The organism is Streptomyces sp. TG1A-8, from assembly GCF_030499535.1.
In the GTDB taxonomy this organism is placed as follows: domain Bacteria; phylum Actinomycetota; class Actinomycetes; order Streptomycetales; family Streptomycetaceae; genus Streptomyces.
Genome location: NZ_JASTLB010000004.1, coordinates 285,727 through 513,376, shown reverse-complemented (window position 1 = coordinate 513,376; position 227,650 = coordinate 285,727). Strand labels below are relative to the sequence as shown.

The 227,650-nt window shown below is 68.3% G+C and carries 197 protein-coding genes, 44 pseudogenes and 2 CRISPR repeat arrays; of the genes and pseudogenes, 113 read left to right on the top strand and 128 right to left on the bottom strand.

The genetic code is table 11. The features are described 5' to 3' along the window. Positions 1-367: 367 nt before the first annotated feature. Genes QQY24_RS34590 through QQY24_RS34575 form a run of 4 tightly spaced genes read right to left on the bottom strand, consistent with a single transcriptional unit; the run spans position 368 to position 3,464 of the window. Positions 368-988: an MFS transporter gene (locus tag QQY24_RS34590; RefSeq protein ID WP_301976850.1), complete on the bottom strand. Its 621-nt coding sequence runs from the start codon at positions 986-988 to the stop codon at positions 368-370. A 37-nt stretch (positions 989-1,025) separates the two neighbouring features. Then, entirely contained in the window at positions 1,026-1,913 is an 888-nt protein-coding gene (locus tag QQY24_RS34585; protein ID WP_301976490.1) for a hypothetical protein, read from the bottom strand. Then, on the bottom strand, positions 1,900-2,232 hold the full coding sequence (locus QQY24_RS34580) for a hypothetical protein (protein WP_301976491.1): 333 nt from the start codon (positions 2,230-2,232) through the stop codon (positions 1,900-1,902). The genes QQY24_RS34585 and QQY24_RS34580 overlap by 14 nt, the downstream gene beginning before the upstream one ends. Positions 2,233-2,270: 38 nt before the next feature. Continuing rightward, positions 2,271-3,464, bottom strand: coding sequence for a tetratricopeptide repeat protein (locus tag QQY24_RS34575; RefSeq protein ID WP_301976492.1), 1,194 nt, complete (start codon positions 3,462-3,464; stop codon positions 2,271-2,273). Positions 3,465-3,881: 417 nt separating this feature from the next. On the opposite strand from QQY24_RS34575, the gene QQY24_RS34570 reads away from it, so the two are divergent. Together QQY24_RS34570 and QQY24_RS34565 are read left to right on the top strand one after the other, a co-directional pair. Continuing rightward, a complete protein-coding gene (locus tag QQY24_RS34570; RefSeq protein WP_301976493.1) occupies positions 3,882-4,766 on the top strand; it encodes a GNAT family N-acetyltransferase in 885 nt (294 codons plus the stop codon). Between the two features lie 378 nt (positions 4,767-5,144). Next, positions 5,145-6,440 (top strand): annotated as a pseudogene (locus QQY24_RS34565) (IS256 family transposase). Positions 6,441-6,446: 6 nt separating this feature from the next. Here QQY24_RS34565 and QQY24_RS34560 read toward each other — a convergent pair. Beyond that, a pseudogene (locus QQY24_RS34560) lies at positions 6,447-6,911 on the bottom strand (IS5 family transposase); the annotation flags it as partial. Between the two features lie 58 nt (positions 6,912-6,969). Between QQY24_RS34560 and QQY24_RS34555 the strand changes: the two are divergent. Next, positions 6,970-8,226 carry an IS701 family transposase gene (locus QQY24_RS34555; protein ID WP_301970644.1) on the top strand — a complete coding sequence of 419 codons (1,257 nt, stop codon included), beginning with the start codon at positions 6,970-6,972 and terminating at the stop codon, positions 8,224-8,226. Between the two features lie 92 nt (positions 8,227-8,318). Here QQY24_RS34555 and QQY24_RS34550 read toward each other — a convergent pair. After that, positions 8,319-8,681: pseudogene (locus QQY24_RS34550) on the bottom strand (transposase); the annotation flags it as partial. A gap of 705 nt (positions 8,682-9,386) precedes the next feature. Between QQY24_RS34550 and QQY24_RS34545 the strand changes: the two are divergent. Beyond that, on the top strand, positions 9,387-9,743 hold the full coding sequence (locus tag QQY24_RS34545) for a peptidase inhibitor family I36 protein (protein ID WP_301976494.1): 357 nt from the start codon (positions 9,387-9,389) through the stop codon (positions 9,741-9,743). Between the two features lie 239 nt (positions 9,744-9,982). Beyond that, the gene (locus tag QQY24_RS34540; RefSeq protein ID WP_301976495.1) at positions 9,983-10,126 is read left to right on the top strand and encodes a hypothetical protein; all 144 of its coding nucleotides are present in this window, start codon (positions 9,983-9,985) and stop codon (positions 10,124-10,126) included. 366 nt (positions 10,127-10,492) lie between these two features. Beyond that, a CRISPR array of direct repeats spans positions 10,493-11,309; the repeat unit is 29 nt; unit sequence GGGGCCATCCCCGCGGGCGCGGGGAGCAG. Positions 11,310-11,401: 92 nt separating this feature from the next. On the opposite strand, the gene cas2e is transcribed toward QQY24_RS34540, so the two are convergent. From cas2e to cas3, 8 genes are read right to left on the bottom strand one after another with little or no spacing between them, the layout of a single operon-like run. Beyond that, entirely contained in the window at positions 11,402-11,764 is a 363-nt protein-coding gene (gene cas2e / locus QQY24_RS34535; protein WP_301976496.1) for a type I-E CRISPR-associated endoribonuclease Cas2e, read from the bottom strand. Then, positions 11,761-12,726 (bottom strand): type I-E CRISPR-associated endonuclease Cas1e, encoded by a 966-nt coding sequence (gene cas1e, locus QQY24_RS34530; RefSeq protein ID WP_301976497.1) that lies wholly within the window; start codon positions 12,724-12,726, stop codon positions 11,761-11,763. The genes cas2e and cas1e overlap by 4 nt, the downstream gene beginning before the upstream one ends. Next, entirely contained in the window at positions 12,723-13,511 is a 789-nt protein-coding gene (cas6e, locus tag QQY24_RS34525) for a type I-E CRISPR-associated protein Cas6/Cse3/CasE (protein ID WP_301976849.1), read from the bottom strand. Before cas6e ends, cas1e begins: the two co-directional genes overlap by 4 nt. Beyond that, positions 13,511-14,254 carry a type I-E CRISPR-associated protein Cas5/CasD gene (gene cas5e, locus QQY24_RS34520; protein WP_301976848.1) on the bottom strand — a complete coding sequence of 248 codons (744 nt, stop codon included), beginning with the start codon at positions 14,252-14,254 and terminating at the stop codon, positions 13,511-13,513. The genes cas6e and cas5e overlap by 1 nt, the downstream gene beginning before the upstream one ends. After that, entirely contained in the window at positions 14,251-15,447 is a 1,197-nt protein-coding gene (gene cas7e, locus QQY24_RS34515; protein ID WP_301976847.1) for a type I-E CRISPR-associated protein Cas7/Cse4/CasC, read from the bottom strand. Before cas7e ends, cas5e begins: the two co-directional genes overlap by 4 nt. Then, complete coding sequence (gene casB, locus QQY24_RS34510; protein WP_301976846.1) at positions 15,444-16,124, bottom strand: type I-E CRISPR-associated protein Cse2/CasB; 681 nt, start codon at positions 16,122-16,124, stop codon at positions 15,444-15,446. Before casB ends, cas7e begins: the two co-directional genes overlap by 4 nt. Continuing rightward, a complete protein-coding gene (gene casA, locus QQY24_RS34505) occupies positions 16,121-17,890 on the bottom strand; it encodes a type I-E CRISPR-associated protein Cse1/CasA (protein ID WP_301976845.1) in 1,770 nt (589 codons plus the stop codon). The genes casB and casA overlap by 4 nt, the downstream gene beginning before the upstream one ends. Beyond that, positions 17,874-20,798, bottom strand: coding sequence for a CRISPR-associated helicase Cas3' (cas3, locus tag QQY24_RS34500; RefSeq protein ID WP_301976844.1), 2,925 nt, complete (start codon positions 20,796-20,798; stop codon positions 17,874-17,876). The genes casA and cas3 overlap by 17 nt, the downstream gene beginning before the upstream one ends. Positions 20,799-20,838: 40 nt before the next feature. On the opposite strand from cas3, the gene QQY24_RS34495 reads away from it, so the two are divergent. The 3 genes from QQY24_RS34495 (at position 20,839) to QQY24_RS34485 (ending at position 25,405) form a co-directional block, all read left to right on the top strand. After that, complete coding sequence (locus tag QQY24_RS34495) at positions 20,839-21,000, top strand: hypothetical protein (RefSeq protein WP_301976843.1); 162 nt, start codon at positions 20,839-20,841, stop codon at positions 20,998-21,000. Positions 21,001-21,018: 18 nt separating this feature from the next. Next, a CRISPR array of direct repeats spans positions 21,019-23,182; the repeat unit is 29 nt; unit sequence CTGCTCCCCGCACGCGCGGGGATGGTCCC. A gap of 112 nt (positions 23,183-23,294) precedes the next feature. Continuing rightward, positions 23,295-24,443: a ParA family protein gene (locus tag QQY24_RS34490; protein WP_301976842.1), complete on the top strand. Its 1,149-nt coding sequence runs from the start codon at positions 23,295-23,297 to the stop codon at positions 24,441-24,443. Continuing rightward, positions 24,440-25,405: a ParB/RepB/Spo0J family partition protein gene (locus QQY24_RS34485; RefSeq protein ID WP_301976840.1), complete on the top strand. Its 966-nt coding sequence runs from the start codon at positions 24,440-24,442 to the stop codon at positions 25,403-25,405. The genes QQY24_RS34490 and QQY24_RS34485 overlap by 4 nt, the downstream gene beginning before the upstream one ends. A 360-nt stretch (positions 25,406-25,765) precedes the next feature. Here QQY24_RS34485 and QQY24_RS34480 read toward each other — a convergent pair whose 3' ends face one another. Beyond that, complete coding sequence (locus QQY24_RS34480) at positions 25,766-26,227, bottom strand: Pycsar system effector family protein (RefSeq protein WP_301976839.1); 462 nt, start codon at positions 26,225-26,227, stop codon at positions 25,766-25,768. 620 nt (positions 26,228-26,847) lie between these two features. Then, positions 26,848-28,119, bottom strand: a complete 1,272-nt coding sequence (locus QQY24_RS34475; RefSeq protein WP_301976888.1) for an IS701 family transposase — start codon at positions 28,117-28,119, stop codon at positions 26,848-26,850. Between the two features lie 377 nt (positions 28,120-28,496). Between QQY24_RS34475 and QQY24_RS34470 the strand changes: the two are divergent. The 6 genes and pseudogenes from QQY24_RS34470 to QQY24_RS34445 form a co-directional block, all read left to right on the top strand. Continuing rightward, a pseudogene (locus QQY24_RS34470) lies at positions 28,497-28,793 on the top strand (helix-turn-helix domain-containing protein); the annotation flags it as partial. Between the two features lie 72 nt (positions 28,794-28,865). Beyond that, positions 28,866-29,939 (top strand): MerR family transcriptional regulator, encoded by a 1,074-nt coding sequence (locus QQY24_RS34465; RefSeq protein ID WP_301976885.1) that lies wholly within the window; start codon positions 28,866-28,868, stop codon positions 29,937-29,939. A 22-nt stretch (positions 29,940-29,961) separates the two neighbouring features. Further along, positions 29,962-30,471 carry a hypothetical protein gene (locus tag QQY24_RS34460; protein ID WP_301976838.1) on the top strand — a complete coding sequence of 170 codons (510 nt, stop codon included), beginning with the start codon at positions 29,962-29,964 and terminating at the stop codon, positions 30,469-30,471. After that, complete coding sequence (locus tag QQY24_RS34455; protein WP_301976836.1) at positions 30,468-31,466, top strand: IS481 family transposase; 999 nt, start codon at positions 30,468-30,470, stop codon at positions 31,464-31,466. The genes QQY24_RS34460 and QQY24_RS34455 overlap by 4 nt, the downstream gene beginning before the upstream one ends. Further along, positions 31,463-31,600: pseudogene (locus tag QQY24_RS34450) on the top strand (XRE family transcriptional regulator); the annotation flags it as partial. The gene QQY24_RS34455 and the pseudogene QQY24_RS34450, both read left to right, overlap by 4 nt. Before the next feature lie 408 nt (positions 31,601-32,008). Beyond that, positions 32,009-32,266: a LysR family transcriptional regulator gene (locus tag QQY24_RS34445; RefSeq protein WP_367658075.1), complete on the top strand. Its 258-nt coding sequence runs from the start codon at positions 32,009-32,011 to the stop codon at positions 32,264-32,266. Here QQY24_RS34445 and def read toward each other — a convergent pair. Further along, positions 32,241-32,903 carry a peptide deformylase gene (def, locus tag QQY24_RS34440; protein ID WP_301976835.1) on the bottom strand — a complete coding sequence of 221 codons (663 nt, stop codon included), beginning with the start codon at positions 32,901-32,903 and terminating at the stop codon, positions 32,241-32,243. The genes QQY24_RS34445 and def overlap by 26 nt on opposite strands. A 113-nt stretch (positions 32,904-33,016) precedes the next feature. Between def and QQY24_RS34435 the strand changes: the two genes are divergently transcribed. Both QQY24_RS34435 and QQY24_RS34430 read left to right on the top strand, forming a co-directional pair. Further along, complete coding sequence (locus QQY24_RS34435; RefSeq protein WP_301976834.1) at positions 33,017-33,595, top strand: helix-turn-helix domain-containing protein; 579 nt, start codon at positions 33,017-33,019, stop codon at positions 33,593-33,595. 475 nt (positions 33,596-34,070) lie between these two features. Continuing rightward, positions 34,071-34,625: an XRE family transcriptional regulator gene (locus tag QQY24_RS34430; RefSeq protein ID WP_301976833.1), complete on the top strand. Its 555-nt coding sequence runs from the start codon at positions 34,071-34,073 to the stop codon at positions 34,623-34,625. A 105-nt stretch (positions 34,626-34,730) separates the two neighbouring features. On the opposite strand, the gene QQY24_RS34425 is transcribed toward QQY24_RS34430, so the two are convergent. After that, complete coding sequence (locus QQY24_RS34425) at positions 34,731-35,255, bottom strand: AAA family ATPase (protein WP_301976832.1); 525 nt, start codon at positions 35,253-35,255, stop codon at positions 34,731-34,733. Between the two features lie 125 nt (positions 35,256-35,380). On the opposite strand from QQY24_RS34425, the pseudogene QQY24_RS34420 reads away from it, so the two are divergent. Continuing rightward, positions 35,381-35,908: pseudogene (locus QQY24_RS34420) on the top strand (NUDIX domain-containing protein); the annotation flags it as partial. 3 nt (positions 35,909-35,911) lie between these two features. Here QQY24_RS34420 and QQY24_RS34415 read toward each other — a convergent pair. Beyond that, positions 35,912-36,118 (bottom strand): annotated as a pseudogene (locus QQY24_RS34415) (IS701 family transposase); the annotation flags it as partial. Positions 36,119-36,186: 68 nt separating this feature from the next. Further along, positions 36,187-37,119, bottom strand: coding sequence for an aminoglycoside phosphotransferase family protein (locus tag QQY24_RS34410; protein ID WP_301976831.1), 933 nt, complete (start codon positions 37,117-37,119; stop codon positions 36,187-36,189). Between the two features lie 227 nt (positions 37,120-37,346). Here QQY24_RS34410 and QQY24_RS34405 point away from each other — a divergent pair, with 227 nt between their 5' ends. From QQY24_RS34405 to QQY24_RS34390, 4 genes are all read left to right on the top strand, one after another. Further along, positions 37,347-37,844, top strand: coding sequence for a hypothetical protein (locus tag QQY24_RS34405; RefSeq protein WP_301976830.1), 498 nt, complete (start codon positions 37,347-37,349; stop codon positions 37,842-37,844). A gap of 252 nt (positions 37,845-38,096) precedes the next feature. Next, a complete protein-coding gene (locus QQY24_RS34400; RefSeq protein ID WP_301976829.1) occupies positions 38,097-39,212 on the top strand; it encodes a site-specific integrase in 1,116 nt (371 codons plus the stop codon). 3 nt (positions 39,213-39,215) lie between these two features. Beyond that, entirely contained in the window at positions 39,216-39,554 is a 339-nt protein-coding gene (locus QQY24_RS34395) for a helix-turn-helix transcriptional regulator (protein WP_199806345.1), read from the top strand. Positions 39,555-39,566: 12 nt separating this feature from the next. Then, positions 39,567-41,552: a hypothetical protein gene (locus QQY24_RS34390; RefSeq protein WP_301976827.1), complete on the top strand. Its 1,986-nt coding sequence runs from the start codon at positions 39,567-39,569 to the stop codon at positions 41,550-41,552. Here QQY24_RS34390 and QQY24_RS34385 read toward each other — a convergent pair. Then, on the bottom strand, positions 41,549-42,031 hold the full coding sequence (locus QQY24_RS34385; protein ID WP_301976826.1) for a hypothetical protein: 483 nt from the start codon (positions 42,029-42,031) through the stop codon (positions 41,549-41,551). The genes QQY24_RS34390 and QQY24_RS34385 overlap by 4 nt on opposite strands. Positions 42,032-42,064: 33 nt before the next feature. Between QQY24_RS34385 and QQY24_RS34380 the strand changes: the two genes are divergently transcribed. Beyond that, complete coding sequence (locus QQY24_RS34380) at positions 42,065-42,553, top strand: RRQRL motif-containing zinc-binding protein (RefSeq protein WP_367658074.1); 489 nt, start codon at positions 42,065-42,067, stop codon at positions 42,551-42,553. 91 nt (positions 42,554-42,644) lie between these two features. Next, positions 42,645-43,193 carry a putative immunity protein gene (locus QQY24_RS34375; RefSeq protein WP_301976825.1) on the top strand — a complete coding sequence of 183 codons (549 nt, stop codon included), beginning with the start codon at positions 42,645-42,647 and terminating at the stop codon, positions 43,191-43,193. A gap of 32 nt (positions 43,194-43,225) precedes the next feature. Here QQY24_RS34375 and QQY24_RS34370 read toward each other — a convergent pair. After that, a pseudogene (locus QQY24_RS34370) lies at positions 43,226-44,455 on the bottom strand (IS110 family transposase). A gap of 170 nt (positions 44,456-44,625) precedes the next feature. Here QQY24_RS34370 and QQY24_RS34365 point away from each other — a divergent pair. Continuing rightward, the gene (locus QQY24_RS34365; protein WP_301976882.1) at positions 44,626-45,897 is read left to right on the top strand and encodes an IS701 family transposase; all 1,272 of its coding nucleotides are present in this window, start codon (positions 44,626-44,628) and stop codon (positions 45,895-45,897) included. A 1,300-nt stretch (positions 45,898-47,197) separates the two neighbouring features. Next, entirely contained in the window at positions 47,198-48,469 is a 1,272-nt protein-coding gene (locus tag QQY24_RS34360; RefSeq protein WP_301976824.1) for an MFS transporter, read from the top strand. A gap of 49 nt (positions 48,470-48,518) precedes the next feature. Here QQY24_RS34360 and QQY24_RS34355 read toward each other — a convergent pair whose 3' ends face one another. Further along, a complete protein-coding gene (locus QQY24_RS34355) occupies positions 48,519-50,198 on the bottom strand; it encodes a LysR family transcriptional regulator (RefSeq protein ID WP_301976823.1) in 1,680 nt (559 codons plus the stop codon). A gap of 93 nt (positions 50,199-50,291) precedes the next feature. Between QQY24_RS34355 and istA the strand changes: the two genes are divergently transcribed. Together istA and istB (QQY24_RS34345) are read left to right on the top strand one after the other, a co-directional pair. Continuing rightward, positions 50,292-51,920 (top strand): IS21 family transposase, encoded by a 1,629-nt coding sequence (gene istA / locus QQY24_RS34350; RefSeq protein ID WP_301976881.1) that lies wholly within the window; start codon positions 50,292-50,294, stop codon positions 51,918-51,920. Beyond that, a complete protein-coding gene (istB, locus tag QQY24_RS34345; protein WP_301976822.1) occupies positions 51,917-52,714 on the top strand; it encodes an IS21-like element helper ATPase IstB in 798 nt (265 codons plus the stop codon). The genes istA and istB (QQY24_RS34345) overlap by 4 nt, the downstream gene beginning before the upstream one ends. Before the next feature lie 56 nt (positions 52,715-52,770). Here istB (QQY24_RS34345) and QQY24_RS34340 read toward each other — a convergent pair whose 3' ends face one another. From QQY24_RS34340 to QQY24_RS34310, 7 genes are all read right to left on the bottom strand, one after another. Then, complete coding sequence (locus tag QQY24_RS34340; RefSeq protein WP_301976821.1) at positions 52,771-53,136, bottom strand: DUF4440 domain-containing protein; 366 nt, start codon at positions 53,134-53,136, stop codon at positions 52,771-52,773. Positions 53,137-53,264: 128 nt separating this feature from the next. Then, positions 53,265-54,080 carry a TniQ family protein gene (locus QQY24_RS34335; RefSeq protein WP_301976820.1) on the bottom strand — a complete coding sequence of 272 codons (816 nt, stop codon included), beginning with the start codon at positions 54,078-54,080 and terminating at the stop codon, positions 53,265-53,267. Beyond that, a complete protein-coding gene (locus QQY24_RS34330; RefSeq protein WP_301976819.1) occupies positions 54,077-55,195 on the bottom strand; it encodes an ATP-binding protein in 1,119 nt (372 codons plus the stop codon). The genes QQY24_RS34335 and QQY24_RS34330 overlap by 4 nt, the downstream gene beginning before the upstream one ends. Beyond that, the gene (locus QQY24_RS34325; RefSeq protein WP_301976818.1) at positions 55,192-55,860 is read right to left on the bottom strand and encodes a hypothetical protein; all 669 of its coding nucleotides are present in this window, start codon (positions 55,858-55,860) and stop codon (positions 55,192-55,194) included. Before QQY24_RS34325 ends, QQY24_RS34330 begins: the two co-directional genes overlap by 4 nt. 81 nt (positions 55,861-55,941) lie before the next feature. Continuing rightward, positions 55,942-57,255 (bottom strand): hypothetical protein, encoded by a 1,314-nt coding sequence (locus tag QQY24_RS34320; RefSeq protein ID WP_301976816.1) that lies wholly within the window; start codon positions 57,253-57,255, stop codon positions 55,942-55,944. Positions 57,256-57,317: 62 nt separating this feature from the next. Beyond that, complete coding sequence (locus QQY24_RS34315) at positions 57,318-58,040, bottom strand: TnsA-like heteromeric transposase endonuclease subunit (RefSeq protein WP_301976815.1); 723 nt, start codon at positions 58,038-58,040, stop codon at positions 57,318-57,320. A 137-nt stretch (positions 58,041-58,177) separates the two neighbouring features. Continuing rightward, a protein-coding gene (locus QQY24_RS34310) for an IS5 family transposase (protein WP_301972491.1) occupies positions 58,178-59,010 on the bottom strand; the annotation gives its coding sequence in 2 pieces (ribosomal slippage) (positions 58,178-58,650 and positions 58,650-59,010; 834 coding nt in all). Between the two features lie 102 nt (positions 59,011-59,112). Between QQY24_RS34310 and QQY24_RS34305 the strand changes: the two genes are divergently transcribed. Continuing rightward, positions 59,113-60,369: an IS701 family transposase gene (locus tag QQY24_RS34305; RefSeq protein WP_301970644.1), complete on the top strand. Its 1,257-nt coding sequence runs from the start codon at positions 59,113-59,115 to the stop codon at positions 60,367-60,369. Positions 60,370-60,528: 159 nt separating this feature from the next. On the opposite strand, the pseudogene QQY24_RS34300 reads toward QQY24_RS34305, so the two are convergent. Further along, positions 60,529-61,503, bottom strand: a pseudogene (locus QQY24_RS34300) (replicative DNA helicase); the annotation flags it as partial. Between the two features lie 490 nt (positions 61,504-61,993). On the opposite strand from QQY24_RS34300, the gene QQY24_RS34295 reads away from it, so the two are divergent. The 4 genes from QQY24_RS34295 (at position 61,994) to QQY24_RS34280 (ending at position 65,215) form a co-directional block, all read left to right on the top strand. After that, on the top strand, positions 61,994-62,329 hold the full coding sequence (locus tag QQY24_RS34295; RefSeq protein WP_301976814.1) for a hypothetical protein: 336 nt from the start codon (positions 61,994-61,996) through the stop codon (positions 62,327-62,329). 116 nt (positions 62,330-62,445) lie between these two features. Further along, complete coding sequence (locus tag QQY24_RS34290) at positions 62,446-63,222, top strand: ATP-binding cassette domain-containing protein (RefSeq protein WP_301976813.1); 777 nt, start codon at positions 62,446-62,448, stop codon at positions 63,220-63,222. Continuing rightward, the gene (locus tag QQY24_RS34285) at positions 63,216-64,514 is read left to right on the top strand and encodes an ABC transporter permease (RefSeq protein ID WP_301976812.1); all 1,299 of its coding nucleotides are present in this window, start codon (positions 63,216-63,218) and stop codon (positions 64,512-64,514) included. Before QQY24_RS34290 ends, QQY24_RS34285 begins: the two co-directional genes overlap by 7 nt. Continuing rightward, positions 64,496-65,215 (top strand): hypothetical protein, encoded by a 720-nt coding sequence (locus QQY24_RS34280; protein ID WP_301976811.1) that lies wholly within the window; start codon positions 64,496-64,498, stop codon positions 65,213-65,215. Before QQY24_RS34285 ends, QQY24_RS34280 begins: the two co-directional genes overlap by 19 nt. Before the next feature lie 194 nt (positions 65,216-65,409). Here the strand turns inward: QQY24_RS34280 and QQY24_RS34275 are convergent. From QQY24_RS34275 to QQY24_RS34260, 4 genes and pseudogenes are all read right to left on the bottom strand, one after another. Next, a pseudogene (locus QQY24_RS34275) lies at positions 65,410-65,490 on the bottom strand (type I-E CRISPR-associated endoribonuclease Cas2); the annotation flags it as partial. Beyond that, positions 65,487-65,876, bottom strand: a pseudogene (locus QQY24_RS34270) (type I-E CRISPR-associated endonuclease Cas1); the annotation flags it as partial. The pseudogenes QQY24_RS34270 and QQY24_RS34275, both read right to left, overlap by 4 nt. A 64-nt stretch (positions 65,877-65,940) precedes the next feature. Then, positions 65,941-66,237 (bottom strand): hypothetical protein, encoded by a 297-nt coding sequence (locus QQY24_RS34265; protein WP_301976810.1) that lies wholly within the window; start codon positions 66,235-66,237, stop codon positions 65,941-65,943. Continuing rightward, positions 66,234-66,431: a YlcI/YnfO family protein gene (locus QQY24_RS34260; protein WP_301976809.1), complete on the bottom strand. Its 198-nt coding sequence runs from the start codon at positions 66,429-66,431 to the stop codon at positions 66,234-66,236. The genes QQY24_RS34265 and QQY24_RS34260 overlap by 4 nt, the downstream gene beginning before the upstream one ends. Positions 66,432-66,530: 99 nt before the next feature. Between QQY24_RS34260 and QQY24_RS34255 the strand changes: the two are divergent. Next, positions 66,531-67,363, top strand: a pseudogene (locus tag QQY24_RS34255) (IS5 family transposase). A 101-nt stretch (positions 67,364-67,464) separates the two neighbouring features. Here QQY24_RS34255 and QQY24_RS34250 read toward each other — a convergent pair. Continuing rightward, positions 67,465-68,721 carry an IS701 family transposase gene (locus QQY24_RS34250; protein WP_301970644.1) on the bottom strand — a complete coding sequence of 419 codons (1,257 nt, stop codon included), beginning with the start codon at positions 68,719-68,721 and terminating at the stop codon, positions 67,465-67,467. 112 nt (positions 68,722-68,833) lie between these two features. Between QQY24_RS34250 and QQY24_RS34245 the strand changes: the two genes are divergently transcribed. Beyond that, positions 68,834-69,639, top strand: a protein-coding gene (locus QQY24_RS34245) for an IS5 family transposase (protein WP_301976855.1) whose coding sequence is annotated in 2 segments (ribosomal slippage) — positions 68,834-69,179 and positions 69,179-69,639 — 807 coding nt in all. Because the reading frame shifts where the segments join, the coding sequence is not laid out codon by codon here. A 104-nt stretch (positions 69,640-69,743) separates the two neighbouring features. Here the strand turns inward: QQY24_RS34245 and QQY24_RS34240 are convergent. From QQY24_RS34240 to QQY24_RS34230, 3 genes and pseudogenes are all read right to left on the bottom strand, one after another. Further along, on the bottom strand, positions 69,744-71,000 hold the full coding sequence (locus tag QQY24_RS34240; RefSeq protein WP_301970644.1) for an IS701 family transposase: 1,257 nt from the start codon (positions 70,998-71,000) through the stop codon (positions 69,744-69,746). A 50-nt stretch (positions 71,001-71,050) separates the two neighbouring features. Beyond that, a pseudogene (locus tag QQY24_RS34235) lies at positions 71,051-71,729 on the bottom strand (IS6 family transposase). Positions 71,730-72,124: 395 nt separating this feature from the next. Further along, positions 72,125-73,225, bottom strand: coding sequence for a phosphotransferase enzyme family protein (locus tag QQY24_RS34230; RefSeq protein WP_301976807.1), 1,101 nt, complete (start codon positions 73,223-73,225; stop codon positions 72,125-72,127). Positions 73,226-73,698: 473 nt separating this feature from the next. Between QQY24_RS34230 and QQY24_RS34225 the strand changes: the two genes are divergently transcribed. Further along, positions 73,699-74,088 carry a hypothetical protein gene (locus QQY24_RS34225; protein ID WP_301976806.1) on the top strand — a complete coding sequence of 130 codons (390 nt, stop codon included), beginning with the start codon at positions 73,699-73,701 and terminating at the stop codon, positions 74,086-74,088. A gap of 86 nt (positions 74,089-74,174) precedes the next feature. Here the strand turns inward: QQY24_RS34225 and QQY24_RS34220 are convergent, their stop codons facing one another. The 7 genes from QQY24_RS34220 to QQY24_RS34190 all read right to left on the bottom strand — a co-directional run bounded on the left by QQY24_RS34220 (position 74,175) and on the right by QQY24_RS34190 (position 82,206). After that, the gene (locus tag QQY24_RS34220; RefSeq protein WP_301976805.1) at positions 74,175-75,182 is read right to left on the bottom strand and encodes an alpha/beta fold hydrolase; all 1,008 of its coding nucleotides are present in this window, start codon (positions 75,180-75,182) and stop codon (positions 74,175-74,177) included. Next, positions 75,179-76,201 carry a beta-ketoacyl synthase N-terminal-like domain-containing protein gene (locus QQY24_RS34215; RefSeq protein WP_301976804.1) on the bottom strand — a complete coding sequence of 341 codons (1,023 nt, stop codon included), beginning with the start codon at positions 76,199-76,201 and terminating at the stop codon, positions 75,179-75,181. The genes QQY24_RS34220 and QQY24_RS34215 overlap by 4 nt, the downstream gene beginning before the upstream one ends. Then, positions 76,198-77,334: a beta-ketoacyl synthase N-terminal-like domain-containing protein gene (locus tag QQY24_RS34210; RefSeq protein WP_301976803.1), complete on the bottom strand. Its 1,137-nt coding sequence runs from the start codon at positions 77,332-77,334 to the stop codon at positions 76,198-76,200. The genes QQY24_RS34215 and QQY24_RS34210 overlap by 4 nt, the downstream gene beginning before the upstream one ends. Beyond that, positions 77,331-79,103, bottom strand: coding sequence for an AMP-binding protein (locus tag QQY24_RS34205; protein WP_301976801.1), 1,773 nt, complete (start codon positions 79,101-79,103; stop codon positions 77,331-77,333). The genes QQY24_RS34210 and QQY24_RS34205 overlap by 4 nt, the downstream gene beginning before the upstream one ends. 156 nt (positions 79,104-79,259) lie before the next feature. Next, the gene (locus QQY24_RS34200) at positions 79,260-80,036 is read right to left on the bottom strand and encodes a nucleoside 2-deoxyribosyltransferase (RefSeq protein WP_301976800.1); all 777 of its coding nucleotides are present in this window, start codon (positions 80,034-80,036) and stop codon (positions 79,260-79,262) included. Positions 80,037-80,127: 91 nt separating this feature from the next. Continuing rightward, positions 80,128-80,844, bottom strand: a complete 717-nt coding sequence (locus tag QQY24_RS34195) for a uracil-DNA glycosylase family protein (protein ID WP_301976799.1) — start codon at positions 80,842-80,844, stop codon at positions 80,128-80,130. Between the two features lie 114 nt (positions 80,845-80,958). Further along, positions 80,959-82,206 (bottom strand): class I SAM-dependent methyltransferase, encoded by a 1,248-nt coding sequence (locus QQY24_RS34190; protein WP_301976798.1) that lies wholly within the window; start codon positions 82,204-82,206, stop codon positions 80,959-80,961. Positions 82,207-82,446: 240 nt separating this feature from the next. Between QQY24_RS34190 and QQY24_RS34185 the strand changes: the two genes are divergently transcribed. Beyond that, positions 82,447-83,763 carry an XRE family transcriptional regulator gene (locus QQY24_RS34185; protein ID WP_301976797.1) on the top strand — a complete coding sequence of 439 codons (1,317 nt, stop codon included), beginning with the start codon at positions 82,447-82,449 and terminating at the stop codon, positions 83,761-83,763. A gap of 393 nt (positions 83,764-84,156) precedes the next feature. Here QQY24_RS34185 and QQY24_RS34180 read toward each other — a convergent pair whose 3' ends face one another. The 3 genes from QQY24_RS34180 to QQY24_RS34170 form a co-directional block, all read right to left on the bottom strand. Beyond that, on the bottom strand, positions 84,157-85,203 hold the full coding sequence (locus QQY24_RS34180; protein WP_301976796.1) for a helix-turn-helix domain-containing protein: 1,047 nt from the start codon (positions 85,201-85,203) through the stop codon (positions 84,157-84,159). A gap of 61 nt (positions 85,204-85,264) precedes the next feature. After that, positions 85,265-86,095 (bottom strand): helix-turn-helix transcriptional regulator, encoded by an 831-nt coding sequence (locus QQY24_RS34175; RefSeq protein ID WP_301976795.1) that lies wholly within the window; start codon positions 86,093-86,095, stop codon positions 85,265-85,267. A 333-nt stretch (positions 86,096-86,428) separates the two neighbouring features. After that, on the bottom strand, positions 86,429-86,983 hold the full coding sequence (locus tag QQY24_RS34170; RefSeq protein WP_301976890.1) for a hypothetical protein: 555 nt from the start codon (positions 86,981-86,983) through the stop codon (positions 86,429-86,431). Between QQY24_RS34170 and QQY24_RS34165 the strand changes: the two are divergent. Then, positions 86,977-87,366: pseudogene (locus tag QQY24_RS34165) on the top strand (transposase); the annotation flags it as partial. The gene QQY24_RS34170 and the pseudogene QQY24_RS34165 overlap by 7 nt on opposite strands. Before the next feature lie 27 nt (positions 87,367-87,393). Here QQY24_RS34165 and QQY24_RS34160 read toward each other — a convergent pair. Then, positions 87,394-88,053 (bottom strand): annotated as a pseudogene (locus tag QQY24_RS34160) (M15 family metallopeptidase). Between the two features lie 147 nt (positions 88,054-88,200). Here QQY24_RS34160 and QQY24_RS34155 point away from each other — a divergent pair. Together QQY24_RS34155 and QQY24_RS34150 are read left to right on the top strand one after the other, a co-directional pair. Next, positions 88,201-88,725: a ribonucleoside-diphosphate reductase gene (locus QQY24_RS34155; RefSeq protein WP_301976794.1), complete on the top strand. Its 525-nt coding sequence runs from the start codon at positions 88,201-88,203 to the stop codon at positions 88,723-88,725. 118 nt (positions 88,726-88,843) lie between these two features. Then, a complete protein-coding gene (locus tag QQY24_RS34150; protein WP_301975985.1) occupies positions 88,844-89,992 on the top strand; it encodes an ISAs1 family transposase in 1,149 nt (382 codons plus the stop codon). A gap of 197 nt (positions 89,993-90,189) precedes the next feature. On the opposite strand, the gene QQY24_RS34145 is transcribed toward QQY24_RS34150, so the two are convergent. Further along, positions 90,190-92,334 carry a DPP IV N-terminal domain-containing protein gene (locus QQY24_RS34145; protein ID WP_301976793.1) on the bottom strand — a complete coding sequence of 715 codons (2,145 nt, stop codon included), beginning with the start codon at positions 92,332-92,334 and terminating at the stop codon, positions 90,190-90,192. A gap of 1,039 nt (positions 92,335-93,373) precedes the next feature. Here QQY24_RS34145 and QQY24_RS34140 point away from each other — a divergent pair. Continuing rightward, a complete protein-coding gene (locus tag QQY24_RS34140) occupies positions 93,374-95,317 on the top strand; it encodes a hypothetical protein (protein ID WP_301976792.1) in 1,944 nt (647 codons plus the stop codon). A gap of 67 nt (positions 95,318-95,384) precedes the next feature. Here QQY24_RS34140 and QQY24_RS34135 read toward each other — a convergent pair whose 3' ends face one another. From QQY24_RS34135 to QQY24_RS34120, 4 genes are all read right to left on the bottom strand, one after another. After that, positions 95,385-96,302 carry an SMI1/KNR4 family protein gene (locus QQY24_RS34135; protein WP_301976790.1) on the bottom strand — a complete coding sequence of 306 codons (918 nt, stop codon included), beginning with the start codon at positions 96,300-96,302 and terminating at the stop codon, positions 95,385-95,387. A 301-nt stretch (positions 96,303-96,603) separates the two neighbouring features. Continuing rightward, a complete protein-coding gene (locus QQY24_RS34130) occupies positions 96,604-97,092 on the bottom strand; it encodes a Tn3 family transposase (protein WP_301976789.1) in 489 nt (162 codons plus the stop codon). Between the two features lie 317 nt (positions 97,093-97,409). Beyond that, positions 97,410-97,796 carry a DUF6415 family natural product biosynthesis protein gene (locus QQY24_RS34125; protein WP_301976788.1) on the bottom strand — a complete coding sequence of 129 codons (387 nt, stop codon included), beginning with the start codon at positions 97,794-97,796 and terminating at the stop codon, positions 97,410-97,412. Continuing rightward, positions 97,793-98,245, bottom strand: a complete 453-nt coding sequence (locus tag QQY24_RS34120) for a hypothetical protein (RefSeq protein WP_301976787.1) — start codon at positions 98,243-98,245, stop codon at positions 97,793-97,795. Before QQY24_RS34120 ends, QQY24_RS34125 begins: the two co-directional genes overlap by 4 nt. Before the next feature lie 170 nt (positions 98,246-98,415). Between QQY24_RS34120 and QQY24_RS34115 the strand changes: the two genes are divergently transcribed. Further along, positions 98,416-99,645 (top strand): twin-arginine translocation signal domain-containing protein, encoded by a 1,230-nt coding sequence (locus QQY24_RS34115; protein WP_301976786.1) that lies wholly within the window; start codon positions 98,416-98,418, stop codon positions 99,643-99,645. Between the two features lie 11 nt (positions 99,646-99,656). Next, positions 99,657-100,208, top strand: a complete 552-nt coding sequence (locus tag QQY24_RS34110; RefSeq protein ID WP_301976784.1) for a GNAT family N-acetyltransferase — start codon at positions 99,657-99,659, stop codon at positions 100,206-100,208. Positions 100,209-100,217: 9 nt separating this feature from the next. Here the strand turns inward: QQY24_RS34110 and QQY24_RS34105 are convergent. After that, a protein-coding gene (locus QQY24_RS34105) for an IS5 family transposase (RefSeq protein ID WP_301976879.1) occupies positions 100,218-101,034 on the bottom strand; the annotation gives its coding sequence in 2 pieces (ribosomal slippage) (positions 100,218-100,686 and positions 100,685-101,034; 819 coding nt in all). Between the two features lie 91 nt (positions 101,035-101,125). Here QQY24_RS34105 and QQY24_RS34100 point away from each other — a divergent pair. Then, complete coding sequence (locus tag QQY24_RS34100) at positions 101,126-102,382, top strand: IS701 family transposase (protein ID WP_301970644.1); 1,257 nt, start codon at positions 101,126-101,128, stop codon at positions 102,380-102,382. A gap of 104 nt (positions 102,383-102,486) precedes the next feature. Here QQY24_RS34100 and QQY24_RS34095 read toward each other — a convergent pair. The 3 genes from QQY24_RS34095 to QQY24_RS34085 all read right to left on the bottom strand — a co-directional run bounded on the left by QQY24_RS34095 (position 102,487) and on the right by QQY24_RS34085 (position 106,104). Then, a protein-coding gene (locus tag QQY24_RS34095; RefSeq protein WP_301976102.1) for an IS5 family transposase occupies positions 102,487-103,292 on the bottom strand; the annotation gives its coding sequence in 2 pieces (ribosomal slippage) (positions 102,487-102,947 and positions 102,947-103,292; 807 coding nt in all). Positions 103,293-103,445: 153 nt separating this feature from the next. Continuing rightward, positions 103,446-104,702 (bottom strand): IS701 family transposase, encoded by a 1,257-nt coding sequence (locus QQY24_RS34090; RefSeq protein WP_301970644.1) that lies wholly within the window; start codon positions 104,700-104,702, stop codon positions 103,446-103,448. Between the two features lie 145 nt (positions 104,703-104,847). Further along, positions 104,848-106,104: an IS701 family transposase gene (locus QQY24_RS34085; protein ID WP_301970740.1), complete on the bottom strand. Its 1,257-nt coding sequence runs from the start codon at positions 106,102-106,104 to the stop codon at positions 104,848-104,850. A 600-nt stretch (positions 106,105-106,704) separates the two neighbouring features. Here QQY24_RS34085 and QQY24_RS34080 point away from each other — a divergent pair. After that, positions 106,705-106,926 (top strand): hypothetical protein, encoded by a 222-nt coding sequence (locus QQY24_RS34080; RefSeq protein WP_301976783.1) that lies wholly within the window; start codon positions 106,705-106,707, stop codon positions 106,924-106,926. A 437-nt stretch (positions 106,927-107,363) separates the two neighbouring features. Next, positions 107,364-107,849 carry a hypothetical protein gene (locus QQY24_RS34075; RefSeq protein ID WP_301976782.1) on the top strand — a complete coding sequence of 162 codons (486 nt, stop codon included), beginning with the start codon at positions 107,364-107,366 and terminating at the stop codon, positions 107,847-107,849. Positions 107,850-107,947: 98 nt separating this feature from the next. On the opposite strand, the gene QQY24_RS34070 is transcribed toward QQY24_RS34075, so the two are convergent. From QQY24_RS34070 to QQY24_RS34050, 5 genes are all read right to left on the bottom strand, one after another. Further along, the gene (locus QQY24_RS34070; protein ID WP_301976700.1) at positions 107,948-108,457 is read right to left on the bottom strand and encodes a GNAT family N-acetyltransferase; all 510 of its coding nucleotides are present in this window, start codon (positions 108,455-108,457) and stop codon (positions 107,948-107,950) included. A gap of 215 nt (positions 108,458-108,672) precedes the next feature. After that, positions 108,673-110,211, bottom strand: coding sequence for a hypothetical protein (locus tag QQY24_RS34065; protein WP_301976781.1), 1,539 nt, complete (start codon positions 110,209-110,211; stop codon positions 108,673-108,675). Further along, positions 110,208-110,543 (bottom strand): helix-turn-helix transcriptional regulator, encoded by a 336-nt coding sequence (locus QQY24_RS34060; RefSeq protein WP_301976702.1) that lies wholly within the window; start codon positions 110,541-110,543, stop codon positions 110,208-110,210. Before QQY24_RS34060 ends, QQY24_RS34065 begins: the two co-directional genes overlap by 4 nt. After that, positions 110,540-111,667: a site-specific integrase gene (locus tag QQY24_RS34055; RefSeq protein ID WP_301976703.1), complete on the bottom strand. Its 1,128-nt coding sequence runs from the start codon at positions 111,665-111,667 to the stop codon at positions 110,540-110,542. The genes QQY24_RS34060 and QQY24_RS34055 overlap by 4 nt, the downstream gene beginning before the upstream one ends. A gap of 283 nt (positions 111,668-111,950) precedes the next feature. Next, a complete protein-coding gene (locus QQY24_RS34050; protein WP_301976780.1) occupies positions 111,951-112,877 on the bottom strand; it encodes a recombinase family protein in 927 nt (308 codons plus the stop codon). 395 nt (positions 112,878-113,272) lie between these two features. Between QQY24_RS34050 and QQY24_RS34045 the strand changes: the two genes are divergently transcribed. The 3 genes from QQY24_RS34045 to QQY24_RS34035 are packed head-to-tail and all read left to right on the top strand — an operon-like array spanning position 113,273 to position 114,280. Further along, entirely contained in the window at positions 113,273-113,599 is a 327-nt protein-coding gene (locus QQY24_RS34045) for a PadR family transcriptional regulator (RefSeq protein ID WP_301976778.1), read from the top strand. Then, positions 113,596-113,952 carry a DUF1048 domain-containing protein gene (locus tag QQY24_RS34040; protein ID WP_301976777.1) on the top strand — a complete coding sequence of 119 codons (357 nt, stop codon included), beginning with the start codon at positions 113,596-113,598 and terminating at the stop codon, positions 113,950-113,952. Before QQY24_RS34045 ends, QQY24_RS34040 begins: the two co-directional genes overlap by 4 nt. 1 nt (position 113,953) lies before the next feature. Then, entirely contained in the window at positions 113,954-114,280 is a 327-nt protein-coding gene (locus tag QQY24_RS34035) for a DUF1048 domain-containing protein (protein WP_301976775.1), read from the top strand. Between the two features lie 24 nt (positions 114,281-114,304). Here the strand turns inward: QQY24_RS34035 and QQY24_RS34030 are convergent, their stop codons facing one another. Beyond that, positions 114,305-114,634: a Tn3 family transposase gene (locus tag QQY24_RS34030; protein ID WP_301976774.1), complete on the bottom strand. Its 330-nt coding sequence runs from the start codon at positions 114,632-114,634 to the stop codon at positions 114,305-114,307. Between the two features lie 88 nt (positions 114,635-114,722). Between QQY24_RS34030 and QQY24_RS34025 the strand changes: the two genes are divergently transcribed. Continuing rightward, entirely contained in the window at positions 114,723-115,994 is a 1,272-nt protein-coding gene (locus QQY24_RS34025) for an IS701 family transposase (RefSeq protein ID WP_301976875.1), read from the top strand. Between the two features lie 284 nt (positions 115,995-116,278). Here QQY24_RS34025 and QQY24_RS34020 read toward each other — a convergent pair. Continuing rightward, positions 116,279-116,593: pseudogene (locus QQY24_RS34020) on the bottom strand (DDE-type integrase/transposase/recombinase); the annotation flags it as partial. Positions 116,594-116,695: 102 nt separating this feature from the next. Here QQY24_RS34020 and QQY24_RS34015 point away from each other — a divergent pair. Next, positions 116,696-117,492, top strand: a protein-coding gene (locus QQY24_RS34015; protein ID WP_301976858.1) for an IS5 family transposase whose coding sequence is annotated in 2 segments (ribosomal slippage) — positions 116,696-117,031 and positions 117,034-117,492 — 795 coding nt in all. Because the reading frame shifts where the segments join, the coding sequence is not laid out codon by codon here. Here QQY24_RS34015 and QQY24_RS34010 read toward each other — a convergent pair. Both QQY24_RS34010 and QQY24_RS34005 read right to left on the bottom strand, forming a co-directional pair. Further along, complete coding sequence (locus QQY24_RS34010; RefSeq protein WP_301976773.1) at positions 117,482-117,808, bottom strand: transposase; 327 nt, start codon at positions 117,806-117,808, stop codon at positions 117,482-117,484. The two genes, QQY24_RS34015 and QQY24_RS34010, sit on opposite strands and share 11 nt — an antisense overlap. Positions 117,809-117,937: 129 nt before the next feature. Next, complete coding sequence (locus QQY24_RS34005; protein WP_301976772.1) at positions 117,938-119,149, bottom strand: MFS transporter; 1,212 nt, start codon at positions 119,147-119,149, stop codon at positions 117,938-117,940. Between the two features lie 60 nt (positions 119,150-119,209). On the opposite strand from QQY24_RS34005, the gene QQY24_RS34000 reads away from it, so the two are divergent. Beyond that, complete coding sequence (locus tag QQY24_RS34000) at positions 119,210-120,223, top strand: ArsR family transcriptional regulator (RefSeq protein ID WP_301976771.1); 1,014 nt, start codon at positions 119,210-119,212, stop codon at positions 120,221-120,223. 437 nt (positions 120,224-120,660) lie between these two features. On the opposite strand, the pseudogene QQY24_RS33995 reads toward QQY24_RS34000, so the two are convergent. After that, positions 120,661-121,017 (bottom strand): annotated as a pseudogene (locus QQY24_RS33995) (IS701 family transposase); the annotation flags it as partial. Positions 121,018-121,149: 132 nt separating this feature from the next. On the opposite strand from QQY24_RS33995, the gene QQY24_RS33990 reads away from it, so the two are divergent. The 4 genes from QQY24_RS33990 to QQY24_RS33975 all read left to right on the top strand — a co-directional run bounded on the left by QQY24_RS33990 (position 121,150) and on the right by QQY24_RS33975 (position 124,219). Then, positions 121,150-121,958 (top strand): IS5 family transposase gene (locus tag QQY24_RS33990; protein ID WP_301976769.1). Its coding sequence is split into 2 segments (ribosomal slippage): positions 121,150-121,489 and positions 121,489-121,958, totalling 810 coding nucleotides; the frame shifts between segments, so codons are not numbered across the junction. Positions 121,959-122,023: 65 nt separating this feature from the next. Then, positions 122,024-122,176, top strand: coding sequence for a hypothetical protein (locus QQY24_RS33985; protein ID WP_301976768.1), 153 nt, complete (start codon positions 122,024-122,026; stop codon positions 122,174-122,176). Positions 122,177-122,363: 187 nt separating this feature from the next. Continuing rightward, positions 122,364-122,867, top strand: coding sequence for a lamin tail domain-containing protein (locus QQY24_RS33980; protein WP_301976767.1), 504 nt, complete (start codon positions 122,364-122,366; stop codon positions 122,865-122,867). A gap of 803 nt (positions 122,868-123,670) precedes the next feature. Beyond that, positions 123,671-124,219 carry a GNAT family N-acetyltransferase gene (locus QQY24_RS33975; RefSeq protein WP_301976766.1) on the top strand — a complete coding sequence of 183 codons (549 nt, stop codon included), beginning with the start codon at positions 123,671-123,673 and terminating at the stop codon, positions 124,217-124,219. Positions 124,220-124,355: 136 nt separating this feature from the next. Here QQY24_RS33975 and istB (QQY24_RS33970) read toward each other — a convergent pair whose 3' ends face one another. The 9 genes and pseudogenes from istB (QQY24_RS33970) to QQY24_RS33925 form a co-directional block, all read right to left on the bottom strand. Next, the gene (gene istB / locus QQY24_RS33970) at positions 124,356-125,153 is read right to left on the bottom strand and encodes an IS21-like element helper ATPase IstB (protein ID WP_301976765.1); all 798 of its coding nucleotides are present in this window, start codon (positions 125,151-125,153) and stop codon (positions 124,356-124,358) included. Next, positions 125,150-125,767, bottom strand: coding sequence for a hypothetical protein (locus QQY24_RS33965; protein WP_301976764.1), 618 nt, complete (start codon positions 125,765-125,767; stop codon positions 125,150-125,152). Before QQY24_RS33965 ends, istB (QQY24_RS33970) begins: the two co-directional genes overlap by 4 nt. 27 nt (positions 125,768-125,794) lie before the next feature. Then, entirely contained in the window at positions 125,795-126,292 is a 498-nt protein-coding gene (locus tag QQY24_RS33960; RefSeq protein WP_301976763.1) for a hypothetical protein, read from the bottom strand. A 28-nt stretch (positions 126,293-126,320) separates the two neighbouring features. Next, positions 126,321-126,914 carry a hypothetical protein gene (locus QQY24_RS33955; protein WP_301976762.1) on the bottom strand — a complete coding sequence of 198 codons (594 nt, stop codon included), beginning with the start codon at positions 126,912-126,914 and terminating at the stop codon, positions 126,321-126,323. An 86-nt stretch (positions 126,915-127,000) separates the two neighbouring features. Then, positions 127,001-127,741, bottom strand: a complete 741-nt coding sequence (locus QQY24_RS33950; RefSeq protein ID WP_301976761.1) for a hypothetical protein — start codon at positions 127,739-127,741, stop codon at positions 127,001-127,003. Between the two features lie 328 nt (positions 127,742-128,069). Then, positions 128,070-129,071, bottom strand: a pseudogene (locus QQY24_RS34945) (IS630 family transposase). Positions 129,072-129,423: 352 nt separating this feature from the next. Beyond that, entirely contained in the window at positions 129,424-129,681 is a 258-nt protein-coding gene (locus QQY24_RS33935) for a hypothetical protein (RefSeq protein ID WP_367658073.1), read from the bottom strand. Between the two features lie 107 nt (positions 129,682-129,788). After that, a complete protein-coding gene (locus QQY24_RS33930; protein ID WP_301976759.1) occupies positions 129,789-130,445 on the bottom strand; it encodes an ATP-dependent Clp protease proteolytic subunit in 657 nt (218 codons plus the stop codon). A 76-nt stretch (positions 130,446-130,521) separates the two neighbouring features. Continuing rightward, the gene (locus QQY24_RS33925) at positions 130,522-131,364 is read right to left on the bottom strand and encodes a thioesterase domain-containing protein (protein WP_301976758.1); all 843 of its coding nucleotides are present in this window, start codon (positions 131,362-131,364) and stop codon (positions 130,522-130,524) included. Positions 131,365-131,479: 115 nt separating this feature from the next. On the opposite strand from QQY24_RS33925, the gene QQY24_RS33920 reads away from it, so the two are divergent. From QQY24_RS33920 to QQY24_RS33895, 6 genes and pseudogenes are all read left to right on the top strand, one after another. Further along, complete coding sequence (locus tag QQY24_RS33920; RefSeq protein WP_301976757.1) at positions 131,480-131,770, top strand: type II toxin-antitoxin system Phd/YefM family antitoxin; 291 nt, start codon at positions 131,480-131,482, stop codon at positions 131,768-131,770. Between the two features lie 100 nt (positions 131,771-131,870). Further along, on the top strand, positions 131,871-132,194 hold the full coding sequence (locus QQY24_RS33915; protein WP_301976756.1) for a transposase: 324 nt from the start codon (positions 131,871-131,873) through the stop codon (positions 132,192-132,194). A 114-nt stretch (positions 132,195-132,308) separates the two neighbouring features. Then, positions 132,309-132,803, top strand: a pseudogene (locus tag QQY24_RS33910) (IS3 family transposase); the annotation flags it as partial. Positions 132,804-132,836: 33 nt separating this feature from the next. Then, the gene (locus QQY24_RS33905) at positions 132,837-133,082 is read left to right on the top strand and encodes an integrase core domain-containing protein (RefSeq protein ID WP_301976876.1); all 246 of its coding nucleotides are present in this window, start codon (positions 132,837-132,839) and stop codon (positions 133,080-133,082) included. A 43-nt stretch (positions 133,083-133,125) separates the two neighbouring features. Continuing rightward, positions 133,126-134,199 (top strand): annotated as a pseudogene (locus tag QQY24_RS33900) (IS110 family transposase); the annotation flags it as partial. Positions 134,200-134,454: 255 nt separating this feature from the next. Then, entirely contained in the window at positions 134,455-135,357 is a 903-nt protein-coding gene (locus QQY24_RS33895) for a DMT family transporter (protein ID WP_301976755.1), read from the top strand. 21 nt (positions 135,358-135,378) lie between these two features. Here the strand turns inward: QQY24_RS33895 and QQY24_RS33890 are convergent, their stop codons facing one another. Beyond that, a complete protein-coding gene (locus tag QQY24_RS33890) occupies positions 135,379-135,564 on the bottom strand; it encodes a hypothetical protein (protein WP_301976753.1) in 186 nt (61 codons plus the stop codon). Between the two features lie 568 nt (positions 135,565-136,132). After that, a complete protein-coding gene (locus tag QQY24_RS33885) occupies positions 136,133-137,404 on the bottom strand; it encodes an IS701 family transposase (protein WP_301976875.1) in 1,272 nt (423 codons plus the stop codon). Between the two features lie 211 nt (positions 137,405-137,615). Between QQY24_RS33885 and QQY24_RS33880 the strand changes: the two genes are divergently transcribed. The 3 genes and pseudogenes from QQY24_RS33880 to QQY24_RS33870 all read left to right on the top strand — a co-directional run. Then, entirely contained in the window at positions 137,616-138,872 is a 1,257-nt protein-coding gene (locus tag QQY24_RS33880; protein ID WP_301970644.1) for an IS701 family transposase, read from the top strand. Between the two features lie 143 nt (positions 138,873-139,015). Further along, positions 139,016-139,848, top strand: a protein-coding gene (locus tag QQY24_RS33875) for an IS5 family transposase (protein WP_301970705.1) whose coding sequence is annotated in 2 segments (ribosomal slippage) — positions 139,016-139,360 and positions 139,363-139,848 — 831 coding nt in all. Because the reading frame shifts where the segments join, the coding sequence is not laid out codon by codon here. 294 nt (positions 139,849-140,142) lie between these two features. After that, positions 140,143-141,269: pseudogene (locus tag QQY24_RS33870) on the top strand (ISAzo13 family transposase); the annotation flags it as partial. Positions 141,270-141,535: 266 nt separating this feature from the next. Here QQY24_RS33870 and QQY24_RS33865 read toward each other — a convergent pair. Continuing rightward, positions 141,536-142,519: an IS630 family transposase gene (locus QQY24_RS33865; RefSeq protein ID WP_367658072.1), complete on the bottom strand. Its 984-nt coding sequence runs from the start codon at positions 142,517-142,519 to the stop codon at positions 141,536-141,538. A 92-nt stretch (positions 142,520-142,611) separates the two neighbouring features. Here QQY24_RS33865 and QQY24_RS33860 point away from each other — a divergent pair, with 92 nt between their 5' ends. Beyond that, on the top strand, positions 142,612-143,394 hold the full coding sequence (locus QQY24_RS33860) for an IS5 family transposase (protein ID WP_301976751.1): 783 nt from the start codon (positions 142,612-142,614) through the stop codon (positions 143,392-143,394). A 14-nt stretch (positions 143,395-143,408) separates the two neighbouring features. Here QQY24_RS33860 and QQY24_RS33855 read toward each other — a convergent pair whose 3' ends face one another. Beyond that, a complete protein-coding gene (locus QQY24_RS33855) occupies positions 143,409-143,798 on the bottom strand; it encodes a signal peptidase I (protein ID WP_301976750.1) in 390 nt (129 codons plus the stop codon). Between the two features lie 111 nt (positions 143,799-143,909). Between QQY24_RS33855 and QQY24_RS33850 the strand changes: the two genes are divergently transcribed. The 4 genes from QQY24_RS33850 (at position 143,910) to QQY24_RS33835 (ending at position 148,467) form a co-directional block, all read left to right on the top strand. After that, positions 143,910-145,166, top strand: coding sequence for an IS701 family transposase (locus tag QQY24_RS33850; protein ID WP_301970644.1), 1,257 nt, complete (start codon positions 143,910-143,912; stop codon positions 145,164-145,166). A gap of 235 nt (positions 145,167-145,401) precedes the next feature. Beyond that, positions 145,402-146,859 carry an NF041680 family putative transposase gene (locus tag QQY24_RS33845; RefSeq protein WP_301976749.1) on the top strand — a complete coding sequence of 486 codons (1,458 nt, stop codon included), beginning with the start codon at positions 145,402-145,404 and terminating at the stop codon, positions 146,857-146,859. A gap of 83 nt (positions 146,860-146,942) precedes the next feature. After that, positions 146,943-147,998: a hypothetical protein gene (locus QQY24_RS33840; RefSeq protein ID WP_301976748.1), complete on the top strand. Its 1,056-nt coding sequence runs from the start codon at positions 146,943-146,945 to the stop codon at positions 147,996-147,998. A gap of 19 nt (positions 147,999-148,017) precedes the next feature. Next, positions 148,018-148,467 (top strand): hypothetical protein, encoded by a 450-nt coding sequence (locus tag QQY24_RS33835; protein WP_301976747.1) that lies wholly within the window; start codon positions 148,018-148,020, stop codon positions 148,465-148,467. A 214-nt stretch (positions 148,468-148,681) separates the two neighbouring features. Here QQY24_RS33835 and QQY24_RS33830 read toward each other — a convergent pair. Beyond that, positions 148,682-149,514 (bottom strand): IS5 family transposase gene (locus tag QQY24_RS33830; protein WP_301972491.1). Its coding sequence is split into 2 segments (ribosomal slippage): positions 148,682-149,154 and positions 149,154-149,514, totalling 834 coding nucleotides; the frame shifts between segments, so codons are not numbered across the junction. Positions 149,515-149,579: 65 nt separating this feature from the next. On the opposite strand from QQY24_RS33830, the gene QQY24_RS33825 reads away from it, so the two are divergent. Next, positions 149,580-150,017: a hypothetical protein gene (locus tag QQY24_RS33825; protein WP_367658071.1), complete on the top strand. Its 438-nt coding sequence runs from the start codon at positions 149,580-149,582 to the stop codon at positions 150,015-150,017. Between the two features lie 210 nt (positions 150,018-150,227). On the opposite strand, the pseudogene QQY24_RS33820 reads toward QQY24_RS33825, so the two are convergent. Next, positions 150,228-151,498, bottom strand: a pseudogene (locus QQY24_RS33820) (IS701 family transposase). An 80-nt stretch (positions 151,499-151,578) separates the two neighbouring features. On the opposite strand from QQY24_RS33820, the pseudogene QQY24_RS33815 reads away from it, so the two are divergent. Together QQY24_RS33815 and dpgB are read left to right on the top strand one after the other, a co-directional pair. Continuing rightward, a pseudogene (locus tag QQY24_RS33815) lies at positions 151,579-152,004 on the top strand (3-oxoacyl-[acyl-carrier-protein] synthase III C-terminal domain-containing protein); the annotation flags it as partial. Then, a complete protein-coding gene (gene dpgB / locus QQY24_RS33810) occupies positions 152,004-152,675 on the top strand; it encodes an enoyl-CoA-hydratase DpgB (RefSeq protein ID WP_301976746.1) in 672 nt (223 codons plus the stop codon). The pseudogene QQY24_RS33815 and the gene dpgB, both read left to right, overlap by 1 nt. 64 nt (positions 152,676-152,739) lie before the next feature. Here dpgB and QQY24_RS33805 read toward each other — a convergent pair whose 3' ends face one another. Next, positions 152,740-153,678 (bottom strand): sporulation protein, encoded by a 939-nt coding sequence (locus QQY24_RS33805; RefSeq protein ID WP_301976745.1) that lies wholly within the window; start codon positions 153,676-153,678, stop codon positions 152,740-152,742. A gap of 686 nt (positions 153,679-154,364) precedes the next feature. Here QQY24_RS33805 and QQY24_RS33800 point away from each other — a divergent pair. The 6 genes and pseudogenes from QQY24_RS33800 to QQY24_RS33775 form a co-directional block, all read left to right on the top strand. Next, positions 154,365-155,372 (top strand): dTDP-glucose 4,6-dehydratase, encoded by a 1,008-nt coding sequence (locus QQY24_RS33800; RefSeq protein ID WP_301976744.1) that lies wholly within the window; start codon positions 154,365-154,367, stop codon positions 155,370-155,372. Between the two features lie 94 nt (positions 155,373-155,466). Further along, positions 155,467-156,591 carry a DegT/DnrJ/EryC1/StrS aminotransferase family protein gene (locus QQY24_RS33795; RefSeq protein ID WP_301976743.1) on the top strand — a complete coding sequence of 375 codons (1,125 nt, stop codon included), beginning with the start codon at positions 155,467-155,469 and terminating at the stop codon, positions 156,589-156,591. A gap of 616 nt (positions 156,592-157,207) precedes the next feature. Then, on the top strand, positions 157,208-157,687 hold the full coding sequence (locus QQY24_RS33790; protein ID WP_301976742.1) for an ATP-grasp domain-containing protein: 480 nt from the start codon (positions 157,208-157,210) through the stop codon (positions 157,685-157,687). After that, complete coding sequence (locus tag QQY24_RS33785; RefSeq protein WP_301976741.1) at positions 157,684-158,277, top strand: GNAT family N-acetyltransferase; 594 nt, start codon at positions 157,684-157,686, stop codon at positions 158,275-158,277. The genes QQY24_RS33790 and QQY24_RS33785 overlap by 4 nt, the downstream gene beginning before the upstream one ends. Before the next feature lie 70 nt (positions 158,278-158,347). Further along, the gene (locus tag QQY24_RS33780) at positions 158,348-159,304 is read left to right on the top strand and encodes an NUDIX domain-containing protein (RefSeq protein WP_301976740.1); all 957 of its coding nucleotides are present in this window, start codon (positions 158,348-158,350) and stop codon (positions 159,302-159,304) included. After that, positions 159,297-159,821, top strand: a pseudogene (locus QQY24_RS33775) (transposase); the annotation flags it as partial. The gene QQY24_RS33780 and the pseudogene QQY24_RS33775, both read left to right, overlap by 8 nt. Positions 159,822-159,969: 148 nt before the next feature. Here the strand turns inward: QQY24_RS33775 and QQY24_RS33770 are convergent. The 5 genes and pseudogenes from QQY24_RS33770 to QQY24_RS33750 form a co-directional block, all read right to left on the bottom strand. Beyond that, positions 159,970-160,263: pseudogene (locus QQY24_RS33770) on the bottom strand (ISAs1 family transposase); the annotation flags it as partial. 259 nt (positions 160,264-160,522) lie between these two features. Beyond that, positions 160,523-161,731 carry an IS4 family transposase gene (locus QQY24_RS33765; RefSeq protein WP_301976739.1) on the bottom strand — a complete coding sequence of 403 codons (1,209 nt, stop codon included), beginning with the start codon at positions 161,729-161,731 and terminating at the stop codon, positions 160,523-160,525. 294 nt (positions 161,732-162,025) lie between these two features. Beyond that, positions 162,026-162,409, bottom strand: a complete 384-nt coding sequence (locus tag QQY24_RS33760) for a toxin Doc (protein ID WP_301976738.1) — start codon at positions 162,407-162,409, stop codon at positions 162,026-162,028. Beyond that, a complete protein-coding gene (locus QQY24_RS33755; protein ID WP_301976737.1) occupies positions 162,409-162,648 on the bottom strand; it encodes a hypothetical protein in 240 nt (79 codons plus the stop codon). Before QQY24_RS33755 ends, QQY24_RS33760 begins: the two co-directional genes overlap by 1 nt. Before the next feature lie 241 nt (positions 162,649-162,889). Then, the gene (locus QQY24_RS33750) at positions 162,890-163,036 is read right to left on the bottom strand and encodes a hypothetical protein (protein WP_301976736.1); all 147 of its coding nucleotides are present in this window, start codon (positions 163,034-163,036) and stop codon (positions 162,890-162,892) included. 99 nt (positions 163,037-163,135) lie between these two features. On the opposite strand from QQY24_RS33750, the gene QQY24_RS33745 reads away from it, so the two are divergent. The 3 genes from QQY24_RS33745 (at position 163,136) to QQY24_RS33735 (ending at position 165,275) form a co-directional block, all read left to right on the top strand. After that, positions 163,136-163,315 carry a hypothetical protein gene (locus QQY24_RS33745; RefSeq protein ID WP_301976735.1) on the top strand — a complete coding sequence of 60 codons (180 nt, stop codon included), beginning with the start codon at positions 163,136-163,138 and terminating at the stop codon, positions 163,313-163,315. Positions 163,316-163,479: 164 nt separating this feature from the next. Then, complete coding sequence (locus QQY24_RS33740; RefSeq protein WP_301976734.1) at positions 163,480-163,980, top strand: transposase; 501 nt, start codon at positions 163,480-163,482, stop codon at positions 163,978-163,980. Between the two features lie 99 nt (positions 163,981-164,079). Beyond that, a protein-coding gene (locus QQY24_RS33735; protein ID WP_301976733.1) for an IS3 family transposase occupies positions 164,080-165,275 on the top strand; the annotation gives its coding sequence in 2 pieces (ribosomal slippage) (positions 164,080-164,311 and positions 164,311-165,275; 1,197 coding nt in all). A 183-nt stretch (positions 165,276-165,458) separates the two neighbouring features. Here the strand turns inward: QQY24_RS33735 and QQY24_RS33730 are convergent. After that, complete coding sequence (locus QQY24_RS33730; protein ID WP_301976732.1) at positions 165,459-166,211, bottom strand: IclR family transcriptional regulator; 753 nt, start codon at positions 166,209-166,211, stop codon at positions 165,459-165,461. Between the two features lie 278 nt (positions 166,212-166,489). On the opposite strand from QQY24_RS33730, the gene QQY24_RS33725 reads away from it, so the two are divergent. After that, positions 166,490-167,794 (top strand): MFS transporter, encoded by a 1,305-nt coding sequence (locus QQY24_RS33725; protein ID WP_301976731.1) that lies wholly within the window; start codon positions 166,490-166,492, stop codon positions 167,792-167,794. Positions 167,795-167,801: 7 nt separating this feature from the next. Here the strand turns inward: QQY24_RS33725 and QQY24_RS33720 are convergent, their stop codons facing one another. Further along, positions 167,802-168,452: a GntR family transcriptional regulator gene (locus QQY24_RS33720; RefSeq protein WP_301976730.1), complete on the bottom strand. Its 651-nt coding sequence runs from the start codon at positions 168,450-168,452 to the stop codon at positions 167,802-167,804. 163 nt (positions 168,453-168,615) lie between these two features. Here QQY24_RS33720 and QQY24_RS33715 point away from each other — a divergent pair, with 163 nt between their 5' ends. The 6 genes and pseudogenes from QQY24_RS33715 to QQY24_RS33690 all read left to right on the top strand — a co-directional run. Next, on the top strand, positions 168,616-170,061 hold the full coding sequence (locus QQY24_RS33715; RefSeq protein ID WP_301976729.1) for an MmgE/PrpD family protein: 1,446 nt from the start codon (positions 168,616-168,618) through the stop codon (positions 170,059-170,061). A gap of 18 nt (positions 170,062-170,079) precedes the next feature. Further along, positions 170,080-170,955, top strand: coding sequence for an oxaloacetate decarboxylase (locus tag QQY24_RS33710; protein ID WP_301976728.1), 876 nt, complete (start codon positions 170,080-170,082; stop codon positions 170,953-170,955). Continuing rightward, complete coding sequence (locus QQY24_RS33705; RefSeq protein ID WP_301976727.1) at positions 170,955-172,208, top strand: aconitase/3-isopropylmalate dehydratase large subunit family protein; 1,254 nt, start codon at positions 170,955-170,957, stop codon at positions 172,206-172,208. The genes QQY24_RS33710 and QQY24_RS33705 overlap by 1 nt, the downstream gene beginning before the upstream one ends. Then, positions 172,208-172,714: a 3-isopropylmalate dehydratase gene (locus QQY24_RS33700; RefSeq protein ID WP_301976726.1), complete on the top strand. Its 507-nt coding sequence runs from the start codon at positions 172,208-172,210 to the stop codon at positions 172,712-172,714. The genes QQY24_RS33705 and QQY24_RS33700 overlap by 1 nt, the downstream gene beginning before the upstream one ends. A gap of 212 nt (positions 172,715-172,926) precedes the next feature. After that, complete coding sequence (locus tag QQY24_RS33695) at positions 172,927-173,622, top strand: MBL fold metallo-hydrolase (protein WP_301976725.1); 696 nt, start codon at positions 172,927-172,929, stop codon at positions 173,620-173,622. A 141-nt stretch (positions 173,623-173,763) separates the two neighbouring features. Further along, positions 173,764-174,233: pseudogene (locus tag QQY24_RS33690) on the top strand (site-specific integrase); the annotation flags it as partial. A 1-nt stretch (position 174,234) separates the two neighbouring features. On the opposite strand, the pseudogene QQY24_RS34940 reads toward QQY24_RS33690, so the two are convergent. The 3 genes and pseudogenes from QQY24_RS34940 to QQY24_RS33670 all read right to left on the bottom strand — a co-directional run. Beyond that, positions 174,235-175,463: pseudogene (locus QQY24_RS34940) on the bottom strand (Tn3 family transposase); the annotation flags it as partial. 344 nt (positions 175,464-175,807) lie between these two features. Beyond that, positions 175,808-175,891: pseudogene (locus QQY24_RS33675) on the bottom strand (XRE family transcriptional regulator); the annotation flags it as partial. A gap of 274 nt (positions 175,892-176,165) precedes the next feature. Beyond that, a complete protein-coding gene (locus QQY24_RS33670) occupies positions 176,166-179,276 on the bottom strand; it encodes a fibronectin type III domain-containing protein (RefSeq protein ID WP_301976721.1) in 3,111 nt (1,036 codons plus the stop codon). A gap of 527 nt (positions 179,277-179,803) precedes the next feature. On the opposite strand from QQY24_RS33670, the gene QQY24_RS33665 reads away from it, so the two are divergent. Together QQY24_RS33665 and QQY24_RS33660 are read left to right on the top strand one after the other, a co-directional pair. Next, positions 179,804-180,196 (top strand): helix-turn-helix domain-containing protein, encoded by a 393-nt coding sequence (locus QQY24_RS33665; protein ID WP_301976720.1) that lies wholly within the window; start codon positions 179,804-179,806, stop codon positions 180,194-180,196. 55 nt (positions 180,197-180,251) lie between these two features. Further along, positions 180,252-180,662 (top strand): VOC family protein, encoded by a 411-nt coding sequence (locus tag QQY24_RS33660; protein WP_301976719.1) that lies wholly within the window; start codon positions 180,252-180,254, stop codon positions 180,660-180,662. 71 nt (positions 180,663-180,733) lie between these two features. On the opposite strand, the gene QQY24_RS33655 is transcribed toward QQY24_RS33660, so the two are convergent. Both QQY24_RS33655 and QQY24_RS33650 read right to left on the bottom strand, forming a co-directional pair. Then, a complete protein-coding gene (locus QQY24_RS33655) occupies positions 180,734-180,982 on the bottom strand; it encodes a hypothetical protein (RefSeq protein ID WP_301976718.1) in 249 nt (82 codons plus the stop codon). Continuing rightward, the gene (locus tag QQY24_RS33650) at positions 180,979-181,458 is read right to left on the bottom strand and encodes an RNB domain-containing ribonuclease (protein ID WP_301976717.1); all 480 of its coding nucleotides are present in this window, start codon (positions 181,456-181,458) and stop codon (positions 180,979-180,981) included. Before QQY24_RS33650 ends, QQY24_RS33655 begins: the two co-directional genes overlap by 4 nt. A gap of 204 nt (positions 181,459-181,662) precedes the next feature. Here QQY24_RS33650 and QQY24_RS33645 point away from each other — a divergent pair. Then, positions 181,663-182,811 (top strand): annotated as a pseudogene (locus QQY24_RS33645) (transposase); the annotation flags it as partial. 43 nt (positions 182,812-182,854) lie between these two features. Here the strand turns inward: QQY24_RS33645 and QQY24_RS33640 are convergent. The 3 genes and pseudogenes from QQY24_RS33640 to QQY24_RS33630 all read right to left on the bottom strand — a co-directional run. Continuing rightward, the gene (locus QQY24_RS33640; RefSeq protein WP_301976716.1) at positions 182,855-183,580 is read right to left on the bottom strand and encodes a dienelactone hydrolase family protein; all 726 of its coding nucleotides are present in this window, start codon (positions 183,578-183,580) and stop codon (positions 182,855-182,857) included. Between the two features lie 191 nt (positions 183,581-183,771). Then, positions 183,772-184,590 (bottom strand): barstar family protein, encoded by an 819-nt coding sequence (locus QQY24_RS33635; RefSeq protein ID WP_301976715.1) that lies wholly within the window; start codon positions 184,588-184,590, stop codon positions 183,772-183,774. 174 nt (positions 184,591-184,764) lie between these two features. Further along, a pseudogene (locus QQY24_RS33630) lies at positions 184,765-185,076 on the bottom strand (DDE-type integrase/transposase/recombinase); the annotation flags it as partial. Between the two features lie 60 nt (positions 185,077-185,136). Between QQY24_RS33630 and QQY24_RS33625 the strand changes: the two are divergent. Further along, positions 185,137-185,511: pseudogene (locus QQY24_RS33625) on the top strand (transposase); the annotation flags it as partial. 34 nt (positions 185,512-185,545) lie between these two features. Further along, positions 185,546-185,773 (top strand): annotated as a pseudogene (locus tag QQY24_RS33620) (transposase family protein); the annotation flags it as partial. 440 nt (positions 185,774-186,213) lie between these two features. Here the strand turns inward: QQY24_RS33620 and QQY24_RS33615 are convergent. Together QQY24_RS33615 and QQY24_RS33610 are read right to left on the bottom strand one after the other, a co-directional pair. Beyond that, positions 186,214-186,597 (bottom strand): tRNA-binding protein, encoded by a 384-nt coding sequence (locus QQY24_RS33615; protein WP_301976714.1) that lies wholly within the window; start codon positions 186,595-186,597, stop codon positions 186,214-186,216. Positions 186,598-186,652: 55 nt separating this feature from the next. Beyond that, a pseudogene (locus QQY24_RS33610) lies at positions 186,653-187,054 on the bottom strand (EamA family transporter); the annotation flags it as partial. 20 nt (positions 187,055-187,074) lie between these two features. Here QQY24_RS33610 and QQY24_RS33605 point away from each other — a divergent pair. After that, positions 187,075-187,251 (top strand): annotated as a pseudogene (locus tag QQY24_RS33605) (hypothetical protein); the annotation flags it as partial. Here the strand turns inward: QQY24_RS33605 and QQY24_RS33600 are convergent. From QQY24_RS33600 to QQY24_RS33580, 5 genes and pseudogenes are all read right to left on the bottom strand, one after another. Next, a pseudogene (locus QQY24_RS33600) lies at positions 187,232-188,624 on the bottom strand (sensor histidine kinase). The pseudogenes QQY24_RS33605 and QQY24_RS33600 sit on opposite strands and share 20 nt — an antisense overlap. Further along, the gene (locus QQY24_RS33595; protein WP_301976713.1) at positions 188,621-189,283 is read right to left on the bottom strand and encodes a response regulator transcription factor; all 663 of its coding nucleotides are present in this window, start codon (positions 189,281-189,283) and stop codon (positions 188,621-188,623) included. Before QQY24_RS33595 ends, QQY24_RS33600 begins: the two are co-directional and overlap by 4 nt. Beyond that, the gene (locus QQY24_RS33590) at positions 189,237-190,010 is read right to left on the bottom strand and encodes a phosphatase PAP2 family protein (RefSeq protein WP_301976712.1); all 774 of its coding nucleotides are present in this window, start codon (positions 190,008-190,010) and stop codon (positions 189,237-189,239) included. The genes QQY24_RS33595 and QQY24_RS33590 overlap by 47 nt, the downstream gene beginning before the upstream one ends. Beyond that, positions 190,007-190,612 carry a phosphatase PAP2 family protein gene (locus QQY24_RS33585; RefSeq protein WP_301976711.1) on the bottom strand — a complete coding sequence of 202 codons (606 nt, stop codon included), beginning with the start codon at positions 190,610-190,612 and terminating at the stop codon, positions 190,007-190,009. The genes QQY24_RS33590 and QQY24_RS33585 overlap by 4 nt, the downstream gene beginning before the upstream one ends. After that, positions 190,609-191,292: a DedA family protein gene (locus QQY24_RS33580; protein ID WP_301976710.1), complete on the bottom strand. Its 684-nt coding sequence runs from the start codon at positions 191,290-191,292 to the stop codon at positions 190,609-190,611. Before QQY24_RS33580 ends, QQY24_RS33585 begins: the two co-directional genes overlap by 4 nt. A gap of 115 nt (positions 191,293-191,407) precedes the next feature. Here QQY24_RS33580 and QQY24_RS33575 point away from each other — a divergent pair, with 115 nt between their 5' ends. Together QQY24_RS33575 and QQY24_RS33570 are read left to right on the top strand one after the other, a co-directional pair. Next, positions 191,408-191,779 (top strand): BlaI/MecI/CopY family transcriptional regulator, encoded by a 372-nt coding sequence (locus QQY24_RS33575; RefSeq protein ID WP_301976709.1) that lies wholly within the window; start codon positions 191,408-191,410, stop codon positions 191,777-191,779. Continuing rightward, complete coding sequence (locus QQY24_RS33570; protein WP_301976708.1) at positions 191,776-192,708, top strand: M48 family metalloprotease; 933 nt, start codon at positions 191,776-191,778, stop codon at positions 192,706-192,708. Before QQY24_RS33575 ends, QQY24_RS33570 begins: the two co-directional genes overlap by 4 nt. A gap of 137 nt (positions 192,709-192,845) precedes the next feature. Here the strand turns inward: QQY24_RS33570 and QQY24_RS33565 are convergent, their stop codons facing one another. Next, complete coding sequence (locus QQY24_RS33565; protein ID WP_301976707.1) at positions 192,846-193,640, bottom strand: hypothetical protein; 795 nt, start codon at positions 193,638-193,640, stop codon at positions 192,846-192,848. 86 nt (positions 193,641-193,726) lie between these two features. Next, positions 193,727-195,376 (bottom strand): hypothetical protein, encoded by a 1,650-nt coding sequence (locus tag QQY24_RS33560; RefSeq protein WP_301976874.1) that lies wholly within the window; start codon positions 195,374-195,376, stop codon positions 193,727-193,729. A 235-nt stretch (positions 195,377-195,611) separates the two neighbouring features. Between QQY24_RS33560 and QQY24_RS33555 the strand changes: the two genes are divergently transcribed. After that, positions 195,612-196,370, top strand: coding sequence for a polyprenol monophosphomannose synthase (locus QQY24_RS33555; RefSeq protein WP_301976706.1), 759 nt, complete (start codon positions 195,612-195,614; stop codon positions 196,368-196,370). A gap of 202 nt (positions 196,371-196,572) precedes the next feature. Here the strand turns inward: QQY24_RS33555 and QQY24_RS33550 are convergent, their stop codons facing one another. Beyond that, positions 196,573-197,637, bottom strand: a complete 1,065-nt coding sequence (locus tag QQY24_RS33550; RefSeq protein WP_301976705.1) for a M56 family metallopeptidase — start codon at positions 197,635-197,637, stop codon at positions 196,573-196,575. A gap of 3 nt (positions 197,638-197,640) precedes the next feature. After that, positions 197,641-198,006, bottom strand: coding sequence for a BlaI/MecI/CopY family transcriptional regulator (locus tag QQY24_RS33545; protein WP_301976704.1), 366 nt, complete (start codon positions 198,004-198,006; stop codon positions 197,641-197,643). Between the two features lie 912 nt (positions 198,007-198,918). Between QQY24_RS33545 and QQY24_RS33540 the strand changes: the two are divergent. Next, positions 198,919-199,450, top strand: a pseudogene (locus tag QQY24_RS33540) (IS6 family transposase); the annotation flags it as partial. Here QQY24_RS33540 and QQY24_RS33535 read toward each other — a convergent pair. After that, positions 199,450-200,381: pseudogene (locus QQY24_RS33535) on the bottom strand (IS3 family transposase); the annotation flags it as partial. The pseudogenes QQY24_RS33540 and QQY24_RS33535 overlap by 1 nt on opposite strands. A gap of 187 nt (positions 200,382-200,568) precedes the next feature. On the opposite strand from QQY24_RS33535, the gene QQY24_RS33530 reads away from it, so the two are divergent. From QQY24_RS33530 to QQY24_RS33505, 6 genes are all read left to right on the top strand, one after another. Then, complete coding sequence (locus tag QQY24_RS33530) at positions 200,569-201,696, top strand: site-specific integrase (RefSeq protein WP_301976703.1); 1,128 nt, start codon at positions 200,569-200,571, stop codon at positions 201,694-201,696. Continuing rightward, positions 201,693-202,028, top strand: a complete 336-nt coding sequence (locus tag QQY24_RS33525) for a helix-turn-helix transcriptional regulator (protein WP_301976702.1) — start codon at positions 201,693-201,695, stop codon at positions 202,026-202,028. Before QQY24_RS33530 ends, QQY24_RS33525 begins: the two co-directional genes overlap by 4 nt. Beyond that, on the top strand, positions 202,025-203,485 hold the full coding sequence (locus QQY24_RS33520) for a hypothetical protein (protein ID WP_301976701.1): 1,461 nt from the start codon (positions 202,025-202,027) through the stop codon (positions 203,483-203,485). Before QQY24_RS33525 ends, QQY24_RS33520 begins: the two co-directional genes overlap by 4 nt. 38 nt (positions 203,486-203,523) lie before the next feature. Further along, on the top strand, positions 203,524-203,832 hold the full coding sequence (locus QQY24_RS33515) for a transposase (RefSeq protein ID WP_301970667.1): 309 nt from the start codon (positions 203,524-203,526) through the stop codon (positions 203,830-203,832). 26 nt (positions 203,833-203,858) lie between these two features. After that, positions 203,859-204,749 (top strand): IS3 family transposase, encoded by an 891-nt coding sequence (locus QQY24_RS33510; protein ID WP_367658030.1) that lies wholly within the window; start codon positions 203,859-203,861, stop codon positions 204,747-204,749. A gap of 358 nt (positions 204,750-205,107) precedes the next feature. Next, entirely contained in the window at positions 205,108-205,617 is a 510-nt protein-coding gene (locus tag QQY24_RS33505; RefSeq protein ID WP_301976700.1) for a GNAT family N-acetyltransferase, read from the top strand. Positions 205,618-205,798: 181 nt separating this feature from the next. Here QQY24_RS33505 and QQY24_RS33500 read toward each other — a convergent pair whose 3' ends face one another. Continuing rightward, positions 205,799-206,650 (bottom strand): helix-turn-helix transcriptional regulator, encoded by an 852-nt coding sequence (locus QQY24_RS33500; protein ID WP_301976699.1) that lies wholly within the window; start codon positions 206,648-206,650, stop codon positions 205,799-205,801. A 245-nt stretch (positions 206,651-206,895) separates the two neighbouring features. Between QQY24_RS33500 and QQY24_RS33495 the strand changes: the two genes are divergently transcribed. After that, the gene (locus tag QQY24_RS33495; RefSeq protein ID WP_301976698.1) at positions 206,896-207,234 is read left to right on the top strand and encodes an EthD domain-containing protein; all 339 of its coding nucleotides are present in this window, start codon (positions 206,896-206,898) and stop codon (positions 207,232-207,234) included. 39 nt (positions 207,235-207,273) lie between these two features. Here the strand turns inward: QQY24_RS33495 and QQY24_RS33490 are convergent, their stop codons facing one another. The 4 genes and pseudogenes from QQY24_RS33490 to QQY24_RS33475 all read right to left on the bottom strand — a co-directional run bounded on the left by QQY24_RS33490 (position 207,274) and on the right by QQY24_RS33475 (position 209,375). After that, positions 207,274-207,873, bottom strand: coding sequence for a transposase (locus tag QQY24_RS33490; protein ID WP_301976697.1), 600 nt, complete (start codon positions 207,871-207,873; stop codon positions 207,274-207,276). After that, positions 207,816-208,329, bottom strand: a pseudogene (locus tag QQY24_RS33485) (winged helix-turn-helix domain-containing protein). The gene QQY24_RS33490 and the pseudogene QQY24_RS33485 overlap by 58 nt, the downstream one beginning before the upstream one ends. Positions 208,330-208,383: 54 nt before the next feature. Then, entirely contained in the window at positions 208,384-208,653 is a 270-nt protein-coding gene (locus tag QQY24_RS33480; protein ID WP_301976696.1) for a peptidase inhibitor family I36 protein, read from the bottom strand. Positions 208,654-209,039: 386 nt separating this feature from the next. Beyond that, positions 209,040-209,375: a helix-turn-helix transcriptional regulator gene (locus QQY24_RS33475; RefSeq protein ID WP_301976694.1), complete on the bottom strand. Its 336-nt coding sequence runs from the start codon at positions 209,373-209,375 to the stop codon at positions 209,040-209,042. 170 nt (positions 209,376-209,545) lie between these two features. Here QQY24_RS33475 and QQY24_RS33470 point away from each other — a divergent pair, with 170 nt between their 5' ends. Further along, positions 209,546-210,688, top strand: coding sequence for an FAD-dependent monooxygenase (locus QQY24_RS33470; protein WP_301976693.1), 1,143 nt, complete (start codon positions 209,546-209,548; stop codon positions 210,686-210,688). A 70-nt stretch (positions 210,689-210,758) separates the two neighbouring features. Beyond that, positions 210,759-211,461: pseudogene (locus QQY24_RS33465) on the top strand (IS6 family transposase); the annotation flags it as partial. Between the two features lie 152 nt (positions 211,462-211,613). On the opposite strand, the gene QQY24_RS33460 reads toward QQY24_RS33465, so the two are convergent. Then, complete coding sequence (locus QQY24_RS33460; protein ID WP_301976692.1) at positions 211,614-212,804, bottom strand: ParB/RepB/Spo0J family partition protein; 1,191 nt, start codon at positions 212,802-212,804, stop codon at positions 211,614-211,616. Beyond that, the gene (locus tag QQY24_RS33455) at positions 212,801-214,066 is read right to left on the bottom strand and encodes a ParA family protein (RefSeq protein WP_301976691.1); all 1,266 of its coding nucleotides are present in this window, start codon (positions 214,064-214,066) and stop codon (positions 212,801-212,803) included. The genes QQY24_RS33460 and QQY24_RS33455 overlap by 4 nt, the downstream gene beginning before the upstream one ends. A gap of 603 nt (positions 214,067-214,669) precedes the next feature. On the opposite strand from QQY24_RS33455, the pseudogene QQY24_RS33450 reads away from it, so the two are divergent. Both QQY24_RS33450 and QQY24_RS33445 read left to right on the top strand, forming a co-directional pair. Continuing rightward, positions 214,670-214,837 (top strand): annotated as a pseudogene (locus QQY24_RS33450) (hypothetical protein); the annotation flags it as partial. A gap of 552 nt (positions 214,838-215,389) precedes the next feature. After that, entirely contained in the window at positions 215,390-215,899 is a 510-nt protein-coding gene (locus QQY24_RS33445; protein WP_301976873.1) for a hypothetical protein, read from the top strand. A 317-nt stretch (positions 215,900-216,216) separates the two neighbouring features. Here the strand turns inward: QQY24_RS33445 and QQY24_RS33440 are convergent. Together QQY24_RS33440 and QQY24_RS33435 are read right to left on the bottom strand one after the other, a co-directional pair. After that, positions 216,217-216,938: pseudogene (locus QQY24_RS33440) on the bottom strand (IS6 family transposase). A 98-nt stretch (positions 216,939-217,036) separates the two neighbouring features. Then, positions 217,037-217,852 carry a MerR family transcriptional regulator gene (locus QQY24_RS33435; protein WP_301976690.1) on the bottom strand — a complete coding sequence of 272 codons (816 nt, stop codon included), beginning with the start codon at positions 217,850-217,852 and terminating at the stop codon, positions 217,037-217,039. Between the two features lie 79 nt (positions 217,853-217,931). Here QQY24_RS33435 and QQY24_RS33430 point away from each other — a divergent pair, with 79 nt between their 5' ends. Next, a complete protein-coding gene (locus QQY24_RS33430; RefSeq protein WP_301976689.1) occupies positions 217,932-218,726 on the top strand; it encodes an SDR family oxidoreductase in 795 nt (264 codons plus the stop codon). 307 nt (positions 218,727-219,033) lie between these two features. Here the strand turns inward: QQY24_RS33430 and QQY24_RS33425 are convergent, their stop codons facing one another. From QQY24_RS33425 to QQY24_RS33395, 7 genes and pseudogenes are all read right to left on the bottom strand, one after another. Continuing rightward, entirely contained in the window at positions 219,034-219,240 is a 207-nt protein-coding gene (locus QQY24_RS33425; RefSeq protein WP_301976688.1) for an IS3 family transposase, read from the bottom strand. Positions 219,241-219,344: 104 nt separating this feature from the next. Beyond that, positions 219,345-220,544, bottom strand: a pseudogene (locus tag QQY24_RS33420) (IS30 family transposase). A 169-nt stretch (positions 220,545-220,713) separates the two neighbouring features. After that, positions 220,714-221,481 (bottom strand): DDE-type integrase/transposase/recombinase, encoded by a 768-nt coding sequence (locus QQY24_RS33415; protein WP_301976687.1) that lies wholly within the window; start codon positions 221,479-221,481, stop codon positions 220,714-220,716. After that, positions 221,448-221,780 (bottom strand): transposase, encoded by a 333-nt coding sequence (locus QQY24_RS33410; RefSeq protein ID WP_301976686.1) that lies wholly within the window; start codon positions 221,778-221,780, stop codon positions 221,448-221,450. Before QQY24_RS33410 ends, QQY24_RS33415 begins: the two co-directional genes overlap by 34 nt. Before the next feature lie 49 nt (positions 221,781-221,829). After that, a complete protein-coding gene (locus QQY24_RS33405; protein ID WP_301976685.1) occupies positions 221,830-222,768 on the bottom strand; it encodes an SDR family NAD(P)-dependent oxidoreductase in 939 nt (312 codons plus the stop codon). Between the two features lie 188 nt (positions 222,769-222,956). Beyond that, positions 222,957-224,396, bottom strand: coding sequence for an aldehyde dehydrogenase family protein (locus tag QQY24_RS33400; protein ID WP_301976684.1), 1,440 nt, complete (start codon positions 224,394-224,396; stop codon positions 222,957-222,959). A 185-nt stretch (positions 224,397-224,581) separates the two neighbouring features. Further along, positions 224,582-225,343, bottom strand: a complete 762-nt coding sequence (locus QQY24_RS33395) for an SDR family NAD(P)-dependent oxidoreductase (protein WP_301976683.1) — start codon at positions 225,341-225,343, stop codon at positions 224,582-224,584. A 128-nt stretch (positions 225,344-225,471) separates the two neighbouring features. Between QQY24_RS33395 and QQY24_RS33390 the strand changes: the two genes are divergently transcribed. From QQY24_RS33390 to QQY24_RS33380, 3 genes and pseudogenes are all read left to right on the top strand, one after another. Beyond that, entirely contained in the window at positions 225,472-226,083 is a 612-nt protein-coding gene (locus QQY24_RS33390; protein ID WP_301976682.1) for a CGNR zinc finger domain-containing protein, read from the top strand. Positions 226,084-226,304: 221 nt separating this feature from the next. After that, positions 226,305-226,559 (top strand): annotated as a pseudogene (locus QQY24_RS33385) (transposase); the annotation flags it as partial. A gap of 83 nt (positions 226,560-226,642) precedes the next feature. Beyond that, a pseudogene (locus QQY24_RS33380) lies at positions 226,643-227,531 on the top strand (IS3 family transposase); the annotation flags it as partial. Positions 227,532-227,650 lie beyond the last annotated feature (119 nt).

Sequence of the window (227,650 nt, the reverse complement as noted above, 5' to 3'; positions counted from 1 at the left end):
GAATCTGGCCTCTCCAAGCGTCAGTATCGCGACACCGAGGATCAGGCCCCCGCCCAGTAGCCAGCCCGAGAACAGCCAGAAAATTCCAATGACCGACGCTCCCCCAGCCAGCATGAATGCGGCCTGCACAAGGGCGCGGGACGCGACCTCTGTGGTCACGATGTCGCGAGACATCCTCGGCTGTGCGATAACTGTTATCGCCGTATTGACGAGAAGCACCAACCCGACGAGACCTGCGGTGGCATCGTCCCGATCCGAGATTTGCAGCGGTATGGCCACCGTCAGCAGAGCATCCGACAGCAGGAAGAAAACCGACAGGGCAACGAAGGAAAGGTACCGCGGATTGGGCCACTCTCCGGAAAAAACGTTACGTCGCTTCATTACGGCCAAGGTGCCAGCGGTGTCCACCGGTTTCATCAGGATAGCCGCTATGAAGAAAGAAAGTCCGTTCAACACCATGATCAACGGATAACCGAAATCCGGGTTGAGGAAGATGGCTACTGCCACGATGAGGGCACCTGAAACCGACCCCGGCGTTCTGGAGCGAATACCGCCAGGCCATGATCTCGACGCGTTGATCAGAAGGAAGAACGGCGGCCAGAAGAGCTTGGGAGGCCGGATTGGAGAGGCGGTCCGCAATGGTGACGACGAGCGTCACTGCTATGAACAGGGGAACGGAGTCGGCCAATAGGTAAGAAGAGTACAGAAGTCCGCGAAATATATGGAGGACAATAATGATCCGCTTGAGATCAAAGCGCTCCAGGAAGGCACTGAGGGGCACCGTGGTGACCAGCGTGACGAGCGCACAGACCGACAGCGTGAAGGCGACGGTGTCGTCTGGTATACGCAGGTGAGAGCTGAAATAGAGAACCGAGCCAGACATGAAGGCGCCAGTTCCCGTTGCGTTCACCAGCGCCGTTACCAACAGTGACTTCACTGTTGTCGAGGCGGTCAGGACGGGGTGATTTCGAAACATAGTGGACTTCATTCCCGGCGATGTGATGTGGAACGGCGAGTCGCCAGCCTTACGGCATAAAACAGAAGTAGGTGGAAACTGTGGCTATGGAGAACGCCGTCAGCGTGCCAGGGAACAGAAAGGTGAACGCGGCATGCATGATCAGGCCGGCTGCGAGGGCGTACGGCCACAGCCACGGGGTCAGAACCGCGACAGGCAGGGCAGCCTCCAGAACAAGGACCGAGGTCATCACAAACCGAAGTATCTTGTCACCAGGCTCTACCTTCGAAACCCAAGAACGAAGCGTCGCCGGGTACCAACCGTCAAAGTGATGACGCTGCGACTGCTCGGCAAGGGTGTATCTCAACACCGACACGACGACCGTTCCGGAAATGAAGGACGAGTTTGCCTTTCGGAATACACCACCGATGTAGAGAGCACTGATAGTCAAAGCCACTGCACTTTGACAAAAACGTGATCCGTGCGCGGAGGCGATAACCTGCCAAGCAGACTGCGGGTCCCCTTCCATCAGGTGCATGAAGGGGTCCCACAGAGGAGGCAGCGACGGAGTGAATATGAAACAGCACGCTAGCAGAGTAAAAAAGTTCACATGAAACTTGAAGTGGATGAATCCCTCGAAGGCGAAACAGAGAGCCAAACCCGCGGCTGACGTTTGGGGGATAACCCCGAGGAACAGCGCCAAAGAGAAGGCAAATCGCGCGATGATAAAGACTCGGTAGTGAATCGCCGTCGGCATTCTCTGTCGGTGCTTCAGGTGACGCGCGCGCAGCCTGAAGTAAAGGTAGGTTGTCGGCTCGTAGTAGCCGACATATTCGCGCTTGAACTCGATCGCGATCTTGATGAGGCAGGCAAGTGCGAACCCGGTCCTTGCCAGCCATAGGCCCCCGGCCGGGCCATCACCCACCAGAATGTCTATGAATTCCTCAGTCGACCACACGAGATTCCTCAACGATCAGCTGAAACGTTTTCATATCCTCACGTACGTCGACCGTTCCGCAGAGATCGTTCATACCGTGTACGCGGGCCAGGTAGTAGAGGAAGAGTCTTACTTCCTGGTTGCTCATGTTCAATTGGGTGTGCGGAAGGAAATCCCAGATATTCAGTTCCGCACCACTGCTGCGGCTATGGAGCGAGAAACTCGATGTCTTGACTCCGGCAAACATATGCCACGTGGCAAAACCCGGCTTCCTACGGGCAGAGCGCCAAATTAGCAGGCCGAGATAAGCTGCCAAGGTGAGAGCAGCAAGGTATGCCATGGTCGTGTCGGCTCCGAACGGCTACGTCTCGAGCGAGGTCAGGTGGCCTCGATGGCTGCAATACGTTGAGCAGGTGCTAAGCCCGTAGGCCACAGTTCGAGAGATTTCTTGTAACACTGGACAGCCTCTTGCGCCTCGCCCAGCCGCTCCCAGCAGCGGCCGGCATTGAACCAAGCGATACGTCCGAGCGGGACCTGGAATCGCGCAGATGTCAAGTACGCTTGCAAAGCTCCGAGTTCGTCGCCATCTCTTCTCCGCAACTCGCCGACTTGAAGCCAGGCCTTGCTGTCGATGGGGTCGATCTTGGAGACCATCTCCTCCATCAAGTCCCTACTTCTTGTCTTATTGCCGAGGGCAGCTTCGGTCCGGGAGGCCGATTCCACGGCAGGGTACATATTCTCGGTTGCCAAGATGCGGGTGCGGTCATCATGACCGACCAGTTCACGAGCAATACCGAGCCATCTGTCCAGATCGGCACGGAGGTCGTCGTGGCGGCCGTTGAGGAAGGGTTCGAAGGCAGCAGCTCGGTAAAATCTGCTCGTCGTCAGCGCCTTCTCGAAGTCATCCACATGCGGCAGAGCAACATAACGCTCTAGTGCCTCAGAACCTCGTCCATGCCACTTCGCCAGCTCTGGAAGTTGCTTCAACTGAGCGCTGGCAACAATGGCCAGGATGCACAGAGAGAGCCGAGTCCTAGCATAAGTCACGTCCGAGCCGAGTTCGAGGTACAACCCCTCGAACTCTCGCTGGTAGTCGCGCCGACCCAGGTGAATTATGTGATTTATGAAGATACCGGTGTAGCGGGCGTAGGAGTATCCTGGCCCCGTACGGTCCGGAACGGCCTTCAGGAGGTCCCGGGCTTTCTCATGAAAGCCCAGGTATGAAATCGTTCTGGCCAGTAGGGCCAACTCCAGCGGATCCTCCGGCAGATCCACTACGTCATCGGCCAAGCGTCGTTTCGCAGGGCTGCCCGGAACTTCGATCCAGTCCTCAAAGTCTGCCTGAGCGGCGGCGTTGGGCAGGTCGGCCAGATCGACCGCCTTGGACAGTTCGGAGCGAAACGTGGTGATCATGGAGCGCTGCAGATAGGGGCTTGCGAACCACGGCTCGGCCTTACGTGTATATGCATCCCAGGCCAAGCAGGGCGCGTGCGTGAAAATCGGAGCGTCTGTCGGCCTTTCTCCCATGTCCAGGTACGGAGCAAGATGACGCTCCAAGGAGAAGACAGACATGTCATCTGCGAGTGTCACTGTTTTCTCTCCCAATAGATCGCCCCCTTGCCCGTGCAGGCGAGGGGGCGATCTCTTATTTGTTCAGTTGTCAGTCAAGGTGAACGGGGGCACCCGCGATAACCGTGCCCTCGAGGTCCGTGTAGATGTCATCGTTCATCTGCTCAGCCATGACAACCTCCGTAAAATTCTTTCAGAAAACTTCCCCCGACTGGAGGAATGGAATGATCGTAGGTGCGGCTAGTTGCACTGGTCAAGGATCTATTTTCGGTCAAGTCATGCCTGGTCAGCGCATCTTTTTCCCGTAAAACACCTTATGCCCGAATTTTTCTCATATGTCAAAGGCGTGACTCAACGCGACGACGCGAGCCGTACGCACCCCCGTGGGAATGCCCCCCAGGCGGCGCGTCATGATGGTCTATGGCAACTATCGAAACCTGGCACTTCAGCCGAGATCTGGGCGCCTTTCTCGACCACACGGAGACATTCCTCCGCTCACAGCCGACACTGCACACCGTGCTACTGACAGTGACCAATGCACTTCGTCAAGCAGGACCGATGGCGCCCGGCCCGGGAGCACCGCTCTTCGGCACGCTCGCTCAAGACGGGCACACGCTGGCTGCGTTTGTATACACGCAGCAGCACGGGTTGGTCGTCTCACCGTTGTCCGAGCCCGCGGCCGCGGCTCTGGCGGCTCGTCTCGCGGACGAAGGGGAGACCCCGCACAGTTTCTCCGGCGACCGTGAGAGTGTCGAGGCGATCGTGAACGCCTGGCGACAGTGCACCGGAGACGCCGTCGTGCAACACCGCCGCGAACGTCTCTACAGCCTCGATACTCTGACTGCCCCTGCTCGGATGCCCGCAGGCCGGGCGCAGGTCGCTGATCAGGCGGACCGTTCCCTACTCATGCGCTGGGCGCAAGAGTATGCCACCGCTATCGGCGAGCCCGACGGGCGCGACTTCGGCAACTGGGCGGACACGCGCCTCGCCTACGGAGGAGTCACCCTATGGGAGAACGACGAAGGCGAACCCGCCGCCATGGCTGGCTGCTCACCCCTCATCGCTGGCCAAGTCCGGATCGCACCCGTCTACACGCCGATCCACCTTCGTGGGCACGGATACGGAAGCGCGGTCACCGCTGCTGTGGCGCAAGCCGCCCTAGTCGGCGGCGCGGACAATGTGCTCCTCTTCACGGACCTCGCCAACGCCACCAGCAACGCGCTCTACCAGCGCCTCGGCTTTCGCCCTATAACCGACTTTGTCAGCTACCGCCGCTACGGGCGTGGGTCAGTAACGGCCAATTGACCGGGCGGTCGTGATGGGCTGATCGATTGCCCTCGCCCGGTCGGTGTGTGGGAGCAGCCTTGCCGCGCTTGGTCCGCGGCTTGCGGGCCAAGCGCTCTTTGAAAGTGGCGTCCATGGGGATCCGCCAATATGCGCCAAATCGGCTGACTGAGGCGACACCGTCGCTCCCCCACTCACCGCACCCGCGGCACCCGTATAGTCAGCCGCAGGACACGCCAGACTGCCCGTGATGTGTGTCACGTTACCAGGCGGAAAGAAACACGAAGACCGCACACACCGCTGCGCACACACGAGACACAGCCCCCGCCTAATACTCCAGTACGGTTTCGGGGTCTGTACGGTCTTCGGTGTAACTTCCGATCATGGAAGTAGCACCTGATGAGCGACGTGACTGTCTCTGCCGAGGCGGTTGAAGAGGTCCGGCCGTCCGAGTTGTCGGCGGACGTGCTGGACGAGCAGTTGATCGGGCAGTTGGTCGACCGGGCCCGCGCGAGCGGGCTGCAGCTGACCGGTGAGGGCGGGCTGCTGCAGCAGCTGACCAAACGCGTGCTGGAGTCCGCTCTCGAAGGGGAGATCACCGACCACCTCGGCTACGAGAAGCACGATCCGGCCGGTGCCGGCAGCGGCAACAGCCGCAACGGGGTCCGGTCCAAGACCGCGCTGACCGATGTCGGGCCGGTTCAGATCACGGTGCCGCGTGACCGCGAGGGAAGCTTCGAGCCGCAGATCGTCAAGAAGCGCCAGCGGCGGCTGACCGGTGTCGACGAGATGGTCCTGTCGCTGTCCGCGCGTGGTCTGACGCACGGTGACATCTCCGCCCACCTGGCCGAGGTCTACGGCGCGAGCGTGTCTAAGCAGACCATCTCGACCATCACCGACAAGGTCATGGACGGGATGGCCGAGTGGCAGAACCGCCCGCTGGACCCGGTCTATCCGGTGGTCTTCATCGACTGCGTGCACGTGAAGGTACGCGACGGGCAGGTGGCGAACCGGCCCATATACGTCGCACTCGCAGTCACGGTGGACGGCACCCGCGACATCCTCGGCCTGTGGGCCGGCGACGGCGGCGAGGGCGCCAAGTACTGGCTCCAGGTCCTGACTGAGATCAAGAACCGCGGTGTCGAGGACGTGTGCATGGTCGTCTGCGACGGGCTCTAGGGCCTGCCCGACTCCATCTCGGCGGTCTGGCCCTAGGCGGTCACCCAGACCTGCGTCGTCCACCTGATCCGGGCGTCCTTCCGCTATGCGGGCCGCCAGGACTGGGACAAGATCTCCCGCGCGCTCAAGCCTGTCTACACGGCTCCGACCGCAGATGCGGCGGAAGACCGGTTCCTGGAGTTCCAGGAGGAGTGGGGCGCCAAATATCCGGCGATCGTGAGGCTTTGGGAGAACGCCTGGGCCGAGTTCGTACCGTTCCTCCAGTTCGACGCCGAGATCCGCCGTGTCGTCTGCACCACCAACGCGATCGAGTCGGTCAACGCTCGCATACGGAAAGCCGTCCGGGCCCGTGGGCACTTCCCGAACGAGGCCGCAGCCCTCAAATGCGTCTACATGGCCGTCATGAGCCTCGACCCCACCGGCCAGGGACGCAAACGCTGGACCATGCGCTGGAAGCCCGCCCTGCAGGCTTTCGACATCGCCTTCGACGGTCGACTCTCCGTCGGCCGCCGCTAAGAACTCCTATCGCAATGACGTCAGGCGCCTCCAGCAGATGAGCGCGCATCCGAGGGTGAGGAAGGCTTCGTGGATGTCGTCGCGGATCTCCCAGCGGATCCGCAGACGGCGGAACCAGTGCAGGTGGGCGAATGCGCGTTCCACGACCCAGCGTTGGGTGCCAAGTCCGGAGCCGTGTTCGGTGCCGCGTCGGGCGATCAGTGGCTTCACGCCCAGGTCCCGGACGAGCCGGCGGTACTTGTCGTGGTCGTAGCCGCGGTCGCCCAGCACCACGTCCGGGCGGCGTCGGGGCCGGCCTCGCTTGCCCCGCACCGGCGGTATCGCCTCCAGCAGAGGGATCAGCTGGGTGACGTCGTTGCGGTTGCCGCCGGTCAGCGTGGCGGCGAGCGGGATGCCGGTGGCGTCGGTGATCAGGTGGTGCTTGCTGCCGGTTCTGCCCCGGTCAACAGGGCTTCGTCCGGTCTTGGGACCCCCTTTAGTACTCCAGCAGCGGTTCGTGTCCTGAGCTGGTGGTTGTCGTTGTCCTGGTATGGAGGGGATGAGTGAAGCCGCTTGCTGGGCCGGCGAGTTGGAGTTGGTGTTCGCTCGGGTGGCGGGCAGGTTCACTCGGGCGGATCTGCGGTGGCGGATGCGGGACTACGTCCGTGGTCTGCTGGGGCGGGCGACACGCAAGAACGGCTGGCAGCTTGCGGAATGGGCAGGTCACCGCACTCCGGACGGCTTTCAGCGGCTGCTGAACAGCAGTGTCTGGGACGCGGACGCCCTGCGTGACGACGTCCGTGCCTACGTCGCCGAACGGCTCGGACCGGGCGGTGTGCTGATCATCGACGACACGGGATTCATCAAGAAGGGCACCACCTCAGCCGGGGTCAGTCGGCAGTACACCGGCACCTCAGGAAAGATCGACAACTGTCAGATCGGCGTGTTCGCCGCCTACGCCACCAGCTCAGGCCGGGCCTTGGTGGACCGGGAGCTCTACCTGCCCAAAGCCTGGACGTCCGACCGTGACCGCTGCCGGGCGGCCAAGATCCCCGACGGGCGAGGCTTTGCGACCAAGGGGGAACTGGCCCGGGACATCGTCCGCCGCTGCCTGGCCGCCGGCCTGCCGGCGTCGTGGGTGACCGCGGATGAGGCCTACGGGCAGGACTGGCACTTCCGCCGCCTGCTCGAGCAGACGGGCGTCGGCTACGTGGTGGCGGTGCCCAAGTCCCAGCAGATCAAGTCCCTGGCCGGCATCTGGCGCATCGACCATCTCATCGATGAAGCACCCGATGATGCCTGGCAGCGGCTGTCCTGCGGCGATGGGGCGAAGGGCCCGCGGATCTACGACTGGGCCGGGGCCAAGTTGCCCGCCAACATCATCTTCGATCCGGATCCGCCGACCCATCACCGGTGGGTGATGGCCCGCCGCAGCCTGTCCGACCCCGAAGATGTGGCCTACTACCTGGCCTACGCACCCGTGGGTGTCGAGATCGCCGAGCTGGTCCGCATCGCCGGCTCCCGCTGGGCGATCGAGGAGTGCTTCCAGGCCGCGAAGAACGAGTGCGGCCTGGACGAGTACGAAGTCCGCCGCTATGTCGGCTGGTATCGGCACATCACCCTGGCCATGCTCGCCCACGCCGTCTTGGCCGCACTCGCAGCACAAGCCCAGGCCGGCGGGGAGGCAAAGGGGGCTGCAGAAACGGATCAGCCACCGTCCCGCTCACCGTGGCAGAGATCCGGCGGCTCCTGGACACTCTCCTGCCCCACCCACGAGCCGACCGCGATCCCATCACCCACGCACTGAACTGGTCCGCCTGGAGAAGACACCGCCAGGCCATCGCCCGCCGCTGCCACTACCGAAAACGCACCTCAGGCCACGAACCGCTGCTGGAGTATTAGCGCGCGGATGTGGGAGCCGTCGACGGCCGCTCGGGAGAAGTCCAGGGCGTTCGCGCTGCGGAGCTTGGCAAGGAGGACCTCGTGCAGTCGGGGCCACACGCCGGCCCCGGTCCACTCGGCCAGGCGTCGCCAGCAGGTCATGCCCGAGCCGAAGCCGAGTTCCTGCGGCAGGTGTTCCCAGGAGATCCCGGTGTGCAGGACGAACAGGATGCCCTGGAACACCAGCCGGTCCGGATGCCGCTTGCGCCCTGGGTGCCGGGCCCGACGCTCGACCTTGGGCAGCAGCGGTTCGATCACCGCCCACAGCTCGTCGTCGACTTCCCACGGCTTCGGCCGTGCCACTTCGCACCCCCAGATCATCGCTGCCGTAATGATCCAACCACCTCGAAAATCATTTCGTTAGGAGTTCTAAATCACACCACCCGAGTTACACCGTTGGCTGGACAGACCCGACCTCCAGCCGAAGAGCCCGCCGGAACAGCCCCCGGACCGTTCCCAGCGGCGCCCCACCCCCGTCCCGCCCCCAGCGGGGCGGGGACAGGCCGCAGGCCACCCGGGGACCAGGCCTGACCACCGGTCACCAACGGCCGCAAAAAGCGCCAGGACCGCCTCCGCAACAGCAGGGCCCAGGCGCCGAACAACAAAAGCCCCGTCCCTGCAGCAGGAACGGGGCTTGTCGTATCGAGCGCCGGGCAGGCCTTGCACCTGCATCTCCCCGCAGGAAGCGGGACATCTTTCCTTAGACGACCAACGCACAGACAGCAGCCGCCGGAGCGGACCACCCATCTTCATGATCGATTCTAGCGCAGACACGCCGGCCCCGCACAACGAGGACGTCCCCGCATCGCTTCCCCTCCCTGGGGACACCAGCGGCACCCATGGGCCGCCCGCACGCCCGTGACCTGCCCCGCGCAGCCCGGCACCGAAGCGACGTCCCCGCCACCATGCGGGACGCTTCACCCGCCCCGAGAGGCCCTGCTCCTCCGCACGGCTGACTTCCCCGGCGAACCCTCCCAGCCGGCACCCGGCAGCCCATATGTGTAGTGCAGTGCCGCAATCAAAAACGTGACGCGTGCCGCGGCTGTCGCCGTCCTCGTCCTGTTCCCGCTCGCCGCCCCGGCTGCCGCCTCCACCCAGACCAGCACGGCAGGGGCAGCGATCGACTGCCCGTCCGGCTACGTGTGCATCTACCCCGAGATCAACTTCGGCGGGCAGCCCTGGGTGCGGCGCGCCGTGGACGGCAGCGTGAAGGACCCGCCCACAGCGATCCGTGACCGCGGCAGCCCCATCCGCAACAACTCCGACCCCACCGCCCACATTTACGAAAAACGCAACCACGCCGACCGGTGTGTGTCACCCGCAGCGGCGGCTCCATCCACGACCTGCGCGGCTACAACCTCAACGACCAGACCCGCTCGCTGAAAATCAACCGTAACGACTGCGGCTGAACCACCCGTACCACCACCGCCAGGGTCAAGTACGCCCGGCCGTCCCCGGCCCGGATCACCCGCACCAGACCAAGGCGCCGCGCCGGACGATCGAGGGCTGCGCATTTCAAGGAGTACGGCGCCGTGCCCTGCCGGTACGGCCATTGCCCTCATACGAATGGTCCGACCGGCCAATGCCTGCCCCACTCCTTGGCCGACCGCTGCCAACGGGACATGACCAAGCCTGTATTGCCCGACCTCACAGCCGCGCTCCTCGCCGTCCTGTCCCTCACCCCCGCCTCCGCCCACGCCGCACCCCAAACGCTGTTCTTGGCCGAGGCCGTCGACCCTCTACCCGCAGACAGGGAAAAGCAGTGACCCGCCTTGCTGGTGACCCAGGCGGTGCACGGACCATCCCCGCAGACGCGGGCAGCAGCGCACTATCGTCCAGAACATCGAAGCAGGCCGGGGACCATCCCCGCGAGCGGGGAACAGCACACCGCGGCCTCGGCGGCGAGTCACGAGGAGGGATCATCCCCGCGAGCGCGGGGAGCAGAGGTCCGGCCGAGGCAAGACCACGGCCATGATGGGACCATCCCCGCAGGTGCGGGGAGCAGCGCTCCCCGATCCACCCGGCGCGGTCGGCGTGAGAATCATCCCCACGGGCGCGGGGAGCAGCGGTCGGTCAGGCAGACTCCACCCGCGGGGAGCAGAATCGAGGTTCCGGCCCGCCTGTTTTGTGCGGGGGCCATCCTCGCGGGCGCGGGGAGCAGGGCGGACGTCGATACCGCACCCGTGTGCCGTGGGGGCCATCCCCGCGGGCGCGGGGAGCAGCGTCCAGGCCGAGGTGGACCTGACGCCCTTCCGGGGCCATCCCCGCGGGCGCGGGGAGCAGGTGCCGGGTGGCGGTCTGGGAGGCCTGCCCGAGGGGCCATCCCCGCGGGCACGGGGAGCAGTCCTCGCGTGCCAGACGCTGGGCCAGTTTGCGGGGGCCATCCCCGCGGGCGCGGGGAGCAGAACCGGGACACGTGGGTGATAGGCCGAGTACCGGGGCCATCCCCGCGGGCGCGGGGAGCAGACGCCTTTATCGGCGCGCATGCCGGCGTCGGCGGGGCCATCCCCGCAGGCGCGGGGAGCAGGGGGCGCGGAACGGGGCGCGGCAGTCGGTGCAGGGGCCATCCCCGCGGGCGCGGGGAGCAGCACTCCGTACTCTGGGCACGAGCAACGTTCCTGGGGCCATCCCCGCGGGCGCGGGGAGCAGGGGCGGCCGTGCAGGCAGGCGACGCGGTTGGTGGGGCCATCCCCGCGGGCGCGGGGAGCAGCCGAGCCGTCCGGCCCGGCGACCCTGCTTGTCGGGGCCATCCCCGCGGGCGCGGGGAGCAGCTGACCTTGACCGACTGTCAGCCCACTACGGGGCCATCCCCGCGGGCGCGGGGAGCAGTGCTGCACACCGTGCCGCCGGTCCTGCTGTTCGGGGCCATCCCCGCGGGCGCGGGGAGCAGGGGGGGCACGGGGGGCACGGGGGGCACGGGGGGGCCATCCCCGCGGGCGCGGGGAGCAGACTCGCTGACCTGGGACTTTACTGGCGTCCGAGCCGGTTTTCGAGTACTTTCACTGATTCCGGCAAATGCCTCATAGCCCGCATGTCGACCATCAGCCTTTCCCGAAGCGTCGGCGTTTGGAAGCCCTGCTCCAGCCGGTTGGTGGTCCGTTCCGGGAAGGCGCAGCGGGACGAGGTGCGTCCGGGTTGGGGCGGTGGATGAGCGTGAGGCCTTCATGGTCGGTCGGATGCCAGGCGTGGTCGTGGGTGCGGAAAGTGAAGCCCTGCTCGTTGTTGGCTGTGTGGGCCAGCAGGGCGCGCCCCTGGCCGGCGTACTGCTGGATTTCTTTCCACAGCACGTCGCGGACGCGGGCAGAGGGCTTGCCTACGAAGACACCGGCAGAAATCTCCAGCAGCCAGCGGGTAAGGAAGCCGCGCAGTCCGGCGGGGCAGTTGGTGAGGATGATGACGGTCACCAGAGCATGTCTCCGTCGTCAGGTCCGTCGTAGTTGATGCCGGAGGCGACCTGGTGGCCGCCGTCGCTTTGAAGTGTGACCACGTCCTGATCCACATCCAGTTCCGCAGGGTCGGCTGCTTCGGGTAGCAGGAGGCGTTTGATGTCGTTCACGCACCGGTTCAGCAGGGAGGTTTCGTTGATGCGGTCTCGCAGTGCGCGACGAGTGCGGGGGCCGATGTCTTCCTCGTCCTGTGCGGCCACGTCGAAGGCGAGCGGAATGCCGATCTCGGTCTTGTAGAGGTCGGCGACGTCCAGGACGAAGGACAGTTCGTGGCCGGAGTGGATGAAGCCCAGGGCTGGGCTGCATCCCAGGGAGGTGACGACGGCATGTGCGATGCCGTACATGCACTGGGCAGCGGCGGTGATGGCCTGATTGACAGCGTCACCGCTGCTGAAGTCGCCTGGAATGTAGTGGCGGCCGCGCCAGGGGACACCTGTGCGGGCAGCTTCGGCGCGGTAGCAGTCCTTGAGGCGTTTTCCTTCCCGGCCCAGCAGTTCGTGCCGGGTCAGGCGAGCGGGGTCCTCGTCCGGGAAGCGCAGCCGGTACATCTCGCGTGCCACGGCCAGACGGCTGCGCGGGTTGGCCCACTGCCGCGCCTGGGCCTCCATGAGGGCGGAGGAACGGCTGAGGGCGCGGCCGGATGCGTAGTAGCGCACGCCGTGTTCGCCGACCCAGCAGACCGCCGCACCGGTTTCGCCCAGCACGCTCATGGCCTGGTGGGTGACGCGCGTTCCGGGGCCGAGGAGAAGAGTGCCGATGGTCGCCGAGGGGATGTGGGTGGTGCCCTCCGCGTCCTGGGCGGTGATGGCGTTGGCGTCACGGTGCACCGTGCAGCGCTCCAGGTAGACGAAGGAGAGGCGCTCGTCGGTGCGGGTGAGCTGGCGGGGGGTCAGTGCCGGGCGCCGGGAGACTGTGCTCACGGCGCCTGCCGGCCGGGTTGGGCGAGGGGGGCCAGGGTGAGCAGGCCGCAGCCGTAGGCACGGGCCCGGCCGATGCCCTGGGTGAGGGCGCGGCGCAGGGCGTCGGGGTCGGTGACCTCCAGCCGTCCTTCGAAGGTGACGGTGACGACGGTGACCGGTTTGTCCTGACGGCTGCCGGAGCCGCGGGACTTGTCGAAGGAGAGGGACCGCGTGTCCTGTACGGCCAGCTCGTAGCGGTCGCCGGGGCGGGGGCGCTTGTGGTGGGTGGTGCCCTCGGGCAGGAGCCGCCGGTCGGCCGGCTTCTCGCAGACGCGGAAGCCGAGGCGTTTTTGGCGTTCGTCGTCGAGCAGCCAGCCCATCTGGTGGACGGGCGTGAGGTGGGCGGTGAGCTTGCGGGGTTCGCCCTCCTTGCGGCGGATGGTGTGCACGGGGTTCGCGGTCAGGCGGAACGCCCAGTGGTCGCCGGCGGTCAGCCGGTTAAGGAGCGGGGCGTAGGGCCGGGTCTGCCAGCCGGGGTTCTCGGGGTCGGCGACTACGGGCCATCCGGCCTGCTCGACCATGTGCGTCAGGTCGGGACGGTCGGGGCTGACGATGTAGAGCAGCACCTCGGCGCGGGCCTGCTGGTCCAGGCGCCACAGCACGCGTGGGGCGTCGGGCGCCGGGCTGTCGGAGGGCAGGATGTGCGGGAACGACGACATGACGGCCGCGTGCATGGCCTGAGGCGAGGACAGGAGGCGGCGGGCGCCGGGCCGCGCGGTGTTGACGCGGAAGCGGGTGAGGAACATCAGGCGCTCTCATCCTCCAGGACGTCGAGGGCAGCGAATGGATCGTGCGTGTCCTCCCGCGGGCCGCCGACCGACGGGATCGGAGTGGGCACGGGGGCGGTGACGACGGTGCGCAGCGCATGCCGCCGGTGGGCGGCGTCGAAGCTGACCGGCTGATCGCGCAGGACGTCCGCCGCTGCGGCGGGCTCGTCGGCGGCTGTCTCGCGCAGCACGGTCAGGGTCTGCGGGGTCTGGTGGCTCCTGCGGTACCAGGCGGAGGCCTGCCAGGGCACGCTCGTCAGTACGTCCTCGATGCGGGCGTCCTCGTACAGGCCGAGGTCGACCGGTTCGGAGGGCGGGCACGAACGCCGGCCGAGGTAGGACGGGTAGACCGGGGCGCGCAGGGCGTCGTGCAGGCTGGTGAGCAGAGCGTGGTCGCCCTCGACGGCGGCGACGAAGACGGCGTCGGCGAGGTAGAACCGCTCGGACAGCGGCATGGACGCGCCGGTGACGCCGTGGTGGGCGGTGTGGAAGTCCCGGATGCGGGTGCCGGGCTGGTCGATGCGGACCCCGAACCGGAGCGCCGCCAGGGGGGCGAGGCGTACGTCGTCGCTGCGCTCGATGCCGGCCGCCGCGGCGAGCAGGCCGACGACGCCGCTCTTGGTCGGGGCCGATTCTGTGGTGCGGCGGGTGAAACGGGAGGAGGCCCCCCAGGACTGCAGGGGGCCTGCCAGGCGGAGGACCAGCACGCTGGTGCGGCTCATGCGGGCTTCTCCAGGCGTTCCGCGACGGCCTGTCCGACGGCGGCGGCGAGCTCGCGCAGCGTGCCGGTCTCGGTGCCGAGGTCGGCGAGCTTCTGCGTGGCGGGGCCGACGCGCAGGACCCAGGTGAGGGTGGTCCCGGGATCGCCGTAGGCACGCTCGATGTCGAAGGTGTAGGCGGCGAGCCGGTCGGCGGCCTCGCGCAGGTGCCCGCCGCCGTCGCTGCGGACCGGGTCCTCGAAGGCAGCGACGCAGCTGATCGGCCGGGTGGTGCGGAGCTTGACGACGACGGCGTCGGGCTCGGTGTGGTGCCCGAAGGTGTTGATTTTCCCGGTGGGCAGGGAGGAGACGAAGGCCTGTACGAACGCCTCGACGGCGCGGCGTACCGGCTCGGTGCGCGGTTCGTCCTCACGCAGGCCCTGGCCGAGGTTGGCGGCGAGCTGGTGCACACCGAGGGCGGCGTAGCGGTAGAGGGTCGCGGAGTTGAAGTCGACGGTGCCGATCATTCCGGCGCCGGTCTCCTCGTCGGTGTTCTTGTCGTCGACGGCCGTGTAGTAGTCGGACTCGTTGTCGACCCGGTGGACGCTGAGAGCGTGTGCCACCTGTACGGCGGCGTCGACGTTGATGTCGGCGACGTCGGCGACCATCCGGCCGAACAGGGCGATGTCCACGGAGTGACGGGTGTCTGCGAGCTCCTTGGCGCGGGCCTTGTTCTCCTTGGTCTTCAAGAACGCCGTGATGTCCGCGGCGCCCTCGAGGGCGAGGCGAGCCAGGCCGTCGAGCTGGCGGGAGCTGAGGAAGACCAGGTACTTGCTTTCGGGCGCGGGGGCGGGACTGCCGTCCTTCTTCGCCTGCTCGGCCTTCCGCTTGGGGACCTCGGTCTTGAAGCCTGCGGCCTTGACCGTCTCGTCGGCGAGCTTGAGCGCCGTCTCCCTTTCGACGGACGCGTCGAGGCCGGTGATCCGGTCGGCCAGGAGCTCCACGACCTTCTTGGTCCGCACGCCCAGCTCGGCGGGGTCGAGCAGGTGCTCGTCCTTGAAGTAGGTGCGGATGGCCCGCTTCCACGCCTGGCTGGAGACACGGGCGCGGGGAACCCCGCCGTAGACGGCCGTTTTGGGCGCGCCCGTGTCGTCCCGGTTGAGGTTGCTGGGCGGGACGGTCTGCAGGGCGTGCACGTCCAGGAAGATGCGGTTCACGAGGCGTCCTTGTCGGTGTCCGGGGTGGTGTTCTCGTCAGAGGCCGGCCGGGTCCGCCGCAGCTCGTGGAAGGAACGGCCCCACCGGCGGCGGACGGCGGCGGGTCCGTCGGGCCACTGCCAGAGGTAGAGCTGGCCGGCGAGGAGGGCGTAGTCGAGCGGGACGTCGTCACGGCGCAGCAGGTTGACGATGTCGCGCAGGCGCTGGATGAGAGTGACGAGGTCGGGGGCGGTACCCGCGCGGACCAGGCGCTTGTGGATGGGTTCGTCGATGCCGTCGGTCGGCATCAGGCGCCGGACCGCCGCGCCCAGGCCGCCCGGCCGCTCACGGGTGTGTCGGCGGTGCATGGGGACGCCGCGGGACTGCTGGTGGAACGCCCACAGGGTGAGGGCCGCGTGCAGCGCGTTCTCGGCACGCACCATCTCCTGCTCGCTCAACGGCCGCGCCCCCTCAGCCGGAGTGTGCAGCGGATCGGTGTCGATCAGGTTCCACAGGTCGGGCGTCTCGCCCGCCTCGCGGCCCGCACCGCGGCGCAGGCGGGCCAGGGCGGCCACGGCCTGGGACCTGTCTTTGAGGTATCCCTCCTGCCAAGGGCCGATGTGCGCGGCGGCGAGCTTCGCGACCTGTTGAGGAACTGGAACCGCGACGGGTGGGGCTGATGCGGATGCGGTGGTCATACGTGCACCTCCGGGGCGGTCGTGGTGTGATCGGCTTCCGGCAGGCCGGCGGGCCCCGGCCCGGGCGGACCGTCGTCGGTCGAGGCGGCACTGTCATCTGATCCCGGGGAGTCCGGGGAGGCGGAGGGGCCGGGGTCTCCCAGCGCCCTGGCCAGCCGCCCCCGGAACCACACGTCGGCCAGGCCTGCGTTCAGCCAGTGGGTGCCGCCTTTGGTGTCGGTCTGGATCCGCCCCTCCCAGGCCGCGTCGCCCGCGGCGGCGATGAGACGGTCACCGAGACGGCCCGCCGTCTGCCGTACCTGGCGCTGCCACGTGTTCCGGTGCTCGAAGGGATCGGGAGCCTCCGCCATGGCGGCCAGCCAGCCGCGGTACGGATGGTCCAGCGCGTCGAACCCCTCGGCACGGGCTGCGGACCTCGGCCCTTCCTGCTCGGCTCCGGTCGCCCGGGCCAGGTCGGCAGCGAGGTCCCCCAGGACCCGCACCGCCCGGTCGGCGTCCTCGGCCGCGGCGATGGCCTGCCGGGCATAGGTGGGGTCCTGCCCGTGCAGCAGGACGAGCGGCATCAGCAGTCGGTCGTCGACGACCTCGTCGACCACCGACTGCTGGGTCCCGTACCTGACGCCCACCACCCGGGCACGGACGAGGAAACGGCGGGGGAGATGGCCTTCGGTCACCAGCCGGGCGACCCATTCGAGGATCCGCGGACGCAGACGCGAGGGTGCCTCGGCGCCGCCGGTCTCCTCCAGCCGGTCGGCGAGGAGCGCGGCGATGCCCCGCCAGGCCGAGCGGGCCGGATTGTGTTCCAGGGGTAGGTACACGGGCGACTGCCCCAGCTTCTTCTCCTGCGCGGGACTGCGCCGCCACGCAGTCATCGGCTCACGGCCGTGCATGTTCCGCCAGGCGAGCGGATCGCCGTAGCCGAGGACGACACCGTGGACGCCATCCGCGTCGTGATGCAGCCGCACCCGGCGCGACTGCCAGGTGTACAGGTCGCGCAGACCGCTCGCGGCACGGCCGTCGGAGCCCGGCCCGCACGGCTCCCGGCGCCAGGCCGGCCAGTCGCCGGCGGAGAAGTCGAGTGCTTCGGTGTCCGCCGCCACCAGGTTGAGCAGCAGCGTCTGGCGCAGCGTCGCACCCTCCACGAAGACGCCGCCCAGCCCGCCCGCCCAGCCGGTGCCGAGCGGATACACCTTGCCGCCCTTGACCCGGTCGTCGCCGTCCATGCCGGTCTTGATGCCGGAGGTGTCGTAGGCGTGGACGTGCACGACCCAGCGCGCCGCCTCGGCGAAGGTCAGCCGCTTCACGTCCGGCATCCGCGCAGTGAAGAACGGCTCCCCGGCGGGCACATCGGCCACGATCCGGTTCAGAGAGAAGACCTCGTCCTTCGCGGTACGCAGCCCGGCGCTCTGCAGAAACGGCGTGAGCGGGTGCAGAAGGTCGAACCGCTCGCGGTGCTCCTCCAGGTACGCCTGGACGGGGGCGAAGCAGTCAGGGTCCTCCCACAGCTCCGCCCACTCCTCAATGTCGCCAGGGCCGTCCAGGGCGTCGTGCGCGACGGCCAGGAGGAGACGGACCAGGGCGAACTCCTGGGTGGCCAGATCGCCCACGACCCGCCGCAGATCGTCGGCCTGGGCGAAAACCTGGCACAGCGACAGCTCGTCCTGGGAACCGTCGCACCGCAGCACCTGGATCCACGGCCGGCCAGTCAGGTCGAAGGACGGTGCCGCACCCGCACCGGCACCGGGGGATTCAGTCGTCTGCGTCACGGGTCACCTCGAGGCCGTCTTCAGGGCTGTACTGGAGCGAGAATCCTGCCAGCCGGGTCTGACAGTCCTCATCGAGAGCGAGAATCAGCTGGTCGGAGAGCCAAGGGCTGTCCTTGCCCTGCCAGTTGGGCAGGTACAACTGCTCCAGCTCCTCGATGGCCCGGTCCGTGGTCTCGCCGGAGAACTGCAGGGGAAGCCTCAGTCCGCAGCTCGCGGCCGTACGGGCCGCGAACCGCGTCGGCGTCGCGTCCTGCGGCAGCTCGATGCCGGCGCGCTGCCGGTTCCTGCGGTCCGGCTTGAGCCACGGCAGGGTGGCGAGGCTTCCGTCGCCGCGCCGCTGCACGACGATGACCTCCAGGCTGTCCCGGCTATCGCGGACCTGGGCACGCCCGGTGGGGGTGTCGTCCGTGTCTCCCACACCGGCGGCGACCCAGCCGAACAGCGGCCGCCCCGGCTTGCCGACCTCCCCCAGACGGAACACGGCGGCGCGCCCGGCCTGATCGTCGCGGTGCCGCTCGAACTGCTCGCGTGCCTCCTTCATCGCGTCCTGCCAGTGGTCCGGCCCGACCGGTGCCTGCCCGTACGCGCTCTGCACGAGAGGACTGATGTCCGCCGGGAGCCGCACCGGCCGCCGGGGCCCGCCGTCGAGGTGGGGAAGGAGCACCGCGGCCGACCGCAGCAGGGCGTACCGCCCGTACACGGCGACCGATCCGCGCACCGGGGCGGGTACGTCCGTCGTCCAGTCGGCTCCCGTCACCAGGCAGCGCGCCGTCCGCAAAGGCGCGGGCCGCTCCTCCTGGCCCTGTCCGCGCCGGTGGCGGTGCAGGCGGCCCATGCGCTGCAAGAGCAGGTCGACGGGGCACAGATCGCTGACCAGCAGGTCGAAGTCGACGTCCAGGGACTGCTCGGCGACCTGGCTGGCCACCACGATGTGCCGGCCCGTGGGTCTGCCGTCCGTCTTCTCCGGAGGCCCGAAGAGCTGGAGCAGTGCGCTGTCCTTGTCCGCCCGGTCAAGGTCGACGAAGCAGGAGTGGGCGACAGTCACGTTCTCGGCGCCGAACCTGGCGCGCAGCGCACGAGCCGTCTCCAGCACCCGCTTGACCGTGTTGCGGATCACCAGGACGCACCCGCCGTCGGCCAGCTGGCCCTCCAGCCGGTCGGTGAGGACGTCCAGGTCGTCGGCAAGGCGCTCCACCTGGACGGTCGACGACCGGGCCGACACCTGCGGGCGGCGGGCCAGCGGGGCGCCGCCCGGAACGACGGCGGTCAGCAGCGGGTATGCCTCCAGTGCGGTCGTGTATCCGAGGGCGGGCGCATCGGCCCGGCCGGAGTACGCCGCGATGAGTTCACGCCTGCGCGAGGCCGGCAGGGTCGCGGACAGCACCACCACCGGGACCCGGTACGCACCCAGCCAGGACAGCACCCGGTCCAGGTACACACTCATGTACGTGTCGTAGGCGTGTGCCTCGTCGATGACGACGACCTTCCCGGCGACGGCGAGGTGCCGCAGCGCCAGGTGCCTGCTCTTCAACCCGGCGAACAGCAACTGGTCGACGGTACCCACGACGAACGAGGCCAGCATGGCCTTCTTGCGGCCCCGTAACCAGGCATGCGCCACCAGTTCAGCACCCGCGCGGTACTGCTCGTCCCGCTGTTGTCGAGGCGCGGGCGTCGCTTCGTCCACGTCGACGGCCACGACCCGTCCCGTGCGGGCCATCAGACCGGCGAAGTCGTCGTTGAGAGCGGCTTTGGAATGGGCCAGGTGCACCGAACGGCGCGAGCCCGCCACCCCCGGCAACCGGTCCAGCCAGCCGAGTAGACGGGGGAACATGGCGTTGCCGGTGGCCATGGTCGGCAGGGCGAAGAACACCCCTCCTGCACCCGAGCGCGCCGCGAAGATCTCGGCCACGGCGAGCGCCGTCTCCGTCTTCCCCTCGCCCATCGGTGCCTCGACGATCATCAGACCAGGCGTCTCCATCTTCCGGGCGAGCTCCACAGCCGTTTCCTGGACGGGGCGTATTTCCGCTCCCGCCGGCAGCTCGAATCGGGAGGCGAACAGCTCCTGAGCACTTCCCTCGGGTTCTTCGGCCCGCCAGGGGCCCGGCAGGTCCAGTCCCCGCCAGGCCGCGGCGAGACGCTCCTGGTCATCGCGGGACGCACCATCGGGAAAGTACGGGAAGAGGTCCGGGTTGCTGGCGATCCAGTCGGAGACGATGACCAGCGCGGTCAGCAGCGCCTGCACCGGCTGCGGCAGCCTGACCGTCCGCCATCCTCCCAGTCGTTCGGCCACACCGAAACGCTCGGCGCAGGCGTCGAGCAGCTCGGTCTGCACCTGCCGCCAGACACGGCCGCTTGCACCAGGGGTGCGCAGCAACTCCTCATGCTCGTACAGGGCCTTGATCTGGCCGTACTCGGGCGGCACACCATGATGTCCGCCCACGGCAACCGTGAACTGCCCGGTCCGAGCGGACGCCCACCCGTGCCGCTCCTCCAGCCACTCCCCCAGCATCACCTGCCCGGCCAGACTATGCGGCGCGATCCGGCGATCCGGCCCCATCACCCTCGCCGAACGCATCTCCAGCCCCTGGCCGCGCATCACATCGGCGAGCTGATCGACTTGACAGGCGAACGCCGGGGTGGCCTTGCCGATGTCGTGCACACCGGCAAGCCATACAGCAAGGGCACGTGCGTCCGCCTCACCCTGCGGCAACGCCCCGGCCACCAGCCTGCGCACTCCGACGGGCAGCCACCGGTCCCATAACAGGCCAGCCACTGCGGCGCTGTCCTCCATATGCCGCCACAACGGCAGCCAACCATCGGTGTCACAGTCATGCTTGGCCCACACCGACCGAGCCCGCTCCCCGAGCCGAGCCAACATGCCGGAACGAGCGCTCCCCCCATTGCTCATGAAGGATTGATACAGGCAGAGCCCAGCTCCACACACCAAAATGGGCAAAGAGAAGCATCCGCGAGAAGACAGCACCCGCACGACGTATGATGATCGACTCGCCGTCGATCCGCTGGAAAGCACCTACGAGGCCGAGCAGGACTTTATGTCTCATTTGCCGGAACCTGCAAAAGTCACCGACAGCACATCTCTGTCGCAATAAACCCGCAGGTCAGGCAGTCTGCTCCCCGCACGCGCGGGGATGGTCCCCACCGGACGGTGCGAACGGTCCGGACCGGGGCCTGCTCCCCGCACGCGCGGGGATGGTCCCCCTCCTCAACCTCGACCACGGCGACAGTGATTCTGCTCCCCGCACGCGCGGGGATGGTCCCGCGCCGGGTCCGTCCTCGCGGCCCTCGACCACCTGCTCCCCGCACGCGCGGGGATGGTCCCGACGTGGACGACGTGGATGCGGACATCCGGGTCTGCTCCCCGCACGCGCGGGGATGGTCCCTTCCAGTACCCGGACGACGTCAAGGAGGTTCCCTGCTCCCCGCACGCGCGGGGATGGTCCCGCGGTGGCGGCTCCGGGGCCGGACTCGACGTCCTGCTCCCCGCACGCGCGGGGATGGTCCCTGCCGGTCAGCACCGCCTCTATGGCGCGTGCGCTGCTCCCCGCACGCGCGGGGATGGTCCCCGGATCAGTTCGTTCGCGTCTTGGGCGATGATCTGCTCCCCGCACGCGCGGGGATGGTCCCACCTGCTGTCGGCGCCGATCCCTCATGTCCCACTGCTCCCCGCACGCGCGGGGATGGTCCCCCCGTCGTCCTCGGCTACGACGGCGCCCCGATCTGCTCCCCGCACGCGCGGGGATGGTCCCGACGTAGCCGTCGCTGCACATGTCGGGGTCGTCTGCTCCCCGCACGCGCGGGGATGGTCCCAGGGAGGGGTCGGCCGAATAGCCGGTCAGCACCTGCTCCCCGCACGCGCGGGGATGGTCCCATCGCGCCCAGGACCAGGCTGGTGCGCTCCGACTGCTCCCCGCACGCGCGGGGATGGTCCCCGCCCAGTCCCGCCGCAACGTCGTGATGAGCCCTGCTCCCCGCACGCGCGGGGATGGTCCCATGGGCGACAGCTTGGGATCGCTGCCGAATGCCTGCTCCCCGCACGCGCGGGGATGGTCCCTCGGGCCCCACCTCACCGACGTTCCTCGCGGACTGCTCCCCGCACGCGCGGGCATGGTCCCCTCGACCGAGCCCTCTCTCCCGTCGGCCTTCACTGCTCCCCGCACGCGCGGGGATGGTCCCGGAAAGCAGGGTTGGACGGGCATTGCCCCGTCCTGCTCCCCGCACGCGCGGGGATGGTCCCCGACTGCCGCTTGCGCCAGACCTCGACGCCGTCTGCTCCCCGCACGCGCGGGGATGGTCCCTGGTCGAGGCCTGGGAAGACGATCAGGCCGCACTGCTCCCCGCACGCGCGGGGATGGTCCCGGCGCACCGCCGGGGCCGGGGCCGGGGCGAGCCTGCTCCCCGCACGCGCGGGGATGGTCCCGCTGGCGTCTTGCAGTGCGAGGGTGGCGCGGTCTGCTCCCCGCACGCGCGGGGATGGTCCCCACACTCGCCCCCGTGAGTGTGTGGCGCAACACTGCTCCCCGCACGCGCGGGGATGGTCCCGTCGGTGCGCTGATGGGCCTGACCGGCACGTTCTGCTCCCCGCACGCGCGGGGATGGTCCCGACGCCGAACCGATCCGCGCCGCCCAGTTCCACTGCTCCCCGCACGCGCGGGGATGGTCCCTACGCCGCACAGCTGCGCAAGATCGCGAGGAACTGCTCCCCGCACGCGCGGGGATGGTCCCAACTCGCCGCGCCACGAGACTTGCCGCGCGGTCTGCTCCCCGCACGCGCGGGGATGGTCCCCGCGTGCGCACGAAGATCGTGACCGTGATCCGCTGCTCCCCGCACGCGCGGGGATGGTTCCCGGCAGGCCGCCGAGGACAAAGCCGCTGCCCGCTGCTCCCCGCACGCGCGGGGATGGTCCCTCCTGCGGGCTCAGCCCCTCCCCGGGGCAGCACTGCTCCCCGCACGCGCGGGGATGGTCCCTCCTGCGGGCTCAGCCCCTCCCCGGGGCAGCACTGCTCCCCGCACGCGCGGGGATGGTCCCGAGATGCCAGCCTTCGTCGTCCTTGCCGAAGCCTGCTCCCCGCACCCGCGGGGATGGTCCCCACGGCCTCCCGATGCTTCCTCGCCTCGTATGCTGCTCCCCGTATCCGCGGGGATGGTCCCGACGGCGGCGCCACCTGGACCCGGTGCGGGCTCTGCTCCCCGCACCCGCGGGGATGGTCCCCCGCGAGTCCTCCCGACGGGAGGCCTGGAAGCCTGCTCTCCGCACCCGCGGGGATGGTCCCGAGGCATGGTGTCCTGGGCCGTGGCCTTCAGGCGTGTCGGATTCCCGACTCTTATATGTAAGCGGATCAGGATCCCCCTTGCAGGCGCGGGTACCTAGTAATGTTTGGTGGCATGAGTCTTCCTAGCCCACGAGGGGAGCGAGAGAAGCTAATTACGGCTCTCACTCCTCACCTGCGCAGACACTTGAAAATCCGTGCTTTTGAGCATGGTATGGATATTCAGGACGCTACCGAGCATGCCATCAAGGCTTGGTACGCGGCCGATCGGCTTCCTGAGGTAGACACCACCGGCGCCAAAACCTGGGGGACCTTCCTCCCGGCCGGCGAGTCCGATGTGTTCAAGAGCGCATGCAACGAGCGTGGTGTCACCTATGTCCAGGGACTGGCTCAGGCGTTGACGCTCTGGCTGGAGGCGCATCCCTCGCCCACCACTCCTCTTACTGAGCAGCCGGTCATCCGCGTCATAGTGGCCAACCAGAAGGGCGGCGTTGGCAAGACGTTCATTTCCAGCGGCATCGCTCAGGCCCTTGCGGAGGCCGGCCACCGGGTGCTGATCGTCGACTATGACCCGCAGGGGCATCTCACTGCGGAGCTCGGTTTTGAGGACCTCATGTACGAGGACGATGTCGAGACTCTGCTGATGCACATGGACGGGACCGCCAAGGGCGACATCCATGACCTGCTGGTCGCCTTGGACCAGGAACGCTTCGGCGAGCGTCTGCACTTGCTGCCCGCGAGCGATGACGCGTTCCTGCGGGATGTGGCGCTTTCGAAGGTGTCGTTCAGTGAAGCTGCCCTGGAGCGGGCCCTGGAGCCGCTGGAGGACGACTACGACATCATTATCATCGATGGTCCGCCGAGCCTCGGTTTGAACATGGACACGGCGTTGTACTACGTCCGGCGCCGTGAGGGGGAGCTGTCTGACCGGTCCGGCGTCATCACGCCGGTGTGGGCGAACAAGGCGTCTCACCGGGCGTTTCGGCTGCTGCGTTCGCAGATGGAAGACCTGTGTCGTAAGGGGCGCATCACGGTCGACTACCTGGGGCTGGTTATCAACGCTTACGACAGCCGCCGCGGAAAGCTGGTCAAGGAGAACCGCGATCAGTGGGAGCGCAGTAGCTCACCGGCTGTTCTGGCGGTCATTGGGGATCTGAAGGAGGGGCGCGAGGCTGCGGACGGGGAGATCCCGCTGCTGGAGTATGCGCCCGACAGTGAGCATGCGCAGGCGATGCGCGACTTGGCGAAGGAACTGGCGGTATGAGGAAGACCAAGCCCAAGGGCCCGCAGGAGCGTGTGACGCGCGGCTTCACCCTGGATGAGGACGGTCAGGACGGTGGGCAGGAGGTGCCGCGGCGTGTGCGGACGCGGCAGCAGATCATCAATGGTGAGGGGAAGCGTCCGCCGGCTTCGGTGCCGCTGGCGGAGCTGGCGCACAACCCGTTCAATCCTCGCGATGAGTACACCGACATTGAGGAGACCGCGGAGTCGCTTCGCGTTCGCGGGCAGGTCCAGCCGGTCACTGTCGCACGGCGTGCTGCTTTCCTGAGCGCGCATCCTGGTCAGGAGGAGCAGATCGGGGCGGCTGAGTACGTTGTCATCGACGGTAACCGTCGCCTCATGGCTGCCGCCCGGGCTGGGCTGGCTGAGCTGCGGATCGATGTCAATGACGACCTGGCGGCCAGTGCCGTTGACATCTTGGAGTCGGCGCTGATCGCTAACGTCCACCGGGTGGACGTGCCGCCTTTGGACCAGGCCAAGGCCATCGAGCAGTTGGTTGAGGTACACGGGTCTCAGGGCCAGGTGGCCAAGCGGCTGGGCAAGACTCCGGCCTGGGTGTCGCAGCGGCTGGCGCTGCTGGAGCTCACTCCGGAGCTGCAGGAGGCTGTAGAGGCCGGGGAGCTGAAGGTGGAGCCCGCACGGCGTATCGGCCGCCTACCCAAAGAGCAGCAGGCCCCCGCCGCGCAGGAAGTGATGGCCGCAGCGAAGACGCCTCGCCATCGCACGCCGCGGCGGAAGCTGGGCGACGGGAGCGCTGCGCAGACCGTTAACGGCGTTAATACCGCCGCGTCAGCAGGCCCTGCATCTTCTCCTGTCGTTGTCATCTCCGACACTTCCCCGCAGGGCATCGTGGCGGCGTTGACGGAGCAGTTGTCTCCGCAAGACCTGACGGCGGTGGCGGAGCTGCTGATGGAGTCACTCGCCACCGAGGCATCTGCGAGCTGACCGCACTGCCACCACTGACGGCGTTGGCAGCTCACAGCGCTGCGGTGCCCCCACGAAGGCTCAGCCTGCTGCGGTGCAGGGCACCGGCTCTGGCTACCGCATCATCGCCCTTCAAGATTGTTCTTGTGCAATTGGGAAAGAACGATCTTGAAGGGCGATCTTCCTTGGAGCACAAAAAACAGCCCTCGCCGCCTGGATGCAACCCGCCGCAGTCAGCTTGCTACCACGCAATACGCGAAGCCGGGCGGCGGCATTGGGGTGGTCAGGCATGCTGGAAGTGCTGGCGCCTCGTGACGGGGGCGTCCAGTGCCCGGGGCGGTTGTCCCATGAGCCGATGCGCCGACCGTCCCGGGGCCCGGCCTACAGCAGGGCGCTGAGCGTGGCCAGGACGAGGAAGCCGAGCGCGGTCAGGGTGCAGTCCACCGCGCGGCGCAACTGGCGGAACTTGGCGACGGCGATGGTAGACAGGGCGTGGATGCGGGCGGCGCGGGTGTCGCCGGTCATGCATGCGCTGATTTCTGCCTCGGTGAGTTGTGCCCAGTAGGGGAAGCTGGCGCGGTCGTGGCCGCCGAGGTGGGGCCGGACGACCAGGAGCAGCAGCACGGCAGCGGCAGTGAGGGCGGCGACAGCGAGGGCGCCGGCCGCGTAGGCCGGGGCGGGCAGGTGGCGGCCGGCGAGGGAGGCCAGGCCGACCAGGACAGCACCGATGAAGGCGAGCAGTAAGGATGCCTTGCCGTCCGTGCGGGCGATCTCACTGGCGACCGCGGCGCAGGCGTCATCGAGGTTCTTGCCCGTGCTCTGGTCAGTGGCCGAGGTAGTCATTTAGAGACGGTCCTAATCCAGGGTGTAGGCGGCTCGGTCCGGCCCCCGCAAGGGGCCAGCGGGTGGCTTACGACGGACGGCGGAACGCCTTCGGCCCTCACGGTCCTTGAGACCCGCTCTGAGACTGGCGCCCCTGTCCACCCCGGTGAGTTCCGTGACGGTGACGTGGGCGTCGGGCAACGCCTGAAGTCAGCCCGGCCCGAGAGGCCTCCCGTTAGAGCGGCGAGGCCCGGCGCCTTCGCCACCGCCACGGAACCCGCCATCGCCCGTACTTCGCGGTGATGACGCGGGCACCGGGCTGATGCCTCCGTTTCCCCGGGCCCTTCGAGGCCTCTGTCAAGAGCGGCACAGCCCAGTGTCTCGGTGATCATCGCGAAACTCGCGGCGGCCGGCAGGACGTTGACCGTCACGGCGCGAGCCCGCCCCAGGGCCGACCTCTCGTTTCACTCCACGAGCCCGCGAGCTCTGCAGAAAGACCGAGCCCCTGGGGTGCGCTGGTGTCGCGAACGGCTACTGAGATGGCGGGCCTGTGAGTCCTGGGATTAGGGCGCCGCGTGACCCGCATGTGCTCGTGACCTGCATAAATGAACGGATCTAGTACTCCAGTACGGTTTCGTGATCTACCCAGCGGATTCGTCGGCGGATCGTCGTCGGTAGTGACTGCGTCGGGCTGTTGCCTGGTGGCGTCTGCGCCAGGCGGACCAGTGCAGCAGCCTGGCCGCCGGCACGGCCAGTGGGTTGAGGAGGGCGCCGAAGAGGCGGCGGATCTCCGGAACGGTCAACGCAATGGGGTCGCTGCTGCGGGCGAGCTGGTGCGGATCGGCGGTCCGCTTCGGCGGCGCTGCGCCGGCGGCGAGGGCGGTCAGGAAGGCCAGAGCGAGCATGGCGAGCGTGATGTGCCGGTGCCAGGAGGTCCAGTGCCTCACCTGGTAGTGGCCGAGTCCGACCTGACCCTTGGCGGCCTGGAAGCACTCCTCGACGCTCCAGCGGATGCCGGCGACGCGGACCAGTTCGGACAGGGCCACCTTTGTGGGTGACCAGCACAGGGAGAAGGCGAGTTCACCGGTAGTCCGGTTACGTCGGATGAGCAGGTGACGGTGGCAGTCGGTGCCGATGTGGATCCAGGCCCAGTCGTAGTACCGCGGGCTTTTCGCACCGTTTCTGGCGCTGTGGCGCTGCCAGGCCGTGGCGGGCAGGCGGCCGGCGACGGTGTCCGCGCGGACGGCGGTGCGGCCGTGGTTGATTCTCACCCGCATCGAGCAAGCGACGGCCAGCACGTAGCCGGTGCCGCGCGCCTCAAGGGCGGCGCGGAGCTGGGGGTCCTGGCCGTAGGCTTCGTCGCCGGTCACCCAGGACGCGGTGATCCCGGCGTCCAGCGCGGCGGCGATCATCTCCCCGGCCAGGCGGGGCTTGGTCGTGAACTGGGTGTCCTTGGGGATCCCGGCCGCGTGACGGCGTTCGGGATCGGAGCACCAGGACTGCTCGGGCAGGTAGAGCCGACGGTCGATCAGGGCCCGTCCACGGCGGGTGGCCAGGGCGAGGAACACGCCGACCTGGGAGTTTTCAATGCGTCCCGCGGTGCCGGTGTACTGCCGCTGCACACCGGCCGAGGCCCGGCCCTTCTTCAGAAAGCCGGTCTCGTCGACGACGAGAACGGCGCCGTCGGCGCCAAGGTGTTCGGCGGTGTACGCGCGCAGGTCGTCGCGGACCGCATCGGCGTCCCAGCGGGCGTAGCGCAGCAGGCGCTGCATCGGCCCGGGTCGGCTGTGGCCGGCCTGTTCGGCCAGCTGCCAGCAGTTCTTGCGCTCGACGTTCGACAGCAGCCCGAGCAGGTAGGCACGGGCCGCGGCCCGCGGCTCAACTCGTCCGAAGCGGCCCGCGATCCGGGCCATGACCTGGTCGAACATCGCCCACCAGCGGGCAGGGTCTACGCTATGGCCCGCGGCCACCGCACGATCTTCAGGAGTCCACACAACCCCGATGATCACGCGGTGGCCGTACCCGTTCCCAGCCGGGTCCGCGACAAGATCGCGAAACCAGACTGGAGTACTAGGAGCTGAGACAGCAGCAGATGAAGCACCGTGAGACACCGCAAGAAGACGCAGGTCACAGCCTCGGCGTATGCAGTGAAGCGCGAAATCCTACACCCGCACACGCCCCTGAGCGCCCCTCTCACGGCCGATCACCGGGTCCGGCGTCAAATTCCCCCGCCGGGCCGGGTGATCGGCCCTTACAGCCCCGTATAGCCGATCTTGAAGGACCGCCCCCGATGGCTTCCGTCTCCGACGGCCTGGACCGCGCCGTACACAAGGCGTTCACCCGCCCCATCCCCAAGTCGGCCGGCGCGTAGATGCGTTACCTGGTCAAGCAGCTCAAGACCACCCGCGCGGTCGCCGACGCACTCGGCGTCTCCCAGCGCACCGTCGAGCGCTATGTGAAGGACCAGATCCGCCGGCCCCGCGCCGACCTCGCCGCGCGACTGGCCGACGCTGTCCGCGCCCGCTGGCAACCCCGCATCCGCGAACAAGCCCGGCGCCAGGCGGCCACCAGTACCGGCCTAGTTGTTGCTGGCCATGACGTTGGTGACGCCCCACGTCGATGTTGACCTTCGAGTTGGATGAAGCTCAATGATGGCGAGGTGCCAATTTCTGAGCTGATGCCAATCGGGGTCTTTGCCCAGCGCAGTGGTCTGACCTCCAGCGCGTTGCGGTTCTACGCCGACTCCGGGCTGCTGCCCCCTGCCGAAGTAGACTCGGTCTCGGGCTACCGCTACTACGGCGCTGACCAGGTGGCACGGGCGACCGCGCTGCGTCAGCTCCGCGAGATCGCCATGCCCCTCGCTGCGGTCGAGGCGGTCCTCGACGCCGGGGCCGACGAGGCCGCGCGGCTGCTCGACGAGCATGTTGCCAAGATCGTCGACGATGCGGCGACGGCACGGCAGAAGGCTGCTGTCATCAAGTCCGCGCTCGGCGGCAACGTGCCCGGTCTGTTGATCGCCATGCTGAAGGGGCCCGTGCTTGCGGATGCGGTAGAGCAGGTCCTGACCGCGACCGCGCACGAGCCGGGGATGGCGGTGCTCGCCGGCTTGCACATTGAGGCAAGTCATGAGGCGATCGCCCTGACGGCGACCGACCGGTACCGGCTCTCCACCCGGACCCTGGTGCCGGCGCGGCCGGCGGAGCAGACGTGGGTCGGCACGATCGACGGCGACGACCTGCGGGCCGCTGTCGCCACGGTCCGGCGCAGTGCGCTGGTCCGCATCGAAGCGGTGCCGCACGGGATCTGGCTGCGCATGCCCGAGCGGGAGGACCGGCACTGCCGGTTGCTGTCCGAGGACTTCCCCGATCACCGGTTGATGCTCGCCTCCCTGGGCGAGATCAGCTCCCGCGCGACGGTCTCGAAGGATCTTCTGCTGCGCGCCCTGGAAGAACACCCCGGCGAACGCGTCGCGCTGCACGTCTCCGATCACGGAGTGAACGTCCGGCCCCCGGACGCCGAGGACCCCGGTGTTCAGCTCCCCGCCACCGTGACGGGCGGGGCTCTGCAGATCCGGTTTGAGATGACCACGCTCTATCCCGCCGTGAGCACAGCCATCGGTCCCGACGTGATGCTCGACCTGAGGGGACACGACGGGCCCGTCACGATCCGCTCTGCCGACCGCGGCGATCTCACCACCCTGGCCATGCCCGTCAAGTTCGACCACTCAGCCTGAGAACGACAACGAGGAACACGTCATGCCTACCGCACCCGCCAGTCCCGACCCGACCATGCAAGCCATCGGCCAGGCCGTTACCGAAGGCCGAACGGGCAACACTCTTTCCGCCCGCCAGAAGCTCCTGAACTTGTGGTCGGCGATCGGCGTCACCGGCGACCCGCTGCACCGTTGCTCACTCGCCCACTACCTGGCAGATCTCTACGAAGATCCTGCCCAGGCCCTCGCCTGGGACGTCCGGGCCCTGGACGCTGCCGACGCCGTGACCGAGCAGCGCGTCCAGGAGCACCACGCCAGCCTCCACATCGCCGGGTTCTACCCCTCCCTCCACCTCAACCTGGCCGACAACTACCGCCGACTCGGGTCCTTCGATGCGGCCACCGAGCACATCAACGCGGCCAAAGAGCACGCCCCCAACCTCCGTCAGGACGCATATGGTGCCTTCCTGCGCACCGCCCTTGATGAGGTGGCAGAGGCCATCTCCCGGCGGGACACCACCAAGCGGCCCTCCGCGCCTGGCCCCACTGCATGACGCACCGGAACGCGCCCCTCACCGTCGAGGGACGCCGTCGACTGGTCGAGCGTTGCCGGACGAGACCGATTGCGCATGTCGCAGCCGAGATGGGGGTGTCCCGGGCGTGCGCTTCGAAGTGGGTCAATCGATACCGGAGCCACGGCGAACTCGGGCTGGAAAACCGCTCGTCCACGCCCCACCACCAGCCGACCGCGACACCGTCCGAAGTCCTCGCACTCATAGAAGAGCTGCGCCGGACCCACAAGTGGTCCGCTGCCAGGATCGCCTTCGAGCTGGCCCAGGCCGGAACACCAATCAGTCGAAGGACCGTGAACAGGCACTTGGCTGAGATCGGCATCAACCGGCGCCGGTTCATCGACCCCAATGGCGAGTCCAACCGCCAGCCGCGGAAGATCCATGCCCGACGGCCCGGCCACATGATCCACGTCGATGTGAAGAAGGTGGGCCGTATCCCTGACGGCGGAGGCTGGCGCGCACACGGACGCGGCAGTGACCAGGCCAAAGCCGTCAACCGGAGAAAGAAGACTGAGCGCGGTGGCTACGTCTATCTGCACTCGGCCATAGACGGGTACAGCCGTCTCGCCTACACCGAAGCACTGCCTGACGAGAAGGCCATCACCGCGATCGCCTTCCTCCATCGTGCCCGCGCCTGGCTGGCCGCCCACGGGATCACACGCATCGAACGGATCGTGACAGACAACGGCGCCTGCTATCGAGCCGAGAGCTTCACCCGGGCCCTCCTCGGCGCCAGGCACCAGCGCATCGCGCCCTACACCCCACGCCACAACGGCAAAGTCGAGCGATACAACCGCATTCTGGCCGAAGAGTTCCTCTATGCCCGGACGTGGACGTCGGAAGCTCAACGCACCCATCTCCTGGGCCGCTGGATTGTCCACTACAACTACCACCGACCGCACACCGTGCTCGGAAACCAACCACCCGCAGCACGACTACCGGGCGGCGTCACCAACGTCCTGGCCTCCTACACCTAGTGGTCGACACCCGCGCCCGCTTCGGCTTCACCGCCGCACCCGGCACCAGCGACGACGCCCGCGTGCGCCATCTGACCATCGCCCTGGCCCCGCAGCACGCGGCCCGCCTGTTCGACGCCCAGGACGCCGGCGCCACTTGGCTGCACTTATGAAGCGCCCGTGAGACAGGCAGGTCGGCGCGTTCACTCTTTCGGGCTACTTGGCTCCGAACTGAGGCGGCTGCTCTCGACGGTAGGCAGTCTGGTCGTACGGACCACGGTCTGGGTCCCGATCATCGGCTTCCAAGGCCGCCAGTCCCGCGTGACCATCGAACGGTCCTGGCTCTTCGAGCAGTACGTCATCCGCCGGCGGCCCCTGCCGGACCTGGCCCGCGAGCAAGGCATGAGCCGCTCGAACATGGCCCGCTGGGCCCGCGTCCACAACATCCCCTCCGCCGCAGCGGAGGAGCAAGTCACCGTGCCGCCCTCCGAACAACCGAACTCGCCGCCTATCTCCCGGCTATCTTGCGAAGCGGCCTCACCAGTCCCTTCGCATGGCAGAGGATGCGAAACTTCGCGGCCGCATCGTCCTTCCCGTCGATGCATGAGGCAGCGCGAGCCCTCAATATCAATCGGTCAACGCTGGTGAACCAGATCAACCAGCTTGAAGCAGTCCTCGGACAGCCCCTGCTGGAACGAGCTACGCGCGGCAGAGCCATGAAGCTGACCAGCTTTGGCAAACGAGTGGTTACCGCGATCAACAAGATCCCTTCCGAGGAAGGAGTTCACCGAGCTCTCACCGCCCCAGACTGGCGGCCTTGATAGCACGTTGAGCGAAGACATCCTCACGGCGGTCTGCCATCTGCCGCAGCGCGTCTTTGCGATCTCGCTTGGAGAGCCGGTCGAGATAGGTGTGACCGAAGAGGTGGTCGGTCTCGTGTTGCAGACACCGAGCGAAGTAACCCGTTCCTTCAATGACGAGGGGGTTGCCGTCCTTGTCGAGCCCGCGAGCGATGGCACGATCGGTGCGGGGAACCGCCATGCCCGCACCGGGCACGGACAGGCAGCCCTCGAAGTCGTCAACAAGCCGGCGGCTACCCGGATCGGGCAGGTCCAGAACCGGGTTGATGATGTGACCGACATGCCGGATCCCATAGTCGTCCGGGCAGTCATACACGAACAGCCGCAGGTCGACATCTACCTGGTTGGCAGCCAGGCCGGCACCGTCGGCCACATACATGGTCAGGAACATGTCGTCGATTAACGCCGACAGCTCCGGAGTGCCGAACTCGGTCACCTCCCGGCACGGACGGCTCAGTACCGCCTCACCCACCACCGTGACCCTGCGAACCGAACCGCGTTCCGCCTCTGGTGGCAGAGCCGGATAGGTGTCCACCGGGCGGCCTTGCACGCGGACTCGCCGGTCGACGGGACGGGACCGCTCGTGACGAACAGACATAGCTGTCTCCCCTTTTTGCGCACGTCACAGATGCCGCGGAGGTCACCGCAGCTGATGACTTCAACAAGGACTGCGGCTTGCCAAGTCCTTTGCAAAGTAGCAGACTTTGCAAAGTGACTGAAGATGATGTCAACAGCCCGGGCGGCCGGACAGCCGGCAACAGCGAAGAACTGCGCGAGCACGAAGTCCGCACAGCTTTGCTGGACCTACTGGCTGAAGTCGGCACCGTCACGGCGACCGAAGCCGCCTCCCGGCTGGGCTATAGCTCTGGCCTCTGCTCATTCCACCTACGGCAGCTCGCACGTCACGGACACATCGAAGAGGCTCCCCACAGCGGGGGCCGGGCACGTCCTTGGCGTCTGAAGCAGCAGACCCACGCTGCTGGCGCACCTATGGAGGAGCAGTTCGGCGACCTGGCCCGCGGGCTGGAGGACGAGAGCTGGCAGCGATGGCTGACCCAGCGAGACGAGGCGCCGGCCGAATGGCGTCAGGACGAAGCCTTCAGTGCCGTCGCCTACCTGACACCCGAAGAGATGAGCCGGGTCGCGGACGTGATCCGACGGGCCATGGCGCCCTACCAAGACCGCGAACAACGCCCCCTGGCCCGGCCCGACGACGCTCGACCGGTGGCCCTCATCACCCGACTCTTCCCCCTGCTTCCCCACACAGCAGACGGCGCGGACCAAGACTGAGAAAACGTCGGCCGTTTCGAACGCACTTGAGGAAATGACACGACGCTGAGACAGCAGGCAGATGACACGACGTGAGACAACCTGAAAACGTCCAGGTCACCGCGTCGCTGCATGACGCCGAGGCTGAGAACCTACACCGTTGTGGGGTCTCACGAACCGTGGCCAAATCTCACGAACGATGGCCAAGCGGCGGCCATTCGCGAGACTCCGCAGGTCTAGGGCTTGCCGTCGGTGGCTGTCCCGAGGATTTGGCCACGGTCGTGAGACTGGATGGTTGGCCAAGCCGTGAGACAGCGCGACAACCGCCAGGTCACGGCGTTGTCGTTGGCCACGGGCTGCGAGACCCTACACGCCCCGTACACGCCCCTGAGTGCCCCTCTGGCGGCCGATCACCCGGTCCGGCGTCAATTCCCTCGCCGGTTCGGGTGATCGGCCCTTACAGCCCCGTATAGCCGATCTTGAAGGGCCGCCCCCGATGGCTTCCGTTTCCGACGGCCTGAACCGCGCCGTGCAGCAGGCATTCACCCGCCCCATCCCGAAGTCGGCTGGTGCGCAGATGCGTTACCTGGTCAAGCAGCTCAAGGGCACCCGCGCGGTCGCCGACGCGCTCGGTGTCTCCCAGCGCACCGTCGAGCGCTATGCGAAGGACCAGATCCGCCGGCCCCGCGCCGACCTCGCCGCGCGACTGGCCGACGCTGTCCGCGCCCGCTGGCAGCCCCGCATCCGCGAACAAGCCCGGCGCCAGGCGGCCACCAGTACCGGCCTGGTGGTCGACACCCGCGCCCGCTTCGGGTTCACCGCCGCACCCGGCACCAGCGACGACGCCCGCGTGCGCCATCTGACCATCGCCCTGGCCCCGCAGCACGCGGCCCGCCTGTTCGACGCCCAGGACGCCGGCGCGAGCGAGCAGCAGTTGCGTGCCATCGCCGCCGAGGGCCTGGGCGAGATGTACTTCCGCGACGGCGGCCGCCGCGCGCACGGCCTGGAGGTGGAGTTCACCGACGTCGAACACCTGGAGTTCGATTTGTAGAGACCGGGCGCGTGGATGGGTCGGCCATGCGAAGGTGAGCCGAAGCACGGTAGTTGTCACATAGGCAGTCTTGTTGTCACCTGCGAGATGCGACGCCGGAAGGTCTCAACTCTTGACGGCCTCTGCGATCTGCCCGGCGGCCTGGGCGGGGGTGAGGTGCGTGGTGTCGACGACCTCGGCTTCGGCGTGCAGCCACGTGCGGGCCGCCTCGGCGTAGGGCTCGAGGTATTGGAGACGGAACGGGGAGTTGGGGCCTAGAACGGTGTCGCCTGCGATGCGTGCGCGGAGGGTGTCCTGGTCGGCGTGGAGTACGAAGTGCCGGACCGGAATGTCGTGCTGGGCAAGTCCCGAGCTGATCTCGCGCCAGTACTGCTCGACCAGGACGGTCATGGGCATCACCAGGGTTCCGCCGGTGTAGTCGAGGATGCGTCGGGCGGTTTCGACCACGAGGGGCCGCCATGGCGGCCAGTGCTGGAAGTTGTCCGTCGCGGGCAGTCCTGGCTCGATGTCCATGAGTGTCTCGCCGACTTTCTCGGCGTCGAACACTCGTGAGTCCGGGATCAGCTGCTGGACGAGCGCACTAGTCGTTGTCTTGCCTGCGCCGTGGGTGCCGTTGAGCCATACGATCATGGACTTGACGCTAGCGCCGTGTGGGCCGCGTGGACAGGCAGAGTAGAAGATCCGGTGCGGTCGATCAGGTATGTGAGGACCGGGATTTCTCCTGGCTCAGCCTCTGCGGGCTCAGGGAAGTGTCAATGTCAGTGGGCTCTGCCAGGGTGTGCGTCGTGGATGAACTGGTGGAGCGTGTCGACGATCAAGATCGTGTGCTGGGGATGGTGGTCAGCCGCCGGCAGGCCATCCAGGAGGGTTGGCTGCACCGAGTCGCCGTGACGGTGTGTCGTGATGAGCATGGACGGGTCCTCGTCCACCGACGGTCGGAGCAGGTATCGCGCTTCCCCCGGCTCTATGAGGTCGGGGTCGGTGGTGCCGCAAATGTAGGCGAGTCCTATGAACAGGCCGCCGCGAGGAAGCTGGCCGAAGAGCTGGGCATTCGTGCGCTGCCGCGCCTGCTGTTCACGTTCATCAACCGCAGCGGCTTGAGCCCTCACTGGCTCGGCGTGCACGAAGCCGTGGTGCCGGACGCCGTGGTCCTCGATCCCGATGAGGTCGCCTGGCATGGTTGGCTGACCGAGCTGGAGCTGCGGTCGGCCCTGCTGGAGTGGCGCTTCACCCCCGACAGCCACGAAGCCTTCAGTCGGTATTTGGCGTTCAGGACCGCGCGGTGGCTGCATACCGTGAGGGCTGGCCTCCCCGACCCACTCCGCGATCGTCCAGCAGTTCTTGCGGGGCAGGTCCGACAACAGGCCCAGCAGCAGCCGCCCGGCTCGAAGGCGGGGTTCGTATCGGGAGAAGCGGCCCGCGATGCGGCCCATGGCCGCCGCGAATGCCTCCCGCCACCGGATGGGATCTATGCTGTGACCTGCGGCCACCATCTCATCGTCGGTGCACACAGCTCACAATGATCAACGGTGGCCGCACTCGTCCACCCACCGGACCGGGCCTACGAGCGTTCGGTGAGCAATTCCGCCAGGCGGTCGGCGAACTCGGTGAGCCAGTCCAGCCGTGGTCCGCCGCGGGCGATACGAAAACCGTGATGGCGACCCCAGAACGCAGCCTGGACGGCATGGAACTGGGCCCACCGCTGGACGCGTTCACGGTCGAGTTCCGCGGCCTCTGCGAAGACGTCCAAGACGCGATGGACAGCCTTGCGCAGGTCATCCGCTTCCAGGAGCGTCAGCGCGCGGGACTTCAGTAGCGTGCCGCCGTCGTAGGCGGGATCTCCCACGTACCCCTTGGGGTCGACAGCCAGCCACGGCTCTCGGCCGGCACGCAGGATGTTCCGGGCATGCAGGTCGCCATGGATGAGGGTGTCCGGCTGGGCCCGACCCAGCTCCCGAACGGTCCCCACGGCGGCATCCAGCACCTGACGCGGCAGCGCATGCGACAGCTCCTCGGCGTCCTTGAGCAGCTGCTCCTCCCAGACATCGGCCTGCTCACGAAGCCGGGGCAGGCCGGGCGGTGCGGGGATGGCCAGGCGGCGATTGAGTCGCCCGGCGACGGTCACCACCTCGTCACCGTCCTCGACCTCCGCCAGGGTCGAGGGCTGAACCCGCTCCAGCAGCATCGCGAACCGCTCGTCGTCGCGCTCATGCAGCAGGACCGCGCCGCACCCGCCCCACGCAACGAACGCATCCGGCTCATGGACGTTGCCGGGATGCGGAAACGACACCTTCAGCACGGAGCTCTCCTCAGCCCGCCGCCGTACCGGAACGATGACGCCAACACCTCCGTGCATGACCTCGCCATCCGGCACGCACCCCCAGCGCCCCAGCAACTCCTCTACGATCCCGGGCAGCTCGGCGAGCCATGCCGCCCCGGCTTCCCCCTCGCGGTCGACGGTGCTCTGTGCGAACTCCTCTGGCATCGCGATCATCCCGGCACCCTACGCGCCAGCCCGCCGCAGCCACCAAGCCCAAGCCGGCCGCTGCCGCCGCCGGGAAGACCTCGCCCTACGAAGGTCGCGATCTACAGCTGGAGTACTAACCCCCTGCTCCGGACCACCTGCCTCGCACCCGAACCCCTCGCGGTCGGGTGCGGGCCAGGCCGCCCGGCCTGCACACCACACTCCCGCCGCGCTCACCACACCCAGGAGGTCCCCGCGTGTTAGCCACCCTCATCACCGCCGCCCTCGCCATCACCGGCACCCTGGCAGGCGCAATCGTCTCCGGCCGCTTCCAGGAACGCGCCGCCGAACGACAGGCGCGCATCGCCCACGGCGAGTCGGTCCGCCGGGACCGGCTGGAGGCCGTCACCACGCTGGCCTGCGCCGCATCCGACCACCGCCGGGCGATGTGGATGCGCGGCGACGCCCTCCTCAAGGGCGCCGGCCCCGAGCAGGTCGAGACCCTGCGCGCTGAGAGTCACCTGACGCGCAGCGCAATCACCCGCCCCCTGGTCGCGCTGCGCGTCCTCATCGAGGACCAGGCCGTGCGCGCCGCGGCTGACGCGATGGTCACGCTGACGTACGCGATGCGCGACGCATCCGCCACCACCGACGACCTGGCCGCCGCCCGGGAAGCCGCGAAGGCCGCTCACGACGACTTCGTGTCCGCCGCCGCCCGCTACCTGAGCCCGACCGTCTCCCGGGGAGCACTGTGAACACGACCCCGAGCCTGCCGCGCGCCCTCCAGGGGTTACCAACTGGAGTTCACGCGGGTTCCTCGGAGCCCTCTGGTGCGAGAACAGTGCAAGTGAGGAGGTGAGAGCCTTCTCGCCGACTGTCACCCGTTCGTGTCGGATTCCCCGAGTTGCTGTCAGATTCTGCGAGCACGGCCAGTAACTTGCGAGGTTATGGGGGAATCGGGAAGTCGCCGCCTGACGTTGCTCACCGGGCAGTCGGGGGACGGCGACTTGCACGGTGCCGATGGGCCTGACGGCAGTGGTCTGGCCGATGTCCAGGTGCTCCAGCGGCGGGCTGCCGCACAGACCCATGCCGTCGACGAGCAGGGCTTCTACCTGGAGACCGTGTCGGAGTATCTGTGGGCCCGGGACGTCGCCGGGCTTGCTCCCACAACCTTGGAGAAGCTGGTCCAGCCGGTGATGGAGCTGTGCTCCTTCTACGACCTGGTCCCCTGGCGGCTCACGCCGCGGCACGTGGACCGCTTCTACACCGGCCAGGGCCGCCGGGCCCGCTCTACGGTGCGGAGCAAGCTGACCAAGGTCGACAGCTACTTCGCGTTCCTGGAACAGCGCTATGCAGGTGAGATCGCCCGACGGTTCGGCGCGACGGTCGAGTCGCCGGTCGACACGTTCAACAGGCCAGTGCACCGGGGTGACTTCGGCCTGCGCGTTCCTCCGTCACAGCGAGCGTTGACGGAGTGCTTCGCGCAGTGGCGGACATCGCTCCCGGCGGCGCGCAAGTACCAGGTGGCCGTACGCGACTACGTGATGGCCAAACTCGCCTACATCTCCGGGGTCCGTGCGAGCGAATTGTGCGCGGTCCGCCTCGGAGACATCCACTGGGAGCTTGGCCAGTGGGGCCGGTTCGTGGTCCAGGGCAAGGGGGCTGGCGGCTCGGGCAAGCGTGAGCGGCAGGCGTACCTGTTCGCCGAGGGACGCGAACTGCTGTGGTGGTACATCGAGAAAGTCCGCGGGGTATTCAGCGACGACCCCCTGGATCCGGCAGCACCGCTGTTCCCCTCCGAACGGCGTCCCCGGGCGCTGGCCTCCGCGGGCATCACCGTGTCCACGGCCGTGCAGCCCGACGCGTTCCGCAAGGCCCTCAGGACGGCCGGTGAGCTCTATCTTCCCGGGCCGGTGACCTGCTTGATTCCCCACCTGCTGCGGCACGCGCGGGCCACCCACCTCTACGAGAGCGGCATGGCGCTGTGGGACGTCCAGAAGGTCCTTGGCCACATCTGGGCCAGTACCACGGTCGGCTACCTGTCGACCGTCCAGGCGGACCCGGAGCTGGCCAGCCTGCAGTCCGCACGCCGGGCAGTTCGACGGTTGAGCATGGAGGCATGAGCGATGAAGTGGAACCTGCGGATGGTCGCCGCACAGCGCGACATCTGGAGGCCGACGCAGCTGCAGGCGGTCCTCGCGGAGGTGGGGTTCACGCCGTCGCTGAGCAAGGTCGCGGCACTCTGGAGCGGCAAGCCGGTCACGGTCCGGCTGGAGGACCTGGACAAGATCTGCGCAGCGTTGGACTGCACCGTCGCTGACCTTATGCAGGCCGAGCCGGAGTCGTATCTCGCCTCCCGCGAGCACGACGAACGACGGGTGGCCGGCGCCCGGCCCGATCACGGCGCCGCGGTCCGTCCCGTTCCGGGCAACGGCCGTGGCCTGCGCGGGCTTCCGCCCAACTGATCGGCAGACGGGATGCACTGGCGTCAGGTGGTCTTCCGGTTCGGCTCGGAGCTGCCGGTCCCGCGCTGGCGCCCCTGGTCGCCAGGGCCGAGCTCACCGACCGTTTGTGACGATCCGCGAGTCTGTCCCCCGCAGATCCCCGGTCAGCTGTCCTGGACGCAACTGCCCCGGACGCTGACGATCGAGCACGCGCATCGGATCGCGAACCGCTCCTTCCCGGAGCTGCCCGCGGTCGCCGCGGCGGTCGATCAGATGGCGGCTGAACGGCAGCTGGGCGAGGCATGGAAGCGCCTGGCCCTTCACATGGCCCGTCTCGCTCTGGCCGGCCGGGAAGCCGACCAGCAGTTGGTCCGCGAGCAGGACCTCGCTCGACTCCCGGAACTGCGCGGACCGTTGGTGGAGTTGTTCCGTCGCGCTGGGCTGCTGCGGCGCCGCCCGAACCGGTGGCATCTGGCACTGCATCCCCATGCCCCGGCTGTGAGCTGCGAACACTGCCTGTCCTGGTCCGGCACCACCGCGAAGCTCTGTTCCGCCTGCAAGAACTGGAATCGGTTCAACGACACCGGCGAGTGCCGGCGCTGCCACCGAGTCCTTCCGCTCTCCTTGGGGCGCTGCCGACGCTGCCGTGTCGTCCATCTGGAGCAGACTCTGGCCGACGCCCCGGTCCTCGACCAACTCTGGTTCGGCGGTGAAATTGACATCTACGCGAACAAGACCGGCCGCGACCTCAAAACCGCACGACGGCATCAGGCTCGCCGAGCCAGAGCGGCCCGCTGCTACTGGCCTGAGCACCTGATCGACCCCGCTCAACTCGAACTCTTCCCGGCGCCGGAGCGGGACTGGACAGCGATCCGCGACCCCGGGCTACTGAAGATCATGCCCGAGGCGCAGCACCTCGTCGACGAACTCGACCGACTCGCCCGAGCACAGTCCTGGTCCAGCGCCACTCGCAAGAAGAGCCTCCGCACCCTGCGGGTGCTGCTGGCCTGGCTCGGCACCGACACCCCGATACCTGAGCGCGACGTCTACGGCGCCGGGAGCATCACCGAGCACTACAACACCGTCCGAGTCGCCGGATTCCTGCAGACCAAGGGCCTGCTGGCCCCGGATTCACAGGCGGTCGGCACCGACGAGGCATCCGTCCACCGGTGGGTGGGCCAGGCACCCGCGCAGTTCCAGGCGGACCTTCGCGCCTGGGTGTCCGTGCTCCGCGGCGAGGGCAAACGGCCCTCACCAGCCATGCCCTGGAACACGATCCGCGGCTACATGCTGCACGTCGTGGCCGTCCTTCCCGCCTGGGACCACCTCAGGTCACTCAACGAAGTCACCGAGGAGGAGGTGAAGACGGCCGCCGTCAACTACTCGTACTTCACCGGGCTGCGGTCGCTCTTCAGGGCCCTGCGGCGCGAGCGCCGGATCTTCCGCGACCCGGCCAGGAACGTGCACCTGACCGCGCCCGTCAGGGTCCCGCGGCCCATCCCGGCGGACCGACTCAAGGGGCTCTTGGACCAGGTCCCCGGCATCAAGGACAAGCTCGCTCTCGTCCTGATGGCTGTCTATGCCGTCCGTCCCAAACAAGTCGCCGAGATCCGGCTCGACGACCTCGACCGCTCCATCGGGCGCCTGCGGATCCGCAGACCGAACCGGCTCGACCACGAGATCCACCTGGACGACTTCGCACTGCAACTCGTCAAGGACTGGCTGATCGAGCGCCACCAGCGGTGGCCACTGAGCACCAACCCCTACCTGATCGTCAGCCCCATCACCGCCCTGCACGTCGACCGGCCCGCCGTCGGCCCCTCCAACTTCAAAGCACTCCGCGACCGAATCGGCATCAACCCCACCCAGCTCCGGCAGGACCGGTTCCTCGACGAGGCCCGCGAAACCGCCGACCCGATCCGGCTGATGCGACTGTTCGGGATCACCTCGCACACCGCGATCCACTACGTCCGCATGGCTTACCCCGAGCGCTTCACCATCGATCCCACTCAGGCCTAGCAGGCGCTGGACGAAATCCAGTCCTCGTTGCTGCGATGGCGGCCCAGCCCCACGGCCTCGTATTCGTCCTCGCCCAGACTCCTTCGGGCGCCCAGCCGCCGCAGGGCCTGGGAGATGGGGCTGACTGCTCGCGAGAACCGCTTCTTCGTCGGCTCATCCAGCGGCCCCAGTGCCAGCGCGCCGTCAGCCCAGACAGCGGCTCGTTGCTCGCCGACTCCGCCGAAGTATTCGGCCTCCACATAGGCGATCGGCCCCGCAGCAGACCACTGAGCCAGCAGCGTGTCGAAGCCCCCTGGCAGCCGCCAGAACCCCAGGTCTCGTCCGTCGCTGCCGTCCGTGACGGCATCGAAGACCTCATCGGTCATCGGCATCAGCGACAGGCCCTGGCCAAGAGGCACCACTTGGGCTCCAGGAACCTCGCGCGACGCGATGCGCAGCACCTCGTCACTCGCGATGACCGCCTGCAATTCGTAACCCACCCCGAGCCCTCCCCAACCGATTGGAGCCTCATCTTGCCTGACACGTCGCGACTGAACCCGCGTGCCTCCCCACTCCAGAACCCACACCCCACCAGCGGGTTCCTGTCACGTGAACCTTCAGAATCCGCGAACCCGCTGGTTTCCGAGTACGACTGGCGCACCGCTCCGGCCGGCCTGGCCACGCGCCGCCAGCTGCGCGCCGACCGGCTCCGCCCCGGCGGACAGGAGCCGATCGCGATCCTGCGGTGCCGGGCGTGCGCCACCCGCCCGCAGCGCACCTGCACCCGCCCCGCCTACCTCTACCGGCGCGACCTCGCCCTGCCGATCCGGCCCATGACCCTCGCCAAGGAAGCCGCCCTCGACAAGGCCATGGCAGCTCGGACCACCTGCCCGGCATGCCTGCGCCGCTACCACCACTGCCTGCCCTTGCGCACCCTGGGTTCCTGCTTGGAGTGCTACGACGGAACCCCGGCCGACCCCGCCACCTACACCGCCCCGCCCGCTCACGCCCTGGCCGCGTAAGCGCACGAAAGACATCTCAGGGGGCTAAGGAGTCAAGCTGCCCTCCTGGTGTGCCCTGAAGGCGGTCGGCGCGGTGGTCGAAGATGGGCTCATGACGGGTGAAGCGAGCGAGATCGTTCTGAGCAGGCAGGACCTTCGTGAGGTCACCGCGTTCGCCGCGGCGTGCGCGGAGATGGCCCTCGAGATCTTCGAGGCCGATCAGCCAGACGACTCGCGGCCTCGAGACGCTGTCGGTGCCGCGCGGGAATTCGCTCGGGGTGGCGAGCGCGGGAAGACTCTGCGCGACACAGCGTCGGCGGCCCTCAAGGCAGCCAAGAGTGCGGACACTGCGGCTGCGCGCGAGGCAGCGTGGGCAGCGATGTCTGCGGCAGGCGCCGCCTATCTGCATCCTCTGGCCAAGGCCACCCAGGTCAAGCACATCCTCGGAGCCGCCGCTTATGCAGCCAGGGCGGCCGAACTCGTTGCTGGTGACGATCGGAGCGTTGCTGCCGAGCAACTGGAGCGAGCGGTGCATCACGCGACCCCGGTCGTCGTTGACGTGCTCAAACGATTCCCGGCGGCACCGGGTGGGGGCGGTCGGGTTGGCGAGTTGATTCGACTGCTGGACGCTGATCTTCGTTCACTCACCCTCCTTGAGTGACTTTCCGTCTGCGGTTGTGGTCGATGCCCGGGTCAAGCGGAGGCGTGAAGCAGTGGTGCGAAGGCGTGTTGCTCGTCGAAGTGCTGCCGGGTCTGGAGGCAGTGGTGGAGCTGTCCGAGGAAGCGGTTGAGCAGGTGGCGCTGGGCGGCGTTGTGCCAGTCTCCGTGCTCGCGTCGGCGGCGGTAGTGGGCGTTGGCTCCGGGGGAGGCCTAGAGGGCTGAGAAGGCCCAGAGGAAGCCGGCGTGCATGAGCCGGTTGTTCTTGACGAAGCGGCGGCCGACGAAGCGCTTCTTCCCGGATGCGCGGGTGATCGGGGCGGAGCCCGCGTAGGACTTGAGTGCTCTGCCGTCGGCGAAGCGGGTTCGGTCGTCACCGATCTCGGCGAGGACGCGGGCGGCGAGCTGGGGACCGAGCCCGGGGAAGCTGAGCAGGATCTCGCTGTCTGTGTGCTGGTGGAAGGCGACTTCGGTGGCCGTGGCGAGGTCGTCCGCAGCCTGGCAGGTGGCGTCCAGCTGCTTGAGCAGGGCCAGTAGTTGCTGGCCGAAGGCGTCCTCGACGGCCGGGAGGTGGTGGGCGTACTCGGCACGGAAGACGCTGCGCAGACGTTCGGCCTCGGTGTCGAAGGACCGGGTGCGTCCGCTACGTTTGAGGGCGGCGCGGATCTGGGTGAGGGTGAGCCGGGCCGCCTTCGCCGGGGTCGGCGCCAGGGAGAGGATCACTCGGGCGTCTGCCCTGGTCAGGCCACCTTCCTTGCCCTGGAAGGCGTGCAGGGCGGCGGGGTAGTACTCGCGGAGCAGGGAGCGGACCTGGTTGGCGACCTGCTGGCGGCTCCAGACGGCATCCTGCTGGGCGCGGGCCAGCACGGCGATGGCCTGGGCGAGTTCGCTGTCGGCGGGCAGCGGCCGGTGGGCGTGCATGTCCGTGCGCAGGATGTTCGCCAGGACCAGAGCGTCGCCGGGATCGGACTTCTTGCGGCTGACGCCATGGCGGTCGCGGTAGCGGGCCGCGGCGAGCGGATTGATCGCGAAGATCTGGCGGCTGCCGGTGCGCAGGGCGGCAACGAGCAGGCCGTGACTGGTCTCGATGGCCACGGGTATCGGGGTCTGCGGGCTGTCGCCGTGTTCGGCCAGGAGGTCCAGGAGTTTGTTGTAGCCGGCCGCGTCGTCGGTGATACGGGCTTTGGTGAGCTGGGTGCCGGTGTCGTCGACGATGGCGACGTCGTGGTGGTGCTCCGCCCAGTCGATGCCGCAGAACACGGTCAAGCTGTCCTCCTAGTACTCCAGTCTGGTTTCGCGATCTTGTCGCGGACCCGGCTGGGAACGGGTACGGCCACCGCGTGATCATCGGGGTTGTGTGGACTCCTGAAGATCGTGCGGTGGCCGCGGGCCATAGCGTAGACCCTGCCCGCTGGTGGGCGATGTTCGACCAGGTCATGGCCCGGATCGCGGGCCGCTTCGGACGAGTTGAGCCGCGGGCCGCGGCCCGTGCCTACCTGCTCGGGCTGCTGTCGAACGTCGAGCGCAAGAACTGCTGGCAGCTGGCCGAACAGGCCGGCCACAGCCGACCCGGGCCGATGCAGCGCCTGCTGCGCTACGCCCGCTGGGACGCCGATGCGGTCCGCGACGACCTGCGCGCGTACACCGCCGAACACCTTGGCGCCGACGGCGCCGTTCTCGTCGTCGACGAGACCGGCTTTCTGAAGAAGGGCCGGGCCTCGGCCGGTGTGCAGCGGCAGTACACCGGCACCGCGGGACGCATTGAAAACTCCCAGGTCGGCGTGTTCCTCGCCCTGGCCACCCGCCGTGGACGGGCCCTGATCGACCGTCGGCTCTACCTGCCCGAGCAGTCCTGGTGCTCCGATCCCGAACGCCGTCACGCGGCCGGGATCCCCAAGGACACCCAGTTCACGACCAAGCCCCGCCTGGCCGGGGAGATGATCGCCGCCGCGCTGGACGCCGGGATCACCGCGTCCTGGGTGACCGGCGACGAAGCCTACGGCCAGGACCCCCAGCTCCGCGCCGCCCTTGAGGCGCGCGGCACCGGCTACGTGCTGGCCGTCGCTTGCTCGATGCGGGTGAGAATCAACCACGGCCGCACCGCCGTCCGCGCGGACACCGTCGCCGGCCGCCTGCCCGCCACGGCCTGGCAGCGCCACAGCGCCAGAAACGGTGCGAAAAGCCCGCGGTACTACGACTGGGCCTGGATCCACATCGGCACCGACTGCCACCGTCACCTGCTCATCCGACGTAACCGGACTACCGGTGAACTCGCCTTCTCCCTGTGCTGGTCACCCACAAAGGTGGCCCTGTCCGAACTGGTCCGCGTCGCCGGCATCCGCTGGAGCGTCGAGGAGTGCTTCCAGGCCGCCAAGGGTCAGGTCGGACTCGGCCACTACCAGGTGAGGCACTGGACCTCCTGGCACCGGCACATCACGCTCGCCATGCTCGCTCTGGCCTTCCTGACCGCCCTCGCCGCCGGCGCAGCGCCGCCGAAGCGGACCGCCGAGCCGCACCAGCTCGCCCGCAGCAGCGACCCCATTGCGTTGACCGTTCCGGAGATCCGCCGCCTCTTCGGCGCCCTCCTCAACCCACTGGCCGTGTCGGCGGCCAGGCTGCTGCACTGGTCCGCCTGGCGCAGACGCCACCAGGCAACAGCCCGACGCAGTCACTACCGACGACGATCCGCCGACGAATCCGCTGGGTAGATCACGAAACCGTACTGGAGTACTAAGGGGATGTTACGCACTGTTGGCGGCAGTTCGTGATCCGCTCCTACAGTATGAGGTGACAGGTCCGCCAACTCGCCCTTGTGCTGGGCTGATTAGGCGGAACCGGCCTCGCGTTGAGGGCGCAGGTTGAGGTCAGCTCGTCGCTGCACGTCCCAGAAGCCAGGCTCTTCGATAGTCCTTGGATAGCGGCAACTCGCCGGTACGTCATCGGGGGACCGACCTGTTCCGGGGTGCCCGGTCGCGCAGAACTAGCAGGGTCCAGCCGCGGCCGGCTGGATCGAGTGGTCTGGTCGCGGCTGTGAAGAGCTCGGCGGCCCGGCGGTAGGAAAGCCGTCCTCGGCCGGTCACCGGGCAGCGGTCAGCCGCCGGTGTGGAGGCGGGGGCCCGTCGGTCGGTAACGAACACCGGCCCCGCGGTGCGCCCGGCCAGCAGCATGGGCAACAGGCGTGACGTGCCTCGTCCCCAGCTCAGGGATGCTGCCGCGCGCGCCCTGGTGCGGCGACCGGGTAGGTCGAGGTCGTCGATATCGAGGGCAAGCACCTGTTCGACGGGGGCTCTCGACTCATGTAGGAGATGCCACAGAGTCAACTCCCTGAGCGGAGCCCGCAAGGCGAGGGCAGCGTGGGCCCGATCCGGGTTGGCGGCAGTCACCCTCGCAGCCGTGGAAGCACCAGAGGCATTCGGTATCGGTCCAGGGCACGGAGCTGGCGGTGCCAGTCCGGCGGCCGGGTCTGCGGTGATCCAGCCTTCTGCTAGCCACCATGCCGTAGCGGCTCGAAGGCAGGCCAGTTCGCGGGCCAGCGTGCGTGGTTCGGCAGCGGCGGCGCGATCAGTCAGTCCCCGTTGCAGCCGCTCCTGGGCCTTCGGGTCGTCGAGCAGGGCAAGCGGAACGACGGGTGGGTGCGCTCCCCGGCGCTCGCGACCGGTCGGAGCCCGGCGGTCGACCAATGGCCAGGACCACCCGGCCAGCGAGATGCGGTAGACGCGGCGGGAGGAAGTGCCGAGATCGGCCGCAGCGAGATAGCAGTCAACGGCGACGCTGTACTCCACCGGCGCCGGGCGAGGTGTGCCGGCACTGTCAGTTTCACACTGGATCACACTGGCCACCCGCAGTAAATAAACTCCATGGAGTCTGCCCCATCCTTCTTCCAACGAGCCTACCACCAGGCATGTTGCAGTAAATAGAGGCCATTTACTGCGCCAATTCATTGGGAAGGAAAATTACTGGCGAAAGACTCAGATTTTTTTCCCGGAAACGCTTGCAGGGAATAGGTCCATGGAGGAACAGTGCGGATCCATGACGCTTCGCACTCGCCCGCCCGCTGCATCCAAGCCCCGATCAACCACTCACCGCCTGCGCACGCTGCGGTACTCCCGGTTCCGCCGCTTCCTCGTCGGCCAGAGCATGTCGTTACTCGGCACCGGGATGAACACGATCGGAACGACCTTCGCCGTGCTGCAGATGCCTGGCGGCGGGGTCGACGCCGTCGGCGTGGTGATGGCGGCGCGGATCCTCGCGGTGCTGGTCGTACTGCTGCTCGGCGGCGTGTTCACCGATCGGCTCGGAGCCCGTGCAGTCATGCTGGCCGCGGATCTGCTGCGGTTCACCGCCCAAGGCACGCTGGCTGTACTGCTACTCACCCATAGCGCGAGGCTCTGGGAAGTGGTCGTGCTGGCGGTGGTCCTCGGAATCGGTGAGGGAGGGTTCAGCCCAGGTATGACGGCTCTGGTGCCCGGCCTCGTTCCGCCAGATGACCTTGCGGACGCCAACTCGCTGCTTCAGATCGCCCAGGCTGTGACCTCGGTCGCAGGTCCAGGTCTAGCCGGTCTGCTCATCGCTGTTTCTGATGCGGGCACCGTGGTCGCTGTCGATGCGGTCAGCTACGGCGTGAGCGTCATAGCCTTGGCTGGGCTGCCCCTGTCGCAGTTGGCCTCGCCCCGCCATGGATTGTTCACCGATCTGGGACGCGGCTGGAAGGAGTTCACCTCCCGCACGTGGCTGTGGGTCACGACCCTCCACATCAGCCTCTTCAACTTCGTCCTCTGGGCACCGTTCCTGGTGCTGGGACCAACTCTTGCCCAACAACGGCTCGGCGGTGCCAGCGCCTGGGGACTGGTGCTGGCCCTGTACGGCATCGGCTCAATAGGCGGCGGCCTGGCACTGCTCGGCAGGAACCCCAGCCGGGCACTCGTCTGGTCCGTGGCCGCATCCGCGGGCTGGGCAGTCCCGGCGGCAGCGTTGGCGGCACGGTTGCCGCTGGGTTGGGTGGCCGCAGCCGCACTCCTTGCAGGGGCCGGGGCAGCGGTGTGCAACACCCTCGTGACGACCGTCATCCAGCGCGAGATCCCCGCCGAGATCCGCGGACGTGTCAGTGCGTTCGACAGCCTGGGCGCCTTCGCCCTGGGGCCGCTCGGTCTGGCGCTGGCTGGGCCGGTGTCGGGCGTCGTAGGGGCAGACCGGCTCCTCGGGCTCGGTGTGTTGTGGCAACTGGCCGCGGTCGGGGTGGTACTTGCGTCTCCGTCCGTTCGACGGCACGGCGCAAGGTGACGGGTCTGTCTTCTACGTCCGGTGACAGCGCATCCATGTCGTCACCTGCTCATGACGGCGGGGGCGACTGAGCACGGTCGCGGGCTCGGAGGGCAGCGTCGTGGCTTGCTCCACCACGGGGCCGGAGAGGGAAGTTGTGGGTGTGGGCCCACCGAGCCATGCTCGCAGTGCTCATACCCGTCTCGCGGGCAAGGTCAGGCAGGGTTCGCCGGTGGACAACGTACTGCTCAAACAGCCATTCCCGTTCGATGCTGCCACGGTGTCTGTAGTCCTGGGGGCCGTCCCTGATCGGGATGCCGTACTCCTTGGCGAGATCGGTCAGCAGTCTGCGAGAGAAGCCGGTGAGGGTGGCAATCTGCTGGAGCGAGCGGTGTTCGTCGAGGTAGAGACGAGTAAAGGACTCCTTCGGCAGTTCCTGACGGGCTGTGAAGCGGACGCGTCCTGTGGCTCTGGCAACGTTCTTTGTCGGCGGGAGCGCGGGGGCGGGCTGTTCGTCCAGGGCCAGCCGGACCGCTTCGATGCTGGTGCCGAGGATCTGGGCCGCGTGGCGGACGGGGTTCTTGCACTTTCGGACGAGTTGGTGCAGGTGAGGGATGTCAATGAGTGCTGGGTCGGAGCCAGGCAGGTCGAGGCAGTCCATCAGGGAGGCGGGCGGCCGCCAGGCCACGGGCTCATCGTGGATGCGCTGTTCCGCGAGGAAGATCGCGGCTTCCCTGTTCAGCTCGTGGGCCAGTTCGGGGGTCTGCAAAGCTGCGAAACGGGCGGCCTCAGCCCGGAAAACAGCCTCGTCAAGACTGTGGTGCACTGGGGCGGTCTCCGCAGGCAGTCCGCTGACGCGCTGGAAGAGCAGACTACGGACGAGGAGTTCACGGCGTCCGCCGCCAGGGATCGTGCCGGTGCAGCGGCAGATGGTCTGCCAGCGGTCGTGCGGCAGCAGACGGGAGTAGTCCAAGCGGCGTCGCCGCTGGTAGTCGATGGGGACGTCGACGGCATCGAGGTGGTCGGCGAGTCGGGCGAGAGCTGTGATTGTGTCGGCCCAGTGGTGTTGGTCGGCGAGTCGTTGCAGGACGCGGGAAATACCGATGCCGTCGGTGACCCCGCCCAGGTATCGGGCAGCGTCTTCGAAACTGACCCTGCCGTCGATGATCAACAGGCAGGCGGCCATCACGGGAGCGAGGATGCGCGGGTAGGTGCCACCGTCCGGAGTGAGCCGAACGGTCCACGACGGCCAGAACATGCTGGGGATCTTCCGTGCTCGTCGCGCTGTGTCCCGGTCTGTATTCACCGGGCGTCTGGGCATGGGGGATGGCGTGCGGCAACGCAGTTGTTCGCTGGGCCGCAGCGAGGGAGCGAGTGCTGCCAGGTGCACCGCGTTCAGCACCGGGCTCAGGCCGCGTCCCCAGCTGTCGATGCTGGTGACACTGACCTGCCAGAGCTCGTCGCGCATCGCTTCGATCAGATCGCGCATCCTCTCTCCCGCCTGGTGGACATCGGGCTGCTCCAGGACGTCCAGCGCGATGGTCACCGCGGCAGCCGCGCTCACTGCCCGGGGCGGGGCCATGAAGCCGGGTCGTTCCGCAGCACGCATGGCGAGCTGGGAGTCGAGGTCTGCGGCGAAGTGCTCCTGGGTGATGTCGGACGGCAGCAGGCTCTTGATGTTCTGCTCGGTGGCTTTGTTCGCGAGTTGCGTCAGCGGTTGTACACGGGTTTGGGAGGCGCCCAGATCCACGGTCGGGTGATGTTCACGAGTTTTGTCAGCACCGGGGTACTTGCCAGGACAGCATCGGGGTGTTCCCGGTGAAAGGTCCTGGTCATGCCGCAGATGTCGAAGGTCGAGCTGTACGCGGCGATCCGGCGGGACCACCGGGCCGGCATGACGATGCGGGAGCTGGAGCGCAAGTACAACGTCGCCTGGCGAACGGTCCGCAAGGCCCTGAACTCGGCGTGGCCGGAACCGCGCAAGCCGCTGCCGCCGCGGCCGTCGGCGCTCGATCCGTACAAGGCGGTGATCGACGGGATCCTCCGGGCGGACCTGGATGCGCCGCGCAAGCAGCGGCACACGGTGACCCGGATCTTCCACCGGCTGGTCGAGGAACACGGCGCCGACGTGTCGTATCCGATGGTCAGACGCTATGTCGCCGACCGGAAGCCGCAGATCGCGGTGGAGGCGGGCAAGGCGCCCATCGAAGCGTTCGTCCCGCAGACCCACCCGCCGGGCATGGAGGCGGAAGTCGACTTCGGAGACGTGGCCGTGCGGCTCGCCGGCGAGCTGGTGACCTGCTACCTGTTCTCCTTCCGCCTGTCGTATTCGGGTAAGGCCGTCCACCGCGTGTTCGCCTCCGCCGGCCAGGAAGCCTTCTTCGAGGGCCACGTGCACGCGCTGCGGGTGCTGGGCGGTGTCCCGCGGGGCCGGGTTCGCTACGACAACCTCAAGGCCGCCGTCGCCCAAGTGCTGGGCCTGAGCCGAGCACGGGTGGAAACCGACCGGTGGATCGCCTTCCGCTCCCACTTCGGCATCGAGAGCTTCTACTGCCGCCCGGGCATCGACGGCGCCCACGAGAAGGGCGGGGTCGAGGGACAGATCGGCTACTTCCGCCGCAACCACTTCACGCCGGTGCCGGAGGTGTCCTCGCTGGCGGAGCTGAACGAGATGGTCGAGCAGTGGGACCTGCACGACGGCCGGCGCCGGATCGGCTCCCGGCCGCGGACCATCGACGAGTACTTCGCCGTCGAACAGCCGCTGCTGATGCCGTTGCCGGATGAGCCGTTCGAGACCGGCCGGGTTTTCACCCCCAGGGTCGACCGCTACAGCCAGATCACCGTCCGCACCAACCGCTACTCGGTGCCCGTCCGTCTGATCGGCAAACGGGTCCGGGTCGTGCTGCACGCTTCCCACCTGGTGGTTTACGACCAGAACGTGGAAGTCGCCCGGCACGAGCGGCTGATCGCGAAGGCCAGCTGCCGTCTGGAGCTGGACCACTATCTCGAAGCCCTGATCCGCAAGCCCGGTGCCTTTCCCGGCGCCACCGCACTCGAACAGGCCCGCTCGGCGGGCAAGTTCACTCCGGTCCATGACGCTTGGTGGGCTCAAGCCCGCAAGGTCCACGGCGAGCGGGACGGCACCCGGGCCCTGATCGAGGTGCTGCTGCTGGCCCGGCACATCCCGCACGAGCACCTGGTCGCCGGGCTTGCCACCGCCCTGCGGGCCGGGGCCCTGACCGCGGACGCGGTCGCGCTGGAGGCCCGCAAGGCCGCCCAGGCCGAAGACGAACCGCTCGCCGCCCTGCCGGCCGGAGCCTCAGGGGCGGCGACCGTGACGTTTCTGCACGAGTGGCGCCTTGCCCACCTTCCGCCGGACACCAGGCCGCTGCCCTCGGTGACCCCCTACGACCAGTTGCTCCGACGCCGTCGCGCCAGCGGCGGCGCCCACCCAGAGGGAGAAGCCCAGTGACCCTGCCCCGCCAGCGAGGCTTGACCGAGCAGGCCGCCGACGCCGCCATCGACACCGCCTGCCGCATGTTGCGGCTGCCGTCGATCCGCAACGAGTTCCCCGACATCGCCGACCGAGCGATGAAGGACCAGATGACCTACCGCGGCTTCCTCGCCGAACTGCTGATGGCCGAGTGCGACGACCGGGCCCGCCGCCGTTCGGAACGACGGATCAAGGCAGCCGGCTTCCCGCGGGAGAAGTCGCTGCGGACCTTCGACTTCGACGCCAACCCGAACATCGACCCGGCCACCATTCATACCCTCGCCAGCTGCGAGTGGATCAAGAAGAGCCAGCCGCTCTGCCTGATCGGAGACTCCGGCACCGGCAAGTCCCACATGCTCATCGCCCTGGGAACCGAGGCCGCGATGAAGGGCTACCGCGTCCGCTACACGCTCGCCACGAAGCTGGTCAACGAGCTGGTCGAGGCCGCGGACGAGAAGCAACTGAACAAGACCATCGCCCGCTACGGCCGCGTCGACCTGCTCTGCATCGACGAACTCGGATACATGGAGCTCGACCGGCACGGCGCCGAACTGCTGTTCCAGGTGCTGACCGAGCGCGAGGAGAAGAACAGCGTCGCCATCGCCTCCAACGAGTCCTTCGGCGGCTGGACGAAGACCTTCACCGACCCCCGCCTCTGCGCGGCCATCGTCGACCGGCTCACCTTCAACGGCACGATCATCGAGACCGGAACCGACTCCTACCGCCTCGCCAGCACCCGCGCGCGAGCGGAAGCGCCAGCCACGGCCAGCTGAAGTCGCACGATTCGGCGGGTAGGACCGCCGCCCTCACGGGCGGCGGTCCTACCCGCTCAACCGGTCAAAGTGGCCTGGTGGAAGTACATCCGCCAGCCCGTCTCCGTCAGGCGCCACAAAGAGCTCCGCCATGCCCGACGGCCCTGGTTGTCGGCGAAGTACGTCAGATGAACGACGCCCGGAGCGAGGACGTTGCCGGACATCTCGCTGACCTTGACCGGAGACTCCGGGGAGACCGAGCCGCCGCTCGTCACCGTGAGGATCGACTCCACGTCCCACCGGCGTCCGGAAGCCCCGATCTCGGTGAACTCCGGGTCCAGAAGCTCCAAGACATGGGCCGGGGAGGCACGCACCTCGGGATCGAGAAGCCGCATCTCCCCGTCGATGGCCGCCTGCACGGCCCGCTCACTTTCATCTGTCATGCGCAAACCCTACGGACGCTGCTTGCCCAGGCACAGTGAATTGATCACTCACCGCGACGACGGCACGACGGCGCCGTCAAAACTCGCGAACATCTCTCGATGGAGTGATCACCAACTGCCTCCGGAAATCATGCACAAGTGCTGCTGCCAAACGTGAACGAAGCCAGCTCGGGTAGGTCTGCGAGCACGCGGCCGGCGATCGCCCGGATGTCCGTCAGCGCCTTCGCCGCCGGCTGCGGGCTGAGTGCGTATGCGCCGAAGAAAGCAGTATTCGCGTCAATGACCTCCAGCAGCCGTTCCTGGGCTGACAGCGCGGGATGCCCGGCAGGAAGTCGAAGCGTACGGGTCCGTGTCAGATCGAATCCGCAGCCCCCGGAAGGCGGATGTCCCGGTCTCGAAGAGAGCGTGCCGCAAAGATCCGGGTGAGGGACGACCTCCCCGGACCGGGGCCGCTGCCTGGGGACGCGCCCGCAGACAGGGCAGCAGTCCGCCAGCAGTTGCAAGTGCAGCGGACAGGCGAAGGACCAGCCCAGACGCCAGGTGAGTTGCCAGCGGCCGCTGCTGTCCTTGAGGCAGTCCGCGCAGAACCGCGAGCCGGCACCACGGCCCCAGAGCACCCAGCGGTTGACGTACCGGCGCTCGAAGTTGATGCGAAGGGCCCGCTCGGCGTAGTGCGCCAGCGTCATGGCCGTGACCGTCTGCTCGTCCAGCCCGCTCGCATGCGCGATGGCCGCGGTCTGGTCCGCGCCCAGCAGGATCGTCCAGTCCGGCGGTATGCCCCGCAGGTGATCCCCGCGCCCGGTCCGGGACGGCAGGCCGAGGTGGTGCAGCACCTCGCCGAGCGGGCTGTCCAGCCTGCGGGCGAGAGCCTCCAGCCACGAATCGAGCGCCTCTCCGGGCAGAGGCACCAGCCGGATCGGCAGAGTCCGGACACGCGTGCTCATGCGACCTTGCGGCGGGAGCGTGGGCGGCTGGTCAGCCTCCGTTTCTCCAGTGCTGCTTCCAGCTCCTTGCGGGCCGCCTCCGACGCCTCGTCGTTCTTCACCCCGTCGAGCAAGTCGCGGTCCAGGCGCTCAGCGCCGCTGCGGACAGCCCTCTGACAGCCTCGATTGATCAAGGTCATCAGCGAGCCGATGTGCCCGGTGCTGCGGGCGAAGAGGTAATCGGACAACTCGTCCGCGAGCATCCCCGGCTGCTTGTCGGCCAGGACCACGCGCTGTTCCAGGGCCAGCAACATCTGCCGCCACTCCCGCCGGCCGGGCTCGGACTCGATCCTGAAGGGCCGCACTCCCAACCGGGTAGTGCGGCGCCCGGTCTGGGCCAGCGCCGCATCCCGCCTGGCATCGCCCTCACTGAACAGGCCCTTGTCCGCGAGGCCGACACCGATCATCAGCAAGGTCACGGGGAACTCGTTCGCGATCCATTTCAGATGGTTGCTGACCTCGATGCCATTGCGCTGGTTCCACTTCAGAAAGTGCAGGTCGTCAAGGGCGAGGATGCGGACCTCGCAGGACAGCACGCAGTCCAGGGCTCGCTGGCCGAACTGGGCGGTCGTTCCGCGGTTGCGACCTGGGTGCCCGAAGAACTCCAGCATGGCCCGGTTGAGGTCCTTCATGCCGGTGCTCCCGGTCAGGCCGACCCGGCATACCGGCAGACGCTCGTGCCCCTGGCCGGTGAACTCACCCCGCTCGGCGATCTCCCTGCGGTGGAACTCACGGGCGAACGCGAGGACCGAGGTGGTCTTGCCCAGCCCGGGAAATGCGTCAATCGCCACGGCTCCCTTGGCCTTGTCACCGTCCTGATGGTTGCTGTCGACGATGTCCCACAAATCCTCATGTAATTCGGACAGTTGAGGGGTCTTGAGCGGGCCGATGTTCGCGTGCCACTCCCGCCGCCGCAGGTCGTACTCCGCTCTCGCGTCCTTACCCAAGGCCTTCATCTGGGCCCTCGTCAGCGCCTCGGGCTGCTTGCGGCGCGGAGCCTGGGCAAACGCCTTGAAGTCCTCCTTCCGCGACAGCGCCAGATTGCCCAACGCTTCCGACAGACCGGCCGCGCTCACACGTCCTCCAAGGCATCCGCGTAGAAGTCCTCGTCCTCGTCCAGGTCCTCGAAGTCCGCCTCGTCGTCGTCTCCGGTCTCCGGCTCCGCCTTCATCCCTTTGTCCTGCGGCAGTGCCTCCGTCCCGCCCAAGGCCCGGCGTACGGAGGGAAGAGACACGACCGTCTCCGCATCGGCCTCAGGCAGTCCGAGGGCTGCCTGCTCGCGCGAGAGCCGAAGCGCCATGCGCCGCTCGGCCAGCGTGGTGCCCAGGCCAAGGTTCCAACGCTCCAGCAGATCGACGACTGCAAGCCGGTCATCGGGGTAGCGGTACTTTGCCGCGGCCAGCTTCCGGGCGAACGCCAGCGCGTCCTCGCTCAGCGGCATCCGCGCCGACGGCGCATGCTCCCAGGTCAGCGTGTGCCAGACACGCGTGGAGGGGTCACGGAAGTAGATCCGGGTGACATCGTCCGGGTCGACCTGGAACGGCCAGCCGTTCCGAAGCGGCCCGTCGTAGGGGCTGCGGACGCCGGGCTCAGGAAGGCCCGGACCGCTGTAGCGGCGGCGGCCGATCTCGACACCGTAGTGCTGGACCGTGCGCCACTTCGTGGCGAGGAACTCAAAGGCCAGGTCCTTGTCCCGCGGGACTTCAATCCAGCCGGCCCGGGCCATCCCGTGCTCGAACATCTTCGCTGGGGACATTCGCAGCCCTGGCACCCCCGGATCGACCAGACTCGCGTGCGGCCGGCAGTGATAGACCACCGCTGTTCACTCTTGGATCATCGCCTCCAACTCGTCCAGGAAGAAGAACGCATCGTCCTCGGGAGCATCGCCCCGAGAGTGGATGTCCGGCCCCTTGTAACCGGGAAGCGCCTCAAGCAGCCCTTCCCTCAAGGTCCTGAAATACCGCTCCACCGGTCCCTTGTCCCGGCCCGTCCGCAGCCTCGCGGGCTGGATCGATATCCCCATCCGGCGGCAGACGCTCGTCAGATGCTCCGAGACGTAGACCTTGCCGTGATCGACCACCAGTGTCTCGGGCACCAGCGGTGGCGAGGCCAGCCCAGGACCGACGGCGCCGTCGACGTCGACCAGGACCGTGCGCGGGATGCCATGCTCGGGCCAGACCGCACCACGCGGCCAATCCCGCCCCGTCGGCCGCGGCCTGAACGACTGGAACAGCACCGCGCTGACATCTACCGCCTTCGTCGACACCGGCGTCAGCCGGATCCCGGTGATGCAGCGGGTGTACCAGTCCATCGCAACCGTCAGCTCGGCCTGCACCCACTTCAATGTCAGCGGATCGAACGCGAACACGTCCAACCGCGTGGTGTCCATCAGCAGATACTCACCCGGCCGCGTCGGCCGCAGCTTCCCGTACGGGCCTTCCGGACGATCCGCGATATCCCGGTTCCGTTTCGTACTCAGCCTGAACAGCGGATGCCTCCGCTCCAGGCCCTCCAGCACCCGAAAGGCGGTCGCCCTGCTCGGCTGCGGCACCACCTCCGGACCGAACCGGGCAACCACCCGGGCCCGCGTCCGCTCGATCACCAGCGTCCGCGACGGCTTCGACTGATCGGTGTACTCGACCATCACCTCCAGCGCGGTCTCCACCCACCGGTTATCGACGGACGGCTGCGTCGGTCCGGACAAGCTTCTCTTCGAGACAAACCCGGCCTCACCATGACGCCGAAAATCCGCGACCCATTGCTTGATCGAGCGGACCGACACCCCAAGTTCCCGAGCCTTCGCTGCATACTTGGCCTCAGCCGGCTCACCGGCCCCGTACTCGGTGCAAGGTTCTCCTTCACGTACGAGTTCCGCACTGCCCGAGCGGTAGCCCGTTAGGACCTCGCGGACATGTTCCGCTCGTTCGAGGACTTTCCGCCGCTCGTCATCACGCAGCTGGCTCAGGACAACCGAAGCGATCTCCTCAGCATCATCTGCCGACGGACCGGCCTGGTCAGGAACAATCTCGGCACGGTCGGAGAACAACAGCTCCTTCAGGGACAGCCGCCGGACGCAGCCATGCCCGTCCTTGAGGACCACCTCGTTTCCCCTGGTCGTCGCCGCCAGCTCGACCACTTCGACGGTCTCTCCGTCGTAGCGGAATCGCGTACCGACTCCGACGCGAGCCCCGGCCCTGCTCATGCCGCCTGCCGCAGCGTGCACGACGGGCCGAGTGGCTGGCCGAGATCGGTAACAAGACTCTGCGTCCAGAGCAAATGATGGATGGCTGACCGGACTTGGGGTCCCGGACGACCAGGCAGACAGCCCGCAGCCCGCCCCAACGGCACCCCATCGAGATCAATTCCACGAAGCTCTTCCAGCAGGGCGGCGCTGAACAGCCAATCCCTGCGGTAGCCCGCCAGGAATCGGACATTCTCCAGCTCCACCGTCGGAGGCTCGCTCCAGACCTCGTACTTCCATCCACGCGCCTCCACCGCCTGCCCGGTCCAATCGAAGGTGAACGCGACCTCGGGCTTGGACTGACGGTGCAGTGGCTTGACGTCAACGATCACCGGCACCTGGTCGGTGAGCAGGAGATAATCCGGGATGTGCTTGCGGACCTTACCTTCCAGCACGGTCTGAAGCAGGAAGGGCTGAGCCACGATGCCGTGGACGCTGCGATCGAAGTCCGCGAAGAGTAATCGGGCCAACTCCAGGCGGGACTCGTAGATCACATGGTCGCGCATAGTCGCTGACCAGTAGGTACCCGAGTAGTGCTTCTGCCCTCGGTGCCAGCGGAATACCCGCCACGGCGCCGCGGAGACCAACAGATCCTTGGAAGCGGCCGGCCAGGCATACTCCTCAACCTCGTCGCCATCATGGCGGCGCACTCTGACCACAACTTCCGCAGCAATGCCCACGACGTACCCCCACCCAGGCCATGGTCCGTACGACCAGACTGCCCGCCGTCGAGAGCAGACGCCTGAGCGCGGAGCCAAGTAGCCCGAAAGGGTGAACGCGCCGACCTGCTTGTCTCACGGCCGCTGCATAAGAACTCCTATCGCAATGACGTCAGGCGCCTCCAGCAGATGAGCGCGCATCCGAGGGTGAGGAAGGCTTCGTGGATGTCGTCGCGGATCTCCCAGCGGATCCGCAGACGGCGGAACCAGTGCAGGTGGGCGAATGCGCGTTCCACGACCCAGCGTTGGGTGCCGAGTCCGGAGCCGTGTTCGGTGCCGCGTCGGGCGATCAGTGGCTTCACGCCCAGGTCCCGGACGAGCCGGCGGTACTTGTCGTGGTCGTAGCCGCGGTCGCCCAGCACCACGTCCGGGCGGCGTCGGGGCCGGCCTCGCTTGCCCCGCACCGGCGGTATCGCCTCCAGCAGAGGGATCAGCTGGGTGACGTCGTTGCGGTTGCCGCCGGTCAGCGTGGCGGCGAGCGGGATGCCGGTGGCGTCGGTGATCAGGTGGTGCTTGCTGCCGGTTCTGCCCCGGTCAACAGGGCTTCGTCCGGTCTTGGGACCCCCTTTAGCGCGCGGATGTGGGAGCCGTCGACGGCCGCTCGGGAGAAGTCCAGGGCGTTCGCGCTGCGGAGCTTGGCAAGGAGGACCTCGTGCAGTCGGGGCCACACGCCGGCCCCGGTCCACTCGGCCAGGCGTCGCCAGCAGGTCATGCCCGAGCCGAAGCCGAGTTCCTGCGGCAGGTGTTCCCAGGAGATCCCGGTGTGCAGGACGAACAGGATGCCCTGGAACACCAGCCGGTCCGGATGCCGCTTGCGCCCTGGGTGCCGGGCCCGACGCTCGACCTTGGGCAGCAGCGGTTCGATCACCGCCCACAGCTCGTCGTCGACTTCCCACGGCTTCGGCCGTGCCACTTCGCACCCCCAGATCATCGCTGCCGTAGTGATCCAACCACCTCGAAGATCATTTCGTTAGGAGTTCTAATACTCCAGCAGCGGTTCGTGTCCTGAGCTGGTGGTTGTCGTTGTCCTGGTATGGAGGGGATGAGTGAAGCCGCTTGCTGGGCCGGCGAGTTGGAGTTGGTGTTCGCTCGGGTGGCGGGCAGGTTCACTCGGGCGGATCTGCGGTGGCGGATGCGGGACTACGTCCGTGGTCTGCTGGGGCGGGCGACACGCAAGAACGGCTGGCAGCTTGCGGAATGGGCAGGTCACCGCACTCCGGACGGCTTTCAGCGGCTGCTGAACAGCAGTGTCTGGGACGCGGACGCCCTGCGTGACGACGTCCGTGCCTACGTCGCCGAACGGCTCGGACCGGGCGGTGTGCTGATCATCGACGACACGGGATTCATCAAGAAGGGCACCACCTCAGCCGGGGTCAGTCGGCAGTACACCGGCACCTCAGGAAAGATCGACAACTGTCAGATCGGCGTGTTCGCCGCCTACGCCACCAGCTCAGGCCGGGCCTTGGTGGACCGGGAGCTCTACCTGCCCAAAGCCTGGACGTCCGACCGTGACCGCTGCCGGGCGGCCAAGATCCCCGACGGGCGAGGCTTTGCGACCAAGGGGGAACTGGCCCGGGACATCGTCCGCCGCTGCCTGGCCGCCGGCCTGCCGGCGTCGTGGGTGACCGCGGATGAGGCCTACGGGCAGGACTGGCACTTCCGCCGCCTGCTCGAGCAGACGGGCGTCGGCTACGTGGTGGCGGTGCCCAAGTCCCAGCAGATCAAGTCCCTGGCCGGCATCTGGCGCATCGACCATCTCATCGATGAAGCACCCGATGATGCCTGGCAGCGGCTGTCCTGCGGCGATGGGGCGAAGGGCCCGCGGATCTACGACTGGGCCGGGGCCAAGTTGCCCGCCAACATCATCTTCGATCCGGATCCGCCGACCCATCACCGGTGGGTGATGGCCCGCCGCAGCCTGTCCGACCCCGAAGATGTGGCCTACTACCTGGCCTACGCACCCGTGGGTGTCGAGATCGCCGAGCTGGTCCGCATCGCCGGCTCCCGCTGGGCGATCGAGGAGTGCTTCCAGGCCGCGAAGAACGAGTGCGGCCTGGACGAGTACGAAGTCCGCCGCTATGTCGGCTGGTATCGGCACATCACCCTGGCCATGCTCGCCCACGCCGTCTTGGCCGCACTCGCAGCACAAGCCCAGGCCGGCGGGGAGGCAAAGGGGGCTGCAGAAACGGATCAGCCACCGTCCCGCTCACCGTGGCAGAGATCCGGCGGCTCCTGGACACTCTCCTGCCCCACCCACGAGCCGACCGCGATCCCATCACCCACGCACTGAACTGGTCCGCCTGGAGAAGACACCGCCAGGCCATCGCCCGCCGCTGCCACTACCGAAAACGCACCTCAGGCCACGAACCGCTGCTGGAGTACTAAGAGCAGCCGATATGAAGCAGAGCGTGAGACTGTGCAGCGAAATCTGAGACCCTACAGGGGTGTATCAGGTCTGCGCCATGTCCACGAAGCGGGAGTAGTGGCCCTGGAAGGCGACGGTGATGGTGGCGGTGGGTCCGTTGCGGTGCTTGCCGACGATCAGGTCGGCCTCGCCGGAGCGGGGGGAGCCTTCCTCGTAGGCGTCCTCGCGGTGCAGCAGGATCACCATGTCGGCGTCGTTCTCGATCGCGCCGGACTCGCGCAGGTCGGAGACCTGTGGGCGCTTGTCCTGGCGCATCTCGGAGCCGCGGTTGAGCTGGGAGAGGGCGATCACTGGTACGCGCAGGTCCTTGGCCAGCAGCTTCAGCCCCCGGGAGATCGCGGCGACGTCCTCCTGGCGGGAGGAGCCCCGGCGGCCGGCGGGGGTGATGAGCTGGAGGTAGTCCACGACCACCAGGTCGAGGCCGTCGCGGGCGGCGATGCGGCGGGTGCGGGTGCGGATGTCGGCCAGGGTCAGGCCGGGGGAGTCGTCCACGTGCAGCCGGGACTCGCCGATGGCGGGCAGGCGCCGGCCGATGCGTACCCAGTCGTCGTCGGTGACCGTGCCGCCGCGCAGATGGTGCAGCGCCACGCGGGCCTCCGCGGACAGCACGCGCATGCCGATCTCGTCCTCGCTCATCTCCAGCGAGAACAGCGCCACGCCCAGGCCGTGCTCGATGGCGGCGGCGCGGGCGAAGTCCAGGGCGACGGTGGACTTGCCCATGGCCGGGCGCCCGGCCAGCACGATGAGCTGGCCGGGCTGGAAGCCCTTGGTCAGGGAGTCCAGGTCGGTGAAGCCGGTCGGCACGCCGGTGATCTCGCCCTCGTCGCGGGCGCCGACGCTGTCCACGACGCGTTCCACGATCGCGGCGAGGGCGCTGCCCGGCTCGCCGGCCGTGCGTTCCTCGGTGACCGCGTACATCTCGGCCTGGGCCGTGTTCACGATCTCCTCCAGCTCGCCCTCGCCCGCGTAGCCGAGCTGCGCGATGCACGTGCCGGCCTCTGTTTCCCAGCGAGACTCCCTACGGGCATCGGCGGAGCAGCAGCGCCCGCACGCGGCCCCGCCGACGCGCGCGGACGACAGCCGCTGGCCCCGATCCGCCGAGGCACCCACCGCGCCCCGCCCGCTTCTCCTTCGCCCCTTCCTTCCTTGGCGAAAATCCTGCATTCGCCAAGGACGGGCGGAAGAGGGGCTGTGGGGTTAGCCCTCGCATTAAATGGAGGTGACCGGAGCGCAAGGCGGCAGTTTCGGCCAACCGATACGCGCCACCCGCCTCGGAGAAATCAGCCTCACGCTTCACGAAGATGGAGCATGTATCACTCTAAACCGATTGCTATACGAATCGAAAAAATCTGCATTACACGACGATTGGGATAATAATGCACTTTTCACCCCTTTCTGACTTTCTATTTAAACTGCCTTGACGGATCACCTTCACATCGCGCATGATCTTGTGGAAACTTCGTAGAGATTCCCTAAGGGGGGGCTTCTTTTGAAGCAGAATTTCAAGCAGCGCATATCCGGGAAGATGGCCAAGGTAGCCGTCGTCACCGCCCTGGCCGCAGGCGTAGTAGGACTGACCGCGCCGATGGCGAGCGCCTCGTACGAGTCGACCTGGCACCACGGCTGCCGCGGATACTGGTACTCCACGTCTGGCCACGCCTACTGCGACGGCTCGACCTCCACCTCCGGCATCTACCAGGTGTGGTACGACTGCGACGTAGAGACGGACGGGTACGGGCAGGAGGACTTGCCGGTCGGCTACGTGGGTAAGTGGAGCACCTACGAGTGCACGTTCAAGATTAATGGCACGCGAGTAGCCGGCTGACCCTCGCTTTACGGTGAGTGACGGTATATGGCACTGTGACTCGCTAGAGGGGCCCAAGCGCAGGCCCATTCCTGACAGGCGGTGGGGCTATCGCCCCACCGCCGTTGGAGTTCATAATGTCATCTATAGCGGTCGCCAGTTTTGACAGCCTCTCTCAAGGCTACGGCAAACGACTCATTCTCGACTCGCTGGATCTGCAAGTCGAGCGCGGTGTTACCGGCCTGCTGGGTCCTAATGGTGCAGGAAAGACAACGCTGCTACAGACACTAAGTACCATTACACCACCGCGCGGTGGGAGGCTGTCGCTCTTTGGAGGAACCATCTCCACTGAACGGGATGTTCGGCAAGTGCGCCGCCGTATCGGATATCTTCCGCAAGACTTCGGCTACTACCCGAACTTTTCTGTCAATGATTTCGTCACATACTGCGCCTGGCTGCGTGAAGTTCCGTCTCGGAAAATTACCGAGCTTACCCGAAAGGCCGTGGCGGATGTCGGCCTCGCGGATCAGGGCAAGAGCAAGATGAAATCCCTGTCCGGCGGGATGCTCCGTCGCGCGGGCATCGCCGCCGCCATCGTCGGATCCCCGTCCCTGGTACTCCTCGACGAACCGACCGTGGGCCTGGACCCGGCACAGCGCCTGGGGTTCCGCCGCTTGATCCGCTCCATCGCCTCACAGGGCGCCGCAGTCATGCTAAGCACACATCTGGTCGAGGACGTCGCTGCCGCCTGTGACACAGTTTTTGTCCTGAAGGAAGGCGCCATAGCTTTCAGCGGGAGTCCGCAGGAGCTGGCGAATTCGGCCGTTCCAGGAGCCCAAGGGGACAGCCCTTTGGAGTGCGGGTACATGTCCGTCCTCGGCAACCTGGAGCCGAGTGGGGAACAAGCATGGTGAAGATCTATCTTCTCGAACTCCGCCGCTCGCCGATCTTTGCAGCATTCCCGGCAATGGTGCTGATTGACCTTTTCGTCCTCTTTGGCCGTTCGCATTACTGGATCGGAGTCTGGCCGGAGGCGAGCGCTGCCGCCCAGGTGACCACCTTGTTCCTGGGACCTGTGCTTGCTGCTGTGTCCGCATGGCAGGCCGGCAGAGCCTCGCGATCCGATATGCCCACTTTCCTGCTAGCAGCCGCGCGGCCGCCTTGGCAGGCGGAGGCCGCGCGCTTGGGCGCCACCCTGACCATGGGTTTCGGGGCCTACGCGGTCGGATGCGTCATTGCAGCCGCAGTGTCCTATCCGGACGCGGGTAAGGGTTTCCTTTGGCCCAGCTACCTGTTGCTCGGTGTGGCAACGCTGACGCTCTATGCGGCGGTGGGGCATCTCGTCGGCCGCGCCTGGTCTTCCCCTGCGTTTACCCCCATTGTCTGTGCTCTAGGCGGTTTCATCATCTTCCTGGCGGTGGGACAGTCTTTCGGTCTGTACGTGCTGTCTGGAACTCCTGACACGCAACTCGCTGTCCAGGCAGTCGGTGTCCGCCTGCTTACGGCCGCAATGTTCGCGGCTCTGGCTGTGTCCGCACCAGTGCGAATGCAGACGGATGTCGGTCACTACCTACGCAGGCGCAGCTTGGCGGTGCGCAGTGTCTTCACCATCTCTCTGATTATGTGCTTTGTGACACCGTTCGTTGTGTTGACTACCGGACCACTGCGAGCAAAGCGTGCTGTCAGCAGTGAGAGCGTTGTTTGTGAACGGCGAGCGGCCGATGCCCCTCGCGTCTGTGTGTGGCGCGAACATGGGAAGTACTTGCCGGACTTGGCTCGTATGGCTCAGCGTCTGGACTCGGTTCCCCAGGATTGGGTGCAAACCCCTACGGCCTTCTATGAGTTTGGCATCAAGCCCACACCGTTGGGTGACAGAGGGTTTGACGTTACCGAAGGGCATGTGCGAGCGGCGGCAATAGCAATGGCCGGCCAAATCGCGTACGAATCGCTCGGGATGAGGAAGTGCCCTCCGCCTAATGAGTCGGCTCAGGCATGGCAAGCCATGGACAGCATCAGCCTATGGCTCGAGTACAGGGCGATGGGGGTTGACCCAAAGAAGGCTGATGAAGGATTGCACATGTCCGGTGTCGATGCATCCCAGAAGTCTGCCGCCCAAGCCGTGAAAGGTTCCGAGCAAGAGCAGAAACAGTGGACGGAAGAGCAGCGAAAAGTTCTACGCGACGCAGGGTGCGCGAAGACGCCATGAAACGGGAACACGTTGTCCTGCATCTACGGGGTCATCGCATCGGTTCCTGCATTGTGGCGGGAATGGTGATCGCTGGAATATCGGCTGTGATCGGTGGGTTTGTCATCCCCATTCCGTCCTTCGGTGACGGAGTGACAACTCAAGGCATACCCTTCCGCAACGAGATTCCGTTGTTCATGGCGGTGCTGACGTCCTCTCTGATCGGCGGCCCACTAGAAGAAATGGAACGTCTCGCAGGAAACCATCTGTGGCGGCTCAGATGGCAAGTTATCGCACTCGTACTACTGCTCTTCTGCAGTGTCACTTGTGTGACTGAAACGATCGCGGTTGGTTTTGACAGCGGCGTGGTCTTTGTAAGGTCCCTGCTCCTGTGGGTAGGCCTGGCCTTCGTCTCCGGTCGACTCTTCGGGGTTAACCTTTCGTGGATCCTGCCGTTGATTTCGACGTTTCCCGTCGTCTGGTTCAGCAACGCAAGCTGGTGGGACTGGACGACATCGCCCGCACAAGACCCCTTCGCTTGGACGTCGGCGACCGTCGCGGTACTTGGCGGCATCGCGGCACTCTGGCTGACACCATGGAGAGTGCGCTCGATCCGTCCGCCCTGGCGACGAGCATCGGCTCCTCCGCCTCTGAAGCGAGCTAGGGTCCGTCTTCAAAGATCATCGCGTGGTGGATCATGGTGGGGTGATACGCCGTCATGAACTCACCGATCACGAGTGGGAGTTGCTCAGCTCCGCTGATACCGCGGGCCACGACAGGACGGCCGCGTGTGTCGGACCGGCAGGTCGTCAACGGGATGGTCTGCAAGATCCGGACCGGGATCTCCTAGCGTGCCCTGCCTGTGAGCAGCCACTCCCCCGGCAGCCGGTCAGCCGCGTACTAGCCAGAGAACGGCGCCGGCTGAAATTTCCAGCAGCCAGTGTGTGAGGAAGCCGCGGAGCCCGGCTGGGCAGTTGGTGAGGATGATGACGGTCACCAGAGCATGTCTCCGTCGTCGGGCCCGTCGTAGTTGACGCCGGAGGCGACCTGGTGGCCGCCGTCGCTTTGAAGTGTGACCACGTCCTGGTCCGCACCCGGTTCCGCGGAGTCGGCCGCTTCGGGCAGGAGGAGGCGTTTGATGTCGTTCACGCACCGGTTCAGCAGGGAGGTTTCGTTGATGCGCTCTCGTAGTGCGCGCCGGGTGCGGGGGCCGACGTCTTCCTCGTCCTGTGCGGCTGCGTCGAAGGCGAGCGGGATGCCGATATCGGTCTTGTAGAGGTCGGCGACGTCGAGGACGAAGGACAGTTCGTGACCGGAATGGACGAAGCCGAGGGCCGGGCTGCATCCCAGGGAGGTGACGACGGCGTGTGCGATGCCGTACATGCCCGGAGTCCTCCTAGATCCCAAGCAGGAAAGCCGTTCGCTCGCTCAGTCCTCTGCGTGACGGTCAGAGGTCCTGGACGGCGCGCAGGGCCTGGTCGACGCGGGCCATGACCGCAGCGTCAACGGGTCCGAGGAGTTCGGCGCCGTCGAAGCGGCCGGTGCGCAGCTGGACGATGTTGACCGCGACGGCGGTGCACGGGAGCGGGGTGTCGATCACTACCGACATGGCCGTGTCCGGGAACCGGCCGCTTTCGTGGAGCACGATCACCAGGACGGCGCCGTAGGACTCCTCCAGGCCGGTCAGGCTGACGATCAGGACGTTGCGGCCGTCGGGCAGCGCCCAGACCTCGCCGCGCCTCACAGGGTGTCGCCCTCGCCCGCCAGGTCGTCGCCGAGGCCGAGCCCGGCGAGCTGCCGCCCGGCATCCAGGGTCGCGGCCCGGCGCGCGGCGCGCACCACATACGCGTTCACGCTCAGGCCGGCCTCCAAGGCGGCCGCCCTGATCGAAGGTGCAAGGTCATCGGGAATACGCAAGGTCATCGTGGTGACAGACATGGTGGCAAGTTTAGCCACCACAAGCCGGTGAAGTAAGAGAAGCCGACTAAGAACTCCTAACGAAATGATCTTCGAGGTGGTTGGATCATTACGGCAGCGATGATCTGGGGGTGCGAAGTGGCACGGCCGAAGCCGTGGGAAGTCGATGACGAGCTGTGGGCGGTGATCGAACCGCTGCTGCCCAAGGTCGAGCGTCGGGCCCGGCACCCAGGGCGCAAGCGGCATCCGGACCGGCTGGTGTTCCAGGGCATCCTGTTCGTCCTGCACACCGGGATCTCCTGAGAACACCTGCCGCAGGAACTCGGCTTCGGCTCGGGCATGACCTGCTGGCGACGCCTGGCCGAGTGGACCGGGGCCGGCGTGTGGCCCCGACTGCACGAGGTCCTCCTTGCCAAGCTCCGCAGCGCGAACGCCCTGGACTTCTCCCGAGCGGCCGTCGACGGCTCCCACATCCGCGCGCTAAAGGGGGTCCCAAGACCAGACGAAGCCCTGTTGACCGGGGCAGAACCGGCAGCAAGCACCACCTGATCACCGACGCCACCGGCATCCCGCTCGCCGCCACGCTGACCGGCGGCAACCGCAACGACGTCACCCAGCTGATCCCTCTGCTGGAGGCGATACCGCCGGTGCGGGGCAAGCGAGGCCGGCCCCGACGCCGCCCGGACGTGGTGCTGGGCGACCGCGGCTACGACCACGACAAGTACCGCCGGCTCGTCCGGGACCTGGGCGTGAAGCCACTGATCGCCCGACGCGGCACCGAACACGGCTCCGGACTCGGCACCCAACGCTGGGTCGTGGAACGCGCATTCGCCCACCTGCACTGGTTCCGCCGTCTGCGGATCCGCTGGGAGATCCGCGACGACATCCACGAAGCCTTCCTCACCCTCGGATGCGCGCTCATCTGCTGGAGGCGCCTGACGTCATTGCGATAGGAGTTCTTAGTACTCCAGCAGCGGTTCGTGGCCTGAGGTGCGTTTTCGGTAGTGGCAGCGGCGGGCGATGGCCTGGCGGTGTCTTCTCCAGGCGGACCAGTTCAGTGCGTGGGTGATGGGATCGCGGTCGGCTCGTGGGTGGGGCAGGAGAGTGTCCAGGAGCCGCCGGATCTCTGCCACGGTGAGCGGGACGGTGGCTGATCCGTTTCTGCAGCCCCCTTTGCCTCCCCGCCGGCCTGGGCTTGTGCTGCGAGTGCGGCCAAGACGGCGTGGGCGAGCATGGCCAGGGTGATGTGCCGATACCAGCCGACATAGCGGCGGACTTCGTACTCGTCCAGGCCGCACTCGTTCTTCGCGGCCTGGAAGCACTCCTCGATCGCCCAGCGGGAGCCGGCGATGCGGACCAGCTCGGCGATCTCGACACCCACGGGTGCGTAGGCCAGGTAGTAGGCCACATCTTCGGGGTCGGACAGGCTGCGGCGGGCCATCACCCACCGGTGATGGGTCGGCGGATCCGGATCGAAGATGATGTTGGCGGGCAACTTGGCCCCGGCCCAGTCGTAGATCCGCGGGCCCTTCGCCCCATCGCCGCAGGACAGCCGCTGCCAGGCATCATCGGGTGCTTCATCGATGAGATGGTCGATGCGCCAGATGCCGGCCAGGGACTTGATCTGCTGGGACTTGGGCACCGCCACCACGTAGCCGACGCCCGTCTGCTCGAGCAGGCGGCGGAAGTGCCAGTCCTGCCCGTAGGCCTCATCCGCGGTCACCCACGACGCCGGCAGGCCGGCGGCCAGGCAGCGGCGGACGATGTCCCGGGCCAGTTCCCCCTTGGTCGCAAAGCCTCGCCCGTCGGGGATCTTGGCCGCCCGGCAGCGGTCACGGTCGGACGTCCAGGCTTTGGGCAGGTAGAGCTCCCGGTCCACCAAGGCCCGGCCTGAGCTGGTGGCGTAGGCGGCGAACACGCCGATCTGACAGTTGTCGATCTTTCCTGAGGTGCCGGTGTACTGCCGACTGACCCCGGCTGAGGTGGTGCCCTTCTTGATGAATCCCGTGTCGTCGATGATCAGCACACCGCCCGGTCCGAGCCGTTCGGCGACGTAGGCACGGACGTCGTCACGCAGGGCGTCCGCGTCCCAGACACTGCTGTTCAGCAGCCGCTGAAAGCCGTCCGGAGTGCGGTGACCTGCCCATTCCGCAAGCTGCCAGCCGTTCTTGCGTGTCGCCCGCCCCAGCAGACCACGGACGTAGTCCCGCATCCGCCACCGCAGATCCGCCCGAGTGAACCTGCCCGCCACCCGAGCGAACACCAACTCCAACTCGCCGGCCCAGCAAGCGGCTTCACTCATCCCCTCCATACCAGGACAACGACAACCACCAGCTCAGGACACGAACCGCTGCTGGAGTATTAGAGGGTGTCTCACGTGGTGTGAGGTTGATGCGGCATGATGCCGTGCCATGGGTGTGGGTTTGTCGCAGCGGTTGGTTCCTGACGAACTCTGGTCGCTCGTGGCACCGTTGCTGCCTTCGTTCGCTTCCCGTCCGCAAGGCGGAGGCACGGCCCCGGTGGATGAGCGAGCGGTGTTCACGGCCGTGGTGTACGTGCTGACCAGCGGCTGCGTCTGGCGGCACCTGCCGGAGACGTTCGGCGTCTCACCGGCCACCGCCCACCGCCGGTTCTCCGCATGGACCAAGGACGGGCTGTGGCGGCGGCTGCACCAGGCCGTTCTGGACGAACTCGGCGCCCGCGGCGAGGTGGACTGGACCTCGGTGATCGTGGACGCCGCCTCCGTCCGGGCGAAAAAGGGGGATCGCTGACCGGGCGCAATCCGGTCGACCGGGGCAAGAAGGGCAGCAAGCTCCACGTCCTGTCCGACGCCCAGGGCCTCCCTCTCGCCCTTGGCGTCTCGGGGGCGAACGTCCATGACAGCCAGGCACTCCTGCCGCTGGTGCTGGGCATCCCCGCCGTCCGTTCTCGGCGCGGCCCTCGCAGACGCAGGCCCGGCAGGCTTCGCGCGGACAAGGCGTACCACTCCGCCGAGAGGCTGAGGTGGCTGCGTGAACGGGGCATCGTCCCGCGCATCGCCCGACCCGGCATCGAGTCCGGCGAGCGTCTCGGCCGGCACCGCTGGAAGATCGAACGGACGATCTCCTGGCTCTTCGGCTACCGCCGCCTGACCGTCCGCTACGAGCGCAAAGGCAGCCACTTCCTGGCCTTCCTCGGGCTCGCAGCGGTCCTGACCTGCTACAAGAAACTCGCAAAGATCGCCACGTGAGACAAGCTCTTAGTACTCCAGCAGCGGTTCGTGGCCTGAGGTGCGTTTTCGGTAGTGGCAGCGGCGGGCGATGGCCTGGCGGTGTCTTCTCCAGGCGGACCAGTTCAGTGCGTGGGTGATGGGATCGCGGTCGGCTCGTGGGTGGGGCAGGAGAGTGTCCAGGAGCCGCCGGATCTCTGCCACGGTGAGCGGGACGGTGGCTGATCCGTTTCTGCAGCCCCCTTTGCCTCCCCGCCGGCCTGGGCTTGTGCTGCGAGTGCGGCCAAGACGGCGTGGGCGAGCATGGCCAGGGTGATGTGCCGATACCAGCCGACATAGCGGCGGACTTCGTACTCGTCCAGGCCGCACTCGTTCTTCGCGGCCTGGAAGCACTCCTCGATCGCCCAGCGGGAGCCGGCGATGCGGACCAGCTCGGCGATCTCGACACCCACGGGTGCGTAGGCCAGGTAGTAGGCCACATCTTCGGGGTCGGACAGGCTGCGGCGGGCCATCACCCACCGGTGATGGGTCGGCGGATCCGGATCGAAGATGATGTTGGCGGGCAACTTGGCCCCGGCCCAGTCGTAGATCCGCGGGCCCTTCGCCCCATCACCGCAGGACAGCCGCTGCCAGGCATCATCGGGTGCTTCATCGATGAGATGGTCGATGCGCCAGATGCCGGCCAGGGACTTGATCTGCTGGGACTTGGGCACCGCCACCACGTAGCCGACGCCCGTCTGCTCGAGCAGGCGGCGGAAGTGCCAGTCCTGCCCGTAGGCCTCATCCGCGGTCACCCACGACGCCGGCAGGCCGGCGGCCAGGCAGCGGCGGACGATGTCCCGGGCCAGTTCCCCCTTGGTCGCAAAGCCTCGCCCGTCGGGGATCTTGGCCGCCCGGCAGCGGTCACGGTCGGACGTCCAGGCTTTGGGCAGGTAGAGCTCCCGGTCCACCAAGGCCCGGCCTGAGCTGGTGGCGTAGGCGGCGAACACGCCGATCTGACAGTTGTCGATCTTTCCTGAGGTGCCGGTGTACTGCCGACTGACCCCGGCTGAGGTGGTGCCCTTCTTGATGAATCCCGTGTCGTCGATGATCAGCACACCGCCCGGTCCGAGCCGTTCGGCGACGTAGGCACGGACGTCGTCACGCAGGGCGTCCGCGTCCCAGACACTGCTGTTCAGCAGCCGCTGAAAGCCGTCCGGAGTGCGGTGACCTGCCCATTCCGCAAGCTGCCAGCCGTTCTTGCGTGTCGCCCGCCCCAGCAGACCACGGACGTAGTCCCGCATCCGCCACCGCAGATCCGCCCGAGTGAACCTGCCCGCCACCCGAGCGAACACCAACTCCAACTCGCCGGCCCAGCAAGCGGCTTCACTCATCCCCTCCATACCAGGACAACGACAACCACCAGCTCAGGACACGAACCGCTGCTGGAGTATTAGATCGTGAAGCGGACGGTCATCTGGAGGCGGTGGTGGGGTGCGGTGCGCTGGTGGCGGCCGGGTCGGAAGTGAGGTGAGGTGCCGCTGAAGGCGGCCAGGGATCTTTGAGCGCCACCGATGCTGCGGAAGCCCTTCATCGCGCGTTCGCGTTGCCGGGTCGGCTGGTGTGAGTTCTCCGCCCGGTTGGTCAGCCCTTTGTGTGAGCGGTGCTCCACCGAGGGCATCACCTCACGGTGGGCGGCGCCGTAGGAGCGGAGCTTGCCGGTGACGATCCCCCCGCGGCGTCGACCCGGTCTTCTTGAGGAGCCGGCGGAAGAACCGCCTGGCCGCGGTCTTGTCCCGGCGGTTGGGGACCAGGATGTCGAGCACGTTCCCGTCCTGGCCGACGGCCCGCCACAGGTACTTCCGCTCCCCGTTGACGCTGATGAAGACCTCATCCAGATGCCACTTGTCGCCAGGCTGCGGGCGCCGACGGCGCAAGGAGTTCGCGTAGGCCTGGCCGAACTTCAGGCACCAGCGGCGGATGCTTTCACAGGAGACGATGACACCCCGCTCGAGCATCAGCTCCTCGACCTCACGGAAGCTGAGCGGGAACCCAAAGTACAGCCACACGCAATGAGAGATGACCTCCACCGGGTACCGGTGCCCCCTACACGACGGCAACGCGCTCTCCACGACAAGACCCTCCCGAGCATGACCATCCCATGCGATCAGCCAACGTGACAGCACCCTCCGAAGAGACCGGCATCGACGACGACGCCTGTCCCTGGCGGATCCGGTTCCCGCGTATGTCGAGTTCGGACGCGTTCCGGCGCGCCCGGAGAAGGAAGAGCCGGATCACTACCACCTCGACATCGGGTACGCCTTCACGACGGACCACGCGGACGTCGGCCAGATCCAGGAATCGGAAGTGACCGGCGCCGCCTGGTATCCGCTCACGGACGCCGAACAGCTGGTCGGACGCCGCACCGCCCGGGCAGTCAGCAGGCCGGCTCACGAGGCTGACCTCCAGCGGCGCGGGTCCGGGATGGGTTCGATGACTGGTTATGCCGGCTATGAGGGGCATGAACTCAGCGGATAGTGTCACGCAGGGCGTCCTCCATGACAGGGAGCCGGTCCAGCAGCATCAGAGCTGCCTCGTGCCGTACCCGCCCGTAGGCCTCCATAGCTGCGTCGATGATGTGCGGTCGTTCCACTGGCACCGACAGTGGAAAGGCCGAGCAGAGCATGGCTGCGCAGCCGACACGGAGCGAGGACACGAGGTCGTCCACGGACGCCTTCGGATTGGCGTTCCGGTAGGCCAGGGTGAGATTGGTGTACCCGGTGAGCCAGCTCTCCGCCCTGTTGTCCAGCACGCTCTTGGGGTCACAGCCAAGGCGCGCGATCTCCCAGGCGAGGTACCCGGGCGCGGGCGGTCGGAAGTCCACGATCGCGGCTACCTCGTTGTCCTTGAACAGGACGTTTGGACCGGCCATGTCGCCGTGCAGAACCTGGACGGTCAGCTGTGGGAGCAGAGCGAGGGCGCGCTCGACATCCCCCAGGATGGCTTGCCGCTCACGCGCCGCCTCCAGCGCCCACGTCTCGAACTCCCCGAGCATGGGCATGTGCTGGTACGCATGGATCAGTTTCTCGAAGCGGTCCCGCGAAGCGGCCACGTCGCACACGGCGGCACCGGGTTCCAGGGTGGGGGAGGCGGCGGGGTGAGCGGCGAGCCGGCTGTGGAGGCGGCCCATCTCTGTGCCGGCGGATGCCCACCGTCCACTAGTCAGGCCGCCTTCGGCTGTCGCGGTGTGCGGCACGTACGACCACAGCGACATCGGCAGGCGGCCGTGGGTCTCGAGGAGTTCGTGCTCACGCGTGCGGGTTGCCCGCGCGGTCGCGACTCCTCCGGCGGCGGCGAACTCCGACAGTTCGACCGACGCCCGCTCCAGATCCAAGTGCTCTCGAGTGCGGTAGACCTTTGCGAAGTGCCGCTGGCCCGTTTGATCCACGATGGCGTAGTTGTCCGTCGCGGTGCCCTCCGGGATGCGCGTGATCTCTGCCGGGTGCAGCCCGTACGCGAGCACGAGCGTGTCAGCGAGCGCCCTGATCTGCTCCCCCGCCGTGGTGTGGCCGGGTGTGGATGGCGCGGCGAAAGGCTCCGCTGCGGGCTGGTGAGATGCGGTGGACATGGTCTCCTCGTCGAAGAGCGAGAGTGGTCAGATGATGAGCGGGCGGCAGGTGGACGGGTCCATCAGGACGCAGGCACAGGGTGCCGGTGGGGTGTTCGCCCCGGCGGGTGATGTGCGGGGTGAACGTTGCCTCCCTCGTTCGGGTTGCGGCAGTACCGAGCCCAGACCCGGCACCGCCACAGATGCCGGCAGGGGACCGGCCGACCAAGCCGACACCGCGGCGCCCTGCCGCGTGAACCGGCTGATCGAGGCGGTGACCGCGGTACCGACGCCGGCTTCTCGTGGCGAGGGTGACCGGCTCGGCACTCGCACAGGCGGGGTGTAGGGCCGACCGGCGGGCGCCGCGGCACCAGGTTGAGATGTTCTTCGCATAGAGTGCGAGCGCGTGGGCGTGCACGTGGTTCGCCGTGAGGCGATCCTGGCCGCCCTCGTCTCCGCAGGCGTCCCGTCGGACAGCACCACCAGGAGGAACAGTGCAATCCCCGCAAGTGATCACCCCCGCGGACAAGCTCGCCGAGGCGAAGCAGCAGCTGAACTTCCCGCGCATCGTCGCCATTTGCGGCTCCACCCGTTTCATGGCAGAGATGGCCGAGGCCGATCTGCGGGAGACCAAGGCCGGGAGGATCGTCGTCAAGCCGGGCTGCGACCTGAAGTCGCCGCACGAGTTCTGGTCCGATCCTGTCGAGGCCGAGGCGCTGAAGATTCGACTCGACGAGCTGCACCGGTCGAAGATCCTGCTCGCTGATGAGGTGCTCGTGGTCGGTGACTACATCGGGGACAGCACCAGGTCCGAGATCGCCTACGCCCGGTCGCTGGGCAGGCCCGTGCGGTTCACGCACCCCGAAGTCGACCCCGACGCCTGAGCGGAGGGCACGCTCCTGCGCCCTTCGCCGGCCAGCATCCCGTTGGCGTTGATCGTCCGGCGGGTGGTGTGGTGGTGGGAGCGGGATCACGGTGCTGCGGAGCGCACCGCGGCCGTGATGGCGCCGGCGAGCGGCTGCTGGTGATCCATCAGGTAGAAGTGGCCGCCGTCGTACCTTTTCAGTCCGAGGTAGTTCGTCGTGAGTGCTCGCCAGGCAAGGAGCCGGTTCTCGCCGATGAGCTTGTCGTGACGGCCTGCGAACGCCGTGAGCGGAACGGGCAGCGGCAGCGGCTCGGGGCTGCGGGGAGGAGTCCAAGTGTCCACGAGTTTGAAGTCGCTGCGGAGCACCGGGGCGAACTTGCGCCAGAGGTCGTCGTTGTCGAGGAGCTGCGGTGGACTGCCGCCGCCGTTCCGCAGCCAGCCGCGCAGTTCGTCGTCGGCCATCCGGTGTGGGCTGCTGTCCGCGTCCGTTTCGCTTTGCGGGGCGCCGTAGCCGGACACCCCCAGCCAGGTGGGGAGCGGGCCTCCCTCGCGGAGGAGCCGGCGGGTGAGCTGGTAGGCGATCAGAGCGCCCATGCTGTGGCCGAAGAACCCGAAGGACCGGTCGAGTAGGGGCGCGATCGCGGTGTGGAAGTAGTCGACCAGTCGGTCGCAGTCGTCGATCAGCGGCAGGGCCTGGAGGTTGCCTCGGCCCGGGGCCTCCAGGAGGCAGAGTTCCCAGTCCTCGGGGAAATGCTCCGTCCAGCCCCGGTAGAGCAGGTGGGAGCCGCCGGCGTGGTGGAGCAGGAACAGGCGCGCCGCGGGTTCGCTCAGCGGCCTGGGCCGGATCAGCGGGGAGGCCGGCGTCTCGGGGGTGAGCTTCGAGGCGAGGAAGGCGTGCAGCTCCGTGAGCGTGGTGGCGCCGCTGGCGGCCACGGCGTTCTCCGGGACGCCGTACGCGGTCTCCACGCGGGTCGAGATCTCCAGCATCAGCAGCGAGTCGATGTCGAGCTCGTGGGCGAAGTGCGCATCGTCGGTGACCTCCTCGGGCTCGGTCTCCAGTACGCCGGCTATCAGCGCGCGGAGTTCCTCGATGGTCACGTTCGTCGTGGTCATGGGTGTAGACCTCGTTCCTGCGTGGATGGGCGGGTGGCCGGCGGCGGGGTCAGCAGCAGGGCGGCCGTCGCGTCGTGGCGTGGGCCTCCGGTCGCGGCGAGAACGTTGCCGGTGGCGCCGCTCTCCAGGTGGGCAGCCGCGGCAGCGCACTGCAGGACGCCGAGCGCCCCGGACAGCGGGCCCAGCTGGGATTCCAGGTCGATCCGGCGCGGGGCTGCGAGCAGATGTCCCGCCCCAGCCTCCGCGGCTACCGCCTCGTCCGCGAGCCACAGTCCGACGGGCTCATGCTCGGTCACGCCGGTGGAGGCCAGCGCCACGGCAAGGTTCCGGGCCCGTGCGTAGCCGGTGATCGTGGCGCGTGGCCGTGCGCCCCGTGAGGCAGCTGCGCCCGCGGGTTCCAGTACGACCGCGACCGCCGCGTCGGTGGACTGCTCGCCGAAGATCTTCGTCACCACGTCGTTGGCGGGTTCGACGCCGACGACGACGGCTGCTTCGGCGCGTCCGGCCACGATGAGGTTCCGGGCCCAGGCCAGGGCGTCCAGACCGCTCGTGGTGCCGTTGCAGACGGTGAGGTTGGGACCGCGCAGACGGTAGCGGATGGCCACCCAGCCGGCGATGACGTTGCTCGATGTCTGGGGGAGGCCCAAGGGGCTGAGGCCCATGACGCCTGCTCGGGCGATGGTGTCGGTGGCTTCGCAGACGCTGTCCGCGTTGCCCAGGTTGGCGCTGACCACGACGGCGGTGGCCTCGGCAGCGCCCGTGAACGTGCTGTCGGCGTCGGTCAGACCCGCGTCGTGGAGGGCGAACTCGGCGGCGCGCAGGGCGAGCCGCGAGGCACGGTCCTTGTGGCGCAGCTCGCGTCCGGTGAGTCCCGTGGCCGGGTCGAAGCCGCCCACCCCCGGCAGGGGCCCGAGGAGATCGCTGTACGTCGCGACTCCGGGCAGGGCCAAGCCGATGCCCGTGACGACGACCTCCCGGGCTTTCGAGCCCCTGGTGTGTGTGGTGCTCGTGGTGGTCATCGGGCTGCCTCTACGATCGCGACGGCGTTGATCCCTCCGAAACCGAAGGCGTCGATCTGCGCGAGGTTCAGGTGGCCGGCTGCGGGGGAGCCCTGCACGAGGCCCAGTCCTGCGGCCTCGGGGATCGGATCGGTGAGTCCCAGGACCGGGGGTACCGTCCCGTTCTTCATGGCGAGCACGGCCATCAGCAGGCTGAGCAGTCCCGAGCCGCCCATGGTGTGGCCAGTCATTGCCTTGATGGCGGTCATCCGCGGACCGGGTCCTGCGCCGTGGAAGATGTGGCGCAGGACGTTCGACTCCGTCTGGTCGTTGAGGGGGGTGCCGCTGCCGTGCAGCATCACCAAGTCGATGTCGCGGGCCCGCACCCCTGCTCTGCTGTAGGCGTCGAGCACGGCGCGGGTGATGCCGTCGGGGTCGGGCGCGGTGGCGTGGCGGGCGTCGCAGTTCATGGACACACCGCGCACCCGGGCGTATACGGGCCCGTTCCCGGCGTCGGCGCGCTGGACGACGACGGCCGCCGCGCCCTCCCCCATCAGCATGCCCTTGTGGGTGGTGCCGAAGGGGCGCAGCGCGTCGGGGAGGTCGTTCTGCACCCGGTCGAGCGTGCCGAAGCCGCTCTCGGTGGCGGCGTCGGTGCCCGCAACGACGACCGTGTCGGCCAAGCCCAGGTCGATCATGTCAGTGGCCATGCCGAGCGCGTACAGCGAGGCGGAGCAGGCGTTGGCGAAGGTGTACGTGGTGGACGCCCCGAAGGCCGCCTTCAGGGCGGTGCCGAAGTGCAGGTCTTCGAGAGTTACGTCCGCGTGATCGCGCCACCACAGTTCGAGGCTGCGCTGCTCGCGCATGGTCGTGCCGACCAGCACGGGTACCTGGGCCAGGTCCTCGCCCAGGCCCGCGTCGGAGGCCGCCTGGCGGACGACGGTGGTCAGCCAGCGGGTGGCGCGCCGCGGTATGTCGCCGCCGCCTTCGGGTCGGTCGTCGATCTCGTAGGCGTAGGTCGCCCGGTACTGGTCCGGGTCGAACGCTCGCAGGGGCTTGCGGCTCTCCTGGCCTGCGCACAGTGCGGCGAAGATGTCCGCGGGGGTGGCGCCGATGTTGGCGACGGCCGCCATGCCCGTGATGTCCCAGGTCACGGTTGGGTCGCCGCCTTCCGCAGCTCGAAGGCGGCGACCTTGCCGGTCGACGTGGTCGGCAGATCGTCCAAAAATTCCAGACGGGCGGGCCGCTTGAAGGCGGCGAGACCGCCGCGGATCGCGGCGGTCACCGCGCGCCGCACCACGGCCCCGTCAGATCCCGGCCGGGCCACCAGATACGCCACGGCCTGCTCCAGGCCATCCACGTCGCGGCCGCCGACCACCACACAGTCCCGGACCCCGTCGACGCCGCGGATGACGCTCTCGATCTCGCTGGGAACGACCTTGTACCCGCCCAGGTTGAGCAGGTCATCAGCGCGGCAGAGGTAGGTGAACGTGCCGTCCGGCGCGCGGCGCACCATGTCGCCGGTGTAGGCGCCGCCGTCGGCGAAGGTGAGCGCTGCGGCCTCAGGGCGGCCGATGTAGCCGAGGGCGACGGTCGGGCCGGCGATGTGCAGCCGGCCCTCCTGGCCCTCGGTGACGGGCGTGCCGTCCGCGGCGCGGACGGTCGCGGTGACTCCGGGCACCGGGACTCCGAGGGTGCCCAGGTGGTCCTCCCCTGGCGGGGTGCCGACGACGATGTGGAGGACCTCGGTGGCGCCGAGGCCGTTGAGCAGCTCGGCCTGGAAGGCGGTGCGGATCCGCTCGCTGAGCGGACCGGCCAGGTTCTCGCCCGCCGACACGCACAGCCGCACGGAGTCGGGGGCGAGCTCCGGTCCAACGTTCAGCAGCGCCGCGTACAGCCGGGGGACGGAGAACAACACGGTGGGCCTGTGGCGCTGCATCGCGGCGGCGAGGGTGTGGACGTCGACGGTGCCTCGCAGGAGTGCGACGCGGGCCCCTGCCGCCAGGGGGCACAGGACGGAACTGCCGAACCCGTAGCCGAAAGAGAGCCGAGCAGTGGACAGCACGGTGTCCTCGGGCGTCAGCGCCAAGACCGCGCCGATGCCGTCGGCCATGGCCGCGATCGCGCCCGCTGAGTGCCGCACCCCCTTGGGCATGCCGGTGCTTCCGGAGGTGTACTGCACCAGCGCCTCCCGCTCCCTGCTCCACGCGGCCGGTGCCCCAGCGTCCTCCGGGCGCCGTGCGGGACCGGCCTCGGCGGTCGCCAGGCCGGCGCGGACGTCGGTGCCTGCGAACCGGGTGGTCGTCGCGAACAGCTCCTCCAGAGCGCGCTGCCGCTGGGGGGCGGCGTCGAGGTGCACCACTGCTGCGGCGCAGTCGGCGGCGATGTAGCGGACCTCGTCGTCCGTGAGCAGCGGGCTCATCACCACGGGGACGCAGCCGTGCCACCACAGGCCGAGGACGGCGACCACGGTCGCCACGGAGTCGTCCGTGACCAGGAGGCCGCGGGCGCCCTCGGGCACGCCTGCTGTCCGCAGGGCGCCGGCGTACCCGCGTGCTGCCTCCAGGAGGCCCGCGTAGGTGATCTCCCCGGCCTCGGGGTCGTGGTAGCTCGCCCGGTCACCCCGGCCGGCGGAGACATGACCCGCCACCAGGAGGTCGATTAGGTCAGCGCCCTGGGTACTCGTCGCCCGCCGGCCGAGCACGGCCACCGCGGCATCCAGGCTGGTGAGGGCTGCCGCGTCTTCCACGGACAGGGCTCCGAACTCGCGCTCGATCGCGATCACGACCTCGGCCTTCTCCAAGGAGCTCATGCCGAGTTCCTCGTAGAACAGGGCACCAGGGTCGATGGCTGCCTCGTCCAGCTCAAGGACAGACGCCACGATCGCTCGCAGCCTGTCGGACACTATGTCGATGGGTTCCACCAGCGAGGGTCCTTTCCCAATCGTCGAAGCCGAGCAGCGGGATCTGGGGGCAGAGAGAGGGTGAGCTGAGGACCTGCTGACGGGACTGCGTTCGTCGAAACGCGATCCAGTCAGGGCTGCGACGGGGCGGGGTGCCGCGGCCCTCAGCGGGTGTGCTCAGGAACCCAGGCCCACCTCGCAGGGGAAGAGGACGGACACGCCTTGGGGCTCCTCCGTGAAGATCACCTTCTTGGCGAGCGCGGACATGAAGCCGAGCTCGAAGACGGTGCCGCTTCCGACGCGACCGCCCGGGTTGCACACGATGACAGCGTCGGCTCGCCGGAACGCGTCCATGTGCACGTACTTGTGCCGCCACGTGTCGCGTTCGTTCTTCAGCACATCCTGGTAGTCGAAGAGGATGAAGTCGGTGCCCTCGGTTTCCGGCTTGATCCTGGTGCTGCGCGGGCTGAGCACCTCGGTGCCGGTTTCGCGCAGCTGGGTGATGACGCCCTCGATGTCCCCCAGGCACTGCTGGAAGCTGCCGCAGACGACGGCCGTCCGTAACTCCCTCCGGATCAGGCCTTCCACCATGTCGCTCGAACCACATGCGGACATGCCCGTGTCCAGATAGAACTGCTCCAGCTCAGGCCCCACGATGTTGAAGTAGAGGCCCGTGTCGACGTAGACGCTGTTGACCAGCGCGTTCGCTTCCGAGTGTGGGAGCCGCTGGAAGACCCCGGTGGCGTGCACTCGCGTGTTCTTGTTGTCGACGACCTCGGTGAACTCCTTGAGCCCGGTGCAGAACTCGCTGACGCTGTCCGCCAGCGCCTCGCCGGCGAGGCCGACTCCGAACGGAAGCCGCTCCCTGGTGAGCAGGCTCAGCTCGCCGCTCTGGTGGCGGTAGACGCTGACGCGTTCCGAGCCGAAGTGGACCAGGACCTTGCTCTTTGTCATCACTGTGCTGTTCTCCTTCTTCTCGATCCGTCGCGTTGGGAGTCCTCAACCTGCGGGGAGTCAGCCGAGGGAGGCGCTGTGGGCAGCACAGCTAGTCGCCTTCTCCGCGCAGAGCACGGAGGTATTTCTCGGCGAATTCCTCCTTTCTGCCGCCGTTGTATTGCGTGATGAAGCGCGGATGCTCCAAGGGTACGATCTTTTTGAAGAAGCGCTGGCCCTCGTTCACTTTCGAGAGGAACGAGAAGTTGTCGCCGCTGCCGATGCAGTAGCACACCGAGGCGTCGATTCCGAATGTCAGCTGGCGCTCAAGGGATTTCAGGAGGAAAGAGTCCAGGAGTTCCAACAGCTTCTTGTTCTCGTAGTAGTTGCAGTTGACCTCTCTTCCCTGGGGGCTTTTTTTCACCAGGCCGAGAGGGCAGACAAAGCTCATGACGAAGTCGGCGTAAAACCTTTCGCGGCCCCCGTAGCGCCTGATGACATCGTGCAGGAATCCGGCGGAGGGCCGGCTCACCGCATAGCCGTCGACATCGACTCCCGTTTCGCTTTCGAGGAGCTTGGCGTCCTCGAACGGGACCCCGGTCACGGCCGTGCCCCGTCGAGCGGGCGAACTCCCAAGCACCAGACGGCGCGGCCTGTCGTCGTCGTAATACTTGCGGTAGAACGCAGTCGTCACCTCGCGGACGCGCTCCCTCTGCGGGCCGCTGAACGGGTTGACGACCGCGAATCCAGGCGGCAGTTCAAGCGTCGTCTCCGCGAGTTCCTCGTTGAACTGCAGGATCCGATCAGCAACGGTCGTTCGCCCGTTCATTGCAGAAGTCCTTCCTTCACGCTGGTCGCTCCAGACCGACCGGTCGCCCCGGCTGTCTGCGATCCAGCCTTCCCGCGGAACTGGTCCGCGGCCGGCCGGGGGGCGGCGGCAACGTTAGGCGGCGACCGCCGAAAGGTAAATCTCGGTACTTGTTGGGAATATTCGGACGTCTTTGAAGTCGACACTGTCGAGCTCCGCACCAATTAGATTGGCGGTGTCCATCCCGCGATAAATGTCGACGAATTCAGTGCCGGGGATGATCAGTCCCGGCACGACGCAGCCCCGCTGAGTATACAGAAATCCGTTGGCCACGGAGACGATAATCACCGCGCCGGGCTTCAGTACTCTGTGTGCCTCCGAGGCTGCTGCAGACGTGTCGAAGAATGACGAATTGTACGTCCTCAATGAGACATACAGATCGAAACTGTCGCCCGGCAGGGCGGACAGGTCTTCTGCGCTGGAGACGACGGTTCTCGATAAGGGAATGCGTCTGCTTATGTTCGCGAGGCCGCTTTCCGCGATATCGGCGAAGGTGATCCGCGGGCAGTCGGAGAACAGGGCCGCCGCTTCGTGGCCGGCACCGACGCCTACGTTGAGGATGCTGGCGGCAGTCAGGGGCCTTGTGGACGACATCCTGTAAACCGCCATGAAGTCGTCGACCCACCCCGCGTTGGCGGCGCGAGCGTCGTACGCGTAGTCGTAGGTGCCGTACTTCGCGTCGAACGCTGCGGCCAGTGCGTCGCCTACGGCGCGCTCAGCCTCTTGGTACTCGGTCCCGTACCTCTTGCAGATGAGCGAGGCGAGCGCAACCCTCCCCCGGTGCGCGTTGACGTCGCTCCTGGTCACTGCGAATCCCATTGCCATCAGCCTGGTGGAGACGGCTTCGCTGATGCGATGGGTGGAGTAGTGGGGGTTGCAGTCGATGCTCTGCTCGCTCGCCGCGTAGAGGTCCCGATTCTGGACAAGGATCTGGCGCTGAAGATCGTCGGGGAAGCGGAGTACATGGCCTCGCTCGGTGACGGGGTCGCCACTGAGGTAGTTCGTCAGCGCGGGGTCCGGCAGACCGACGTACACCTTGTCGATCCGCACGGCGCTCAAGAGCTCGGCCAGCTCGAACGACCCGGCTCCCGACAGGGTGTTGATCGTCAGGTAGGCGCTGTGAGCACTGGCGATTCCGAGTTCTTGAATCCTGCGCCGCAGAACGCGGAACCAGGATGCGCCGCGCACTTCGCCATCGAACGCGGAGCAAATCAACTCGTCGTGTTGTGAAACGAGCGCAACACCGACCCGCCGACCTGATTGTGAGTCCCTTTGCGCTACTCCAATGACGTAGTTCATCCAATAGGTACTGTCCGGGTTCATCTAGGCCTCCATTTCTCACCTTGCGCGACACGCACAGGAGCGTCATCGCTCCTCGGGGACGTGGACAGGCCGGCTCCGTCCGGGGATACATGACGCGAACGCCGCATCCTGGGAGGTCGATCCAATGACCGAGTGTCGAACAACTGCCGCAGTTACCCAAGGAGTTGTCGGTAGTCCCCGCGGTAGTCCCGGCCGGTTCACGGCTACGCTCAGCGCTGGTGCTGCTGATTGGATGATGGAGTGGCGGACAACATCCACCCCTTGGCACTCGTACGTGGCGCGTGGGGTATGACCGGCGTTGACTTGGCCCGGGGGATCTGCGCGGCGGCGGAGCGCCGCGGCCTGCGGTCGGGCGTGGACAAACAGCGTGTCCGCAAGTGGGAGGTCGCCGGGGTCAGACCTGACCGGGAGTCCCAGGAGTACATCGCCGAGGTATTCGGAGTCCCCCTTGAGAACGTCGACGTGGGGTCGTGGCCGAACTGGCTGCCCGACGTCGGCGTCGTCCGCCTGGGGCCCGCCAGCACCGTGCCAGCCCTTCGAGAGGCATTGAGAGCATCGATGGATCGATCCCGCCGTACCATCCTGTCCGCGATCTCCGGCACGGCCCTGATCACCTTGGCCGGTGCCTGGGCGAGTACCGACACAGGGCCGCAAGTCCTCGAGCGCGTCCAGGGCAAAGGCGTCGGCGAGGGACTTGTCGCCGTGCTGGAGGAAACCAGCGCGCGGCTGACCACCCTGGCCACTCGGGAACGGCAGCACACCGCTCCACTGATCGACGCCCACCTGGCGACCGTGACCGACCTGATCGCCGAGGGGCGCTATTTCCCGGCCCTCGGCCTCCGGCTCCACGCCTTAGCCGCCAGCCTCGCCCAGACCGTGGCCTGGCACCGCTTCGACCACGGGCGCCACGGTGAAGCCGGCCGCTTCTGGATCGCCGGCCTCCACAGTGCTTACGCCAGCGGCGACCACGACATGGGCGCCGCACTCCTGAGCGACCTCGCCTACCAGGCATCCTGGCGCAATGACCCTCGCACGGCCGCCCGCATCCTGGAACGCGCTCTGACCCGCACCCGGCACCCCGCCGCCCGGTCCCTGCTCCACCTCCGCCTTGCACGCGCCCTGGCTGCCCAGGGCGAGCGGCGCGCCACTCTGCGGGCCCTGAGTGCTGCCGAGCTGCTTCTCGGCGTGCCGACCCCCGATCCCGTTCCTGCGTGGTGCTCCTGGCTCTCCGAGGCGGACCTCGCCGTCGACTCCGGGCAGAGCCTCAGCGACCTGGGCGAAACCCGCCGGGCCCACCAGCTCATCGAGGAAGGCCAGAACCTGCTTCCGCCCAGCCGGGACAAAACCCGCGGAGTCTTCCTCGCATACCGCGCCAAAACGCACCTTGACCGGGGCGAGCCCGACGTCGCCGCAGCCGCTGCATCCAAGTCCCTGGACCTCGCTAGCCGTATCGGCGCCCCCCGTTGCGTTGAACTCGTGCGCGGACTCGTCCCGCGATTCGAGGCATTCAGCGACGCGGAGGGCGTTCCTGAACTCCTGGTCAAAGCCGCAGTCTGAACTGCGCCTTCCCACCCGCCACGAACCCGTGGCAGCCCTTCGCGCGGCCGCGACAACAACGAGCGCAAGGCCCGTGCCGCCGGGGAGCGCGCGGCTGGAACGAATGGCGGACGCCGTTGGCCGCGGACTTGGATCCGAGCGGCCGTCTCTGCCCGCCCCGGGGCCGGGGCGGGCGGGAGCACAACCGTGCAGGGAGCCGTCAAGACCGATGGCTATACGGCGGCTCTTCCTCGCCCCGTTACGCCGGCATCGCGGGCACCCGCTACGGCCTCCTGCCGCCTCGTGACCGCAAGGCTGTGCCCGGACGAGATATCGGCCTGGGTGGGGCGGAGGCACCGAAGGATGTGAGGCTGCGCAGATGGCGGTCATCGCTGGCCCTGCGAGATGTGGTGGTCAACGGGGCTGGAAGTTGGATGCGCTGGTGGCCACGAGGCGTGCGCTGCACATACGAGCACGGTGATCAGCACGCCCATCGCGATGACGGCCATGCAGCCACCGACGTCTCGCAGAGTCGAGAGCAGCGGATCGTGCTGCCAGGGGCGTGCGCTGCGCATGGGGGGCGCGGTCCTCGCGGATTCTGGCCGCGGGCCCGATGCCGTGGCGCGGCGGGGGACTGTGTTGCTGGCGGACAGCGGGGCCGGCACGGGGGCGGAGGCGGTGCGGGGCATGGCGGCTGTGGTCATGCGCGATCCCCCACTGCGTGGCGGCGCGGTGCAGTGCGGCCAAAGAGTCCTCGGCGCTGAGGGCCGCCGCGAGTTGCCGGTCGAGGGACGAGGTCTTCCACCCGGCTTTGGGCCCGGTGCTGTAGGTGACCGTCAACGGCAGTTGCTCGTCGGCGAACACGACCGGTCCGGTGTCGAGGGTGAGTTCGGTGCCGACCGGTTCGGACCAGACGGTGAAGTCGGGGACCAGCAGACGGAAGTGCAGTACTCCGGCGTCGACCATGGCGGCCAGGTGGCGTAGGCGAGCGGCGGTACGCGGCGCGTCAACACAGCCGCATTCGAGAGCGAATTCGTCCCACAACAGAGTGACCGGGCAGTCGTCGGGCAATCGCCGTTGCTCCGGTGCGGTCGCGTGCCCGGTCTGCTGTGGTGTCCCCGATCCGTGGAGTAAGGCCGGCACGGTGCGCGAGGCGACGCGGATCCGCGTGGCTCGGGCCTCCACTGCGGCCAGCCGCCGGTATCGGCCCGCGCCAAAGTCGGCCACGACGTGCCGGTGCTCGCAAGCGAGCAGCCGCTCCAGCCCGTCCGGGTCCTCGTCGGCGAGCCCGTAGCAGCGGGTCAGGGCCAGCGCGTGCGCGTGGGACCACGCCGCCCGGCCGGCCTCCAGGCGGCGGATCCGTGTCTCGGGCAGTTTGAGGTAGGCGGCGGCTCGGGCCGGGGAGATGTCGGCCCGCTCGCGTGCGGCACGAAGGAAGGCGCCGACGACTACGTCGTCCACGGATATGTCGCGGCATGGATCACCCTCGCAGGAGGGGCCGCGTCTGCCTGGGGGAGAGCGTTCAGCACGCCGGCCTCCTGGAGTCCGCATCAGCCCCGCGGGCTCCTGCCGGACCATGCCGACGGCCGTGTGGCGCCCATGGCCCGCCTCCCTGCACGGCTTGCCGGAGCTCGTGAGCGCTGATCGCCACCGACAGTGCCCGCTGGGCCGCGGCCTCGAGCACCTGCCGCTCCCTGCGAGCGGAAGGACCGTTGCGCACCAGGGACGGCTGTCCGGGCGCGTGCGCGACGTACAGCTGGCGCCGCTCGCGCTGTGCCGCGCGTCCGTCCCAGCCCCGCGCGGTGAGGGTCCACTGGGTCACCACCCCCGGCTCGACCCTGAAGCTGGCCGGGACCAGCCGGACGCTGAGCGCTTGGGCGTCGAGGAGGCCGACCAGCTGAGCAAGCTGTTCGGCTGAGAGCCAGTCCAAAGCGGGTTCGTGCAGCAGCAGCGTCGCACTCCAGCGGGCCTGCTGAGGGCTCGGGGCGACGACGGCCGCCGCAGCGTGAAACGCCGGCTGGAGAGGACCCGTAGTGAAGATCACGGTCTCCCGGCTGGCACCCCTCAAGGCCGTCGTCCACGCCCCGCGCCCCAGAGGCTCGGCACCGGCCTCGTGCGCATGGACGCTCCCGCTCCGTTCCACCAGGGCAGCGGCGTAATGCACCTCCTCCTCCGGCGCGCCGTACTCCTCCAGCAGAGAGCGCGTGACGCGCTCGCTCAGCAGCTGCCGCGCCAGCTCGGTCTGGCTCACACGAGAGGTGGGTATCCCGGCAAGCTGTCCGGCCTGTGCGACGGAGAGGCCTTTCACCCTGCGGTGGTGGCGCAGGAGGGCGTCGACCAGCAGCTGCGACACGGAGGGAAAACCGCACGGTGGTGTGCACAACCGCAGGGTGAGGGCGTCAGGCATGGCGAGCCCCCTGAAGAGGTACAGAGGCGGTGAAGCGGATCATGGATACTTCCTACGAAAGTGGGTGTTAACAGGGCGAAGCGAGCCGCCGCTGGGAGTTGAAGCTGCGGATGCCCTGGGCGATGTCGAGCCGTTGTGGCGGGGGAGGGGGGCGGCGTCGTCACCGCCCGGTCCCGGAGACGGGCCGGGCCGGCTTCCAGCCAGGACGGGTTCCTCCGTGCGCGGCGGTGGGCCGGATAACGGGTTCTTCTTGGCGAGTCGTTCACGCAGGCCCTGGGGTCAGGCACTCACCGGCTGGTTGAGGATGTCGCTGAGCTGGTCGCTGTCGAGGGTCAGGCGCAGGATGTGGTGGTCGGAGAGGTCCTCGTTGACCTCGATCACGTCGAATCCGGTTATGGCAGGCAGTAATTCGGGGGTGAGGTAGGCGCGGTCGACTCGGCTGTCGGGGCCGTGGGTGTCGCAGGCGTTGACGGCGCGGGAGAGCGCGCGCGGATCGCCGTGCGGGGCGGTCGCCCAGTACAGCGCGGCGTCCTCGAGTCCGGCTGTGCGGAATGCGGTGTCGGGCCGCGTGTCGGGCACGCGCTTGCCGGACGGTCCGGCGTACGAGCGGTGGAGTCGGTGAGGCAGGTTCTTGACCGTGGAGAGGTCCGGCAGCGGCAGGTCGCCTCGCGAACCGGTGGGGTAGGAGTTGTTGTCGCCGGCGTAGATCGCGGGGAGGGTGTGGCGGCGGCCGTCGGGCGTGAGCCAACCCTTGTCGGCCCAGGTGGTCAACCACTCGGCCTCCACCAGGCGTTGCTCGGCGCTGGCGTAGTTGAGGTGGCGCCGCGAACACACTGGCCGCGCTGAAGTCGATCCGCGCGGCCCGCCCGGACGGCGCCCCGATCTACGTCATCCTGGACAACCTCTCCGCCCACAAGGGCGAGACCATCCGGCGCTGGGCGAGGAAGAACCGCGTCGAACTGTGCTTCACCCCGACCTACGCCTCCTGGGCCAACCCGATCGAGGCCCACTTCGGCCCGCTGCGGCAGTTCACCCTGGCCAACTCCCACCACCGCAGCCACCCCGCGCAGACCCGGGCCCTGCACGCATACCTGCGATGGCGCAACGCCAACGCCCGTCACCCCGACGTGCTCGCCGCCCAGCGCAAGGAGCGCGCCCGCATCCGCAGCGAGAAGGGCATCCGCTGGGGCGGACGCCCACTCACCGCGACAGCCTGACGGGCTACCGCGGCTCAACCAAGAGCGTCATTCGTGCACACCTTGCCGGCTCGGTCCGTAACAGGCGCTTGCCGCTCCAGTGGCCAGCGCCCAGTAGCGGTCGCCGAACGATCAATGCCACCACTCCGTCGGGTAGTTCACCAGGCCCACGGCCGTCAGCACGCGCCCGAGGATCTCCCGGTGGGCGCGCGCCTGCTCGCCGATCCCGGCAGCGTCGGTGTAGCAGGCGCCGGCGCTCTCCTCCAGAGTCGCGTTCATAGGCGTACCCAGATCCAGCTCACGGCCGTCTGCATCCACGAGTGTCAGATCCACCGCCGCTCCCGCGCTGTGCGGCGCGATCTCCGGCGGCGACACGAAACGGCTCGTCGCCGACCGGATCTGCTCGTCGGTCCATCCAGGCTGCTCAGCTCGCAGTCTGGCCGCGTACTTTTCAAAGTAGCGCCGCTGCAATGCCGGAGGACGATAGCCCTCGACCACCAGGAACCTCAGACCGGCCGGCAAGTGCGCCTGTGCCTTGAACAGACGCTCCAGCACGCCTTCCCGCAGGTAGAAGAAGGCGTCCGAGTCGACCTGCTTCCGCAAGTCCACAAGCAGCGGCCCCCTCCGGACATCGACCAGCGGCTCACCGCACTCGTGTACGGGGACGGCTGCTACCCGTGGATCCGACATCAAGATGATCTCGCTCATCCCGCGATGATCCCCGAGTGCGGTCAACGACCACAACGTTGCCCAACCACCCGGCGAACGTTCCTGGTCAAAGCACTAGCAGTTGACGTCCACAGTTTGTGTGTGACCCAGTCTGTACGTTCTCCATCTACCAGTGAAGGATCATTCATGGCCGAGCGGTTCGGTGACGGTACGACGCTGACGCGCAGCGACGATCAGGTGGGCCGACCGGCGCCCCAGCGTCCTCCGCGGCGGATGAAGTCGACGACCCGCTCGTTCACCGTCGGCGAGGGGAAGGGGTACCTCACCGTCGCCTGCACCACCGATGGCGTTCCAGCCGAGGTGATGATCCGCATGGTCAAGCAGGGCTCCACGCTCGCGGGCATGATGGATGCCTTCTCCTCCACCATCACGCGGGGCCTTCAGCACGGCGTGCCGCTCGAAGTGTTCGTCCGTGAGTACGTCGGCATGCGGTTCGAGCCCGCCGGCCTCACCAACGACCCGGAGATCAGGCAGGTCAGCTCCGTCATGGACTATGTCGGCCGCCGCCTGGCCCTGGACTATCTGCCCTACGACGTGCGGGTGGGGCTGAACGTCCTCACGGCCGAGGAGCGGGCGACCAAGGTGGTCTTTGGAGGAGATATCCGCGAAGCGGCCCCCGCGGGGGCCAGGGCTGATTCAAAGTCCTGGTGATCACGAAGCGTTGCTGGTCACGGAGGTGTGACGGGGTGGCCGGTGGGCCGTCACGAAGACAACGAGGCTCCAGTTGACGGGGTGACCTACCAAGTCGCCCTGTATCACCGGAGCCTCGATGTGCCGCCAGTCTGCCACTGTCTGCCTGACCAAGTCGCCCTCGCCGCGCCAGCGTGAACTGCCCGACGTCGCCGAGCGGTTGGCGACACTGCTCGACCTGCGCGACCGCCGTGGCCGTCGGCACTCGCTGGTGTCGGTCCTGCTCACCGCGGCCTGCGCGGTGCTGGCCGGGGCCCGCTCCTACCTGGCCATCGGCCAGTGGGCGCGCAATGCCCCGCAGGACTGTCTCGCCCGTCTCGGCATCCCGTCCCGGGGCCCGCTCGGCATCCGGCGCGCGCCTGCCACATCCACGATCCGCCGTGTGCTCACCCTGGTGTGCCCCGGCGGGCTGGCCGATCTGCTCGGCTCCGCCCCGGTGGGCGCCGAGCAGGTGGCCGTGGACGGCAAGACCGCCCGCGGCTCGCGCACCGACACCGACGACGCCGTTCACCTGCTGTCTGCCCTGACCGGCTCCGGACGCGTGGTCTCCCAGCTCCCGGTGCCGGACAAGACCACCGAGGTCACCGCCCTGCCCGCGCTGCTGGCGCCCTTCGACCTGATCGGCTGCACGGTCACCGCCGACGCGCTGCACACCAGCCGCGAACAGGCCCGCTACCTGGTACAGGAGAAGAAGGCCCATTTCGTGCTCGTGGTCAAGCGCAACCAGCCGCGCCTGCACACCGCGCTGCGCGCCCTGCCGTGGAAGGAATGCACCGCGGTGCGCCACGACCGCGAGCAGGGACACGGCCGGCACGAGACCCGCTCGGTGCGTGCGCTGACCGTCACCGGCCTCGGCCTGGACTTCCCGCACGTCGCGCAGGCCGTGAAGATCCACCGTTACCGCACCGACGTCAAGAGCGGGAAGACCACCCGGCAGACGGTCTATGCGATCACCGACATGACCTCCCGTCAGGCATCCCCGCAGCATCTCGGGCAACTCGCCCGCGCACACTGGGGCATCGAGTCCGTGCACCACGTCAGAGATACAACCTTCGCCGAGGACGCATCCAAGGTCCGCACCGGGCACGGCCCGGCGAACATGGCCACACTGCGGAACCTCGCGGTCAACACGCTCCGCGACGCCGGTCACCGCAGCATCGCCGCCGGGCTACGGCAGGTTTCCTACGCGCCCTTCACTCACCCGCTCGACCTGCTCGGACTCGCTTGACCTGCACCGATACATGATCACCAGGACTTTGAATCAGCCCTGCCGCGGGGGCCGCTTCGCGGATATCTCCTCCAAAGACCTCGGGCCTTGCTGTTGGGGGTGTCCCTCGCCTAGCGAATACACAGTGTGATGGCAGCCAGGATGACCGTGGGGCAGGTGCCAGTTGGCACCTGCCCGTAGCTTCGGGAGTATCGGGCCTAGCAGGGCACCGTGGTGGGGCGGCCGACCAGGTGCCGCTGGAGGAATTCCAGTTGGTGCCCCAGTAGCCGGGCGAACGTGTCGTTGGTCGGTGCGGCATGTGTCATCCCGCTGAGCGGCAGCACCTCGTGCGGCTTCCCCGCGGCCAGCAGAGCGCTGGAGAGTTGCAGCGTATTGGCCACGAAGGCGTTGTCGTCTGCCAGTCCGTGCATCAGCAGCAGCGGGCGGCTGAGCTTTGGAGCGTCGGCAAGAAGCGAGGACAGCTCATAGTGCTCCGGGTATTGGTCGGGCAGACCGAGGAAGCGTTCTTTCCAGCAGGCGTCGTAGAGATGCTGGTCGGTGAGAGGGGCGCCGGCCACTGCGGCGTGGAAGGTGTCGGGTCGGCGCAGCACCGCGGCGGCGGCCAGCGTCCCGCTGAACGACCAGCCGCGGATGCCGACCCTGTCGAGATCAAGCTCCGGGTGGCGCTCGGCGGTCGCGTGCAGCGCGGCGACCTGGTCGTCCAGGGTCGGGCCGATCAGGTCGCCGTAGATCTCCTTCTCCCAGCGTGGCCCGCGTCCGGGCGTGCCGGCGCCGTCCGTCACCAGCACCGCGAAGCCCTGTTCCGCGAACCACTGCGAGACGAGGGTGTGAGAGGTCTGTTCGGCCATCACCTTCTGCATTGCGGGGCCGCCGTAGGGGTCGACCAGCACCGGTAGCTGGGCGTCACCGGCCTTGTGCCAGGACGGCAGGAAGAGGTGTGTGCGCAGTTCGCGGGGCCCGACGGCGGCGGATTCGACACGCAGTTGCAGCAGCGGGCGTTGGGCGTGCGAGCTGATTTCGACGGGCGCGGGGCCGTCCGGTTCCGGTCGGCCGTCCTCGGTCAGGCGGTGCACGGTGGTGTGCGAGCCCGGCAGATCCAGCGTGCGCGTGGTGTGTACGAACGTGCTGCCGCAGAATGCGCCGGAGTGCACCCCCGGCTGCTCGGTCAGCCGGTGTATGCCCTGGCCCGGACGGTACCTCCACACATGGCGCTCGGTGGGTTCTGCGGACGCTGTGAAAAGCACCGTCTCGCCGTCCACCGCGAGCACCTCGTGCAGCTGCAGGCCGTCCGGTGTGACCGGCGTGCCGTCGATGCTCAGGTGCCGGGTCTCGTCCCGGTCGAGGTAGTCGACGAGCAGGCCGGTGTCTGTCCGCGCGGGCACTCCGGGCACCAGCAGCTCCACCCAGCGCTCATCGTGCCGCTCGGCCAGGAGGCTGGTCGTACCGTCTGCCGGGTCGATGGCCAGTACCTGGAGCGTGCGCTGGTCGCGGCTGAGTACGGCGGCGAACGGACCGTGCCCGTCCCAGCCGGCCGCGGGCAGGTACTCGAAGCCGGCCCGGTCCCAGCGGATCTCGGTGTGGTTGCCCGCCAGATCGGCGATCCAGAGCGTGACCTCGGCGTTGGCGGTGCCGACCCGTGGGTAGCGCATGGTGCGCGGCGGCTTGGCGGGGTCGGCCGGATCGGTGATGTACCACAGCCCAACCTTCCGGTTGTCCACCCGGGTGGTCAGCAGCCGCTCTCCGTCCGGTGCCCACCAGTACGCCCGGTAGCGGCCCATCGACTCGCTCGCGACATGCTCCGGCAGGCCGAAGAAGACGTCCGGACCTTCCGCCGGCTCGGGCGCGGCCACCGCTCGGTCGCCACTGCCGTCGGCGCTGATCACCCGGAGCGCGCCGCCGGAGACGTAGGCGATGTTCCGGCCGTCCGGGGACGGGCGCGGGTCCACCACCGGCTGCCGGGCGGGTAGTTGCCGGACAGCGCCGGAGCCGGTATCCACCACCCACAGCTGCCCGGAGAGGGCGAACGTGGCCACCTGGGCGGCTGTGTCGGTGGCGTAGTCGGTGATCCCGGCGGCCTGCTGCCGGGCGCGCTCGCGCCGGATGCGCTCCTCCTCCGGCACCTCATCGGTCGCGTCGCCGAGCAGCCCGGCGGGGTCAGCCAGCAGTCGCTCCGCGCCGGTCGCCAGGTCGAGCGTCCACAGGCACCCGACCGGATCGTCCCCGGCCCGGCTCCGCAGGAACAGGACACAGGTATTGTCCGGCGCCACGGTGAAACGGGTGGGTGCGCCGAGGGTGAAGCGGCGGGTGCGGGCGAGCTGTCGCAGAAGTGGGGATGTCACCATGCCTGGCACTGTGTCATTCGTTCGGTATAGCAGCATGGGAATATCGAGATCGTTCCCCGTGGGCTTCATAGTGCCGACTCGCTCGTGGCCGGTTCAGGCAGCCGTGCCGAAACCGGTGGCAGCCCGGCACCAGGCGTGTTGAGTCCACCGGTGATCTGAGCAGACTGTCAAAAGCCGTCGGCAGGAACGCGGGGTCTGAGGAACATCCGTGTCAGATCGTGCGCTAAGCGTTCGTCGGCCCTGGTGGGCGGCCGACGGGGTGCCGGCGGCGGGACCGGTCGGAAGTTGTCCCACGGATAATGCGCCGTTATCTGTGGCAGTACGGGGCGCCACCTGTCCGAACGAGCCGCGGGCGGCACGTGAAGCAGCCCTGTTATCTGTGGTATCGCGCCGCCGGACCGCTGCCGCACGATCTGACACGGTTGTTCCTCAACCCCCAGCTCTGGCCCTTGCTCGCGGGCGGGGTGGATCACCACGGGGCGGACGACGGTGTCGCCGCCATCTGTTCCAGCTCCGCAACGAGGAGCCGCGCGTCGACGTCGGCGTCATGCGGGTCGCCGAGCGCTGGTTGGGGTAGCGCCGCGCTTGACCGACCACAGCCCGCGCCAAACCGCGTCCCACGCCATCGCGCCCTCCCACCGGACGCGGGCCAGCTACTGTCCGCCGCCGGGTCGCCGAGGCCCGAAGGAATTAACCAACAAGGTCAGATTGCTGCGGGGCCCTACGGCTGCTTCCGGGGTGCCGCCGTGACAGTCCATCCGAGGATGGCGGCGGGGCCGACCGTACGAGCGTCGCGCGCTCAGGATGGCGATCTTTCCTCTGTCCTACGGGAGTTGCGCGTGATGGGGTTGCGTCGAACGTTCGTGCCATTAGTGGAGGATCGTTGAGACGCACACGTATAACGGCGGCGCTGCGCTGCATGGCAGCTGGCGCCGTCCTTGCTGTTCTGGCCGGGGCGGGAACGGCTTCCGCCGCCGGTTCACCGAAGGGGCCTGGTCCGCTGGCCGCGCCGCCGAAGGTCCACGGACCGGAAGCGGAGATGTCCATCACGGCAGGGTCGCGTCCGGTGTCGGGAAGTAACCCGTCCGCCGGCCCGAAGTTCACCAAGTCCGGTGACACATGGCGGGTCGTCGCCCCCGAGGTCGTGCTGCGCAACACCGTCACCGACGCCGACGGGGAGAAGTCGACCCTGACATTCGAAGTGTGGACGGCCAACGCCGACGGCACGCCGGGCACCAAGGTCAAGCTGACCGACGCCAACTCGTACGGGGTGCTGGTGTCCCCGTATGTGGCGTCCGGCAGCACGGCGTCGGTCAAGGTCGACTACGGCCGGCTGAAGCCGCGCACCACCTACCTGGTGCACACCAACGCCTACGACGGCAGCCTGTACGAAAACACCTGGTCCCCATGGGCGAAGTTCCGCATCGAGCCCTACGTGACGTTCCCCGTCGCACAGTCCACCTCGGGAATCGACTCGACCGCACAGACCACGGTGGAGTTCACCCGCACCGACCCGGACGGCTCCGCCACCGCGACGTCCACGGCCACGGAACAGCCGTCGCCGACGCTGGCGGACTTCGACAAGGACGACTGCTCCAAGCAGGACAAGGCTGACCGCACGGTGTGCTTCCGCATGGTCAAACGGGACAAGGCCAAGTCCGTGCAGGCTCCGCCGAAGTCCGGAAAGACCCGGGAGACCAAGCAGACGTTCACCGCCAAGTCGGCCGAGTCGGCGGGGATCATGTCGACGCCGGGCGGTAACGATGCGGTCGACCTGGTCGACTGGTGCACCAACGCCGCCGAGGGCCTGGACTACATGAACCGCACCGAAGCCTGCCTGAAAACTCTGGGCGAGGGCGAGCTGTGGTTCTTCGACTCCGACCCGCAGAAGCCGGCCATCGGCAGGGGCACGTTCCTGTTCGAGCAGCGGATGAAGACCTACCGCAACAAGACCGAATCCGGCAGCGACTTCGCCGAGTTCGACCAGCAGCTCGTGATCGCCCCCACCTACATCAACCCCGCACTGGAAGGCGTCACGATGCGGTGGGACATCGACTCGTCGTGCTCGGCGTGCGACGTGGCGCCGATCCAGTGGACCGACGACGGCGCCAACCCCGTCAACGGCGCGCACTGGGACTACGACCCGCTCCAGGACTACCGCAGCATGTGGGGCACCGTGGTGACCCGCTGGCTCGGCACCGGCAAGGAGCAGATCGATCTGGACTGGTCGATCACCGCGACCGTCGATGCCAGCAACTCCGTCGACGCGACGGCAGACTTCGGCACCAGCGGTGTCGCCTCCGTGCGGGAACTCGCCCCGCGGTGCGACGACATCACCCGCGGCGCGGTCACCCCAGGCTGCGTGCTGCCGTTCTTCAAGCCGACGTTCACCCTGGACACCAACCTCTACCCGGCGGCGGGTGGCTACTACTGGCTGATGCAGGAGCGGATGCCCGACCATGCCGGCTCCAAGAAATGGGACAGTCTGGTGCACTACCTGGGTCCGGACACCACGGTGAAGAACCCGTCCACGGGGGCGCCCTGGTCCTCGGACGACAGCCGCAAGGTGGTGTGCCCCAGCACGTGGACCAAGCACCCTGCGGACAGCATCGTCGGCACCACCGACTGCGACGAGTACGCGCCCGCGTCCACGCACGAGTCCGGCGGGTTCCCTGGCGGGGTCAACCAGGTCACCAGCGGCAACCAGTGCGCCCAGTTGTACACCGACTGGGTGTTCAACGGGGTCGGTGACGGGTCGACGTCGTTCGGTCTTCTCGCGGACACCCGCGTCGCGACCAACGGCCCGACAGGTACGGAGCGCTGCGGCCGGGCGGCGATCGACTCGGCGCAGAACCAGGGCGCATTCCACAAGCTCCAACCGTCGGTCTGGCGGCTGACCGACGGGGACGGATTCTTCATCGACACCCCGGGGTTCAACCACTGCTCGGGCGTGGCAGTGACCTGCACCTGGCGCAAGGTGTAAGCACCACCTGACCCCAGGAAGCACGAAGGGGCGGACAGGCAACTGCCTGTCCGCCCCTTCTCTCGCGTCAGCCAGTGAACGGCCGCCACAGGGCGGCCTCGTCCGCCGCGACCGGCGGACCCCACACCAGCCTTTCCCCGATCAGACCGGGGCGGTATCCGGTGGCCAGCTGCGGATTCTCCAGCTTGTCGGCGATCTCCTCCAGCAGCATCGTCAGCGACTTGTCCTCGACGGTGCGCACGGCCGTGTCGTCCCAGTGCCCAACCTCGCCCGTCTCCGCGTCGACGAACAGGCCGTAGCTGGTGTCGGTCACCGACCACGAGCAGAACGGGATCCAGGACGGCTTCCACATCCACGACTCCGCATCGTCGTGGTCCTGCTGCCAGCGCGATTGCCGCCGGTAGACCGCACAAACCGAGTCCAACGGCATCAACGCCCACCCGTGATCGGGGAAGAAGCCGGCATCCGGGATGTCCTGGTTGCCCGCGCACAGCAGCCACAGCGCCCGCAGTTCCACCGGCACACGCACGCCCAGCTGCTGCACCAGGGCGTCGATGTCCTGCTCGGCCGCGGCGGGCAGCAGCGCCTCGTGCGAGGCCGGCGCGTTCTGCTCAAGCCATGAGGTAATTCGCTGCCACGCCCCGGTCACCTGCCGTACGGCGATCTGCTCCAGGCGCGGATCGGGGGCCTGGCCGTCGTCGGTATCGCTGGTGGCGGGGAGCGGTCCGGTGGCTTCGACGTCACGGATCTGGAGCTGCCCCTCCGCCATCAGGGGCGGGCCGTAGGCGTAGCGCACGGTCAGGGGCGGGCAGTCATCGAAGGTGTCGCCGTCGATCGTCGCAGCGTACAGGCCGAGCCTGCCGGTGCGCTTGCCCAGACGGGGGTCGTCGGCCAGCTGCCGAGCGAGGACCTTGACCGCGTATGGGACACCGTCTCCGAGGTGGGCACAGAGGTCGCGTATGTGGTCGGGTATGTCCACGGTCACGGTCAAGGTTCCGTTTCCCCCTCTGGGTCGTTGGATGCTGTCTGCCAGGATGCCAGCCGTAGGGCCGCCCCCGCAGTGATCTGCGGGGGCGGCCCTACGGCTGGTTCTGGGGTGCCTCATTGCGGTCAGTTGAGGACGGGGGTGCGGTCGACGTGGAGGATTTTGCAGGTGACCGAACGTTCGAACAGGGGCCCTGACGTGGTTCGGCCGAACCACGTTGCTCGGGCATGACAAGTCGTACTTGCCGAACTTGCCTGCACCCTTGATCAGCCACCTGAGCAGCGGAAAGAGGTGCCACCCCCTAGATGACGATGGCGGCAAGGGCGAGGTGGGAGTTCATGTCCAGCTCGAACCGGCCGTAAGGGTTCACGTGGGTCCAGAACAGCGGGGACAGAGCCCGCCGGTCGGCGTCGGTAAGCCGCTTCTGCCACTTCTCCTCACTCAGGATGTCCTGGAGGAGCAGGGTGTTGACGTGCACCAACGCCGACTGGAGCAGGTGCAGGGCGAGCATGGAGACCTCCTGGCTCTCCTTGTCGGAGCCGGTCAGGTCGCCGTCCTTGCCGTAGAACAGGTCGTGGTTGGCGGAGTTCCAGTTCTCCACGACCTGGAGCCCGTCATTGATCTCGCGCCGCAGGTCCGCGTCGGCGAGGTAGTCGCAGATGAACGCCGTACGCACCGCACGCCCAAGTTCCTCGATCGCCCGGTACGTCGGGTGCTTCGGGCCGCCGCGGGTGAAACGCCGCAGGACCTGCTCAGCCTCCGCGGCGCTCGATGAGCCCAGAAGATCCAAAACTCTGACAAGCAGACCCCAGACCCGCTACAGAGAGCTACTTGTCACTTCGTGGCAGCTTCGGGAGAACAGGGCCGAGAAGGTACGCCCGTGGAACCTATGAGACCGTCCTACGCGCGCGCGTGCGGGCTGGTCTCGCCGTTCCGAACCGGGCATATCGACGGGTTCTTGCGCTACTTGCGCAGGTCCACGCGCGGGCGCGCGTGCGTACGAGAGGGGCCCCGGTGGTGCAGAGCCGCCTTAGCTCTTCTGCACCACCGGGGCCCGGGAAGGCCCGCGCTCACGGGGGAAGCGACGGGCCGAGGCCGTGGAGAGGATCAGCCCGGGACGGGCCGGGGCGTGTTCAGCCGGTCGAGCCGGGCGTACAGGTCGCGCACGATGCGGGCCCGGCCCTGCACGCACCGCAGGGTCGGCTCCAGCGGTGTCTCCAGCCGTGTCCGCGCCGACCGCAGGACGTCCTCCGCGAACAGGCGCCGCCCGTCGTGCTCCGGGAGTTGTCCGGCCAGCTGCTCGACGTCGCGCGCGACGAGTCGGGCGTGCCCGGTCAGCTGCAGCGCGATCTGCGAGCAGTCCGCCGGCGCGAGCCCGGCCGGGTCGGTCACCGCGAGCACGGCCCGCACGAGGAGTTGGTGCGGCTCTCGGTCCAGGGGCAGTTCGGCGTCCAGGACGACGTCGGGATCGTTCAGCACCTGGTGCCCGCTCACGAGGCGACCGCGCCGACGTCGACCAGGCGCAGCAGCGCGGTCGCCAGCTTCCCGGAGTCGACGAGCCGCGACGCCCGGGGAGGGCTGACCCAGTGCGCCGCGATGGTGCCGGCACCGGAGACCGGGACGAGGACCTGCGAGCCCGCCGACAGCACGCGGACGCCCGGGACATCCCGGCAGACGTGCCCGGTGCCCGGGTCGACCATCACGTACAGCCGGTTAGTCAGGTAGTCCGCCAGCACCGGGTAGCCCCGCTGCAGCCCCAGGCCGAGCGCGTCGAGCGCGTCCAGGCCCCGCTGCAGCTCGACCGCGACCGCGTCCCACTCCCGGCCGCAGTGCGCCCAATCCGTACGGCAGTCCGCGCGGCGCCACCGTTCCCGCACCCGCCCGTCGGGATCGGCTTTCGAGGACCAGGTGACACGGCGTCGGCCGCTGGAGGAGTTCGGCACGGGAGGCTCCCTGATCGGTTCGTCTCGGTACTCCCAGACAACCGCCACACATCCGGGTGGGATCAGGCCGGATTGCGGGCACTTCCCGTCGAGAGACCGGACAGTTTTGCCAACGCGCGGGGTGCCGCCGCACTACCGTCTCGCGCACGCACAGCACCCCGGGGGCCCCGATGGACAGACAGCGCAACGCAATCCTCGAAGCGCTGCTCGACGAGTACGACTTCACCCACCAGGGCCTCGCCGACGAGGTGAACCGGGTGGCCGAGGACATCTTCGGCAGGCCCGGCGATTGCGGCGACCGGCATGTCCGGCGGTGGATCTCAGGGGAAGTCCGCTGGCCGTGGACTCGGTACCTTCTGCCACTGGAACGGATCTTCGATCGTCCGGCCCAGGCACTGGGGTTCGTGCCGCGTGGCAAGGCCAGCGCCAACCTTCCCCGTCCGCCGCGGCCGGCACAGCAGGAGGAGGAGCCCGCCGTGCACCGCCGCAGGTTCATCACCGCGTCCGCCGCCACCACCGTCGCCGCCGTGCTGGGCATCGACCAGACCCCCACCAGCGGGCGCCTGTCGATGAGTGACGTCGACCGTGTCCACGAGCGCATCGGCCGCATGGACGCCCACTTCTTCTCCATCGGCGGGGGCCCGCTGATCTCCGTGTCCACCGGCTACATCGCCCGGCTGCGCGAGGCCCTCGACGGCTGCAGCTACGGCGACCGCGTCGAGCGCGCCCTGCACGGCGCGATCAGCAGCCTGTACGCGTCCGCCGGTTGGGCGTGCCACGACAGCGGCGACGCCGAGCAGGCCACCCTGCTCCACACCGCCTCCCTGCAGAGCGCCCTGCTCGCCGCCGATCCCTCCGCCACTGCCCGCGCGTGGTCCAACCTCGCCATGCAGGCCCGGCTGGAGGGACGCCACCGCGAGGCCGTCCAGATCACCCGGGCCGCCCTCGACAACCGCCGCGCCCGCCAGGACCCGCACATCGCCACGCTGCTGCACGCCCGCCTCGCCATCGGCCAGGCCCGCACCGCCGACCGCACCGGGGCCGCCCGTTCCCTGCTCGCCGCCGAGAAGGCGTACGACCGGGTCGACACCGCGGCGCCGGCGCCGACGTGGCTGTCGTTCCTCAACCCGGCCGAGCTGTCCGGGCTGGGCGCCATCGCCCACCAGGCGCTGGGCCACTACGACCGCGCCGAGGCCGCCACCGTTCAGGCCCTCGACCTGCTCCCGGAGCGGATGCGCCGCAATCGGGCGTACTACTCCGTGCAGCTGGCCGAGCTGCAGCTGGCCCAGGGCGAGCGCGAGCAGGCCGCGGCCACCGTCTCCGGCATCGACGCGTCCTCCCTCGACAGCCGCCGCATCACCGACCGGCTGGCCGCTGTCCGCCGGACCCTCACCGACTAGGAGCCCCGCCCGTGACCTCGCTCGCCATACGGCACTACGACCACCACCAGGCCGCCGAGATCCGCCAGCTGCTGCTCGACGTCTACGCCGAGGTGTACGCCGAGGCCGCCAAGACCGACCCGTTCGCCACCGTCGAGCGGTTCGCCCAGGGCCTGGACGGCTGGAGCCGCCGGGACGGCTGGACGTGCGTGGTCGGCTACGACCAGGACCAGCCCGTCGGCTACGCCTACGGCGCCCCGCTCCCGGCCGGCGCACCGTGGTGGGGCGGACTGCTCACCGAGGTGCCCGCCGACGTCGTCGAGGAGACTGGCACCCGCACCTACGCGCTCAGCGAGCTGATGGTGCGCGTCCCGTGGCGCAAGACTGGCACCGCCCGCCAGCTGCACGACGCGCTACTCGAGGACCGGCCCGAGGAGCGTGCCACGCTCCTGGTCGACCAGGACCACCCCAAAGTCCACGCCCTGTACCAGTCGTGGGGCTGGCAGACGCTGGGGGACCTGCGTCCCCGCATCCCCGACGCGCCGCTCTTCCACGCCATGCTGCTCGACCTCCCGCAGCGCTAAGACCGTGTCCTATGTGGTGGGCTTGAGGAGTCGCTTGTAGCAGCAGAGGACTGCGGCAAGCCCCAGAAAGGCCAGGTAGTTGCGGGGATTGCGTTCGTAGCGGTGGTTGAGCCGACGGTAGCCGGTCAGCCAGGACATGGTCCGTTCGATCACCCAACGACGCCGGCCCAGCCGTTCGCTGGACTCGATGCCCTTGCGGGCGATGCGGACGCCGATGCGCTTGCCGCGTACCCATTTCCGCAGCTCAGGGACGTCGTATGCCTTGTCGGCATGCAGGCGCTGGGGCTTGAAGTACCGGCCGTTGTGCGGGTCGTGTCTCGTTAGGTGACCGAGCACCATGGGCTTCAGGGCCTGGCTGTCGTGGACGTTGGCCGCGGAGACGCCGACGAGAAGGGGCAGTCCCTTCGCGTCCGACAGGATGTGCATCTTGGAACCCGGCTTGCCCCGGTCCACGGGACTCGGACCTGTGTGTTCGCCCCTTTTTAGCCCTCACGTGGGCGGAGTCGAGGACGACACGGGAAAGATCGAGGAGGTCCGTGTCGTCGAGCCGGCGCAGGATCTCCTCATGGAGCCGGCCCCACACACCGGCCCGCGACCAGATCACGAAACGGCGATGCGCAGTGGACTTCGATATACCGAAGCACGGTGGCAGTGCCCGCCAGGCGCAGCCGCTGACCAGCACATAGATGATCGCGGCAAACAGCGTCTCATCAGGCGTGTCCTGCGTCCCGCCACCCTGCGGCCGCACCTTTGACGGCGGGATCAGCGGCCTCGCGATCTCCCACAGCCCGTCCGGAACAATCCAACTCCACGTACCCCGCCCCATACGCAGCTCAACGAGCCACCACCACATAGGACACGGTCTAATACTCCAGCAGCGGTTCGTGTCCTGAGCTGGTGGTTGTCGTTGTCCTGGTATGGAGGGGATGAGTGAAGCCGCTTGCTGGGCCGGCGAGTTGGAGTTGGTGTTCGCTCGGGTGGCGGGCAGGTTCACTCGGGCGGATCTGCGGTGGCGGATGCGGGACTACGTCCGTGGTCTGCTGGGGCGGGCGACACGCAAGAACGGCTGGCAGCTTGCGGAATGGGCAGGTCACCGCACTCCGGACGGCTTTCAGCGGCTGCTGAACAGCAGTGTCTGGGACGCGGACGCCCTGCGTGACGACGTCCGTGCCTACGTCGCCGAACGGCTCGGACCGGGCGGTGTGCTGATCATCGACGACACGGGATTCATCAAGAAGGGCACCACCTCAGCCGGGGTCAGTCGGCAGTACACCGGCACCTCAGGAAAGATCGACAACTGTCAGATCGGCGTGTTCGCCGCCTACGCCACCAGCTCAGGCCGGGCCTTGGTGGACCGGGAGCTCTACCTGCCCAAAGCCTGGACGTCCGACCGTGACCGCTGCCGGGCGGCCAAGATCCCCGACGGGCGAGGCTTTGCGACCAAGGGGGAACTGGCCCGGGACATCGTCCGCCGCTGCCTGGCCGCCGGCCTGCCGGCGTCGTGGGTGACCGCGGATGAGGCCTACGGGCAGGACTGGCACTTCCGCCGCCTGCTCGAGCAGACGGGCGTCGGCTACGTGGTGGCGGTGCCCAAGTCCCAGCAGATCAAGTCCCTGGCCGGCATCTGGCGCATCGACCATCTCATCGATGAAGCACCCGATGATGCCTGGCAGCGGCTGTCCTGCGGCGATGGGGCGAAGGGCCCGCGGATCTACGACTGGGCCGGGGCCAAGTTGCCCGCCAACATCATCTTCGATCCGGATCCGCCGACCCATCACCGGTGGGTGATGGCCCGCCGCAGCCTGTCCGACCCCGAAGATGTGGCCTACTACCTGGCCTACGCACCCGTGGGTGTCGAGATCGCCGAGCTGGTCCGCATCGCCGGCTCCCGCTGGGCGATCGAGGAGTGCTTCCAGGCCGCGAAGAACGAGTGCGGCCTGGACGAGTACGAAGTCCGCCGCTATGTCGGCTGGTATCGGCACATCACCCTGGCCATGCTCGCCCACGCCGTCTTGGCCGCACTCGCAGCACAAGCCCAGGCCGGCGGGGAGGCAAAGGGGGCTGCAGAAACGGATCAGCCACCGTCCCGCTCACCGTGGCAGAGATCCGGCGGCTCCTGGACACTCTCCTGCCCCACCCACGAGCCGACCGCGATCCCATCACCCACGCACTGAACTGGTCCGCCTGGAGAAGACACCGCCAGGCCATCGCCCGCCGCTGCCACTACCGAAAACGCACCTCAGGCCACGAACCGCTGCTGGAGTACTAAGAGCTTGTCTCACGTGGCGATCTTTGCGAGTTTCTTGTAGCAGGTCAGGACCGCTGCGAGCCCGAGGAAGGCCAGGAAGTGGCTGCCTTTGCGCTCGTAGCGGACGGTCAGGCGGCGGTAGCCGAAGAGCCAGGAGATCGTCCGTTCGATCTTCCAGCGGTGCCGGCCGAGACGCTCGCCGGACTCGATGCCGGGTCGGGCGATGCGCGGGACGATGCCCCGTTCACGCAGCCACCTCAGCCTCTCGGCGGAGTGGTACGCCTTGTCCGCGCGAAGCCTGCCGGGCCTGCGTCTGCGAGGGCCGCGCCGGGAACGGACGGCGGGGATGCCCAGCACCAGCGGCAGGAGTGCCTGGCTGTCATGGACGTTCGCCCCCGAGACGCCAAGGGCGAGAGGGAGGCCCTGGGCGTCGGACAGGACGTGGAGCTTGCTGCCCTTCTTGCCCCGGTCGACCGGATTGCGCCCGGTCAGCGATCCCCCTTTTTCGCCCGGACGGAGGCGGCGTCCACGATCACCGAGGTCCAGTCCACCTCGCCGCGGGCGCCGAGTTCGTCCAGGACGGCCTGGTGCAGCCGCCGCCACAGCCCGTCCTTGGTCCATGCGGAGAACCGGCGGTGGGCGGTGGCCGGTGAGACGCCGAACGTCTCCGGCAGGTGCCGCCAGGCGCAGCCGCTGGTCAGCACGTACACCACGGCCGTGAACACCGCTCGCTCATCCACCGGGGCCGTGCCTCCGCCTTGCGGACGGGAAGCGAACGAAGGCAGCAACGGTGCCACGAGCGACCAGAGTTCGTCAGGAACCAACCGCTGCGACAAACCAACACCCATGGCACGGCATCATGCCGCATCAACCTCACACCACGTGAGACACCCTCTAATACTCCAGCAGCGGTTCGTGGCCTGAGGTGCGTTTTCGGTAGTGGCAGCGGCGGGCGATGGCCTGGCGGTGTCTTCTCCAGGCGGACCAGTTCAGTGCGTGGGTGATGGGATCGCGGTCGGCTCGTGGGTGGGGCAGGAGAGTGTCCAGGAGCCGCCGGATCTCTGCCACGGTGAGCGGGACGGTGGCTGATCCGTTTCTGCAGCCCCCTTTGCCTCCCCGCCGGCCTGGGCTTGTGCTGCGAGTGCGGCCAAGACGGCGTGGGCGAGCATGGCCAGGGTGATGTGCCGATACCAGCCGACATAGCGGCGGACTTCGTACTCGTCCAGGCCGCACTCGTTCTTCGCGGCCTGGAAGCACTCCTCGATCGCCCAGCGGGAGCCGGCGATGCGGACCAGCTCGGCGATCTCGACACCCACGGGTGCGTAGGCCAGGTAGTAGGCCACATCTTCGGGGTCGGACAGGCTGCGGCGGGCCATCACCCACCGGTGATGGGTCGGCGGATCCGGATCGAAGATGATGTTGGCGGGCAACTTGGCCCCGGCCCAGTCGTAGATCCGCGGGCCCTTCGCCCCATCGCCGCAGGACAGCCGCTGCCAGGCATCATCGGGTGCTTCATCGATGAGATGGTCGATGCGCCAGATGCCGGCCAGGGACTTGATCTGCTGGGACTTGGGCACCGCCACCACGTAGCCGACGCCCGTCTGCTCGAGCAGGCGGCGGAAGTGCCAGTCCTGCCCGTAGGCCTCATCCGCGGTCACCCACGACGCCGGCAGGCCGGCGGCCAGGCAGCGGCGGACGATGTCCCGGGCCAGTTCCCCCTTGGTCGCAAAGCCTCGCCCGTCGGGGATCTTGGCCGCCCGGCAGCGGTCACGGTCGGACGTCCAGGCTTTGGGCAGGTAGAGCTCCCGGTCCACCAAGGCCCGGCCTGAGCTGGTGGCGTAGGCGGCGAACACGCCGATCTGACAGTTGTCGATCTTTCCTGAGGTGCCGGTGTACTGCCGACTGACCCCGGCTGAGGTGGTGCCCTTCTTGATGAATCCCGTGTCGTCGATGATCAGCACACCGCCCGGTCCGAGCCGTTCGGCGACGTAGGCACGGACGTCGTCACGCAGGGCGTCCGCGTCCCAGACACTGCTGTTCAGCAGCCGCTGAAAGCCGTCCGGAGTGCGGTGACCTGCCCATTCCGCAAGCTGCCAGCCGTTCTTGCGTGTCGCCCGCCCCAGCAGACCACGGACGTAGTCCCGCATCCGCCACCGCAGATCCGCCCGAGTGAACCTGCCCGCCACCCGAGCGAACACCAACTCCAACTCGCCGGCCCAGCAAGCGGCTTCACTCATCCCCTCCATACCAGGACAACGACAACCACCAGCTCAGGACACGAACCGCTGCTGGAGTACTAATACTCCAGCAGCGGTTCGTGGCCTGAGGTGCGTTTTCGGTAGTGGCAGCGGCGGGCGATGGCCTGGCGGTGTCTTCTCCAGGCGGACCAGTTCAGTGCGTGGGTGATGGGATCGCGGTCGGCTCGTGGGTGGGGCAGGAGAGTGTCCAGGAGCCGCCGGATCTCTGCCACGGTGAGCGGGACGGTGGCTGATCCGTTTCTGCAGCCCCCTTTGCCTCCCCGCCGGCCTGGGCTTGTGCTGCGAGTGCGGCCAAGACGGCGTGGGCGAGCATGGCCAGGGTGATGTGCCGATACCAGCCGACATAGCGGCGGACTTCGTACTCGTCCAGGCCGCACTCGTTCTTCGCGGCCTGGAAGCACTCCTCGATCGCCCAGCGGGAGCCGGCGATGCGGACCAGCTCGGCGATCTCGACACCCACGGGTGCGTAGGCCAGGTAGTAGGCCACATCTTCGGGGTCGGACAGGCTGCGGCGGGCCATCACCCACCGGTGATGGGTCGGCGGATCCGGATCGAAGATGATGTTGGCGGGCAACTTGGCCCCGGCCCAGTCGTAGATCCGCGGGCCCTTCGCCCCATCGCCGCAGGACAGCCGCTGCCAGGCATCATCGGGTGCTTCATCGATGAGATGGTCGATGCGCCAGATGCCGGCCAGGGACTTGATCTGCTGGGACTTGGGCACCGCCACCACGTAGCCGACGCCCGTCTGCTCGAGCAGGCGGCGGAAGTGCCAGTCCTGCCCGTAGGCCTCATCCGCGGTCACCCACGACGCCGGCAGGCCGGCGGCCAGGCAGCGGCGGACGATGTCCCGGGCCAGTTCCCCCTTGGTCGCAAAGCCTCGCCCGTCGGGGATCTTGGCCGCCCGGCAGCGGTCACGGTCGGACGTCCAGGCTTTGGGCAGGTAGAGCTCCCGGTCCACCAAGGCCCGGCCTGAGCTGGTGGCGTAGGCGCCGAACACGCCGATCTGACAGTTGTCGATCTTTCCTGAGGTGCCGGTGTACTGCCGACTGACCCCGGCTGAGGTGGTGCCCTTCTTGATGAATCCCGTGTCGTCGATGATCAGCACACCGCCCGGTCCGAGCCGTTCGGCGACGTAGGCACGGACGTCGTCACGCAGGGCGTCCGCGTCCCAGACACTGCTGTTCAGCAGCCGCTGAAAGCCGTCCGGAGTGCGGTGACCTGCCCATTCCGCAAGCTGCCAGCCGTTCTTGCGTGTCGCCCGCCCCAGCAGACCACGGACGTAGTCCCGCATCCGCCACCGCAGATCCGCCCGAGTGAACCTGCCCGCCACCCGAGCGAACACCAACTCCAACTCGCCGGCCCAGCAAGCGGCTTCACTCATCCCCTCCATACCAGGACAACGACAACCACCAGCTCAGGACACGAACCGCTGCTGGAGTACTAAGCGAACCCGGCCGCGAGCGGGGGTGTCACAAAATCCAGCGGACGACGTTCCCCTCACTGTGAGGACGCCACCGACATGCCCGTCGGGCCGCAGGCCCGGACAGCCGTCTCCCGGGAGATGGGACGCCCAGCGGGAGACACCCCGCCTGCCTTCCCGCCGGGGGGACACCACCTGACGTGCGAAAACTGGTGTCCCCTTTCCTGTAACGATTCCGAAGGCCGATACGTCTACGGAATTGAGAGGACGTCACAGAGCAGCGGAGGAGGGGACGTCGAGTGACCGGATCGGGTGAAGTCGCGGCGCGGCCAAAGGCCAGTCCAACAGGTCCCGTTGTTCGCGTGCTTCACGCTGCAATGGGCCCGTTTTGCCTGAATGCCCGTCACTTCCCGTGTGGCGGGAGCCCGGAACTTAAACGCCCGCCACACGGGAAATCCGGCGACACACCCGCATCAAGGTTGCGTACATGAACGTCGGTGAGGAAAGATCACCAGCATGGCCAGGCCCTACGGAAGTCGAGACGCAGAAGAGCGGGAGTACGTCCCGCCTGTGCAGGACAAGAAGCGCCACGGACTCGTGCGCCTCTCCCCGATGGTTCCGGCCGACGTCCACGCAGCCGCGTACTCCAACGCCAAGGCTGCGGGGGTGTCGATGGGCAAGTACATCGCCGAACTCATCCGGCGCGACCAGCTCGACCAGAGCGGCCGTCCCGTGTGGGCCAGCGAAGCCTTCGGTGAGCCAGGCCAGGGAGAACTTCCCATGACCGGCTGATCGGAAAAACGCGGAGGGCGCCGAAAAGCCCCGGCCTATCCAACCGGGGCGGCGCCCATCCGACGTACAAACGGGACTCAGCATCACTCCCCAGCGAGCTGAATCCCGGTCTTACCTGCAAATCGCATTACGGTCGGCCTCCCAGCCGACCAGCACCCTGCAAGGGCGCCCATCCAGCGCCACGGCCCCAGAGCGACCCGGCTTCCAACCGAGTCCCTCGCACCGCAACAGAGGAGGTGAGTCAAGCCCCACAGACGCTTTCCACGGCGACTGTCGGGCGGGTTGTCCCAACAACAAGGAGCTAGAAGCGCACCCCTAGAGCGACCTGGTTGGCCGCGTTCGGAGCCCTCCGCCGTCTCGGCGCGAGGGGGCTTCGGCGTTCATATGGAGTTAGGAGCCCTCCCATCGTAGCGGACAGCTACGGTGCCGGACAGCTCATGCCCGCCCCCGGAGTGTCCGGGGAACCGGGCGTGCACAGCCCGTCATCTGCCCCGATTCACAACCCCCATACCGGCGTTCTGCCCCTGTTCGAGAGCGCGCAGGTCGACTTCCAGGCCCTGTTCCTGGAACTGTCCCCGCGCGCCTCCATCCGGGTGGACCGCCGCTCTGGCGATGGCGAATGGCTGCACTCCTACGTCGACCGGACCCTGCCGCAGACCGCCCCCCGGGGCCCGTACGCCGTCTACCTCGCCGACGAGGACGGCCGCTTCTGCAGGCTCTGCTTCGACCTTGACACCAAGCTCGGCGACGTCGGCCCCGACCTCGCCACCCTGCTGCGCGCCCTCGACGAGGCCGGGCTGACCTACGTGGTCGCCGCCTCCGGGTCCGCCGGCGGACGGCATGTGTGGGTCACCGGCCTCGGTATTGGTGGGCTCGCGTATTCAACTGTCGCCAGTTCTTGGGTGCAGCGAGGGCGATGTTGACGGTGTGTAGCGAAAGCAGCTCGGTGACCCCCATTGCCTTGCCCAGCCAGCGTGGGCGGTGCCGCCGAGTGTGCTCGGCGGCTTCCCCGCTTTGATGCTCAGTCGTGCGTCTTCGCAGGGGTGTTGAACGAGATCCAGACGTCAGGAGGCAGGTCGGGCCGACCTGGTGTCGGTCTGCGTTCCTCTGTCCATGCGTCGTCGGCGATCTCCGTGGCGACGCGACGCCAGAAGTGCACCGCGGCGATGTTGGCATCCTGAAACGCGACTTCCCACGAGCCTGGGTGTCTGGCCGCGATCTCCTGAACAGCGTGCAGCCCGATCCTTGTCCGCCGTGCGCCGCGCACCACGAAAAAGCTGTTCAGCACCCGTGTCGGTGCGGTCAGACTGCGGACGAACGCGAACCCAGCGGGGCTGTCACCGCTTGTGAGGAGGTATGGCGCCCAGTCGGGCTCAGAGAAGGCCATGTGGAGCCGGTCGCTGCGGAAGGTTCCGTCAGTGTTGGGCAGCAGACTGTCGAACTCCGACATGTCATGGCGGAACATCAGCCATAGCCGCTCCACTACGGGGCGGTCGGCGATGCCTGCGAGGCGAATGGATACGTCTGGCACGTGACTCCTTTGCAGAGGTGGCCAACCGGCGCGCGCCCCGCATGCCCGGGTCGGGTGATACCGAGGCTTGGGGCTGACGCCTGTTTGATGAGCGCTGGTCTCCGGATAAGCGGCGCCGGGGCCATGAAAAAAGCCTCCCTGGGCGGATGTTGTATCCGGGCCAGGAAGGCTCACTACTGACGGAGATCTTAGCAGGTCGGTGCACCAGCCTGCCTTCACGTTCCGCGGGCACAGGTCTGGGCGTGTGCATGGTCGTCCGTGTGATCGCCGGCGGCGTATCGGCTCCATGTCCCGCCGGTCTCTCTGATCAGGCGGCTGGTGGTTTTGTCGTGGTAGCCGAGGGCGTCCGCGGCGACAGGGGCGGGCAGTTCGAGGAGCTGCTGGCGGATGGCGGTGCCGCGGGCAGCGGCGGCCGGGACCCCGACCTCGTTCAGGAGCGCGGACAGATGATCCGGGCGGGACGGCTGGCCGGCTCGGCGGCCCGGGAAGAGCCAGCGGGACGCCGGGTTGGTGGCGGTGTTCATGTTGTCGCGGTTCGCGATGTGCTCCAGCAGCAAGTCAGCGACCGGTGCGGGAACGGGCGAGGCTGGATCCCCGAGCCTCAGCAGCACGGTCTCGCCGACGCGGATCACGTCGTCGACGCTGAGCCGGACGATGCGGCTCACGGGCTGCGCGTAGAGGAGCACGATGACTCCTGCGACACGCAGACGCATCGGAATCTCCGCGTCGGTCAGCAGTCGGCCGAGGGCATCGAGGCGCTCGTCCTCGCTCAGTGCGGCCCGCCGGGAGACCTTCATAGCGGGGATGGAAAGAGAGCGTCGGCAGTGGCGGCCCTGCACGGCCCAGTTGAGGAAGGCTCGCAGGCAGGTGCGGCCGTGTTCGGTGTTCTCGGCGTACCAGGCGTCGATGTCGATCTGGCCGCAGGACGCGAGGGTGCTGTTGCGCTCACCGAGCCATTGCAGGAAGGCGGTAGCGTACTTGATCTGCTCGGCGGCGAACCGTCGGACGCTGGGGGTGATGTGGCTTCGCTCGGCGCGGGCCCGCAGCCGAGGAAGGACGCGCCAGGTCGCGAAGAGTCTGATCGTCTTGACGTGCTCGGGATCGGCGATGTCGGCCAGGTGCCCGGGAAGCCAGCGCTGGAAGGAACAGAGATACTTGTCGACCGCGGGCAGGACTCCGCAGGTCATCAGGAGTTCTTCCAGATGAGCGGCGGCCCGCCAGGGCTGGAGCTCGTGGAAGGCGTCGTGGGTCAGCGGGACCTGGCCGAGGCCGAGCCGCCGCGGCAACTGTGAGGCGTTTCCCGGCTGGCCGCGGCGCATCTCCAGCCAGGCCAGCCCGCTCCTGGGTTTGTCCATCGCCACCAGCAGGTCGAACAGCGGGACCAGCGCGGGACGGATATGACTGGTGCCGTCGTCCAGGAGCGCGGTGAGGCGGTCGGTGAGCGTGCAGCGTTCACACAGTCGCCCGCCCAGGAGCTTGCCCTCGAATCCGCACCGTGAGCAGTCGAAGGTCTGGGAGAAGCCGGCGCAGGTAGTGCAGATCGGAGCCCCGTCACTGGGGCGGAGCCCGGGAAGGGCACGGTCCCGGCCGCATCCCGGGCAGATGCCCCTTGTCCGGACGGCGCGGTGCGAGCAGGTCCGGCAGACATACCCGTCCGGCCAGGTGCCGGCCTTGTGTCTGCGGCGGCCGCAGCGGCAGCACTCCGCCATGTACCAGCGTTCGTACTGGTCGTCGGTGGCGTGGGAACGGGTCATGCGTCGGGCAGGATGCGGGCGGCGCGGGGCCGCAGCTTTGCGACGTTCGCGGGCGGGGCGGGCAGGTCTCCGGTGGCGGTCTTGCGGACGCCGGCGTTTTCGGCGGTGGTGGCCACCAGGTCGGCCGGGGTGCAGGACAGGATGTCGCAGAGCGCGGCCATGACCTGCAACGACAGACGTTCCGGGGTGCCGGAGACCAGGCGGTGGACCTGGGAGGCGGACAGATCGATGCCCCGCTCGCGCAGCAGCGGCACCAGTTCGGTAGCCGTGAAGATCTGCTGCTGGGCCATGATCTCGCGCAGCCGCCACGTGTATCCCACCTTGCGTTTCATGCTTGCCTCCCGGTCTGGGTCTGGAGGGCCGCGGCGATGGTGGAGTCCAGGTGCCGCCGCAGGGTGCGGGTGCGAAAGTCCAAGGAGACGCAGGTGTAAAGAGAGGTGGTGCTGGCGTGCTCGTGGCCAACCTGCTCCTGGACGAAGCGCGGGTCCCAGCCGTCCTCGATGAGGTGGGTGACGTAGGACCTTCGGAAGGAGTGGAAGTCGAGTCCGTCGTCCAGGCCCAGGGCCTTGCGGTAGGCGATGAAGCGGGAGTTGAGCCGCTGGCAGCCGATCCGCATGCCCCGCTCGGAGGGCCAGGCCGCCGGGTTGTCGTCGGTGTCGAACAACGGGCGGACCTCGGTGAACCACTCGTCCAGGACGTCCGGGGTCCAGTCGAACACGGTCAGCACCCCGCGGCGCTTGGGCGGCGAGCCCTTCTTCGCCTTGCCGAACCGGACCTGGCACCGGCCGCACTCGCCGAACTCGCGTCCGTGCGGGTTGCGGCCGAAGTCGGCGGCGTCCAGCATCCGCGTCTCATTGCGCCGCAGTCCGTAGGCGTAGGCGGTCTTGAACAACGTCGCGTCGCGGAATGCGGGCAGCCAGCCCTTGCGGCTGAAGGCCCGGATGCGGGCGACCTCGTCGTCGCAGTGCGCGAAGAACGCGTGCAGCTCGGCCTTCGTGAACGCGCGCTTCTTCGCGTCCGCCTCGTTGTCCTGGACGTGCACCGCGGTGTTCCACTCGTGCACCACCTGCACCGGATGAGTGCCGAACCGCTTCTCGCAGGTCGCCGTCCACTCGTAGAGCGGATCGGTAATGAAGTGGCAGAAGGCCCGCACGGCCTCGGAGTACGAGCGGATCGTCGAGCGCTTCAGATCCCGCAGGGAGCGCAGGTCACCGAGCCACTCGTCGACCAGCGCCGGCGTCCACAGCCACGGGTAGGCGTTCACGTAGGCCGCAAACGCCTTCACCGTGTTCTCCCGGCCCTCCACCGTCGTCCGGGCCAGATTCCGCGCGAGCTGCTGGTTGGCGAACCCTGTCAGCATCGCCGCGAAGACCTGTTCCTCCGGCCGCAGCAGAGGTGCTCCGTCGACCATATGCAGCCCCGCCGCCCCCGGCACCGGCCCGCTGAACCCCACCATTCCGCCACCCTCCGTCACTCGCATCAGGTGCGAGAAAACCGCATCCGATGCGAGAGGGCGGCAAATCCGCAGGCCAGCCATCCATACGAGTGACACAGCTGGCAACCACGAGCTGAGCCCCGGTAGCGTCAGGTGCTGCTTCAGGACCACAATCACCCTGGTCACGGCGATAAATCCGGCATCCTGCCAGGTCGCATCACAGACCATCGCGAGTTCGCATCCGGTGCAATTGGCGGCGCTCGGAACATCGGTACAGCGGTTAACGCTAAGCCGGTGATCTTGGTCAGGCCGGAGTTCCGAGAGTGGTGACGCGGTTCTCGTACTCGCGGCGGGCCTTGCGCTGTGCCGGGACCGCCGGGGTGCCCTGAGCGGCGTCGAGGGGTTGGCAGCGGGCAAGGAGCTGGCGGTGGACGGCCGGGGTGGTGCTGACACGCAGGGTGTAGCTTTGGCCGCCCCGTACGGTGACGCCCTGGTCGAGCGCGGCGCGTTCGGCGGGCTCCAGCTCGGCGGCGCGCAGGAAGTCGGCGACCTTGCCCGGCATGTCGAGGGTGGCTGACAGCTCAGAGGCAGGGACGTTTTCCTGGCCGTCGGTGGTGTGCTCGGGCAGAAGGTCGGCGACGGCTGTGCGGATGGCGCCGCGGCTGACGCCACGCTCGCGGGCAAGGGCGGCGATCGAGCGGCCTTCCAGGTAGGCGATACGCACGTCGTCGGTCTTGTCGGCCGGCACAGCCGGGCGGCGTCCGCCCTTGCTGCCCTTGGCCTCGGCGGCCCGCAGCCCGTCGTACGTCAGATCCCGCTGGAGGTCGCGCTGGAGTTCGCCGGCGGCGGCGAGCGTTTGCACCATGAACTTCACGGTGGACAGCAGCTCGCCGGTGCGAGGGTGGCGAGCGGTGAGGTCCATCGTGGAGAACGCGCCGTCGTGGATGCGGAGGGCGAGGCGGTCGCGGTGGAGGACGTCGAGGACGTCGAGGATGTGCCCGGTGCCGCGCACCAGGCGGAACATCTCGGAGATGTGCACGGTGTCGCCCGGCCGCGCGTAGGTGAGCAGTTCGCGGAACTTCGGGCGCTGGAGCGGGTGCAGGCGGCTGGAGGTGCCGCCGTCCTCCTCAAAGACGACCGGGTCCTCGATGCCGGCCTCGTCCAGGACGAGGTTCTGCCGGGCGGTGGACTGCTGGTCGGTCGAGACCCGCTTGTAGACCAGGTTCGCCACTGAAGGGTCCCTTCCGTACGGAGGATCGGACCCTATCTGTCGTTAAACCCTGTCAGCAATCGCCATCGGATCTGATTGGATTTGGGCCGCCTCGAACCCCCTGATTGCGCGGGTTCATTGGACGCCCCGTCCGCCTGTCGTCAAACGATCGTTTCCCGACAGGCGCAAGCTGGCCGACAAACAGCCTGGGGGATCGAGGCGTTGCGGTGATGGCCTACGAGCCCCCGCTGACTTCGGAGCCGGGCCGATGAGTGGTCGCCGCCATGGAGTGCGGGTCCTCGCCGACCGGTCCCGGGTTACGCCTACCGGAGATACTGCCGCCTTCCACTACTCGGTGATACCATATAGCGGTACTCGGTATCACGCAGTACCGACAGGGCTGAGGAGCACCGGCGATGGACGACCTGACGGAGATGTTGAAAGGCACGCTCGAAGGGTGCGTGCTCGAAATCATCGGCAGCGAGGAAACCTACGGGTACGCCATCACCCGTCAATTGAACGAGCTCGGCTTCGCCGAAGTCATCGAGGGGACGGTGTACACCATCTTGCTGCGGCTGGAGAGGAACGGGCTCGTCCAGGTGACGAAACGACCCTCCGGGGTTGGTCCGCCGCGCAAGTTCTACGCGCTCAACGACGCCGGACGCGAGGAACTCGCGAAGTTCTGGGCGAAATGGCAGTACCTCTCATCACGCATCGACAGGCTCAAGAAGGGCGGGAGATGAACTTCTGGGAGAAGGTCACAGGCAGCGATCTCACCAGGGAATGGAAGGCGTTCGAGGCCCGGGCCGAGGCCCTGCCGGACGACTACCGGGCGGCGTGGGGGCAGATCATCGCCCACCTCTTCCCCTACGGGGACTTCAGCGGTCGCAACCTGATGCCGATCCTCGACTCCGCCCTGGGGCTGCTCGAAGTAGCAGCGGCGGACGGCCAGAGCGTCCACGAGGTGCTCGGCGAGGACATCCAAGGCTTCTGCACCGCGCTGGCCGGCGGAGCAGGGGCCCGGACCTATCGCGACCGGTGGCGCGAGCAGTTGAACAGGAACGTCGCGAGGAAATTGAGCCGGCTGGGAGGCTGACGTGAGCATCCAGGACATCATCGAAGGCAAGAAACAGTGGCGGGCGCACGTGGCTCGGGTCAAGGCACTCCCGCCGGACTACCAGATCGTCTACAAGGAGATGCAGAAGTACCTGTTCAAGGTCGGACCGATCAGCCTGCCTGACGGGCCCCTGCTCCCCGGGATCGTCGACTTCTTTGAAGAGGGCGTCGCCGCAGGCAAGGGAGTTGTGGAACTCATCGGCACCGACGTTGCAGCGTTCTGCGACGACCTGGTCAAGGACTCCCCTACCTACGCGGAGGTCTACCAGGCATCCATCAGCGCGGAAACCGGCACGGACGAGAAATGACGCCGCCGAGCAGCTCCCTCGCGCTCACTCCTCGCCCTCTTCGTCCTCGTCCAGCTCGGGCGTATCGGGGTCGCGCAGCGGACGCAGGGCGCCGGCGGCCGGAACGCTGGCAGTGAAGCTGTAACGGCCGAGCAGGTTCAGGTTGCGGTGCTTGAGCGGGGAGAGCCGGGCGATGTCCTCCTCGCGGATCTCGTGACCCTCATCCCGGAGCTGGGCGACGGCGGCGTCGATGTAGCGGGTGGTCCAGAGCACAATGGCATTGAGGACCAGGCCGAGCGCGCCTAGTACTCCAGTCTGGTTTCGCGATCTTGTCGCGGACCCGGCTGGGAACGGGTACGGCCACCGCGTGATCATCGGGGTTGTGTGGACTCCTGAAGATCGTGCGGTGGCCGCGGGCCATAGCGTAGACCCTGCCCGCTGGTGGGCGATGTTCGACCAGGTCATGGCCCGGATCGCGGGCCGCTTCGGACGAGTTGAGCCGCGGGCCGCGGCCCGTGCCTACCTGCTCGGGCTGCTGTCGAACGTCGAGCGCAAGAACTGCTGGCAGCTGGCCGAACAGGCCGGCCACAGCCGACCCGGGCCGATGCAGCGCCTGCTGCGCTACGCCCGCTGGGACGCCGATGCGGTCCGCGACGACCTGCGCGCGTACACCGCCGAACACCTTGGCGCCGACGGCGCCGTTCTCGTCGTCGACGAGACCGGCTTTCTGAAGAAGGGCCGGGCCTCGGCCGGTGTGCAGCGGCAGTACACCGGCACCGCGGGACGCATTGAAAACTCCCAGGTCGGCGTGTTCCTCGCCCTGGCCACCCGCCGTGGACGGGCCCTGATCGACCGTCGGCTCTACCTGCCCGAGCAGTCCTGGTGCTCCGATCCCGAACGCCGTCACGCGGCCGGGATCCCCAAGGACACCCAGTTCACGACCAAGCCCCGCCTGGCCGGGGAGATGATCGCCGCCGCGCTGGACGCCGGGATCACCGCGTCCTGGGTGACCGGCGACGAAGCCTACGGCCAGGACCCCCAGCTCCGCGCCGCCCTTGAGGCGCGCGGCACCGGCTACGTGCTGGCCGTCGCTTGCTCGATGCGGGTGAGAATCAACCACGGCCGCACCGCCGTCCGCGCGGACACCGTCGCCGGCCGCCTGCCCGCCACGGCCTGGCAGCGCCACAGCGCCAGAAACGGTGCGAAAAGCCCGCGGTACTACGACTGGGCCTGGATCCACATCGGCACCGACTGCCACCGTCACCTGCTCATCCGACGTAACCGGACTACCGGTGAACTCGCCTTCTCCCTGTGCTGGTCACCCACAAAGGTGGCCCTGTCCGAACTGGTCCGCGTCGCCGGCATCCGCTGGAGCGTCGAGGAGTGCTTCCAGGCCGCCAAGGGTCAGGTCGGACTCGGCCACTACCAGGTGAGGCACTGGACCTCCTGGCACCGGCACATCACGCTCGCCATGCTCGCTCTGGCCTTCCTGACCGCCCTCGCCGCCGGCGCAGCGCCGCCGAAGCGGACCGCCGATCCGCACCAGCTCGCCCGCAGCAGCGACCCCATTGCGTTGACCGTTCCGGAGATCCGCCGCCTCTTCGGCGCCCTCCTCAACCCACTGGCCGTGTCGGCGGCCAGGCTGCTGCACTGGTCCGCCTGGCGCAGACGCCACCAGGCAACAGCCCGACGCAGTCACTACCGACGACGATCCGCCGACGAATCCGCTGGGTAGATCACGAAACCGTACTGGAGTATTAGACCCACAGAATGCGAAGTAAAAAACCCTTAAAGCCGGGAGCAGGTTGTGTGAAATTGGTGATTTTCGTGAAGATTCTGTGTATAAAGTTTGAGGGCCTCGACATCGAAACGCCGTTGAGCAGCCCGATCCCCCGTATGGGTCGTTGCGGGACTGGATAATCGGCAACGATCAAGCAGTCGATGCGGCACTGTCACGTTATTGAGTGGTTTTCCAACAGCGCGTGAGGCATGCGGCGGGACCGGGCTTCGAACCGATGTTCAGGCCCCGGCGGCGCCGGTGGCCTGGCCCCAGATTGCAAAGCGGATGGTCGTCTCGGCTCGGTAGCCGGGAGCGGCCATCAGGTGGCGGTGGGGCCGGAAGTGCGGTGAGATGCCACTGAAGGCAGCCAGGAACCGTTGGGCCCCACCGGTACTGCGGAAGCCTTTCATCGCGCGTTCACGCTGCCTTGTCGGCTGATGACTGTTCTCTGCCCGGTTGTTCAGGCCCTTGTGCGAGGGGTGCTCAACGGAGGGCATGACCTCGCGGTGGGCCGCGCTGCAGGAGCGCAACTTGTTGGTGACGGCCACCCTGGGCCCGGTACGGTGCCGACCGGCCCGACCGCCAGCACGGCCAGCCCCAGCTGGCAGTTAAGACGTCGTCTCATTTGGGGTGCTGGGTAGTCTGCCGGTGTGGTGATGGTCGAGCGCATGGTGCCGGATGAATTGTGGGAGCTGTTCGAGCGGGTGGTCCCGCCTGCTCCATCGCGGCCGCAGGGCGGCGGTCGGCGGCGATACGGGGATCGCGAGGTGCTGGCCGCGATCATCTTCGTGGCCACGACGGGCTGTACCTGGCGGCAGTTGCCGCCGGTCTTCGGCCCCTCAGGGCCGACCGCGCACCGGCGCTTCACCGAGTGGAGTGCCGCCCGGGTCTGGGCGAAGCTGCACCGCCTCATCCTCGACGAGCTGGGCTCGCGCGGAGATCTGGACTGGTCGCGGTGTGCGATCGACTCGGTGAACATGCGGGCCCTGAAAGGGGGGACCTGACAGGTCCGAATCCTGTGGACCGGGGCAAGAAAGGCTCGAAGATCCACTTGATCACCGAGCGGACCGGTTTACCCCTCTCGATCGGGATCTCCGGCGCGAACCTGCACGACAGCCAGGCACTCGAGCCGCTCGTGCGCGGCATCCCGCCGATCCGCTCCCGCCGCGGCCCGCGCAGGCGACGGCCCGCCAAACTGCACGCGGACAAGGGATACGACTACGACCACCTGCGCCGCTGGCTACGCAAGCGGGGCATCCGGCACCGCATCGCCCGCAAGGGCATCGAGTCCTCCACCCGGCTGGGCCGGCACCGCTGGACGATCGAGCGCACGATGTCCTGGCTGGGCGGCTGCCGTCGCTTACACCGCCGCTACGAACGCAAGGCCGAGCACTTCCTGGCCTTCACCGCCATCGCCTGCAGCCTCATCTGCTACCGCAGACTCACCAAATGAGACGACGTCTAAGCACCCGCCCTAGCGTCTGGGAGAACTGCTTGTCCACCCCCACCGAGCTGCGCCCGCTCTTGGGCAGCACGGTCTCCTCCACCACCCAGGCTCGGGGCGTCAGCGTCGCGTCGACCACCTCGGTGATGCGCTCGCGCACCGGCTGCCAGTCCCAGGAACTCTGATTTACGAACTGCTGGAGACTCTGGTCGGCACGCCGCCCGAGCAGCCGCTCGGAGATCCGGCGCACCGACTTCCTACCGGGTACCTCGACCAGGCCGCGCACGTACACCTCACCCCAACGGCGCTGGTCGGCACGGGACATCGAAGTGAATAGGAAGGCACAGAACCGAGATAAGTCATCACTCGAAGTCAGCACCTGTCCAGGCTGCGCGGCCCGGATGGAAGCCGGATGGAAGCCGGATGGAAGCGATATTGAAGCTTCGTACACTGCCTACTGCCGGGCGGGTACGGCGTTCTGGTCCCGGTTCTTCTCCCCGCCCGCCGTCGTCCCCCTGCGCAGTCCGGGCGCCAGCAGCAGGGTCGTGGCCAGCGATGCCGCCGCCGTCACCACGATCCCGGTGGCCGGTGACGTCAGCTCGGCCACCGAACCGGCCACAGCCGCTCCGAGCCCTTGCATGGTGAGCATCCCTGAGCTGTGCAGGCCCAGAGCCTGCCCGCTCAGCTTATCGGGTGTCAGCGCCATCAGACGGTCTTGGAGCAGCAGCCCCGACGCGTACCCGAAGGTGGCGACCGTGACCAGCACCAGGGCGACCGGCAGGCCCGGATGCAGCGTGAACAGCAGGTAGGGGGCGGCGAGCAAGACGCAGAGCGGGACGGCCAGCCGGTCCCGCCACCGAGCGGACAGGGAGCGGCCCGCGACGACGTCGCCGGCCAGCATTCCGACAGCGCCGAGGGCGAAGAGCAGGCCGGCGTCGTCAGGCGAGTACGGGACGTAGAGCGACTCCACTCCCACGATCAGGCCGTTGGGCACCCACAGCGCGAGGTAAACGTACCGCCGGGGAAGCGAGGACCAGAGCCGTGCGTTGGTGCGCCAGGTCTCGGTGACCGACGTCCGCCCGGCGCCCCGCGGCGGCCGACTGCTGAGCCCCCAGCGCGCCACCACGGCGGCCAGCAAATACAGGGCCGCGGACAGGAGCAGCGTGCCACGCGCCGAGAGCACCGTCACCAGTGCGCCGCCGACCGCGAATCCGCAGATCTGGATGATCCCGAACGACATGTTGAGCATGGACCGCCCGATCAGGTAGCCGTCCCGGGCCAGGATCTCGTTGAGTAACCCGTACCGCACCCCGCCGCTGACCGACCCCGCGACGCCAAGCCCCAGCAGCACCACGAACATCGCCCAGACCGGCAGGCCGGGGATCGCCTGCAAGGCCGTACCCGCACCGAAAAGCAGACTGAGGCCGGTCATGGCTGCGCGCGGCGGCAGCCGGTCCGCCCCGGACAGCACGGTGGCCGCTCCCACCATGTGGGCGAGCGCGGGGGCGAACATGGCCAGGGAGGACAGGAGAGCCGAGCCGGTCCGTTCGTACACCATGATGCCAAGAGCCAGACCGCTCACCGTCTGGGCTGCCGTCTGTCCGGCCGCAGCGAGGAAGAGCGGGGTGAACTCCTTGGTAACGAAGAGCTCCCGATAAGTACGCACGGCACAGAGTCTCTCCGGCATCATCGACGAGTCGTTAGACTTTCGCGGGGAGGCGAAACGATGAGCTGGTGGCGGGTCGACACGGACACTCTCGCCGGAAGCCGGTTCGCCACCTCTCCCCTGGCTGAGGCGCTGGCTGCTCTGAAGACCCTGCACCGCGGCCACGCGGCCCACCTCGGCGAGCGCCAGTGGCTCGACACTCACCTCGCCAGCTACCGGGCCCGCCTGGCCGATGACCCGACCACGACCGCCTTGGTCGAGGCGGCGCTCAGACGCCGGTGGAACGCGACTTTCCTGACCCCCACACCTCTCGGCGGAAGCGATCCCGCTTTCGCCGAGGAGTTGGAGCAGATCCGCAGCGTTCCGCCCGCCACGGTCGTGGCTGACCTGGCGGAGTCGCTGAGCGGCTCGCTGCCGGCCCTCCTGCGCCGCGACGACCTGGCCCAGCGGGCCGCTGACCTGCTGGAGTGGGTGTGGGCGGAGACCATCCAGCCCTCCTGGCCCCGCCGCAGGCGGATCATCGAAGCCGATATCGTGGCCCGCACCGCCCGCGCCGCCCTGCACGGGTGGGCCACCGCGTTGAACGAGATGCGCCCGGGAATGCGCTGGCTCGGAGACGACCGTCTTCAGACCACCGTCTGCGACAGCCCGCCGTTGGAGCTCTCCAGAGTGCAGCTGATGTTCGTCCCAGTCACCTTGAACCAGACCTGGGTCTGTTGGGACGTCCCCGCGGCCGGCGGTCGCAACGCGTATCCCATCAGGCGGTACGCGGTCGTCTATCCCTGTTCGGGAGTCCTGGCCGACGACGAGCGCCGTGCGGCTCCGAAGGCCCTGGCCGCGCTGCTCGGCCCTGCTCGGGCCGAACTGCTCACCCTGCTCGACGCGCCGAAGACCACCACCCAGTTGGTGGCTCTCACCGGCCTACCTCTGGGGTCGGTGGGGCGGCATCTGCGGATCCTGCGCGAGGCCAACCTGACCCAGCGGCGGCGCGCGGGCCGCTCGGTTCTCTACTTCCGCACCGGGGCGGCCCAGGTCCTCATGGCGGCACAGTTCTCGGGGGTCGGCGGTCTCTGACGGAGAGGATTCTCCCTACTGCATCTCGCGGCCGGACCCGTCGGCTCACCCTGTCCGAGCGGCGGCCGCTGTCCCGGTACCCGAAGACGAGGACGACGGTGTGGTGCGGCTGCTGGACGACGATGAACTAGTACTCCAGTGAGAGTTCTCCGTATGTCCTGGTCAGTGGCCTGGTGGCGGTGAGGGTATCCGGGTTGTTGCGGTGCCGGGGGCGGTTTCGCGGGCAGGTCGCACGAGGGTGTGGCCGCGCTGTTTGTAATGGCAGCGGCGTGCTTGTGTCTGGTGTTGTCGGCGCCAGTGGGACCCGGTCAGTGTGTGGCTGCGTGCAGGATGGTGGCGGGGTCCAGTTGCCAGCAGACGGCGGATCTCGGCTGGCGTAAGGTCCACGAGGTCGGGCGTGTCATGGGTCCCGCCCCCCTTTTACGTTCCTGAGCAGCCAGGACAGCCAGGAAGGCGTGGGCGAGCATGGCCAGGGTGATGTGCCGGTACCAGCCCACGAAGCGCCGCACTTCGTACTGGTCCAGGCCGCACTCGTTCTTCGCGCTCTGGAACGACTCCTCGATCTTCCAGCGGCATCCGGCGATGCGGACGAGGTCGGCGATGGTGGCATCCAGGGGTGCGCAGGCGAGGTAGTAGGCGACTTCGTCGGGTCTGGCGATGCTGCGGCGGGCGAGCATCCGACGTTGGCGGGTGGGTTCATCGCCGTCAAACTCCCATACCGCCGGCAGACGGGCGGCGGCCCAGTCGTAGAGGCGCTCGCCCTTGGCACCCGGTCCGGCGGACAGACACCGCCATGCCTCGGGCGGGGCCTGGGTGAGGAGGTGGTCGATGCGTGGGCCGTGGACCTGCTGGGATTTACTGATCGTTTCAGAATGAGTTGGGCTGTGGTCTTGTGCTTGGCGATCTTGATCGGCAGAGTGTCCGGGGTGCGTGCTGATCTTGTGCCTGACGACCTGTGGGAGCGGGTGGCTCCGTTGTTGCCGCCCGTTCCCGAGCGGCGCCACCGACACCCCGGACGGCTGCGTGTTCCGGACCGGGCCGCACTCGCCGGTGTCATGTACGTACTGCGGACCGGTGTCGCCTGGCGCGATGTCCCTGCGGAGACCGTGGGCTGCTCCGGAGTGACGGCCTGGCGTCGGCTGCGGGAGTGGACCGAGGCCGGCGTCTGGCCCCGCCTGCACGCCGCCCTGCTCGATGAACTGCGCCGAGCCGGCCTGCTGGACCTCGACGACTGTGCCGTGGATGGCTCGCACGTGCGGGCGCTGAAAGGGGGGACCATGTCGGCCCCTCACCCGTCGACCGCGCCCGCCCCGGCCCCAAGCACCACCTGATCGTCGATCGTCACGGAACCCCTCTCGCCGTGACGCTCACCGGCGGCAACCGGCACGATGTCACCCAACTCCTGCCTGTGCTGGACGCGGTCCCGCCGATCCGGGGTCTGCGAGGACGACCTCGCCGCAAGCCACGGCGGGTGTATGCCGACCGCGGCTACGACTTCGACACGTACCGCCGCCTGCTGTGCAAGCGTGGCATCCAACCCATGATCGCGCGACGCGGCATCGCCCACGGTTCCGGACTGGGCAAGGTCCGCTGGGTGGCCGAGCGCGCCTTCGCCTGGCTGCATCAGTCCAAGCGGCTCCGCATCCGCTACGAGCGACGCGCGGATCTCCATCAGGGCCCGCTCGAACTGGCCTGCAGCCTCATATGCATCCGCCGCCTACGAACTTCATTCTGAAACGATCAGTAAAGGAACAGCCCGCCCTGCTCATCGACCAAGCGCCCGTAGCGGCGCTGCGGGCCGTGAGCGAACTGGAGTGGCTTGCCGGTGGTGTTGGCCACCAGGCCGCTTACGCCGCTGAAGGCGATGGCCTTTCAGCCGAGTCGGCCGGCAAGGGCCTCGACATCAACGCCGCCGCGCAGTCTCGCCTCACGGCCTGCCAACTGCGCCGATGAACAGCGGGCAGAGCCCTTCCACAGCCACCCGGCACTGGGGCGACATGGTGCTTCCTTTTCCGGTCAGTGCTTGCTGTCGGCGAGCTACTACTGCGCTTCACGCAGCCATCACCGTTCCGCCGTACGGTGATCACATTTTCGGTATGCTCCGGGACGCTCCATTCGCACCACCGAGGGGGGAATCCTCATGCAGATCCGCCACACCCTGAATGCCGCCGCAGCCACTGCGGCCGTCGCCACGCTCGGCCTGGCCGCGGCTGTTCCGGCCCAGGCCACCGAGTACTCCTCAGCGCTGAAGATCAAGGGCGTGCAGTACGACGCACCGGGCACCGACTCCAACAAGTGCTCCGGCGGGAACACCAGGAACGAGTACCTGACCATCAAGAACTACTCGAAGACCGTGAAGGTCAACCTCAAGGGTTACGTCGTCAAGGACGCCACCGGCAACAAGTTCACCTTCCAGAACAGCCACACCCTCGAGCCCGGCGACTACGTGCACCTGCGCGGCGGCAAGGGCACCGACTCCGACGCCAAGAACGTCGTCTACCGCCAGAACTGCAACTTCATCTGGAACAACGACAAGGACACCATCTACTTCTACAAGCCCTCCGGCGCCCGCGCCGACGTCCACTCGTACACCAAGAAGACCAACGACAAGGACGGCAACGGCTACATCACCTACCACGGCTGACCTCCAGCCGAAGAGCCCGCCGGAACAGCCCCCGAACCGTTCCCAGCGGCGCCCCACCCCCGTCCCGCCCCAGCGGGGCGGGGACAGGCCGCAGGCCACCCGGGGACCAGGCCTGACCACCGGTCACCAACGGCCGCAAAAGGCGCCAGGACCGCCTCCGCAACAGCAGGGCCCAGGCGCCGAACAACAAAAGCCCCGTCCCTGCAGCAGGAACGGGGCTTGTCGTATCGAGCGCCGGGCAGGCCTTGCACCTGCATCTCCCCGCAGGAAGCGGGACATCTTTCCTTAGACGACCAACGCACAGACAGCAGCCGCCGGAGCGGACCACCCATCTTCATGATCGATTCTAGCGCAGACACGCCGGCCCCGCACATCGAGGACGTCCCCGCATCGCTTCCCCTCCCTGGGGACACCAGCGGCAACCATGGGCCGCCCGCACGCCCGTGACCTGCCCCGCGCAGCCCGGCACCGAAGCGACGTCCCCGCCACCATGCGGGACGCTTCACCCGCCCCGAAAGGCCCTGCTCCTCCGCACGGCTGACTTCCCCGGCGAAGGCCTCGACGGCTTCGTTCACTTCAAGCAGCAGCGTTTGTCCATCGGTTTGGGTGGCAGTGGCCGGTTGGCGGGGCCATGGATGTTCACGAGAAATGACGTCAGTTCCCGTCCTTGAGCCCGCAGGGCGAATCAGTGCGGGCTGCGGCTCGTTGGAGGGGATGTGGGAGAAGAAGGACGTGCCCGGGCAGGTGGGGTGATCGGTCCGCGAGTCTTGATCGCTACCGAGCCTGCTGATTAGCTGGCCAGCATGACTGAGTTAGGACCCGTCGTCTGGCCACCTGCCCCGATCAAGACCGAGAGGCTCGTGCTCCGTGAGCCCGAGGCCCGCGACCGTGCGGCGGTCATCGAGTTGTTCACCTCGCCCGAGGTGGGCACCTATATCGGCGGCCCCCGACAGCGCGACGAGTTCGAGCGTGCGGTGCCCGAGACACCCAAGCGGCGCCCTGGCCTCTTCGTGGTCGATCTCGACGGGGCGATGATCGGGATCGTCACGCTTGAGCGGCGCGACCCGGAGCATCCGGTTCACGTCCGCCCCGGGGCCTCGGAGGTCGAGCTCGGCTACATGTTCCTGCCGCAGGCGTGGGGACACGGGTATGCCACGGAGGCGTGCGCGGCGGCACTCGACTGGTGCGCCGAAGCGCTGCCCGGCGAGCCGGTGGTGCTCACAACCCAGACCGCCAACGAACGCTCGATGCGCCTCGCGGCGAAGCTGGGGTTCACCGAGGTGCAACGGTATGAGGATTGGGGCGCCGAGCAGTGGTTCGGCATGTGGTCCCCGGTCGCGTTGTCCGACTGAGGTCGTGCTCGGCAGTGTCCGCACTCATCGCGATGAAGCCGGGTGAGCGCGAGGAGATCAAGCGGGGTTCAAAGATGGGGTGGGACGGCGCGCCGCCCGTGAGGGCGGCGGGCCGTCGAGGTGGGGCCTGCAGGTGTCAGCCGGCCTTGGCGGGTTCCTCCACCCGGGCCCGGGTGGAGGCGAGCCGGTAGGAGTCGGTGCCGGTCTCGATGATCGTGCCGTTGAAGGTCAGGCGGTCGACGATGGCCGCGCAGAGCCGGGGGTCGGTGAAGGTCTTCGTCCAACCGCCGAACGACTCGTTGGAGGCGATGGCGACGCTGTTCTTCTCCTCGCGCTCGGTCAGAACCTGGAACAGCAACTCGGCGCCATGCCGGTCCAGTTCCATGTATCCCAACTCGTCGATGCACAAAAGATCGACGCGGCCGTAGCGGGCGATGGTCTTTGTGAGCTGCTTCTCGTCGGCGGCCTCGACCAGCTCGTTCACCAGTTTCGTGGCCAGCGTGTATCGGACCCGGTAGCCCTTCATGGCGGCCTCGGTGCCCAGGGCGATCAGCATGTGCGACTTGCCGGTGCCGGAGTCTCCGATCAGGCAGAGCGGCTGCCCCTTCTTGATCCACTCGCAGCTGGCGAGTGTGTTGATGGTGGCCGCGTCGATGTTGGGGTTGGCATCGAAGTCGAAGGTCCGCAGCGACTTCTCCCTCGGGAAGCCCGCTGCCTTGATCCGCTGTTCCGAACGGCGGCGAGCCCGGTCGTCGCACTCGGCCATCAGCAGCTCGGCGAGGAAGCCGCGATAGGTCAGCTGGTCCTTCACCGCTCGGTCGGCGATGTCGGCGAACTCTTTGCGGATCGACGGCAGCCGCAGCAGACGGCAGGCGGTGTCGATGGCGGTGGTGGCGGCCTGCTCGGTCAATCCTCGCTGGCGGGGCAGGGTCACTGGGCTTCTTCCTCTCGGTGGGCGCCGCCGTCGGCGCGACGGCGGCGGAGCAGCTGGTCATAGGGGGTCACCGAGGGCAGCGGCCTGGTGTCCGGCGGAAGGTGGGACAGCTTCCACTCGTGCAGAAACGTCACCGTCCCCGACGGCTGTCCCGCTCCGGTGCCCGACGGGCCAAGGGCAGCAGGTTCGTCCTCGGCCTGGGCGGCCTTGCGGGCCTCCAACGCGACCGCGTCCGCGGTCAGAGCCCCGGCCCGCAAGGCGGTGGCCAGCCCGGCGACCAAGTGCTCGTGGGGGATGTGCCGGGCCAGCAGCAGCACCTCGATCAGGGCCCGGGTGCCGTCCCGCTCGCCGTGGACCTTCTGGGCCTGGGTCCACCATGCGTCGTGGACCGGGGTGAACCTGCCTGCGGAGCGGGCCTGTTCGAGAGCGGTGGCGCCGGGGAAAGCACCCGGCTTGCGGATCAGGGCTTCCAGGTAGTGGTCCAGATCCAGGCGGCAGCCGCCCTTGGCGATCAGCCGCTCATGCCGGGCCACTTCCACGTTCTGGTCGTAAACCACCAGGTGAGAGGCGTGCAGAACGACACGGACGCGTTTGCCGATCAGGCGGACCGGCACCGAATAGCGGTTGGTGCGGACGGCGATCTAGCTGTAGCGGTCGACCCTAGGGGTGAACACCCGCCCGGTCTCGAACGGCTCCTCCGGCAGTGGCATCAGCAGCGGCTGTTCGACGGCGAAGTACTCGTCGATAGTCCGTGGCCGGGAGCCGATCCGGCGTCGGCCGTCGTGCAGGTCCCACTGCTCGACCATCTCGTTCAGCTCCGCCAGCGAGAAAACCTCCGGCACCGGGGTGAAGTGGTTGCGGCGGAAGTAGCCGATCTGCCCCTCGACCCCGCCCTTCTCGTGGGCGCCGTCGATGCCCGGGCGGCAGTAGAAGCTCTCGATGCCGAAGTGCGATCTGAACGCGATCCACCGGTCGGTCTCCACCCTCGCCCGGCTCAGTCCCAGCACCTGGGCGACGGCGGCCTTGAAATTGTCATAGCGGACCCGCCCCCGCGGGACCCCGCCCAGCACCCGCAGCGCGTGCACGTGGCCCTCGAAGAAAGCTTCCTGGCCGGCGGAGGCGAACACGCTTCTCTGCACTAACGGCACGAGCCGACGGCGCTCGTTTCTATGCGGTGGATGTGGTCGTAGGTCGATGAACCTCAAGGACAACCGCCGCACCTGCCACGGATCGGTCCTCGTGCATAGTGATCACTTGGCCGGGCTGAAGGTGCTGCCACTGCGAGGGGTCAAGAGGAGCAAGTCGTACCGAGGCTTGCCCACCGGGCTCCAGCAAGGGCGTCAACTCCGCCCAGAGTTGGGCGATGTTGAGGGCAGGTTCGCCGGTCGGGGTTCGGTTTCCGATGTTCCACATCGGTCGCAGGACGCCAGCACCGGAGATGGGCGTTTGCCGTTTTGCTTCGGTGGCCGGGCGGAGGGTGAGATCGGCTCGGATGATGCCGTTGCGAGTCTCGTAGCAGCGCCAATGGCACCAGGCCGCACTCTTGTCCAGTCGCATCTGTTTGGCTGCGGCGGCCAGGGTTTGCCAGAAGCTGAGTGGCAGCGGTTGGACGTCACCGAGTTCTTCCAGCAGCCCGAGGGCCACTTCCCACTCGTCCCGAGTGAGGTACTCCCAGACATCATTCACCGTGATGTCGTTCTCGGTGGCGGTCTCCTCAGGAACCAGTAGGGAAGCGGCTTCCAGCAGCTTAGGGACGTCCATGCCCTGATTCTGGACCACGGTCTCCTGCCGACGGCAGGAGCTGCCCGATGACCCCATCGAGCAGTCGCGACGTTCGGCGCGGTGTATCAGACTTCGATACGAAGCCAGGAGTCGCCGGCGCGAAGCCAAAGAAAGCCATCACGTCCTTGACCGCAGCGCATGACAACCCGCCCGGGCACTCGTATCTTGCGCCGCTCGGTCACGTTCCAACTTTCGCCGAACAGCTCAGCTCGGACCACTTCGGTTGCCCGCTGGTTGTGGACGCGCTTGGTCAGGACTGCTCGATGGCCGCGTACGGCGAATCCGTCCGGATCCCGTACCGGGCTGGGCCAGCTGGTCACCTCACCCGTGGAGGGGGTGATCCGCGTCAGGAACGTGTCGCCGCGCTGGCTGCCGGAGTACCAGATCAGCCATACCCGATCGCCCTCAGTGGCGGCGGTGCAGCCCTCCAACGGCGCGTCAGGAAGGCGACCTTCTGGGGTCCAGGTTGCTTCCCCTTCGGCACTCCAGCCGGCAAGCCCGGCTGCCGACTGCGGATGCCCTCCGTAGATGCCTTCATCCCCGTAGGCCGTCCAGATCGATCCGCCGTGATCGGTCACCAACGCAGGGATGTCGTCGCCGATGCAGAAGGTGTCCTCCTGCTCGCCGATCTTCAGGGAGAGCACCACGGCGTTCGGCTTCCACGAGCCCGTGTCCTCCTTGCGTGTACGACCGCTTGCTACGAGGAGTCGGGAGTCCGGGAGGAGGGCGATGTGGCTGGGCCGGAACTGTACGTCCTTGATCAGCCGGCGTTGAACTGATCCGTCAGCCTGGCGAATCACCAGCACCCCGTCGAACGGGACCGTCGGGCCCCATCCCACCCAGCCCTTGATGTAGCGGCTTCGGCGTAGGTACTTCCGATGGACGAGCAGAACAGCAAGTTCTCCTGTCGGGCCAACGGTCCACCACAGAGGGCGTTGCCCTGCCCAGAGATTCGTAGTAGGCGGCCTCCAGACCCTCTGTATCTCAACGACCGCCGACACCGAATCTCCTCGTTTATGACCGCAGCACCCGAACGTATGCGCTGATGAGAGGAGTGTATCGATGCCAGAACCGAGGGCCGGGACACCAAAATCTCAGAGGAACACCCGGGCTGGAGCCTGGTGGAGGTATTGATCAGAAACTCATGGGGTTCTCGTCCAGGACGTAGCGGACGTGCGGGCCGCCGAAGTAGCCGCGGACGATGTGCGGCTGACGCTGGCGTCGGCGGAAGAAGCGGCGGGTCTCGGCGGTGAGTTCGGCCTGATCACGGGCTCGGTGCTGCCGGGGCAGGCTGTGCTTGAGGTCGGCGTTTACCAGTTCGTCGGGGTTCAGCTCTGGTGAGTACGGCGGCAGGAAGTGCAGTTCGACGTCGTCGGGGTGGGCGGCGAGCCAGTCGCGGACCTCCTTGGAGCGGTGGGCGCGGTGCCCGTCGACCACGAGGTGGACCTTGTGGTCGAAGTGGCCGGCGAGCCGGTCCAGGAAGCGGCACATCACCTCGGCGGTGAAGTGCTCGGTGAAGACCATGAAGTGCATCCGGCCCTTGGTGCTGATCGCCGACATCGCGTTGACCGAGAACCGGTTCCCGCTCCGCCGCACCACGGGCGTCTTCCCCTTCTCTCCCCAGGTGCGGCCGGTGACCTGGTCGGATCGGATGCCGACCTGGTCGGCGAGGAGGATCTCACCGCCTTCGGCCTTCGCCTTCGCTCGGATCTGCGGCCAGGTCTCCTAATGCCAGCGCGCCACGGCCTGCGGGTCCTGCTCGACGGCCCGTTTGTCCGGACGCTGGAAGGACAGCCCCCAACGCCTGAGGTACTTGCCCACCCCCACCTCGGTCAGCCGCACCCGGTACAGCTTCACGATCAGCTCGCCCACCAGCCGCCGCGTCCACAGCTGTCCACTCAGTCCCACGTCACAGGGCCGGTGATCGAAGACCGCCTGCCGCACCGCGTCCTGCCCGGCCTCCCCGAGCACCTGGTGGACCCCGACCGGCTTGCCCCGCGGCCGCATGACCAGCGCCCCACGGCCACCGGCCTGCCACTTCGCCCACCACCCGTCGACCGCCTTCAGCGACACCCCGAAGACCGCCGCCACGTCCTCACGGTCCCGCCCCGCCACCAACACGGCCACCGCCCGCAACCGCAGGGCCTCCTGCGCCGACGGCGACAGATGCCGCGCGACCCCCACCAGATCGCTCACACCCCACCAACAACCCAGAACCCAAACCGTTTCGCATCAATAAGACCCAAATTCGGCTGGAAAACTTGACCTGCTATTCGCCCAGCAGAGATCAACTACTTTCTAACTCAATGAGGCGAACGAAGATCAAGACTGCTTGAAGATTTCAGGCCACCCATCCGAATGTCCGTTTTTCTCGGTTCGGATGCATGGAATCGATCGCAGGCGTCTGACTGTGGGCAGCGCGCGGGCACCGATGGCGAGTCGGGGGCCATCGGTGCCTACGTGCGCGAAGAACTGTCAGAAAACCGGATCAGGAAGGGGCATCGGGCAGTGCGCGGCCGTCCCGGGGCGGGCCGAGACGGTGCAAGATGCGGTCGCCCTCGAGGCATTCCAGGGCTTTGGTCATCGTGCGTACATGGATCTCTTTTTCGTGTCGCTCGAACATGAGGGAAAGAGCGTCACGCAGTGCCCGTGTCTCGGAGACAAGCGCCTGTGCTGCCCTGAGCGCCGTGTACGTGCCCGTGGTCTGGCTGGGGTTGACGCTGCTCAGACGTTTCAGCACGGCCACATATGCATCCACTACCTGGCTCTCCGCCTCGGTGAGGGCCGGGACCCGGGGACCTTCTGGGAACATCACGGACTGACCACCCGCCTTGCGTTCGTCGGCTGTCGAATTCAGGCGCCCAAATGGCTGGAGCGGGGTGTGACGACCTGGTCCACGAGCCCGTACTCGAGGGCCTGCTCGGCAGTGAGGATCTTGTCCCGTTCAATGTCCTCGCGGATCTTCTCCAGCGGCGTGGAGGAGTGCTTGGCAAGCATCTCCTCCATCTGGGCCCGGATGCGCAGGATCTCGTTCGCCTGGATCTCCAGGTCGGAAACCTGGCCGCGACCCGTTTCGGCGTACGGCTGATGAATCAGAACCCGCGCACTGGGCAGGGCCATGCGTTTTCCGGGAGTGCCGGCCGCCAGAAGCACGGCCGCACCGGAAGCGGCCTGCCCAAGACACACCGTCTGAATGTCGGGCTTCACGTACTGCATGGTGTCGTAAATGGCCGTCAATGCGGTGAAGGAACCGCCAGGACTGTTAATGTAGATGGAGATGTCCCGGTCCGGATCCATCGACTCCAGGCACACCAACTGGGCCATGATGTCGTTGGCAGACGCGTCATCGAGTTGTACGCCCAAGAAAATGATGCGCTCTTCGAAAAGCTTGGCGTAGGGGTCGTATTCACGGACTCCCTGTGCGGTGCGCTCGACGAAACGCGGAACCACGTAACGCCCCTCGGCATGGGGCAGTTGGACGGCAGAGCGGGTAGCCGGGCGGAGATTCACGTTGTTCCTCCTGATGGGCCTCACGAGAGGCCTGGTAATCAATGTGGTGAAGGGCCTTGCGGTACGACGCATGGCCTTATGACGAGAAGTGCTTGGCGGACGATCGTCGGGAAAAGTGATCTGCTGGATCCTGCGGCGACGCCGTCCACTCATCGACCGCGCGGTCAATGATGCGAGCGACCTCGGCGAGCCGGCCGTCGTCCATCAGCGTGTAATGCGTCCCTGGCGCCCAAACGACGGGTATGGAACGGCCCACGAGCGCGGACCAGCCGAGACAGTCGGGCCCCGCGTTCCACCCGGTCTCGTCCCGCGCCCGGACCATCAGCAGCGGCGCGGCACACGGACGGGCCTGCCAGCCGTCGTCGAAGATCCCTTGGTGCCAGGCGTAGACATCCCAGAAGGGGCGCAGGTCCGCACCAGTCAGACCGGGGGTGTCGCTCGCCGCGGCGATCAACTCCGCCGCATGATCGAGCAGTCCGTCGACCGCACGGGCATCAGTTCCGGACAGGTCTATCCCGAAGAGCCCGCCGATCTCCGTCGCGCGATCGGTCGTCCGGCCTCCCAGAACCTCATGAGTCGCGCTGTCCAGGAGGATCACGCCGGCAGGCGCTCGCCCCTGCTCCTCGCCAAGGCGCGCCATCTCCGCAGCGACCGGTCCGCTGAAGGACCACCCGACGAAGATCGGGGTCGATTGGGAGTCAGCGGCCAGGAACTCCGCGAAGTAGGTCTCTGCGATCCCTTCGATAGAGCGGGGGCGGTCGGGGTCGATGCCCGGTGCCTGGAAAGCGTAGACGGAGCAGTCCGAACCGAGGTGTGGCTGCAAGGCGCGGAACGACGCGGCCGACCCACTTGCCGGATGGATGAAAACCAGCGCGTGCCGCCCACTCGACTTCCTCAGACAGACCAGGTTCCGCCGCACCTCGAACAACTTCCTCTCGGTCGGTCGCGAGCTCAGCTGCTCGACGGGTGTCAGGTGACCCCTGACGGAGCACTCGAGCTAACTGTACAGGACGTACAGAATGTAGGATGTGCACATGGCCCATGAGATTCCTGTGACGCAAGCCCGCTCTGAGCTGGCGGAGCTCATCAACCGTGTGGTTTACGGAGGTGAACATGTCGTTCTTACTCGCCACGGAAAGCCGCTCGTCGCCCTCGTATCGGCCGCCGACCTGGAGCGAATCCAGGCACCTGCGCCGGAGCCTGAGCAGGCAATTGGTACGGTGTCCGTCGTGATGGACGCGCTGCCTCACCACCGCAGCGAGCCGAGCAGGTTCGGCCTCGTCGCCGAGCACGGGAGCCCACACGAGGCTTACCCACCCCAGTGAAGGGGACTGCCCAGGAACGGGTGTCAGGTCGCGTCTGAGGTGACCCCTGGGGTGTGGATACTCTGACAATGGATCTTGGTGGTCCGAGGAAGGGTGTCCTGTGGGACGTGGGTCTCCGTATCCGGAGGAGTTCAGGAACGACGCGGTGGCGCTGTATCGCGCGGCCGCGGGTCGGCGCACGTATGCGGCGGTGGCGGCGGATGTCGGGGTGACCGGCGAGACGCTGCGGTCCTGGGTGCGCCAGGCCGACGAGCAGGCGGGCCGGGTCCGCGGCGGCGAGGCGATGCCCGAGGAGCGGGACGAGGAGCTGGCCCGACTTCGGGCCGAGCTCGGCAGGCTGCGCAAGGCTGAGGCCGAGTGGCAGTTGGAGCGGGAGATCCTGCGGCGGGCGGCCCAGTATTTCGCCCGGAAGATGAAGGCATGACCGGCCGCTGGGACTTCATCTCCGCCAACTGCGCCGACTTCGGCGTGCAGCGGATGTGCCGGGTCCTCGGGGTCTCGCGCTCGGGCTACTACCGGTGGACGGCCGGCGCGGCCGCCCGCGCCGAGCGCCGCGGACGACGACGCCCTGGTCGCGGAGATCCGCCAGATCCACGCCGAGCACCGCGGCACCTACGGAGTGCGGCGCGTGCACGCCGAGCTGCGGGGCTTCGGGCACACGGTCAACCGCAAGCGGATCGAGCGGCTGATGCGCCGGGAAGGAATCGAGGGCCGACACCTGCGCCGGCGCAAGCGCACCACGATCCCCGACCGACTCGCCCCGCCCGCGCCGGACCTGGTCCGACGCGACTTCACCGCCGGCCGCTTGGACGAGAAGTGGTGCGGCGACATCACCTACGTGCAGGTCGGCGGCACGTGGCTCTACCTGGCCTGTGTCCTGGACATCTGCTCGCGCCGGCTGCTGGGCTGGTCGATGGCCACGCACATGCGAACCGAGCTGGTCGTCGGCGCCCTGAAGATGGCGGTGGCGACCCGCGACGGCCGCGTGGACGGAGTGATCTTCCACGCAGACAGGGGCTCGCAGTACACCTGAGCGGCGTTCACCCAGGTCACCGGTCATTTCGGCATCCGTCGGAGCATGGAGCGTGTCGGGTCGAGTTACGACAACGCCCTCGCCGAGAGTTTCTGGCAAGGGCTGAAGAGAGAGGCACTGCAAGGGGCGCTCGCGACGGTGCGGCAAGCCAGGCTGGAAATCTTCCAGTGGCTGACCTACTACAACGCCCGCAGGCGCCACAGCAGCCTCGGCTACCTCTCGCCCGTTGAGTTCGAACAGCAGCACCGGGCAGAGCATAGACTCACGCTCGCGGCATGAACCCCCGTGTCCACACTCCGGGGGACGCCTCAACAGCCCGAAGACCCCCATACCCGTGGCCATCGAAACCAGCCGCGGCCTGCTCGTGGCTTCCCTGCGCACCGGTGATCGCAAGGTATTCGCGATCAACCCGCTCGCCGCCTCCCGCTACCGCGACCGGCACGGCGTCAGCCGTAAGAAGTCCGACCCCGGCGACGCCCTGGTCCTGGCGAACATCCTGCGCACCGACATGCACGCCCACCGGCCGCTGCCCGCCGACAGCGAACTCACCCAGGCCATCACCGTGCTGGCCCGAGCCCAGCAGGACGCCGTGTGGAGCCGCCAGCAGGTCGCCAACCAGGTCCGCTCGCTGCTGCGCGAGTACTACCCCGCCGCCCTGCACGCCTTCCAGGGCAAGGAGGGCGGCCTGACCGGGGCAGACGCCCGGGTGGTCCTTGCCCTCGCCCCGACCCCGGCGAAGGCCGCGAAACTCACCCTTGCCCAGCTGCGCGCCGCTCTCAAGCGCAGCGGCCGCACCCGTGGCTTCGACACCGAGACCGCGCGCCTGCGGGAGATCTTCCGCTCCGAGTACGCCCGGCATCGCCCGGCCGTCGAGGACGCGTTCGGCCAGCAGCTGCTGGCTCTGCTCAAGCAGCTGGATGCCGCCTGCCAGGCCGCGGACGACCTCACCACGGCCGCCGAAGCCGCGTTCAAGGAGCACGCCGACAGCGAGATCCTGCTCAGCTTCCCCAGCCTCGGCCCCCTGCTCGGAGCCCGGCTGCTCGCCGAGATCGGCGACCACCGGACACGGTTCGCCGACGCCAGAGCCCTGAAGTCGTACGCCGGCTCGGCTCCGATCACCCGGGCCTCCGGCAAGAAGCACTTCGTCGGCCGGCGCTTCGTCAAGAACAACCGGCTCATGCACGCCGGCTTCCTTTGGGCCTTCTCAGCCCTCCAGGCATCCCCCGGGGCCAACACCCACTACCGGCGCCGACGCGAGCACGGAGACTGGCACAACGCCGCCCAGCGTCACCTGCTCAACCGCTTCCTCGGACAGCTCCACCACTGCCTGCGCAACAACGTGCCCTTCGATGAGCAGCGTGCCTTCACCCCTGTGACCACAGACGCTTCCACCTGAGGCTCCGCACATTGCGTCAGAAATGACCATGGCTTGGATTCCTACTGCAGCCGATGCCTGCCCAACCTAGGGTGAGCGCCGTGCATCAGCATCGGATCATCTGCTCACCGCCCCGCTTCTGAGCGGGGCGTCTGCTGGGCCCGGCCGGACGAACGGCCGTGGCCCCCTTCGGTGCTGCCTGATCAGCCGTCGATCCGCTGATGCCCTGCTTTGACGCCTTTTCCTTTCTTCGCGTCGAAGCTGGAGTCCTCTTTCATGCCTGCACGCTCGTCTCTTTCCGCTGCACCGATGCTGCGGAACGGCACCACCCTGCTCGTTCTGGCTGGAGTGCTGTGGGGAACCGGCGGTCTCGCCGGTTCGATCCTCGCCTCGTACACCGGCTTGGCCCCTGTCGCTGTGGCCGCATATCGCCTGCTGATCGGAGGCACCCTCATCACCGGATATGCCCTGGTGAGTGGACGACTCGTCGGGGTACCGCGGGACTCGCGGGGCCTGTTCCGCATCGCCGCTGCCGGTCTCCTGTTGGCCTGCTACCAGGCTGCCTACTTCGCAGCGGTAGCTGCTACCTCGGTCGGCCTGGCCACCCTGACCACGATGGTCGCAGTCTCCATCCTGATCACTGCTGGGACGGCATTCCTCGACCGGCGCCCACCAACCCGCCGCGCCATCGTCTCCTTGGTCATCGCGCTCGCGGGTCTGGTACTGCTGATCGGCTCGCCGACCGCAGGCGCTCACCGGATGGCCGGCACCGGCCTGGCGCTACTGGCTGCAGCAGGCTTCGCCGCGCTGTCGATGGACCGCCGTGAAACACTTCCCGGCCTGGACCACATCACCACCATCGGGCTGGGCTTCCTGGCTGGAGGTCTCCTGCTGCTGCCTATCACACTGACGGTCGGGATGGCCATCCCGGCCCGTCCCGCAGTAATCGGTGCCGTGCTCTTCCTCGGCCTGGTCCCCACGGCTGTCGCCTACAGCAGCTACTTCACTGGCCTGCGCTACGCGGGCTCCAGGGGGGCAATCATCGCTCTCTTCCTCGAACCGCTCACTGCCACCCTCCTCGCCGCACTCGTCAATCACGAGCATCTGACCGGCGCACAGATCCTCGGAGTGCTCTTCATCCTGTTCTCCACCACGATCCGTCAGGACTCCGCAGCTTGACTTCTTCACCCCCTGAGATGTCTAGGCGTAGGTCTCCACCTCCCAGCCGAGCTGGCGTGCCGCCGCGCGGAGCGCTGAGCGGAGGAGGCTGGCGCCGCCGAGGTCCTCCGCCTCTTGATCGGGCATGCGCAGCTCGACGCTGCCGCCGTAGCCGCCTCCTTGCGGTGGGCAACTGGCCTGGAGCAGCGGGACGAGCACGGTGATCATGGGGGCGCGGCGAGGGTCTGTAGCCGGTGTGGGCATCAAGGTCCCTTGGGGGTCGGTACTACGCGGGCAGCGGGGACAGAGGGGTGGTCGGGTCAGCGCGCCGGACCGCGATGATGTCGGCCAGGGCCATCCCGGCTTGCAGTATCTCGTGGGCGGCCACCCGCAGCCAGGGTTCGTCCGGGGCCGGCGGAATGCTCCCCGATCCACATGACATCGATGCAGTACCACTGGGCCTTCTCGTGGCGGCCGCCTGGCCCTGCCCAGCAGACCCCCAATCGCATGGAGTGGCCGGGGACGTCGACGCCGGCCAGAATCTCGCGCAGCTGGGCGAGGGCCGTCGTGGTGTGGTCGCTCAGGACCAGGCACCCGGTGGTCTTGAACGGCTCGTCAGGGTCGCGGAGTTGGGCATGCCGGGTCTGTTTGTGCAGGACGTCCCCCCGCTCGGTGAGGACGGTCTGGCGCACGGTCGCGATGAACGGAGCGCGGGCCCGGACCGAACCGGTGGCGCGCCGCTCGGACGCGGAGGCGCCGCCCGGGCCGTGCTAATACTCCAGTACGGTTTCGTGATCTACCCAGCGGATTCGTCGGCGGATCGTCGTCGGTAGTGACTGCGTCGGGCTGTTGCCTGGTGGCGTCTGCGCCAGGCGGACCAGTGCAGCAGCCTGGCCGCCGACACGGCCAGTGGGTTGAGGAGGGCGCCGAAGAGGCGGCGGATCTCCGGAACGGTCAACGCAATGGGGTCGCTGCTGCGGGCGAGCTGGTGCGGATCGGCGGTCCGCTTCGGCGGCGCTGCGCCGGCGGCGAGGGCGGTCAGGAAGGCCAGAGCGAGCATGGCGAGCGTGATGTGCCGGTGCCAGGAGGTCCAGTGCCTCACCTGGTAGTGGCCGAGTCCGACCTGACCCTTGGCGGCCTGGAAGCACTCCTCGACGCTCCAGCGGATGCCGGCGACGCGGACCAGTTCGGACAGGGCCACCTTTGTGGGTGACCAGCACAGGGAGAAGGCGAGTTCACCGGTAGTCCGGTTACGTCGGATGAGCAGGTGACGGTGGCAGTCGGTGCCGATGTGGATCCAGGCCCAGTCGTAGTACCGCGGGCTTTTCGCACCGTTTCTGGCGCTGTGGCGCTGCCAGGCCGTGGCGGGCAGGCGGCCGGCGACGGTGTCCGCGCGGACGGCGGTGCGGCCGTGGTTGATTCTCACCCGCATCGAGCAAGCGACGGCCAGCACGTAGCCGGTGCCGCGCGCCTCAAGGGCGGCGCGGAGCTGGGGGTCCTGGCCGTAGGCTTCGTCGCCGGTCACCCAGGACGCGGTGATCCCGGCGTCCAGCGCGGCGGCGATCATCTCCCCGGCCAGGCGGGGCTTGGTCGTGAACTGGGTGTCCTTGGGGATCCCGGCCGCGTGACGGCGTTCGGGATCGGAGCACCAGGACTGCTCGGGCAGGTAGAGCCGACGGTCGATCAGGGCCCGTCCACGGCGGGTGGCCAGGGCGAGGAACACGCCGACCTGGGAGTTTTCAATGCGTCCCGCGGTGCCGGTGTACTGCCGCTGCACACCGGCCGAGGCCCGGCCCTTCTTCAGAAAGCCGGTCTCGTCGACGACGAGAACGGCGCCGTCGGCGCCAAGGTGTTCGGCGGTGTACGCGCGCAGGTCGTCGCGGACCGCATCGGCGTCCCAGCGGGCGTAGCGCAGCAGGCGCTGCATCGGCCCGGGTCGGCTGTGGCCGGCCTGTTCGGCCAGCTGCCAGCAGTTCTTGCGCTCGACGTTCGACAGCAGCCCGAGCAGGTAGGCACGGGCCGCGGCCCGCGGCTCAACTCGTCCGAAGCGGCCCGCGATCCGGGCCATGACCTGGTCGAACATCGCCCACCAGCGGGCAGGGTCTACGCTATGGCCCGCGGCCACCGCACGATCTTCAGGAGTCCACACAACCCCGATGATCACGCGGTGGCCGTACCCGTTCCCAGCCGGGTCCGCGACAAGATCGCGAAACCAGACTGGAGTATTAGTACTCCAGCAGCGGTTCGTGTCCTGAGCTGGTGGTTGTCGTTGTCCTGGTATGGAGGGGATGAGTGAAGCCGCTTGCTGGGCCGGCGAGTTGGAGTTGGTGTTCGCTCGGGTGGCGGGCAGGTTCACTCGGGCGGATCTGCGGTGGCGGATGCGGGACTACGTCCGTGGTCTGCTGGGGCGGGCGACACGCAAGAACGGCTGGCAGCTTGCGGAATGGGCAGGTCACCGCACTCCGGACGGCTTTCAGCGGCTGCTGAACAGCAGTGTCTGGGACGCGGACGCCCTGCGTGACGACGTCCGTGCCTACGTCGCCGAACGGCTCGGACCGGGCGGTGTGCTGATCATCGACGACACGGGATTCATCAAGAAGGGCACCACCTCAGCCGGGGTCAGTCGGCAGTACACCGGCACCTCAGGAAAGATCGACAACTGTCAGATCGGCGTGTTCGCCGCCTACGCCACCAGCTCAGGCCGGGCCTTGGTGGACCGGGAGCTCTACCTGCCCAAAGCCTGGACGTCCGACCGTGACCGCTGCCGGGCGGCCAAGATCCCCGACGGGCGAGGCTTTGCGACCAAGGGGGAACTGGCCCGGGACATCGTCCGCCGCTGCCTGGCCGCCGGCCTGCCGGCGTCGTGGGTGACCGCGGATGAGGCCTACGGGCAGGACTGGCACTTCCGCCGCCTGCTCGAGCAGACGGGCGTCGGCTACGTGGTGGCGGTGCCCAAGTCCCAGCAGATCAAGTCCCTGGCCGGCATCTGGCGCATCGACCATCTCATCGATGAAGCACCCGATGATGCCTGGCAGCGGCTGTCCTGCGGCGATGGGGCGAAGGGCCCGCGGATCTACGACTGGGCCGGGGCCAAGTTGCCCGCCAACATCATCTTCGATCCGGATCCGCCGACCCATCACCGGTGGGTGATGGCCCGCCGCAGCCTGTCCGACCCCGAAGATGTGGCCTACTACCTGGCCTACGCACCCGTGGGTGTCGAGATCGCCGAGCTGGTCCGCATCGCCGGCTCCCGCTGGGCGATCGAGGAGTGCTTCCAGGCCGCGAAGAACGAGTGCGGCCTGGACGAGTACGAAGTCCGCCGCTATGTCGGCTGGTATCGGCACATCACCCTGGCCATGCTCGCCCACGCCGTCTTGGCCGCACTCGCAGCACAAGCCCAGGCCGGCGGGGAGGCAAAGGGGGCTGCAGAAACGGATCAGCCACCGTCCCGCTCACCGTGGCAGAGATCCGGCGGCTCCTGGACACTCTCCTGCCCCACCCACGAGCCGACCGCGATCCCATCACCCACGCACTGAACTGGTCCGCCTGGAGAAGACACCGCCAGGCCATCGCCCGCCGCTGCCACTACCGAAAACGCACCTCAGGCCACGAACCGCTGCTGGAGTATAAGAACTCCTAACGAAATGATCTTCGAGGTGGTTGGATCATTACGGCAGCGATGATCTGGGGGTGCGAAGTGGCACGGCCGAAGCCGTGGGAAGTCGACGACGAGCTGTGGGCGGTGATCGAACCGCTGCTGCCCAAGGTCGAGCGTCGGGCCCGGCACCCAGGGCGCAAGCGGCATCCGGACCGGCTGGTGTTCCAGGGCATCCTGTTCGTCCTGCACACCGGGATCTCCTGGGAACACCTGCCGCAGGAACTCGGCTTCGGCTCGGGCATGACCTGCTGGCGACGCCTGGCCGAGTGGACCGGGGCCGGCGTGTGGCCCCGACTGCACGAGGTCCTCCTTGCCAAGCTCCGCAGCGCGAACGCCCTGGACTTCTCCCGAGCGGCCGTCGACGGCTCCCACATCCGCGCGCTAAAGGGGGTCCCAAGACCGGACGAAGCCCTGTTGACCGGGGCAGAACCGGCAGCAAGCACCACCTGATCACCGACGCCACCGGCATCCCGCTCGCCGCCACGCTGACCGGCGGCAACCGCAACGACGTCACCCAGCTGATCCCTCTGCTGGAGGCGATACCGCCGGTGCGGGGCAAGCGAGGCCGGCCCCGACGCCGCCCGGACGTGGTGCTGGGCGACCGCGGCTACGACCACGACAAGTACCGCCGGCTCGTCCGGGACCTGGGCGTGAAGCCACTGATCGCCCGACGCGGCACCGAACACGGCTCCGGACTCGGCACCCAACGCTGGGTCGTGGAACGCGCATTCGCCCACCTGCACTGGTTCCGCCGTCTGCGGATCCGCTGGGAGATCCGCGACGACATCCACGAAGCCTTCCTCACCCTCGGATGCGCGCTCATCTGCTGGAGGCGCCTGACGTCATTGCGATAGGAGTTCTAAGACAAGAAGCGGATGCTGGTACTCCGCGGGGATCAGGTCGAGGGCCTGGTCGGATGTCAAACCCTCGTACCTCCGGTCATCGACGACTGCGACATTGGCCAAGAAACCGTCCTTGCTGGGGCCAAGAAACCGTCCTTGCTGGGCGAGAACAGCGACGCCCGCAGAGCGTCCCACGCACCGTCTGCTGAGAAGTCGGTGCGCACAACGAGAGCTTCCAAAGTGCAGGGGAGCTGATTCATGCGCGGACAGTACCGCCAACCCGGTGAACCAATCCGGTCACAGCACTATAGCCTGCAGGGCACCGTCAAGACCACCGAGGGCGCCAGCCATCCGGACCGCGACGCCCAGTTCGCCCACCTGAACGCTACGGCCACCGCCTTCCTCGACGACGGACAGCCGGTGATCAGCGTCGACACCAAGGCCAAGGAATGGCTCGGCAACCGAGACCGGCCCGGTCGCACCTGGCGGCCGGGCAAGGACCCAATCAAAGTCGACTGCCACACCTTCACCACCAGCGACCAGCCCGTCGCCATACCGTATGGGATCTACGACATCGCCACCAACACCGGCTGGGTCAACGTCGGGACCGACCACGACACCGCCGAGTTCGCGGTGGAGTCCATACGCCGCTGGTGGCAGCGCCGCGGACAGGTGCACCACCCGGACGCAACCCGGTTGCTGATCACCGCCGACGCCGGCGGCTCGAACGATCCCCGCCGCTGGACCTGGAAGAAACACCTGGCTGCCTTGGCCCTGGAGAGCGGCTTGGAGATCACGGTCTGCCACTTTCCGCCGGGCACGTCGAAATGGAACAAAATCGAACACCGAATGTTCTGCCACATCACCGCGAACTGGCGCGGTCGACCACTGACCAGCTACCAGGTCGTCATCGAAACCATTGCCGCGACGACCACACGCACCGGGCTGACCATCGACGCCGAGCTGAACACCGGCAGCTACCGCCTGGGCACTACGGTGACCGCCGCCGAGTTCCAGGCCCTGCCGATCACGCCCGACGCGTTCCACGGCGACTGGAACTACACCCTGGCGCCAGTCCCGCCCCGAACGCCCCAGACGCCGGCGACCGCCCGGCGGATCGACCCCGACCTGACCACGATGCTCAGCAATCCGGCCCTGACCGGCATGCCGCGGTCCGACTTCGAACGCTTGGTGGCAGTCTCCGAGCCGTACTGGGACGCCCTGGCCGAAGCGGCCTTCCAGCGACGCTTCCACCGTCCGCGCAGTTACCTCCACCCGCAGACCAGCAGCCTGGACCACTACCACCGCCTCCTGGCAGCGCTCTGACGCCGACGCAGGGCGATCACCAGCACCCTCCTGGCCCAGCTGCTGGGCGTTACCCGCACCAACCTCTCCAACCAGTTCCAAGACGGGCACCGGATCCCGGACCTGCATCGCATCGCCGTTACACCGCTGCCTGGGTCGCCCGCCCGGACCCTCGAACAGCTTCGAGTTCGCTTGCCTGACGAGGACCATCCGGAAGATCAACCCTGACAGTTATTCAGGAACAAGCCCCCCGGTGATCCTTCGCTGACGACTTCGAGCCAGGTCGACCACCCGGGCCCTCACAGTTGGGCCACTGCGAGGGCCATCACGGCGGCACCTCGGTGGCGGCAGTAGGGAAAACCCGCCCCCGCACTCTCCTGCCAGGTCTACTGCCTCACCCTTGTCCCCCTGCTGCACTGGGTCTACCTGCTCCCGAGCCTCGGCGAGGACTGACCGACATGCCCCAATTCACCGACGGGTTGGCCCAGGAGGTGTAGGTCGGGGTGAAGCACAGTTCGACCTTGTGTTTCCTGGCCCAGCGGCGGATGTCGGCGCCTTTGTGGGCGGACAGGTTGTCCAGGATCACGTAGATGGGTGCGCCGTCGGGTCGGGCGGCGCGGATCGACTTCAGTGCGGCCAGCGTGTTGGCGGCGCCCTTTCTGCGGCGGTTGACGCCCCACAGGGTGTCGTCGCCGACCGAGTAGCAGCCGTGGAAGTACCGCACTCCGTGGGTGCGGTGGTAGGTGGCCGGCACCCGGTCGGGTCTTGTCTGCGTGGCCCAGCAGCTGCCGCCGGTGGGTCGGATCCCGAGGGGGCCGAACTCGTCGAAGGCGAAGACCCGGTCCGGGAAGCGGTCAAGGACTTCCTCGATCCGGTCCAGCTTCGCCTCGCGCTCGGGGTCGGGGGATTCCTTCCAGGTCTTGGTGCGCTGGAAGGTGACACCGCGCCGGGCGAGCAACCCACGTAATGCCTCACGGCCGATGCGAATCACCCGGCCGTGAACTTTCCGCAGGTAGGCAACGAGCTTGCGCAGCGACCAGCGGGTGAAGGGCTGGCCGAGTTTGGTGGGGCGGGTGGTGGCCGTCTGGATGACGAAGTCCTCGTCGTCAGGGCTGAGCAGGCGGGGACGGCCTCCCGCCCACCGAGGGTCCAGACAGGCCAGGCCGATCTCGTTGAACCGGTGGATCACATCTCGGACGGTGTCATCGTCGGCCTGCACTAGCTGGGCGATCACCGGCACGCGGTTCCCGTCGGCCGAGGCCAGCAGCATCATCGCCCGGCGATAGCGCACCGAGTTGGTGCTGCCCCGGCGAACGATCTGCTGCAGCTTCTGCCCTTCCTGGTCGGTCAGTCTGCGCACACGGACAGGCTCGGCCACCGCGCCTCCAGTGGTCGGATCGGACGTCACTTCACATCCAACCGCCACGACCACCGACCCGGCGAACCTATGCGGTCACAGCACTAGGCCGTGTGCGGCAGTTGATCAACGGCATACGGTTCCGGGTTCGAACCGGTGTGCCGTGGCGGGACGTGCCCGTCGAGTATGGGCCATGGGGCCGGGTCTACGACCTGTTCCGCCGATGGCAGCGGAACGGCACCTGGCACAAGGTTTTCAGCCGGCTTCAATCCCTGGCCGATGCGAAGGGTGCGATCACGTGGGATCTGAGCGTGGATTCCACGGTGTGCCGCGCCCATCAGCATGCGGCTGGAGCCCGGAAGCAGGGTGACCTGCAGAAGGAACCGCCGGGCGGTGTCTTCACCGAGCCCCTTGATCATGGACTGGGACGCTCGCGTGGTGGGTTCACCACCAAGCTGCACCTGGCCGTCGAACAGGGCCAGAAGCCTATGTCGATCGTTGTGACGGCCGGGCAGCGCGGCGACTCGCCGCAGTTCGAACCCGTGCTGAGGAAGGTCCGGGTGCCTCGCATAGGGGCGGGCCGGCCGCGCGTCCGTCCCGATCGGGTACGTGCTGACAAGGCGTACGCCTCCCGCAAGAATCGCGCTTACCTGCGTCGCCGGGGGATCCGCTGCACCATCCCGGACAAGATCGACCAGGCGCGCAACCGTCAGAAGCTCGGCTCCCGCGGTGGCCGGCCGCCACATTTCGACCCGGTCGATTACCGTGAGCGCCATGCGGTCGAGTGTGGGATCAACCGCCTCAAGAGACACCGCGCTGTCGCCACGCGATACGACAAACTAGCGGTCCGCTACGAGGCGACCGTCCTCGTTGCTGCCATCAACGAGTGGCTGTGACCAGCGCCCACGTGTCAAGACTGCAGTTTCGCCTGGTCCTTCTCTACCGCTGCATAGCCGGGCACAGACGGCCACCGAACAGTCAGCACCACCGACTCTTCCTCCGCAAACCATGAGTGATCGACTTCGCGCCCCCAAACGACGTAATCACCCTGCTCCTCCAGAAGAACGCTGCGGCCGGGCAGCTCGACGCGGAAGCGACCGCTGATGAGAACCAGGAGCGCGGTGCGTTCCTCACCCCTCACCCACTGCGATCGCTCATCGGCGCGGGGGTGGACGCCCCATTTAATCTCCACAGCCTCGCTGTGGCGCGGGTCGCCGACGTCCTTGAAGTGCCCGAGGAGCCAACCTCGGTCCAGCGCCGCATCCTTGCCCGCGTTGCCCACGTACACGCTGTCATTCACATGGGCGAACGCTAGCAGCCGCTCATGTACTCGCAGTCAGCGATTTCGATACACGCCCTAGTACTCCAGCAGCGGTTCGTGTCCTGAGCTGGTGGTTGTCGTTGTCCTGGTATGGAGGGGATGAGTGAAGCCGCTTGCTGGGCCGGCGAGTTGGAGTTGGTGTTCGCTCGGGTGGCGGGCAGGTTCACTCGGGCGGATCTGCGGTGGCGGATGCGGGACTACGTCCGTGGTCTGCTGGGGCGGGCGACACGCAAGAACGGCTGGCAGCTTGCGGAATGGGCAGGTCACCGCACTCCGGACGGCTTTCAGCGGCTGCTGAACAGCAGTGTCTGGGACGCGGACGCCCTGCGTGACGACGTCCGTGCCTACGTCGCCGAACGGCTCGGACCGGGCGGTGTGCTGATCATCGACGACACGGGATTCATCAAGAAGGGCACCACCTCAGCCGGGGTCAGTCGGCAGTACACCGGCACCTCAGGAAAGATCGACAACTGTCAGATCGGCGTGTTCGCCGCCTACGCCACCAGCTCAGGCCGGGCCTTGGTGGACCGGGAGCTCTACCTGCCCAAAGCCTGGACGTCCGACCGTGACCGCTGCCGGGCGGCCAAGATCCCCGACGGGCGAGGCTTTGCGACCAAGGGGGAACTGGCCCGGGACATCGTCCGCCGCTGCCTGGCCGCCGGCCTGCCGGCGTCGTGGGTGACCGCGGATGAGGCCTACGGGCAGGACTGGCACTTCCGCCGCCTGCTCGAGCAGACGGGCGTCGGCTACGTGGTGGCGGTGCCCAAGTCCCAGCAGATCAAGTCCCTGGCCGGCATCTGGCGCATCGACCATCTCATCGATGAAGCACCCGATGATGCCTGGCAGCGGCTGTCCTGCGGCGATGGGGCGAAGGGCCCGCGGATCTACGACTGGGCCGGGGCCAAGTTGCCCGCCAACATCATCTTCGATCCGGATCCGCCGACCCATCACCGGTGGGTGATGGCCCGCCGCAGCCTGTCCGACCCCGAAGATGTGGCCTACTACCTGGCCTACGCACCCGTGGGTGTCGAGATCGCCGAGCTGGTCCGCATCGCCGGCTCCCGCTGGGCGATCGAGGAGTGCTTCCAGGCCGCGAAGAACGAGTGCGGCCTGGACGAGTACGAAGTCCGCCGCTATGTCGGCTGGTATCGGCACATCACCCTGGCCATGCTCGCCCACGCCGTCTTGGCCGCACTCGCAGCACAAGCCCAGGCCGGCGGGGAGGCAAAGGGGGCTGCAGAAACGGATCAGCCACCGTCCCGCTCACCGTGGCAGAGATCCGGCGGCTCCTGGACACTCTCCTGCCCCACCCACGAGCCGACCGCGATCCCATCACCCACGCACTGAACTGGTCCGCCTGGAGAAGACACCGCCAGGCCATCGCCCGCCGCTGCCACTACCGAAAACGCACCTCAGGCCACGAACCGCTGCTGGAGTACTAGCTTGACCTTTAACCTCGGCGTCCGAACGACGCCTCGTACTTGATCACTCGGAGTGGTGACTGCCATACACGTAGGCGGCCTTCGGCTGAGCATGTGATCCGACCAAGGAACACACAACGCCCAGCACGAAGGCCGTGGGGATGAGTCTGCTGCATCACGTCGTCCGGCAGGATCCGTTTGCGGAACTGTCACGCTTCCGGGGCGAGTTCTACTCCTGTCTGACCAGGCGTGCGGACGCGTTGTTCGAGCTGGCGGATGCCGTGTTGTGTGCGGATGGTCCGGTCCGGTCGCTGGTGGAACTGTCGCTGGTGGGCGAGCATCGCCGCGGACACGGCGGGCTGTATGACGCCCTGGCCGCGGGTCGGATGGACATTGCTCGGCTGCGGCGGGCCCTTGCCGTGGTGCCGCTGCCGAGGGCGGCGGACGGCCGACTGGTGCTGGCCGCCGACATCACCTGCTGGTTGCGGCCCGACGCGTACACCTCACCGCAGCGGATCCTGTGTCACACCTACGGGCGTGGCAAGGACCAGCACATTCCCGTTCCCGGCTGGCCGTATTCGGTGATCTGCGCGCTCGAGACAGGCCGCAGTTCCTGGACCGCGCCGCTGGACGCGCTGCGTCTGGCACCGGGGGACGACGCCGCCACCGTCACCGCCCGGCAGATGCGCGAGCTCATCGAGCGGCTGATGGAGGCCGGGCAGTGGAAGGACGGCGACCCGGAGATCCTGATCGTGGTGGACGCCGGATACGACGTGCCCCGCCTGGCCCACCTGCTCAAGGACCTGCCGGTGCAGGTACTGGGCCGGATGCGCTCGGACCGCGTCCTGCGCCGGGCGGCCCCGCCCCGCGAGCCGGGCACCCGGGGTCGTCCGCCCCGCCACGGCGGCGAGTTCGTCTTCGGCGATCCGGCCACCTGGAACACTCCCGATGCGGCGACGGTGACCGAGACCCGCCTGTATGGCACGGCAACCGCCAGGGCCTGGGACCGGCTCCACCCCAGGCTGACTCACCGCTCTGCGTGGGTCTCCCAGCTGGGCGCGCTGCCGGTCATCGAGGGCACTGTGATCCGTCTGCAGGTCGAGTACCTGCCCAGCGGCGCGACGCCGAAGCCGGTGTGGTTGTGGTGGTCCGGCACCGATGCCACCGACACTCAAGTCGACCTGCTCTGGCAGGTCTTCCTGCGCCGCTTCGACATCGAGCACACGTTCCGGCTGTTCAAGCAGACGCTGGGCTGGACCTGCCCGAAGATCCGTACTCCTGAAGCGGCTGACCGGTGGACCTGGCTGATCCTCGCCGTCTACACCCAGCTGCGGCTGGCCCGGCCGCTGGCGGCCGACCTGCGCCGGCCGTGGGAGAAGCCGAGCCCGCCGAACAGGCTCACCCCGGCCCGCGTCCGCCGCGACTTTCGGCACCTGCGCCCGCAGGCAGCATGCCCCGCCAGAGCACCGAAATCCTCCCGCCCCGGCCCGGGACGACCACCTGGCCGCAAGAACACCCGGCCCACCCCGCGCTACGACGTGCACACCGTCCGCAAACCAGGCACTACGAAACAGCGAACGAAGAAGTCAACAACCCCACGACCCCGCCGCACAGGTTAAAGATCAAGCTAGGTGTGGAGGGCCACCAGGCCAGATGTTCCGCTCCGCCCTGCGCGCCGTCAGGGACACCCGGCCCGACCTCCATGTCCTATGGGTTCTCCGGAAACCTCGGCTTCCCCATCCCCAGGAACTGGACCTTCAACCAGATCAAGGAATTCCACGTCACCAACGGCTCCGACGGGTTCGATCTGGACAACGACGCGGTCTCCGGCCTCGACTGCGGCGTCTCGTCGGTGAGCGACGCCGGTGGCCCTGCCGACGACTTCATCGCCTACGTCCAAAAGCTGTACGACCTGGCGGGCTCCTACGGTGCCAGCGGCCAGAAGCGCAGTCAGCTCGTCATGGAGTACATCCGCCACCACTCGTACGGCGAGAAGGACCTCGCGAACAAGGTCGGCTGGTGGTACCTCATCGGCTCGTACGACAGCGGGTTCGTCGACTACTGCAACTCCAACGGCATGAGCGTCAAGGCCCTGTTCACCGATCCCTTTACCGGCTACCAGCTCGGCGCCGAGCACATGATGGCCACGGCCAACGCCCACCTCCTGACGGCGCAGCCGGACAACAAGAAATCGGCCAACGGGGGCGATGTCGGCGGTTGGGCAGGCGACTTGATGACGTTCTGGGCCGATTGGCGTAACTCCGAGCAGGAGTATGCCGATCCGCTGCAGTTCGCCCACGCCAAACTCGCGGTACCCGGAGTCAATTCATCGTTCGGATTCAACGACCTCATCGAGGACGCCGACGGATACCTTCTCGCCCGGGCCGTAAATGGCGGCAAGACCATCGTCGATGCTGTGAGGGACCACTACAACGGCGGCGGCCTCAAGCGTTTCAACGACTACTTCACCAACAGGTGGGGCAACGCCACCGACTGCAAGACTTCCGCGCACAACGCCCTGACCGCGGTGGACGCGACGCTATCCGTCGCTCAGCTCCAACTCATCACCCTCGCCGGAATGGTGTCTCCGAGCGACTACCAAAACCTCCCCGGCGGCGGTGACAAGCTCAGCAACTTCGAGCAGGGCTTCGTTGACGCACTGCTGGCCCGTATGGGAACGGAGACCACCAAGCTGTCCCTGTACCAGGCGAACCACGAAAAGTACCTCAAGGCAGCCCGCTCACGCGCCGCCCAGTGACGACGGATAGAACTACGGAATGAAACAAGCCGGAGCCCTTATCGCCGCAGTGATCCTCGTTGTCTGGTTGGTGTGGAACCTGTGGAATGTCTTCCGCATCGTGACCGGACTTCGAGACCGATCATGGCGGCGCCCGCTGTGGTGGGCACGCGTGTGCTCTGTCTCTCTCTTCGCGGGCCTCTTGGCGTGGATCTGGGGCGTGTTCAGAACAGGGCTCGATGTCCGCGAAACGTGCCAGTTCGTCCATCACGTACACTACGACAGGGTGTACAGGGATGCGCATGCTGCGGAGTTCCAGAAGTTCTTCCCACTGCACAACAGGTGCAATGCAAACTTCGAGCTGGTTCCCGCATGGGTCAATCCGTCCCTTGTGGCGTGCGCCGTCATCTCCATCGTCGCCATTGCCGTCCTCGTGAAGTTCGGCATCACGCACCTCACTCGCTTGCCCCGAAAGGAAAGTCAGTCATGACCCAGACTGGTCTGTCACGACGCCGGTTTATCGGCGCCACGTCCGGCGCTGCGGCAGCCGCAACACTCGTCAACTTCAGCGGAACCGCAGTGGCTTCCGCCGACACTCGCACGTGGAAGAGCGCAACGTCGAAGAACGGCTGGTCGGTCCTGGACGAGGCAACAGCATTCACCATTGAGGGCAGCGGCCGGAACGTCTCACTCGCTAAGAACTCCTATCGCAATGACGTCAGGCGCCTCCAGCAGATGAGCGCGCATCCGAGGGTGAGGAAGGCTTCGTGGATGTCGTCGCGGATCTCCCAGCGGATCCGCAGACGGCGGAACCAGTGCAGGTGGGCGAATGCGCGTTCCACGACCCAGCGTTGGGTGCCAAGTCCGGAGCCGTGTTCGGTGCCGCGTCGGGCGATCAGTGGCTTCACGCCCAGGTCCCGGACGAGCCGGCGGTACTTGTCGTGGTCGTAGCCGCGGTCGCCCAGCACCACGTCCGGGCGGCGTCGGGGCCGGCCTCGCTTGCCCCGCACCGGCGGTATCGCCTCCAGCAGAGGGATCAGCTGGGTGACGTCGTTGCGGTTGCCGCCGGTCAGCGTGGCGGCGAGCGGGATGCCGGTGGCGTCGGTGATCAGGTGGTGCTTGCTGCCGGTTCTGCCCCGGTCAACAGGGCTTCGTCCGGTCTTGGGACCCCCTTTAGCGCGCGGATGTGGGAGCCGTCGACGGCCGCTCGGGAGAAGTCCAGGGCGTTCGCGCTGCGGAGCTTGGCAAGGAGGACCTCGTGCAGTCGGGGCCACACGCCGGCCCCGGTCCACTCGGCCAGGCGTCGCCAGCAGGTCATGCCCGAGCCGAAGCCGAGTTCCTGCGGCAGGTGTTCCCAGGAGATCCCGGTGTGCAGGACGAACAGGATGCCCTGGAACACCAGCCGGTCCGGATGCCGCTTGCGCCCTGGGTGCCGGGCCCGACGCTCGACCTTGGGCAGCAGCGGTTCGATCACCGCCCACAGCTCGTCATCGACTTCCCACGGCTTCGGCCGTGCCACTTCGCACCCCCAGATCATCGCTGCCGTAATGATCCAACCACCTCGAAAATCATTTCGTTAGGAGTTCTAAGGGCGACGCGGCCATGATCCTGCTGCACGTGGCCCGAAGATTCCACTACGAGATCGACTCCCTGCGGGCCGGTGACGTTCACGGTTGGACCATCAACCGTGAGGTGGCCGAGGCATACGAGTCGAACTACCTGTCCGGAAGCGCGATAGCAATCCGGCCCGTCGCGTATCCGGTCGGCGCGAAGGACAACCTGTACTCGAACGAACTCGTCGTCGTCCGCGACATCCTCGCTGAACTTGATGGCGTCGTGGCCTGGGGCGGTGACTTCAAGACGCCGAAGGAATCCCACTTCGAGATCGCGCTCAAGCCCAGCCACCCCCGCGTAAAGGGGGTGGCTCGCAAGATACTCGGGTGGAACGACGGCCCGGGCAACCACGGTGCCGGCGCAACCGACGCCTTCGACCCGAAGCGCCTCACGGTATCTCGCCCGTTCACGCAACGCACATCTTGACTGGTTTGGTGGTCTCGCTCCCGCGAGTTGATCTTGGCGTCCAACTGGTTGATCATTGAGTAGGGTCGGGGACTGGCGCGGTGGCCCGTGAGGGCTCCGTTTCCAGCCCCCGCCCGTCAAGTGAAGTAGGCCGCTGACGAGGTGTCCGTGGCGTTTTCCAACGGCCCCCCACCGAACCGGACGTGCGACGTTAGCCTCAATACCAGTGACTTAGTACTCCAGCAGCGGTTCGTGGCCTGAGGTGCGTTTTCGGTAGTGGCAGCGGCGGGCGATGGCCTGGCGGTGTCTTCTCCAGGCGGACCAGTTCAGTGCGTGGGTGATGGGATCGCGGTCGGCTCGTGGGTGGGGCAGGAGAGTGTCCAGGAGCCGCCGGATCTCTGCCACGGTGAGCGGGACGGTGGCTGATCCGTTTCTGCAGCCCCCTTTGCCTCCCCGCCGGCCTGGGCTTGTGCTGCGAGTGCGGCCAAGACGGCGTGGGCGAGCATGGCCAGGGTGATGTGCCGATACCAGCCGACATAGCGGCGGACTTCGTACTCGTCCAGGCCGCACTCGTTCTTCGCGGCCTGGAAGCACTCCTCGATCGCCCAGCGGGAGCCGGCGATGCGGACCAGCTCGGCGATCTCGACACCCACGGGTGCGTAGGCCAGGTAGTAGGCCACATCTTCGGGGTCGGACAGGCTGCGGCGGGCCATCACCCACCGGTGATGGGTCGGCGGATCCGGATCGAAGATGATGTTGGCGGGCAACTTGGCCCCGGCCCAGTCGTAGATCCGCGGGCCCTTCGCCCCATCGCCGCAGGACAGCCGCTGCCAGGCATCATCGGGTGCTTCATCGATGAGATGGTCGATGCGCCAGATGCCGGCCAGGGACTTGATCTGCTGGGACTTGGGCACCGCCACCACGTAGCCGACGCCCGTCTGCTCGAGCAGGCGGCGGAAGTGCCAGTCCTGCCCGTAGGCCTCATCCGCGGTCACCCACGACGCCGGCAGGCCGGCGGCCAGGCAGCGGCGGACGATGTCCCGGGCCAGTTCCCCCTTGGTCGCAAAGCCTCACCCGTCGGGGATCTTGGCCGCCCGGCAGCGGTCACGGTCGGACGTCCAGGCTTTGGGCAGGTAGAGCTCCCGGTCCACCAAGGCCCGGCCTGAGCTGGTGGCGTAGGCGCCGAACACGCCGATCTGACAGTTGTCGATCTTTCCTGAGGTGCCGGTGTACTGCCGACTGACCCCGGCTGAGGTGGTGCCCTTCTTGATGAATCCCGTGTCGTCGATGATCAGCACACCGCCCGGTCCGAGCCGTTCGGCGACGTAGGCACGGACGTCGTCACGCAGGGCGTCCGCGTCCCAGACACTGCTGTTCAGCAGCCGCTGAAAGCCGTCCGGAGTGCGGTGACCTGCCCATTCCGCAAGCTGCCAGCCGTTCTTGCGTGTCGCCCGCCCCAGCAGACCACGGACGTAGTCCCGCAGACGGCGCCGCCGCCGCAGCGCTCACCTGCCGGCCCGCTGGCGCGGCGGGGGAGGGGAAAGGCGAGGGCGGGCCGGTGCCGCATCTGCTGTCGTCGGCCAGCCAGGTGATCACGTCGGCGGTGGACGCGATGCGCTACGACTGGGACGACCGGCAGGGGAGGCTGTCGTTCTTCCTCGACCCGCAGATCCCGTACGTCATCGGGGCCCATGTGGAGGAGGTCGTCGATCGTCTTCTTGCCGGTGCCGGCCTGCGTCGCAGCGCCGTCCGGCACTGGCTGGTGCACGGGGGAGGCAAGAAGGTCGTCGACGCGGTGCGGGTGAACCTGCGCCTGACCCGGGACGACGTGCGGCACACGATGGGGGTGCTGCGCGACTACGGAAATCTTTCCAGCGGTTCGGTGCTGTTCTCTTATGAGCGTCTGGTTGAGGAGGGAGTCGCCCGGGAGGGTGACTACGGGGTGATCATGGCGATGGGGCCGGGCTCGACCATCGAGACGGCTCTGGTCCGGTGGGGGGAGGCGTGATGCGGGGGGAGACCGGGTGGGCCGGTGAGGTGCTGGAAGTCGACATCGACGGGAGGATGGGGCTGACCGCGGCGTTGGTCGCGGCTGTCCGTGGGGTCTGCGACCGGGCTGAGGACCACCAGGCGGCCGTCGTCGTGTTGCGGACCCGGGGAGGTGGTGGCGCCCCTGGCGCCTTCTTCCCGGACATCGCTCTGCTCACGAAGTGGGAGAGCGTGCTGCGGCGGCTGGAGCGGCTCCCGGCCGCCTCGGTGGCGGCGATGTGGGGGCCGTGTGCCGGAGTCGCGCTGGACGCGGCGCTGGCGGCGGACTACCGCATCGCGCATCCGACGGTGGAGTTGGTGCCTTGCGTGGCGTCCGGTGACGTCTGGCCGGGGATGACGCTTTACCGGATGAGTCGCCTGTCTCAGCGGGCCGTGGTGCGGCGGGCGGTGCTGTTCGGTGAGCCGGTGGGAGTGGACGAGGCCCTCGCGGCAGGTCTCGTGGACGAGGTGGCGGAGAAACCAGCGGCTGACCCGGGCCGGCTCGTTGAGCGGCTGACCGGTGTGTGGGGCCCGGACCTCGCGATCCGGCGGGAGTTGCTGCGGGGCAGTGCGGCCGAGTTCGAGGGAGCCCTCGGCGGGCACCTGGCGGCCTGCGACCGTGTACTGCGCCGCCGGGCGGACTTTGCCTGAGCAGTCCGTGTCGCCTGATCGAGCGTCCGGCGCCCCTCGTGCGGGGCGCCAGGCGCTCGTTTTGTCAGGCGGGCAGAGGCACGCGCATCTCCCGGTTCGCGCGCAGGGCCAACTCCTTGATGCCCGGGTGGCGCTTCCACCGGCCGCCCGCGGCCAGCAGATCCGCCACGTAGGCCCGGGCGCGGACGGACTGGAGGGGGGCGAGGATGTCCATGGCCTGATGCCCGCTGCCGATGCCCGCCTCCACCTCTCCGGCCTGCATGTACGTGGCCCCCACCACAGCGGTGCGCAGCCCCACGGCCCGGGTGAACTGGTCCTTGCTCATGGCGCCCGCTTCACGGCTCCAGCGCAGCGCGGCCTGCGGCAGGGCGAGATCGCGGTGGATTTCGACGGCGTCGGAGGCGAGGCGGGCGTGCGTGAAGTACCCGAGCCACGGCGGATCATCCTCGGCACGGATCTGGTCCAGCAGTGTTTCGGCCCGGTGGAGTGCCGCGCCGGCGTCCTGGGCGTGCCCTGCGCGGGCGTGCGCGCGGGCCTGCGCCAGTTTCGCAAAGGCGAGCACGCGTGGCGCCGCGAGATGGCGGGCCCGCTCGTAGGCGCCTTCTGCCATGTCGGCGGCTTCCGCGGGGTAACCGGCGAGGAACGTCTGCAGGGCCATCGTGGACAGCACGTAGCATCCGCTCTGCACGTCGCCGGCCAGCCGCGCGAGCCGGAGGGCGTGCGTCAGGTGCCGCTGGGCGCTTTGGTGGTTGCCCATGTCCACGGCTGCCCAGCCCACTGCTCGTGAGAGCTCCGCGACCGCTGTGAACAGTCCTCGGCCGATTTCGTCCGAGTAGGTGCCGCGCAGCATGGGGGCCGCCTGCACACTCAGGGTTCTGGCGATGGCGCTGGTGCGCCAGTTCCCGCCGCCGAACCGGGCGTCCTGCTTCCTGGCGAGCGCAGCGGCGTGCCACAGCGCGTCGACATCGTCGCGGCCGATCCGGCGGCCTGCCAGACCGGCCACAGGGGGGGTCGGCGGGCACGGCCAGCCAGCGGGTGACCGGGGCCATGAACGCCGAGGTCGCGAAGGTCGACGTGCTCGCGCTCAGGAATTCTCTGCGATCCATTTTGCTCCAGAAGTCGGCGACTCCCCGCAGCGCCTCCGTCGGGTCACGGGGAAAGAGGGTGCCCGGCCGAGGGCATACGTTCTTGGAGGCGTAACCGATCTCCGCCTCGGTCACAGGGCGCCCGAGTGTCTCGCCCAGGATGTTGGTGATGAAAGGGACTATTGCATGCCGGGGGCGCATCCCGCGGTCGGTCCAGTTCTTGACGCTCGTATGGGTGTAACTCGCCGCCTCACCGGCCGCTATTGCCCGTACGTTGAGCCTCCGGGCGAGCTCTTTGTTGCTCAGCCCGGCTTCAGCGATCAGCTTTGCCAGCAGCGGGTTGCCCGTTCCCACAGCCATCTGCGCCTCCTGTGATGCCCGGCGGTCCGCTCGTGCGTTTCGGCGGGGGACTCAGTGTCCGCCTCCCGGCCGTGCCGCAAGGCGGGTCGGGAAAAGATGTGCCCCCTTGTGAGCCTCCCGGGCCGGGCCGTGGGCCGGAAGGCTGTTGCAGGAATCGCCCCACGGTTCCCTCACGCGAGCGACTGCCGCGTCAGCGGGCCGACGCAGTGCCCCGGGGTTCATCCCACCCAGCCAGGAGAACGCCATGCGTCTACTTGTCACCGGCGGCGCCGGTTTCATCGGATCGCACTACGTCCACCACGTCCTGTCCACCTCCGACGACCGCGTGACGGTCCTGGACGCCCTCACCTACGCCGGCTCCCTGGAGAACCTGGGACCGGCGCTCCAGTCGGACCGGCTGGAGTTCGTCGAGGGCGACATCCTGGACCGTGTTCTGGTCGAGGACCTGGTGAAGACGCACGACGCGGTGGTGCACCTCGCGGCCGAGTCGCACGTGGACCGCTCATTCCTGGCCGGCGGCCACTTCCTCACCGTGAACGTCCTGGGCACCCAGCTCCTCCTGGACGCCGCCCGCCGCCACGGGCTGGAAAAGTTCGTGCACGTCTCCACCGACGAGGTCTACGGGCCGCTGCCCGAGGGCGCCGCGACGGAGGACGCCCCGCTGAGGCCCACCGTGCCGTACGCGGCGTCGAAGGCCGCGAGCGATCTGGTGGCCCTGTCCGCCCACGCCACTCACCGCGTGCCGGTATGCGTCACCCGTTCCTCGAACAACTACGGCCCCCATCAGCACCCGGAGAAAGTCATCCCGCGCTTTGCGACCAGGCTGCTCAAGGGCGAGCGGGTCGGGCTGCACGGCCGCGGCGAACACATCCGCAACTGGATCCACGTCAGCGACAACGCGGCCGGCATCGACCTCGTCCTGCGCCACGGCACGCCCGGCGAGGTCTACAACCTGGGCGGCGGCACCGACCTCAGCGGCCGACAGCTCACCGAGCACATTCTGCGTGCCTGCGGCGCGGGATGGGACCGCGTCGACTTCGTCCCCGACCGCCCGTCCAACGACCTGCGCTACGCCATGACCTGGGCCAAGGCCGCGCGGCTGGGGTATGCCCCGCGCCGCGCCTTCGAAGAGGCACTTGTGGAGACCATCGACTGGTACCGGGCCAACCCCGACCGGTGGGCGTCCCTGCACCGCGACGCCGAATCCCCCGTGCCCCGCGTCCTGATGCCCCGCCCGGCCCTGTCGGTGTGAACCGGCCCGGCCCGCGCGCCCGCACGAACCCAGGCCGCCCGCACACAACCGCGCCCCTGCCGTGCCCCTGCGGGGCCGCTTGTGAAGGAGAGCCATGCCCCTTTCGAACACCGGCGCCCCACCCGCCTCGGTGCGCCACAACGCGCGCCCCTACCTACACGGCCCGGAAACCACTGCCATGGTGCGGGCCGTGGAAGCCGGGCAGTACGGCCACGGCCCCCAGGCGGACCTGTTCGAACGCGAGCTCGCCGACTACCTGGATGTGGACGACGTTGTAGCCGTCTCCTCCGCCACCGTGGGCATCCACCTCGCGCTCCAGGCGTGCGGTGTCGGCCCGGGCACTGAGGTGATCGTCCCCTCCCAGACGTTCGCCGCGACGATCCAGCCTATCGTGGCCCTGGGCGCCGCCCCCCGCTTCATCGACCACGCCCCCGACACCCTGTGCATAGAGCCGGCAGCCGTACAGGAGGCGATCACCCCGGCTACGCGGGCGGTCCTGCCGGTCCTCTACGGCGGGCGGCCGGTCGATCTCACCGCCATCGCCCCCGGACTTCGGCGCCGGAACATCCACATCATCGAGGACGCCGCGCAGGCGTTCGGATCCCGGCGGACGAAAGGGCCGGCCACGACCGTCTACTCCTTCGGGCCGATCAAGCAGCTGACGGCCCTGGTCGGCGGGGCGATCGTGCCGCGCACCAGCGAGGAAGCCGAGGCCCTGCGCCAGATGCGCTCCCTCGGCATCACCAGCTCCCAGGCCGACCGCATACGCACCACGACCTACACCGTGCAGGGGCCCGGCCTGCGCGGCGTCATGCCGGACGTCAACGCGGCGGTCGGCCGCGTCCAGCTGGCACGGTTCGACGAGGTCGCGACCCGGCGGATCACCCTGTGGAACGCATACGCGCAAGCCCTCCACGGCGCCCCCGGCATCACCCTCGTCGACGTCGGAGGCGACACCGTGCCATTCAACTGCGTGGTCCGCGTACCGGGCCGCGACCGCATCCATCAGATCATGCGGGACAGGGGCATCGGCGTGGGCGTCCACTACCCGCCCAACCACCTGCAACCCGCCTTCGCCCGGTGGACTCGGCCCCTACCCGTCACCGAGCGGACCGCCCGGGAAATCCTCAGCCTGCCCTTCCACCCGGCCATGACCCCCGACGACGCCCGATGGACGGCCACCGCCCTCCTCGAAACCCTGACCAAGAGGAGTCCTTGACCCCGGCGCCTGAGCACCGGCAGCCCACCCCCTCCTGGCGGCGCCAGCGCCGCCTTTGCCCACCGCCCGGAAAGGAACAGCAAATGACCGGATCCCCCGACACCACGGCCCCCCGCCGACGTCTCCTCCTGACCGGCGTCGGCGGGGCCCCCGGCCTCGACCTCGCCGCCTGCCTGACGTCCGCCGGCCACACCGTGCTGGGCACCGACTCCAATCCCCTCGCCCCTGGACTGATCATCCCGGGCATCTCCTCCCGGCTCGTCGCCCGCGCCGACAGCCCTCAGTACAAGGACGATCTGCGCGCCCTGCTCGCCGGATTCCACCCCGAGGCAATCATCCCGGGCGTCGAACGTGAACTGCCTCTGCTCATCGAGATGCAGGACGAACTCGACGCCGCGGGCATCCGGACGTGGCTGCCTGCGGCCCGCACGGCGACCACCACCTTGGACAAGGCCCTCTTCTACGAGGCCGTCACCGCCAAGGGCATCCCCACCCCCCTCACCGCCCGACCCGAGGATCTGCGCATACTGCCCGAGACCAGCGGGCTCATCGTCAAGCCCCGCCGGGGGAGGGCTCCAAAGACGTCCACTTCTGCCACACCCGCCGGCAGGCGGCGGTGCTGTGCGAGCTGGTCGCGGACCCGATCGTGCAGCAGCGCATCACCGGGCAGGAGTTCAGCGCGGACTGCCTGGTGGACCGCGACGGCCGCGCCTCCGTCATCCTGCGCCGCAGGCTCCTGGTCCACGGCGGCATGTCGATGGTCGCCTCCACCTTCTACCACGAGCAGGCGACACAGCTGGTCAAAGCCACCCTCACGGCGATCGGAGCCGCCGGCCCCTGCGACGTGCAGGGGTTCATCACCGCCGACCACCCCGACCCTGTCGTGATCACCGAAGTCAATCACCGTCTCGGCGCCGGGTTCCGCCTCAGCGAAGCCGCCGGCGCCGACCTGATCGGCCAGACCCTCAACGGACTCTTCGGCGCACCCGTGAACCATCACAGCCTGGCCTACCGGCCCGACGTCCACCTCACCAAGTACGTCGCCGAGCTGTCCACCCAGCCCAGGCCCCAGCAGCCATGGAGGAGCCACCCGTGACGCACCCACTGCCCGCCCATCTGACCGGCACCGGGCTGGCGCTGCGCCCGTTCTCCCCCGAAGACGAGCCGCTCCTCACCCAAGCCCTCGGTGACGCCGAGATCCTCCGCTGGGCCACTGGGGCGCACCTGCACCGCCTCCCCGCCGACGAACGAGCCGCCCAGTGGCTGCGCACCCGCCTGGCGGCCTGGAGCGACGGCGTCCCCGACTTCGCCATCGCCGATCCTGGCACCGGCGAGCTCACCGGCTACATCGGCCTGCGCCGCATCCACAACGGCAACGCCGAGGTCGGCAGCTGGATCGCGCCGTGGGCCCGCGGCCGGGGCCTCGCAGCGGACGCCCTGCTGACCGCGGCCGGATGGGCCCTGGCCCCCACCACCCGCGGCGGCCTGGGGCTCCACCGCATCGCTCTGCACCACTCCACCGGCAACCCGGCCTCGTGCACCGTCGCAACCAAGGCCGGGCTCCTGCTGGAAGGCACCATGCGACAGGCCACCACCGACCACACCGGCACCCGCTACGACTCCCACCTCCACGCCCGTCTGGCCAGCGACCCCGACCCCCGCGAGCGCGTTCCCACCCCGTCGTGAGCACAGCCGTGGGACGATCTCTGAACCCGCCAGCCTGCCGCCATCACCCGCGTCACCCCGAGGTTTACCTGTGTCCAGCCGAACCGATCTGCGTACCGTTCTCGACTCGTACCTGGCCCGCCACCCCACCGAGAGCACCCGCCTGGCCGACGTGGCCGCCGCCCTCGACGCCGTACACAACACGCCAGACCCGCTGCCGGTGACGTGCAGCGCCGTCGTTGTCGACCGCGCCCGCCGCATCCTGCACACGTCCAGCGTTCCCGCCGGACCCGGCCTGCCAGGCGCAAAACTCCGGCGCGGGGACCGCAGCCCACTGGCCACCGCCCTGCGCGCCGTACACGACCAAACCGGCATCCCCCCCGGCGACCTCTGCCTCACCCCGCAGCACCTCCGCACCCCCATCGACATCGCACCGGGCCCCGGCGCGACCAGCCGGGCACCCGACGCACCGATCGCCGATCTCCGCTTCGCGTTCCACCTCGCCCACACACCCAGCACCGCAGCGCGCTGGCAGCCCACAGCGGATACCGCCCTTGCGGAGCTGAAGGCCAAGGTGAGCGGTCTGGACGGACAGACACCCCCGCTGAACGCCTCGGCGCTGATCTACAACTCCCGCGGCGAGTACCTGCTGCACCTGCGTGACATGCGGGACGGCATCTGGGCTCCGGGGTGCTGGGCCCTGCTCGGCGGCGGCCACGAACCCGGCGACCGCACCCCGCAGGACACGATCCTGCGAGAACTGGCGGAGGAAGCGGGCATCGTTCCCCAGCGGCTGGAGGCGTTCCTGGACGAAGAGGTCCGCGACGAAGACGGCCTGACCGTCCCGGTCCGAATCTTCACCGCGCTCTGGGAAGGCGACCCCGCCCAGCTTCCTCTGACGGAGGGTGTGATGCTCGCCTGGTTCCCCCCGGCCACCATGCCCCGCCTCCGTCTCGGCGGAGAAACCCTCGAGCTGGTCCAACGCCACGCACGGGTCTGTACGGTGAGCGGTGTAACTCCCGAGCTAGAAGCGACAGTTGATGACTGACGTGGCGAGTGACATCGAGGCCGGGGAGGCCGTTGTGAGTGGGGCGGGCGCCGTGGATGACGGTCTGGTCGCCGAGCTGGTGGCCCGGGCTCAGGCCGGTGGGGTGAAGCTCACCGGGGAGGGCGGCCTCGAAGCGGGTGCTGGAGTCCGCGCTGGAGGGCGAACTCACCGATCATCTGGGGCATGAGCCCGGTGAGCGGGCCGAGGGCGGCCGGGAGAACTACCGCAACGGGCACCGGTCCAAGACAGTGATCACCGAGTCGGGGCCGGTCGGGATCGCGGTGCCGCGGGACAGGGCCCCGGGTCGTTCGAGCCGCAGCTGGTCAAGAAGCGTCAGCGGCGTCTGGGCGGGGTGGACGAGATGGCCCTGTCGTTGTCGGCGAAAGGGCTGACGCACGGGGAGATCTCCGCGCATCTCGCCGAGGTGTACGGCGCGGAGATCTCCAAGTCCACGATCTCCACGATCACCGACAGCGTGATGGCCGGCATGACGGAATGGCAGAACCGTCCCCTGGACAGCGGGCGGTTTCCATCAGTGGTTGCGAATCACCTGGTCAATAGGCCTGTGAGGCATTGTCGCATGGCCTCGGCGGGGGTACTGTCTCCGAGTGTGATGCGGGGGCGGTGTTCAGGGCTTCGGCGTAGTTCGGTGTCGTCCGTTTTGATCATGTGAGGCCGAGGAGGGCGAGGGGCCGGGTGTGGTCTCGGGCTGCCTGTCGGAGGCCGGCGGCGATGTTGCGGATGCCGGCGAGGCGGAAGGCTCCGATTGCGAGGTTTCTGCAGGTGGCCATCGCTCGGGGTGCGTTTCCGGTCCGCAGTTGGGAGGCGTCCTGGGTGAAGGTGACGTCCCTGACGTGGTGCAGGGCCTCGACGGTCCAGTGTCCTCGGATTAGTCGGGCGAGCTGAGCCGGGCCGGCCTGTTCGGCGGTAAGGCTGGTGACCGCGTAGACGGTCTTAAGGCCAATACCAGTGACTTAAGGTTTGCGGGTTCGGGTCTTGGTTGGTGGGTTGATCGGTGCGGTGCGCCAGTGCGGGGCGATGGTCACGGCGCCGGCGGGGTCACGGGTGGGCTGGGGCCAGATGCGGTGCTCGTCGCGTTTGACGCCGAAGTTGGACATCTTGCGTTTGACGACGCGGGGGTTGGAGCGCCTGCGGCGGATGGGCAACAGGCGTGCGGCGATCTCGCGGAGCCCGTCGGTGAGGGCCGTGGCCAGGTGGTCAGGGGGAAAAGGCCGCCTGCGCGGTGACCTGGCGGCGGGCGAGTCGGATGGTGCGGGTGAAGGAGAGCCGGTCGGGGTCGAGGCCGACCTGCCCAGCGGCGTCGTGCATCAGGGTGCGGATGGCGTGGTGGACCAGCATGTGTGCCCAGACCTCCTGCTCAACGCCTTGGGGCGAGCGGGACCGCAGGACCTGGGTGGGTCCGCGCTGGTGGGTCTTCAGCTCGTCCAGCGCGTTCTCGAACTCCCAGCGCTGGTGGTAGAGGGCGGCCAGTTCGGTGGCCGGGGCGGCATCAGGGTCGAGGACCGTGGTGATCAGCCGGTAAGGGACGTCCTGTCCGGGCCGTCCGGGGTCCTCCAGGGTGTACTCGATCACCCGCACCGCCTCCGGGTCGGTCCGCTTGCGGTGGTCTTTGGCCGCGACGATCTCTGACAGGTATGAACCGTCGGGCAGCTCTTCGCGGACTGGCAGCACCTGGTGGGCACGGATGCGCCAGAGCAGGTCCGCACCGCCGGCCGAAGCCGCCCGCCACAGCTCCAGGCCGGTGAAGCCGCGGTCGGCCAGCAGCAGATCACCTTCGCCCAGGTGGCCGAAGAGTTCGCGGGCCAGTACTGGTTCGGACGTGGTGCACGGACCGAGCGCCGCGGCGGTGATGGCGTGGGTGCCGCACTCGGCCAGCGCGACCACTCGCACCTGAGGGTACGCACACCGCTGGGTACGGTGAGTCTTCGGGCGCCCGAAGTGCACCGCGTTCTCCTGGCTGTCCGGAACGTCGAAGACCGTGCCGTCGACGGCCATCAGCCGCCACCGGCCGTAGAAGGCACCTCGGGTCGTCTGCGTCGCCAACGGCCGGGCCACCTGAGCGAACAGATCCTTCAGCGGTTGTGGGCCGAGTTTTGCGCGCGCTCTCGAGATCGCCGCTGTCGTCGGCACCTGCCATGACCCCGACCAACGTTTCGCCCAGGCCAGCCTATGCGTCAGCAGCCGGGCGACCTCTTCATAGCCCTGGCCGGAGAACAAGCACATCGCCAGCACGAAGTAGACCACCACACGCGGCGGCAGCAGCCGGTTGCGCTGCCCGGACCTCCCGCACTCGGCCACCACCCGATCCACCAACTCCGGCGGAAACGACCGCGTCAGCAGCCCGACCGCAATGCGATCCGACAACCGCTCGTCCGTCTCCGGCTTCACCTGACCCGGCCGCGGCATCCGGCACCTCCCCACCCCGCACCCCACCAACCGACAACCTTAAGTCACTGGTATTGAGGCTAGCCGCCCGGACAAGACCTGGCACCGCAGGTCCGCAGCTGCCCGCGGAAAGGGGCCGTGCCCCGGGGACACTATCGCCTGCCACGCCTCTGCCGCAGTTCCCCAGGCGCCCGCACCCCACCGGAACACCGCGCAGGACGCCGACGAACTGATGGCTCGTCTCGCCTTCCTGTAGAACAGCAACCTGCTGAAGCGGCGTGGGCCTCCGCTCGCCACCCGGCCGGCGCGGGCCGGTCAGATGCGCCAGGAGCGGAGGGTTTCCGCGATGTCGTAGATCTTCAGCCGGGTCTCGCGTGCTTTTCTGATCAGGTCGGACAGCGCTCCGTAGGGCGGGTCGATGCCTTCGCCGGACTGGTCGAGGTACTGGGTGGTGACGAAGGCGGCGAAGAGGCTGTTGCGGTGGGGGAGCGGCTCGAGCCGCACGATGGTGTGCAGGAGCGCGGCAGCCCGCCACGCAGCGTCGGGATTGGACTCGGCGAGCGTCGGCGTGCGGGTCTTGTGACGGGCGACAGCCGCGACCAGGGCCGAGTAGTCGGTGACGGACACGTCGTCGTGGCCGAGGGCGATGTCCTGAACATCCAGGAGCCAGGAAACATCGACGTACAGGGTCTCGCTCATCAGGCGGCAGTGGCTCCCCGGTCGCGCTCGGAGGGAGGAATCTCCTCCGGGAACGCCTCGTCGAACTCCTCACGCAGTCGGTCCGCCCACGACGCAGCGCCCGCCACGAACCGCTTACGGTGCATCTCGCGCACGCCTAGGTCGTGCAGGTACTGCTTCAGGCTCTTGCCCTCGGCAGCAGCGGCAGCACGCACGCCTTCCATCTCTTCCTCGGTGAAGGACACGTTCAGTGACGGCATACCGACATGGTACCTACTTGGTGCCTACCGAGGGAAGCGCAAGGTGGGCCCGGCCGACCAGGCCCAAGCACGGGTACCGTGAGCCAGCGGCTTCCTTCGCTGGGCAGGCCGCAGCGTTACGCCTTCTGCACGCGATCGGTGCGCGAAAAGTACGCCTTATGCACAGTAGCCGAGTACCCATGGCCAAGAGCCAACCGAGTTGGCTACCACGCGGACAGCCCGTATAGGGCCCCAGCCCGCATCACAAAGCCGTCGCCGAGGAACAGCTCATCGAGCAGGAGCCGGTCGGCAAACGCATCACCGCCCGCATCGCACTGTCCGACACCGCCGCGCGCAGATAACAGCCAGCCGCTTCCGTCCGGCCGCAGTGAGGCACCAGCATGAACATGGCCCCCGCCTTCGAAGACCGCGTGGCGCTGCAGCGCACCGCTGACGAGGCGCACGGCCGTGTGCAGCGGCTCAACGATGCCTACGGCCGAAGCCGCCCGTGAACGAGTGGAACGAGGATCAGCACGCTGCCTGGCACGCCGCCTGGAAGGCCTGGGTCGACGACGTCTGCAGTGTCGAGGAGGCGATCACGGTATTCGCCTTCGAGCACGGTAGACAGATCCGCCAAGTTGATGCGGATGTGAAGGCGGTGGCCTGCCGCCCAGGGCCCACCGCCTGACCTTGAACTCCGTCGGCGGCCAGCCCTGACACGGGCTCGGGCGCGCGGCGGACACGGCCCCCGGCCCGAACCGTATACGGTAGCTGCCGGCCCCTGGCCTTTCATCTCACCGACGGCCAGGCCAGCGACTCCCGGCCGGCGCCGCTGAGGAGGTCCTGCTCGGCGTGGACACCCACAAGGACGTTCACGCCGCGGCTGTCATCACCATGCCCGGTGCCACCCTGGACGGCCGGAGCTTCCCGGCGACCGCGAGGGGATACCGTCAACTCCTCGCTTGGGCCCGCTCGTTCGGAGTGGTGCGACGTGCCGGCGTCGAGTGCACCGGCTCCCAGGGGGCGGCCTTGACCCGCCACCTGCACGCCGAGGGAATCAAGGTCACGGAGGTCAACCAGCCGGACAAGGCCGCCCGCCGACGCCACGGCAAGACCGACGCCGTCGACGCCGAAGCCGCCGCCCACGCCGTGCTGTCCGGGCACACCACCGCCACGGCCAGGACGAGCGAGGGCCCAGTGGAGATGCTGCGGCTGTTCAAACTCGCCAAGGGATCCGCGATCAAGTCCCGCACCCAGGCCATCAACCAGCTCAAAAGCGTCCTGGTCTGCGCCGACTCCGCCCTGCGTGAGGCCCTGGCCGGCCTGACCAACCCGCACCTGATCAAACGGTGAACCGCTCCGGGTCTGGTGGAGGCTCGATTCCCTGAGAGGATCGAGTCATGGCACGTCCGTCCCCCCTATCCTGCTGAGCTTCGTGAGCGCGCGGTGCGTATGGTTGCGGAGGTCCGCCCGAACTACCTGACCGAGTGGGCCGCGATGAAGGCGGTTGCAGCGAAGCTCGGGATCGGTGCCGCTGAGACGGTGCGGACCTGGGTCCGCAAAGCCGAAGTCGATGCCGGTCGGGGTCCGGGCGTGACGTCGGACGAGGCTGCAGAGATCAAGCGCCTGAAGGCGGAGAACGCCGAACCGCGGCGGGCGAACGAGATCCTCAAGGCGGCCTCGGCTTTCTTCGCGGCCGAGCTCGACCGGCCGTCGAAGCGCTCGTAGCGTTCATCGACGCACACCGCCAGGTGTTCGGAGTCGAGCCGATCTGCCGAGTCCTGACCGGCCACGGACTCAAGATCGCGACGAGCACCTACTACGCGGCGAAGAACCGCGCCCCCAGCACTCGGACAGTCCGCGACGCCGAGCTGAAGACGCAGATCAGCCGCGTCCACACGGACGACTTCAGCGTCTACGGGGTCAGGAAAGTCTGGTGGCAGTTGCATCGCGAGGGCATACCGGTGGCCCGCTGCACCGTCGCCCGGCTGATGCGCGACCTGGGCCTGGAGGGCGCCCGGCGAAGGAAGAAGATCCGCACCACCGTTCGGGACGATGGCCATGATCGAGCAGCTGACCTGCTGCAACGTGACTTCACGGCGTCCCGGCCGAACGAAATATGGGTCGCCGACTTCACCTATGTCGCCACCTGGTCCGGGATCGTCTACGTCGCGTTCGTCGTGGACGTGTTCTCCCGGGCAATCGTGGGCTGGTCCGCCGCCACCAGCAAGCGGGCCAAGCTCGTCCTCGATGCCCTCGACATGGCCTTGTGGCGCCGCGACCGCGCCGGAACTCCCGCTGTCCGGGCCTGGTTCATCATTCGGATACCGGCAGCCAAGCAATACACGTCCTTCGCGTTCACCACGCACCTCCTCGAGGCCGGTATCGACGCCTCGATCGGCACCGTCGGCGACGCCCTGGACAACGCGCTCATGGAGTCCCGGATCGGCCTCCACAAAACCGAGCTGATCAAACCCCGCAGGCCCTGGCACGGCCTCCCCGACGTCGAACTCGCCACTGCGGAATGGGTCGACTGGTTCAACAACCAGCGCCTCCACACCGCCATCGGCGACATCCCACCCCACGAGCACGAAACCAACCACTATGCTCAACACCAGCCCCAACCGGCGGCTGGAGTCAACTCATAGGGCCTCCACCGATCCCGGAGCGGTTCAGACTGACACTGGCGTACCCCGTTCTTTTTTCGATGGTTGAGCGCAGCTGCTTGTACCGTGCGCTTGCTCGGCTACAACCTGTCGGTTTCTGACCTTGCTCAGCCGTCACCCGGCACTGACAGCCGTAGCGGAGCCGATCACCCGCGCGGGTATCTGCTAGCCGTCGGTGGGGGAGGGGGCAAGAAGGCTGGTCAGTCGAGCGCAGTGCTCGTTCAGTACGCTTGCGAACTCTCGTGCCTTTGCGGCAGTCCATCGCCCTGACGGTCCTGAGATGGCCACAGAGGCAGCAGGGTGTCCGGCCGGAGTCAGTACCGACGCTGCCAACCCGGTCAGCCCGGGATGATTGGCTCCCTCGGACACTGCGAATCCCTGTTCCCGCACCGTGCTCAGCGCATGCTCGACATCAGAGGGGTCCGGGTGTTCCGGTGCCCGTTTGAGGAGTGCGGTGACTTCGCGTGCTGGAAGGTAGGCCAGGATGGCTTGTCCACTGCAGCCCCGGTGCAGTGGTGTCGTAGATCCCAGGCGGGCTGCCCTGCGTAGTTCGTGGGCGCTTTCCACGCCGAGGACCAATACGGCCTCATCCCCGGCCCGCAGATGCAGCGTTGCGGTTTCTCCGGATTGCCGCGCCAGCGCCTGGAGAACCGGGCGGGCCTCGACGAACGCGTCGGCCCGCGGCATGACCTGAGCTGCGAGTGCCATCAGCTGCGTCCCTATGCGGTACCCGCCAGAGTCCACGTGGACGAGGTACGCCTCCTCCTGCAGTACACGCAGCAGCCGATAGGCGGTCGGTTTGTTGAGACCGACAGTCTCGGCCACTTCCTGAAGGCTGACCGGACCGCGGGATGCTGCCACGGCTTCGAGGAGCCGAAGGGCCCGCCTCGCGGTGTTCCCGCCTTGAGTCTCCGCCACCGGGCACCCGGTCTCATAGTTTCAAACTACGGGGTCAATACGTAGAACCATAGGTCGACAACGTCCGGCTCGCAAGGCCCGCCGAGTTCCTGGTTTTCAGCCCTTGACGGGTGTGAGGGGTCCTGTCACTCTCGGCCCCCAATGTGAAACCTGCGTTACAAATAGTGAAACCGGATGGAACAATGGCAGACATATCTGGCGCGCCGCCGTCTGTGGGCAACACCTCCGACATACGACAGGTCCAGGCCCGTGTCGCATCCCGGCTCGACGGTCTGCCCGTGACGCGGTGGCACCGACGGGTCCTCGCCGTCGTCGGTCTCGGCTCCTTCTTCAACTTCTTCGAGGTAGCTCTCAGCAGCCTCCTCATCCCCCTGCTGCCAGCAGCATGGGTAGTCACGACGACCGACAAATCCCTTCTCATCAGCGCCACCTTCGCCGGCGAACTCCTGGGCGCGGTCGCCCTGTCCGGCCTCGCCGACCGCGTGGGGCGCCGCCGGATGTTCCAGATCAACCTGGTCGCCTACGCTGTGCTGTCCGTGGCCGCCGCCTGCGCGCAGGGGCCCACTCAGCTGATCGTGCTGCGGTTCCTGCTGGGCATCGGGCTCGGCGCGGAGCTCGCGCTGGTGGACACCTACCTGACCGAGCTCATGCCCGCCGCGCGCCGAGGACGGATGCTGGCCAATGCCTACGCACTCGGCATGCTGGCAGTGCCCGTGGCCGGAGTCCTCGCTGCCAAGCTGCCACTCTCCATGGCGGGCATCGCCAGCTGGCGCTGGCTCATGGTGTTCGCCGGATCCGGGGCGCTCTGCGTCTACCTGCTGCGCCGCAACCTGCCGGAGTCTCCAAGGTGGCTGGCGACGCACAACCCGACGGAAGCGATGGCCGCAGTGGACCGCATCGAGGAGACCGCAGGCTTGCCGGCTACGGGATCCTTCCCCGCTGCCCCTGCGCTGGGGCTGGGGCGCCAGCGCAATGAAGAGACGGCCCGGCGCCTGAAGCTGTGGGGTCCGGATCTGCGGCGGCGCACGGCTTTGGTGTGCCTGATGGAGACGCTGGGGCCCATCGGGTTCTACGGCTTCGCCTCCATCGCCCCGCTGGTACTGCTGCACAAGGGCTACACCGTGGTCGAGTCGCTGAGCTACCTGGCCATGACCGCGATCGGCTACCCACTCGGGGGCTATGTCCTGATGCACCTTGCCGAACGAGTTCAGCGCCGGACACTCGTCATCGTCTCGTCAGTCCTGGTCGCCATCGCGGGCACCGTGTTCGGCATGGGCACCACGGTCTGGGTGATCGTGCCCGCGGGACTGCTCACCACCTTTATGAGCGTCATCAACGCCACCGTCTCGCGCGCGTACGGCGCCGAACTGTTTCCCACAGCGGTGCGAAACACAGCCCTGGGGCGGACCTATTCGCTGTCCCGCCTGGTTGCCGTCATCCTGCCGTTTTGCACCTTGCCCGCTCTGGAACACCTCGGTGCCAGCCCCGTCTACCTTGCCTGCGGGTGCCTCATCGCCCTGATGAGTGTTGCAGTCGCACTATTGGGCCCAAGGACCAATGCGGTCGCGCTCGAGGACGTCTAACGGCGGCCTACGTGCCCGCCGCCTTCACCGGGAGCAGGCGATGGAAGTCCGAACGGCCGCCGGTGCGATGCTCCGCGAGCAGACGCAGGGCAAGGGGGATGTCTTCCTGCTCGAAGGCGGTCACGATCCCCTCGTGCTCGGCCAGGATGGCCTCCGCCCGGGCCACGTCGCCCGCCGCTGCGGCTCGGCGATAGACCAGCGCCCGGTGCGGCTCCAGCGCCTCCCACAGCTGCCGTATGAACTTGAGCAGCCACTCATTGTCACAGCGGTCGAGAAGGGCGAAATGGAACTTCCTGTTGCTCACGATCGTCGCCTGAGCGTCCGCGGCCGCCACAGCCGCCCGCTGCGCCTCCAGAGCAGAACGCATAGCGGCCACATCCTCCGCCCGCAGCCGCACCGAAGCACTGGCCTCCGCCTCGGCCTCCAGGAGGTCCCGGATGCGGAAGATGCCGTCGACGCTTTCCGCGGTCAGCTCGGTCACCGTGTAGCCGCGCTGGGGAACGTACTGGACGATCCCTTCGCCGGCGAGCGTCTTCAACGCCTCCCGGACCGGGATGACACTCAGCCCCAGTTCCTGGGCGGCGGTCGTCTGCCGGATCGGGGCGCCGGGCGCCAGGTCCCCGCGCACGATCGCGTCACGCAGCTCGGCCAGGGCCACGGCCTCGGCCGTACGGGGAAGTGAAGTTCGCTTAAGTGCCACCCCGCCATCGTAGGCGAGCATTCGACACAACTAGATGTTATAAATTCTAATGGGAGTGTCCGGAGGACCAGGACACGTCTCGCACCCGCTCCGGGTGCGTCCATTGATGGAGGTGAGCGCGGTGCCCGCACCGACGCCAACGACCAACCGTCCCCCCACCGCCCCCGAGGGCCCCACGGGCCGGCTCGCTACCTGGCTGGCGCAGACCACGATCGACCAGATCCCAGAGCGGGTCAGGGAACGAGCCGCGCATCTGGTGCTCGACGGACTGGGCTGTGCGCTGATCGGAGCCCAGCTCCCCTGGTCACGCAAGGCCGTCGGCGCGGTCCTGGGGATGGAAGGTGCGGGGGACAGTCCGGTGATCGGCTGGGGCTGTATGACCAGCGCCCCCGCCGCCGCCGTCCTCAACGGCACGTTCATCCAGGGCTTCGAACTCGACGACTACTTCCCCAGGGCCCCGCTGCACAGCGCGTCGCTCGTCCTTCCCGCGCTGCTGTCCACCGCCTCCCACACGGGCGCGGTCTCGGGAGCGGAGTTTTTGCGGGCCGCGATCCTCGGATTCGAGGTGGGCCCGCGGGTCGGCTTCGCTCTCAACGGGGCCGAGATGCTCTCACGGGGCTGGCACTCGGGCTCCGTCTTCGGCACCCACGCTGCAGCCGCGGCATCCGGCGCCCTGCGCGGTCTGGACGCGGCCGGGTTCGAAGACGCTCTCGGTCTCGCGGGGACTCAGTCCGCCGGGCTGATGGCTGCCCAGTACGAGGCGATGTCCAAGCGCATGCACCACGGCTTCGCCTCGCGCAACGGCTACTACGCCGCAGGCCTGGCCGACGCCGGCTACACCGGCATCAAGAAGGTGTTCGAACGCCCCTACGGCGGATTCCTGTCCACCTTCGGTGAGGGACACAACCCCGACGCCACCCAGATCACCAAGGACCTGGGACAGGTCTGGAACACCGAGAGGATCACTGTCAAGATCCACGCGGCCATGGGCGGCCTCCACCCCGCCATCGATGCCGCTCTCGCCCTCGCCGCCGAGCACAACCTTTCGGCCGGCTCCATCGAGCACATCCGTATCGACGTCCCCGACGCCATCTACCACCACGGCTGGTGGGTGCCGGAAAGGCCCCTGACCACCATCGGGGCCCAGATGAACATCGGCTTTGCCGTCGCGGTCGCCCTCCTGGACGGACAGGTGCGGCCCGAGCAGTTCCACGACGAACGCATCGACGCCGACGACGTGTGGAAGCTGATCGCCCACACCGAGGTGAACCTCGACAACGACACCAAGGACCCCACCTGGCCCGAGCCCGGCTACAACACCCGCGTCACGATCACCGCGCACGGAGGCAAGACCTACACCCGGGCCCTGAACCAGCCGCATGGCGGGCCCGACGACCCCCTGACCAACGCGGAGATCCGGGAGAAGTACCTGGCCCTGACCTCACGCGTCACCGATCCCGCGCATGCCGCCGAGATCGAGCAGGTCGTGCTGAACCTTGAGGACCACGACAGCATCCACGACCTCATCACCCTCCTCGCCGCTCCCGTCCGCGGCGCCCTCGACTGACACCCACCAGGGACCATGATGACCATCACCGCACGGGCCAGGCTCCGGGCCTTGCTCACCGAAGGCGACCTGATCACCGCACCGGGCGTCTTCGACGGGTTGTCCGCCGCACTCGTCGCCCGTACGGGCTTCAAGGCCGGATACCTCACCGGCGCAGGCGTCGCCGTGGCCGGCTTCGGTCTGCCCGACATCGGCCTGCTCACACAGACCGAGATGACCGAGAGGGCCCGCATCGTCGCCGAGGCACTCGGCGACGTGCCCCTGATCGCCGACGCCGACACCGGCTACGGCGAGCCCATGAACGTCGTCCGCACCCTCCATGCCTACGAGAGGGCAGGCGTCGCCGCCATCCAGCTCGAAGACCAGGCCTTCCCCAAGAAGTGCGGACACCTTCCCGACAAGGAACTCGTCACCGCCGACGAGTTCGTCACCAAACTGAGCGCCGCACTCGATGCCCGCACCGACCCGGACCTTCTGGTCATCGCCCGCACCGACGCACGTGGCCCGCTGGGGATCAACGAAGCCATCGACCGCGCCAACCGCTACGCCCAGGCCGGTGCCGACATCATCTTCGTCGAGGCGCCCGAGAACCTCGACGAGATCGAGCAGATCGCCCGCGAGGTCGACGCCTCCCTGTTGATCAACATGGTGCAGGGCGGCCTCACCCCCGACACGGCCCCCGACAAACTCGCCGCCCTCGGCTACCGGATCGCCATCCACCCCGGAGCACTCCTGGCCCCCTACGTCCTCCACGGCCTGGACGCGCTCGGCCGCCTCGGCGGCACCATGCCCGAGGCCACCGCCGGACCCCGGGGACTGTTCGAGCTGGTCGGGCTGCGCGAATGGTCCGCAATCGGCGAGCGCTACCGCGACAAGACGAAGGACGGTGCCTGATGGGCATGACCATGATCGAGAAGATCCTCGCCCGCAAAGCAGGCCGGGAACAGGTCAGCGTGGGCGACACCGTGGTCTGCGACGTCGACATGACCGTCATGATCGACCTGCAGTTCGCCACCAGCTGGGTACAACCCCTGAAAATCAACGACCCCGACAAGGTCGCCGTGGTCATGGACCACGCGGTGCCCGCACCCTCCGTCCACGACGCACTCGGCGGCACCCACGCCCGCGCCTTCGCACGCGACTTCAACATCGAGAAGTTCTACGACGTCGGCCAGCACGGCATCTGCCACCAGGTCATAGCCGAGAACGGACTCGCCCGCCCGGGAGAGATCCTCGCCTGCACCGACTCCCACACCTGCGCAGGCGGCGCCTACAACACCGCGGCCCGCGGACTGGGACCGGCGGAGGTCTATTCGATCCTGTGCACCGGGAAGACCTGGTTCCAGATCGCCCCCACCATCCGGTACGAGTTCACCGGCACCAAGCCCGCCAACGTGTCCGGCAAGGACATCTTCCTCTACATCGCCGGCACGTACGGGGACGCCACCAACCACAACCTCGAATACGGCGGCCCGGGGCTGGCTTCCATCCCGATGAACGACCGGCGCACCATCGCCACTCAGGGTGCCGAGATCTCGGCGGACTTCTCAACTTTCCCCATCGACGACCTCGCCCGCGCATTCCTTTCCGAGCACGGAGCCGCCGAGGGCACCTACCAGGCCGCCGATGCGGATGCCGACGCGACCTACGCCGCAGTCCGCACCATCGACCTCTCCTCCCTCGAGCCCTACGTCGCCCGCCCCGGCACTGTCAGCAACAACTCCCTGCCGGTCTCTGCTATCGAAAAGCGCCCGGTGAACCAGTGTTTCATCGGGTCCTGCGCCAACGGACAGCTCGAGGACCTTCGGATCGCCGCCGAGATCGTCCGGGGCCACAAGGTCGCGCCCGGCGTCCGCCTCCTGGTCACCCCCGCATCCCAGCAGGTCTACCGCGAAGCTCTCAAGGCCGGATATCTCCAGGACCTGACCGACGCGGGCGCCGTCGTCACCAACTCCACCTGCGGTGCCTGCTTCGGCTACCACATGGGACTGCTCGCCCCCGGAGAGGTCTGCCTGACCTCCTCCACCCGCAACTTCACCGGCCGCATGGGCAGCCCCGACGCGGAGATCTACATGGCCTCCCCAGCCACCGTCGCCGCCTCCGCCCTGGCCGGACACGTCACCGACCCGCGAGGAGCAAGGCACTGATGAACACCACAATCAGCGGCCACGTCTGGGTCGTCGGAGACTCGGTCACCACCGACGCCATGTACCCGGCCTTCGCCATGAAGCTGCCCGTACCCGAAGCCGCCAAGCACATCTTCTACGAGCTGCGCCCCGGCTGGACCGATCAGGTCCAACCGGGAGACATCGTCATAGCCGGTCGCAACTTCGGTCTCGGATCCTCCCGGCCCGTGGCCGCGCTCTTCCGCGAACTCGGCGTCGCCGCCCTGGTCGCCGAAGAGTTCAACTCGCTCTTCCTGCGCAACTGCATCAACCACGGACTGCCCGCCCTCACCGTCCCCGGCGTGCACGAGGCCTTCCACGACGGTGACCTCATGCACCTGGACTTCGCCGAAGGCTGGGTGGAGAACGACGAGTCCGGCAACCGCCTCCAGGGTGGAGCCCTGCCACCGCTCGTCCTGGACATCCTCGCTGCCGGAGGCATCATCCCCAAGCTCGCACGCGAGGGCTACGTCCCGATCCCCGCCTAGGGCGGGACCGAACGCCGGTGGCGGGGACCAAGAACAACACAATGGAGTCCCCGCCACCGCCCCTACCTCAGTCGTCGACGTCATCCCCACGGGCGCGTAAGCCGACGCACAGTAACGCGTACAAGGACGCACCGGCGTCCACCAAGCGGTCCGGCAAGTGGGCGACGCCCATCACGCAGACCTGTACCCCCGCCACCCAAGGACTTCCCCTCATGCACAACCGCATCGCCCCCGGCGTGACTCTCATCGCCACCAGCAAACGCGACAACGCCTTCCTCGTCGACGGGGACGACGGCTTCACGTTGATCGACGTCGGCTGGGCCAAGGCGCCGCAAAGCCTGCTCACCGCCGTTGCTGACCTGGGACGCAAGCCGTCCGACATCCGCCGCATCGTGCTCACCCACGCCCACCCCGACCACGTCCAGGGCGCAGCGCAGCTCCGCGACCTCACCGGAGCGCCCATCCTCATCCACCCCGCCGACGCGCCCTGGCTCGATGCCGGCCGGGTGCCCCCCGAGGGCCGCTCCGGCTTCGTGGGCCGCGCCATCGACCGTCTGCCCAAGCTCCACTGGACCCCGTTCACCCCCGACGCCACCGTCAACGACGGAGAACTCATCCAGGATTCGGACGGACTTCGGGTCGTACACACGCCCGGTCACAGCCCCGGTCACATCGTCCTGGTGCACGAGCCCACCCGCACCGTGCTACTGGGCGACGCCGTCTTCAACCGAGGCGCCATCGCCCTTGGCCCCGCCGCTCTCGCCGCCGACCCCGATCTGCGACGCGCCAGCCTCGCCAAACTCCCCGCCGACCTGCGCACCATCGGATTCGCGCATGGAGCCCCGCTCACCGAAGGAAACGCCGACGCCTTCCACGAATTCCTGGAAGCACTCCGGGCCCCCGCCTGACCCGTTGCCCGGCCACGCCCCCCACCACGCCGCACACAACCGCCTCGCCACCGACACCGGCGCAGCCGTGAGCATCCCCTCGCCGGAGCTGTTCGCATGCATCGCGTGCCTCCGACCACCAGATGCCTCCCCCTCCCACGGGGCGAGGCGGCGGTCAACACCTGGAACGCCCGGCGGGCGTCGGTGCTGTCGTGGCTGGGCTGGTGCGGCGAGTACGGGTACGACGGCCCGAAGGTGCCGGCGTGGGCGAAGCGGATGACTCCGCCGGACTCTGAGACCCCGGCCGCTCGAAGATGGCCATCGACCGGCTGATCGCCCGTCGCGATGTCCATCTCCGGGAGAAGACCCTGTGGCGGATGCTCTACGAAACGGTCGCGCGGTCGGAGGAGATCCTCGGAGTCAACATCGAGGAGCTGGACCTCGCCGGGCGTCGGGCCCCGGTGAAGGGCAAGGGCGCCCGGCCACGCACCCGGCGCCGCGGCGCGGTACGCGAGGACTTCGTGCTGGAGACCGTGTACTGGGACGCGGGCACCGCGCGGCTGCTGCCCCGCCTGCTCAAGGGCCGTACGCGCGGGCCGGTGTTCGTCACCCACCGCAAGCCGGGCCCAGGCGCACGAGTCCAAGCGCGCCGATCTGGTCTTCCATGCCGTCCTGGTAGCGCTGGTAGAGCTGCCCGGCCTTGCCGTGGAAGATCTTCCGGGCGAGCGCGTGGCGGCCCTCCTGGAGGTCGGCCTGCGCCTTGATCTGGCGCCGGTAGCCGGGCTCGTCGGCCAGACGCAGGATGTGCAGGGACTTGGCGATCCGCCCGTAGTGGGCGATCGCATCCCCCAGCGGGGTCGACCGCCCGTCCCGCGACAACATCCGGATGACGTCGTACGCGCGGACGGCGCCGGTGTGGATGGAGCCGATGATCCGCAGGATGTCCTCCCACTGGCGCCCGATCCGGGCGAGGTCGACCCGGCCGCGGGCGGCGTCGGTGAAGGCGCCGTAGTCGGCGGTGCGGTCGATGCGCCACATCTTCTGGTCCGGCAGGTCCGCCAGCTGGGGCGCGTACGCGAACCCGGCCAACGTCAGGAGGCCGAAGACGATGTCGCTGTACGAGGCGGTGTCGGTGACGATCATCTCCGGGCGCTTGCCGCCGTCCCGGTCATAGAGGACATCGAGTACGTACAGGGAGTCGCGCGGGGTGCCGGCCACCACCTTCCCGCCCAGTCCCGCCGCCTGGTCGTTGATCATGTTCAGCCACGTTGCGCCGCCCCGGCGCCCGAAAGACCGACATTCAGCAGCGCGTACAGGGTGTCCCACAAGCGGTTGTTCGCCGTCTCCCGCACGGTGCCCACCAGCCGGGCCAACCTCGTCACCCCGGGCAGCAGCACCCGCCGCTCGTGCAGCCACCCCACCGCCGCGTCGAGCAGCGACTTCGGCCCGTCGCCGGTCGTCCAGGCCCGCGCGTCCAGCCACGCGCTCAGCTCGTCCCGCACCTCGGCGAAGTCCCGCCAGCCCCCGGACTCCTGGATCTCCCCGGCATGCGTACGGGCTGTCCCGTCCCGCTCCCCGTACTCCTTCAGCACCGAGGCGTCGGCGATGCCCAACTGCTCGGCCAGGTACTCGGCGACCTCCGCCGGCACTTGTCGCGGGTCCGGCATGAACCGGCCCAAGTACCGCACGCCCGTCAGCTGGACCGCGAATCCGAGCCGGTTGTGCGCACGCCGCTTGGCCTGCACCTTCTCCAGGTCCGAGTCGTCCAGGAAGAAGTATCGCTCCAACTCCGTACGAGACGGCGTTTCGTTGAACGCCCCGTACTGGACTGCCTGTTGATCCGACAGGAACTCGACCGCCACCAGGTCCCCCGAAGATCGACAACATCGACCCGCGAAGGCTGCGCCGTACGATCAGCCCAGGTCAAAGCGTCGATCAGAGCCGCGAAGGCTTAGCGCACGATCTGACACGGATGTTCCTCACCCCCCTCCACCCAGTGGCCAAAGACGCCGCGCCCTGCACCACGTCGCCGACTCTCCGCCCCCGGCAATGCCGGGGGCTTCTTGCTGCCTGGAGGACCGACGTGCCGACCTACGAGACCTCTTCTCGCTTCACCACCGACCTGGACCGCCTCACCCCAGAACAGCGCCGTCGCTTCCGCCGGACCGTGGCGGCCTTCGTCGAGGATCTGCGCGCTGGGGCCTTCCGCGCCGGCGTCCTGGGCGTCGAAGAGACGGGCTGCGTGGTGGGGTGGCAGGGCGATGGTGAGGTGGCGGATGCGGGCGTCGTCGCGGGGCCATCCCCGCGGGCGCGGGGAGCAGTGACGACCCTCAGGTTTACCGGGCGTTGCTGAAGACAACTGCCGTCCCCACCATCAGTAACCACTCACGCCGACCCGCTGCGTTCGCTCCTGCCGTGGCTGCGCGCCCACGGCCACACCTTCAGCTTCCCGGAGCGCTGAGCGGTTCCGCCACGGCGTCTGTCGAGACGATGAAAGGTCTTCACCGGGTTCCACGGCAGGCCCGTCGCCCGGTCGCGAGCGGTCCGGGCCTGCCGCGGCCGGTTCATCTACCAGATGCCGCGCCGGATGTGCTGACCTGCTTCGGAAGGTCCAGCAACGTCCGCATGTCCTGCCGGGCCCGGTCGCTCGCGCTCGGCGGGGCGGCCTGCACGGCGCCCGACGCGCGGCTGCCCGCCGGTCGGGGCGCCACCACGCAGTTCGACTTGCCGGACTCGTAGACGCCGTTGACAGCGGTCACGCAGAACTCGTAGTTCCACACGCCGGGGAACAGGAACCCGATCCCCTTGCTCGTGTCCTCGACGATGTCCTCGTCTGCCTTGGAGGTGCCGCCGTCGTGGTCGTCGCCGTTGATATCGCGGACCCACACGCGGTAGCCGGCGGCCGCGTTCGACCCCTTCCAGTCCAGCTGGACGGACGTCGCGTCGGTGGAGGTGACCCGCAGGTCCGTCGGCGCGGGCGGGGTGCCGGCGCCGACGGTGACCGGGCGGGCCAGGCCGGGCAGGCCGCCGCCGGCCGCGTTCCAGGTCGCCACCGCGACGAGGTAGTGGTGCCCGGGTTTGAGGCCGTCGACGTGCGCGACCGTGCCGCGCGCCCCGGTGCTGGTGAGGAAGGCGCCGGGGGTGTCCTTGTCGTACAGGACGATCTCGTAGCGGTCGATGGTGTCGGTGTACGGTCCCGTCGGCGGGGTCCAGGCGACGTCGACACCGGTGGCGCTGGGCCGGCTGGCGATGCTGGTCGGGGGCGGTGCGGTCTGCGGGTGGGCGGTGGCGCCGACCGTGGCGGACCATCCCGAGGTGGTCTCGGTGCAGCCGCGTGGATCATGGGGGTCCGTGTTCCAGCGGCAGCCCATGTTGGCCCGCACCTGGTATTCCCAACCGATGCCGTCGACGGTCCAGGTGGTGTCGGTCCGGTTGCTGAAGGCCTTCCCCTGGCTCCACGCCGTCTGACCGGCGATCCGCGAACGTACGTCGTAGTCGACGGCTCCGTACACCGGGTCCCAGGTCACCGTGACGCCGCGCGCGCTGGACACCGCTCGTACGTGGGTGGGAAACGCCGGAGTGAGTCGTGCGGGCACGGTGGCGGGCACGTCCATGTCCCTGGCACCGAAGCCGTAATCCTGGTGCAGGACCTGCGCGAAGGCCGCGGCGAGTTCGTATTCCCCGTGTTCGTTGGGGTGCAGGCCGTCATATCCGGAGGGGCAGCTCGTCGGAGAGCACGAGTACCGGGCCGCCCAGTCGACGAGGTTGATGTTGGAGATCGGGTCGTCCGCATGCCAGGTCGCCATGGACTGCGGAAGGAGGCTGTTGTAGTGGTCGGTCTTGGCGATGAGGTCGTCCCGGCCGCCGATCTTCGTGCGCTGTGGTACGTTCGCCAGCGCGAAGTCGACACCCGGATGGGCGTCGCGGGCCAGCGCGACGATCTGCCCAACATCGCTCAACGTGCCGTATTCGTCGCTGACGAACCAGCCCATGTCGTTGAAACCGATCGCGAGCAGGATCAGGTCGGGCCGGTAGGTCGCGACCTGCTGCCGGATGTCCAGCTTGACCTGCGCGGCCTGGCGGCCCCAGTGCGCGTAGTGGTCGCTGTCGAAGGCGATGTCGGTCGGCGGTCCGGACCCGGGGTTCTGGGGTTCGCTGACGTCGGGGGCGTAGCCGCCCGACGTGCGGAGGCCCTGACTGGGCGGCGCCTCCTCCGGAAGCCGCGGGGGTGTGGGCGGGGCCGGCTGGTCGGGGGTGAACGTGCCGGAGTACGGCCCGACGAAGTCGACGGCGACCTTCTGGCTCCGCAGCCACTGCCACAGCCGGTAGCGCCAGGTGAAGTCGCCCTCCCGGCCCTGCGTGATGGAATCGCCGACGATCATCACCCGGTGGACCGGGGCGAGGGTCCAGTGGCTGCCTCCCTCCTCGTCGGCCGCCGCCCGCGTCCTGACCCCGGGCCGACCGCAGTTTCGCCACTGGTTCCGGCCCGAGAAGCCGTTCGCCTGCTGATAGGTCACGTACAGGCAGTACTCGGGTTTGAAGGCGGACCTGATCTCCACGTCCCGCCCGGCGCCGGGAACATCCGCGTCGACGATGGTCATCTTCTGCTCCGGTGGCACCTGATCGCGCGCCGCGACGCACGGCGCCGTCCGCATGGCACCGCTCTCCACGAAGATCATGCAGCCGATGTCCGGATCGACGTTGGCGATCTGCGCGCTGTCGTCCCCCGGGTCGTAGTTCCGGAAGCGCCAGTTCTCCGCGCCGTGCAGATCGTCGTCAAGGACCGAGTCCGCCGCCGGGCTCGGTATCTGCACCGTGGCGCCCACGCCGGGCGGCACGTCGGTCGCGGTGATCTGGTACTCGGCCGCCGCGGCGGCCATCGCCGACCTGAAGCCCACGGGTGTGTGGTCCGCGCCGCCGGGGTTGGCCAGGCGCGCCGGAGCGAGGATGCCGGACAGGTCGCCGGAGGTGACCATGTAGTCCAGTTCACCGCCGTCCACGTGCGTGGCGGCGCCGGGTCCCGCCACGACACCGATGCGGTTGCCGGTGCTATCGAGCGGCATCGCCTGTGTCAGGTTGACCGGATCCCGGTTGAAGTCGCCGAGCGCGACCCAGCTGTCCCCGCCCACCGCGGCTTCGATGTTCCTCAGCAGCCCCGGCACGTCGTTGCCGCTGCCGGACAGCGCGTGCAGGGTGAACACCCAGGTCGTGCCGAACCTCAGCCCGAACGTCGCCCGGCCGGCGGGGAGACCTGACGGAACGATCCGCACCTCCCGTGGAACGCGGTCGGTCACCATCGCAAGGTTCACGCGGTGCCCGTTCGGGTCCGTCTCCATGAAGTACACGTAGCGGTATGTCCCTGAACCGACCTGCCAGAGGGTCTCGGTCACCTGCGAGCCACCGGACTGGGCGGCGACGCCCATGTCCTCCCCCGGTGGGCTGGAACCCGCCTCCTGTAGTGCCACGATGTTGTGCGCGAGCATGGCATCGGACGGTCTGCCGTTCGCCAGCGCGGTGACGCCTGTCGACCATTTGCTGTCGCTTCCGGCGGTACCGCCCTGCATGTTCCAGGTGGCCATGCTCAGGTTCGTGATGTCCTGCGGAGCGGCGCTCGCCTCCCGCGGTTGGCTGATGAATGCCGCCATCAGCACGCCGCACGCCAACATCGTGATCATGCCGCGGAGCGTTCGGGATCTTCGCGGGCGCCCTTCCGTCCCGGGCCTGCGATGCCGGACTTCGTTCGTTCTCATGAGCTCCCTCAAGGTGACTTGGCATAGCCGCCGCCGCACGAACCGCTGCCGCGGCGGTCCTCCCGCACGCCCTGCCGGGCGTCGCCCCCTTCCGCGTCGTGGCGGCTGGCCGATCCGGCCGGCGCCGAGGTCCGCCGCCGTAGGGTGCCAGCCCCGCGCGGGTGCCACCCGGCCGCGGCGGCGATCCCGGAACCGCCGATACGGAGCACCCTGCCGGTCGGCAGGGGAACGGCACATCCGACAGCGACCGCCGTCCCCCGAGCACAGCGGCCGGAGAAAACGCTACAGACGCCACGAGCCGCGGTCGTCACCATGCAGAGCCACTTCGGACGTAGCTCGCACGGGGGACAAGCCCTTCCCTCGCCAGGTCTCGGAACCTCCTCCGCACCCTCCCCCGGGTCCGGGCCCGCCAGGCCGCCCCGCGCCGGGACGGGCCGTGATGGGATGGCGGCGTGAGCCGCGCCACCGAGGAGACCAACCGCCGCCTGCTGCGGGCCCGGGACGCGATGGACCGCGACTACGCGCGCCCGCTGGACGTCCCGGCCCTGGCCCGGCTCGCGCACGTCTCCCCGGCGCACTTCTCCCGTACGTTCCGGGCGACGTTCGGCGAGACCCCGCACCGCTACCTCCAGCGCCGCCGGGTGGAGCGGGCGATGTTCCTGCTGCGCGAGACCGACCGCCCGGTGACGGACATCAGCTTCGAGGTGGGCTTCGCCAGCCCGGGCACCTTCAGCCGTACGTTCCGCGACATCGTCGGCCGCTCGCCCCGCGCGTACCGCCGGGAAGCGGTGTCCGCCGGCGTGCCCACGTGCTTCACGATGGCCTGGACCCGCCCGAGCGCCTGAGAACCGAGCAGTTTCGGATAAGTACGCGGCCCCGGCGCTCGATAGCGTCAGGGCCATGTTCACCGCGATCACGCACTCCCAGATCTACGTCCTGGACCAGGACGAGGCCCTCCGCTTCTACGTCGGCACGCTCGGCCTGGAGGTCGCCGCCGACGTCGACATGGGCTTCATGCGCTGGCTGGCCGTCAGCGTCCCCGACCACCCCGAGCGGCAGGTCCTGCTGGAGCGGCCGGGCCCGCCGGCGATGTCGGCGGAGACCGCCGAGCAGGTCCGCGAGCTGGTCACCAAGGGCGCCATGGGCGGCTGGCTCATCCTCACCACCGACGACTGCCGGGGGACCTACGAGAAGCTGCTGGCGCGCGGCGTCGAGTTCACCGAGGAACCGACCGAGCGCCCGTACGGCATCGACTGCGGCCTACGCGACCCCTTCGGCAACCGCCTGCGCTTCACCCAGCTCAAGGGCTGACCCACCGCCGGGCCCGCCCGGGAACACGGCCGGTCCCCCGCGCGGGGGACCGGCCGCTGGGGCAGCGCTGGTCAGCAGGGTCGAATGGTGTAGACCAGCTCCCAGTCCACGTTGGTGAGCTGCTCACTGGGGGCGGCGGGCGTCCTCCAGGTGTCGCCGCCGACGAGGGCCAGCAGGGGCCGGGTGCCGGCGCTCTGGTTGTTCCGCCACGAGCCCACGCCGAAGAAGTCGATGACCGCCGTCCGGCCGCAGGTGTACAGGCCGATGTTGTCGCCACGTTCTGCAGCCCACCCGGCCAGAGCGGTGTTCACCGTGATCATGCACTTCTGGACGATCTGATAGGCGACATTCCGCTCCGCGCCTGCCACCCGCACCAGACGGCCGTCCTCGTCCGTGGCCCAGCCCTGAAGAAGGTCATACAGGGCCAGCGCACCGTAGCTGCGCCGGCGACCGAGCGATGGTCCAGGGCGAGGGCGCCGCGCATCTGCGCCCGGCCGACGTCGACTCCAAGCAAGGTGCCGCCGTCGTCGCAGGTGATGCGCACCCGCAGAGCCGCGCACGTGCGGCCCTCCGCCAGAGTGAGCCGCGCCTCGACAGCACGCGGCAGCATCTTGGCCGTACCGCGGAACCCGCCGTACGCCGACTCCCGGCGCGCGAATGCCTCCCGGTCGGCGGTGCTTCCGGGACCGACACCGGAGGCGACGTCCGCGACGTACACGGCGAGCTCCCAGCCGTCAGGCAGACGGCGGACGGTGATGGCGTCATCCCGGTCGAGACTGCCCTTGCGGTCGATCATGTGCGGGACGGTCGGGGAGCCTGCGGAGGGCAGATGGGCGGGAGAGGCGTGGGCGGGCAACACTTCTTCCTTCCGTGGCGCGGCAACGGTGAACCACCGGCGCCAAATTCATCATGTCCAACGAGGCGGCCGCCGTTTGCTGAGTTGCCAGGAAACGGTGCGGCGGCGGTGAGGATTCGCTCAGCTTGGCGTTTGACCTCGTTCGTGCTGGCTGTCGATGTGAGCAATTGGCTGCGCCCCGACGCCTCCACCAGCGACGACCGGTTGTTCTGTCACGTCTACGGGCGCGGTGACCGCAGCAAGGACCAGTTCGTGCCAGGCTGGCCGTATTCCTTCGTCGCGGCCCTGGAGACCGGCCGGACCTCCTGGACCGCGCTGCTGGACGCCGTGCGCCTGGGACAGACCGACGACGCAACCGCGGTCACCGCCGCCCAGCTCCGCGACGTGGTGATCAAGTTGCAGAAGGCCGGGCAGTGGCACGACGGCGACCCGAAAATCTGGATCGTCATGGACTCGGGCCACGACATCACCTACCTCTCCCACGCACTCGCGGACCTGCCGGTCGTACTGGTCGGGAGACTGCGCTCGGACCGCGTCATGCTCCGCGACGCCGGCCCGACCCGCTCCGCCCCGAAGAGCGGGCGTCCCCGCAAACACGGCGGCCTCCTGGCCTTCGCCCGGCCCGACAGCTGGCATGAGCCCGAGGTCACCACGGTCACCGACACCACCCGCTACGGCAAGGCCGAAGCGATGGCCTGGGACCGGATACACCCCCGGCTCACCCACCGCGGTCCCTGGCTGGACCTGGCCGAGGAGACACTGCCCGTCCTGCACGGCACGTTGATGCGCCTGAAGGTCGAGCGCCTGCCGGGCGACCGCGACCCGAAACCGGTCTGGCTATGGGTCTCATCGACCCGCGCCGCACCCGCGGACGTGGACCGCTGGTGGCAGGCGTTCCTCCGCAGATTCGACCTCGAACACACCTTCCGGCTGATGAAGCAAACCCTCGGCTGGACCACCCCGAAGATCCGCCACACCGACAGCACCGACCTGTGGACCTGGCTGATCATCGCCGCCCACACCCAGCTTCGTCTGGCCCGGCCTCTCGCCGGGGACGGTCGCCGTCCCCGGAAACGGCCGGCCGGACCCCGCCGCCTCACCCCCGCTCGGGTCCGGGGGGGTCGCAACATCCGCGCGACCGCGGCCTGTCCCGCGGCCGCACCGAAACCCTCCCGACCCGGGCCCGGACGGCCACCAGGCGCGAAGAACAAGCACCGCGCCAAGCGCCACGATGTGGGCAAGACCGTGAAACGCGCCGAAACAATCAAGGAACACCAAGCGCAGCGAAGTTAAACGCCAAGGTCAGAGCCTGTGAACAAACCCCAGTCTGCCCAGATCACTCCGTTACGGGCAGGCACTCGGCGAGCAGCTCGACGACGTCCCGCCAAGCTCGCTGCGCGTGCTGAGGGTGATAACCGACCCCGGGAAGCACGATGTGGTCGACCGGTGGGTGATGGAAGGCGTGCAAGGCGCCGCCGTAGACCACGAGGCGCCAGTCGACGCCCGCAGCCTGCATCTCGGCGGTGAACGCGTCCCGTTGCGCGGGCGGCATGATCGGGTCTTCTGACCCGACCCCGGCCCACACCGGGCAGTGAATGCGCGCCGTCTCGCCCGGTCGGCCCGTGGTCAGTCCGTTGACTGTCGCGATCGCGCGCAGGTCGACGCCGTCGCGCCCGAGTTCCAGCGCGATTGCGCCCCCGGTGCCGTAGCCGACGGCGGCGATCCGGTCCGGGTCGGTCCGCGGCTCGGCGCGGAGCAGGTCGAGCGCCGCGTGGCCGATGCCTCGCATCCGGTCGGGGTCGGCGAGCAGCGGCATGCAACGGGCCAACATCTCCTCAGGGTCGCCCAAATAGCGCCCGCCGTGGAGGTCGAAGGCCAGCGCCACGTATCCCAGCTCGGCGAGCGCATCGGCCCGGCGGCGCTCGACGTCGCTGAGCCCCACCCCCTCGGGCCCGACCAGGACCGCGGGCCGGCGGTCGACACCGGCCGGGAGCGCGAGGTGCCCAATCATCGTCAGGCCGTCGGCCGCGTATTCGATCGTGCGCGTTGTAACTGTCGTCATGAGCCTGGACTGTAGTGATCGTCGAGCCCGGTCGGGCCGGTGTTCTGCCGCTGGCAGAAGGCAGGTCTCCGGCGTATTCCGGAACCACCCCGTCAGCGGTTCAGCTCAGCGCCTGTGAACAAACCGCCGTCCGCCCGAAGGGCGGGCGCACCGGACGCCGCTGCGCGCAGACGGGGTTTGTTCACAGACTCTCACCGAAGGATGACGCTCACACCTCGTACCTCGAAGATCTCCAGTAGGAGGTTGAACAGCACAAGCTCGCGATCGCCGACGGGCACACGCTCTGCCAACCGTGTCCGAGCCTCGGCCGAGGAGTCCCAGTGCAAGGTGAACGGAGTGGTCGCGCCCCAGCCGCCTCTCAGACAGTCGTCCAGGGCGTCCAGGTTCCAGCCGAAGTATCCACCGGGTCCGTTGATGGCCTCACCGATCGCGCAGTAGAAGGTGTCCCGGTCAACGACATGTCGGCCGTCCAAGATGAACACCTGGCCTGCAGGTGCATCGGGCTTCCCCTGGCGTTGGTACTCCCGGAACCACAGGGCCACCGACAGCCACGCGTATCGGTCCTCGGGCGCGAGTTCGTGCCACATTCCGGTGTGGTTCAGGTGACCGGTGCGGATCAGCTCCCACGGTCGTTCCGCTCCGGGCAGGGCGTTCTCGCACCAGAGCGTCACCGTGAGGTCGACGAGGCCGGCACCGCTGGCGGAGGGCTTGACGTCGATGACGGTGACCTCGTTGACGAAGTAGGACCCCGTGGTGGCACCGTCACCGTCGAGGAGCTCGAACCAGGCGTTCCCCGCCACGGCACGACGACTGCCGACGTGGTCAACGCACCTCAGTAGGCCATCCTGCGGGAGGCAACCCGCGAGGTGCACTCGGCGCGCGCCCCCCTCACCCGGCAGGGGCGTGAACAACCCCTCTGCCTCGTGAGCGAAGCCCCAGAAATCCCTGTCGTCCTCATCCGAGGTCAGCGCGTACTTCTGCCCCTCGCCGCCCAGCCCCGACGTTCGCATCGCACCCCCATGAGAGCGCTGATCTTACCGACGCCGGGGGATCTGCCCGGCGGCCGCCGGCGCCGTCACCACCCCTGACCCCCTCGCATCCATCTCGGATGTTCTTTGACGAGCCACATACCCGCCTTCACCCATGAGAGTGAAGTGCAGAGAAGCACGAGGATGTCCAAGATCGTTGCCGTTTTGGTCGACGGCCCGCCACCGGTACTTCTGCTCACCGTTGACCTGGATGAAGACTTCGTCCAGGTGCCACTTGTCCCCGGGCCGAGGCTGCCGGCGGCGCAGCGCGCCTGCGCAGGCCTGCCCGAACTTCGCGCACCGGCGGCGAACCGTTTCGCAGGAGACGACGACCCCGCGCCCGGGCATCAGCTCCTCCACCCCGCGCAACGACAGCGGGAAGCGGTGGTACAGCCACCCACAGGGGGAGACGACCTCCACCGGGTACCGCTGACCCTGGCACGACAACGACGCGCCCCCACGGACCACCCTTCCCAGACTGATCAACCCCAAGATCACCCCACCGCTCAGCCAACGTGACAGCGCCCGCTGGCCGCGCTGAAGTCGATCCGCGCCGCCCGACCCGACGGCGCCCCGACCTACGTGATCATGGACAACCTGTCCGCCCACAAGGGCGCCGCCATCCGTCGCTGGGCGAAGAAATACAAGGTCGAGCTGTGCTTCACCCCGACCTACGCCTCGTGGGCGAACCCCATCGAGGCCCACTTCGGACCCCTGCGCCAGTTCACCATCGCCAACTCCAACCACCCCGTGCAGACCCGGGCCCTGCACTCCTACCTCCGCTGGCGCAACGCCAACGCCCGCCACCGCGACGTCCTGGCCGCCGAACGAAGAGAACACGCCCGCATCCGCAGCGAAAGAGGCATCCGCTGGGGCGGACGCCCCCTCACCACCGCGGCTTGAGCGACCCGGCGAACCTATGCGGTCAGAGCACTAGCAAGGCGCCGGCGCCACGGTTCGCGTTCCCTACCGCGGCCGCTGGGAGAAGCTCTCCGAAGGCCAGCGCGCAGTGAACGTCTCCCATGCCAAGATCCGCGCGCTCGGCGAGCAGGCCATGGCCACCCTGAAGTCCTGGCGGCTGCTGCGCAAACTCCGCTGCAGCACAACCCGCATCACCGACCTGGTCAAGACCGTGCTCGCGCTTCACCTCGCGACGTCAATCTGAGGTTGCAAACGGCTCACAGACTCCGAGGTGAAAAGACGACGGGACATTCTGCTCCTTTGCGCGGTGCGTAAAGGAGGGGGCTGACGCGGTTGTGATGCGGGAAGCGGCGCACGCACGATCAGGCGAATCTCACGGTGACGCAGCGGCCGAAAGGGGTGGTGGATTCGACCAGGAAACGGGTCCAGGATCCTTCCATAAATACAGAGAGGCTTTCTGTGCCGAACTGCTGGAATTGGGATTATTTACCGCCGCGGAATAGCACTCCACCATATGGGTTCAGATTCTTCTGATAGGAGTTCAATTCCGTATGCCGAGTAACGGGATTGGCGCAACTCGGTGGTCCACGACCCTGAATTGAACTCGCACGTCACTGCAGTTCCGCCGATTTCGCCGAGGTTGCGGAATACAGTCCTCGGCTCCAGAAATTTCGAAGGGACGTCTCAGCCTACGAGATCTCCAGGCGTTGCCCCTTGCGCCGGGACGAGAAGCTGGGCCCGGCCCTCGGCGTCGAACGACCCGAGCAGCAGGAACTCGCTCCGGAAACCCGCGATCCGCTTAGGCTTGAGGTTGACCACGCCGACGACGAGCCGGTCCCTCAAGGAATCGTGGTCGTAGTGGGTGAGCTGTGCGCTCGTGTGCAGGATACCCGCCGGACCGAAGTCGACGACCACCTTGTAGGCGGGCTTCCTGGCTTCGGGGAAGTCCTCGACCTCGATCACACGTCCCACCCGCAACTCGCACCCGAAGAACTGTCCGGCGTCGATCTTCTCCATGGTCTGCTCGTCCCGGTTGGCTGCGGACTCGGCGGCTGTCATGGTCGTCATCCTTTAATTTGCTTTTAATGTAAGCTTTTTGGGTCAGATCAGGCGAGTCCGTACATTATTCACGATCGTCGAGGATCAGTATTCCGACACCGACCAGGACGATCCCGGCCCACCCGAGCGGGTCCAGGTGTTCGCCCGCGACCACCACGCTCAACACCGCGGCCGCCACCGGCTCCACCAGGATAAGGGTGGCCGCCGTGCTCGCCGTGACATGGCCCAGGCCCCGCCCGAAGAGAAAGTAGGCAAGTGCCATGGGTACCAGTGCCAGATAGCCGGCCACCAATAGCCCTGCACGCGTGCTCAGTAGCGGTCCTCCAGTTACCACGAGCACGGGCACGAGCATGACGCCGCCCAGACCGAACATCACCCCCATCACAGAACGGGATGAAGCCCCCCGCCGGATGAGGCGTCCGGCGCTGTAGGAGTAGACGGCGTACGCCGCACCGACGAGTAGCCCGAGGGCGACGCCGACGGCGGTTGGGCGCCTCGGTGGGCGACTACCTGTCCCAGCCGACCGCGGACGGCGGCCTCGGCCTGGGTACGGTGGTCACCAGTGTGCTGTTCCTCGCCGTCATCCTCGGCCTCGTCGTGTTCCTGTCGGTGACGCGGAAGGACGTCACCGAGCGGGACCGGGTCACCCTGCCGGCAGGCTGACCACGAACCGCGTCCCGAGCGCATGACCGGGGCTGTAGGAGACCTCACCACCGACGGAGCGGGCCAGGCGCCGCGCGAGCGGCAGCCCCAGGCCCGCTCCGCCGTGCCCGTCGGCGGGATCGGCACGTCGGCCCGGCTGGAACAGCTGCCCGGCGAGCTGCGGTGGTACGCCGGGACCGTCGTCGGTGACGTCGATGGTCACGCCGTCCGGCTGCCGGGCCGCTACGACGCTGACGCGTGAACGCGCGTACCGCAGGGCGTTGTCGAGGAGGGGGCTGACGGTACGTTCGAGGAGCGCGGACGGGACGCCGGCTTCCAGGCCCGGGTCCATGGCCTGGACGACGACCTCCAAGCGCCCGGATACACCGAGGCGTTCGGTGAGGCGGCGCAGCGTGGGCAGCACACTGGCCGTGCCGGGTGCGGCGGAGGCACTTCCCCGGGCGTCGTCGAGCAGGGTGTCGCAGATGGTGCGCGTGGACCGGGCCGCGTCGGCGAGGGCCGCGTGGGTGGTACGGGTGTCGGCTTCAGAGCGGGGCCGGGCCTGCTACCAGTCGAGTTCGGCAATGATCCGGCTGAGCGGGGTGCGCAGTTCGTGGGACAGCTCCTGGGGTGAGCTGCTATTCGTGGCGCAGCACCGCGCGGATGCGGTCCAGGAGCGCGTCCAAGGACGCACCCAGGCGGGCGAGTTCGGTGGGCTGGTGGTCGGCGCCGAAGCGCTCGGTGGAGGCGACGGCGCTCCACTGGGTGGCCTGCTCCGTCATGGTGCTCACGGGCCGCAGCGCTCGGCCGACCGCCAGCCGCGTCAGCACGTAGGTGCAGGCGAGAACGGCGGCGTCGAGGGCGAGGGACGCGAGGAGCAGGGTGTCGGCCGAACCGCGGTAGGGCGACAGGGCGAGGGCGGTGACGACGGCCGCGGTGCTGCCTGTGGCCTGCGCGCACAGCCGGACCGGGCTACCGGCGTGTTCGACGGTGGCGCAGTGCTGCTCGCCGCGCGCGGCGAGCCGGCCGGCGGCGCGGGTGAGGGGGCTGGTGGCGGTGGCGGAGGGCGGCCGTTCGAGCAGATGCGTGCCGGCGTAGATCCACACGTTCGTGTCGAGGAGTTCGTCGTTCGACGTCTCCCGGACCCGCACTCCCGCCCGGCCGGTGTCGATGGTGGTGGCGACGGCGGCGGCCCGGGTGCGCAGTTCGTCGTCCGCCTGGCGCTGGAGGTGCTGCCGGACGGCGGTGTTGAACACGACGGTGAGGATCACCAGCACGAAAGCGGCGGTGGTGAGGGCCACCAGGGACAGCCGGCCACGCAGCGTGCGGGGCGCCAGACGTGACACCGGCCGGGAGATCAGCCCGGAGACCAGCCGGGAGAGGCGCCCGGTCATGACAGGCAGTGGCCGATTCCGCGGGCGGTCGTGACGGTCAGCGCGCTGCCGCTGTCCCGGAGCTTGCGGCGCAACCGGGTCAGGTACTGGTCGAGGGTGTTGTCACTGACGTGTGCCCCCTCGGGCCAGCCGGCTCTGATCAGCTCACGGCGGCTGACGATGTCGCCGGACGCGGCCATGAGCGCGGCCAGCAGACGGAACTCCGTGGGGGTCAGGCCGACGCGGGTGCCGCGCACGGTGAGGCGGTGCCGGACGGCGTCCAGGACCAGGTCTCCGGCCGCGGCGGCCGGGCGAGGCCCGCCGCGTTTGACGGCGGCCCGCAGCCGCGCGGCGAGTTCGGCCAAGTGGAAGGGTTTGGGCAGGTAGTCGTCGCCGCCGGCGGAGAATTTGCTGAACCGGTCGGTGAGCCGGTGATGGGCAGTCAGGAAGATGACAGGCGAGAGGAATCCGTTCGCCCTCATCGCCTGGCAGACGTCCCGCCCGTCCGCGTCGGGCAGCCCTACATCGAGGACGGCGCCGGCAAAGCCGTCACCGGCCAGGCGCAGGGCGGTCGCGCCGTCCTGCGCGGGCACGGCGTCGAAGTCCTCGTCGCGCAGGCCGCGCAGCAGCACGTCACGCAGGGCGTGATCGTCCTCGACGACCAGGATCTTGGGGCGCATGGTGCTTCACCTGTTCTCGTGGCTGTTCCTGGGGCGGACCGGCAGCGGCGGCGTCCTCCGCTGCCGGTTGTCCCGTATCGGCGAGGACCTGCTCGGGCAGCCACCTGGCCGTGGCGGCGAGGCACAGCCCCAGCCAGCCGAGGCCGAACAGCCAGCCGCCGAGGACGTCGGTGAACCAGTGCACGCCGAGGTAGACGCGGGTCAGGCCGACCAGCGCGCCCCAGCAGCAGGCGGCGAGGGCGAGCGGGGTTCTGCCGCGGGGGCCGCGCACGAGCACCGCGATAACGAGTGGACCTGCGGTGAGGGTGGCGGTCGTCGCGTAGCCGGAGGGGAACGACCATCCCGAGGCGTGCGTCACCCAGTCCACCCGTGGCGGGCGGGACCGGGCTGTCAGCTCCATCACGCCGTACCGGACGGCCTGCCCGGCCCCGAGACAGGCCGCGCAGAGGGCGACGGTGACCAGACGGCCGCGTAGCGTCCGAGCGGCGACGAGGCCCGCCAGGGCGGCCAGCACGTACGGGACCACACCCGTCCCCGTGGCGGTGACACCCTGGGCCAGTGCCACTGCGACGGCCGGGCGGTGCGCTAGAGGCCAGGAGTGGAAGTCCTCGTCGCCGAACTGCACGGCGCCGTCGCCGCCGACCACGACCATGAGCAGGACACCGAACGCCGTCAGAGCGCCCAGTCCCGTGCAGCCGGCCAGGTCAGCGACGTCCCTGCGGTTCACGGCGCCACCAGCAGCGGCCTCAGCCGTGTCGCGGTGAGCCGCCGCGCCAGCGCGTCGGGACGCCTGCGCACCGCCGCTGTCAGCAGCATCGCGACGACAGCCCCGACCGCCAGACCGGCCACCACGTCGTGCGGGTAGTGCGCGCCGACCCAGATCCGGGAGGCGGCCATCACCACGGCGGCCACCGCCGCGACGGTACCGAGGCGACGGGAGACGAAGAGGAGCGCGACGGCGGCCGCTGCGGCTATCGCCGCGTGGTTACTGGGGAACGACCAGTCCCCCGGCGCCGGACACGCCTCCAGCGTCACCACCCGCAGGCTCTGACAGGGCCGGTCCTCGCGCACCACCAGTTTCAGCGCGTCGTTCACCGCGTACGCCACGACGACGGTCACCGGCGCGGCCAGTGCCACCACCGCCGCACGGGCGCCCGCGTGCCGTGCCCGCCACCAGCCCACGACCATGAGGACGGCGAACAGGCCCAGGCCGTACGTCGACCAGGCGGACACCAGGCCGTCCAGCCACGCCGGGGAGCGGTGGGCGAGGTCCACCACGTCGGTGTAGGCGGAGCCGTCGATCCTGGCCCCGTCGAAGGCGAGCATCACCCCTCGGCTCCCTTCTGCCCGACGGCCGCCCGGCGGGAGCGGTACAGCTCGGCGACGAGCGGAACCAGCGACAGGGCGACGATCACTCCGACCATGGGGAGCAGATAGCGGTCCACGTTGGGGACGGACGAGCCGAGGGCGTACCCGGCGAGGATGAGCCCCAGGCTCCAGACGAGCCCGCCGGCCGCCTGCCACACGGTGAACGTCCCTATGGGTACGCGCAGGGCGCCCGCGAGGGGATTGAGTACCGTGCGCACCACCGGCACGAACCGGGCCAGCACGATCGCCTTCGCGTGCCCGTACCGCTCCAGCAGCTCCTCCGCGCGACGGGCCCCTTCCTGGAGACGGGCCGAGCGGCTGCGGGCGAGCAGCGCTCCGCCGGCCTTCCGCCCGATCAGGTAGCCGCACTGCGAACCGGCCAGCGCACCCACGGCGGCGACGGCCAGCAGCGGTGCCAGGGACAGCCGCAACCCGCCGGGGGCCGTCCCGGTGCACAGCAGACCGGCTGTGAACAGCAGGGAGTCGCCGGGCAGGAAGAAGCCGATCAGCAGCCCTGTCTCGGCGAACAGCACCACGCCGACCCCCAGCACGCCGAAGGCGGACAGCAGGGACTGTGCACTGAGGACATTCACTGCCAGCTGCGGCGCCGCAGCTGCGGCCACGGTCGCGAGCCCTGTCATACGCGAGCCCTCTCATACTGGACGGACGGGAGCACGCGGACACGGCACCCGGCCGACTACAATCCTGTAGACGGTCTACTGCACTGTAGACGAAGACGGGGTGAGGATCGTTCCCATGACCGAAGCGAAGGACGAACGCCGGCCGGCGGGCGAGCTCGAGGCCAGCGTCATGGCCGCGCTGTGGTCCGCCGACGGGCCGCGTACACCGGGCCAGATGCAGACCGACCTCGCCGTCGACCTGGCCCGCACCACCGTGACGACGATCCTGACCCGCCTGCACGACAAGGGCGTCGTCGGCCGCGAGCGGCAGGGCCGCGGCTACGCGTACTACCCCGTCGAGGACGCCCCCGGCCTCACCGCCCGCCGCATGCACAGCGAACTGGAGCGGGACACCGACCGCGAGACGGTCCTGGCCCGCTTCGTCGCCCGGCTCAGCTCCGGCGACGAGCGCGTACTGCGCGAACTCCTGGAATCGGGTGAGCGATGAACGTCCTGCTGCTGGTCCCCCCGTTGCTCCTGCCCTTCGCCGTCCACGGTCTCGCCGGGCGCGCGCTCGACCGTCTCCACCCCGTCGCCGCGCTCCGGGCGCTCACCCTCACCGCGACCGTGCTGGCCGGTGCCTCCGTGTCCGCACTGGGCGCACTGGTCCTGACCGGCCTGCTCGCCCTCCCGCTGTTCGCCCCGCTCGGCGAGCTCGTCCACCCGTTGCACACGCCGCCGAACGCCCTCGTCCTGCCCGTGGCCGCGGTGGCCACCGGCGTGCTCACGGTCAGCGCCTGGACGCTGCTGCGGTCGGCCCTGCGCCAGATCCGCGCCTACCGCACCGCCCGCAGGCAGGCCGAGAGCAGCCCCGCCGCGGGCGACCTGTGCGTCGTCGACTCGCCCCACCCGGACGCGTACGCCCTGCCGGGCCGGCCCCACCGCATCGTCGTCACCACCGGGATGCTGCGCACCCTCGCCCCCGCCGAGCGTGAGGTGCTCCTCGCCCACGAACGGGCGCACAACGCGGGCGGCCACTACCGCTTCCTGCTCGCCGCGGAACTGGCGGCCCACTGTCACCCAGGTTTGCCACGCGTCCGCGACGCCGTCCAGCTCGCCGCGGAGCGGGCGGCGGACGAGGCCGCGGCGGCCGCCGTCGGCGACCGCCGGCTGACCGCGCAGGCCATCGCGCGCGCCGCCCTCGCCACCCGAGCCGCACCGTCCACCCGCCCGGACTTCGCCTCCGCCGCGACCACCGGCCCCGTGCCCCAGCGGGTCGCGGCCCTCCTCGCGACCCCCGCGGAGCGCCCCCGCAGCGCCTCCTGGATCGCGCTGCTCCTCGCCGCCTGCGCGGTCGTCTCGGCCTGTGCCGCGACGACCGGCGTGGTCGTGTTCCACCACGAGGTGGAGGTCGCCCAGGGCGAGGTGCCGCGCTGAGCGGACCCTCTTGGGGAGGTGCCGCGGGCCGCTGCGCAGGGCGGGCGCGCTTCCCCCGTGCGGGCCCGCCGCTACCGGATCCGCCCGCCGCTTACGGCGTCACCGGGTCTTCTTCACCGAGGCGTTCGCCTTCGCGTTCACCTGACGCCGATCGTGGCAACGTCCTTGCCGCTCACGGCGAGGTAGCCGACGAGGCCGAGGATCGCGATCGTCCAGCCGAGGGTGACGGGGCCCAGGCCCAGGCCGAGGCCGCCACGGGCGGAGGAGACCGCCATCCAGTCCGCGAAGGAGGCGCCGAGCGGCCTGGTCACCACATAGGCGGACCAGAAGGCGGCGATCGCGTTCAGCCCCAGCCACCGGTGGGCGACGACCGGGACGGCGATCACGGCGGCGAACACGACGCCGGAGCCGAGGTATCCGAGGCCCGCGGTGGTGGCGGTCAGGTCGCCCGCCGCCGTGCCCAGGGCGAAGGTCGCGAGCACGGCGGCCCAGTAGAACAACTCCCTGCGGCGGGTGTGGACGCTGTGGATGGAGAGCGTCCTCTCACTCGCGTACCAGGTCGCGAAGACCGCCGCGAGAGCGGTCAGGAACAGGGGGGTGGACAACGTGTACGGGACGCCCAGGCCCACGTGCAGCACGTCGGCCGCCATGGTGCCGAAGACGCTGACCATGACGATGGCCGTCCAGTAGATCCATGGCACGTACCGCCGCACGGAGAGCTGAAGGGCGAGTGAGGCGGCGAAGGCGAGGCCGCCGAGGGCGACGGCGGGGATGGGGCCCAGCAGGTGGGCGAGGAAGTCGGAGGCCGTCTCTCCCATGCCGGTGGTCAGGACTTTGATGACCCAGAAGTAGAAGGTGACTTCGGGGACCTTGCTCGCCATGTGGCGTATGCCGAGCGGGGGTTGCTCCTGCTGGAGCTGCGCTGTCCCCATGGCTCGGAACGATGGCGCGACATCACGGTTCACGGAGGACGTCATGGGTGTTGTTCTTGTTCCTTTCGCACGGTGCTTGCCGCCGGTCATGCGCTGCCGCCCGGGACCGGCAGTGGAATCGGGGTGGTGGTTATGGTCATCGGTGTGCCGGAGACCGCTATGAGTGAGATGCGTGGGTGTGTGCCGCCGGGCAGGGCGTGGAAGCCGCCCGGGGCTCGCAGGACGTACCGGGCTCGGGCGTGCGGGCGCAGGACGGCGGGGCCGGACCCGACGGACCACCAGCCGGAGGCGCCCTGCCCCGTGCGGGTGGCGAAGTGCGGGGCGATGGCGGTGCCGGTGGTGTTGGTGGCCTGGACGACCAGTGAGGTGATCCCCGGACGGTGCGGGGACCGGTCGGCGATCGCCGTCCGGTCGATGGTCAGGCGCAGTGGGGGCGGGCTCGCGGCCGCGACGCCCGTGCACAGGAAGGCGGGAGCCAGCAGGCCACAGGCCAGGGCGGCTTTGGCACGGCGGCCACTGACGCGGGGGAGGCGGGGCTGCCAGGCCGTGGCCAGAGCGGATGAGGGGACGGTCGCGGCGGCGGCCAGCCACAGCGGCGTCATCATCAAGAAGTAGCCGTCCTGGGAGCGGGTGGCGAAGTAGAAGGCGCACCAGGGAAGGACGGTCAGCGCCGGGCCGAGCCGCCGCACGAACAGCACGGTGCCGGCGAGCAGGCCGAGGAGCAGCAGGATGCTGGCGTAGGAGTAGTAGTCCAGGCGGCTGCTGCCGTCGGTGAAGTAGTAGGAGATGCCCGTGACGCCCTGTCCGTGCAGGATCGCCTTCTGGGTGAGCGGCAGCAGGCTGCCGGACAGCCAGGCGCCCGGCGCCTGGGCGATGAAGTAGGCGTTGGTCAGCAGCCAGGCCAGGAACGCGCCTCCGGTGTACCGGGCGGTGGTGGCGAGGGCCTGGCGGTGTCCGAGTTCGCCGCGCCGGACGGCGTAGATGCCGACGAGCAGAAACGGCGCCAGGAACCAGGCCAGTTGCTGGGCGGCGCAGGCCAGGCCGAGGCAGACGGCGCGCAGTGCGCCGTGCCGCCCGAGCCGCCCGCCCGCGCCGGTACCGTGCCAGCGGACGACGGCCGGCACGAGCAGGGCGAGTGCGGTGATGGCCGGGTAGCCGGCATGGGCGTAGGTGGGCAGGAACCCGAAGCCCAGGCACACGGCGGTGGCCGCCGACCGCCAGGGCGCCGGGAGCAGGAGCCACAGCACCACGGTGCCCGTCAGGAGAGCCCCGGTGGTCACCAGGGTCGCGGCCGCCGTCGAGTGGAGAACGGCGTGGACGGGGGCGGCGAGCAGGGCGGTCAGCGGCGGATAGCCGTAGGTGTAGTCGGCGCCGCCGGACATCGTCTTGGTGATGCCGACCCTCGGCGTGCCGAACAGCCACGGCCAGGGCTGCCCGTAGATCGGGTGTCCGTGCAGGATCTCGCTCGCCGCCTGCGCGGTGAGCGCCCCCTCGTCGTTGCCCGCGTGGTAGAGCCAGTACCCGCACAGCGCCAGCGTGACCGCCAGCACGAGCACGCCGACGTCGACCCGGGCCAGCGCCCTGCGACTGCGTACCGCCAGGGTGCACACCCCGGCGACGAAGATCCCGGCGTAACAGACGGAGATCACGGCAGCGACGGGCGGCGCGGACAGCATCGCGCTGGTCCACGCGGCCCGGGTGCCGATGAACAGGCTGATCGTGGCGATCAAGGTCATGCCCCGGTGCCACTGCGGCGGCGCGGCGTCCGGCAGACGTGCTTGCAGCGGCACGGTGTGCGGAGGTGCCGTCACGGGGGGCGGATCCACGGCGGTCGTGGTGCCCGTGTGTATGCCTGCCTGCGGATCGTCGTCCATATGGATTCTCCCTGAAAGCAACCCGGCGATCACCTACTACATCTTGTAGAGGAGAGATCGCCGACGGCGGTTCCACAGAGAGGGAAAGGCGCTGCCCATGAACAACGACACCGATGCGGCCCGCATCCTGGTCGTCGTCCCCACGTACAACGAGGCGGACAACATCACCGCCGTGACCAGCAGGCTCCGCTCCGCCGTCCCCCACGCGCATCTGCTGATCGCCGACGACAACAGCCCGGACGGCACCGGAAAGATCGCCGACGAACTGGCGGAGGACGACGACCACGTCCACGTCCTGCACCGTCCCGGCAAGCAGGGCCTGGGCGCCGCCTACCTCGCCGGTTTCCGCTGGGGCATGGAACGCGGCTACGACGTGCTGGTCGAGATGGACGCCGACGGCTCCCACCGCCCCGAGGAACTGCCGCGCCTGCTCTCGGTGCTCGACAGGGGCGCCGACCTGGTTCTCGGCTCCCGCTGGGTGCCCGGGGGCCAGGCGGTCGACTGGCCCGCCTCCCGCAGGTGGCTCTCGCGGGGCGGCAGCGCCTACTCCCGCCTTCTGCTGCGGTTGCCGGTCCGCGATGTGACCGGCGGCTTCCGGGCGTTCCGGCAGCACACACTGGAGGGGATCGGCCTGGAGGACGTCGAGTCCCAGGGGTACTGCTTCCAGGTCGATCTGCTGCGCCGCACGGTCGAGCGGGGATTCCGGGTCGCCGAGGTGCCGATCACCTTCGTGGAGCGGCGGCACGGTGCCAGCAAAATGAACCGGTCCATCGTCACCGAGGCACTGGGGCGCGTCACCGTGTGGGGCCTGCGCTCACGGCTGCAACCGCTCACGCACCTGCGGCGGGCCAGGTGACGAAGAGCGCCTCCGACTTACCCGGAAACGGCTCCCCCCGGACATCGCGCCCAACCACGACGCCGACCCGACACGCGATCCGAACGCCCGATCGCCGCCCGAACACTCCGATTGCCTGGGCCAGTCGACGGCGCGGCGGCGGTGACACCGGCCTCCGGCCGGCGCCCCATCGGATCTGCCACGACCCTCCCGGCGTCCTCGGTCAGTCCTGGCCGACGGCGGCGCCCTCGTGTGTCTGACCGGTGTGCGGCACTGGTGACTGCTGCCCGTGCTGCATGCGGTCCCGCCGCTCATCGGCGTCGGCCCCGTCACCGCGGACGCCGGACCGGTGCCCGGGCGCGGGTCGGTGGGCGGACGCCGCATATGTCGCGTACTGGGCGCTGTCGACCATCGCCTCGCTGTCGGAGGCCGCGTTGGCCAGGCTCGCGCAGCACAGGCCGAGCAGCATCCCGCCCACGACGAAAGGCAGGACGCGGAGCCGGGGCGGTGGCGCCAGCAGGGCCCGAACCCGCTGCGGGACCGCGCCGCCGGTCGCGGCCAGCGCCGCGCCCCGGGACGAGTGCGCGGTGGACGCGAGGGCGGCCCGGGCCACCGCGCGGGCGGCGACCGTACGGTCGCCGGCACGCGCCGCCACCTCGTCGGCCCAGCGCTTCAGGACGAAGTCGCCCGCGGTGGCCAGCGGCCGCAGCAGCGGATTCGCGGCCGCCGCGAGCCGCCAGACGGTCTGGAAGACATGGTGCCCGCACCGCAGATGGGCCCGCTCGTGCGCCAGCAGCGCCTCCCGCTCGCCATCGGCGAGGCAGCGCAGCATGCCCCGGGACACCACGATCCGCCCCGGTGCACCGGGCAGCGCGAACGCCAGCGGGGAGTCGTCATCGAGCACGACCAGCTCGGTGTCGCCGGGCAGCCGCGCGCACTCCCGCCGCGCCCACCTGACGTGGCGGGCCTGGCGTACAGCGGCGGCTGCGAGGGCCACGCTCGCGATGAGCAGGGCGAGCGCGCTGCCCACCGCGATGACGAGGTGCACCGGGTCCGCGGCGCGCAACGCCGACACCGACCAGCGTCCTTCCTCGGCGACCTCGGGCATCTGCGCGAGCCCGGTGAACGCCAGCAGGGCCAGCGACCCCAGCCAGCCGACCACCGTGACCAGCGCAACGCAGGCCAGTGCCCAGGCGGCCGGACACGGAGGCAGCCGCCGCGCCGACCGGGGTGCGAACGCCGCGAGGACGACGGTGAGAAGAAACGGGATGTAGACGCTGATCCGCACCGCTCACGGCCCTTCGCCGGACCGCGTGGCGTGGTCGGCGTGGTCATCCCCGGCCAGCAGCCGTTGCAGCAACTGCCCGTCGCGCTCGGAGAGTTCGGAGACGAACCGGGCCAGCACCGCCTCCCGGTCGGAGCCGTGCTCCAACAGCGTACGCATCTGCTCGGCGGTGTGGGACGCCTCGTCCCGAGCCGGCTCGTACGCGTAACTGCGCCCCTCCCGGTGCCGGACCAGCACCCCTTTGTCGTACAGCCGCGACAGGATCGTCAGCACCGTGGTGTACGCCAGGTCCGCCGGCAGCACTTCCCTGACCTGCCTCGCCGTCAACGAGCCATCGGCTGCCCAGAGAGCAGCCAGCACACTGCTCTCCAACTCCCCCCTGCCCCGCCTGCGGGACGACCCGCCGCCTTCGTCGTGGTGTCCGTCTCGCACTGACCATGCCTCTCTCCGGCCCGGGCTCTCAGGCTAAACCTTCCCCCTCATGAGCGCCGTGCTTGCCTCAACGATCGGCCCGCTGCGTCAGACCACGTCACGGCACGTGGAGGGCAAGCCTGGGGAGCTATCCGCGTGCGTGATCGAGAGGCAGAGGGTGAAGACCTTCACCAGCGTCCCGGCTGGCCGCAAAGCGGAGCAGCGTCGCCGACCCCCTCGGACTGCTTGCTCGCGTGGCTGGCCACGCTCCGTTGCCGACACCCGTCTGATCTCCCGGGTGGGTGCCGCCCGCCCCGCCATCCGCAAAGTCCCATCGGACGGCGGCTCCGCCGGCACTCGTCGAGCACGCCACCCGCCTCGGCATCGACATGGAATCGTACGACTCCACCAGGAGCGGAAGAACATGGAAGTCACCGGGTAGGGCGAGAACGACACACACCGGTCCCGCGCTGCGCCGTCGACAGCGCTACGGCGCCGGCGGCCGCCGCGACGGACAGCACCGCCGCCGCGACCCTCACGACCGCGCCGCTGCAGGCCCGGTCCGTGGAGTCCTGCGGCGCCGGCTCAGCAAAGTCCCGATGAAGGCGCCCGCCCAGGCAAGGGGCGCGGCCACCGGCTCGGGCACCGGCCCGCAACGGCCGCCACTCCACCACGGCAGCCTCCTTCCCCACTGCCCCGCCACCACCCGGCATCACCTCGACGACCGGTCGCGCCCCAACGGCGGGGAAGGCCCCAGAATCCGAACCGGAACCATAACAGCCCCAGGGCCTTCCGCCGGCAGCCCCTTAACGGAGGCAGGTGCTGTCACGTTGGCTGATCGCATGGGATGGTCATGCTCGGGAGGGTCTTGTCGTGGAGAGCGCGTTGCCGTCGTGCAGGGGGCACCGGTACCCGGTGGAGATCATCTCTCATTGCGTGTGGCTGTGCTTCGGGTTCCCGCTCAGCTTCCGTGAGGTCGAGGAGCTGATGCTCGAGCGGGGTGTCATCGTCTCCTGTGAAAGCATCCGCCGCTGGTGCCTGAAGTTCGGCCAGGCCTACGCGAACTCCTTGCGCCGTCGGCGCCCGCAGCCTGGCGACAAGTGGCATCTGAATGAGGCCTTCATCAGCGTCAACGGGGAGCGGAAGTACCTGTGGCGGGCCGTCGGCCAGGACGGGAACGTGCTCGACATCCTGGTCCACAACCGCCGGGACAAGGCCGCGGCCAGGCGGTTCTTCCGCCGGCTCCTCAAGAAGACCGGGTCGACGCCGCGGGGGGATCGTCACCGGCAAGCTCCGCTCCTACGGCGCCGCCCACCGTGAGGTGATGCCCTCGGTGGAGCACCGCTCACACAAAGGGCTGACCAACCGGGCGGAGAACTCACACCAGCCGACCCGGCAACGCGAATGACGTACGACAACGGACACGAACTTCCGTGAGCGGAACTGCGACCCGCGGTCGGAATGAACAATGCATCCGGCGACCTGGCCGCGACGGGCCACTGCGGATTCAAGGGCTCTCACCGCGAGGCTGGATTTCATTCGGGCGTCGATGGAATAGCCCACGATGCGGCCGGAGTACACGTCCTTGATGGCACACAGATACAGCTTGCCCTCGCCGGTTGGGTGCTCGGTGATGTCTGTCAGCCACAACCGGTTCGGCCCGTCGGTGGTGAAGTTCCGCCGCACCAGGTCATCGTGGACCGGTGGCCCGGCTTTGGCGTTCTTGCCGCGGCCTCTTCGCTTGCCGAAGGCGCTCCACCAGCCGTTGTCCCGGCAGATCCGCCAGGCGGTCCGCTCGGCCATCGCCTCGCCGGCGGCGCGGGCCTCGTCGAGCAGGAAGCGGTGGCCGAACTCTGGATCGTCGCGGTGCGCGTCGAACAGGGCGTTGGCCCGGTATGCCTCGGCCATCTCGGCGTCGGTGACCGGTCTGGTCAGCCACCGGTAGTAGGGCTGGCGGGCCAGCCCGAGCACCCGGCACGTCACCGCCACCGGCACCCGGTGAGGGGCAGCGGCGGCGGCCAGCTCGCGGACGAGCGGGTACATCATTTTGCCGGCAGGTTCGCCTGCGATAGATACGCCGCTGCCCTTCTGAGGACCTCGTTCTCCTGCTCCAGCAGCCGGATGCGCTTGCGGGCCTCGCGCAGCTGGGCCGACTCACCCGACGCCGCTGCCGGCCTGGCGCCCTCGTCGGTGTCGGCACGGCGCAGCCACTTCGACAGAGTGATCGGGTGGACGCCGAAGTCGGCGGCGATCTGTTCCAGCGTGACGCCGGGCTCGCGGTTACGCGCGACCCGCACGATGTCCTCGCGGAACTCCTTCGGATACGGCTTGGGCACTGCGACATCCTTCCAGGCCGCCTCTCAGCAAGCCAGGTCAGGTGTCACCTATCCGTGCAGCAGTCCCGGGCTCAGCTCGTGGTTGCCAGCTGTGTCACTCGTATGGATGGCTGGCCTGCGGATTTGCCGCCCTCTCGCATCGGATGCGGTTTTCTCGCACCTGATGCGAGTGACGGAGGGTGGCGGAATGGTGGGGTTCAGCGGGCCGGTGCCGGGGGCGGCGGGGCTGCATATGGTCGACGGAGCACCTCTGCTGCGGCCGGAGGAACAGGTCTTCGCGGCGATGCTGACAGGGTTCGCCAACCAGCAGCTCGCGCGGAATCTGGCCCGGACGACGGTGGAGGGCCGGGAGAACACGGTGAAGGCGTTTGCGGCCTACGTGAACGCCTACCCGTGGCTGTGGACGCCGGCGCTGGTCGACGAGTGGCTCGGTGACCTGCGCTCCCTGCGGGATCTGAAGCGCTCGACGATCCGCTCGTACTCCGAGGCCGTGCGGGCCTTCTGCCACTTCATTACCGATCCGCTCTACGAGTGGACGGCGACCTGCGAGAAGCGGTTCGGCACTCATCCGGTGCAGGTGGTGCACGAGTGGAACACCGCGGTGCACGTCCAGGACAACGAGGCGGACGCGAAGAAGCGCGCGTTCACGAAGGCCGAGCTGCACGCGTTCTTCGCGCACTGCGACGACGAGGTCGCCCGCATCCGGGCCTTCAGCCGCAAGGGCTGGCTGCCCGCATTCCGCGACGCGACGTTGTTCAAGACCGCCTACGCCTACGGACTGCGGCGCAATGAGACGCGGATGCTGGACGCCGCCGACTTCGGCCGCAACCCGCACGGACGCGAGTTCGGCGAGTGCGGCCGGTGCCAGGTCCGGTTCGGCAAGGCGAAGAAGGGCTCGCCGCCCAAGCGCCGCGGGGTGCTGACCGTGTTCGACTGGACCCCGGACGTCCTGGACGAGTGGTTCACCGAGGTCCGCCCGTTGTTCGACACCGACGACAACCCGGCGGCCTGGCCCTCCGAGCGGGGCATGCGGATCGGCTGCCAGCGGCTCAACTCCCGCTTCATCGCCTACCGCAAGGCCCTGGGCCTGGACGACGGACTCGACTTCCACTCCTTCCGAAGGTCCTACGTCACCCACCTCATCGAGGACGGCTGGGACCCGCGCTTCGTCCAGGAGCAGGTCGGCCACGAGCACGCCAGCACCACCTCTCTTTACACCTGCGTCTCCTTGGACTTTCGCACCCGCACCCTGCGGCGGCACCTGGACTCCACCATCGCCGCGGCCCTCCAGACCCAGACCGGGAGGCAAGCATGAAACGCAAGGTGGGATACACGTGGCGGCTGCGCGAGATCATGGCCCAGCAGCAGATCTTCACGGCTACCGAACTGGTGCCGCTGCTGCGCGAGCGGGGCATCGATCTGTCCGCCTCCCAGGTCCACCGCCTGGTCTCCGGCACCCCGGAACGTCTGTCGTTGCAGGTCATGGCCGCGCTCTGCGACATCCTGTCCTGCACCCCGGCCGACCTGGTGGCCACCACCGCCGAAAACGCCGGCGTCCGCAAGACCGCCACCGGAGACCTGCCCGCCCCGCCCGCGAACGTCGCAAAGCTGCGGCCCCGCGCCGCCCGCATCCTGCCCGACGCATGACCCGTTCCCACGCCACCGACGACCAGTACGAACGCTGGTACATGGCGGAGTGCTGCCGCTGCGGCCGCCGCAGACACAAGGCCGGCACCTGGCCGGACGGGTATGTCTGCCGGACCTGCTCGCACCGCGCCGTCCGGACAAGGGGCATCTGCCCGGGATGCGGCCGGGACCGTGCCCTTCCCGGGCTCCGCCCCAGTGACGGGGCTCCGATCTGCACTACCTGCGCCGGCTTCTCCCAGACCTTCGACTGCTCACGGTGCGGATTCGAGGGCAAGCTCCTGGGCGGGCGACTGTGTGAACGCTGCACGCTCACCGACCGCCTCACCGCGCTCCTGGACGACGGCACCAGTCATATCCGTCCCGCGCTGGTCCCGCTGTTCGACCTGCTGGTGGCGATGGACAAACCCAGGAGCGGGCTGGCCTGGCTGGAGATGCGCCGCGGCCAGCCGGGAAACGCCTCACAGTTGCCGCGGCGGCTCGGCCTCGGCCAGGTCCCGCTGACCCACGACGCCTTCCACGAGCTCCAGCCCTGGCGGGCCGCCGCTCATCTGGAAGAACTCCTGATGACCTGCGGAGTCCTGCCCGCGGTCGACAAGTATCTCTGTTCCTTCCAGCGCTGGCTTCCCGGGCACCTGGCCGACATCGCCGATCCCGAGCACGTCAAGACGATCAGACTCTTCGCGACCTGGCGCGTCCTTCCTCGGCTGCGGGCCCGCGCCGAGCGAAGCCACATCACCCCCAGCGTCCGACGGTTCGCCGCCGAGCAGATCAAGTACGCTACCGCCTTCCTGCAATGGCTCGGTGAGCGCAACAGCACCCTCGCGTCCTGCGGCCAGATCGACATCGACGCCTGGTACGCCGAGAACACCGAACACGGCCGCACCTGCCTGCGAGCCTTCCTCAACTGGGCCGTGCAGGGCCGCCACTGCCGACGCTCTCTTTCCATCCCCGCTATGAAGGTCTCCCGGCGGGCCGCACTGAGCGAGGACGAGCGCCTCGATGCCCTCGGCCGACTGCTGACCGACGCGGAGATTCCGATGCGTCTGCGTGTCGCAGGAGTCATCGTGCTCCTCTACGCGCAGCCCGTGAGCCGCATCGTCCGGCTCAGCGTCGACGACGTGATCCGCGTCGGCGAGACCGTGCTGCTGAGGCTCGGGGATCCAGCCTCGCCCGTTCCCGCACCGGTCGCTGACTTGCTGCTGGAGCACATCGCGAACCGCGACAACATGAACACCGCCACCAACCCGGCGTCCCGCTGGCTCTTCCCGGGCCGCCGAGCCGGCCAGCCGTCCCGCCCGGATCATCTGTCCGCGCTCCTGAACGAGGTCGGGGTCCCGGCCGCCGCTGCCCGCGGCACCGCCATCCGCCAGCAGCTCCTCGAACTGCCCGCCCCTGTCGCCGCGGACGCCCTCGGCTACCACGACAATGAGGTTCCCCCGAGATGCGGGGAATGGTGACAACGGGTCAGATGGGTCTCATGAGAGGAGCCCAGACGATGCCTGCGCCGAGGAAGTACCCGCTGGAGTTGCGAGAGCGTGCGGTGCGGATGTACCGGACTGCTGAGCCGAAGCCCGTGATCCGCCGCATGGCCGAGGAACTCGGTGTGCATCACGAGGCCCTGCGGGGCTGGATCCGGCAGGCCGAGGCCGACGCCGGCGAGCGGGATGACCTGCTCACCACCGAGGAGAGGGAAGAGCTCGCCCAGCTGCGACGCGAGGTGCGGGACCTGCGCCGGGCGAATGAGGTCCTGCGGACGGCCTCGGCTTTTTTCGCCGCGCAGCTCGACCCGACCCGGCCCAGGTAAGAACGCTCCTCGACGAGCACCCGCACCTGGGGGTCGAGCCCGTCCTGCGGGAACTGCACATCCCCTCCTCCACCTACTACCGCTGGCGCCAGGCCGAGAAGGAGCCCTGTGAACGGATCCGCCAGGACACCGAGCTGATCGGACAGATTCGGCAGATCCACCGGGACTCCGGCGGCATCTACGGATCACCCAGGATCCATGCCGTCCTGAAACGCGAGGGTGTCCACGTCGGCCGCAAGCGGGTCGAGCGGCTCATGCGCCAGGCCGGCCTGGCCGGGATCAGCCCGCGGCGGAGCAAGGGCTTCACCCGCCGGGACCCGGACGCCGAAATCGCCCCTGACCTGGTGCAACGTGACTTCACGGCACGCGCACCGAACCGGCTGTGGGTCACCGATCTGACCATGGTCTCCACTCTGGAGGGACCGCTCTGGCTATCGGCGATCCGCGATGCCTTCTCCCGCAGAGTCGTGGCCTGGGAGACCTCTGCCCGCGCGGACGCCGACCTGGTCCTCACCTCCCTGGAGTACGCGCTGGCCAGCCGCGAGGTCGCCCCCGGCGAACTCGTCCACCATGCCGACCACGGCACGCAATATACGTCCATCAAGCTCACAACGCGCCTGGTCAGAGCGGGTATCCAGGCGTCCATGGGCTCAGTCGGCGACTCATACGACAATGCCTTGGCGGAGAACCTGTGGATGCTGGTCAAGACGGAGTGCATCCGCGGCCGCGTCTTCGCGACCAGAGCTGAGGCCAACCTCGCGCTCTTCGAGTACATCGACGGCTTCTACAACCCCCGCCGCATCCAGAAGCGGCTCGGCTACCTCAGCCCCATCGAGTTCGAGGAGAAGCACTACGCCGACCAGGCAGCAGCCGAACAAGTGAACCTGAAACCACGTCAAGCCGCCCTGACCAGCTAGTCAGCCACTCCCGCACAGCGGGGGAACCTCACAAAACCACCAGCCGCCTGATCAGAGAGACCGGCGGGACATGGAGCCGATACGCCGCCGGCGATCACACGGACGACCATGCACACGCCCAGACCTGTGCCCGCGGAACGTGAAGGCAGGCTGGTGCACCGACCTGCTAAGATCTCCGTCAGTAGTGAGCCTTCCTGGCCCGGATACAACATCCGCCCAGGGAGGCTTTTTTCATGGCCCCGGCGCCGCTTATCCGGAGACCAGCGCTCATCAAACAGGCGTCAGCCCCAAGCCTCGGTATCACCCGACCCGGGCATGCGGGGCGCGCGCCGGTTGGCCACCTCTGCAAAGGAGTCACGTGCCAGACGTATCCATTCGCCTCGCAGGCATCGCCGACCGCCCCGTAGTGGAGCGGCTATGGCTGATGTTCCGCCATGACATGTCGGAGTTCGACAGTCTGCTGCCCAACACTGACGGAACCTTCCGCAGCGACCGGCTCCACATGGCCTTCTCTGAGCCCGACTGGGCGCCATACCTCCTCACAAGCGGTGACAGCCCCGCTGGGTTCGCGTTCGTCCGCAGTCTGACCGCACCGACACGGGTGCTGAACAGCTTTTTCGTGGTGCGCGGCGCACGGCGGACAAGGATCGGGCTGCACGCTGTTCAGGAGATCGCGGCCAGACACCCAGGCTCGTGGGAAGTCGCGTTTCAGGATGCCAACATCGCCGCGGTGCACTTCTGGCGTCGCGTCGCCACGGAGATCGCCGACGACGCATGGACAGAGGAACGCAGACCGACACCAGGTCGGCCCGACCTGCCTCCTGACGTCTGGATCTCGTTCAACACCCCTGCGAAGACGCACGACTGAGCATCAAAGCGGGGAAGCCGCCGAGCACACTCGGCGGCACCGCCCACGCTGGCTGGGCAAGGCAATGGGGGTCACCGAGCTGCTTTCGCTACACACCGTCAACATCGCCCTCGCTGCACCCAAGAACTGGCGACAGTTGAATACGCGAGCCCACCAATACACCAGTCCCGAGGCCGGCCCCTTAACCGGGCACGTCCATACGCTGCGTGCCAATCACGGAAAGTAGCCGTAGCGCCTCCTCTGCGGGAGAACCGGGCTCGACCGTATAGAGCACGAGCTGTTGGTCCTGGTCGGTGATGTCGAGGAGGTCGCAGTTGAGGGCGATGGGGCCGATCAGTGGATGGTTGACGGTCTTGCGCAGGGTGGGCTCGGGGCGCACGTCGTGGGCGGCCCACAGCCGGGCGAACTCCGCGCTGCCGGAGAGGAGGTCACCAACCAGCTTGGCCACCTCGGGGTCGTCGGGGTAGCGGGCGGCAGTGGCCCGCAGGCGCCGGGCTGCAGCGCGGGCGAACGCCTCCGCGTCGAACGGGTCGTACAGCAGCCGCTCCCGCGATGGCGGTGCGAGGTAGGCACGGCGCACGAGGTTGCGCTCGTGCCGGGGGAGAGGGGAGAAGTCCTCCAGGAGGGCGGCGGCCATGTCGTTCCAGGCGATCACCTCGTAGGTCGCGGAGAGCACGATCGCCGCGGTGTGCGGCAACCGCCGCAGCAGGTCGAGGATGCTCCGCGGCACTTCACGTGAGGGCCCGGTCGGCGGGCCGGGCGGCGCGCCGGCGAGGTGGTGCAGGTGGTCGCGCTCGGCGTCCGACAGGCGCAGGGCTCGGGCTAGGCCGGCGAGTACCTCGCGCGACGGACGCGGGCCGCGGGCCTGCTCCAGCCGCGTGTAGTACTCGGTCGAGATGAACGCCAGATGCGCCACCTCCTCGCGGCGCAGCCCCGGTGTGCGGCGGCGCGGCCCGGCGGGCACGCCCACGTCGGCAGGGGCGATGCGCTCGCGCCTGCTGCGCAGGAAGCCGGCCAGCTCTCGTCTGTCCATACCTCCAGTGTGCGCTCGGCCGCGGAGCCGATCCAGGCACTAGCGGTGCCTGGATCGGCTCCGCGGCCGAGCGCAGGCTTGCTGCCATGAACAACGCACGGATCACCCGCACCTCCATGCCCACCGGCGTGGGCCTGTTGTTAACGGTGGCGCGCATCCAACCAGTCCCGGCGCGCACAGCATCCCCCGGCCAGTGATACCGAGCCGACGAATTGCACCTTATCAACCAGAAAGGGACATAAATCATGATCAAAATGGTCATCACATTGAAGCGTCGCGAGGGTATGACTCATGACGAGTTCACCCACTACCAGCGGAACATTCACAGGCCGCTGCTCATGTCCATCCCGGAGGCGGAGCAGTACATCCGCCGATTCGTGGTGTCTTATCCCGTCCCCGCCCCGAACTATCCCGAGCCGGACTATGACTCGGTGGTCGAGGCGTGGTTCGACACGATGGACGACCTCAACGCGTTCTACTTCTGCGAGAACTTCCTGAAGAATGTCGACCCAGATCATGAGAACTTCATCGACTTGAACGCCTTTGGACGCATCATCTCCGAAGAGGAAGTCGTCATCGGCTGAGGGCCAGTAACTGCTGGTCACGGAGCCGCCTATTGATCTTTAACTGGTGTTGTCGGGCAGGGCTGTTTCGAGTGTGAGGCCGGTTCCGGCGAGGCAGCCGTCGATGATGTCGGGCCGGTACTGGAGTGATTTCAGCTTGCGTTTCACCGCGCGGAGGAGTTCGTCGAAGGTCTGGGCGGTGAGGTTGCCGAGGTCGCGTTTCAGAAGGGACCAGATGCCTTCCTGCGGGTTCAGGTCAGGTGCGTAGGGCGGCATTTGGACCACGGTCAGCCAGTCGGTCTTCTCGATGAACTCCCGTAAGGGGCGGACGAGGTGGGTGGCCAGGTTGTCCCAGATGAGGATGACCGGGCCGCCGAGCTGCTGGTGGGCCCGGCGGATCAGGTCGCGGTAGTCCTTCCAGGTCAGACTCTTCAGCTCGCCCCTGCGGCCACGGTGGGTGCGTAGGTGAGGGAAGAACCGGGACCGGCGGCCCGGTCTGTAGCAGACCACGCCGGCGACGTGGATCCTGCCGGTTCCCCCGCCGCGGACCCTCACCACGGGGGTGACGCCCCAGGGCGCCCAGGTCTTCGCACGCGGCGGCCTCACCGACTGCCCGGACCCGTCCTCGAACAGGACCCAGGCCCCCAAGGCCGCCGCCATCCTTTTACCTCCGGCCAGGTCTCCTCCTTCCACACCTGCACGGCCTCCTCGTCCCGCTCAGTCGCCCGGCGGGCCGGCTGCTGCCAGGACCAGCCGTGCCGCCGCAGGAGTTTCCACGTGCCCTCGACCGTGTACGACACATGGAACAACCGGCCGATCACCACCTTCACCCGGGCCATGAGCCAGCGGACCACGGGCCAACTCCCGCTCAAGCCCGGCGATCTGCTCACCCGGCAACCGTGGACGGCCCGGCGATCCCCTCGACACCAAACCGGCCTCACGCCGCTCCCGCCAGGCCTTGCGCCACCGCTCGACCGACCGCACCGACACCCGCAGCTCCGCCGCGATCCTCGCGTTCGCCTGTCCCGCCTCGAACCGGGCCCCGGCCTCCAGCCGGATCCGTTCCCGGGCCGCCCACTCCTTGTCGGACAGCCCACCCCCTCGCACATATCTCACACCACATTGAGATAGCGCACACAGCAGCAGACTGCCAGCCGAACCGGGACGACATCACCCGTTCAAAATCAGTAACGCTAAATCCCGTTCCGATACTCCCCCCAAGGGCCAGGGCAGGTCCTTGACGCTGCCGTCGGCCGCGCGCCGCACCCAGGGCTGCCCGCCGAAGTTGATCTCGGGGTAGATGCACACGTAGCCGGACGGGCAGTCGATTTCCGCCTCGGGCCGCGCCGTGCCGGTCTCGTGGGAAGCGGAGGCCGGGGTCGCCAGCGGACAGAGGGCCAGGGCGGCGACGGCCGCGGCACGCATCATGTTTTTGATCACGGCACTACACATACTGGCCGGCGGGCCGTGCCGGGCCTGTTCCCCCGCGGGTTCACCCCAGCAGCCGAGCAAGGAGCCAGCGCGACACGTCCGGTGCCGCTGTCACCTGGCCCAAACGGTCGCCACTGCCGGAGAAGGGGGGCGCAGAGCCGGGACGCTGAGGGGGTGCCTGGGTTTGCCGGGAGGGTCCTCTCCGTCGTCTCCCCGCCCGCACCTTCACCACTCGGGGTTGACCGCTGCGCGTCTCCGACTTACATGCTCCGCTGCGGGCCAGGACGGCGGCGGTCGTATCGCGGGCCGGTTGGTCAATCACGCCTTGGTGAACTCCTTCGAGTTGAGCAGCCCGGAGCCGAGGGACCATAGGGCGAACATGTGCTCACCTGTGCTCAGCGAGGAGCGGTACCGCCCTGAGACTCTGCCTCCAGGAGCGCGAGCAGCCCGGGGAATCTCTTCTCAATGTCCGCGCGTCGTAGTCGGATGCCCTTGCGGTTGCCGTAGTCGATCTCGTCAATGAGACCTGCCTCGCGTAGGACCCGAAAGTGGTGGGTCTGGGTCTGCTTCGAGATCGGAAGATCGAACGAGTTGCACCCCCGCTCGTTGTCGCTGCGGTCGGCGGCCAACTTCGTCATCACCGAACGACGGTGCTCGTCGGCGAGGGCGCGAAACACCGCACCCAGATCGAGCACATCGGTCTCCGGGCCGACCATGTTCTTCCCGGCCACGCGGCACCCCCTTCAGGTACGACTTGAATCGTACCTGAAGGGTGTGCTCCACTGAGGTACGAAATTTTTCGTACCTCAGTTCCGGTTGCGCTGCCCCGTGCCGCCGCTCCCCGAGACCCGGCCCGGCGCTCGCCGAGACCTGGTCGTCGACACTCCGAGAGGTCATCGTCATGAAGAAGCTCGAGGTGCTGATAGTCGGTGCTGGAATTGCAGGGCCTGCACTCGCGTACTGGCTCTCCCGGAGTGGATACCGGCCGACGGTCGTCGAACATGCCCGGCAGCTGCGCTCCGGTGGGAGCGCGATCGTCGTGAAGGGGCCCGCGATCCCGGTCGCCGACCGCATGGGCATCCTCCCGCAGCTCCGCGGGCTCGCCACCCGCAACCGGTCGCTGACCCTGCTCGACTCCGGCGGCAGGCGAATCCTGCAACTTCCGCTCGCCTCTGACGAGGCGCCGAGGGCCGAGGTGACCCGAGCCGACCTGTCCGAGGTGCTCCACCGGTCGGCGCAGACCGAGGCCGAGTTCTTGTTCGACGACACGGTCACTGCTCTCGCCCAGAACGGAGGTGGGGTCGACGTCACCTTCCGGCGGTCCGCGCCACGGCGCTTCGACTTGGTAGTCGGTGCCGATGGGGTGCACTCCACCGTACGGCGCCTGATATTCGGACCCGAGCGGCAGTTCGCGAGCGACCTGGGCCTGTACGGCGCGACCGTGCCGCTGGAACCCGACGCCATCGAGGACCCGAGTGAGATGACGATGCTGACTGTGCCGAACCGAATGTTGGTCGTCCACCCCTCGCGGACCACTCCGCTCGCGATCTTCACCTTCCGGGCCGAACAGCCGGCGCCCCACGACCGCAAGAACATCGCCCTTCACAAGCAGACCGTGGCCGACGCCTACGCCGACGTGCCGTGGCGGGCACCGGAACTCGTGGCGGCGTTCCTCAACCACCCGGCTCCGTTCTTCGACCCCCTGACCACCGTCCGGGTGCCCTCGTGGTCCCGCGGACGGGTCGTACTGCTCGGGGACGCGGCGGCGGCGACAGCCCTGCTGGGCGACGGGTCCAGCATGGCGATGGCGGGCGCATACGCCCTCGCAGAAGAGCTCGCCGCCCATCCCGGTGATCACGTCCGCGCCTTCGCCGCCTACCAGTCGCGGCTCCGCCGTGAGGTAGGTCCGCGGCAGCGACGCGTCGGTCTGCTCTCCAGGCTCATGGTGCCCCGCACCCGGCAGGGCCTCGCGGTGCGCAACGCGGTGGGCCGCGCAGTCGGTCGCACGTACCGGATCGCCTCTCGCGAAGCCGCAAACCGGTAGACCGGCGCTGTCACGTTGGGTGAGCGGGGTGGGATGGTCTTCGGGGTGATCGTGGTGGAGGGGGTCGTCCGTGGAGGTCGCGTCGCCGTCGTACAAGGGGCACCGGTACCCGGTCGAGGTGGTCTCCCCCTGCGTGTGGCTGTACTTCCGCTTCCCGCTGTCCTGCCGCGAGGTCGGGGAACTGATGCCCGGGCGCGGCGTGATCGTCTCGTACGAGACCGTGCGACGGTGGTGTCGGAAGTTCGGGCAGGCCTACGCGAACGGGCTTCGCCGCAGGCGTCCCCGGCCCGGCGGCACATGGCACCTCGACGAAGTCTTCATCAAAATCAACGGCGAGCAGAGGTATCGGTGGCGGGCTGTGGACCGGGACGGCAACGCCCCTCGACATCCTCGTGCACAACCGCCGCGACAAGGCCGCAGCCGGAGGGTTCCTCCGCAGGCTGATGACGAGGACCCGGGCAGTGCCGAGGGTGATCGTCACCGACAAGCTCCGCTCCTGCAGCGCCGCCCACCACGAGGCCATGACCGCCGTCGAGCACCGCTCGCACAAGAGACCGAACAACCAGGCCGAGAACAGCCACCAGCCGACGAGGCAACGCGAACGGGTTATGAAGGGCTTCCGCTCCGTGGGCGGGGCGCAGAGGTCCCTGTCCGCGTTCCGTGGCATCTCACCCCACTTCCGGCCCCGTCGCCACCCGATGCCCGCACCTCACTACCGAGCCGAAACGACCGTCCGCTTCACCATCTGGGAGCAGATCACCGGCATCACGGACCGACCCGCCACGGCCCGGAACCCGGCCCCACCACACCTCGACACACCGTCAAACGCCCACACACCCAACAACGTGACAACGCCCGCCGACAAACTCAGTAGTACCAGAGGGCCAGCGCCCTGCAAGGACGCCGGCTCTCTTATTGGATGATCTCAGTCGACCTTCGCAGTGACTTGCTCACTGAGAGAGCGAGCTAGTTCGCCGAGACGGGCTGGGTTCCGCTTGAGGCCTCGCGCGCCAAGGAAGCGAAGGAGATCGAAGAAAATTTCATCCGACGGGATCTTTGCGTCCAGGAGCATGGCAAGGGGGCCAGGCTCGCCGTACGGGACCTGACGAGGGCGCGATACCTCGCGGGCGGTGTCCTCAGTTGCTTCTGGCGTGGGTGACTGCAGACGTGGTTCGGGGATCGCCTCCGATGGCGAAACTGGTGCGGGGACAGCAGCTGTCAGGGCGGTGTCAGCGCTGTCAGTGATTACGTCGTAATCACCTGCAGGGCTGGTTTCTTCTCCCTCCCGCGCACCGCTTGCAGATGCGTCGATGGGTGCGGCGTCCCCCTCAGGAGGTGTATGAGTGCTGTCCCCTTGTCCCTCTGCGGTCTCCTCCTGCTGGATCTTCCGTAGGCGTCCCCTTTCCTCCTCTTTCCGAGCCCGTTCCGCCTTGAGCTCTGCCAGGGCTTCTTCCTGTTCATGGGCGGGCTTATTGCCGACTGCGCGCAAGAGGTCGATCGGCTCCTCGCCGATGCGCGCTTGCAGCTCTGGGGTGAGGCTGAGCAGAGCCAGGCGTTGTGACACCCAGCCCTGGGAGCGGTGCAGGCGTTTGGCCAGGGCTCGCTGACTTCCGTGGATGGCGAGCAGACGCTGCAGGGCGCGGGCTTCGTCGATCTCGTCGAGGTCTTGCCGGTGGATGTTGGCGACGAGAGCAGACTCCAGGATGCTTTCGGCGTCGTCACCCTGGTCGTCGTCAACCATCACCTTGACTGTTGCCAGCCCGGCTTCCCTGGCTGCGGCAAGACGGCTGCTTCCGTCTACGACGACGTAGGTGGTGTCCGGTTCGAGTTCGGTTTCCTTGCTCGGGTTGGCGCCTACGTAGGCCTCCCGGGTCATGATCGTGATAGCGACCTTCTGGCCGTGATCTTTTAGGCTGTTGGCAAGGTCGGTGAGATCTCCGAGGCTTGAACGCGGGTTGTCCGGGTTGAGGCTGATGCGGTCCGGAGGCAGCTTCGTTGGAGGAGCGACTCCTTCGGTGGGGACCCCAGTCGCGGCTGCAACGGCCTGGCGGCGTGCGCTGACGGGACGTACTCCCCCGCCGAAGCGGCCGGCTCCGAGCTGGTCTGCCTTGCTCACAGCACCTCCCGGGCGAGAGCACGCATCCCCACGGCTTGCTGGGATTTAGGCGCGTATGACAGCAGGGGTTGCTTCACTCGGACAGCTTCCTTCTGTTCCTTGAGGTCTCCGATGAGCCCGACGACCCGTGGGTCCTTTATGTCGACCCAGCCCTGCAGCGAAGAGGTGGCGATGTAACCACGGCGCGAGTCGTACAGGTTGACGACGATACCGAGGTAGTCGATGTCGATCTGGAGGTCGCCGCGCAGATCGTCGATCTGCGTGGTGAGTAGTTCGTAGGCGTCTGCAGAGCTGTCTTCGGCTTGTACAACGATCAGTGCGCCGGACTGCCCGGGCTTTTCTCCGTTACGTCGGCGCCCGTAGTAGGCCGCGGCGTCCATGCTCAGGCCGAGGCTCGGAGGACAGTCGACGATGATTACGTCGTAATCATCGTCGAGTGGCGCCAGAGCCCTCTCCAGGGCGGCTTCCCTGGCCCGCACTGCGGAAAGACGCACGTCGAGCAGGAAGGCGTCGTGGCATGCCGGCAGGAGGTGAAGGCGTCCACCGAAGGCGTCGTCGTCGATGGAGACGATGAGGTCGCGGAGGTCGCCCTTGGCGTCGCCCGCCATGTGGTTGGTGAGGCTGTCACCGTTCATTGGCAGGGGAGTGGCACCGAGCTGGTTGGTGAGGTGGCATTGGGGATCGAAGTCGACGAGTAGCACCCTCAGGCCCGGGCCAGGGAGGTTCTCGATGTCGAGCGGATCGTCTGCCGACGCTGCTTCGCTTCCTTGGGCGTCGCTCGCCCTTAGGGCTTTAGTAAGCGCTTTGGCTACACGTACGGGGTGCAAGGCATGCGGGTTTTCCGCTAGGGCTTCCCCGAGGCCCGCTGTGATGGCCGTCTTGCCGACGCCGCCCTTCTGATTGCAGACGATGATACGGCGAGTGATCTCGGGGCGTTCTACGTCCGGGGCGGGGTTGGCGTCCAGCCATAGCTGAACGGACTGAGCGAGCCCTTGGGTGAGGGACACCCGCCGGTCGGCTGCGATTTGCCGGAACTCTTCCCACTGGCCCACGGGGAGGAACGTAGAGAAGGAGTCAGCGCCGGAGGTGTCGATGGTTGTGACGGTGGAGCCTAGACGGCACCAGTTCCCGATGCCCTGTTCGACTGCGGTTTGAATTTCGATGCCGTGCTCGGCGGCTCTGACCTTGAGGCTCTGCCGGAGCCGTCCCGGCAGCTTAGAGACGACCTTTTCGCGGCCGCTGGAGGTAGCTGGCGAACTCATGAGGACACCATACTAACGTCTACAATCAAAAGTTAGCCCGACACGTTAGCTAGGTAGAACTGGCGAGGCGTCAGCTCAGCTCTGGGGTGATTACGCCGTAATCACCCCGCTGTTGGGCACTTGTCCGCACGGTTCGTGAGCTGATTACGGCGTAATCAGCTCACGAACCCACACCGAACACACCACAGTGCTGCAGAGCTGCCTCCGCGCCTACAAGCACTTCGCTGCCGCGGCGCCCAGAGGCCGGCCTTCCATCGCCGGAGGCGGCAACCCTGCGGGGCAAGATATCTCGGCCGTATACCTGACTGTGACTGATGAGTGGTTCAAGGGGAGTCTTTGCTCCAGATCACTGAGGCGCGCAAGTGGAGGCTGACGAGGCGGCTGTCTGAGGTCGAGCCGCCTCGCCGGGCCGTGAACTTGTCGGTCAGGTGCTCGACGGGGCCCCTTTCGGCATGGAGGCTGGCATTGTGGTTCGACACCGGCCGTGCACCTGCAGTCGGCCGGTCGGCACGTGGGCCGGATCAGCTGCGCGTGGTGGCCGGCGGTCCGGCGACGGCGGTGAGCCGGAGCCTGGTCTCGTCCTCACTGCCGGGTGCGGCGGTCATGATGACGATCTTGAGCTGGCCGAGCTTGCGTCCCGTACTGCGGCAGCGGGCCGTGGGCGTCGGCGCGAAGCACCGGCTGGTCCTCGTCGGCCGGCTCCTGGCCACGCTCGTCCATCTCCGCCGCGGGACCACGCACGACGTGCCGGCCTGCCGGATCGGTGTGGATCGCTCCACCATCCCCCGGGCCGTCGGCGAGGTGCGGCCCCTGCTTGCCGAGCGTGGACGCGCCATCGGCCCTGGTGTGCGGCTCAAGGCGCTGGTCGAGGTTGTCGACCACCTCGGCGCCAGTGGGAGGGCCGGAACCGTCGACGGCGCCGAGGTCCGCGCCCGGCGGTCAGCTACAAGGACCGGGACGAATTCATCTCGGGCAAGAGAAAGCAGAACGCCGTCAAAACCATGGTGCTCACCGGCGCGGACGGCCGCGTGCTGGTTCCGCAGCCCGGCCAGACCCGGAAGCTACGCGGACATCACGCACGCCCGCCAGCTGGGCTGGTCAGACTCCTGGCCGACGGTCCTCTGGCGGAATCCTCGCCGATGCCGGCTACCAGGGCCTGGAGGCCCAGAGCGGCGGGTGGGTGGTGACACTGCCGCACCGCTCACCACAAGAAGGGCACCAACCCTTGGCGCACCAAGGAGCGGCAAACTTGACGGCCTGGGCCATGTGCAGCGGGTACGAGGCCGAAAAGTTTCACGGGGTACGCCGGTGGATCTCAGCTCAGTGATCATCGCTGTGGCAGGCGTTGCAGGAACCTTGGGAGGGGCGCTGCTCACCCAGCGCGGCTCTGAACGGGCGAAGCGCCTGGAGATAGAGCTCGTTCGAGACCATGAGGAGGTTCGCGAAAACCGTTCGCTGCGACGCACCTGCTATGTGGAACTCAACCGAGATGCCCGGCAGTTCACTACCGCGCTCAACCGCCACCTGCACGTCATGAGGGAGCGCGGCGCAGAGGAGACCGACAGCGACGCACTCGAGGAGGCCAAGAACGCGCACCGCGATCGATATTCCGAAGCGCAGATGATTGCTCCCGAAGAAGTACTCATGCGAGCCAGTGTCGTCAACCAAGCCCTGAACAAGGTCTACGGCCAGGTCAAACGCCTCGAACGCGGTGCCCCCGAACCAGGCGAAACGATGGAGACCGCGGCCCGAGCCCAGTGCGAGGTCTGGGAGATGCTCCGGACTATGAGAACCGCTATGCGCCACGATCTTGGTGTGTCGCATGAGGATTGAAAGCTGGGACCCAGCTCTGTGCGAGCTCTCTTGCCGGCCTCGACCGGTGATCCTCTTTTATCCTATGTAGTCGCAGGTCAAGAGGGTGCGGGCGGCTTGGACGGTACGACTGACTCGTCGGGTTGAGCTGCGCGCTCCGTGCCGAAGCAGCAGGGCAGGCGACGCTCATTGGGGACGACTCGCTGCCCGAAAATCTGGGATCGGTGCACCGCAAGGTCGTCGTCGCCAAGTTCGCCCGGCGGCGCTGCCACGTTGGTGGGTGTGTAAGTGCCTGACGGCGCGTCGGGGTGTGGTGGGGCAGGGTTCCGGTTCCGTGTTCAGGCTTCGGCGGGTTGGCGGGCGGCGCCGGTGGCCTGATCCCAGATCGCGAAGCGGAGGGTCGTTTCGGCGTGGTGATGGGCGGCGGCCAATCAGATGGCGGCAGAGATGGGAAGTGGGGTGGGATGCCGCTGGACCCGGACAGGAATCGCTGTGCTGCGCCCACGCTGCAAAAGCCTTTCATCGCGCGTTCGCGCTGCCGGGTGGGCTGGTGGCTGTTCGCGGCCGGGTTGTTCAGGCTCTTGTGCGGGCGGTGCTCGACGCAGGGCGTGACCTCGTGGTGGGCCGCGCCGTGGGAACGGAGCTTGCCGGTGACCACCACCTGCGGCACCGGGCAGGTCTTCTTGAGCGGTTTGCGGAACAAGCGCCTGGCCGCAGCGGTGTCCCGCCGGCTCTGGACCGGGATGTCGAGCACGCTGCCGCCGGCGTCGAGGGCCCGCCACAGATACTTCCGCTCGCCGTTGACCCTGGTGAAGACCTCGTCCAGGTGCCAGGTGTCCCCGGGCCGGGGCCGCCTTTGACACAGGCCGTCGGCGCAGGACTGCCCGAACTTCGCGCACCAGCGGCGGACCGTCTCGTGGGACACGACCACGCCGCGTTCGGGCATCAGCCCCTCGACCTCGCGGAAGCCGAGCGGGAAGCGGAAGTACCGCCACACGCAGCGGGAGACGATCCCGACCGGGTACCGGTGCCCCTGGTGCGACGGCGGTGCGCTGTCCACGGACGACCCCTCCCAGCACGACCAACCAGAAAATCATCCCACCCGGTCAGCCAACGTGACAGCGCCCGGCTCAGCGTCCCCACCGGGCCGTGCCGGACTCAGACCGGGCGGGGGCCGGCACCGGCGACCCGGAACACCGGCCAGCCGATCTCGGTGCGCCACTCCTCGGCGGCCGGGGTGTCGCGCGGGCCCACGAGGTAGGTCTCGCGCACCGGCCCGGCCACGGCGAGGGCGTGGTCGGCGACCCACCTGCCCAGCTCGCCGTAGGTGACGTCGATGGTGTCGTGGGACCCCGGGTGTACGGTGACCGCCAGCTCGGCGGGCGGCAGCTCGGTGCCGTAGACGCGCCCCAGGTCCGGCACGGGCGCGGCGACCGGGACATACACGAGCACGCCCCCGTGGCCCTCGCTGAACAGCGCGTTGTCGTAAAGGCCGCCCGCGGGGCCCGTGGGCGCGTCGACGACGGCGTCCAGCTCGGCCATCGCGCCCGCGTACCAGGACAGCACCTCCTCGTGGGTGATCGTGTCCCGCACCGCGGCCACGCGCCGCGCGGGCGCGTGGCGCAGCTCGACGGCGACACCGGCCGGTTCGGGGCGCAGCAGCCGTCGCAGCGACGCGACGGCCGCCTGGGTCCGCGACAGCTGGTCCTGGAGCCGCTGGAGGTGCTCGCCCACCAGGTGCGCGCGCACGGTCGGGTCCGGGGTGAGCAGGATCCGTCGGACGTCGGCGAGCGGTACGTCGAGTTCCCGCAGCCGGGAGATGACCTGTGCGCTGGGGATCTGGCCGGGGTCGTAGTACCGGTAGCCGCTCGACGGGTCCACGTGCGCGGGCTCCAGCAGCCCGGCCTCGTGGTAGCGGCGCAGCGTACGGATGCTCAGGTGGGTCAGCCGGGAGAAGTCGCCGATCGTCAGCACGCCCCCACTGTGCACCCTCCCGCAGGGGGAGAGTACAGCGCTTGACCCGGGTGCCGCGGGAGGCGGCACGCTCCGGCACATGACCAACACCCCTTCCGTCTCTCCCGACCTCGCGGGGCGTCTCGCCGTCGTCACCGGCGCCGGACGGGGCACCGGCGCCGCGATCACGGCCCGCCTGCGCGCGGCCGGCGCCACCGTGCTCCCGACGGCCCGCACGGCGCCCGCGACCGCGGCGGCCGACCCGCTCTTCGTCACGGCCGACCTGACCACGCCGGACGGCGTCGACACCGTCGTCTCGGCGGTGCGCGACCGGCTCGGCACCCCGGACGTCGTCGTGCACACGCTCGGCGGCTCGCACGCGCCGGCCGGCGGGTTCGCCGCCCTCACCGACGCCCACTGGCAGGACGAACTCGCCCTCAACCTGCTGGCCGCCGTACGCCTCGATCGCGCACTGCTCCCGGCGATGCGGGACGCGGGCCGGGGCGCCGTCGTCCACGTCTCCTCCATCCAGCGCCGGCTGCCCCTGCCCGACGCCACACTCGGCTACGCCGCCGCCAAGGCCGCGCTGACCACGTACAGCAAGGGCCTCGCCCGGGAACTGGCCCCGCACGGAGTACGGGTCAACGTCGTCTCCCCGGGCGCGATCGCCACGGAAGGCACCACGGCCCTCGTCGCCCGCATCGCCGACGCACAGGGAATCGACCGGACCGCGGCCTGGGACCAGGTGCTGGCCTCGCTCGGTGGCATCCCCCTCGGCCGCCCGGCACGCCCCGAGGAAGTGGCCGAGCTGGTCGCCTTCCTCGTCTGCGACCGCGCCGCCGCCATCACGGGCGCCGAGCACACCATCGACGGCGGCACCGTCCCCACCCTCTGACCCCACCCCGCACTAGAGAGCACCCGCATGACCCCGAACGGTGCTGTCACGTCGGCTGACCGGGCGGGATGATCTTCGGGTTGGTCATGGTGGAGGGGGACCGCCCGTGGACAGTGCGCCGTCGTACGGGTGTGTCAATTTAACGGCTGATCTTGGTTGTTGGGTGGTCAGTTGTTGCTTGGGGTGAGGCGGCCCTCGAAGGCGATTTGGAAGGCGTTCAGGGGTGCCTTCCAGCGCATGGTCCACCGCTTGTGGCGGCACTGCCACGTTGACTGACCTGTCAATCCCCTCGCAGCGTGGAGACGGTCTATGCGGCCAGTCCCTGGGCGAGGGTGGCTCGGTAGTCGCGTTCGTAGTCGATCGGGCTCTTGAACCCGCACACGCTGTGTAGCCGCCTGGCGTTGTGGAAGTCGGTGATCCAGGTGGCGATCTTGATGCGTGCCTCGGTGCGGGTGCGGAAGGTGTGGCGGTGTACGTACTCGACCTTGAGGACGCTGTTGAACGCCTCGCTCACGGCGTTGTCGGAGCAAGATCCGACTCTGCCCTCTGCCCATGGACTGGACCACGCCGAGCTTTCGGCATGCCCGCCTGAACCGCCGCGAGCAGTACTCGGCGAGTTCAACCAGTCGTTGCAACACCGGGGTGTTGCAACGAGCGTAGCTGTTCTTCGAAGACCTCGGCCGGGGTCCGCCAACCGAGGATCTTGCGGGGCCGGTTGTTGATCGCCATGGCGACGGCTTCGAGGTCCGTGGACGACCACCGGGACAGATCGGTGCCCTTCGGGAAGTACGGACGCAGCAGCCCGTTCGTGTTCTCGTTCGTCGGTCGTTGCCAGGGCGAGTGCGGATCGGCGAAGAACACCTTCGTCCCGGTATCGAGGGCGAACTGGGCATGGCCGGAGAGTTCCTTCCCACGGTCCCGGGTGAGGGTCTTGCGTAGCTGCTCGGGCAGCTGCTTCATCGACGCCGTGAGCGCCGCGTTCATCGCGATCGCGCCATAGCCCCCGAGCGAGGGGCCGTTCTTCACGGGCGGATTCTCACCCCAGCCCTCGAGCCGGGGCAGGTGCACCAGGAGCGTGGAGCGGCTGCTGCACTCGACCAGCGTGCCGGTCGCGGAGCGGCCCGTCCCGATGATCAAATCGCCTTCCCAGTGTCCGGGGACCGCGCGGTCCCCGGCCTCGGCGGGCCGTTCACTGAGGATGACGTCCGCGGTGACATGCCCCTGCGGCTTGTTCTGTGACCGTGTACGGGGAGTCCGCAGCGTCCGGCCGGTGCGCAGGCACGTGGCCAGTTCCCGCTTGAGCGCGCCACGGCCCTCGATGAACAGCGCCTGGTAGATCGCTTCGTGGCTGATGCGCATGGACTCATCATCGGGGAAGTCGACAGGGAGACGGTGCGAGATCTGCTCCGGGCTCCATGCCGTCGCTCATCGTCTGTCTTGCCGGTGCGGCTTGTTCAGCCCCTTCCACGCCGGCGTCCTGGGTCCGGGGACGATCGTGTTGTCGGGGCGGCGGACGTTGCCAGCGAGCCGGTCCTGCACGTACTCACGCAACCTGTCGTTGCCTGTTAGCTTCGCGGTCTTCGGGCGCTTGGCGGCCTGCTGTGCTTTCCACTGGGCGACCGTCGCGCGGTACTCCTGCTTGCCGCTGCGCGTGGCGGCGTTGCGGCGCAGTTCGCGAAAGATCGTTCCGGGGTCACGCCCCAGGGCGCGGGCGATCTCGCGCACGCCCTTGTTCATCGCCCTGAGGATTGCGATCTCCTCGCGCTCCTCGAACGCGAGGTACCGGCCCGTGGGCTCGGCCAACGAGATCGGTGGCATGCCGCCAGCGTGACGAAACCACCTCGCACCCACCGGCCACGACACGCCGACCGCCAACGACGCCTCCACCGTCGTGACCCCTGTGGCGATCAGCCGCCAGAACTGGCGCTGCACGACTCGAGACGGATCAGGCCGCCCCGGCGAACGCATCGCCGGCCGCAATGCACGATCAGCGCGCCACTGCCGGCGCCGACCCTCCGGAACATCGCTGGCCTTCAAACTCCGGTCCGCCGTGGCCACGTCGCACACCCCCGAGATCAAAGTGTTGCGACGACCAGTTGAACCCACCCTCGCTGCCCCTGTCCGTGTGCATGATCACGCCGCGCACGTCGCCGCCGCGGGTGGCCGCGGCCATGTCCAAGGACGCGACGACCAGGTCGGCGTCGTGCCGCTCGGCCATCGCGTAGCCGAGCAGGTGGCGGGAGAACAGGTCGATGACCGTCGCCGAGTACAGCTTGCCCTCGCCGGTTTCGATATCGGTGAGATCGCCCGCCCAGACGAGATCGGGCTCCTCGGCGGTGAAGTCCCGGCGCACGAAGTCCGGGGCGGCCGGCCGCTTGCCCGGCCTCGTCAGCAACCGGCGGCGGCGCACCTTCCCTCCGGCCGGCCCGAGTTCGGCCATGACCTTCGCGACTGTGTTCACCGATACGCGCCAGCCTCTGCGCGCCAACTCGATGAACACCTTCGGCGAGCCGCAGGTGCCGCCCGAGCCGTGGAAGATCTCCCCGATCTCCTCGGCCGACTGCTGCCGACGCGCCTCACGCGCTGTCGGCGGACGATCCCGCCACTTGTAGAACCACGACTCAAACACCCCCAGCGCCCGGCAGGCGGTGCGGTACAAAATCCTCTGCTCGGCCTTGCAGTTGCTGATCACCCCGACCGCGACGACCGGGTCCGCCTCAGCTACTTCACCCACAAGGCCACGAATCGCTTGCACACATCACGCTCCACCCCCAGCTCGCGGATGCCCTTGTCCTTCTCCCCCGCCCCGGCCCGCAGCCGCTCCAGCTCAGCGCGCTCGCTCCCCCGCAGACGACCGCCGGGCGACGGCTCGGCCACCGACCGGTCCGACGACGGCGACCCGCTGCGCCGCACACGCGACACCCAGCTGTGCAGCGTCCCCGGGTGGATGCCCAGATCCTCAGCCACCTCCGAAATCGGCTTCCCGGCCTCCGTCACGATCCGTACCCCTCCCTCACGGAACTCAGCGTCGTAGATGCGCTTCCTGGATGCCATGACCCCCAACTATCCCTCCGGTCACGGTCCCCACAGTAGGAGGGGAACCTCAGCTACTCAGGTCGCAGTGGTCGGCGTCATGCCTGGCCGGTGTGGTCGGCGGGGGGGTATCGACGCTAGCGCTGATCGTTTCCCAGGTGTCGAGTTCGGCCAGGCGGGTTTGGAGCGCTGCGCGTATCTCACTGACGGCGGTGGTGCCGGTGGCCAGGCGCAGGGGCGGCTGGCCGGCGTCGACGGCGGTGAGGATGGCGGTGGCGACACGCTCGGTGGTGTTGAACGCCGTGGCGGGCAGTTCGCCGATGCTCTTCTGGACGGTGCGGACGGTGGGGTCGTAGTCGGTGAGGGTGTCGGCGACGTCGAGTGCGGACAGGAAGGCGGTGGCGGTGGGGCCGGGTTCGACGAGGGTCACCTTGATGTCCAGGGGGGCGAGTTCGCCGGTGAGAGCGTCGGTGAGTCCTTCGACGGCGTACTTGGTGGCGGCGAGCAGACCGACGCCGGGGTGGGCGGTCTGTCCGTAATAGGACGAGCCCTGCAGGATGTGGCCGCTGCCCTGGGCGCGCAGTACGGGTAGGACGGCGCGCAGGACGTTGAGGACACCGAAGACGTTGGTGTCGAAGATGCCGCGCGCTTGGGCATCCGTGCTCTCCTCGACCGCGCCGAACAGGCCGTATCCGGCATTATTGGCGACCACGTCGATGCGGCCAAATGCCCGGATGGCTGCCGCGACCGCGGCACGCAGTTGCTCGGGGATGCGCACGTCGGCCGCAACCGCCAGCACCTGTGAGCCGTATTGCTCGGTCAGAGGTGTGAGGGCGTCGGCGCGGCGGGCCAGCGCCACGACGTTGTCTCCCCTGCCGGCCGCCGCCTGGGCCAGAGCCAGACCGATACCCGACGAGGCGCCGGTGATGAACCAGCTGCGCACATCCCCGTGGCCGGCAGGACGGCTGGTCGCGGGCTGCGCGTTCATGGGCTGGGCGTTTGTGGTCACGATGTGCTCCTGATCGCTTGTGCGTGTGCAAGGCCTGCACGGCCTGTTCCGAACCGATGGCTCAAGAGGTTTTTTGTGAGCGCCGCTCCCCCACCACCACACCTCGATGTGGCGGGGCGGCGTCGGCTCTCGGCCCGGGCAGACGACAGGCGGTGGGCCAAAGAGGGCTGGGTTAGACGGCGATGCGGTCAGCTGGTGGGCTTCGGGCGGATCAGGACCGTCGTGCTGGTGTACTCCGCGAGGCCCTCCAAGGCGTTCTCGACGCCAATGCCGCTCTCCTTGTGGCCGCTGAACGGAAGGTACGGGCGCAGCCCGTTGGCGTGGGCGTTGATGGTGACCTGACCGGCGTCCAGCTGCGCCGCCACGCGCGCGGCGGCGTCGAGATCGGTGGACCACACGGACGCGGTGAGGCCGAACGGTGAGGTGTTCACCTGCTCGATGACGGCGTCGAGGTCGTCGTACGCGACGATCGGCATGACCGGGCCGAACTGTTCCTCGTCGACGACGGCCATGCCGTCCTTGGCGTTCGTCAGAATCGTCGGGGGGTAGAAGTACCCCTGACCGGAGGGCGCTTCACCGCCGGTGACCGCGACCGCTCCGTCGTCGATCGCCGCGCTCACCAATTGGGCGACCTTGTCGCGCTGCATGGCGTTGGTCAGCGGGCCGAGGGTGGTGCGCGGGTCGAAACCGTCGCCGACGACCGCGGCTCGTGCCCGCGCTGCCAGTTCCTCGACCAGGCGGTCGCGGATGGTGCTGTGCACGTAGACGCGCTTCACGGCCAGGCAGATCTGGCCGCTGTTGACGAAGCCGCCCCAGAACAATTTGTCCGCGATGGCGGCTGGATCGGCGTCGGGCAGGACGATGGCCGGGTCGTTACCGCCGAGTTCGAGTGTGATCCGCTTGAGGCTGTTCGCGGCCGAGGCGGCCACCTTCTTACCCGTGGCCGTGGAGCCGGTGAAGCTCACCTTGCGGGGGACGGGGTGCTCCACCATGCGAGCGCCCAGCGGGTCGAGCCCGGAAACCACGTTGAGCACACCGGCCGGAAAGACGCTCTGGAGCAGTTCGCCCATGGCCAGCGTGGACAGCGGTGTGTAGGGCGAGGGCTTCAGGACCACGGTGTTGCCGGCGCGGAGGGCTGGAGCGATCTTCCACATGGCGAGCATCAGGGGCGCGTTCCACGGGGCGATCGCAGCGACGACGCCGAGCGGCTTGTGGACCTTCTCGATGAATTCGGTGTCGTTGTCGACGAGCACCTCGCGGGGCACCTCGACGTTGCCGAAGTAGCGAAGCCAGGCGACGACCAGATCCATTTCGCCGGTGAAGGAGGCGGGGCGGCCCTGCTCGCGGATGAGGATGCGGGCCAGGTCGTCCGCGTGCGCCTCCAGCAGGTCGGCGGCGGCGAGGAGCGCTCTGCGGCGCGCATCCTCGTCCTGCGCCCACGGCGGCTGTGCCAGCTGTGCGGCCCGCATCGCCGCGTCGAGCTGTTCGGGCGTGCAGTCCGGTGCCTGGGCGAAGACGTCACCGGTCGAGGGATCGACGACGTCGAACGTCGCAGTGCCCTCCACCGGTTGGCCGTTGATCGTCATGACGTGGGGACGGTGCAGGGTGGTGTCGTGCGTGATGGTCATCGTTCCTCCTCCAGGGAAACGCGTGGGCGCTGCCCTGGAAAGCTCGGTTGCTTCGGTGAAAACGGTTCGTCCTTGTTGCCTGCGCGCGGGGCAATCGCCCAAGGCGTCTCCTTGCCTCAGTCGGCCACTGCCTCGCAGGCGCAGGCTCACTGCCGGTCGGCATCCACGGGTGTGGTGAGCCGGATCTACCACTGGCTGCCGTCGGGGCGGACGAGCAGTTCGCTCATGACGACGCGTGCGGGGCGGGTGACCACGTAGGTGATGGTGTCGGCGATGTCTTCGGCGTGCAGGAGGGTGGCGTTGGCGTAGGCGTCCTTGCCTGCTTCCAGGATTTCCGGACGGATGTGTGTGAACAGTTCGGTGGCGACGGGGCCGGGTTCGATCAGGGACACGCGGACATGGCGGCCGGTGACCTCTTGGCGCAGCGCTTCGGTGAAGGCTCCGACGCCGTGCTTGGTCAGGCTGTAGACGGCGGAGCCGGCTATGGGGACGCGACCGGCCAGGGAGCTGATGTTGACGATGTCGGCTGTTGCGCGGGGGCCCACGGCCGCGGCGAGCAGGTACGGCAGTGCGGCGTGGGTGGCATACAGCAGGCCCTGCACGTTGAGGGCGATCATCCGGTCCCATTCCTCGATGGGGGCGCTCTCGGCGGGGCCGAGCAGCATGATTCCGGCGTTGTTGACGAGGGTGTCCAGGCCGCCGAAGGTTGCGACGGTCTGCTCGATCATGGCGGTGGCCTGCGCGCGGTCGGTGATGTCGGTTTCGATCGCGAGGGCGGTGCCGCCGTCGGTCTTGATGCGCTCGACGAGTTCGTCGAGGCGATCCTTGCGCCGGGCGGCCAGCGCGACATTCGCGCCTTGGGCAGCCAGTGACAGTGCGGTGGCGGCGCCGATACCGCCGCTCGCTCCGGTGACGAGTGCGGTCGTGCCGGTCAGTGCAGTGCTCATGGGGGTCCCTTGGGTGATCGGTGCGTGGTGAACCGCCGAACGATGACACCACCGTAACGCTTATGAAGGTGTCGTGCGACAGCACTCATGGCGTGACGGTAGCGTCGGGGTGGGCTAAGCTGGCGAGCGTGAACAGTGACGACACCGCCCAGAGCACCCGGCGCCTCCGTTTGGCAGCAGCTCCCGGGGGGTTGTGCGTCGTACAGGACTTGCTGAACTCGGCGAGCATGCCCGCGGCCTCGATCCCTGACCTCCTGACCGACGAGACCTCGGCGCAGGCATGGCTCGACTCAGCGTTGCGGACCTGGCAGGAGCAGACCGGCCGGACCGCGCCCCGGATCACGATCGGCGGTGACGATGTGGCCGCGCTCCGTGACCTCCGCAGCCTCATGCGCGGCTGGCTCGCCGGCGATGTCGATGACAGCACGCCGCACCCGCTGGAAGCCGACATCACATTCCGCGACGGCCGCCTGACCTATGCACCCCGAGACGACGGCGCTGCCGCCGTCGCATCACTGATTCACCTGGAGACCTTGCTAGCCTCCCACACCGGCACTCTGAGCCGACTGAAGACGTGCAAGAACCCGGCCTGCGGCGCGGCGTTCTACGACCGGTCACGCAACGGCACCCGCGTCTGGCACGACATGAAGACCTGCGGCAACGCCCTGAATCTGCGCGCTTCGCGCGCCCGCCGACGGCATTCTGCGCATCCAGGCGAAGCCGTCGAAACCACTCCCTGACAGCGCCCCCCGTCACGACCGTCCGGTCTGACGGCCGCAGCACATCGGACAACTAGGACCTGGATCCGAGCGGGACTACGATGCGGCTGCGGCCAAAGCACCGACGGGCGCTGTCACGTTGGGTGAGCGGGGTGGGATGGTCTTCGGGGTGATCGTGGTGGAGGGGGTCGTCCGTGGAGGTCACGTCGCCGTCGTACAAGGGGCACCGGTACCCGGTCGAGGTGGTCTCCCCCTGCGTGTGGCTGTACTTCCGCTTCCCGCTGTCCTACCGCGAGGTCGGGGAACTGATGCCCGGGCGCGGCGTGATCGTCTCGTACGAGACCGTGCGACGGTGGTGTCGGAAGTTCGGGCAGGCCTACGCGAACGGGCTTCGCCGCAGGCGTCCCCGGCCCGGCGACACATGGCACCTCGACGAAGTCTTCATCAAGATCAACGGCGAGCAGAAGTATCTGTGGCGGGCTGTGGACCAGGACGGCAACGCCCGGGACCTGTCCCCGAGGAGTGGACACCTCTGAGCCCGGCCCCGCCAGGGGCCGGGGAAGAGGAATCTCTTACGGTGATGAAGGTCTACTCGCCCGAGTTCGAGGCGGACGCCGTCGCGCTGTACCTGTCGGACCCGAGCCACACCTTCGAGGGCATCGGCAAGGACCTGGGGATCAGCCGGGAGACGCTGCGCAACCGGGTGCGGGCCGAGCGGGTCCGCCGCGGTGAGAGCGGCACCACAAACACGAACACGAAGGACGTCCCGGTGAGCGAGGCCACGAGGCAGGAACTGGAGGCCGAGATCGCGGCCCTGCGCACGGAGCTGAAGGCCGTGCGCAAGGAGAACCGGAAACTGGCCACCGAACGGGACGTCCTGCGCAAGGCGACGAAGTTTTCCGCACAGGAGATGACCTGGTGAACCGCTGCCAGTTCATTGAGGACCACACCGCGCCTGGGGCGTGAAGCGGTTGTGTGCCGTGCTGGAGGTCGCCCGGTCCAGCTTCTACAAATGGCGGTCCGGCCGCGCGACCCGCGCCGCGCGTGAGCGGGCGGACGCGGCACTTGCCGAGCGGATCAGGGCCGTGCATGCCGAGTGGGACGGCACCTACGGTCGTCCTCGCATCACCGCCGAGCTGCGCGAGGACGGTGAACGCGTGAATCACCAGCGCGTCGGAGAGCTCACGCGGAAGTTCGGCATCACCGGGCTGCGGCTGCGCAAGCGCCAGGTCACCACCGTGCCCGAACCGTCCGCCACACCGGTGCCGGACCTGCTGGGGCGCGACTTCACCGCCAGCGCGCCGAACACCAAGTACGTCGGCACCATCACCTACCTGCCGGTGGGTGACGGCGAGTTCCTGTATCCGGCGACGGTGATCGACTGCTTCCCGCGCCGTCTGGTGGGCTGGTCGATCGCCGACCACATGCGCACCTCGCTGGTCACCGACGCGCTCAGGGCAGCCGCCGCGACCCTCAACAACAGACCCCGCAAAACCCTCGGATGGAAGACACCCGCCGAAGCGCTCAGAAGCCGTATCTCAACCGATCTTGGAACGTGTGGGTCGAACGGAGTTCCTGGTCGGGTGAT

Bases quoted from the DNA above. Each gene is read 5' to 3' on its own strand.
- QQY24_RS34590 (WP_301976850.1), bottom strand. From the start codon at position 988: ATGAAGTCCACTATGTTTCGAAATCACCCCGTCCTGACCGCCTCGACA.
- QQY24_RS34580 (WP_301976491.1), bottom strand. From the start codon at position 2,232: ATGGCATACCTTGCTGCTCTCACCTTGGCAGCTTATCTCGGCCTGCTA.
- QQY24_RS34575 (WP_301976492.1), bottom strand. From the start codon at position 3,464: ATGTCTGTCTTCTCCTTGGAGCGTCATCTTGCTCCGTACCTGGACATG.
- QQY24_RS34570 (WP_301976493.1), top strand. From the start codon at position 3,882: ATGGCAACTATCGAAACCTGGCACTTCAGCCGAGATCTGGGCGCCTTT.
- QQY24_RS34555 (WP_301970644.1), top strand. From the start codon at position 6,970: ATGGAGGGGATGAGTGAAGCCGCTTGCTGGGCCGGCGAGTTGGAGTTG.
- QQY24_RS34540 (WP_301976495.1), top strand. From the start codon at position 9,983: ATGACCAAGCCTGTATTGCCCGACCTCACAGCCGCGCTCCTCGCCGTC.
- cas6e (WP_301976849.1), bottom strand. From the start codon at position 13,511: ATGTTCCTCACCCGCTTCCGCGTCAACACCGCGCGGCCCGGCGCCCGC.
- cas5e (WP_301976848.1), bottom strand. From the start codon at position 14,254: ATGAGCCGCACCAGCGTGCTGGTCCTCCGCCTGGCAGGCCCCCTGCAG.
- casB (WP_301976846.1), bottom strand. From the start codon at position 16,124: ATGACCACCGCATCCGCATCAGCCCCACCCGTCGCGGTTCCAGTTCCT.
- cas3 (WP_301976844.1), bottom strand. From the start codon at position 20,798: ATGAGCAATGGGGGGAGCGCTCGTTCCGGCATGTTGGCTCGGCTCGGG.
- QQY24_RS34495 (WP_301976843.1), top strand. From the start codon at position 20,839: ATGGGCAAAGAGAAGCATCCGCGAGAAGACAGCACCCGCACGACGTAT.
- QQY24_RS34490 (WP_301976842.1), top strand. From the start codon at position 23,295: ATGAGTCTTCCTAGCCCACGAGGGGAGCGAGAGAAGCTAATTACGGCT.
- QQY24_RS34485 (WP_301976840.1), top strand. From the start codon at position 24,440: ATGAGGAAGACCAAGCCCAAGGGCCCGCAGGAGCGTGTGACGCGCGGC.
- QQY24_RS34480 (WP_301976839.1), bottom strand. From the start codon at position 26,227: ATGACTACCTCGGCCACTGACCAGAGCACGGGCAAGAACCTCGATGAC.
- QQY24_RS34475 (WP_301976888.1), bottom strand. From the start codon at position 28,119: ATGGCCCGGATCGCGGGCCGCTTCGGACGAGTTGAGCCGCGGGCCGCG.
- QQY24_RS34460 (WP_301976838.1), top strand. From the start codon at position 29,962: ATGCCTACCGCACCCGCCAGTCCCGACCCGACCATGCAAGCCATCGGC.
- QQY24_RS34455 (WP_301976836.1), top strand. From the start codon at position 30,468: ATGACGCACCGGAACGCGCCCCTCACCGTCGAGGGACGCCGTCGACTG.
- QQY24_RS34445 (WP_367658075.1), top strand. From the start codon at position 32,009: ATGCGAAACTTCGCGGCCGCATCGTCCTTCCCGTCGATGCATGAGGCA.
- def (WP_301976835.1), bottom strand. From the start codon at position 32,903: ATGTCTGTTCGTCACGAGCGGTCCCGTCCCGTCGACCGGCGAGTCCGC.
- QQY24_RS34430 (WP_301976833.1), top strand. From the start codon at position 34,071: ATGGCTTCCGTTTCCGACGGCCTGAACCGCGCCGTGCAGCAGGCATTC.
- QQY24_RS34425 (WP_301976832.1), bottom strand. From the start codon at position 35,255: ATGATCGTATGGCTCAACGGCACCCACGGCGCAGGCAAGACAACGACT.
- QQY24_RS34410 (WP_301976831.1), bottom strand. From the start codon at position 37,119: ATGATCGCGATGCCAGAGGAGTTCGCACAGAGCACCGTCGACCGCGAG.
- QQY24_RS34395 (WP_199806345.1), top strand. From the start codon at position 39,216: ATGAAGTGGAACCTGCGGATGGTCGCCGCACAGCGCGACATCTGGAGG.
- QQY24_RS34390 (WP_301976827.1), top strand. From the start codon at position 39,567: ATGCACTGGCGTCAGGTGGTCTTCCGGTTCGGCTCGGAGCTGCCGGTC.
- QQY24_RS34375 (WP_301976825.1), top strand. From the start codon at position 42,645: ATGACGGGTGAAGCGAGCGAGATCGTTCTGAGCAGGCAGGACCTTCGT.
- QQY24_RS34365 (WP_301976882.1), top strand. From the start codon at position 44,626: ATGGCCCGGATCGCGGGCCGCTTCGGACGAGTTGAGCCGCGGGCCGCG.
- QQY24_RS34360 (WP_301976824.1), top strand. From the start codon at position 47,198: ATGGAGGAACAGTGCGGATCCATGACGCTTCGCACTCGCCCGCCCGCT.
- istA (WP_301976881.1), top strand. From the start codon at position 50,292: ATGTCGAAGGTCGAGCTGTACGCGGCGATCCGGCGGGACCACCGGGCC.
- QQY24_RS34340 (WP_301976821.1), bottom strand. From the start codon at position 53,136: ATGACAGATGAAAGTGAGCGGGCCGTGCAGGCGGCCATCGACGGGGAG.
- QQY24_RS34335 (WP_301976820.1), bottom strand. From the start codon at position 54,080: ATGAGCACGCGTGTCCGGACTCTGCCGATCCGGCTGGTGCCTCTGCCC.
- QQY24_RS34325 (WP_301976818.1), bottom strand. From the start codon at position 55,860: ATGTTCGAGCACGGGATGGCCCGGGCCGGCTGGATTGAAGTCCCGCGG.
- QQY24_RS34305 (WP_301970644.1), top strand. From the start codon at position 59,113: ATGGAGGGGATGAGTGAAGCCGCTTGCTGGGCCGGCGAGTTGGAGTTG.
- QQY24_RS34290 (WP_301976813.1), top strand. From the start codon at position 62,446: ATGTCATCTATAGCGGTCGCCAGTTTTGACAGCCTCTCTCAAGGCTAC.
- QQY24_RS34285 (WP_301976812.1), top strand. From the start codon at position 63,216: ATGGTGAAGATCTATCTTCTCGAACTCCGCCGCTCGCCGATCTTTGCA.
- QQY24_RS34260 (WP_301976809.1), bottom strand. From the start codon at position 66,431: ATGTCTGTCACCACGATGACCTTGCGTATTCCCGATGACCTTGCACCT.
- QQY24_RS34250 (WP_301970644.1), bottom strand. From the start codon at position 68,721: ATGGAGGGGATGAGTGAAGCCGCTTGCTGGGCCGGCGAGTTGGAGTTG.
- QQY24_RS34240 (WP_301970644.1), bottom strand. From the start codon at position 71,000: ATGGAGGGGATGAGTGAAGCCGCTTGCTGGGCCGGCGAGTTGGAGTTG.
- QQY24_RS34230 (WP_301976807.1), bottom strand. From the start codon at position 73,225: ATGTCCACCGCATCTCACCAGCCCGCAGCGGAGCCTTTCGCCGCGCCA.
- QQY24_RS34220 (WP_301976805.1), bottom strand. From the start codon at position 75,182: ATGACCACGACGAACGTGACCATCGAGGAACTCCGCGCGCTGATAGCC.
- QQY24_RS34215 (WP_301976804.1), bottom strand. From the start codon at position 76,201: ATGACCACCACGAGCACCACACACACCAGGGGCTCGAAAGCCCGGGAG.
- QQY24_RS34200 (WP_301976800.1), bottom strand. From the start codon at position 80,036: ATGACAAAGAGCAAGGTCCTGGTCCACTTCGGCTCGGAACGCGTCAGC.
- QQY24_RS34195 (WP_301976799.1), bottom strand. From the start codon at position 80,844: ATGAACGGGCGAACGACCGTTGCTGATCGGATCCTGCAGTTCAACGAG.
- QQY24_RS34190 (WP_301976798.1), bottom strand. From the start codon at position 82,206: ATGAACCCGGACAGTACCTATTGGATGAACTACGTCATTGGAGTAGCG.
- QQY24_RS34155 (WP_301976794.1), top strand. From the start codon at position 88,201: ATGGCCGAGCGGTTCGGTGACGGTACGACGCTGACGCGCAGCGACGAT.
- QQY24_RS34150 (WP_301975985.1), top strand. From the start codon at position 88,844: ATGTGCCGCCAGTCTGCCACTGTCTGCCTGACCAAGTCGCCCTCGCCG.
- QQY24_RS34145 (WP_301976793.1), bottom strand. From the start codon at position 92,334: ATGGTGACATCCCCACTTCTGCGACAGCTCGCCCGCACCCGCCGCTTC.
- QQY24_RS34140 (WP_301976792.1), top strand. From the start codon at position 93,374: ATGTCCATCACGGCAGGGTCGCGTCCGGTGTCGGGAAGTAACCCGTCC.
- QQY24_RS34115 (WP_301976786.1), top strand. From the start codon at position 98,416: ATGGACAGACAGCGCAACGCAATCCTCGAAGCGCTGCTCGACGAGTAC.
- QQY24_RS34100 (WP_301970644.1), top strand. From the start codon at position 101,126: ATGGAGGGGATGAGTGAAGCCGCTTGCTGGGCCGGCGAGTTGGAGTTG.
- QQY24_RS34090 (WP_301970644.1), bottom strand. From the start codon at position 104,702: ATGGAGGGGATGAGTGAAGCCGCTTGCTGGGCCGGCGAGTTGGAGTTG.
- QQY24_RS34085 (WP_301970740.1), bottom strand. From the start codon at position 106,104: ATGGAGGGGATGAGTGAAGCCGCTTGCTGGGCCGGCGAGTTGGAGTTG.
- QQY24_RS34075 (WP_301976782.1), top strand. From the start codon at position 107,364: ATGCCCGCCCCCGGAGTGTCCGGGGAACCGGGCGTGCACAGCCCGTCA.
- QQY24_RS34065 (WP_301976781.1), bottom strand. From the start codon at position 110,211: ATGACCCGTTCCCACGCCACCGACGACCAGTACGAACGCTGGTACATG.
- QQY24_RS34060 (WP_301976702.1), bottom strand. From the start codon at position 110,543: ATGAAACGCAAGGTGGGATACACGTGGCGGCTGCGCGAGATCATGGCC.
- QQY24_RS34055 (WP_301976703.1), bottom strand. From the start codon at position 111,667: ATGGTGGGGTTCAGCGGGCCGGTGCCGGGGGCGGCGGGGCTGCATATG.
- QQY24_RS34045 (WP_301976778.1), top strand. From the start codon at position 113,273: ATGGACGACCTGACGGAGATGTTGAAAGGCACGCTCGAAGGGTGCGTG.
- QQY24_RS34040 (WP_301976777.1), top strand. From the start codon at position 113,596: ATGAACTTCTGGGAGAAGGTCACAGGCAGCGATCTCACCAGGGAATGG.
- QQY24_RS34030 (WP_301976774.1), bottom strand. From the start codon at position 114,634: ATGATCACGCGGTGGCCGTACCCGTTCCCAGCCGGGTCCGCGACAAGA.
- QQY24_RS34025 (WP_301976875.1), top strand. From the start codon at position 114,723: ATGGCCCGGATCGCGGGCCGCTTCGGACGAGTTGAGCCGCGGGCCGCG.
- QQY24_RS34010 (WP_301976773.1), bottom strand. From the start codon at position 117,808: ATGTCCCGTGCCGACCAGCGCCGTTGGGGTGAGGTGTACGTGCGCGGC.
- QQY24_RS34000 (WP_301976771.1), top strand. From the start codon at position 119,210: ATGAGCTGGTGGCGGGTCGACACGGACACTCTCGCCGGAAGCCGGTTC.
- QQY24_RS33980 (WP_301976767.1), top strand. From the start codon at position 122,364: ATGCAGATCCGCCACACCCTGAATGCCGCCGCAGCCACTGCGGCCGTC.
- QQY24_RS33975 (WP_301976766.1), top strand. From the start codon at position 123,671: ATGACTGAGTTAGGACCCGTCGTCTGGCCACCTGCCCCGATCAAGACC.
- QQY24_RS33955 (WP_301976762.1), bottom strand. From the start codon at position 126,914: ATGGACGTCCCTAAGCTGCTGGAAGCCGCTTCCCTACTGGTTCCTGAG.
- QQY24_RS33920 (WP_301976757.1), top strand. From the start codon at position 131,480: ATGGCCCATGAGATTCCTGTGACGCAAGCCCGCTCTGAGCTGGCGGAG.
- QQY24_RS33895 (WP_301976755.1), top strand. From the start codon at position 134,455: ATGCCTGCACGCTCGTCTCTTTCCGCTGCACCGATGCTGCGGAACGGC.
- QQY24_RS33890 (WP_301976753.1), bottom strand. From the start codon at position 135,564: ATGATCACCGTGCTCGTCCCGCTGCTCCAGGCCAGTTGCCCACCGCAA.
- QQY24_RS33885 (WP_301976875.1), bottom strand. From the start codon at position 137,404: ATGGCCCGGATCGCGGGCCGCTTCGGACGAGTTGAGCCGCGGGCCGCG.
- QQY24_RS33880 (WP_301970644.1), top strand. From the start codon at position 137,616: ATGGAGGGGATGAGTGAAGCCGCTTGCTGGGCCGGCGAGTTGGAGTTG.
- QQY24_RS33850 (WP_301970644.1), top strand. From the start codon at position 143,910: ATGGAGGGGATGAGTGAAGCCGCTTGCTGGGCCGGCGAGTTGGAGTTG.
- QQY24_RS33845 (WP_301976749.1), top strand. From the start codon at position 145,402: ATGAGTCTGCTGCATCACGTCGTCCGGCAGGATCCGTTTGCGGAACTG.
- QQY24_RS33840 (WP_301976748.1), top strand. From the start codon at position 146,943: ATGTCCTATGGGTTCTCCGGAAACCTCGGCTTCCCCATCCCCAGGAAC.
- QQY24_RS33835 (WP_301976747.1), top strand. From the start codon at position 148,018: ATGAAACAAGCCGGAGCCCTTATCGCCGCAGTGATCCTCGTTGTCTGG.
- QQY24_RS33825 (WP_367658071.1), top strand. From the start codon at position 149,580: ATGATCCTGCTGCACGTGGCCCGAAGATTCCACTACGAGATCGACTCC.
- dpgB (WP_301976746.1), top strand. From the start codon at position 152,004: ATGCGGGGGGAGACCGGGTGGGCCGGTGAGGTGCTGGAAGTCGACATC.
- QQY24_RS33800 (WP_301976744.1), top strand. From the start codon at position 154,365: ATGCGTCTACTTGTCACCGGCGGCGCCGGTTTCATCGGATCGCACTAC.
- QQY24_RS33795 (WP_301976743.1), top strand. From the start codon at position 155,467: ATGCCCCTTTCGAACACCGGCGCCCCACCCGCCTCGGTGCGCCACAAC.
- QQY24_RS33765 (WP_301976739.1), bottom strand. From the start codon at position 161,731: ATGCCGCGGCCGGGTCAGGTGAAGCCGGAGACGGACGAGCGGTTGTCG.
- QQY24_RS33760 (WP_301976738.1), bottom strand. From the start codon at position 162,409: ATGAGCGAGACCCTGTACGTCGATGTTTCCTGGCTCCTGGATGTTCAG.
- QQY24_RS33755 (WP_301976737.1), bottom strand. From the start codon at position 162,648: ATGCCGTCACTGAACGTGTCCTTCACCGAGGAAGAGATGGAAGGCGTG.
- QQY24_RS33750 (WP_301976736.1), bottom strand. From the start codon at position 163,036: ATGTTCATGCTGGTGCCTCACTGCGGCCGGACGGAAGCGGCTGGCTGT.
- QQY24_RS33710 (WP_301976728.1), top strand. From the start codon at position 170,080: ATGACCATCACCGCACGGGCCAGGCTCCGGGCCTTGCTCACCGAAGGC.
- QQY24_RS33705 (WP_301976727.1), top strand. From the start codon at position 170,955: ATGGGCATGACCATGATCGAGAAGATCCTCGCCCGCAAAGCAGGCCGG.
- QQY24_RS33700 (WP_301976726.1), top strand. From the start codon at position 172,208: ATGAACACCACAATCAGCGGCCACGTCTGGGTCGTCGGAGACTCGGTC.
- QQY24_RS33695 (WP_301976725.1), top strand. From the start codon at position 172,927: ATGCACAACCGCATCGCCCCCGGCGTGACTCTCATCGCCACCAGCAAA.
- QQY24_RS33670 (WP_301976721.1), bottom strand. From the start codon at position 179,276: ATGATCACGATGTTGGCGTGCGGCGTGCTGATGGCGGCATTCATCAGC.
- QQY24_RS33660 (WP_301976719.1), top strand. From the start codon at position 180,252: ATGTTCACCGCGATCACGCACTCCCAGATCTACGTCCTGGACCAGGAC.
- QQY24_RS33655 (WP_301976718.1), bottom strand. From the start codon at position 180,982: ATGATCACGGTGAACACCGCTCTGGCCGGGTGGGCTGCAGAACGTGGC.
- QQY24_RS33650 (WP_301976717.1), bottom strand. From the start codon at position 181,458: ATGATCGACCGCAAGGGCAGTCTCGACCGGGATGACGCCATCACCGTC.
- QQY24_RS33640 (WP_301976716.1), bottom strand. From the start codon at position 183,580: ATGACGACAGTTACAACGCGCACGATCGAATACGCGGCCGACGGCCTG.
- QQY24_RS33635 (WP_301976715.1), bottom strand. From the start codon at position 184,590: ATGCGAACGTCGGGGCTGGGCGGCGAGGGGCAGAAGTACGCGCTGACC.
- QQY24_RS33615 (WP_301976714.1), bottom strand. From the start codon at position 186,597: ATGACGACCATGACAGCCGCCGAGTCCGCAGCCAACCGGGACGAGCAG.
- QQY24_RS33595 (WP_301976713.1), bottom strand. From the start codon at position 189,283: ATGCGCCCCAAGATCCTGGTCGTCGAGGACGATCACGCCCTGCGTGAC.
- QQY24_RS33580 (WP_301976710.1), bottom strand. From the start codon at position 191,292: ATGACAGGGCTCGCGACCGTGGCCGCAGCTGCGGCGCCGCAGCTGGCA.
- QQY24_RS33575 (WP_301976709.1), top strand. From the start codon at position 191,408: ATGACCGAAGCGAAGGACGAACGCCGGCCGGCGGGCGAGCTCGAGGCC.
- QQY24_RS33570 (WP_301976708.1), top strand. From the start codon at position 191,776: ATGAACGTCCTGCTGCTGGTCCCCCCGTTGCTCCTGCCCTTCGCCGTC.
- QQY24_RS33565 (WP_301976707.1), bottom strand. From the start codon at position 193,640: ATGGGGACAGCGCAGCTCCAGCAGGAGCAACCCCCGCTCGGCATACGC.
- QQY24_RS33560 (WP_301976874.1), bottom strand. From the start codon at position 195,376: ATGACCTTGATCGCCACGATCAGCCTGTTCATCGGCACCCGGGCCGCG.
- QQY24_RS33555 (WP_301976706.1), top strand. From the start codon at position 195,612: ATGAACAACGACACCGATGCGGCCCGCATCCTGGTCGTCGTCCCCACG.
- QQY24_RS33530 (WP_301976703.1), top strand. From the start codon at position 200,569: ATGGTGGGGTTCAGCGGGCCGGTGCCGGGGGCGGCGGGGCTGCATATG.
- QQY24_RS33525 (WP_301976702.1), top strand. From the start codon at position 201,693: ATGAAACGCAAGGTGGGATACACGTGGCGGCTGCGCGAGATCATGGCC.
- QQY24_RS33520 (WP_301976701.1), top strand. From the start codon at position 202,025: ATGACCCGTTCCCACGCCACCGACGACCAGTACGAACGCTGGTACATG.
- QQY24_RS33515 (WP_301970667.1), top strand. From the start codon at position 203,524: ATGCCTGCGCCGAGGAAGTACCCGCTGGAGTTGCGAGAGCGTGCGGTG.
- QQY24_RS33500 (WP_301976699.1), bottom strand. From the start codon at position 206,650: ATGGACAGACGAGAGCTGGCCGGCTTCCTGCGCAGCAGGCGCGAGCGC.
- QQY24_RS33495 (WP_301976698.1), top strand. From the start codon at position 206,896: ATGATCAAAATGGTCATCACATTGAAGCGTCGCGAGGGTATGACTCAT.
- QQY24_RS33490 (WP_301976697.1), bottom strand. From the start codon at position 207,873: ATGGCGGCGGCCTTGGGGGCCTGGGTCCTGTTCGAGGACGGGTCCGGG.
- QQY24_RS33470 (WP_301976693.1), top strand. From the start codon at position 209,546: ATGAAGAAGCTCGAGGTGCTGATAGTCGGTGCTGGAATTGCAGGGCCT.
- QQY24_RS33455 (WP_301976691.1), bottom strand. From the start codon at position 214,066: ATGAGTTCGCCAGCTACCTCCAGCGGCCGCGAAAAGGTCGTCTCTAAG.
- QQY24_RS33430 (WP_301976689.1), top strand. From the start codon at position 217,932: ATGACCAACACCCCTTCCGTCTCTCCCGACCTCGCGGGGCGTCTCGCC.
- QQY24_RS33410 (WP_301976686.1), bottom strand. From the start codon at position 221,780: ATGGCATCCAGGAAGCGCATCTACGACGCTGAGTTCCGTGAGGGAGGG.
- QQY24_RS33400 (WP_301976684.1), bottom strand. From the start codon at position 224,396: ATGACCATCACGCACGACACCACCCTGCACCGTCCCCACGTCATGACG.
- QQY24_RS33395 (WP_301976683.1), bottom strand. From the start codon at position 225,343: ATGAGCACTGCACTGACCGGCACGACCGCACTCGTCACCGGAGCGAGC.